Annotated in this window: 211 protein-coding genes and 6 tRNA genes (1 of these 217 cut by a window edge); 123 read left to right on the forward strand and 94 right to left on the reverse strand. The window is 64.7% G+C overall.

What is annotated here, in order from left to right; genetic code table 11:
• The 3 genes from AC0IPL_RS09210 to AC0IPL_RS09220 form a co-directional block, all read left to right on the forward strand.
• Positions 1-1,530, forward strand: a 1,530-nt coding sequence (locus AC0IPL_RS09210; RefSeq protein ID WP_474273841.1) for a Re/Si-specific NAD(P)(+) transhydrogenase subunit alpha, incomplete at its 5' end; no start/stop codon positions are given.
• 13 nt (positions 1,531-1,543) lie between these two features.
• Positions 1,544-2,980, forward strand: a complete 1,437-nt coding sequence (locus AC0IPL_RS09215; RefSeq protein ID WP_474273843.1) for an NAD(P)(+) transhydrogenase (Re/Si-specific) subunit beta — start codon at positions 1,544-1,546, stop codon at positions 2,978-2,980.
• A 407-nt stretch (positions 2,981-3,387) separates the two neighbouring features.
• Positions 3,388-4,668, forward strand: a complete 1,281-nt coding sequence (locus AC0IPL_RS09220; protein ID WP_474273845.1) for a DUF3422 family protein — start codon at positions 3,388-3,390, stop codon at positions 4,666-4,668.
• On the opposite strand, the gene AC0IPL_RS09225 is transcribed toward AC0IPL_RS09220, so the two are convergent.
• The 4 genes from AC0IPL_RS09225 to AC0IPL_RS09240 form a co-directional block, all read right to left on the reverse strand.
• Positions 4,604-5,677, reverse strand: a complete 1,074-nt coding sequence (locus AC0IPL_RS09225) for a YeeE/YedE family protein (protein ID WP_474273847.1) — start codon at positions 5,675-5,677, stop codon at positions 4,604-4,606. The two genes, AC0IPL_RS09220 and AC0IPL_RS09225, sit on opposite strands and share 65 nt — an antisense overlap.
• A gap of 244 nt (positions 5,678-5,921) precedes the next feature.
• Positions 5,922-6,893 carry an ABC transporter permease gene (locus AC0IPL_RS09230; RefSeq protein WP_474273849.1) on the reverse strand — a complete coding sequence of 324 codons (972 nt, stop codon included), beginning with the start codon at positions 6,891-6,893 and terminating at the stop codon, positions 5,922-5,924.
• The gene (locus AC0IPL_RS09235; protein ID WP_474273851.1) at positions 6,886-7,893 is read right to left on the reverse strand and encodes an ABC transporter permease; all 1,008 of its coding nucleotides are present in this window, start codon (positions 7,891-7,893) and stop codon (positions 6,886-6,888) included. The genes AC0IPL_RS09230 and AC0IPL_RS09235 overlap by 8 nt, the downstream gene beginning before the upstream one ends.
• Positions 7,894-8,039: 146 nt before the next feature.
• On the reverse strand, positions 8,040-9,740 hold the full coding sequence (locus AC0IPL_RS09240) for a peptide ABC transporter substrate-binding protein (protein ID WP_474273854.1): 1,701 nt from the start codon (positions 9,738-9,740) through the stop codon (positions 8,040-8,042).
• Between AC0IPL_RS09240 and AC0IPL_RS09245 the strand changes: the two genes are divergently transcribed.
• From AC0IPL_RS09245 to AC0IPL_RS09270, 6 genes are all read left to right on the forward strand, one after another.
• Positions 9,730-10,011: a hypothetical protein gene (locus AC0IPL_RS09245; RefSeq protein ID WP_474273856.1), complete on the forward strand. Its 282-nt coding sequence runs from the start codon at positions 9,730-9,732 to the stop codon at positions 10,009-10,011. The genes AC0IPL_RS09240 and AC0IPL_RS09245 overlap by 11 nt on opposite strands.
• 92 nt (positions 10,012-10,103) lie before the next feature.
• On the forward strand, positions 10,104-11,924 hold the full coding sequence (locus tag AC0IPL_RS09250; RefSeq protein ID WP_474273858.1) for an ABC transporter ATP-binding protein: 1,821 nt from the start codon (positions 10,104-10,106) through the stop codon (positions 11,922-11,924).
• A gap of 1 nt (position 11,925) precedes the next feature.
• Positions 11,926-13,086 (forward strand): acetylornithine deacetylase, encoded by a 1,161-nt coding sequence (gene argE / locus AC0IPL_RS09255; protein ID WP_474273859.1) that lies wholly within the window; start codon positions 11,926-11,928, stop codon positions 13,084-13,086.
• Between the two features lie 158 nt (positions 13,087-13,244).
• Positions 13,245-14,411, forward strand: a complete 1,167-nt coding sequence (locus AC0IPL_RS09260) for a M20 aminoacylase family protein (protein ID WP_474273862.1) — start codon at positions 13,245-13,247, stop codon at positions 14,409-14,411.
• Positions 14,412-14,422: 11 nt separating this feature from the next.
• Positions 14,423-15,586 (forward strand): M20 aminoacylase family protein, encoded by a 1,164-nt coding sequence (locus tag AC0IPL_RS09265; protein WP_474273864.1) that lies wholly within the window; start codon positions 14,423-14,425, stop codon positions 15,584-15,586.
• A gap of 34 nt (positions 15,587-15,620) precedes the next feature.
• Positions 15,621-16,784, forward strand: a complete 1,164-nt coding sequence (locus tag AC0IPL_RS09270) for a M20 aminoacylase family protein (RefSeq protein WP_474273865.1) — start codon at positions 15,621-15,623, stop codon at positions 16,782-16,784.
• A 110-nt stretch (positions 16,785-16,894) separates the two neighbouring features.
• Here the strand turns inward: AC0IPL_RS09270 and AC0IPL_RS09275 are convergent, their stop codons facing one another.
• The 3 genes from AC0IPL_RS09275 to moaA are packed head-to-tail and all read right to left on the reverse strand — an operon-like array spanning position 16,895 to position 20,279.
• Positions 16,895-17,953, reverse strand: a complete 1,059-nt coding sequence (locus AC0IPL_RS09275; protein ID WP_474273867.1) for a glycosyltransferase family 4 protein — start codon at positions 17,951-17,953, stop codon at positions 16,895-16,897.
• Positions 17,946-19,265, reverse strand: coding sequence for a 3-deoxy-D-manno-octulosonic acid transferase (locus tag AC0IPL_RS09280; protein WP_474273868.1), 1,320 nt, complete (start codon positions 19,263-19,265; stop codon positions 17,946-17,948). The genes AC0IPL_RS09275 and AC0IPL_RS09280 overlap by 8 nt, the downstream gene beginning before the upstream one ends.
• Positions 19,266-19,268: 3 nt before the next feature.
• Complete coding sequence (moaA, locus tag AC0IPL_RS09285; protein WP_474273870.1) at positions 19,269-20,279, reverse strand: GTP 3',8-cyclase MoaA; 1,011 nt, start codon at positions 20,277-20,279, stop codon at positions 19,269-19,271.
• A gap of 91 nt (positions 20,280-20,370) precedes the next feature.
• Here moaA and AC0IPL_RS09290 point away from each other — a divergent pair, with 91 nt between their 5' ends.
• On the forward strand, positions 20,371-20,814 hold the full coding sequence (locus AC0IPL_RS09290; RefSeq protein WP_474273872.1) for a hypothetical protein: 444 nt from the start codon (positions 20,371-20,373) through the stop codon (positions 20,812-20,814).
• Positions 20,815-20,864: 50 nt separating this feature from the next.
• Here AC0IPL_RS09290 and AC0IPL_RS09295 read toward each other — a convergent pair whose 3' ends face one another.
• The 3 genes from AC0IPL_RS09295 to glmU are packed head-to-tail and all read right to left on the reverse strand — an operon-like array spanning position 20,865 to position 24,735.
• Entirely contained in the window at positions 20,865-21,560 is a 696-nt protein-coding gene (locus tag AC0IPL_RS09295; protein ID WP_474273874.1) for a DNA alkylation repair protein, read from the reverse strand.
• The gene (gene glmS / locus AC0IPL_RS09300; protein ID WP_474273876.1) at positions 21,557-23,380 is read right to left on the reverse strand and encodes a glutamine--fructose-6-phosphate transaminase (isomerizing); all 1,824 of its coding nucleotides are present in this window, start codon (positions 23,378-23,380) and stop codon (positions 21,557-21,559) included. The genes AC0IPL_RS09295 and glmS overlap by 4 nt, the downstream gene beginning before the upstream one ends.
• Complete coding sequence (gene glmU / locus AC0IPL_RS09305) at positions 23,380-24,735, reverse strand: bifunctional UDP-N-acetylglucosamine diphosphorylase/glucosamine-1-phosphate N-acetyltransferase GlmU (protein ID WP_474273878.1); 1,356 nt, start codon at positions 24,733-24,735, stop codon at positions 23,380-23,382. Before glmU ends, glmS begins: the two co-directional genes overlap by 1 nt.
• A gap of 141 nt (positions 24,736-24,876) precedes the next feature.
• Between glmU and AC0IPL_RS09310 the strand changes: the two genes are divergently transcribed.
• On the forward strand, positions 24,877-25,539 hold the full coding sequence (locus AC0IPL_RS09310; protein ID WP_474273880.1) for an HAD-IA family hydrolase: 663 nt from the start codon (positions 24,877-24,879) through the stop codon (positions 25,537-25,539).
• A gap of 65 nt (positions 25,540-25,604) precedes the next feature.
• The gene (locus AC0IPL_RS09315; RefSeq protein ID WP_474273881.1) at positions 25,605-26,798 is read left to right on the forward strand and encodes a DegT/DnrJ/EryC1/StrS family aminotransferase; all 1,194 of its coding nucleotides are present in this window, start codon (positions 25,605-25,607) and stop codon (positions 26,796-26,798) included.
• Here the strand turns inward: AC0IPL_RS09315 and AC0IPL_RS09320 are convergent.
• Entirely contained in the window at positions 26,786-27,244 is a 459-nt protein-coding gene (locus AC0IPL_RS09320; RefSeq protein WP_474273882.1) for a CreA family protein, read from the reverse strand. The genes AC0IPL_RS09315 and AC0IPL_RS09320 overlap by 13 nt on opposite strands.
• Positions 27,245-27,439: 195 nt before the next feature.
• Between AC0IPL_RS09320 and AC0IPL_RS09325 the strand changes: the two genes are divergently transcribed.
• The 30 genes from AC0IPL_RS09325 (at position 27,440) to AC0IPL_RS09470 (ending at position 57,341) form a co-directional block, all read left to right on the forward strand.
• Positions 27,440-28,093 (forward strand): DUF1236 domain-containing protein, encoded by a 654-nt coding sequence (locus AC0IPL_RS09325; protein WP_474273883.1) that lies wholly within the window; start codon positions 27,440-27,442, stop codon positions 28,091-28,093.
• A 161-nt stretch (positions 28,094-28,254) separates the two neighbouring features.
• Positions 28,255-29,415, forward strand: coding sequence for an isovaleryl-CoA dehydrogenase (locus AC0IPL_RS09330; RefSeq protein ID WP_474273885.1), 1,161 nt, complete (start codon positions 28,255-28,257; stop codon positions 29,413-29,415).
• A 178-nt stretch (positions 29,416-29,593) separates the two neighbouring features.
• Positions 29,594-31,114, forward strand: coding sequence for an AMP-binding protein (locus AC0IPL_RS09335; protein ID WP_474273887.1), 1,521 nt, complete (start codon positions 29,594-29,596; stop codon positions 31,112-31,114).
• Between the two features lie 76 nt (positions 31,115-31,190).
• Complete coding sequence (locus AC0IPL_RS09340) at positions 31,191-32,795, forward strand: carboxyl transferase domain-containing protein (protein ID WP_474273888.1); 1,605 nt, start codon at positions 31,191-31,193, stop codon at positions 32,793-32,795.
• Positions 32,796-32,882: 87 nt separating this feature from the next.
• Positions 32,883-34,820 (forward strand): ATP-binding protein, encoded by a 1,938-nt coding sequence (locus tag AC0IPL_RS09345; RefSeq protein ID WP_474273890.1) that lies wholly within the window; start codon positions 32,883-32,885, stop codon positions 34,818-34,820.
• Between the two features lie 81 nt (positions 34,821-34,901).
• The gene (locus tag AC0IPL_RS09350; protein ID WP_474273892.1) at positions 34,902-35,759 is read left to right on the forward strand and encodes a hydroxymethylglutaryl-CoA lyase; all 858 of its coding nucleotides are present in this window, start codon (positions 34,902-34,904) and stop codon (positions 35,757-35,759) included.
• A 20-nt stretch (positions 35,760-35,779) separates the two neighbouring features.
• Complete coding sequence (locus AC0IPL_RS09355) at positions 35,780-36,562, forward strand: crotonase/enoyl-CoA hydratase family protein (RefSeq protein ID WP_474273893.1); 783 nt, start codon at positions 35,780-35,782, stop codon at positions 36,560-36,562.
• 234 nt (positions 36,563-36,796) lie between these two features.
• The gene (locus AC0IPL_RS09360) at positions 36,797-37,162 is read left to right on the forward strand and encodes an NADH-quinone oxidoreductase subunit A (protein WP_474273894.1); all 366 of its coding nucleotides are present in this window, start codon (positions 36,797-36,799) and stop codon (positions 37,160-37,162) included.
• On the forward strand, positions 37,153-37,686 hold the full coding sequence (locus AC0IPL_RS09365; protein ID WP_474273896.1) for a NuoB/complex I 20 kDa subunit family protein: 534 nt from the start codon (positions 37,153-37,155) through the stop codon (positions 37,684-37,686). The genes AC0IPL_RS09360 and AC0IPL_RS09365 overlap by 10 nt, the downstream gene beginning before the upstream one ends.
• Positions 37,687-37,703: 17 nt before the next feature.
• Positions 37,704-38,309: an NADH-quinone oxidoreductase subunit C gene (locus tag AC0IPL_RS09370; protein ID WP_474273898.1), complete on the forward strand. Its 606-nt coding sequence runs from the start codon at positions 37,704-37,706 to the stop codon at positions 38,307-38,309.
• Entirely contained in the window at positions 38,306-39,544 is a 1,239-nt protein-coding gene (locus AC0IPL_RS09375; protein ID WP_474273899.1) for an NADH-quinone oxidoreductase subunit D, read from the forward strand. Before AC0IPL_RS09370 ends, AC0IPL_RS09375 begins: the two co-directional genes overlap by 4 nt.
• The gene (locus tag AC0IPL_RS09380) at positions 39,544-40,749 is read left to right on the forward strand and encodes an NADH-quinone oxidoreductase subunit E (RefSeq protein WP_474273901.1); all 1,206 of its coding nucleotides are present in this window, start codon (positions 39,544-39,546) and stop codon (positions 40,747-40,749) included. The genes AC0IPL_RS09375 and AC0IPL_RS09380 overlap by 1 nt, the downstream gene beginning before the upstream one ends.
• Before the next feature lie 45 nt (positions 40,750-40,794).
• Entirely contained in the window at positions 40,795-41,034 is a 240-nt protein-coding gene (locus tag AC0IPL_RS09385) for a DUF5337 domain-containing protein (protein WP_474273903.1), read from the forward strand.
• 6 nt (positions 41,035-41,040) lie between these two features.
• Positions 41,041-42,339 (forward strand): NADH-quinone oxidoreductase subunit NuoF, encoded by a 1,299-nt coding sequence (gene nuoF / locus AC0IPL_RS09390; protein WP_474273905.1) that lies wholly within the window; start codon positions 41,041-41,043, stop codon positions 42,337-42,339.
• Between the two features lie 5 nt (positions 42,340-42,344).
• A complete protein-coding gene (locus tag AC0IPL_RS09395) occupies positions 42,345-42,761 on the forward strand; it encodes an MAPEG family protein (protein ID WP_474273906.1) in 417 nt (138 codons plus the stop codon).
• Entirely contained in the window at positions 42,758-43,117 is a 360-nt protein-coding gene (locus AC0IPL_RS09400; protein WP_474273907.1) for a hypothetical protein, read from the forward strand. Before AC0IPL_RS09395 ends, AC0IPL_RS09400 begins: the two co-directional genes overlap by 4 nt.
• A 98-nt stretch (positions 43,118-43,215) precedes the next feature.
• Entirely contained in the window at positions 43,216-43,623 is a 408-nt protein-coding gene (locus AC0IPL_RS09405; protein WP_474273908.1) for a DUF5333 domain-containing protein, read from the forward strand.
• 3 nt (positions 43,624-43,626) lie between these two features.
• A complete protein-coding gene (gene nuoG / locus AC0IPL_RS09410; RefSeq protein ID WP_474273909.1) occupies positions 43,627-45,645 on the forward strand; it encodes an NADH-quinone oxidoreductase subunit NuoG in 2,019 nt (672 codons plus the stop codon).
• Entirely contained in the window at positions 45,642-46,028 is a 387-nt protein-coding gene (locus AC0IPL_RS09415) for a hypothetical protein (protein WP_474273910.1), read from the forward strand. Before nuoG ends, AC0IPL_RS09415 begins: the two co-directional genes overlap by 4 nt.
• Positions 46,029-46,034: 6 nt before the next feature.
• The gene (gene nuoH, locus AC0IPL_RS09420; protein WP_474273912.1) at positions 46,035-47,072 is read left to right on the forward strand and encodes an NADH-quinone oxidoreductase subunit NuoH; all 1,038 of its coding nucleotides are present in this window, start codon (positions 46,035-46,037) and stop codon (positions 47,070-47,072) included.
• 3 nt (positions 47,073-47,075) lie between these two features.
• A complete protein-coding gene (nuoI, locus tag AC0IPL_RS09425; RefSeq protein WP_222506945.1) occupies positions 47,076-47,570 on the forward strand; it encodes an NADH-quinone oxidoreductase subunit NuoI in 495 nt (164 codons plus the stop codon).
• Positions 47,571-47,676: 106 nt separating this feature from the next.
• The gene (locus tag AC0IPL_RS09430) at positions 47,677-48,078 is read left to right on the forward strand and encodes a carboxymuconolactone decarboxylase family protein (RefSeq protein ID WP_474274252.1); all 402 of its coding nucleotides are present in this window, start codon (positions 47,677-47,679) and stop codon (positions 48,076-48,078) included.
• Positions 48,075-48,686 carry an NADH-quinone oxidoreductase subunit J gene (locus AC0IPL_RS09435; protein WP_474273913.1) on the forward strand — a complete coding sequence of 204 codons (612 nt, stop codon included), beginning with the start codon at positions 48,075-48,077 and terminating at the stop codon, positions 48,684-48,686. The genes AC0IPL_RS09430 and AC0IPL_RS09435 overlap by 4 nt, the downstream gene beginning before the upstream one ends.
• Positions 48,683-48,988, forward strand: a complete 306-nt coding sequence (nuoK, locus tag AC0IPL_RS09440) for an NADH-quinone oxidoreductase subunit NuoK (protein WP_008553673.1) — start codon at positions 48,683-48,685, stop codon at positions 48,986-48,988. Before AC0IPL_RS09435 ends, nuoK begins: the two co-directional genes overlap by 4 nt.
• A 6-nt stretch (positions 48,989-48,994) precedes the next feature.
• Positions 48,995-51,061 (forward strand): NADH-quinone oxidoreductase subunit L, encoded by a 2,067-nt coding sequence (gene nuoL / locus AC0IPL_RS09445; protein WP_474273914.1) that lies wholly within the window; start codon positions 48,995-48,997, stop codon positions 51,059-51,061.
• Positions 51,061-52,611 (forward strand): NADH-quinone oxidoreductase subunit M, encoded by a 1,551-nt coding sequence (locus AC0IPL_RS09450; RefSeq protein ID WP_474273915.1) that lies wholly within the window; start codon positions 51,061-51,063, stop codon positions 52,609-52,611. The genes nuoL and AC0IPL_RS09450 overlap by 1 nt, the downstream gene beginning before the upstream one ends.
• A gap of 15 nt (positions 52,612-52,626) precedes the next feature.
• The gene (gene nuoN, locus AC0IPL_RS09455; protein WP_474273917.1) at positions 52,627-54,066 is read left to right on the forward strand and encodes an NADH-quinone oxidoreductase subunit NuoN; all 1,440 of its coding nucleotides are present in this window, start codon (positions 52,627-52,629) and stop codon (positions 54,064-54,066) included.
• Between the two features lie 69 nt (positions 54,067-54,135).
• Entirely contained in the window at positions 54,136-54,882 is a 747-nt protein-coding gene (locus AC0IPL_RS09460; protein ID WP_474273919.1) for a biotin--[acetyl-CoA-carboxylase] ligase, read from the forward strand.
• A gap of 12 nt (positions 54,883-54,894) precedes the next feature.
• Positions 54,895-55,677: a type III pantothenate kinase gene (locus AC0IPL_RS09465; RefSeq protein WP_474273922.1), complete on the forward strand. Its 783-nt coding sequence runs from the start codon at positions 54,895-54,897 to the stop codon at positions 55,675-55,677.
• Entirely contained in the window at positions 55,674-57,341 is a 1,668-nt protein-coding gene (locus AC0IPL_RS09470; protein WP_474273925.1) for a ribonuclease J, read from the forward strand. Before AC0IPL_RS09465 ends, AC0IPL_RS09470 begins: the two co-directional genes overlap by 4 nt.
• A gap of 237 nt (positions 57,342-57,578) precedes the next feature.
• On the opposite strand, the gene AC0IPL_RS09475 is transcribed toward AC0IPL_RS09470, so the two are convergent.
• From AC0IPL_RS09475 to AC0IPL_RS09490, 4 genes are all read right to left on the reverse strand, one after another.
• Positions 57,579-57,764 (reverse strand): RSP_7527 family protein, encoded by a 186-nt coding sequence (locus tag AC0IPL_RS09475; RefSeq protein ID WP_474273927.1) that lies wholly within the window; start codon positions 57,762-57,764, stop codon positions 57,579-57,581.
• A gap of 222 nt (positions 57,765-57,986) precedes the next feature.
• A complete protein-coding gene (locus AC0IPL_RS09480; protein WP_474273929.1) occupies positions 57,987-59,468 on the reverse strand; it encodes a DEAD/DEAH box helicase in 1,482 nt (493 codons plus the stop codon).
• Between the two features lie 182 nt (positions 59,469-59,650).
• Complete coding sequence (locus tag AC0IPL_RS09485; RefSeq protein ID WP_474273931.1) at positions 59,651-60,586, reverse strand: glycosyltransferase family 2 protein; 936 nt, start codon at positions 60,584-60,586, stop codon at positions 59,651-59,653.
• Positions 60,587-60,694: 108 nt separating this feature from the next.
• A complete protein-coding gene (locus AC0IPL_RS09490; RefSeq protein ID WP_474273932.1) occupies positions 60,695-62,302 on the reverse strand; it encodes a peptide chain release factor 3 in 1,608 nt (535 codons plus the stop codon).
• A gap of 245 nt (positions 62,303-62,547) precedes the next feature.
• Here AC0IPL_RS09490 and rimK (AC0IPL_RS09495) point away from each other — a divergent pair, with 245 nt between their 5' ends.
• Entirely contained in the window at positions 62,548-63,453 is a 906-nt protein-coding gene (gene rimK, locus AC0IPL_RS09495; protein WP_474273934.1) for a 30S ribosomal protein S6--L-glutamate ligase, read from the forward strand.
• A gap of 44 nt (positions 63,454-63,497) precedes the next feature.
• Here rimK (AC0IPL_RS09495) and AC0IPL_RS09500 read toward each other — a convergent pair whose 3' ends face one another.
• A complete protein-coding gene (locus AC0IPL_RS09500) occupies positions 63,498-64,523 on the reverse strand; it encodes a Hint domain-containing protein (protein WP_474274255.1) in 1,026 nt (341 codons plus the stop codon).
• A 210-nt stretch (positions 64,524-64,733) separates the two neighbouring features.
• On the opposite strand from AC0IPL_RS09500, the gene AC0IPL_RS09505 reads away from it, so the two are divergent.
• From AC0IPL_RS09505 to AC0IPL_RS09520, 4 genes are all read left to right on the forward strand, one after another.
• A complete protein-coding gene (locus AC0IPL_RS09505) occupies positions 64,734-65,513 on the forward strand; it encodes an SDR family oxidoreductase (protein ID WP_474273935.1) in 780 nt (259 codons plus the stop codon).
• A 10-nt stretch (positions 65,514-65,523) separates the two neighbouring features.
• On the forward strand, positions 65,524-66,648 hold the full coding sequence (locus AC0IPL_RS09510) for a hypothetical protein (protein ID WP_474273937.1): 1,125 nt from the start codon (positions 65,524-65,526) through the stop codon (positions 66,646-66,648).
• Between the two features lie 97 nt (positions 66,649-66,745).
• Entirely contained in the window at positions 66,746-68,128 is a 1,383-nt protein-coding gene (locus AC0IPL_RS09515) for an SLC5/6 family protein (RefSeq protein WP_474273938.1), read from the forward strand.
• A 53-nt stretch (positions 68,129-68,181) separates the two neighbouring features.
• Positions 68,182-69,273, forward strand: a complete 1,092-nt coding sequence (locus AC0IPL_RS09520) for an ABC transporter ATP-binding protein (protein ID WP_474273940.1) — start codon at positions 68,182-68,184, stop codon at positions 69,271-69,273.
• A 55-nt stretch (positions 69,274-69,328) separates the two neighbouring features.
• Here AC0IPL_RS09520 and AC0IPL_RS09525 read toward each other — a convergent pair whose 3' ends face one another.
• The 3 genes from AC0IPL_RS09525 to AC0IPL_RS09535 all read right to left on the reverse strand — a co-directional run bounded on the left by AC0IPL_RS09525 (position 69,329) and on the right by AC0IPL_RS09535 (position 71,218).
• On the reverse strand, positions 69,329-69,964 hold the full coding sequence (locus AC0IPL_RS09525; protein WP_474273942.1) for a DUF998 domain-containing protein: 636 nt from the start codon (positions 69,962-69,964) through the stop codon (positions 69,329-69,331).
• 196 nt (positions 69,965-70,160) lie between these two features.
• Entirely contained in the window at positions 70,161-70,841 is a 681-nt protein-coding gene (locus AC0IPL_RS09530; protein ID WP_474273944.1) for a helix-turn-helix transcriptional regulator, read from the reverse strand.
• Positions 70,842-70,909: 68 nt separating this feature from the next.
• Positions 70,910-71,218, reverse strand: a complete 309-nt coding sequence (locus AC0IPL_RS09535) for an antibiotic biosynthesis monooxygenase family protein (protein WP_474273946.1) — start codon at positions 71,216-71,218, stop codon at positions 70,910-70,912.
• A 226-nt stretch (positions 71,219-71,444) separates the two neighbouring features.
• Here AC0IPL_RS09535 and AC0IPL_RS09540 point away from each other — a divergent pair, with 226 nt between their 5' ends.
• The 5 genes from AC0IPL_RS09540 (at position 71,445) to AC0IPL_RS09560 (ending at position 74,530) form a co-directional block, all read left to right on the forward strand.
• Complete coding sequence (locus AC0IPL_RS09540; RefSeq protein ID WP_474273947.1) at positions 71,445-71,660, forward strand: twin-arginine translocase TatA/TatE family subunit; 216 nt, start codon at positions 71,445-71,447, stop codon at positions 71,658-71,660.
• A 7-nt stretch (positions 71,661-71,667) separates the two neighbouring features.
• On the forward strand, positions 71,668-72,132 hold the full coding sequence (gene tatB, locus AC0IPL_RS09545; protein ID WP_474273949.1) for a Sec-independent protein translocase protein TatB: 465 nt from the start codon (positions 71,668-71,670) through the stop codon (positions 72,130-72,132).
• A complete protein-coding gene (gene tatC, locus AC0IPL_RS09550; RefSeq protein WP_474273950.1) occupies positions 72,129-73,064 on the forward strand; it encodes a twin-arginine translocase subunit TatC in 936 nt (311 codons plus the stop codon). Before tatB ends, tatC begins: the two co-directional genes overlap by 4 nt.
• Before the next feature lie 258 nt (positions 73,065-73,322).
• Positions 73,323-73,505, forward strand: a complete 183-nt coding sequence (locus AC0IPL_RS09555; RefSeq protein ID WP_474273952.1) for a hypothetical protein — start codon at positions 73,323-73,325, stop codon at positions 73,503-73,505.
• A gap of 182 nt (positions 73,506-73,687) precedes the next feature.
• A complete protein-coding gene (locus AC0IPL_RS09560; RefSeq protein ID WP_474273954.1) occupies positions 73,688-74,530 on the forward strand; it encodes an ATP-binding protein in 843 nt (280 codons plus the stop codon).
• A 76-nt stretch (positions 74,531-74,606) separates the two neighbouring features.
• On the opposite strand, the gene AC0IPL_RS09565 is transcribed toward AC0IPL_RS09560, so the two are convergent.
• From AC0IPL_RS09565 to alr, 14 genes are all read right to left on the reverse strand, one after another.
• A complete protein-coding gene (locus AC0IPL_RS09565) occupies positions 74,607-75,911 on the reverse strand; it encodes a peptidoglycan DD-metalloendopeptidase family protein (protein ID WP_474273956.1) in 1,305 nt (434 codons plus the stop codon).
• 198 nt (positions 75,912-76,109) lie between these two features.
• The gene (locus AC0IPL_RS09570; protein ID WP_474273958.1) at positions 76,110-76,757 is read right to left on the reverse strand and encodes a protein-L-isoaspartate(D-aspartate) O-methyltransferase; all 648 of its coding nucleotides are present in this window, start codon (positions 76,755-76,757) and stop codon (positions 76,110-76,112) included.
• Positions 76,754-77,560 carry a 5'/3'-nucleotidase SurE gene (gene surE / locus AC0IPL_RS09575; RefSeq protein WP_474273960.1) on the reverse strand — a complete coding sequence of 269 codons (807 nt, stop codon included), beginning with the start codon at positions 77,558-77,560 and terminating at the stop codon, positions 76,754-76,756. Before surE ends, AC0IPL_RS09570 begins: the two co-directional genes overlap by 4 nt.
• A 273-nt stretch (positions 77,561-77,833) precedes the next feature.
• Positions 77,834-78,481, reverse strand: coding sequence for an SDR family NAD(P)-dependent oxidoreductase (locus AC0IPL_RS09580; protein WP_474273962.1), 648 nt, complete (start codon positions 78,479-78,481; stop codon positions 77,834-77,836).
• Positions 78,482-78,611: 130 nt separating this feature from the next.
• Entirely contained in the window at positions 78,612-78,884 is a 273-nt protein-coding gene (locus AC0IPL_RS09585; protein ID WP_474273964.1) for a hypothetical protein, read from the reverse strand.
• Positions 78,885-79,107: 223 nt separating this feature from the next.
• Positions 79,108-79,650, reverse strand: coding sequence for a DUF2199 domain-containing protein (locus AC0IPL_RS09590; protein WP_474274256.1), 543 nt, complete (start codon positions 79,648-79,650; stop codon positions 79,108-79,110).
• Between the two features lie 196 nt (positions 79,651-79,846).
• Positions 79,847-81,367: an amidophosphoribosyltransferase gene (purF, locus tag AC0IPL_RS09595; RefSeq protein WP_474273966.1), complete on the reverse strand. Its 1,521-nt coding sequence runs from the start codon at positions 81,365-81,367 to the stop codon at positions 79,847-79,849.
• Positions 81,368-81,795: 428 nt separating this feature from the next.
• On the reverse strand, positions 81,796-82,491 hold the full coding sequence (locus AC0IPL_RS09600; RefSeq protein ID WP_474273967.1) for a Hint domain-containing protein: 696 nt from the start codon (positions 82,489-82,491) through the stop codon (positions 81,796-81,798).
• Between the two features lie 387 nt (positions 82,492-82,878).
• Positions 82,879-83,433 carry a CvpA family protein gene (locus AC0IPL_RS09605; RefSeq protein ID WP_474273969.1) on the reverse strand — a complete coding sequence of 185 codons (555 nt, stop codon included), beginning with the start codon at positions 83,431-83,433 and terminating at the stop codon, positions 82,879-82,881.
• 42 nt (positions 83,434-83,475) lie between these two features.
• Positions 83,476-84,837, reverse strand: a complete 1,362-nt coding sequence (gene radA, locus AC0IPL_RS09610) for a DNA repair protein RadA (protein WP_474273970.1) — start codon at positions 84,835-84,837, stop codon at positions 83,476-83,478.
• Between the two features lie 170 nt (positions 84,838-85,007).
• Positions 85,008-85,454: a paraquat-inducible protein A gene (locus tag AC0IPL_RS09615; protein ID WP_474273972.1), complete on the reverse strand. Its 447-nt coding sequence runs from the start codon at positions 85,452-85,454 to the stop codon at positions 85,008-85,010.
• A gap of 158 nt (positions 85,455-85,612) precedes the next feature.
• Positions 85,613-86,359, reverse strand: a complete 747-nt coding sequence (locus AC0IPL_RS09620) for an ABC transporter ATP-binding protein (protein ID WP_474273974.1) — start codon at positions 86,357-86,359, stop codon at positions 85,613-85,615.
• Positions 86,356-87,138, reverse strand: coding sequence for an MlaE family ABC transporter permease (locus tag AC0IPL_RS09625; RefSeq protein WP_474273975.1), 783 nt, complete (start codon positions 87,136-87,138; stop codon positions 86,356-86,358). Before AC0IPL_RS09625 ends, AC0IPL_RS09620 begins: the two co-directional genes overlap by 4 nt.
• Complete coding sequence (gene alr / locus AC0IPL_RS09630) at positions 87,135-88,172, reverse strand: alanine racemase (RefSeq protein WP_474273977.1); 1,038 nt, start codon at positions 88,170-88,172, stop codon at positions 87,135-87,137. The genes AC0IPL_RS09625 and alr overlap by 4 nt, the downstream gene beginning before the upstream one ends.
• Before the next feature lie 135 nt (positions 88,173-88,307).
• Here alr and AC0IPL_RS09635 point away from each other — a divergent pair, with 135 nt between their 5' ends.
• Positions 88,308-88,862: a hypothetical protein gene (locus AC0IPL_RS09635; RefSeq protein WP_474273979.1), complete on the forward strand. Its 555-nt coding sequence runs from the start codon at positions 88,308-88,310 to the stop codon at positions 88,860-88,862.
• 431 nt (positions 88,863-89,293) lie between these two features.
• Here AC0IPL_RS09635 and AC0IPL_RS09640 read toward each other — a convergent pair whose 3' ends face one another.
• From AC0IPL_RS09640 to AC0IPL_RS09670, 7 genes are all read right to left on the reverse strand, one after another.
• Positions 89,294-90,814 carry a replicative DNA helicase gene (locus AC0IPL_RS09640; protein ID WP_474273981.1) on the reverse strand — a complete coding sequence of 507 codons (1,521 nt, stop codon included), beginning with the start codon at positions 90,812-90,814 and terminating at the stop codon, positions 89,294-89,296.
• A gap of 269 nt (positions 90,815-91,083) precedes the next feature.
• Positions 91,084-91,764 (reverse strand): orotate phosphoribosyltransferase, encoded by a 681-nt coding sequence (locus AC0IPL_RS09645; RefSeq protein ID WP_474273983.1) that lies wholly within the window; start codon positions 91,762-91,764, stop codon positions 91,084-91,086.
• Between the two features lie 127 nt (positions 91,765-91,891).
• Positions 91,892-92,857: a calcium-binding protein gene (locus AC0IPL_RS09650; protein ID WP_474273985.1), complete on the reverse strand. Its 966-nt coding sequence runs from the start codon at positions 92,855-92,857 to the stop codon at positions 91,892-91,894.
• Positions 92,858-93,150: 293 nt separating this feature from the next.
• Positions 93,151-94,512 carry a calcium-binding protein gene (locus AC0IPL_RS09655; protein WP_474273987.1) on the reverse strand — a complete coding sequence of 454 codons (1,362 nt, stop codon included), beginning with the start codon at positions 94,510-94,512 and terminating at the stop codon, positions 93,151-93,153.
• A gap of 216 nt (positions 94,513-94,728) precedes the next feature.
• The gene (pyrC, locus tag AC0IPL_RS09660; protein WP_474273989.1) at positions 94,729-95,787 is read right to left on the reverse strand and encodes a dihydroorotase; all 1,059 of its coding nucleotides are present in this window, start codon (positions 95,785-95,787) and stop codon (positions 94,729-94,731) included.
• Between the two features lie 181 nt (positions 95,788-95,968).
• On the reverse strand, positions 95,969-96,925 hold the full coding sequence (locus AC0IPL_RS09665) for a phosphoadenosine phosphosulfate reductase (protein ID WP_474273991.1): 957 nt from the start codon (positions 96,923-96,925) through the stop codon (positions 95,969-95,971).
• A 180-nt stretch (positions 96,926-97,105) separates the two neighbouring features.
• A complete protein-coding gene (locus tag AC0IPL_RS09670) occupies positions 97,106-98,152 on the reverse strand; it encodes a glycosyltransferase family 2 protein (RefSeq protein ID WP_474273993.1) in 1,047 nt (348 codons plus the stop codon).
• Between the two features lie 269 nt (positions 98,153-98,421).
• On the opposite strand from AC0IPL_RS09670, the gene AC0IPL_RS09675 reads away from it, so the two are divergent.
• The 7 genes from AC0IPL_RS09675 (at position 98,422) to AC0IPL_RS09705 (ending at position 106,728) form a co-directional block, all read left to right on the forward strand.
• A complete protein-coding gene (locus AC0IPL_RS09675; RefSeq protein WP_474273995.1) occupies positions 98,422-99,330 on the forward strand; it encodes an AAA family ATPase in 909 nt (302 codons plus the stop codon).
• Positions 99,331-99,391: 61 nt separating this feature from the next.
• Complete coding sequence (locus tag AC0IPL_RS09680) at positions 99,392-100,642, forward strand: vWA domain-containing protein (RefSeq protein WP_474273997.1); 1,251 nt, start codon at positions 99,392-99,394, stop codon at positions 100,640-100,642.
• 90 nt (positions 100,643-100,732) lie between these two features.
• Positions 100,733-101,725 (forward strand): XdhC family protein, encoded by a 993-nt coding sequence (locus AC0IPL_RS09685; protein ID WP_474273999.1) that lies wholly within the window; start codon positions 100,733-100,735, stop codon positions 101,723-101,725.
• Entirely contained in the window at positions 101,722-102,723 is a 1,002-nt protein-coding gene (locus tag AC0IPL_RS09690) for a molybdopterin-binding protein (RefSeq protein ID WP_474274001.1), read from the forward strand. Before AC0IPL_RS09685 ends, AC0IPL_RS09690 begins: the two co-directional genes overlap by 4 nt.
• Positions 102,724-102,885: 162 nt before the next feature.
• The gene (locus tag AC0IPL_RS09695) at positions 102,886-103,371 is read left to right on the forward strand and encodes a (2Fe-2S)-binding protein (protein ID WP_474274003.1); all 486 of its coding nucleotides are present in this window, start codon (positions 102,886-102,888) and stop codon (positions 103,369-103,371) included.
• A gap of 112 nt (positions 103,372-103,483) precedes the next feature.
• Complete coding sequence (locus AC0IPL_RS09700) at positions 103,484-105,853, forward strand: xanthine dehydrogenase family protein molybdopterin-binding subunit (RefSeq protein WP_474274005.1); 2,370 nt, start codon at positions 103,484-103,486, stop codon at positions 105,851-105,853.
• An 86-nt stretch (positions 105,854-105,939) separates the two neighbouring features.
• A complete protein-coding gene (locus AC0IPL_RS09705) occupies positions 105,940-106,728 on the forward strand; it encodes an FAD binding domain-containing protein (protein ID WP_474274007.1) in 789 nt (262 codons plus the stop codon).
• Positions 106,729-106,807: 79 nt separating this feature from the next.
• On the opposite strand, the gene infC is transcribed toward AC0IPL_RS09705, so the two are convergent.
• On the reverse strand, positions 106,808-107,365 hold the full coding sequence (gene infC, locus AC0IPL_RS09710; protein WP_474274258.1) for a translation initiation factor IF-3: 558 nt from the start codon (positions 107,363-107,365) through the stop codon (positions 106,808-106,810).
• A gap of 358 nt (positions 107,366-107,723) precedes the next feature.
• Here infC and AC0IPL_RS09715 point away from each other — a divergent pair, with 358 nt between their 5' ends.
• Entirely contained in the window at positions 107,724-108,410 is a 687-nt protein-coding gene (locus AC0IPL_RS09715; protein ID WP_474274009.1) for a hypothetical protein, read from the forward strand.
• 91 nt (positions 108,411-108,501) lie between these two features.
• Here AC0IPL_RS09715 and AC0IPL_RS09720 read toward each other — a convergent pair whose 3' ends face one another.
• From AC0IPL_RS09720 to cobA, 7 genes are all read right to left on the reverse strand, one after another.
• Positions 108,502-109,074 (reverse strand): hypothetical protein, encoded by a 573-nt coding sequence (locus AC0IPL_RS09720; RefSeq protein WP_474274011.1) that lies wholly within the window; start codon positions 109,072-109,074, stop codon positions 108,502-108,504.
• Positions 109,075-109,278: 204 nt separating this feature from the next.
• On the reverse strand, positions 109,279-110,145 hold the full coding sequence (locus tag AC0IPL_RS09725) for a ferredoxin--NADP reductase (protein WP_474274013.1): 867 nt from the start codon (positions 110,143-110,145) through the stop codon (positions 109,279-109,281).
• Between the two features lie 145 nt (positions 110,146-110,290).
• Entirely contained in the window at positions 110,291-110,686 is a 396-nt protein-coding gene (locus tag AC0IPL_RS09730; protein WP_474274015.1) for a DUF934 domain-containing protein, read from the reverse strand.
• Positions 110,687-110,691: 5 nt separating this feature from the next.
• Entirely contained in the window at positions 110,692-111,453 is a 762-nt protein-coding gene (locus tag AC0IPL_RS09735) for a phosphoadenylyl-sulfate reductase (RefSeq protein ID WP_474274016.1), read from the reverse strand.
• A 2-nt stretch (positions 111,454-111,455) separates the two neighbouring features.
• Positions 111,456-113,120 (reverse strand): nitrite/sulfite reductase, encoded by a 1,665-nt coding sequence (locus AC0IPL_RS09740; protein WP_474274018.1) that lies wholly within the window; start codon positions 113,118-113,120, stop codon positions 111,456-111,458.
• Positions 113,113-113,421, reverse strand: a complete 309-nt coding sequence (locus AC0IPL_RS09745) for a DUF2849 domain-containing protein (RefSeq protein WP_474274020.1) — start codon at positions 113,419-113,421, stop codon at positions 113,113-113,115. Before AC0IPL_RS09745 ends, AC0IPL_RS09740 begins: the two co-directional genes overlap by 8 nt.
• Positions 113,421-114,239 carry a uroporphyrinogen-III C-methyltransferase gene (cobA, locus tag AC0IPL_RS09750; protein WP_474274022.1) on the reverse strand — a complete coding sequence of 273 codons (819 nt, stop codon included), beginning with the start codon at positions 114,237-114,239 and terminating at the stop codon, positions 113,421-113,423. The genes AC0IPL_RS09745 and cobA overlap by 1 nt, the downstream gene beginning before the upstream one ends.
• Positions 114,240-114,386: 147 nt before the next feature.
• Here cobA and AC0IPL_RS09755 point away from each other — a divergent pair, with 147 nt between their 5' ends.
• On the forward strand, positions 114,387-114,863 hold the full coding sequence (locus AC0IPL_RS09755; protein WP_474274023.1) for an Lrp/AsnC family transcriptional regulator: 477 nt from the start codon (positions 114,387-114,389) through the stop codon (positions 114,861-114,863).
• Between the two features lie 82 nt (positions 114,864-114,945).
• Here the strand turns inward: AC0IPL_RS09755 and AC0IPL_RS09760 are convergent, their stop codons facing one another.
• Positions 114,946-116,127 (reverse strand): cytochrome P450, encoded by a 1,182-nt coding sequence (locus AC0IPL_RS09760; protein WP_474274025.1) that lies wholly within the window; start codon positions 116,125-116,127, stop codon positions 114,946-114,948.
• Between the two features lie 58 nt (positions 116,128-116,185).
• On the opposite strand from AC0IPL_RS09760, the gene AC0IPL_RS09765 reads away from it, so the two are divergent.
• The 5 genes from AC0IPL_RS09765 to AC0IPL_RS09785 all read left to right on the forward strand — a co-directional run bounded on the left by AC0IPL_RS09765 (position 116,186) and on the right by AC0IPL_RS09785 (position 122,955).
• Positions 116,186-117,925, forward strand: a complete 1,740-nt coding sequence (locus AC0IPL_RS09765; protein ID WP_474274027.1) for a sensor histidine kinase — start codon at positions 116,186-116,188, stop codon at positions 117,923-117,925.
• Positions 117,922-119,151 (forward strand): sigma-54-dependent transcriptional regulator, encoded by a 1,230-nt coding sequence (locus AC0IPL_RS09770; protein ID WP_474274029.1) that lies wholly within the window; start codon positions 117,922-117,924, stop codon positions 119,149-119,151. Before AC0IPL_RS09765 ends, AC0IPL_RS09770 begins: the two co-directional genes overlap by 4 nt.
• A 635-nt stretch (positions 119,152-119,786) precedes the next feature.
• Entirely contained in the window at positions 119,787-120,788 is a 1,002-nt protein-coding gene (locus AC0IPL_RS09775; RefSeq protein ID WP_474274031.1) for a DctP family TRAP transporter solute-binding subunit, read from the forward strand.
• Positions 120,789-120,901: 113 nt separating this feature from the next.
• Positions 120,902-121,579 (forward strand): TRAP transporter small permease, encoded by a 678-nt coding sequence (locus tag AC0IPL_RS09780; protein ID WP_474274033.1) that lies wholly within the window; start codon positions 120,902-120,904, stop codon positions 121,577-121,579.
• The gene (locus AC0IPL_RS09785) at positions 121,579-122,955 is read left to right on the forward strand and encodes a TRAP transporter large permease (protein WP_474274035.1); all 1,377 of its coding nucleotides are present in this window, start codon (positions 121,579-121,581) and stop codon (positions 122,953-122,955) included. Before AC0IPL_RS09780 ends, AC0IPL_RS09785 begins: the two co-directional genes overlap by 1 nt.
• 195 nt (positions 122,956-123,150) lie before the next feature.
• Here AC0IPL_RS09785 and tpiA read toward each other — a convergent pair whose 3' ends face one another.
• The 3 genes from tpiA to AC0IPL_RS09800 form a co-directional block, all read right to left on the reverse strand.
• Positions 123,151-123,900: a triose-phosphate isomerase gene (gene tpiA / locus AC0IPL_RS09790; RefSeq protein WP_474274036.1), complete on the reverse strand. Its 750-nt coding sequence runs from the start codon at positions 123,898-123,900 to the stop codon at positions 123,151-123,153.
• A 138-nt stretch (positions 123,901-124,038) separates the two neighbouring features.
• On the reverse strand, positions 124,039-124,398 hold the full coding sequence (locus AC0IPL_RS09795) for a HesB/IscA family protein (RefSeq protein ID WP_474274038.1): 360 nt from the start codon (positions 124,396-124,398) through the stop codon (positions 124,039-124,041).
• 139 nt (positions 124,399-124,537) lie between these two features.
• A complete protein-coding gene (locus AC0IPL_RS09800; protein ID WP_474274039.1) occupies positions 124,538-124,900 on the reverse strand; it encodes an SUF system Fe-S cluster assembly protein in 363 nt (120 codons plus the stop codon).
• A gap of 264 nt (positions 124,901-125,164) precedes the next feature.
• Between AC0IPL_RS09800 and AC0IPL_RS09805 the strand changes: the two genes are divergently transcribed.
• Entirely contained in the window at positions 125,165-125,938 is a 774-nt protein-coding gene (locus tag AC0IPL_RS09805; RefSeq protein ID WP_474274041.1) for a hypothetical protein, read from the forward strand.
• Between the two features lie 30 nt (positions 125,939-125,968).
• Here the strand turns inward: AC0IPL_RS09805 and AC0IPL_RS09810 are convergent, their stop codons facing one another.
• The 3 genes from AC0IPL_RS09810 to rimK (AC0IPL_RS09820) form a co-directional block, all read right to left on the reverse strand.
• Positions 125,969-126,247, reverse strand: a complete 279-nt coding sequence (locus AC0IPL_RS09810; RefSeq protein ID WP_474274043.1) for a hypothetical protein — start codon at positions 126,245-126,247, stop codon at positions 125,969-125,971.
• Positions 126,247-127,137, reverse strand: coding sequence for an SPFH domain-containing protein (locus tag AC0IPL_RS09815; RefSeq protein ID WP_474274045.1), 891 nt, complete (start codon positions 127,135-127,137; stop codon positions 126,247-126,249). Before AC0IPL_RS09815 ends, AC0IPL_RS09810 begins: the two co-directional genes overlap by 1 nt.
• A 269-nt stretch (positions 127,138-127,406) precedes the next feature.
• Entirely contained in the window at positions 127,407-128,813 is a 1,407-nt protein-coding gene (gene rimK / locus AC0IPL_RS09820; protein WP_474274047.1) for a 30S ribosomal protein S6--L-glutamate ligase, read from the reverse strand.
• Positions 128,814-128,882: 69 nt separating this feature from the next.
• Between rimK (AC0IPL_RS09820) and tgt the strand changes: the two genes are divergently transcribed.
• The 6 genes from tgt to AC0IPL_RS09850 all read left to right on the forward strand — a co-directional run bounded on the left by tgt (position 128,883) and on the right by AC0IPL_RS09850 (position 136,196).
• On the forward strand, positions 128,883-130,013 hold the full coding sequence (gene tgt, locus AC0IPL_RS09825) for a tRNA guanosine(34) transglycosylase Tgt (RefSeq protein ID WP_474274049.1): 1,131 nt from the start codon (positions 128,883-128,885) through the stop codon (positions 130,011-130,013).
• Positions 130,014-130,270: 257 nt separating this feature from the next.
• The gene (locus tag AC0IPL_RS09830) at positions 130,271-131,356 is read left to right on the forward strand and encodes an alkene reductase (protein ID WP_474274051.1); all 1,086 of its coding nucleotides are present in this window, start codon (positions 130,271-130,273) and stop codon (positions 131,354-131,356) included.
• A gap of 338 nt (positions 131,357-131,694) precedes the next feature.
• Positions 131,695-134,106 carry an endopeptidase La gene (lon, locus tag AC0IPL_RS09835; protein ID WP_474274053.1) on the forward strand — a complete coding sequence of 804 codons (2,412 nt, stop codon included), beginning with the start codon at positions 131,695-131,697 and terminating at the stop codon, positions 134,104-134,106.
• A 331-nt stretch (positions 134,107-134,437) separates the two neighbouring features.
• Positions 134,438-134,944 carry an NAD(P)H-binding protein gene (locus tag AC0IPL_RS09840; RefSeq protein WP_474274055.1) on the forward strand — a complete coding sequence of 169 codons (507 nt, stop codon included), beginning with the start codon at positions 134,438-134,440 and terminating at the stop codon, positions 134,942-134,944.
• A 53-nt stretch (positions 134,945-134,997) separates the two neighbouring features.
• Positions 134,998-135,732, forward strand: a complete 735-nt coding sequence (locus AC0IPL_RS09845; RefSeq protein ID WP_474274057.1) for a DoxX-like family protein — start codon at positions 134,998-135,000, stop codon at positions 135,730-135,732.
• Positions 135,729-136,196: a DUF2269 family protein gene (locus tag AC0IPL_RS09850; RefSeq protein ID WP_474274059.1), complete on the forward strand. Its 468-nt coding sequence runs from the start codon at positions 135,729-135,731 to the stop codon at positions 136,194-136,196. Before AC0IPL_RS09845 ends, AC0IPL_RS09850 begins: the two co-directional genes overlap by 4 nt.
• 319 nt (positions 136,197-136,515) lie before the next feature.
• Here the strand turns inward: AC0IPL_RS09850 and AC0IPL_RS09855 are convergent, their stop codons facing one another.
• Complete coding sequence (locus AC0IPL_RS09855) at positions 136,516-137,565, reverse strand: Glu/Leu/Phe/Val family dehydrogenase (RefSeq protein WP_474274060.1); 1,050 nt, start codon at positions 137,563-137,565, stop codon at positions 136,516-136,518.
• 132 nt (positions 137,566-137,697) lie between these two features.
• Here AC0IPL_RS09855 and AC0IPL_RS09860 point away from each other — a divergent pair, with 132 nt between their 5' ends.
• The 8 genes from AC0IPL_RS09860 to AC0IPL_RS09895 all read left to right on the forward strand — a co-directional run bounded on the left by AC0IPL_RS09860 (position 137,698) and on the right by AC0IPL_RS09895 (position 140,325).
• Positions 137,698-138,153 (forward strand): Lrp/AsnC family transcriptional regulator, encoded by a 456-nt coding sequence (locus AC0IPL_RS09860; protein ID WP_474274062.1) that lies wholly within the window; start codon positions 137,698-137,700, stop codon positions 138,151-138,153.
• A 102-nt stretch (positions 138,154-138,255) separates the two neighbouring features.
• Positions 138,256-138,330, forward strand: a tRNA-Val gene (locus AC0IPL_RS09865).
• A 121-nt stretch (positions 138,331-138,451) separates the two neighbouring features.
• Positions 138,452-139,021 (forward strand): histidine phosphatase family protein, encoded by a 570-nt coding sequence (locus AC0IPL_RS09870; RefSeq protein WP_474274064.1) that lies wholly within the window; start codon positions 138,452-138,454, stop codon positions 139,019-139,021.
• Positions 139,022-139,107: 86 nt separating this feature from the next.
• Positions 139,108-139,183, forward strand: a tRNA-Val gene (locus AC0IPL_RS09875).
• Positions 139,184-139,393: 210 nt separating this feature from the next.
• Positions 139,394-139,470, forward strand: a tRNA-Asp gene (locus AC0IPL_RS09880).
• 83 nt (positions 139,471-139,553) lie between these two features.
• A tRNA-Asp gene (locus AC0IPL_RS09885) sits at positions 139,554-139,630 on the forward strand.
• 81 nt (positions 139,631-139,711) lie between these two features.
• Positions 139,712-139,788, forward strand: a tRNA-Asp gene (locus AC0IPL_RS09890).
• Between the two features lie 141 nt (positions 139,789-139,929).
• Positions 139,930-140,325, forward strand: a complete 396-nt coding sequence (locus AC0IPL_RS09895) for an acyl-CoA thioesterase (protein ID WP_474274065.1) — start codon at positions 139,930-139,932, stop codon at positions 140,323-140,325.
• A gap of 91 nt (positions 140,326-140,416) precedes the next feature.
• Here the strand turns inward: AC0IPL_RS09895 and AC0IPL_RS09900 are convergent, their stop codons facing one another.
• Complete coding sequence (locus AC0IPL_RS09900; protein ID WP_474274066.1) at positions 140,417-141,808, reverse strand: M20/M25/M40 family metallo-hydrolase; 1,392 nt, start codon at positions 141,806-141,808, stop codon at positions 140,417-140,419.
• A 391-nt stretch (positions 141,809-142,199) separates the two neighbouring features.
• Between AC0IPL_RS09900 and hemA the strand changes: the two genes are divergently transcribed.
• From hemA to ispG, 3 genes are all read left to right on the forward strand, one after another.
• Positions 142,200-143,423, forward strand: coding sequence for a 5-aminolevulinate synthase (gene hemA, locus AC0IPL_RS09905; RefSeq protein ID WP_474274068.1), 1,224 nt, complete (start codon positions 142,200-142,202; stop codon positions 143,421-143,423).
• Positions 143,424-143,552: 129 nt separating this feature from the next.
• Positions 143,553-144,770 (forward strand): helix-turn-helix domain-containing protein, encoded by a 1,218-nt coding sequence (locus AC0IPL_RS09910; protein WP_474274069.1) that lies wholly within the window; start codon positions 143,553-143,555, stop codon positions 144,768-144,770.
• A 100-nt stretch (positions 144,771-144,870) separates the two neighbouring features.
• On the forward strand, positions 144,871-145,992 hold the full coding sequence (gene ispG / locus AC0IPL_RS09915; protein WP_474274070.1) for a flavodoxin-dependent (E)-4-hydroxy-3-methylbut-2-enyl-diphosphate synthase: 1,122 nt from the start codon (positions 144,871-144,873) through the stop codon (positions 145,990-145,992).
• Positions 145,993-146,084: 92 nt separating this feature from the next.
• On the opposite strand, the gene AC0IPL_RS09920 is transcribed toward ispG, so the two are convergent.
• A complete protein-coding gene (locus AC0IPL_RS09920; protein ID WP_474274072.1) occupies positions 146,085-146,849 on the reverse strand; it encodes a DsbA family protein in 765 nt (254 codons plus the stop codon).
• Positions 146,846-148,201 (reverse strand): M48 family metalloprotease, encoded by a 1,356-nt coding sequence (locus AC0IPL_RS09925; RefSeq protein WP_474274075.1) that lies wholly within the window; start codon positions 148,199-148,201, stop codon positions 146,846-146,848. The genes AC0IPL_RS09920 and AC0IPL_RS09925 overlap by 4 nt, the downstream gene beginning before the upstream one ends.
• A gap of 22 nt (positions 148,202-148,223) precedes the next feature.
• On the opposite strand from AC0IPL_RS09925, the gene AC0IPL_RS09930 reads away from it, so the two are divergent.
• The 5 genes from AC0IPL_RS09930 (at position 148,224) to AC0IPL_RS09950 (ending at position 155,554) form a co-directional block, all read left to right on the forward strand.
• Positions 148,224-149,369 carry a pyridoxal phosphate-dependent aminotransferase gene (locus AC0IPL_RS09930; protein ID WP_474274078.1) on the forward strand — a complete coding sequence of 382 codons (1,146 nt, stop codon included), beginning with the start codon at positions 148,224-148,226 and terminating at the stop codon, positions 149,367-149,369.
• Positions 149,370-149,444: 75 nt separating this feature from the next.
• Positions 149,445-150,665: an N-acetylmuramoyl-L-alanine amidase gene (locus tag AC0IPL_RS09935; protein ID WP_474274080.1), complete on the forward strand. Its 1,221-nt coding sequence runs from the start codon at positions 149,445-149,447 to the stop codon at positions 150,663-150,665.
• Positions 150,666-150,846: 181 nt separating this feature from the next.
• Positions 150,847-153,348, forward strand: coding sequence for a penicillin-binding protein 1A (locus AC0IPL_RS09940; protein ID WP_474274081.1), 2,502 nt, complete (start codon positions 150,847-150,849; stop codon positions 153,346-153,348).
• A 101-nt stretch (positions 153,349-153,449) separates the two neighbouring features.
• On the forward strand, positions 153,450-154,577 hold the full coding sequence (gene prfB, locus AC0IPL_RS09945; RefSeq protein ID WP_474274082.1) for a peptide chain release factor 2: 1,128 nt from the start codon (positions 153,450-153,452) through the stop codon (positions 154,575-154,577).
• Positions 154,578-154,783: 206 nt separating this feature from the next.
• Positions 154,784-155,554, forward strand: coding sequence for a DUF2189 domain-containing protein (locus AC0IPL_RS09950; protein ID WP_474274083.1), 771 nt, complete (start codon positions 154,784-154,786; stop codon positions 155,552-155,554).
• Between the two features lie 2 nt (positions 155,555-155,556).
• Here AC0IPL_RS09950 and AC0IPL_RS09955 read toward each other — a convergent pair whose 3' ends face one another.
• Positions 155,557-156,351: a helix-turn-helix domain-containing protein gene (locus AC0IPL_RS09955; protein ID WP_474274084.1), complete on the reverse strand. Its 795-nt coding sequence runs from the start codon at positions 156,349-156,351 to the stop codon at positions 155,557-155,559.
• 232 nt (positions 156,352-156,583) lie between these two features.
• On the opposite strand from AC0IPL_RS09955, the gene AC0IPL_RS09960 reads away from it, so the two are divergent.
• Positions 156,584-157,000 (forward strand): S1 domain-containing protein, encoded by a 417-nt coding sequence (locus AC0IPL_RS09960; protein WP_474274085.1) that lies wholly within the window; start codon positions 156,584-156,586, stop codon positions 156,998-157,000.
• Between the two features lie 333 nt (positions 157,001-157,333).
• Here the strand turns inward: AC0IPL_RS09960 and ilvN are convergent, their stop codons facing one another.
• On the reverse strand, positions 157,334-157,894 hold the full coding sequence (ilvN, locus tag AC0IPL_RS09965; protein WP_474274087.1) for an acetolactate synthase small subunit: 561 nt from the start codon (positions 157,892-157,894) through the stop codon (positions 157,334-157,336).
• An 89-nt stretch (positions 157,895-157,983) separates the two neighbouring features.
• Positions 157,984-159,735, reverse strand: coding sequence for an acetolactate synthase 3 large subunit (locus AC0IPL_RS09970; protein WP_474274089.1), 1,752 nt, complete (start codon positions 159,733-159,735; stop codon positions 157,984-157,986).
• Positions 159,736-160,151: 416 nt separating this feature from the next.
• Here AC0IPL_RS09970 and AC0IPL_RS09975 point away from each other — a divergent pair, with 416 nt between their 5' ends.
• Together AC0IPL_RS09975 and AC0IPL_RS09980 are read left to right on the forward strand one after the other, a co-directional pair.
• Positions 160,152-161,123 carry a capsular polysaccharide export protein, LipB/KpsS family gene (locus tag AC0IPL_RS09975; protein ID WP_474274092.1) on the forward strand — a complete coding sequence of 324 codons (972 nt, stop codon included), beginning with the start codon at positions 160,152-160,154 and terminating at the stop codon, positions 161,121-161,123.
• A 135-nt stretch (positions 161,124-161,258) separates the two neighbouring features.
• Complete coding sequence (locus tag AC0IPL_RS09980; RefSeq protein ID WP_474274259.1) at positions 161,259-162,416, forward strand: lytic murein transglycosylase; 1,158 nt, start codon at positions 161,259-161,261, stop codon at positions 162,414-162,416.
• 55 nt (positions 162,417-162,471) lie between these two features.
• Here the strand turns inward: AC0IPL_RS09980 and AC0IPL_RS09985 are convergent, their stop codons facing one another.
• The gene (locus AC0IPL_RS09985; RefSeq protein WP_474274094.1) at positions 162,472-163,116 is read right to left on the reverse strand and encodes a response regulator transcription factor; all 645 of its coding nucleotides are present in this window, start codon (positions 163,114-163,116) and stop codon (positions 162,472-162,474) included.
• A 106-nt stretch (positions 163,117-163,222) separates the two neighbouring features.
• Positions 163,223-164,650, reverse strand: a complete 1,428-nt coding sequence (locus AC0IPL_RS09990; RefSeq protein WP_474274096.1) for a cache domain-containing protein — start codon at positions 164,648-164,650, stop codon at positions 163,223-163,225.
• Positions 164,651-164,942: 292 nt separating this feature from the next.
• On the opposite strand from AC0IPL_RS09990, the gene AC0IPL_RS09995 reads away from it, so the two are divergent.
• The 3 genes from AC0IPL_RS09995 (at position 164,943) to AC0IPL_RS10005 (ending at position 169,461) form a co-directional block, all read left to right on the forward strand.
• Positions 164,943-166,025, forward strand: a complete 1,083-nt coding sequence (locus AC0IPL_RS09995) for a TRAP transporter substrate-binding protein (RefSeq protein WP_474274097.1) — start codon at positions 164,943-164,945, stop codon at positions 166,023-166,025.
• 139 nt (positions 166,026-166,164) lie between these two features.
• Positions 166,165-167,091: a TRAP transporter small permease subunit gene (locus tag AC0IPL_RS10000; RefSeq protein ID WP_474274098.1), complete on the forward strand. Its 927-nt coding sequence runs from the start codon at positions 166,165-166,167 to the stop codon at positions 167,089-167,091.
• Positions 167,092-167,106: 15 nt separating this feature from the next.
• Positions 167,107-169,461, forward strand: coding sequence for a TRAP transporter large permease (locus AC0IPL_RS10005; protein WP_474274099.1), 2,355 nt, complete (start codon positions 167,107-167,109; stop codon positions 169,459-169,461).
• 151 nt (positions 169,462-169,612) lie between these two features.
• Here AC0IPL_RS10005 and AC0IPL_RS10010 read toward each other — a convergent pair whose 3' ends face one another.
• The 4 genes from AC0IPL_RS10010 to AC0IPL_RS10025 all read right to left on the reverse strand — a co-directional run bounded on the left by AC0IPL_RS10010 (position 169,613) and on the right by AC0IPL_RS10025 (position 172,050).
• Complete coding sequence (locus tag AC0IPL_RS10010) at positions 169,613-170,011, reverse strand: VOC family protein (protein WP_474274101.1); 399 nt, start codon at positions 170,009-170,011, stop codon at positions 169,613-169,615.
• The gene (locus AC0IPL_RS10015; RefSeq protein ID WP_474274103.1) at positions 170,011-170,835 is read right to left on the reverse strand and encodes an arginyltransferase; all 825 of its coding nucleotides are present in this window, start codon (positions 170,833-170,835) and stop codon (positions 170,011-170,013) included. Before AC0IPL_RS10015 ends, AC0IPL_RS10010 begins: the two co-directional genes overlap by 1 nt.
• Before the next feature lie 181 nt (positions 170,836-171,016).
• Complete coding sequence (locus AC0IPL_RS10020) at positions 171,017-171,448, reverse strand: RDD family protein (RefSeq protein WP_474274104.1); 432 nt, start codon at positions 171,446-171,448, stop codon at positions 171,017-171,019.
• A gap of 101 nt (positions 171,449-171,549) precedes the next feature.
• Positions 171,550-172,050, reverse strand: a complete 501-nt coding sequence (locus AC0IPL_RS10025) for a DUF2852 domain-containing protein (RefSeq protein WP_474274106.1) — start codon at positions 172,048-172,050, stop codon at positions 171,550-171,552.
• Positions 172,051-172,308: 258 nt separating this feature from the next.
• Here AC0IPL_RS10025 and AC0IPL_RS10030 point away from each other — a divergent pair, with 258 nt between their 5' ends.
• From AC0IPL_RS10030 to AC0IPL_RS10045, 4 genes are all read left to right on the forward strand, one after another.
• Positions 172,309-175,122: a bifunctional [glutamine synthetase] adenylyltransferase/[glutamine synthetase]-adenylyl-L-tyrosine phosphorylase gene (locus tag AC0IPL_RS10030; protein ID WP_474274107.1), complete on the forward strand. Its 2,814-nt coding sequence runs from the start codon at positions 172,309-172,311 to the stop codon at positions 175,120-175,122.
• Positions 175,112-175,399 carry a hypothetical protein gene (locus AC0IPL_RS10035; protein ID WP_474274109.1) on the forward strand — a complete coding sequence of 96 codons (288 nt, stop codon included), beginning with the start codon at positions 175,112-175,114 and terminating at the stop codon, positions 175,397-175,399. Before AC0IPL_RS10030 ends, AC0IPL_RS10035 begins: the two co-directional genes overlap by 11 nt.
• 68 nt (positions 175,400-175,467) lie before the next feature.
• Positions 175,468-176,682: an RSP_2647 family RNA methyltransferase gene (locus AC0IPL_RS10040; protein ID WP_474274111.1), complete on the forward strand. Its 1,215-nt coding sequence runs from the start codon at positions 175,468-175,470 to the stop codon at positions 176,680-176,682.
• A gap of 4 nt (positions 176,683-176,686) precedes the next feature.
• Entirely contained in the window at positions 176,687-177,235 is a 549-nt protein-coding gene (locus tag AC0IPL_RS10045) for an RSP_2648 family PIN domain-containing protein (protein ID WP_474274112.1), read from the forward strand.
• 21 nt (positions 177,236-177,256) lie between these two features.
• Here the strand turns inward: AC0IPL_RS10045 and AC0IPL_RS10050 are convergent, their stop codons facing one another.
• The 7 genes from AC0IPL_RS10050 to AC0IPL_RS10080 form a co-directional block, all read right to left on the reverse strand.
• On the reverse strand, positions 177,257-178,255 hold the full coding sequence (locus AC0IPL_RS10050; RefSeq protein ID WP_474274114.1) for an LLM class flavin-dependent oxidoreductase: 999 nt from the start codon (positions 178,253-178,255) through the stop codon (positions 177,257-177,259).
• A gap of 108 nt (positions 178,256-178,363) precedes the next feature.
• Positions 178,364-179,050: a M48 family metallopeptidase gene (locus tag AC0IPL_RS10055; RefSeq protein ID WP_474274116.1), complete on the reverse strand. Its 687-nt coding sequence runs from the start codon at positions 179,048-179,050 to the stop codon at positions 178,364-178,366.
• A 174-nt stretch (positions 179,051-179,224) separates the two neighbouring features.
• Positions 179,225-180,664, reverse strand: a complete 1,440-nt coding sequence (locus tag AC0IPL_RS10060) for an alkaline phosphatase D family protein (protein ID WP_474274118.1) — start codon at positions 180,662-180,664, stop codon at positions 179,225-179,227.
• 187 nt (positions 180,665-180,851) lie between these two features.
• Complete coding sequence (locus AC0IPL_RS10065) at positions 180,852-182,036, reverse strand: vWA domain-containing protein (protein WP_474274121.1); 1,185 nt, start codon at positions 182,034-182,036, stop codon at positions 180,852-180,854.
• Positions 182,037-182,051: 15 nt separating this feature from the next.
• Positions 182,052-182,219: a hypothetical protein gene (locus AC0IPL_RS10070; protein WP_474274122.1), complete on the reverse strand. Its 168-nt coding sequence runs from the start codon at positions 182,217-182,219 to the stop codon at positions 182,052-182,054.
• Positions 182,220-182,254: 35 nt separating this feature from the next.
• Complete coding sequence (locus tag AC0IPL_RS10075; protein WP_474274123.1) at positions 182,255-183,727, reverse strand: DUF2927 domain-containing protein; 1,473 nt, start codon at positions 183,725-183,727, stop codon at positions 182,255-182,257.
• Between the two features lie 110 nt (positions 183,728-183,837).
• Positions 183,838-184,677, reverse strand: a complete 840-nt coding sequence (locus AC0IPL_RS10080) for an AAA family ATPase (protein WP_474274125.1) — start codon at positions 184,675-184,677, stop codon at positions 183,838-183,840.
• A 186-nt stretch (positions 184,678-184,863) separates the two neighbouring features.
• On the opposite strand from AC0IPL_RS10080, the gene dksA reads away from it, so the two are divergent.
• Positions 184,864-185,286 carry an RNA polymerase-binding protein DksA gene (gene dksA, locus AC0IPL_RS10085; RefSeq protein ID WP_474274261.1) on the forward strand — a complete coding sequence of 141 codons (423 nt, stop codon included), beginning with the start codon at positions 184,864-184,866 and terminating at the stop codon, positions 185,284-185,286.
• A 104-nt stretch (positions 185,287-185,390) separates the two neighbouring features.
• The gene (locus tag AC0IPL_RS10090) at positions 185,391-186,557 is read left to right on the forward strand and encodes an FAD-dependent monooxygenase (protein WP_474274126.1); all 1,167 of its coding nucleotides are present in this window, start codon (positions 185,391-185,393) and stop codon (positions 186,555-186,557) included.
• A gap of 125 nt (positions 186,558-186,682) precedes the next feature.
• On the opposite strand, the gene xth is transcribed toward AC0IPL_RS10090, so the two are convergent.
• The gene (gene xth / locus AC0IPL_RS10095; protein WP_474274128.1) at positions 186,683-187,489 is read right to left on the reverse strand and encodes an exodeoxyribonuclease III; all 807 of its coding nucleotides are present in this window, start codon (positions 187,487-187,489) and stop codon (positions 186,683-186,685) included.
• A gap of 374 nt (positions 187,490-187,863) precedes the next feature.
• Between xth and AC0IPL_RS10100 the strand changes: the two genes are divergently transcribed.
• From AC0IPL_RS10100 to AC0IPL_RS10110, 3 genes are all read left to right on the forward strand, one after another.
• A complete protein-coding gene (locus tag AC0IPL_RS10100) occupies positions 187,864-188,181 on the forward strand; it encodes a hypothetical protein (RefSeq protein ID WP_474274130.1) in 318 nt (105 codons plus the stop codon).
• A 180-nt stretch (positions 188,182-188,361) separates the two neighbouring features.
• Positions 188,362-189,525 (forward strand): DUF6902 family protein, encoded by a 1,164-nt coding sequence (locus tag AC0IPL_RS10105; protein WP_474274132.1) that lies wholly within the window; start codon positions 188,362-188,364, stop codon positions 189,523-189,525.
• Positions 189,522-190,448: a DMT family transporter gene (locus AC0IPL_RS10110; protein WP_474274134.1), complete on the forward strand. Its 927-nt coding sequence runs from the start codon at positions 189,522-189,524 to the stop codon at positions 190,446-190,448. The genes AC0IPL_RS10105 and AC0IPL_RS10110 overlap by 4 nt, the downstream gene beginning before the upstream one ends.
• Before the next feature lie 19 nt (positions 190,449-190,467).
• On the opposite strand, the gene AC0IPL_RS10115 is transcribed toward AC0IPL_RS10110, so the two are convergent.
• Positions 190,468-190,791: a HesB/IscA family protein gene (locus tag AC0IPL_RS10115; RefSeq protein WP_474274135.1), complete on the reverse strand. Its 324-nt coding sequence runs from the start codon at positions 190,789-190,791 to the stop codon at positions 190,468-190,470.
• 102 nt (positions 190,792-190,893) lie between these two features.
• Between AC0IPL_RS10115 and AC0IPL_RS10120 the strand changes: the two genes are divergently transcribed.
• The 8 genes from AC0IPL_RS10120 (at position 190,894) to AC0IPL_RS10155 (ending at position 198,484) form a co-directional block, all read left to right on the forward strand.
• A complete protein-coding gene (locus tag AC0IPL_RS10120) occupies positions 190,894-192,045 on the forward strand; it encodes a deoxyguanosinetriphosphate triphosphohydrolase (RefSeq protein ID WP_474274137.1) in 1,152 nt (383 codons plus the stop codon).
• A gap of 118 nt (positions 192,046-192,163) precedes the next feature.
• Positions 192,164-192,463, forward strand: coding sequence for a YciI family protein (locus tag AC0IPL_RS10125; RefSeq protein ID WP_474274139.1), 300 nt, complete (start codon positions 192,164-192,166; stop codon positions 192,461-192,463).
• Between the two features lie 158 nt (positions 192,464-192,621).
• Positions 192,622-194,367, forward strand: a complete 1,746-nt coding sequence (gene argS / locus AC0IPL_RS10130) for an arginine--tRNA ligase (protein WP_474274140.1) — start codon at positions 192,622-192,624, stop codon at positions 194,365-194,367.
• 120 nt (positions 194,368-194,487) lie between these two features.
• Positions 194,488-195,678 (forward strand): SPOR domain-containing protein, encoded by a 1,191-nt coding sequence (locus AC0IPL_RS10135; RefSeq protein ID WP_474274142.1) that lies wholly within the window; start codon positions 194,488-194,490, stop codon positions 195,676-195,678.
• 46 nt (positions 195,679-195,724) lie between these two features.
• Complete coding sequence (gene nagZ, locus AC0IPL_RS10140; protein WP_474274143.1) at positions 195,725-196,732, forward strand: beta-N-acetylhexosaminidase; 1,008 nt, start codon at positions 195,725-195,727, stop codon at positions 196,730-196,732.
• The gene (locus AC0IPL_RS10145) at positions 196,725-197,519 is read left to right on the forward strand and encodes a segregation and condensation protein A (RefSeq protein ID WP_474274146.1); all 795 of its coding nucleotides are present in this window, start codon (positions 196,725-196,727) and stop codon (positions 197,517-197,519) included. The genes nagZ and AC0IPL_RS10145 overlap by 8 nt, the downstream gene beginning before the upstream one ends.
• Positions 197,519-198,199 carry an SMC-Scp complex subunit ScpB gene (scpB, locus tag AC0IPL_RS10150; RefSeq protein WP_474274148.1) on the forward strand — a complete coding sequence of 227 codons (681 nt, stop codon included), beginning with the start codon at positions 197,519-197,521 and terminating at the stop codon, positions 198,197-198,199. The genes AC0IPL_RS10145 and scpB overlap by 1 nt, the downstream gene beginning before the upstream one ends.
• A 93-nt stretch (positions 198,200-198,292) precedes the next feature.
• Positions 198,293-198,484 (forward strand): hypothetical protein, encoded by a 192-nt coding sequence (locus AC0IPL_RS10155; RefSeq protein WP_474274149.1) that lies wholly within the window; start codon positions 198,293-198,295, stop codon positions 198,482-198,484.
• 100 nt (positions 198,485-198,584) lie between these two features.
• Here the strand turns inward: AC0IPL_RS10155 and AC0IPL_RS10160 are convergent, their stop codons facing one another.
• From AC0IPL_RS10160 to AC0IPL_RS10195, 8 genes are all read right to left on the reverse strand, one after another.
• A complete protein-coding gene (locus AC0IPL_RS10160) occupies positions 198,585-199,664 on the reverse strand; it encodes a 2'-deoxycytidine 5'-triphosphate deaminase (protein WP_474274151.1) in 1,080 nt (359 codons plus the stop codon).
• 125 nt (positions 199,665-199,789) lie between these two features.
• Positions 199,790-199,866 (reverse strand) — tRNA-Pro (locus tag AC0IPL_RS10165).
• 93 nt (positions 199,867-199,959) lie between these two features.
• Complete coding sequence (locus tag AC0IPL_RS10170) at positions 199,960-201,591, reverse strand: MerR family transcriptional regulator (protein ID WP_474274153.1); 1,632 nt, start codon at positions 201,589-201,591, stop codon at positions 199,960-199,962.
• A 15-nt stretch (positions 201,592-201,606) separates the two neighbouring features.
• Positions 201,607-201,909, reverse strand: a complete 303-nt coding sequence (ihfA, locus tag AC0IPL_RS10175; protein WP_008207184.1) for an integration host factor subunit alpha — start codon at positions 201,907-201,909, stop codon at positions 201,607-201,609.
• Between the two features lie 89 nt (positions 201,910-201,998).
• Positions 201,999-202,976: a beta-ketoacyl-ACP synthase III gene (locus tag AC0IPL_RS10180; RefSeq protein WP_474274155.1), complete on the reverse strand. Its 978-nt coding sequence runs from the start codon at positions 202,974-202,976 to the stop codon at positions 201,999-202,001.
• Positions 202,977-202,994: 18 nt separating this feature from the next.
• Positions 202,995-204,107, reverse strand: coding sequence for a phosphate acyltransferase PlsX (plsX, locus tag AC0IPL_RS10185; RefSeq protein ID WP_474274156.1), 1,113 nt, complete (start codon positions 204,105-204,107; stop codon positions 202,995-202,997).
• Positions 204,108-204,143: 36 nt separating this feature from the next.
• On the reverse strand, positions 204,144-204,350 hold the full coding sequence (gene rpmF, locus AC0IPL_RS10190) for a 50S ribosomal protein L32 (RefSeq protein WP_222453441.1): 207 nt from the start codon (positions 204,348-204,350) through the stop codon (positions 204,144-204,146).
• 224 nt (positions 204,351-204,574) lie between these two features.
• Positions 204,575-205,129 (reverse strand): YceD family protein, encoded by a 555-nt coding sequence (locus AC0IPL_RS10195; RefSeq protein ID WP_474274157.1) that lies wholly within the window; start codon positions 205,127-205,129, stop codon positions 204,575-204,577.
• A gap of 101 nt (positions 205,130-205,230) precedes the next feature.
• Between AC0IPL_RS10195 and AC0IPL_RS10200 the strand changes: the two genes are divergently transcribed.
• From AC0IPL_RS10200 to AC0IPL_RS10210, 3 genes are all read left to right on the forward strand, one after another.
• Positions 205,231-205,704, forward strand: a complete 474-nt coding sequence (locus tag AC0IPL_RS10200) for an outer membrane protein assembly factor BamE (RefSeq protein ID WP_474274159.1) — start codon at positions 205,231-205,233, stop codon at positions 205,702-205,704.
• Positions 205,705-205,802: 98 nt separating this feature from the next.
• Positions 205,803-206,549 (forward strand): GNAT family N-acetyltransferase, encoded by a 747-nt coding sequence (locus tag AC0IPL_RS10205; protein WP_474274161.1) that lies wholly within the window; start codon positions 205,803-205,805, stop codon positions 206,547-206,549.
• A 63-nt stretch (positions 206,550-206,612) separates the two neighbouring features.
• Positions 206,613-208,421, forward strand: a complete 1,809-nt coding sequence (locus AC0IPL_RS10210; protein WP_474274162.1) for an ABC-F family ATP-binding cassette domain-containing protein — start codon at positions 206,613-206,615, stop codon at positions 208,419-208,421.
• Between the two features lie 345 nt (positions 208,422-208,766).
• Here the strand turns inward: AC0IPL_RS10210 and AC0IPL_RS10215 are convergent, their stop codons facing one another.
• Positions 208,767-209,522, reverse strand: a complete 756-nt coding sequence (locus AC0IPL_RS10215; protein ID WP_474274164.1) for an SDR family NAD(P)-dependent oxidoreductase — start codon at positions 209,520-209,522, stop codon at positions 208,767-208,769.
• Positions 209,523-209,616: 94 nt separating this feature from the next.
• Positions 209,617-210,564: a GNAT family N-acetyltransferase gene (locus AC0IPL_RS10220; RefSeq protein ID WP_474274166.1), complete on the reverse strand. Its 948-nt coding sequence runs from the start codon at positions 210,562-210,564 to the stop codon at positions 209,617-209,619.
• 46 nt (positions 210,565-210,610) lie between these two features.
• Between AC0IPL_RS10220 and AC0IPL_RS10225 the strand changes: the two genes are divergently transcribed.
• A complete protein-coding gene (locus AC0IPL_RS10225) occupies positions 210,611-210,748 on the forward strand; it encodes a hypothetical protein (RefSeq protein WP_474274168.1) in 138 nt (45 codons plus the stop codon).
• Positions 210,749-211,562: 814 nt separating this feature from the next.
• Here the strand turns inward: AC0IPL_RS10225 and tyrS are convergent.
• A complete protein-coding gene (gene tyrS, locus AC0IPL_RS10230; RefSeq protein WP_474274170.1) occupies positions 211,563-212,816 on the reverse strand; it encodes a tyrosine--tRNA ligase in 1,254 nt (417 codons plus the stop codon).
• A 143-nt stretch (positions 212,817-212,959) separates the two neighbouring features.
• On the opposite strand from tyrS, the gene AC0IPL_RS10235 reads away from it, so the two are divergent.
• The gene (locus AC0IPL_RS10235; protein ID WP_474274172.1) at positions 212,960-214,069 is read left to right on the forward strand and encodes an anhydro-N-acetylmuramic acid kinase; all 1,110 of its coding nucleotides are present in this window, start codon (positions 212,960-212,962) and stop codon (positions 214,067-214,069) included.
• Between the two features lie 79 nt (positions 214,070-214,148).
• On the opposite strand, the gene AC0IPL_RS10240 is transcribed toward AC0IPL_RS10235, so the two are convergent.
• Entirely contained in the window at positions 214,149-214,565 is a 417-nt protein-coding gene (locus tag AC0IPL_RS10240; RefSeq protein ID WP_474274174.1) for a cupin domain-containing protein, read from the reverse strand.
• 57 nt (positions 214,566-214,622) lie between these two features.
• On the opposite strand from AC0IPL_RS10240, the gene AC0IPL_RS10245 reads away from it, so the two are divergent.
• Complete coding sequence (locus AC0IPL_RS10245; protein ID WP_474274176.1) at positions 214,623-216,041, forward strand: protein adenylyltransferase SelO; 1,419 nt, start codon at positions 214,623-214,625, stop codon at positions 216,039-216,041.
• A 168-nt stretch (positions 216,042-216,209) separates the two neighbouring features.
• Positions 216,210-216,914, forward strand: a complete 705-nt coding sequence (locus AC0IPL_RS10250; RefSeq protein ID WP_474274177.1) for an endonuclease/exonuclease/phosphatase family protein — start codon at positions 216,210-216,212, stop codon at positions 216,912-216,914.
• A gap of 293 nt (positions 216,915-217,207) precedes the next feature.
• Here AC0IPL_RS10250 and AC0IPL_RS10255 read toward each other — a convergent pair whose 3' ends face one another.
• Positions 217,208-218,548, reverse strand: coding sequence for a DEAD/DEAH box helicase (locus AC0IPL_RS10255; protein WP_474274178.1), 1,341 nt, complete (start codon positions 218,546-218,548; stop codon positions 217,208-217,210).
• Between the two features lie 351 nt (positions 218,549-218,899).
• On the opposite strand from AC0IPL_RS10255, the gene AC0IPL_RS10260 reads away from it, so the two are divergent.
• From AC0IPL_RS10260 to eno, 3 genes are all read left to right on the forward strand, one after another.
• A complete protein-coding gene (locus tag AC0IPL_RS10260) occupies positions 218,900-219,313 on the forward strand; it encodes a Fur family transcriptional regulator (protein WP_474274180.1) in 414 nt (137 codons plus the stop codon).
• A 206-nt stretch (positions 219,314-219,519) separates the two neighbouring features.
• Positions 219,520-220,431 (forward strand): DMT family transporter, encoded by a 912-nt coding sequence (locus tag AC0IPL_RS10265; RefSeq protein WP_474274183.1) that lies wholly within the window; start codon positions 219,520-219,522, stop codon positions 220,429-220,431.
• A gap of 172 nt (positions 220,432-220,603) precedes the next feature.
• Positions 220,604-221,878 carry a phosphopyruvate hydratase gene (gene eno, locus AC0IPL_RS10270; protein ID WP_474274185.1) on the forward strand — a complete coding sequence of 425 codons (1,275 nt, stop codon included), beginning with the start codon at positions 220,604-220,606 and terminating at the stop codon, positions 221,876-221,878.
• 475 nt (positions 221,879-222,353) lie between these two features.
• On the opposite strand, the gene AC0IPL_RS10275 is transcribed toward eno, so the two are convergent.
• From AC0IPL_RS10275 to mazG, 4 genes are all read right to left on the reverse strand, one after another.
• On the reverse strand, positions 222,354-222,629 hold the full coding sequence (locus tag AC0IPL_RS10275; RefSeq protein ID WP_474274187.1) for a glycine zipper 2TM domain-containing protein: 276 nt from the start codon (positions 222,627-222,629) through the stop codon (positions 222,354-222,356).
• A 172-nt stretch (positions 222,630-222,801) separates the two neighbouring features.
• The gene (locus AC0IPL_RS10280; RefSeq protein WP_474274189.1) at positions 222,802-223,251 is read right to left on the reverse strand and encodes a GNAT family N-acetyltransferase; all 450 of its coding nucleotides are present in this window, start codon (positions 223,249-223,251) and stop codon (positions 222,802-222,804) included.
• A complete protein-coding gene (locus tag AC0IPL_RS10285; protein WP_474274191.1) occupies positions 223,248-224,189 on the reverse strand; it encodes a nucleoside hydrolase in 942 nt (313 codons plus the stop codon). The genes AC0IPL_RS10280 and AC0IPL_RS10285 overlap by 4 nt, the downstream gene beginning before the upstream one ends.
• Before the next feature lie 158 nt (positions 224,190-224,347).
• Positions 224,348-224,878, reverse strand: partial view of a nucleoside triphosphate pyrophosphohydrolase gene (gene mazG, locus AC0IPL_RS10290; RefSeq protein WP_474274193.1) — the 3' portion only. It continues 291 nt past the right edge of the window; 531 of the gene's 822 nt are visible here — the last part of the coding sequence; its start codon lies off the right edge, out of view — the gene reads right to left on this strand; it ends in the stop codon at positions 224,348-224,350.

Here is a 224,878-nt window from a genome sequence, read left to right on the forward strand (position 1 = left end):
CGCGTTGCGCTGACGCCGGACTCGGCGCGGCAGTTGCAGAAGCTGGGCTACACTTGCGCGATTGAGAGCGGGGCCGGGGCGGCGGCGGGGTTTTCGGATGCCGCCTACGCCGAGGCAGGCGTCGAGATCGTCAAGACCGCCGCGCAGCTTTGGAAAACCGCGGATATCATCGCCAAGGTGCGCCAGCCGAACGAGACCGAGCTGAAACGGCTGACCAAGGGCAAGACGCTGATTTCCTTCTTCAACCCCGCAGGCAACGACGCGGGCATGGAGGCCGCGAAGGCGAAGGGCGCCAATGTCATCGCGATGGAAATGGTGCCGCGGATCTCCCGCGCCCAGAAGATGGATGCGCTGTCCTCCATGGCCAATATCGCGGGCTACCGCGCCGTCATTGAGGCGGGCAACAACTTCGGCCGCTTCTTCACCGGCCAGATCACCGCCGCAGGCAAGGTGCCGCCCGCCAAGGTGCTGGTGGTCGGCGCCGGTGTGGCGGGGCTGGCCGCGATCGGCACCTCCACGTCCCTGGGCGCGGTCACCTATGCCTTTGACGTGCGGCCCGAAGTGGCCGAGCAGGTGGAATCGATGGGCGCCGAATTCGTCTATCTCGATTTCGAGGAAGAGCAGCAGGACGGCGCCGCCACCGGCGGCTATGCATCTGTATCCTCGCCGGAATTCCGCGAAGCGCAGCTGGCCAAGTTCCGCGAGCTGGCGCCCGAGATGGACATCGTCATCACCACCGCGCTGATCCCCAACCGCGAAGCGCCCGAGCTGTGGACCGAGGACATGGTCGCGGCGATGAAGCCGGGCTCGGTGATCGTCGACCTCGCGGCGGAGAAGGGCGGCAACTGCAAGCTGACCGTTGCGGATGAGAAGATCGTCACCGACAATGGCGTCACCATCATCGGCTACACCGATTTCCCCAGCCGGATGGCGGCGCAGGCCTCGACGCTTTATGCCACCAACATCCGCCACATGATGACCGACCTGACCCCCGAGAAGGACGGCCAGATCAATCATGACATGGAGGATGACGTGATCCGCGGCGCCACCGTGGCCTTTGCGGGCGAGATCACCTTCCCGCCGCCGCCGCCCAAGGTGCAGGCGATCGCCGCCAAGCCCAAGGAGGCCGTGCCGGAGCCGACGCCGGAGGAGAAACGCGCCGCCGAAGTGGCCGCCTTCAAGGCGCAGACCAAGAGCCAGGTCACCCTGCTGGCGGGCGGGGGCGCGCTGTTGCTGCTGGTGGGGCTGTTTGCGCCCGCGAGCTTCATGCAGCATTTCATCGTCTTTGCGCTGGCCTGTTTCGTGGGCTTCCAGGTGATCTGGGGGGTGGCGCACAGCTTGCACACGCCTTTGATGGCGGTCACCAACGCGATCTCCTCGATCATCATCCTGGGCGCCCTGATGCAGATCGGATCCGGCAGCTGGCTGGTGATTCTGCTCGCAGCGCTCAGCGTGTTCATGGCCGGAATCAACATCTTCGGCGGCTTCCTCGTCACCCGGCGCATGCTCGCCATGTTCCAGAAATCCTAAGGAGGCCGAACAGATGGATTACGGTTTCACCACCGCCGCCTATGTCGTTGCGGCTGTTCTTTTCATCCTGTCGCTTGGCGGCCTGTCGAACCAGGAAAGCGCCAAACGCGCGGTGTGGTACGGCATCGCGGGCATGGCGCTGGCGGTCTTTGCCACGCTGATCGGGCCGGGCTCCGGCCTGTGGCTGCTGTCGGTCCTGCTGATCGCGGGCGGCGGCATCATCGGCACTTATGTTGCGAAAAAGGTGCAGATGACCGAGATGCCGCAGCTGGTGGCGGCGATGCATTCGCTGGTCGGTCTGGCGGCGGTCTTTGTCGGCTTCATCGCCCATTTCGAGATCGGCAATGTGGCCGCGGCCGTGGCGGCGGGCAGCACCGAAGACCTCGGCACTTTCGCCAAGCTGATTGCCAAGAAAACCCCGGCCGAGATCGGGTTTCTGCGGGTTGAGCTGTACCTGGGCATCTTCATCGGCGCGATCACCTTTACCGGCTCGGTGATTGCCTTTGGCAAGCTGGCGGGCAAGGTCACCTCCGCCGCGACCAAGCTGCCGGGCGGTCACGCGCTGAACGCCGGTGCCGCGGCGCTGTCGTTCATCTGCCTGATCTGGTACTTCAATTCGGGCGGCTTCCTGCCGCTGTTCGTGATGACGCTGGCGGCCCTGTTCATCGGCTACCACCTGATCATGGGCATCGGCGGCGCCGACATGCCGGTGGTGGTCTCGATGCTGAACAGTTACTCCGGCTGGGCGGCGGCGGCGATTGGCTTCTCCTTGGGCAATGACCTGCTGATCGTGGTCGGCGCGCTGGTGGGTTCTTCGGGCGCGATCCTCAGCTACATCATGTGCAAGGCGATGAACCGCTCGTTTGTCAGCGTGATCCTCGGCGGCTTTGGCGGCAGCACCGGGCCTGCGATGGAGGTCGAGGGCGAGCAGATCGCGATCGATGCCGAGGGCGTGGCGCAGGCGCTGGAGGAGGCCGATTCGGTCATCATCATCCCCGGCTACGGCATGGCGGTGGCGCAGGCGCAGCAGAACGTCGCCGAGCTGACCCGCCGCCTGCGCGCCAAGGGCAAAGAGGTGCGCTTTGCCATCCACCCGGTGGCGGGCCGTCTGCCGGGTCACATGAACGTGCTGCTGGCCGAGGCCAAGGTGCCCTACGACATCGTGCTGGAGATGGACGAGATCAACGACGACTTCCCGCAGACCGATGTGGCGATTGTCATTGGCTCCAACGACATCGTGAACCCGGCGGCGCAGGAGGATCCGAACTCCCCCATCGCGGGCATGCCGGTGCTGGAGTGCTGGAAGGCGAAACAGGTGTTCGTCTCCAAGCGCGGCCAGGGCACCGGCTACTCCGGCATCGAGAACCCGCTGTTCTTCAAGGACAACACCCGCATGTTCTACGGCGACGCCAAGCAAAGCCTCGACACGCTGCTCAACACGATCAGCTGACCAGCGGCCATGCCAAACACGAAAAAGGCGCCCCCACGGGGCGCCTTTTTTGTGGCAGTGGGAAATGACCTGCTGCGCTGGAGCGCGGGGTGGTTCCATGCCGATCGTCCAAGGCGAGGAAGTCAGGGAATAACGGATGCCGACCGTGACCGAACCGGCCGGGCACGCAAATGTGCCGGGTTTTCTTCGGTCGGCGGCACTGGTGCAACAGGTCCAGCGGCGCAGCTGAGCGTGAGGGACACCAGAGGTTGGAGACGGGCAGCCCCGCCAGTGGCTGCGCTGGCCGAATTGATTGCGCGACACGGGTCTGTATACCGTAGTATCCATGTAATGCTTTGAAATAAAACATTTCTGTACTTGTCCGGGACCGGTGGCTAAGGTGCCTCCTATTGCCCCGGAGACACCCGATGACCCAGATCCAGGATCACCCGCTGCGCTATCAGCTGACCAATGAGCTGCATGCGCGACCCTTTCCCACGATCTCCAGCCCGTGCACGGTGGCTTATCTCGCGGTCAAGCAACCGCAGGAGGCCGAGCACCGGGACCGCGGGTTGGATTTGCAGCATCTGATTGCGCTGCTGGACCGGCACGGCGCTGCGCATCCGCAGCCCGGAGCCACCCATCACACCGCGCAGATCGGGCGCCACACGCTGAAATGGGAGCAGCATTCAGAGTTTGTCAGCTACACGGCCTATGCCCATGGTGTCAGCGCGCGGGCCTTTGATCCGACGGATTTTGAGGTGTTTCCGGCGGGCTGGCTGGCCGCGGCACCGGGCCAGCGGATCACTTCCGCAATGATCCGGGTGGTTCAGCCCGAGGAAGACGGCAGCCTGCGGGCGCTGTTGCAGGACTGGTTCGTGCCCGAAAGCCTGGCCGTGTCGCGGGTGCTGGATGATAGCGCCACGGTGGCGGGGGATTTCCGCATCGATCCTGCCGGACATATACGCTTTGCCATCCTGCCCGCAGCGGGCGCCGGCAGCCAGCGCATTGGCCGCATCGTCAAGCGCTTGTGCGAGGTGGAGACCTATCGGGCGATGGCGATGCTGGGACTGGCGCGGGCACGGGATCTGACCCCGAGCATCAGTGCGCTGGATACCCGGCTGAGCGATATGATGCTGGAGATGACCTCGGGCCACACCCCGGCAGAGGAGACCCTGTCGCAGCTGTTGGTGGTCTCTGCGGAGCTGGAGGCAATGGCGGCGCGCTCGGCGTTTCGCTTCAGCGCCACTGGCGCCTATGACGCGTTGGTGAACCAGCGCATCGGGCTGCTGCGCGAGGCGCGTTACAAGGGGTTTCAGACGCTGGGCGAATTCATGCTGCGCCGGTTCGAGCCGGCCATGCGCACGGTGCAGTCCACCGAACGGCGGCTGGAGGCGCTGGCGGATCGGGCGCGCCGCGCGGGGGAGCTGTTGCGCACACGGGTGGATGTGGAACGCTCGGCCCAGAACCAGGCCTTGCTGGCCAGCATGGACCGGCGCGCCGATCTGGCGCTGCGGTTGCAGCACACGGTCGAAGGCCTGTCGGTGGTGGCGATCAGCTATTACGCGGTGTCGCTGGCCTCATACGCGCTGTATCCGCTGGCGGCGGTGCTGGACCTCAGCAAGGGGGGGCTGACCGCGCTGCTTACTCTGCCGGTTGTTGCTCTGGTGTGGTTGGCCGTGCGGCGGATCCGGAAGCGCCTGCATTGAGCAGGGCGTTGGTCACAAACCCGCCGAGGGCAATGGCCGTCAGCGCCAGCAGGGCGGCGACGCTGAGGGTTGGGATGCCGGCCAGCCCGGCGCCGACGGTGCAGCCGCCCGCCAGCACACCGCCCAGCCCCATCAGCACGGCACCTGCCAGATAACGGCCGGTCTGGCGCGGGCTGTCAAAGCTTTGCCATTGGAACCCGCCGCGCAGCAGCGCTGCCGCCAGTGCGCCCAGCAGAACGCCGGCCACCAGCCCGGGGCCAAACCCGGCCGGAATAGCGCTGGAGGCGATCACGAAAAACAGCGTGTCGGCGGTCGGGGCGGTGAAGGAGAGGCTTTCCATCGCGATCGGGTCGAATTCGTCAAACAGCACAAAGCCGGTGCCAACCCAGGCCATTGGCACCAATAGCCCGATCAGCGCAGCCCCAACCAGCATTGCCGGGCGATTGCCCGACCGCAGTGCAGCGATCAGGGCAAGGGCCGCGATCAGCCCGCTCCAGACCAGCGCGCCGCCGGGCAGCGCCGCCAGAGAGGCCTGCGCGTCGAAGGGCAGGGTGACCGAGCCGAGCGCGGTGCGCAGCGGTGCCAGCACGCCCTTCAGTGTTGCATGGGCGGTTATCGCAAAGACAGCGACGACCAAAAGCGCGCGCAGGTTGCCGCTGCCGCCCAGCACCAGCAGCCGGGATATGCAGCCACGGGTCAGGATCATGCCCGCGCCGAACATCAGGCCACCCGTGATGATCGCCAGGATCGGCAGGTCCCCGGCCATCAGACGGTGATCGGCAAAGCTGATCCAGCCCGCTGCCACCGCGCCCTGGGTGCCCACCACCGCCACGGCCAGCGCCAGCAACCAGACGCCTGCGGCCTCGCGGCGGTCTTCGCCCGCGATTGCGCGACGGAAGCAGAAGCGCGTGATCTGTGCCAGGGCGCCAAACAGCCCCCCGATGACCAGGGCCAACAGAACCGAGGCCTCGCGTGCCGTGGTCTCTTCAAAGCCAAATGTTTCGAACATCGCGCATCACCCGTCTGACAATCGGAATATTTTCCCGAAATGGCGTCATTGGGCTGCCTGTGCAAGCCCCTAAGGCGCTCTTTGCGGCAAGCAGGCGGGATGGCGTTCCGCCAAGGATAGCTCAGGGCGGCAAATTGCCCGATCCGTCGCCGCCGACAGAAACAAACGGGCCGCCCGGTTGGGGCGGCCCGCAAGCATGTTCTTATTTGAATGTGTTTCTGGATCGTAGCAATCAGGCTGTGGGTCAGCGACCGCGGATCCGCGGGTCCAACGCGTCGCGCAGACCATCGCCGAGGTAGTTCACGCTGAGCACCGTCAGCGAGATTGCCATGCCGGGCCAGAACACCCGTTCCGGGTACTGCTGGAGATAATCTGTGGCATCAAACAGCAGCCGCCCCCAGGTTGGGAAGTCCGGCGGGAAGCCGAGGCCGAGGAACGACAGCGAGGACTCGGTGATGATCGCGGTGGCGATGCCCAGGGTGGCCGAGACCATGATCGGCGACAACACGTTCGGCAGGATGTGCCGGGTGATCAGCTTGGCGTTGGTGGTGCCGATGGACCGCGCCGCCATCACGAACTCGCGCTCCTTCAGCGCCAGAACGTCGCCGCGCACGATCCGGGCGGTGGGCATCCAGCTGGTTACCCCGATCGACGCCACGATGAGGATGAAGATCCCCTGTTCCGGCCCGAAGGCCGCATTCAGCGGCTCACGGAACAGCAGCATCATCACCAGCAGAAGCGGCAGCAAGGGCAGCGCCAGAAACAGGTCGGTCAGCCGCATCAGCGGACCGTCCAGCCTTTTAAAAAAGCCGGCCATCACCCCGATGAAGGAGCCGAGGAACAGCGCCAGCAGCATCGCCGTCAGACCGACGGACACGGAGGTCGCGCCGCCCGCCATCATCCGGGCCAGCATGTCGCGGCCCAGCTGATCGGTGCCGAAGGGATGCGCCCAGCTGGGGCCCTGGTTGCGGGCGCGGATGTCGATTTTGGTGGCGTCGATGTCCCAGACCAGCGGCCCGGCATAGACCGCGAGGATGATGAACAGGAACAACGCCCCGCCCATCAGCGCGCCGCGGTGGGATTTGAACTGATCCCAGACGTCCTGCCACTGGCTGCGCGGCGGGTTGTGCAGCTCTTCCAGCGCACCGGCGCCCGGCACCGCGGTGGAGGCCGGTGCCATGCCTTCATCGGGCACAAAGCGTTCCTTGTCAGTCATAGCGGATCCTCGGGTCAAGAATGCCGTACAGCACGTCGGCGATCAGGTTGAACAGCACGATCAGCACCGCAAAGATGAAGGTCAGCGTCTGCACCATTGGCAGATCGTTGGCCTGGATGGCGCCGATCAGCAGTTGGCCGATGCCGTTCACCTTGAACACCTGCTCGGTGATGATGGCGCCGCCAAAGATGGCCGGGATTCCCAGCGCGATCACGGTGACCACCGGGATCATCGAGTTGCGCAGCACATGCACCATCACCACGACATATTCACTGAGCCCCTTGGCGCGGGCGGTGCGGACATAGTCCTGGTTCAGGTTGTCCAGCATCGAGGCGCGCATGAACCGGCTGAGCTGTGCGGTGATCTGCAAGGCCAAAACCATCACCGGCATGATCATCTGTCTCAGCTGGTAGACAAAGCTGTCCCAGCTGTCGACCACATGGGTGGTGTCATAGATCGACGGGAACCACCCCAGCTGCACCGAGAAGATCACGATCACCAGCACACCCGAGAAGAACGGCGGCACCGAGAAGCCCACCATCGATACAAAGGTGCCGAGCTGGTCGAACCAGCTGTATTGACGATAGGCGGAATAGATGCCGATCGGCAGCGCGATCAGGATGGCCACCACATAGGCGGTGCCCACAACCCACAGGGTCTGCGGCATGCGCTGGATGACGATGTCCATCACCGGCGAGCGGGTCTGCCAGGAGATCACCCGCAGATCACCGGCCGAGAAGCTGGTGCCGAGGTAATGGTCGATCAGAACCTGCGGTTCGATCCAGAAAAACTGCACGATCCATTTCCAGAACCGGACATGCACGGGCTGACCAAGGCCAAGCGCCTCGCGCATCTTTTCTTTGACTTCGGGGGGGACGGTCAGCGGAACCTGCGCCATCGGGTCGCCGGGGGCGAGCTCCAGCAGCAGGAAGATCACGAGGCTGATGAAAAGCAGTGTGGGAACCGCCAGAAACAGCCGTCGGATTGTAAAGGTCAGCATCAGATAAGCGCCTTTGCAACTTATTGGAATTCGGGTCAGGCCAGGTGCCTATAAGCCATGACGGGCGCTGTGCGGCAAGGCGTGGCGCCGGTTAATGGCAAAGGGGCCCCGGCGTGTGCCGGGGCCCGAGTGAGGCAAGCCAAGGCTTACTTGATGCGGTACCAGTCAGCCGCGTTCCACAGCTCGCTGTCCCAGACGTTCAGGTCGACGCCGCCCAGCGAGTTGGAATGTGCCGACAGGCGGCCACGGTGCACCAGCGGGATCATGCCGCCCTTTTCGACGATGATGTCGTTCAGGCGTTTGGCGATTTCCGCGCGGGCTTCGAGACCGGCCGTCTTGGCCAGCTCTGCGTGCAGCTTGTCGTATTCCTCGTCGCAGAAGCGCGAGATGTTCTCACCCTGCCACTGGCTGGCCGGGGTCGGCGCCTTGTCGCACAGACCGTTGCCCAGGTAGGACTGCGGGTCGGTGCCGTTGAAGGTGTTGGCGTACATTTCAACGTCGGCATAGAACTTCTGGAAGGTATCGGGCGAGCCCGGATCACCGCCGAAGAAGACGCTGGAGTTGATGTTGCGCAGCTCGCTCTCGATGCCGATCTGGCTCCACCATTCCTTGATCAGCGCCTGGAAGTCTTGGCGCACGGCGTTGGTCGAGGTCTGGTACAGGATCTTCATCGGCTTGCCGTCCGGAGTTTCCCGCACGCCGTCGCCATTGGTGTCCTTGTAGCCGGCTTCCTCCAGCATCGCCTTGGCGCCTTCGATGTCCTGGGTGGAGCAGTCAAAGGTGTCGGAGGCGAAGGCTTCAGGCGCGGGCACCCAGTTGCAGCCGACCTTGCCGGCCTTGCCATAGCCGATTTCCACCAGCAGCGGCCGGTCGATGGCCATCGACATCGCCTTGTAGACCGCCGGATCACCCAGGAACGGATGTGGGCGGATCACCGAGCGTTCGTCGGGGCCAAGCGCCGGGTCGGGGTTGGTGTTGTTGAGCATGATACGCTCGACCAGCGGGCCAAAGCCTGCCACCGGCTTGCCCTTGCCGCCGGCTTCCATCTGGGCGATCACTTCCGGCGCCAGCTGCAGGTTCCAGGCATAGTCGAACTCGCCGGTCTCCATCACGGCGCGGCCGGCCGCGGTCGCGTCGCCGCCACCTTTGAACAGCACTTTGGCAAAGGCGGGCTTGTTCGGGTCGCGGTAGTTGTCGTTCGCCGACAGGGTGATCACGTCGTTCGGCTTGAACTCGTCCACCACAAACGGGCCGGTGCCGATCGGGGCAAAGTTGGCCTCGGTGCACTCAGGCGCCTTGGCGCCCATGCAGTTCTCGAACTGGGCCTTCTGGATGATCGGGCTTTCGCCACCGACAAAGGGGCCATAGGGGAAGGGGGTCGGCTCGGCGAAGGTCACCTTGACGGTGAGGTCGTCCAGCGCTTCTACGCTTGTGACGCCTTCGTATTTCGTCACCTGGGCGCAGCCGCCCTCGGGGTGCATGCAGTAATCGGCGGTGAAGACAACGTCATGCGCGGTGAAGTCGCTGCCATCGGACCATTTGAGGCCGGGCGCGATCTTCCAGGTGATGGATTTCAGATCTTCGCTGACACCGCCATTGTCGACAGTCGGGATCTCGGCGGCCAGGTACGGCACCATGTTGCCCTTGGTGTCGTAGCGGGCCAGCGGTTCAATCACCAGCGAGGCCGCCTCGACGTCCTTGGTGCCGCCGGACAGGAAGGGGTTCATGATCGACGGCGCCTGCCAGTAGATGATGTTGACCTGGCCATCCGACCCGCGTTCGGCAAAGGCCGCCGGGGCCAGAGATGCCGCCGCGACGGCACCCAAGAGAAGGGATTTGAACTTCATTACACTCTCCTTGTCGGACACGATTTTGTGTCTTTTTGTTGCCCGGACCGCAGACAGCCCGGTATTTGCCGCATCACTGCGGAAGTTTAGCACTCAGGCCTGCTGGCATCAGGAAACCGAAAAACTGGCGGCCGCTCAAAACTACGGCACAAACTCTCTGCCGGATGCACCGGCGCGTGATACCTCGCAGGAAAACGCTGATCTCATCGAAAACCACTTGCAGGAAAATTGCAAATTCGAATTTTGGAGTTGTCATGCGAAATTTGCATGAGCATTTCGTTTGAATCTAGAGTTTACTGCAAAACCAGAAGCCACGATCAAAAAGTGGTCACCAGACCAACAGATACAGATAGGGAAGCCGACATGCTGGACAACGCAATTGCGTCCATCCGAAACCTGCGCGTGGAGTTTCAGACCAAGGATGGCACCGTCACCGGCGTTGAGGACGTGTCATTTGATATCAGCCCAGGCGAGACGGTGTGCATCGTGGGCGAATCCGGCTCCGGCAAATCCGTCTCCTCGCTGTCGCTGATGCGGCTGGTGGAATTCGGTGGTGGCAAGATTGCTGGCGGGGAGTTGATGTTCAACCGCCGCGAAGGCGGTGAAACCGACCTGGCGCGCGCCGAGCAGGAGATGATGAAGCAGATCCGCGGCAACGAGATCGGCATGATCTTTCAGGAGCCGATGACGGCGCTGAACCCGGTGTTCACCGTTGGCCGCCAGCTGACCGAAGGGCTGCGCATCCACAAGAAGATGTCGAAATCTCAAGCCGAGGCGCGGGCGCTGGAACTGTTGCGACAGGTCCGCATTCCCGAGCCGGAACGCCGTCTGAAACAGTACCCGCACGAGCTGTCGGGCGGCATGCGCCAGCGCGTGGTGATCGCCATGGCGATGGCCTGCGAGCCGCGGCTTTTGATCGCCGATGAGCCCACCACCGCGCTGGACGTGACCATTCAGGCCGAGATCCTGGCGCTGATGGACCGGCTGAAGCGCGAGACCGGAACCGCGGTGATGTTCATCACCCATGACATGGCGGTGGTGGCGCAGATGGCCGACCGGGTAGTGGTGATGTTCCGCGGCAACAAGGTCGAGGAAGGCAGCGTCGAGGAAATCTTCGAGACCCCCAAGCACGACTATACCAAGGCGTTGCTGGCCGCGGTGCCCAAACTGGGCGAAATGCGTGGCAAGTCCTACCCGGAGCCGATGAAGCTGATGGGTGTTGCGGACCAGAAGATCGAGCCGATCAAAGGCACCGACGAGGTGTTGCTGGATGTGCAAAATCTCACCACCCGCTTCCCGGTCAAGGGAGGATTGCTGCGCCGCACCCTGTCCAATGTGCACGCGGTCGAAGACGTGTCGTTCAAGGTGTTCAAGGGCCAGACCCTGTCGCTGGTGGGGGAATCCGGTTGCGGCAAGTCCACCGCGGGGCGTTCGATCCTGCGGCTGGTTGAGCCGCTGTCGGGCAAGGTCAACTTCGAAGGACGCGACGTTCTGGGCTTCAGTGCCGCGCAGATGCACAAGGCGCGGCTGGATATGCAGATGATCTTTCAGGATCCCTTTGCCTCGCTGAACCCGCAGATGCAGCTGCTGGATCAGGTCGCCGAACCGCTGCGCAACTACGGGCTGGCTTCGGGCTCCGAGTTGCAGGACCGTGTCGCCAGCCTGTTTGATCGCGTGCACCTGCCGCGCAGCTTCATGCGCCGCTACCCGCATGAGATGTCCGGCGGCCAACGCCAGCGGATCGCCATCGCCCGCGCGCTGGCACTGAACCCCAAGCTGATCGTCGCGGACGAAGCCGTTTCGGCACTGGATGTGTCGGTGCAGGCGCAAGTTCTGAACCTGATGATGGAATTGCAGGCGGAACTGGGCCTGTCCTTCCTGTTCATCAGCCATGACATGGCGGTGGTCGAACGGGTCAGCCATCAGGTCGGCGTCATGTATCTGGGCCGCATCGTCGAACTCGGCCCGCGGGACCGTGTCTTTGAGAACCCGCTGCACGCCTATACGCAGGCCCTGATGAAGGCGGTGCCAATCGCCGATCCGCGCAAGCGCAAATCAGAGCGGGAGCTGAACTTCAAACCGATCCCTTCGCCGATCCACGGGCTGGATTATCAGCCGGAGCCGTCGGAATATCTGGAGCTGGAGCCGGGGCATTTTGTTCTGAAGACCGACAGCGGCTACTGATATGACCACCCCGTTGACCCCGTTGGAGATCATGACCCATCTGGTCTCCTTTCCCACCGTGAGCCACGACAGCAACCTGCCGCTGGTGGACTGGGTGCAGGGCTATCTCGCCTCTCATGGCATCGAAAGCCACCGCTGGGTGGACCCGGACCAGCCGCACAAGGCCGCCGTCTTTGCCCATGCCGGGCCGAGTGTGGAAGGTGCTGTGGTGCTGTCGGGCCATACCGATGTGGTGCCGGTGGAGGGGCAGGCCTGGGACGGTGATCCCTTCACCGTGGTGGAGCGCGACGGCAAGTATTTCGGCCGCGGCACCTGCGACATGAAGGGGTTTGATGCGCTGGCGATCTGGGCTCTGGTCGAGGCACACCGTCGCGGCGTCAGCCGTCCCTTGCAGCTGGCGCTCAGCTTTGACGAGGAAATCGGCTGCACCGGCGCCCCGCCGATGATCGAGGCGATGCAGCCGCTGCTGCCCAAGGGGGCGGAGGTGATCGTGGGCGAGCCGTCGATGATGCAGGCGGTCACCGGCCACAAGGGCGTCATCGGGTTTGACACCCATCTGATCGGGTTTGAGGTCCATTCCTCATTGCTGCACACCGGCGTCAGCGCCGTGATGCAGGGCGCGCGGCTGATCGACTGGGCCAACCAACGCAACGCCGATGGAATGGCGGCAGAACCGGGTGAGGTGCAGGCGATGTTCGTACCGCCCTGGACCACCGCCCATGTCGGGACGATCGCGGGCGGCACCGCCAACAACATCACTGCCAAGGACTGCCGCTTCGTGATGGATTTCCGGGTGGTGCCGGGCGAGAGCGCCGCCGATTGGGAGGCTGCATATCTGGCGGAGGTGCGCCGCATTGAAGCTGAGATGCAGGCCATTCATCCCCAAAGCCGCATCGACGTGGCCCGGATCTATGCAGTGCCGGGCCTGGTGCCGGAACGCGACGGCACCGCCGAAACACTGGTGCGCTCGCTCACCGGGGACAATGGCCGCCACGTGGTCAGTTATGGCACCGAGGCGGGGCAGTTCCAGCAGGCGGGCTATTCCACGGTGGTTTGCGGTCCCGGCGACATCGCCCAGGCGCATCAGCCCAACGAATACATCACCGTGGCCCAGTTCAACGCCGGTCACGCATTCATGCGGAGGCTGCTGGACCGGCTGTAGGCCTGACCCGCGCCAGCCGGTTTCCCGCTGCAAACCAGCGGCGCTGTCCGGCTGCCGAGCCCGGTCCGCGGCTTGAACGGCCGGTTACTTGCTAAAGCAAGTTTTTTCGCAGACAGTCTGCGGCACCGGCACAGTGCCGCGCAGCAACGGAGGGTAACATGCCGATCAAGAACCGCCTGGCCGAGATGCACACAGAGATCACCGGCTGGCGCCGCCATCTGCATCAGAACCCGGAGCTGATGTATGAGGTCCACGAGACCGCCGCCTTTGTCGCGGCGCGGCTGAAGGAGTTCGGCGTCACCGACATCACCACTGGCGTCGGCAAGACCGGCGTGGTCGCGGTGATCGAGGGGAAGACCAACTCCTCGGGCCGCACCATCGGCCTTCGCGCCGATATGGACGCGCTGCCGATCCCCGAAGCCTCGGGGGTGGACTATGCCTCGCAGACGCCGGGGGTGATGCATGCCTGTGGCCATGACGGCCACACCGCCATGCTGCTGGGCGCGGCCAAATATCTGGCGGAGACCCGCAATTTCGACGGCCGCGCGGTGCTGATCTTTCAGCCGGCCGAGGAAGGCGGCGCCGGTGGCAAGGCGATGTGCGACGACGGGCTGATGGACCGCTGGGGCATCCAGGAAGTCTACGGGCTGCACAACATGCCGGGTCTGCCGGTGGGCGAATTTGCCATCCGGCCTGGCGCGCTGATGGCCTCTTCGGACGAATTCGAGATCACCGTCACCGGCAAGGGCGGCCATGCCGCAGCGCCGCATGATGCGATCGACACCACGCTGGTGGCCTCGCAGATCGTGGTCTCGCTGCATTCGATCGTGTCGCGCAACGTGGACCCGGTGAAACGGGTGGTGCTGACGGTCGGCACGTTTGAAACCGACAGTACGGCCTCCAACGTGATTGCCCACACCGCCAAACTACAGGGCACCGTGCGCACGTTGGACCCGGAATACCGCCAACAGGCCGAAGGCTGGGTGCGCCGGGTGGTTGAAAACACCGCAGCGGCCTTTGGCGCCACGGCAGAGGTGACCTGGAGCCCCGGCTACCCGGTGACGATCAATGATGAAGTTGGCACCAATCATGCGGTCGAGGCAGCTGAGGCGGTGGCGGCCCGGGTCATCACCGACACGCCTCCGATCATGCCGTCGGAAGACTTCTCCTATATGCTGGAGGAACGCCCCGGCGCCTATATCTTCCTCGGAAACGGCGACACGCAGATGTGCCACCACCCGGCCTATGTATTTGACGATGAAGCTATTCCCCTGGGATGCAGCTGGTTCGCCGAGCTGGTCGAACGCCGCATGCCCGCCGCCTGAGGACCAGACAGATGCCGATCAAGAACCGCGCTGCGGAATTCCACGAAGAGGTCGCCGCCTGGCGTCGCGACATCCACCAGCACCCCGAGATCTTGTATGACACCCATCGCACCTCGGCGTTGGTCGCGGACAGGTTGCGCAGCTTCGGTTGCGACGAGGTGGTGACCGGCATCGGCCGCACCGGCGTTGTGGCGGTGATCCGCGGACGCTGCGACAGTCAGGGCCGGGCGATCGGTCTGCGCGCCGACATGGACGCGCTGCCGATGCAAGAACAGACCGGCCTGCCGCATGCCTCGACGACACCGGGCGCGATGCATGCCTGCGGCCACGATGGCCACACGGCGATGCTGCTGGGGGCGGCAAAATATCTGGCTGAGACCCGAAATTTCGACGGCACGGCGGTGATGATCTTTCAGCCCGCCGAAGAGGGCGGCAATGGCGCTGAGGCCATGTGCAAGGACGGCCTGATGGAGCGCTTCGGCATCGACGAGGTCTATGCCATCCATAACTCGCCCGGGATTGAGGCGGGGAAATTCGCTATCCGACCCGGTCCGGTCCTGGCCTCGGTGGATGAATTTACCATCAAGCTTCAGGGCAAGGGCGGCCATGCGGCAGGGCCAAATGAAACCGTAGATACCACGGTGATGATGTGCCAGCTGATCACCGCGCTGCAAACCGTGGTGTCGCGTAATGTCGATCCGGTGTTGCAGGGCGTGCTGTCGATCACCTCGGCGGAAACCGCGTCGAAGGCGTTCAACGTCATCCCCGACCAAGCTGAACTGCGCGGCACCATCCGCACCCATGCGCCAGAGGTGCGTGACCAGATCCCGGAACGGCTGCGGGCCATTCTGGACGGGATCACCCGAACCTTTGGCGGTCGCGGCGAGATCGACTTTCACCTGGGCGTGCCGGTGACCATCAACGACGCTACGGCCACGGAGCACGCCCGCGCGGCTGCGACGGCCGTTGCAGGCGGCTGCGAGGAGGTGGCGCTGGCAATGGGAGGAGAGGATTTCTCCTTCATGTTGCAGGAGCGCCCCGGCGCGATGATCCGCCTCGGCAATGGCCCCAGCGCCGGGCTGCACCACCCGGAATATGATTTCAACGATGAGATCATCCCCGCCGGGATCAGCTGGTTTGCTGAGCTGGCGGAACGAAGAATGCCCGCGGCCTGATGGCGCGGGAGACATACCGAAGAAGGAGAGAACAATGCCGGTCAAGAACCGCTTTGCCGAATTGCAGGATGAAATCACCGCCTGGCGCCGTGACATCCACGAAAACCCCGAAATCCTGTTTGAAACCCACCGCACCAGCGCGCTGGTGGCCGAGAAGCTGAAGGAATTCGGCTGCGACGAGATCGTGACCGGCATCGGTCGCACCGGCGTTGTCGGTGTGATCAAGGGCAAGTCCGACACTTCCGGCAAGGTCATAGGCCTGCGCGCCGACATGGACGCGCTGCCGATCCACGAACAGACCGGGCTGGACTATGCTTCCAAGACCGATGGCGCGATGCATGCCTGCGGCCATGACGGCCACACCGCGATGCTGCTGGGCGCGGCCAAGTACCTGTCGGAGACCCGCAACTTCGATGGCACCGTGGTGGTGATCTTCCAGCCGGCCGAAGAAGGCGGCGGCGGCGGCAAGGAGATGTGCGACGACGGCATGATGGAGCGCTGGAACATCCAGGAGGTCTACGGCATGCACAACTGGCCGGGCCGCCCGGTTGGCGCCTTCTCGATCCGTCCGGGGGCGTTCTTTGCCGCCACCGATCAGTTCGACATCACGTTCGAGGGGCGCGGTGGCCATGCCGCCAAACCGCAGGAGACCATCGACACCACCGTGATGGCTGCGCAGGCGGTTCTGGCGCTGCAAACCATTGCCGCGCGCAACGCCGACCCGGTGGAGCAGATCGTTGTTTCCGTGACCTCGTTCGAGACCTCGTCGAAGGCGTTCAACGTGATCCCGCAGAAGGTGCAGATCAAAGGTACGGTGCGCACAATGTCGACGGCCATGCGCGACCTGGCCGAAACCCGGATCAAGGAGATCTGCGCGGGCATCGCGGCGACCTTTGGCGGCGGCGCGGATGTGACGTATCACCGAGGCTATCCGGTGATGGCCAACCACGAGGAGCAGACCGAATTTGCCGCCAAGGTGGCAACGGATGTCTCTGGTGGTTGCGACGAGGCACCGTTGGTGATGGGCGGCGAGGATTTCGCATTTATGCTGGAGGAACGCCCTGGCGCCTATATCCTGGTCGGCAACGGCGATACTGCGGCGGTGCATCACCCGGAATATAACTTCAACGACGACGCCATCCCGGCCGGGTGCAGCTGGTGGGCGGAAATCGTCGAACAGCGCATGCCGGCGGCCTGAGCGGCCTGATGTGAAACAGGGGAGGGGGCCGTCTGCCCCCTCTTGCGCCTCCGGGCGCAATTCACCCCGAGGATATTTGTGGCCAGAAGAAACGGCGGGGGCCGGGCGGCTCAGTGTTCGAGCAGTTCGCGGTAGATGGTCACGAGCGTTTCTGCTTCCTTCTCCAGCGCGAAATTGGTGATCGCATGTTTGCGGGCGGCCCTGGACCACTGTGCGAGGCGGCCTTCGGTTTTCAGGACAGCCTCAATTGCCTCGACCATCTGGCCAACGTCGCCAGGGTCGATCAGCAGGCCGGTTTCGCCGGGCGCGATCAGCTCTTCGAACGCGCCGACGCGGGTGGCCACGGCGGGCACGCCACAGGACATCGCCTCCAGCGGGGTGAGGCCGAAGCCCTCCCAGCGCTGCGGGGCGACGTAGAGATCCAGCGCCTGATACCAGCGCGCGACCTGCCAGACGGGAACCTCAGGCGGGAACAGCAACCGCTCGGACAGGCCCGCAGCGGCCACGCGGCCGCGCAGATCTTTCTCAAAGGAAGCGTGTTTGTCGGTGGCGCGGCCCATCACGATGCCGACAGCGTTGGGGTGGCTTTTCAGCACCTCCAGCATGGCATCGACAAAGACATCGGTGCCCTTCTGCGCCCGGATGCGGCCATAGCAGCCGATAAGGGTCGCGTGTTCGGGCAGGCCCAGCTCGCGGCGCAGCGCGGGCTTGTCCTCAGGGGGACAGAAGTCGGTGGTGTTGATGCCGTGGTGCACCACCTGCGCCGGTTTTTCCAGATAGGCGGCGCCTTTGGCAGAGGTGGCAATCACCCGGTCCATCCGCGCAATCAACCATTTTGTGTAGGCTGAGTGATGCCGCTGCGAGGCGGAGGTGAACAGCAGCTTCAGCCTCTTGCCCAACAGGTATTTCAACACCAGCCCGGCCAGCATCTCGACGTTGCGCCGCGCGTGCCAGACGCGCGCGCCGGCGGGGCCGTTGCGGCGCATGAGGATCAGCTGCGCCCCCGACAGATGCGGCAGATCCCCGGGCAGACCGCTGCCCGCCGTGGCAATGGCGATGTGCTGGCGCTGCAGCGGCACCAGCCGCACGATGGTGGAGGTGACGCCGGAGAGGCGGCGTTTGAAGTTCGGCGCGATGACCTCGATGGTATTGGCGTCAGTTTCAGCCATCCTGGCCTCCTTGGGGTGCGGGCAGCAACGCCAACAACGCGTCGACTGTCTGATCCAGCTGATCCGACTGGCGCGCCATGAACTGCGCTGCCGCGGTTCGGGCCGCCTCCAGCGTCTGCGGCTGGTCCAGCCAGCGCGACAGCTGCGCCGCCAGCTCCGCGGCGGTGCGGACCTCGACGGCTGCGCCGAGGGTGGTCAGCGCGGCGTAGGTTTCGGCAAAATTGAAATGACCGGGGCCACTGATGACGGCAGCGCCTGCCTGCATCGGTTCGAACGGGTTATGACCGCCGATTTCGCGCAGCGAGCCGCCCAGGAACACCATCGGGCTGAGCGCATACCAAGTGCCGACCTCGCCCAGGGTGTCGGCAAGATAGACCTGGGTTGCGGCGGCCGGCGTCTCGCCCTTGCTGCGGCGGGCACAGCTGAGACCGGCCGCGCCGATCAGTGCCTCGACGGCATCGCCACGCTGTGGATGGCGGGGCGCCAGCAGCAGGCACAGGTCCGGGTGCTGCTCCAGCAAGCTGCGATGCGCCGCCAGCACGGTTTCTTCCTCGCCCTGGTGAGTCGAAGAGGCGATCCAGACCGGGCGTTGCCCCAATGCGCGGTTGAGCTCGGCCAGGGTGGTCTGGTCGGCGGGCAGCGGCGCCGAGACGGCCTTGAGGTTGCTGCCCGGCCGGATGCGGTCGGCGGCGGCGCCCATGGCGGCCAGGTTGGCGGCGGTTTGCTGGTTCTGGGTCACCAGCAGGTCGAACTGGTCCAGGATGAAGCGGGCGGTGTCGGGGCGCTTTTTCCAACCCGCAACCGAACGCTCGGACATCCGCGCGTTCAGCAGCACCAGCGGGCAGCCGACGCGCCGCGCGCGCACCAGCATCTGCGGCCACAGCTCGCTTTCGACAAAGACCCCCAGATCGGGCCGCCAATGGGCCAGAAACCGGTCGACGGCCGCGGCAGTGTCCAGCGGCGGGAACTGGTGGCGGCAACGCGGCGGCAGGCGTTTTTCGATCAGCTCCGCCGAGGTGGGCGTGCCGGAGGTGATGAGGAATTCGGCGTCCGACGCCAGCTCGCCCATGCGGTGGATCAGGGTCAGCACCGACAGGCTCTCGCCCACCGAGGCGGCGTGAAACCAGATCAACTGACCACGCGGACGCGGCAGCGACGCATGGCCGAGGCGTTCACGCACGCGCGTCTCGGGCAGGCCGTAGGCACGCAGTTTGCCCGCGACCTTGCGCCAGGCGAAAGGCGCAATGAGGGCGCTGGCGCCGCAGTACAGCGAATAGAGCAGCGTCGGCCGCGCAGGCGTGTCCCCGGACATGGCTCAGCCGCCGGTGTGGCTCATGTGACGGGTCATCTGGCCTGCAACCTCCTGCCGGGAATAATCAAAATCGTGTCCGCGTGGCTTGTCGCCGATGGCGGCACGGATTGCGGTTTCCAGATGGCCGCTGCCTTCGGGATGGGCGCGCAAGGGCGCACGCAGGTCGGCTTTGCCCTCCTGGCCGAGGCAGGTGTAGATCTCGCCGGTGCAGGTCACGCGCACGCGGTTGCAGCTTTCGCAGAAGTTATGCGACAGCGGCGCGATAAAGCCGATCTTCTGGCCCGTCTCCTCCAGCCGCACATAGCGGGCGGGGCCGCCGCTGCGTTCGGCCAGGTCGGTGACGGTATAATGCCGCTCATACTCGGCCCGCAGGTCCTTCAGCGACCAGTACTGGCCGATACGGTCCATGGCGCCGATGTCCTCGCCCATGGGCATCACCTCGATCCAGGTGAGGTCCATGTCGCGCTCAGCACACCAGCGGGTGATTGCGGGCAGCTCTGCCTCGTTGAAGCCTTTCAGCGCCACCGTGTTGATCTTGACACGCAAACCCGCCTTTTGCGCCGCATCTATGCCCTTCAACACCTGTGCGAGGCGGCCCCAGCGGGTGACATCCGCAAATTTCTGATCGTCCAGCGTATCGAGCGAAATATTCACCCGGCGCACCCCGGCGGCGTAAAGGTCATCGGCGTATTTCGCCAGTTGCGAGCCGTTTGTGGTCAGCGTCAGCTCCCTGAGCGCGCCGGTGTCCAGGTGGCGGCTCATGGCGTCGAAGAAGGTCATGATGCCGCGGCGCACCAGCGGCTCACCACCGGTGATGCGCAGTTTCTCCACCCCCAGCCGGATGAAGGTGGAACACAGCCGGTCCAGCTCCTCCAGTGTCAGCAGGTCTTTCTTGGGCAGAAAGGTCATGTTTTCCGACATGCAGTAGACGCAGCGGAAATCGCAACGGTCGGTGACCGAGACACGCAGGTAAGTGATTGCGCGGGCAAAGGGATCGATAAGCGGAGCCGTCATGAGTCCTAGGTAAAGGCGGCCACTGTCCGCGGCAAGGGGGCATGATGTTTTGTGACTGGCAAACTGTTTCGCGCAGGGCTAGGGTCGCGGCATGCGTATGACAGTCATTTCCCTTGCTTCGATTTCCCTGCTGGCGGCCTGTAACAGCCTTCAGCTCAATTCTCAGATTTTGGGCGGTCAGGCCTCCGTCCCGGCGCAGGAGGCCGGGCAGGATGCTGTGTTGGACCCTGCTCCTGGCGTTGATGTGGCAGAGGCCGCGCCGCTGGCGTCCGATGCGCCTTCGTTCCGCGGCTCGGCCACCACCGTGGCCTCGCTGGGTGATCCGTCGCTGCCGGGCCTGTGGATGGAGACCCCGCTGGTCGCGAGCGAGCAGCAGGCGCTGGTGCGCTCCGACCGGAACACGCAGGTGGTGCTGACGCTGAAACCATTGCCCGCCGCGGCCTCAGCCGGTAGCCGCCTGTCGATCGGCGCGATGCGGGCATTGGGGCTGCCGTTGACCGAAGTGGTCGAGGTGCAGGTGCTGCCGGCAGGTTGATCCCTACTGGCACATGGGCCGGGCCGCAGGCGGGCCCGGCTGTTTCCAGCTTATGATGCGACCTTCAGATATTTGCCTGCTTCCTTACGGGCAAAGCTCTTCATGGTCTCACCATGTTCGGCAAGAAAGGCGCGGGTCCGGGCCGCGTCATGTTTGCTGAGATCGCGCAGCCACCAGGCCACGGCTTTCTGCATGAACCAGTTCCGATCCGCCACATAGGCTGCCGCCCAGCCCAGGATTCGCTCGCGGCGCGCCTGGTCCGCGGGCTTCAGATTGTTCATCTTGGCCCAGGGCAGGGTGGCCACCAGCGCGGCGCGACGGCTCCACATGTGATCTGACGCGGTCCAGTCTGCCACCACCTCCAGCCGTTCCGGATCGGCCTGTAGCCGCTTGGCGATGGCGGTGCAGGCGTGATCGGAAATCGCCCAACTGTCGAATTGCGAAAGCCAGCTTTGCAGCAGCTCCCAGACCGGCGCGTCATCCTTGATACGGGCCTGAGTCAGCAGTTTGGCGGCGCTGATGCGGGCTTCGAAGATGTCCGTGTCCCACAGGGCGCGGGCCAGATCCACACGCGCGTCAACGTCCAGCGACTGTCGCCAGGACTTTGTCATCGCGTTGATCGCGGGATTGGGCACGCCCAGCACCGCGCGTGTCTGTTTGTGATAGGCGGTCATCTGCTCGGCCCGACCTGGTTCGGCCTGAGTCTTGAGCTGGTCGAGCGCGTCCTCCAGTGGCAGGGCGCTCATTCCACGGTTACCGATTTGGCCAGGTTGCGTGGCTGGTCCACGTCAGTGCCCTTGGCGACCGCTGTGTGATAGGCCAACAGCTGCGCCGGGATCGCATAGAGGATCGGACTCAGCGCTTCCTTGACGGCGGGCATGCGGATGGCCTGCCAGACATCCTCACCGGCCGCCGCCAGGCCCGCCTGATCCGAGATCATCAACACCTTGCCCTTGCGCGCCAGAACCTCTTGCATGTTGGAGACGGATTTGTCGAACAGGCTGTCATGCGGGGTCAGGACCACCACTGGCATGTTCTTGTCGATCAAGGCGATGGGCCCGTGCTTCAGCTCGCCGCTGGCATAGGCTTCGGCGTGGATATAGCTGATTTCCTTCAGCTTCAGCGCCCCCTCCAGTGCCAGCGGGAACATCAGTCCGCGGCCCAGGAACAACACGTCGCGGGCCTCGCTGACCTTTTGTGCCGCCTGGCGGATCGCGTCGTTCTGTTCCAGCGCGGCAGACAAAATGTTGGGCAGCCCGCGCAGGGCGGTGGCGTAGTCGGCCATGCCGGCGCTGCTCAGATGGCCGCGGTCGCAGGCGGCTTTCAGCGCCAGGGACAACAGAACCGTCAGCTGGCAGGTGAACGCCTTGGTCGAGGCCACACCGATTTCCGGCCCGGCAAAGATCGGCAGCGCCAGATCGCTTTCGCGCGCGATGGAGCTTTCGGGGACATTGACCACCGACAGGATCCTGTCCGCCTTGTCGCGGCAATAGCGCAGCGCCGCCAGCGTGTCGGCGGTTTCCCCGGATTGCGAGACGAACAGCGCTGCGGTCTTGGCCGGGATCGGCGGCTCGCGGTAGCGGAACTCGGAGGCGATATCGACCTCGACCGGCAGGCGGGCGATCTGCTCGAACCAGTACTTCGCTGTCAGGCAGGCATAATAGGCGGTGCCACAGGCGACCATCGTCAGCCGCTCCAAACGCGCAAAATCGACGCCGTCGCCGGGCAGGCGCACGGCGTCCTCCTCGACCGGCAGGTAGTGGCGGATGGCTTCGGCAATCACATGCGGCTGTTCGGCAATTTCCTTGGCCATGAAGTGCTTGTGGCCGCCCTTGTCGACCCGGGCGGAGTCGATCTGGATCGTCTTGGTGGCGCGGTTCACCAGGGATCCCTCGGCATTTCGGATCTCTGCGCCTGCGCGGGTGACCACGGCGCGGTCGCCTTCCTCCAGATAGGTGATCTGGTCAGTCAGCGGTGCCAGCGCAATCGCGTCGGAGCCCACAAACATCTCGCCGTCGCCATGGCCAATGGCAAGCGGAGAGCCTTTGCGGGCGGCGACGATCAGGTCGTCCTGCCCCTCGAACAGGAAAGCCAGCGCAAAGGCGCCCTCCAGTCGGTCCAGTGTCTTGAAGGCCGCCTCGACCGGCGCCAGCCCCTGTTGCAAGTGGCGTTCCGTCAACAGCGCGACGGTCTCGGTGTCGGTCTCGGTGCGGAACTCCAGCCCGCAGTCCAGCAGTTCGGCGCGCAGGTCTTTGTAGTTTTCGATGATGCCGTTGTGGACCACAGCGACTGCGCCCGCGCGGTGCGGGTGGGCATTGGTGACGGAGGGGGCGCCATGGGTCGCCCAGCGGGTGTGACCGATGCCGGATTTGCCGGCCAGTGGTTCATGCACCAAGAGGTCCGACAGGTTCACCAGCTTGCCCACCGCGCGGCGGCGCGCCAGCGTGCCCGCGCTCACGGTGGCAATGCCCGCGCTGTCATAGCCCCGGTATTCCAGCCGTTTCAGCGCCTCGACCAGGATCGGGGCGGCCTCGTGATTGCCCAGTACGCCGACAATTCCGCACATTACTTGGCTTCCTTCTGCATCCGGGCTTTCTTGGCGCGCAGCATGTCCATCAGCTTGCGCGCGCGGCCGGGTTTGTTGGTCTGTTCGGCGCGGCCGATTGCCAGGTCGCCGTCGTCAACGTTCTTGGTCACCACCGCACCGGTTGCCGTCATCGCCTCGTTGCCGACGCGGACCGGCGCCACCAGCATGGTGTTCGAGCCGATAAAGGCCCGCGCGCCGATCTCTGTGCGGTGCTTCAGCACCCCGTCATAGTTGCAGGTAATCGTGCCCGCGCCAATATTCGTGGCTTCGCCCACCGAGGCGTCGCCGATGTAACTAAGGTGGTTCACCTTGGCGCCCTCGGCAATCTCGGCGTTCTTGATTTCGACGAAATTGCCGATGTGGGTGTTCTCTGCCAGCTCCGCGCCGGGGCGCAGGCGGGCATAGGGGCCGACCTTGGCGCCGCGGCTGACGTGGCAGCCCTCAAGATGCGAGAACGCCCGGATCAGCGCGCCGCTTTCCACCGTGACACCGGGGCCAAAGACCACGTTGGGCTCAATCACCGTGTCGCGGCCGATATGGGTGTCAAAGGCGAGATAGACGGTGTCCGGCGCCATCAGTGTCACACCCAGATCCAGCAGGTCTGCGCGGGCGCGCGCTTGAAACACCGCGTCCGCCCGCGCCAGATCCGCACGCGAGTTGATGCCGAGCGTCTCGGCCTCGTCGCAGGCGACGGCAGTGACGGATTTGCCCTTGGCGCGGGCCAGTTCCACCAGGTCCGTCAGGTAGTATTCGCCGGAGGCGTTGTCATTGCCAACATCGGAGATCAGGTCGAACATCGCCTGGGCGTCGCAGGCCATCAGGCCCGAGTTGCAGAAGGTGATGGCGCGTTCTTCCTCGCTGGCGTCCTTGAACTCAACAATCCGCTCCAGACTGTCGCCGTCCATCACCAGGCGGCCATAGCGGGCAGGGTCAGCGGCCTCAAACCCAAGGATGACCAGATCGGCGCGCTGGCGGGCCGCGATCATCCGCTCCAGCGTTTCAGCGCTGACAAAGGGCGTGTCGCCGTACAGCACCACCACATCGCCCGAAAACCCGTCCAGCGCGGCGCGGGCCTGATCCACCGCATGGGCGGTGCCCAGCTGCTCCTCTTGCAGCACCACCTCGGCATCGGGGTCAATGTCCGCGACCGCTTTGCGCACTGCCTCCGCCCCGTGTCCGGCCACGATGATGGTGCGCGCCGGGTCCAGCGCGCGGCCTGCGGCCACGGCGTGTTCCAGCATTGGCGCCTGCGCAATCGGGTGCAACACTTTGGGAAGGTCGGAGTTCATCCGGGTGCCTTTACCGGCTGCCAGAATGACAAGGGCAATGCTCATGGTCGCTTTTCTCTTTGTCTTTTATGCTCTCCCGTTTTATCCGCTGAGGGGCAGGGCGCAAGGGAGCGTACCATCAAACAAGGTTGCGGGCTGCAACATCCGGTAGCGGAAACGCGCCGAAACGGGCCGGGAGGGCAGGACATGCGGACGGTGATCTTTGATCTGGACGGTACATTGGCGGATACCTCCGGTGACCTGCTGGCGGCGGCCAATGCCTGTTTCCGGCAGATGGGGCTGGGCGATGTGCTGACCCATCCCCAGGATGCCGGTGCCGCCCTGCGGGGCGGCCGCAGTATGCTGACGGCCGGGTTGCAGCGGGCGGGACAGTTCAACGCGGCAACGGTGGATGAGTTCTACCCGGTGCTGCTGGAGTCCTACCGCGATGCGATCAGCCTGCACACGGTCCTGTATCCCGGCGCAATGGACGCTGTCGAGGCGCTGAAGGTGGCCGGTTTCCGGGTTGGCATCTGCACCAACAAACCCGAAGCACTGGCAGATCAGTTGATGCGAGATCTGGGCGTTCGTGATGCGTTTGCCTCTCTTGTGGGGGCCGATACGCTGCCGGTGCGCAAACCCGACCCGGAACCGCTGTTCGAGGCCGCGCGCCGCGCAGGCGGCGATCCGGCGCGGTGCCTGCTGGTGGGCGACAGCGACACCGACCGCAAGACCTCTGCCGCGGCCGGGGTGGCCTCGGTTCTGGTGACCTTTGGCCCGTCCGGCGATGACATGGCCGCGTTGCAGCCCGAGGCGTTGCTGCATGACTTCGGCGATCTCGTGGATATCGCATCGCGGCTGTTGCCCTGACAGCATCGTCAGGCGCGCGCGGCTTGCCTCTTGACCCTTGCGTGGTCGCGGCTCAGAAACGCGGTATGAGCGAGATTTTTTCCGGGTCTTTCACCCAGCAGGAACCTATCCCCGAAGACGCCATCGAGGCGGCGCTGGCCGTGCTGCGCCATGGCCGTCTGCATCGGTATAACGTTGCGGAGGGTGAGGTCGGTGAAGTGGCGCTGCTGGAGCAGGAGTTTGCCGCCCAGATGGGGGCGAAATATTGCCTCGCGGTGGCCTCTGGCGGCTATGCGCTGGCGACCGCGCTGCGGGCTGTCGGGGTGGGGCAGGGTGACACGGTGCTGACCAACGCCTTTACCCTGGCACCGGTGCCGGGGGCGATTGCCGCCGTAGGCGCGCAGCCGATATTTGTCGAGGTGGCCGAAGATCTGACGCTGGATTTGGATGACCTGGCGGCCAAGGCCGATCAGGCCAGGGTGCTGATGTTGTCGCACATGCGCGGTCACCTGTGCGACATGGAGCGGCTGATGCAGATCTGCGACGCAGCAGGCATCACCGTGATCGAGGACTGTGCCCACACCATGGGAGCGTCCTGGAACGGGGTGCCCTCGGGCCGTCATGGGCGGGTGGGCTGCTATTCCTGCCAGACCTACAAGCATGTGAACTCCGGCGAGGGGGGGCTGCTGATTACCGACGATGCCGACGTCGCCGCCCGCGCCATCATGCTGTCGGGGTCCTACATGCTGTATGGTCGCCATCTGGCCGCGCCGGAACCTGAGGTGTTTGAACGGGTAAAGTATGAGACCCCCAATATTTCTGGCCGGATGGACAATCTGCGCGCCGCCATTCTGCGCCCGCAGCTGCGCAATCTAGAGGCCCAGGTGCAGCGCTGGAACGAACGCTATCGCATCCTGGAGGACGGCCTGCGCGACACCCCCGGGTTGACGGTGGTGGAACGCCCCGCGCCGGAGCTCTATGTCGGCTCCTCCATCCAGTTTTTGCTGCTGGACTGGGCAGAGGACGCGGTGCAGGCGGTTCTCAGCCGCTGCGCCGCACGTGGGGTGGAACTGAAGTGGTTCGGCGTGCCGGAACCGGTGGCCTTTACCTCGCGCTACGACAGCTGGCGCTACGCAGACACGCCGCGCCTGCCGCAAAGCGACCGGATCCTGGCCGGTATCATCGACATGCGGGTGCCGCTGACCTTCAGCCCGGAGGATTGCGCGCAGATTGCCCGCATCATCCGGGCCGAGGTCTCAGCCGTTCATCAGTCGGGCTGATACAGCGGCACCGTCGAGATCGCCACCTTGGCAGACCCATCCGTCAGCTCGGCGGCGTGGGCGACATAGATCAGCGTTTGGTTGGCTTCGTCGAAAAGGCGCTTCACGCGCAGCGATTTCAGGATGATGGAGCGCGACTGGCGGAACACGTCCTCGCCGTCCTCGCTGCGGTCGATGTCGCCGAGCGTGATCGGCCCGGTCTGACGACAGGCCAGCGAAGCGTTCGAGGGGTCTTCGAACCAATTACCCTTGGACAGGCGGTCCAGCAGGCCGCGCTCGAAATAGGCAACGTGGCAGGTGACGCCCGCGACCTTGGGATCGGCGATGGCTTCGATCACGATATCATTGCCCACCCAGTCAACGCCAATCTGTCCCACCTCCTCGGCCAAAGCGGGCGGGCTCAGCAGGCAGGCTGCGGCGACCAGGGCGGGTGTCAGGTGTTTCATGCGATGCTCCTCAGGTTTGCGGGTGCGGCTGTCCCGGCAAACATACGCGCAAATCCGGCAAATGGATCCCCGTTGCCTGCGCTGTCGCACCAATCAGCGCGTGCGGCATGGAACCGTTGCGACCCGGCGACGTTATAGCTGCACAACGGCGCATCGAAGGCGCCTGATACCGAAGAGAACATTGAGGAGAACATTATGTTTACGCCGAAGCTCGCCATGACCGCATCTGCACTGGCCCTGGTTGCTGCACCGGTATGGGCAGGCGCACAGGTGCAGGCCGTGACCGATCTGAACCTGCGGACGGGCCCGGGCCCGCAGCACGAGATCGCCGCCGTGATCGCCGCAGACGGCGCTGTTGACCTGCAGGGTTGCCTGGAAAAATCCAACTGGTGCAAAGTGGCTTACGAAGGCACCGAGGGGTGGGCCTATGGCGAATACCTCACTGATGCGGTTGCCGATACCTTTGTGCCGGTGGTGTCCCGGGACAGCCAGGTCACAGTCGAGACCGTAACCTATGACCCCGTGGGCGAGACCGATGAAGAAATGGGCGCCCTTGGCGGGGCCATCGCGGGCGGTCTGATCGCAGGCCCGGCAGGGGTGCTTGCCGGTGCGCTGGCCGGTGCCGCCGCAGGTGAGGCCGCCGTCCCGGATGAACGCGTGGTGACCTACGTGCGCAGCAACGAGGTCGAGCCGATCTATGTTCAGGGCGAAGTTGTGACCGGCGTCATCGTTCCGCAGGAGGTCCAGTTGGCGGACATCCCGGACTCGGATTATCGCTATGCCTATATCAACGGCCTGCCGGTGCTGGTCGAGGCCGAGAACCGCACTGTCATTTATGTCGTGCGCTGATAAGGATGACAGGCAAGGAACATCGGGCGGCCAATCGGCCGCCCGTTTTCGTTTCGCCAGGTCCTGGCACCGGGCAGGGGATGATTGACGCGAATCGAGCGGTGGTCTATTGAATTGAACAACTGTTCATATAATGGCCGTACCTGCGGGAGGATATGCGGATGTTCAATGCAAGCATGACGTTTGATCTGGGCGAGGACGTGAACGCGCTGCGCGACATGATCCACCGCTGGGCGCAGGACCGGGTTCGCCCGATGGCGCAGGAGATCGACCAGAAAAACGAATTCCCGGCCGAACTGTGGCAGGAGATGGGGGAGCTGGGCCTTCTGGGCATCACCGTGCCGGAGGAATTCGGCGGTGCGGGCATGTCCTATCTGGCGCATACGGTCGCGGTGGAGGAAATCGCGCGGGCCTCTGCCTCGGTCTCGCTGTCCTACGGCGCGCATTCCAACCTCTGCGTCAACCAGATCAAGCTGAACGGCAACGCCGAGCAGAAGGCGAAATACCTGCCGCGGCTGATCTCGGGCGAGCATGTCGGCGCCTTGGCGATGTCCGAGGCGGGCGCGGGCTCTGACGTGGTGTCGATGTCCCTGCGCGCGGAGAAGCGCAATGACCGTTTTGTGCTGAACGGCAACAAATACTGGATCACCAACGGCCCTGATGCCGATACGCTGGTGGTCTATGCCAAGACCGATCCTGATGCGGGCTCCAAGGGCATCACCGCCTTCTTGATCGAGAAAGAGATGAAGGGGTTCTCCACCTCCAAGCATTTCGACAAGCTGGGCATGCGCGGCTCCAACACCGCTGAGTTGGTGTTTGAAGACGTCGAGGTGCCGTTTGAGAACATCCTCGGCGAAGAGGGCAAGGGTGTGCGCGTCCTGATGTCCGGCCTGGATTATGAGCGCGTGGTGCTCGCGGGCATCGGCACCGGCATCATGGCCGCCTGCATGGACGAAATGATGCCCTACATGAAAGAGCGCAAGCAGTTCGGCCAGCCGATCGGGAACTTCCAGCTGATGCAGGCCAAGATCGCGGACATGTACACCGCGATGAACACCGCGCGCGCCTATGTCTACGAAGTTGCCAAATCCTGCGACAAGGGCACGGTGACGCGCCAGGATGCGGCGGCCTGCTGCCTTTATGCCTCTGAGGTGGCGATGACCCAGGCGCATCAGGCGGTGCAGGCCTTCGGCGGTGCGGGTTACCTGTCCGACAACCCGGTGGGCCGCATCTTCCGCGACGCCAAGCTGATGGAGATCGGCGCCGGCACCTCGGAAATCCGCCGCATGCTGATCGGCCGCGAGCTGATGGGCGCGATGTAAACATGCACCCCGCGCGCTGCTGTGAAGGCCGGTGCGGGGAGCAAAGCCGGATAACGTGAGGTCGGAAACGGTGCGTGCCGCCGCGGGTCCCAGCGATCGGATTGTCTGCTGCGGCGCGTTTCGCGCCCCGCCGCGGGCAAGCCGACCCGGGCAAAACGCATTGCAGGACGGTGAGACGATGCAACAGAATGGCGAACTTCCGGGGCTGACAGCCGAGGGCGGCTGGGATCTGCCGCCGCGGCTGAACATGGCGGCGCAATGCCTGTCGCACCCGGCGGGTGCCTTGGCGCTCATCGACATGACCGGCCCTGCGCGCCGCGACATCCGCCACGGCGTTCTTGCCGCGATGGTGGACGGTCTGGCGCGCTATCTGCTGACCCGCATTCAGCCCGGCGACCGGGTGGGGGTCCTGCTCAGCCAGTCGCCCTGGTGCGCCGCCGCGCATCTGGCGATCTGGAAGACCGGGGGCATCTCGGTGCCGCTGTTCAAGCTGTTCAAACGCGACGCGCTGGCCTCCCGCGCGGGCGACGCGGGCGTGCGCTTTGTTTTCACCGATGCCGAAGGCGCGGAGCTGTTGGGTGATCTGGCCGAGGCCGTGATGGCCGAAAGCGCCGGGATCGACGGCGCGCCGGTGCCGTTTGCCGACACCGCGCCCGACACGCCTGCCGTGCTGATCTACACCTCCGGCACCACCGGCAGCCCCAAGGGCGCGCTGCACGGCCATGGCATGCTGACTGGCCACCTTCCTGGGGTTGTCCTCAGCCACGACCATCTGGGCCAGCCGGGCGATGTGCTGTGGACCCCGGCGGACTGGGCCTGGATCGGCGGGCTGTTTGATGTGCTGATGCCGGGCCTTGCGCTGGGCGTACCGGTGGTGGCGGCGCGGCTTGATAAATTCACGCCTGAGGCCTGCGCCGCGCTGATCGAACAGGCGGGTGTGCGCAACATCTTCTTCCCGCCCACCGCGCTCCGGATGCTCAAGGCAGCGGGGCAGGGGCTTCGGGCGTTGCGCTCTGTTGCCAGCGGCGGAGAGCCCCTGGGCGCAGAGATGCTCGCCTGGGGCAGGCGTCATCTGGGCGTCACCATCAACGAATTCTACGGCCAGACCGAATGCAACATGACGGTGTCCTCCTGCGGCGCCGATTTCCCGGTGCGCCCCGGCTGCATCGGCAAGCCGGTGCCGGGCCACGACGTCGCGGTCATCGATGCCACAGGTCAGCCTACGCAGGGCGAAGGCGACGTTGCGGTGCGGCGCGGTTCGGCCTCGATGATGCTGGAATACTGGAACCGTCCTGACGAGACCGCGGCCAAGTTCCGCCGCGACTGGTTGGTGACCGGCGACCGCGGCATCTGGGAGGGCGGCTATCTGCGCTTCGTCGGCCGCGAGGATGACGTGATCACCTCCGCTGGCTACCGCATCGGCCCGGCAGAGATCGAGGATTGCCTGATGACCCATCCGGCGGTGGCCACCGTGGGTGTGGTCGGCAAACCCGACAGCCTACGCACCGAGATCGTCAAGGCCTATGTGGTGCTGAAAGACGGGGCCGAGGCCTGCGAGCAGGAATTGCAGGACCACGTCAAGGCGCGGTTGGCGCATTACTCCTACCCGCGCGAGGTCGAATTCCTCGACGCGTTGCCAATGACGGTGACTGGCAAGGTCATCCGCAAAACACTGAAACAACGGGCGGCGACCGAATGACGGCGGCTGATGCGCAGGTGGCGCGAGCAGCGCCAACCGGAACCAAAGAACTCAACCCTATGACGGGAGAGCGGACATGAAACTCACATCCAAGGCGATGCCTTCCTCCGAAGGTTTCAAGCAAAACCGCGAGGCGCATCTGGCAGCCCTTGCGCAGATCAGCGAGGCGGCAGAGGCCGCGCGCATGGGGGGCGGCGAGAAATCCCGCGCCCGGCACGAATCCCGCGGCAAGATGCTGCCGCGCCGCCGGGTGGCGAACCTGCTGGATCCCGGCTCGCCCTTCCTGGAGGTCGGCGCGACGGCGGCGCATGGCATGTACGACGGCGCTGCTCCGGCCGCGGGTGTGATCGCGGGCATCGGCAGGGTCCACGGACAGGAGGTCATGGTGGTCTGCAATGACGCCACCGTGAAGGGCGGCACCTATTTCCCGATGACCGTCAAGAAACACCTGCGCGCGCAGGAGATCGCCGAGGAAAACCACCTGCCCTGCATCTACCTGGTCGACTCCGGCGGCGCCAACCTGCCGCAGCAGGACGAGGTCTTCCCCGACCGCGACCATTTCGGCCGCATCTTCTACAACCAGGCCCGGATGTCGGCCAAGGGCATCCCGCAGATCGCGGTGGTCATGGGCTCCTGCACCGCGGGCGGCGCCTATGTGCCCGCGATGTCGGACGTTACTATCATCGTGAAGGAACAGGGCACCATCTTCCTCGCCGGTCCGCCGCTGGTGAAGGCGGCAACGGGCGAGGTGGTTTCGGCTGAGGATCTGGGCGGCGGCGACGTGCACACGCGCCTTTCGGGTGTGGCCGACTACCTGGCCGAGGATGACGCCCACGCGCTGGCGCTCGCTCGCCGCGCGGTGCAATCGCTCAACATCACCAAACCGCTGACGGTGAACTGGGCCAGCCCGGAAGAGCCCGCCTATGACCCAGAGGAAATCCTCGGCGTGGTGCCGGGTGATCTGCGCACGCCCTACGATATCCGCGAAGTGATCGCACGGCTGGTCGACGGCTCGCGCTTTGACGAGTTCAAGCCGCGCTTCGGCGAAACCCTCGTGACGGGCTTTGCGCATCTGAAGGGCTGCCCGATCGGTATCATCGCCAACAACGGCGTGCTGTTCTCCGAAGCGGCGCAAAAGGGGGCGCATTTCGTCGAGCTGTGCAGCCAACGCAAGATCCCGCTGGTGTTCCTGCAGAACATCACAGGCTTTATGGTGGGGCGGAAGTATGAAAACGAAGGCATCGCCCGCCACGGCGCCAAGATGGTGACGGCGGTGGCGACCACCAATGTCCCAAAGGTCACCATGCTGGTCGGCGGCTCCTTTGGTGCCGGCAACTACGGCATGTCGGGCCGCGCCTATTCCCCGCGCTTCCTGTGGACCTGGCCGAACTCGCGGATCTCGGTGATGGGCGGCGAGCAGGCGGCGGGCGTGCTCGCAACGGTGAAACGCGATGCCATCGAGCGCCAGGGCGGCAGCTGGAGCGCCGAGGAGGAAGCCGAGTTCAAGCGCCCCACCATCGATATGTTCGAGGAGCAGAGCCACCCGCTCTATGCCTCGGCGCGACTGTGGGACGATGGCATCATCGACCCGCGCAAATCCCGCGACGTGCTCGCCCTGTCACTCAGCGCGGCGCTGAACGCCCCGATCGAAGAGACCAAGTTCGGCGTCTTCCGGATGTAAGCGCCGCGCGCTTCTTCTGGCCAGAAATATCCCGGGGGTCCGGGGGCGGCGCCCCCGGTCCAGCGATCCAGACAAAGGACCAACCCCATGTTTGACAAGATCCTGATTGCCAACCGCGGTGAAATCGCCTGCCGTGTGATGGACACCGCCCGTGCCATGGGTGTGCGCACCGTGGCGGTCTATTCCGACGCCGATGCGGCGGCGAAACACGTGGCGCTGGCGGATGAGGCCGTGCATATCGGCGGCCCGGCCCCAGCCGACAGCTACCTGAAGGGGGATGAGATCATCCGCGCCGCGCAGGCCACCGGCGCCCAGGCGATCCACCCGGGCTACGGCTTCCTGTCGGAGAACCCCGATTTCGTCGAAGCGGTGGAGGCCGCGGGCCTCACCTTCATCGGCCCCTCGGCGGACGCGATCCGCAAGATGGGCCTCAAGGACGCTGCCAAGGCGTTGATGGAGAAGGCGGGCGTGCCGGTGGTTCCCGGCTATCACGGCAGCACTCAGGACGCCACGTTCCTCGCTGAGGAGGCGACGAAGATCGGCTATCCGGTGTTGATCAAGGCGGTGGCGGGCGGCGGCGGCAAAGGCATGCGGCTGGTGGAAAACCCCGCTGATTTCGCCGATGCGCTGGCCAGTGCGCAAGGCGAAGCCACAACCGCCTTCGGCAACCCCGATGTGCTGATCGAGAAATACATCCAGCAGCCCCGCCACATCGAGGTGCAGGTCTTTGGCGACGGCACCCACGCGGTGCACCTGTTTGAGCGCGACTGTTCTTTGCAGCGCCGGCACCAGAAGGTGATCGAGGAAGCCCCCGCGCCCGGTATGACGGCCGAAGTGCGCGCCGCCATGGGTGAGGCGGGCGTGCGCGCCGCCGAGGCGATCGGCTACAAGGGCGCGGGCACGGTGGAATTCATCGTCGATGGATCGAACGGTCTGCGCTCCGATGGTTTCTGGTTCATGGAGATGAACACTCGACTGCAGGTCGAGCACCCGGTCACCGAGCTGATCACCGGCGTCGATCTGGTGGAATGGCAGCTGCGCGTCGCTGCGGGCGAAAGCCTGCCTGTAAAACAGGAAGACCTCAGCATCTCTGGCCACGCCTTTGAGGCACGGCTTTATGCCGAGGACGTGCCTGCGGGCTTCTTGCCTGCCACCGGGACGCTTACCCATCTGGCCTTCCCATCCGGCTGCCGCGCCGACAGCGGCGTGCGGGCGGGCGACACGATCAGCCCTTGGTATGATCCAATGATCTCCAAGGTGATCGTCCATGGTTCCACACGCAAGGTGGCACTGTCGCGGCTGGCGCGCGCTTTGGAGGACACAGAAGTTGGCGGCACCGTCACCAACCTTGCCTTCCTCGGCGCGTTGGCCACGCATGAGGGCTTTGCAAACGGAGAGGTCGACACCGGGCTGATCGCCCGCGACCTCGACGCGCTGACAGCGGCTCCCAAGGCGGAGCTGCGACACAAGGCGGCAGCCGGCATGGTGGCGCTGGACCTGATGGAGGCGGAGGCTGACACCGGCTTCACCCTCTGGGCGCCCTTGCACCGGGCGGTGACCCTCAGCCACCGTGGCGAGGTTTTCGAGGCCGACGTTCAAGTGGACGGTCCGGACCGCCAGCTCTGGACCGTGGACGGCGAAACCGTTCTGGCCGAGCGCAGCCAGGGCCAGTGGCGCATCGGCGAACGCCGGATGCCTGCGGTCTCGCGGTCGGGTGCGCTGCTCACCGTGCATGATGCCTATGGGCTGGAGTTCTCCGTGATCGACCCGCTGGAGCGCGATGCGGTCGCCGGTGGGGATCTGAACGTGATCGAAGCGCCGATGCCGGGGCTGGTCAAGGCGGTGTTCACCGAAGCCGGGCAATCGGTGAAAGAGGGCGACCGGCTGGCAGTTCTGGAGGCGATGAAGATGGAGCATTCGCTGCTGGCGGCGCGCGACGGGGTGGTGGCAGAGGTTCTGGCCTCTGCTGGCGATCAGGTCGAAGCCGGGGCTGCGCTGGTGCGGCTGGAAGACGATGGCGGCTGATGCGTCTCCGCGGGCGGCTTGGGTGCCGCTTGCGGTGCGCATATGAGTATTTTGGGAAAGATGAAGCCGGGAGGGCGTTCCATGGGCGAGTTTGTCGAGATCTTTGAGGTCGGTCCACGCGACGGGCTGCAGAATGAAAAACGCGAGATCCCGGTGGCCGAGAAGGTGGCGCTCACCGACTGCCTGAGCCGCGCGGGGTTCCGCAGGATCGAGGTGGCGAGCTTTGTCTCGCCCAAATGGGTGCCGCAGATGGCCGGAAGTGCCGAAGTGCTGGCAGGCATCACCCGCGCGCCCGGTGTGCGCTACGCGGCGCTGACACCGAACATGCGGGGCTACGCGGATGCGGTCGCGGCAGGGGCGGATGAGATCGCGGTTTTCGCCTCGGCCTCCGAGGGGTTTTCCAAGGCCAATATCAATGCCAGTATCGCCGAAAGCATCGACCGGTTCCTTCCCATCCTTGAGGCGGCGAAACAGACCGGCCTGCCGGTGCGCGGGTACGTGTCCTGCGTGACCGATTGTCCCTATGATGGCGCGGTGGCACCGGCGCAGGTGGCGCAGGTGGCCGCGCGGTTGTCCGCCTTGGGCTGTTACGAGGTCTCGTTGGGCGATACCATCGGTCAGGCCACCCCGGACAGCATCACCGCGATGCTCGCGGCGGTGACGGCTGAGGTGCCTGCGCAGAAACTGGCGGGGCATTACCACGACACCGCGGGCCGGGCGCTGGACAATATCGAGGCATCGCTGGCACAGGGCGTGCGAGTGTTCGACGCCGCCGTCGGCGGGCTCGGCGGTTGCCCCTATGCGCCGGGGGCGGCAGGCAATGTCGCCACCGAAGCGGTGCATGCGCGGCTTCTGGCGCTGGGATATGACACAGGGCTGGACGCCGCTGTGCTGGCTGAGGCGGCGGATCTGGCGCGCGCGATGCGCAATCCCAAGTAAATCGAAACAGGAGAAGCGGCATGTTCGAGACAATCACCCTGGAAACAGATGCTCGCGGCGTCTGCACCCTGACCCTGAACCGCCCGGACAAGCACAACGCCATGTCCGGCCAGATGCTGCAGGAGCTGATCTTGGCGGCGGGGCGTCTGGCGGCGGATGACACCGTGCGCGTGGTGGTGCTGACCGGCGCGGGCAAGAGCTTCTGCGCGGGCGGCGATCTGAACTGGATGCGTGCGCAGATGGATGCCGACGCAGAGACCCGCGGCCGCGAGGCGCGCGTTCTGGCGGAAATGCTGATGGCGCTGAACACCCTGCCCAAGCCGGTGATCGGCGCCATTCAGGGCAACGCCTTTGGCGGCGGTGTCGGCATGGCCTCTGTCTGCGATGTGGCCATCGGCGCGGACCATCTGAGGATGGGGCTGACCGAAACCAAGCTGGGGCTGATCCCGGCCACCATTGGCCCCTATGTGATTGCCCGCATGGGCGAGGCGCGGGCGCGGCGGGTGTTCATGTCGGCCCGTCTGTTTGGCGCGGCGGAGGCGGTGGATCTGGGACTGCTGGCCAAGGCCGTGCCCGCAGAGCAGCTGGCGGAGGCCGTGGAGGCCGAGGTGGCGCCCTATCTGGCCTGCGCGCCCGGTGCTGTGGCCGCGGCCAAGCAGCTGACCCGCGACCTTGGCCCGCGCCTGGACGATGCCGTGATCGACCACACGATCGCCGCGCTGGTGGAGCGCTGGGAAGGGGCCGAGGCGCAGGAGGGGATCAACGCCTTTTTTGACAAGCGCACCCCCGGTTGGCAGACCTAAAAACCGACATCCGCACGAGCTGTTCCAAGACCGGCAGCGGCCCTCGGGCGCTGTCGGTTTCCTATTAAAATACTAGGGTATTAGAAACTTGGCGTGACAGGGATTTTTCCTGTCACAAACCCGGCCTGATTAACCTTGCCTTAGTTGACGCTGTGGGGGTGGGGGAGTATGCACGATCCAAATCAACACGCCAATTGACGTCGCGCGGGAAACCGCCGGGGAAAGGAGCTGCTCTTGGAAGAGATGTTGAGGGAATACCTGCCGATCCTGGTCTTCCTGGCCGTTGCGGCAGGTTTGGGGCTTGTTCTCATCCTGGCAGCCGTGGTGCTGGCGGTGCGCAACCCGGACCCCGAAAAGGTCAGTGCCTACGAGTGTGGTTTCAACGCCTTTGACGACGCCCGCATGAAGTTCGATGTCCGGTTCTACCTGGTGTCGATTCTTTTCATCATTTTCGATCTGGAAATTGCCTTCCTCTTTCCCTGGGCCGTCGGTTTCAAGGATATGAGCGACCTCGGCTTCTGGTCGATGATGATTTTCCTGGGGGTGCTGACCATCGGCTTCGCCTATGAGTGGAAGAAGGGGGCGCTGGAATGGCAGTGATGACAGGAGCAAACACCGCTGGCGTGGACAAGGAAGTTGCCACCCAGGCGCTGAACGCGGAGTTGCAGGACAAGGGGTTTTTGCTGACCTCTGCTGAGGACATCATCAACTGGGCGCGTACCGGTTCCCTGCACTGGATGACCTTTGGTCTGGCCTGCTGCGCGGTGGAGATGATGCACACCTCGATGCCGCGTTATGACGCTGAACGGTTTGGCATCGCGCCACGCGCCTCGCCGCGCCAGTCGGACGTGATGATCGTGGCTGGAACCCTGACCAACAAGATGGCGCCGGCCCTGCGCAAGGTCTACGACCAGATGCCCGAGCCGCGCTATGTGATCTCGATGGGGTCCTGCGCCAATGGCGGCGGCTATTACCACTACAGCTATTCGGTGGTGCGCGGCTGCGACCGGATCGTGCCGGTTGATGTCTACGTGCCGGGCTGTCCGCCGACAGCAGAGGCCCTGCTGTACGGTCTAATGCAGCTGCAACGCAAGATCCGCCGCACCGGCACTTTGGTCCGCTGAGGCAGGGAGGCAAGCAAATGACGCAAGCGCTGCAAGAGCTGGGTGCCCAGATCGAGGCCAAACGCCCCGACTGCGTGGTGGCCTGGGACATCTCCTTTGACGAGCTGAACATCGACGTAGCCCCCGCCAACATCGCCGGGCTGGTCGAATTCCTGAAATCCGATCCGAACTGCAAGTTCTCGACGCTGGTGGATATCACCGCCGTGGACTACCCGGAGCGCGCCAAGCGGTTCGACGTGGTCTACCACTTCCTGTCGATGTACCGGAACCAGCGCATCCGCCTGCGCGCCGCGGTGCGCGAGGAAGAAATGCTGCCCTCGATCAATGATGTCCACCCCTCGGCCAACTGGTTCGAGCGGGAGGTCTATGACATGTTCGGCATCCTGTTCACCGGCCACCCGGACCTGCGCCGGATCCTGACCGATTATGGCTTCCGCGGCTATCCGCTGCGCAAGGATTTCCCGACCACCGGCTATACCGAGGTCCGCTATGACGATGCGCAAAAGCGCGTGGTCTACGAACCCGTCAAGCTGGTGCAGGAATACCGCCAGTTCGATTTCATGAGCCCTTGGGAAGGTGCCGAGTACATCCTGCCCGGTGACGAGAAGGAGGGCGCGAAATGATGGACGGTACCAGCTTGGAAGCCAAGTTCGACGACGGCAGCGTGGATGCGCTGAGCGGCGAACAGAAGATCCGCAACTTCAACATCAACTTCGGCCCGCAGCACCCTGCGGCGCATGGGGTTCTGCGTCTTGTGCTCGAACTCGACGGCGAGATCGTCGAGCGCTGCGATCCGCATATCGGCCTGCTGCACCGCGGCACCGAGAAGCTGATGGAAAGCCGCACCTACCTGCAGAACCTGCCCTATTTCGACCGGCTGGATTATGTGGCGCCGATGAACCAGGAACACGCCTGGTGCCTCGCGATCGAGAAGCTGACCGGCACCGAGGTTCCGCGTCGCGCTTCGCTGATCAGGGTGCTGTATTCCGAGATCGGCCGCATCCTGAACCACCTGCTGAACGTGACCACGCAGGCGATGGACGTGGGCGCGCTGACCCCGCCGCTGTGGGGCTTTGAAGAGCGCGAAAAGCTGATGATCTTCTATGAGCGCGCCTGCGGCGCGCGCCTGCACGCGGCGTACTTCCGCCCCGGCGGCGTGCATCAGGATCTGCCGGATGAGCTGATCGACGACATCGAGGAATGGGCGCTCGACTTCCCGCGCGTGCTGGACGATATCGACGGTCTGCTGACGGAAAACCGCATCTTCAAGCAGCGCAACTGCGATATCGGCGTGGTGACCGAAGAAGAGATCCAGCAATACGGCTTCTCCGGCGTCATGGTGCGGGGTTCGGGCCTCGCCTGGGATTTGCGCCGTGCGCAGCCCTATGAATGCTATGATGAATTCGACTTCCAGATCCCGGTGGGCAAGAACGGCGACTGCTACGACCGTTACCTGTGCCGGATGGAGGAGATGCGCCAGTCGCTGTCGATCGTCCGACAGGCGATCCACAAGCTGCGCGAAGCCACCGGCGACGTGCTGGCGCGCGGCAAGATCACTCCGCCCAAGCGCACCGACATGAAAACCTCGATGGAAAGCCTGATCCACCACTTCAAGCTCTACACCGAAGGCTTCCACGTGCCCGCGGGCGAGGTCTATGCGGCCGTTGAGGCTCCCAAGGGTGAATTCGGCGTCTATCTGGTGGCGGACGGAACCAATAAACCCTACCGCGCCAAGCTGCGCGCGCCGGGTTTCCTGCATCTGCAGGCGATGGACCACGTTGCCAAGGGCCACCAGCTGGCCGACGTCGCCGCCATCATCGGCACCATGGACGTCGTATTTGGAGAGATTGACCGCTAATGCTTCGCCGTCTGCATCCCGAACAACCCGACAGCTTCGCCTTCACGCCCGCCAACCTGGCCTGGGCCGAGGCGCAGATCACCAAATACCCCGAGGGTCGCCAGGCCAGCGCGGTCATCCCGCTTTTGTGGCGCGCACAGGAACAGGAAGGCTGGGTCACCAAACCCGCCATCGAGTATGTCGCCGACATGCTGGACATGGCCTACATCCGGGTGCTGGAGGTGGCGTCTTTCTACTTCATGTTCCAGCTGCAACCGACGGGTTCCGTTGCCCATGTACAGATCTGCGGCACCACGTCCTGCATGATTTGCGGCGCCGAGGATCTGATAGCGGTCTGCCGCGAGAAGATCGCCGCCAAGCCGCACATGCTGTCGGCGGACGGCAAGTTCTCTTGGGAAGAGGTCGAGTGCCTTGGTGCCTGCACGAATGCGCCGATGGCGCAGATCGGCAAGGATTACTACGAGGATCTGACCACCGATAGCTTTACCAAGCTGCTGGACGATCTGGCCGCGGGCAAGGTGGTGGCGCCGGGCCCGCAGAATGGCCGCTACGCGGCGGAGCCTCAGTCGGGCCTGACTTCGCTGGGCGAATATGACAGCGGCAAGACTCAGTACAACGCCTCTGTGCAGCTGGCCATGGACATCGCGGATGGCACCAAACGCATTCAGGGCGACGAGGTGCCGCTGCTGACCCCATGGATCGGCAAGGATGGCACCGTGGCGGGCCGCGAGGCTGCGGCGCAGCCGCCCAAGCCGCCGGCATCGCCTTTGCCTGCGGCGCAGCAGGCGGCCAAGGACGCGCCTGCCAAGAAGGCCAAGATCGCCAAATCCGGCGCGACCGAGCCTGCCTCGCCCGAAGGCGCCGCCGCCAAGGTGACCGAAGATGGCGCCGCTGCGGCAACGGAGGAACGCGCGCCGGAAACCTTGAAAGAGGCCCGCGGCGGCCTGCCAGATGACCTCAAGCTGCTCAAGGGCGTTGGTCCCAAACTGGAGGCGACGCTGAACGAGCTGGGGTTCTTCCACTTTGACCAGATTGCCGACTGGACCGAGCGAGAGGTGGCCTGGGTCGATGCGCGGCTCAAGTTCAAAGGTCGGATCGAACGGGATGGCTGGATCGAACAGGCCAAGCGCCTGGCGGTGGGCGATGAAACCAAATTCGCCAAACGCGCCAAGGACGAAGGCCTCTACAAAGACGACGAGGCGTAACCGGGGCGGCTCCGCTTGGGGCCGCTTTGGGATGGAAAGGAACAGATGAGCACGCAACAGGACCAGGCCATTGCAGCAAAGGGTCGGCACATCGCGCTTGTGATTGCCGGGACCATTTCGCTGTGGGTGCTGGTGTCGCTGTTCATCGGTCCCATGCTGGGCCTGCCGGGGCGCTATGCGCTGCTGTTCGACTTTGCCGCGCTCGCGGGCATGATCTATGCCCTGGTCAACATATTTCAACTCTGGCGCTTGCGTCGGGCCAATGAACAAGAAAACCAAAGGTAGGCACACATGCTGAAGGATCAGGACCGGATCTTTACCAACCTTTACGGGATGCACGAGCGCACGCTGGCGGGCGCCAAGGCGCGTGGCCATTGGGATGGCACCGCGGGCATCATCGAAAAGGGCCGCGACTGGATCATTCAGAACATGAAGGATTCCGGCCTGCGCGGTCGGGGCGGGGCGGGCTTCCCGACCGGTCTGAAATGGTCCTTCATGCCCAAGGAAAGCGACGGGCGCCCGGCCTATCTGGTGATCAACGCCGATGAATCAGAGCCCGGCACCTGCAAGGACCGCGAAATCATGCGCCACGATCCGCACACGCTGATCGAAGGCGCGCTGATTGCCAGCTTCGCGATGAACGCGCATACCTGCTATATCTACCTGCGCGGCGAATACATCCGCGAGCGCGAGGCGCTGCAAGCGGCGATCGACGAATGCTACGATCAGGGGCTTCTGGGTCGCAACGCCGCGGGATCCGGCTGGGATTTCGACGTCTTCCTGCACCATGGGGCAGGGGCCTACATCTGCGGCGAGGAAACCGCGCTGATCGAAAGCCTTGAGGGCAAGAAGGGCATGCCGCGGATGAAGCCGCCGTTCCCGGCGGGCGCGGGCCTTTATGGTTGCCCGACCACCGTGAACAACGTGGAGAGCATCGCCGTGGTCCCCACCATCCTGCGTCGCGGGGCGGAGTGGTTTGCCGGCTTTGGCCGCCAGAACAACGCGGGCACCAAGCTGTTTGCGATCTCCGGCCACGTCAATAACCCCTGCGTCGTCGAAGAGGCGATGAGCATCCCGTTTGAGGAGCTGATCGAGAAACACTGTGGCGGCATACGTGGCGGTTGGGACAACCTGCTGGCGGTGATCCCCGGCGGATCCTCCGTTCCTTGCGTGCGCGGCGAGAACATGCGTAGCGCGATCATGGATTTCGACTATCTGCGCGGCGAGCTGGGCTCCGGCCTCGGCACCGCGGCGGTGATCGTGATGGACAAGCAGACCGACATCATCAAGGCGATTTGGCGGCTGGCGAAATTCTACAAGCACGAAAGCTGCGGCCAGTGCACGCCCTGTCGCGAGGGCACCGGCTGGATGATGCGGGTGATGGACCGTCTGGTGCGCGGCGAGGCCGAGCTGGAAGAGATCGACATGCTGTGGGACGTGACCAAGCAGGTCGAGGGCCACACCATCTGCGCATTGGGCGACGCGGCGGCCTGGCCGATCCAGGGCCTGATCCGCAACTTCCGCGAGGAAATCGAAGACCGGATCAAGGCACAAAAATCGGGCCGCATGGGCGCGATGGCAGCGGAGTAACCCGAATGGAAGCTTTTGCCGCATATTCCCATGCACTGGCCGCGCTGGCGGGTTTTGCCGTCATCGTGCTGGCGCTCTCGCCGTTTTCGGCGCTGGCCAAGCAGAAAGGCGGCCTGGCCCCGGGCGGAACCCCGGCAGAGGATTATGCGAACCCGGCCTATCGGCTTAATCGGGCCTACCTGAACGGCTGCGAAACGCTGCCCAGCTTCCTGACGGTCACGCTGTTGGCAATCCTGGTGGGGGCAGCGCCGTTCTGGGTGAACCTTCTGGCCTCGCTGGTGCTGGTGACCCGGGTGCTGATGGTGGTCGTGCACCTCCGCGGCATCGGACGCGCGCAGGCGGGCCTGCGGACCATTTTCTACGTGACGGGCTGGGCCTTGATGCTTGGCCTCGCAATTTTGGCACTGGTGACATTGTTTTGAAGACTTACGAACCATATCGACTGGCCGGTGCGCTGGCGATCGCGGCGCTTCTTGCTCTGACAGGGTGCGCTGCGGTTGTTGGGGACAAGCGGCCCCTGTATGACGGCGTGCCGTTCAAGGCCTCCGCCAAAGCGGTCGACAAAAAAAACGACCGGGCGCTGTTCTCGGTCACAGTCAAGGACGCGGCGCGGTCCGTTACTGGCGCGCGGCAGGCGGCCGCCCATGCTGGCACCCGCTACTGCATCGAATACTATGGCAGCTCGCGGATCGACTGGACCGTGGACCCTCGTGACGGCGATGCGCCGCTGACACTGAGCGGTGGCGACGCCATATTTCAGGGCACCTGCACCCCGTGAGCGGAATGACGGCATATCAGGGCGCTGCGGCGCGGCTGCTATTGCATAGCAGCGCTGTGCGATGGCGCAGTGCGCTCTCTTTTGCAAAGGAGACGCACATGATCCGCACCCTGACTGCCGCCACCCTGACCTGTGCCTTGGCACTGCCCGCTGCGGCACTGGCAAAACCGTCGCTGCGCGACGTTGCCGAAATCGAAAACCCGCTGTTCGCCGTTGCCATGGCCAAGGAAGTGGCGGATCACTGCGACAGCCTCGCGCCGCGCTACTTCAAGGGCTTGGGCGAGCTGCGCAGGCTCAAGTCGCGGGCGAATGAGCTGGGCTACAGCGATGGCGAGATTCGCAGCTACATCGAGTCCGATGCCGAAAAGGCGCGGATGCGGGCCAAGGGCGAACACCTGCTGGCGCAGAATGGCGTGGCCTACGGCGAACCGGAAACTTTCTGCGCCTTTGGCCGCGCGGAGATCAAGAAAAACAGCGCGATCGGCGTGTTACTGAGGGCGAAATAGACCATGTCTGACCTCCGCAAGATCAACATTGACGGAACCGAGATCGAGGTGGACGGGGCGATGACCCTGATCCAGGCCTGCGAAGAGGCGGGCATCGAGATCCCGCGCTTCTGCTACCATGAGCGCCTGTCGATTGCCGGCAACTGCCGCATGTGCCTGGTGGAGGTCGTCGGCGGACCGCCCAAGCCCGCCGCCTCCTGTGCGATGCAGGTGCGCGATCTGCGCCCCGGTCCCGAAGGTCAGGCGCCTGTGGTGAAAACCAACTCGCCCATGGTCAAGAAGGCCCGTGAAGGCGTGATGGAATTCATGCTGATCAACCACCCGCTGGATTGCCCGATCTGTGACCAGGGCGGCGAATGCGACCTCCAGGACCAGGCGATGGCCTATGGCATGTCGGGCAGCCGGTTCAAGGAACCCAAGCGCGCGGTCGATGATCTCGACCTTGGCCCGCTTGTCGACACCACCATGACCCGCTGCATCAGCTGCACCCGCTGCGTGCGCTTCACGACCGAGGTTGCTGGCATAACCCAGATGGGCCAGACCGGCCGCGGCGAAGATGCGGAGATCACCTCCTACCTCAACGAGACGCTGCACTCGAATCTGCAAGGCAACATCATCGACCTGTGCCCGGTGGGGGCGCTGACCTCGAAACCCTATGCGTTCACCGCCCGCCCGTGGGAGCTGACCAAGACAGAAACCATCGACGTGATGGACGCGCTTGGCTCGAACATCCGCGTCGACACCAAGGGCCGCGAAGTGATGCGAATCCTGCCGCGCAACCATGATGGCGTGAACGAGGAATGGATTTCCGACAAGACCCGCTTTGTCTGGGACGGGCTGCGTCGCCAGCGTCTGGACCGGCCCTACGTGCGCGTCGATGGCAAATTGAAACCCGCCACCTGGCCCGAGGCGCTGGCCGCGGCTGCCGCGGCAATGCAGGGCAAGAAGGTTGCCGGGCTGATCGGGGATCTGGTTCCGGTCGAGGCCGCCTTTGCGCTGAAGCAGCTGGTCGAAGGTCTCGGTGGCAACGTTGAATGCCGCACCGACAATGCCCGTCTGCCGGTCGGCAACCGCGCCGCCTATGCCGGCACCGCCACCATCGAAGACGTGGACACTGCCAAGTTCATCCAGCTGATCGGCACCAACCCGCGCGATGAGGCACCGGTGCTGAATGCTCGCATCCGCAAGGCCTGGCTGAACGGTGCGCAGGTGGGGCTGGTCGGCCAGCCCGCGGATCTGACCTATGATTACGCGCATGTCGGCACCGATCGCGCAGCGCTGTCCAGCCTGCTCGACAAGGACCACGGCGCCGTCAAGGACGCGCCCTCTGTGGTGATCGTGGGGCAGGGGGCTTTGCGCGAGGCCGACGGGCTGGCGGTTCTGGCAGCGGCGCAGAAACTGGCGGCCGATACCAACTCCAGGCTGCTGGTGCTGCACACCGCTGCGTCGCGCGTCGGGGCGATGGACATTGGCGCCGTGACCGAAGGCGGCAGGGACGCGGCCATTGACGGGGCAGAGGTGATCTACAACCTCGGCGCGGATGAAGTCGAGATCAGCCCGGGCGCCTTTGTGATCTATCAGGGCAGCCACGGCGACCGCGGTGCGCACCGCGCCGACGTGATCTTGCCAGGGGCCGCCTACACCGAGGAAAACGGCCTGTTCGTGAACACCGAAGGCCGCCCGCAGCTAGCCATGCGCGCCAGCTTTGCACCGGGGGAGGCCAAGGAGAACTGGGCCATCCTGCGCGCGCTCAGTGCCGAGGTCGGCGCGCAGCTGCCTTATGACTCGCTGGCCCAGTTGCGCCAGGTACTGGTCTCGGCGGTGCCGCATCTGGCCAAGATCGACCGGGTCACCGCAAAAGACGGCGAGCCGCTGTCACAGGACAAGCTCGGCAGCGCCGATTTCCTGCCGGTGATCAAGGATTTCTATCTGACCAACCCGATCGCCCGGTCGTCGCAGCTGATGGCGGAACTGTCGGCGGGGGCCAAGGCCCGCGCAACCGGGAAACTGGCCGCAGAATGATCCGCGTCGCCCTCATACTGCCGCTGCTGCTGGCCGCCTGTGCAACGGCGCCCGGCAGTGGTGGTGCGCGCTCCGCTCCGGTGTACGACGGGGTGGAGACCAGCCTGCTGGAGGGCGATCTGGTGCAATTTCACGTCTCCATGCGCGATGTGCGCGACGCTGGGGATCTCGACAAATATGCGGAATGTGCCGCCGCGCAATATGCGCTGATCCGGGGTTACGGGTTTGCGCGCCACGTGCGCACGACAATGAAACAGGCAGGGGGCAGCCGGACCGCCGATGCGGTCTATCTGATCTCCCCCGCTTTGCCGCGCGGATTGCGCACCATCGACGCCGAAGTCGTGGTGGCGGATTGCGCGGCGAACGGAATACCCACGGTGTGAGGACCTATGGCTGAATTCTTTACAACTACGGGCGGCATTGCTGTTCTGATCCTGGCGCAAGTGCTTGCGGTTGTTGCCTTTGTGATGATCTCGCTTCTGTTCCTCGTCTATGGGGACCGCAAGATCTGGGCCGCGGTTCAGATGCGCCGTGGCCCCAATGTGGTGGGTGTTTTCGGCCTGCTGCAATCGGTGGCCGATGCGCTGAAATACGTGGTCAAAGAGGTGGTGATCCCTGCCGGCGCCGACCGCACCGTGTTCATCCTGGCACCGATGACCAGCTTTGTACTGGCGATGATCGCCTGGGCGGTGATCCCCTTCAACGACGGCTGGGTCCTGTCGGACATCAACGTCGCCATTCTGTATGTCTTTGCGGTCTCCAGCTTGGAAGTCTACGGCGTCATCATGGGTGGCTGGGCGTCGAACTCGAAATACCCGTTCCTCGGGAGCTTGCGGTCGGCAGCGCAGATGATCTCCTACGAAGTCTCGCTGGGCCTCATAATCATCGGCATCATCATCTCCACCGGCAGCATGAACTTCGGCGACATCGTGCGGGCGCAGGACGGTGATCTGGGCCTGCTGAACTGGTACTGGATCCCGCATTTCCCGATGGTCTTCCTGTTCTTCATCTCGGCGCTGGCGGAAACCAACCGACCCCCGTTTGACCTGCCGGAAGCGGAATCGGAACTGGTCGCGGGCTATCAGGTGGAATATTCGGCAACACCCTTCCTGCTGTTCATGGCAGGCGAATACATCGCCATCTTCCTGATGTGCGCGCTGACCTCGCTGCTGTTCTTTGGCGGTTGGCTGTCGCCCATTCCGGGCCTGCCGGACGGCGTGTTGTGGATGGTCGCGAAGATGGCGTTCTTCTTCTTCCTCTTCGCGATGGTAAAGGCGATCACCCCGCGCTACCGCTATGACCAGTTGATGCGGCTGGGCTGGAAAGTGTTCCTGCCGTTCTCGCTGGCCTGGGTGGTGTTTGTGTCCTTTGCTGCAAAATTTGACTGGTTCTGGGGCATCTTCGCCCGCTGGACCGTGGGAGGCTAACTGATGGCAAACATCGACTATACCCGCGCCGCCAAGTATTTCCTGCTGCAGGATTTCTGGGTCGGCTTCAAACTGGGGCTGAAGTATTTCTTTGCCCCCAAGGCCACCCTGAACTACCCGCACGAAAAAGGCCCACTGTCGCCCCGCTTCCGCGGTGAGCACGCGCTGCGTCGCTACCCGAACGGTGAAGAACGCTGCATTGCCTGCAAGCTGTGCGAAGCGGTCTGCCCGGCGCAGGCGATCACCATCGACGCGGAACCGCGCGAGGACGGCAGCCGCCGCACCACGCGCTATGACATCGACATGACCAAATGCATCTACTGCGGTTTCTGCCAGGAAGCCTGCCCGGTGGATGCCATTGTCGAAGGTCCGAACTTCGAATTCGCCACCGAGACCCGCGAGGAGCTGTTCTACGACAAGGACAAACTCCTGGCCAACGGCGACCGCTGGGAAGCCGAGATCGCCCGCAACCTGGAAATCGACGCGCCGTACCGATGACATTGCCGCGCAAAAGTTTTCTAAAAACTTTTGCCAAGACTTTTGAGAAAAGTCTTGGACCGGAGGAAAGAACGTGACCAAGCAGCCGCCCAACCCGTTTGAGGCCATGATGGAACAGATGCAGGCGCAGGCCCAGCAGATGGCCAAGGCGTTCAACCCGGCGCTGGAGAACTTCTCGCCCTCGGAGGCCTTCAAGGAGTTCGAGGCGTTGTGGCCCACCATGCCCAAAGAGGTCATGGAGATGATGTTCGGCAACACCGTCAACAAGGGCGGGCTGGATGCCAAGACGCGGTTGCTGCTGACCCTGGCCGGGCTGACCTGCCAGGGCGCGCAGGCCGACACGGCCGTTCGCCAGACCGTGCGCCACGCCCTTGCGGCGGGTGCCAAGAAACAAGAGATCGTGGAAACGATCGGACAGATGTCGGTCTTTGCCGGCATTCCGGCCATGAACCGGGCGCTGGATCTGGCGCAGGCGGTGCTGGACGACAACAAGGACGATGAGACATGAGCGTGTTTGCCTTCTACCTCTTCGCCATCAGCGCCATCACCGGCGGGCTGTTCACGGTGATCAGCCGCCAGCCGGTGCATTCGGTGCTGTGGCTGATCCTGGCCTTTCTTTCCTCGGCCGGGCTGTTTGTGCTGCTGGGGGCGGAATTCGTCGCCATGTTGCTGATCATCGTCTACGTGGGGGCGGTCGCGGTCTTGTTCCTCTTTGTGGTGATGATGCTGGACGTGGACTTTGCCGAGCTGAAGGCGGAGATGGCGCGCTATATGCCGCTGGCGCTGCTGATCGGGCTGGTGATCCTGATGCAGTTCGTGATGGCCTTTGGTGTCTGGGAAACCGCCCATAAGGCGCCGGAGCTGCTGGCCAATCCGGTGCCCATCGACCGCCACAACACCGAGGCGCTCGGCCTCATCATTTATGACCAATATTTCCTTCTGTTCCAGCTGTCGGGCCTGATCCTGCTGGTGGCGATGATCGGCGCAATCGTGCTGACGCTGCGCCACCGCACGGATGTCAAACGTCAGGACGTCGTCGCCCAGATGATGCGCGACCCGGCCATGGCGATGGAGCTGAAGGACGTGAAACCGGGGCAGGGGCTGCAAAGCAAATGATCGGACTTGAACATTATCTGACCGTCGCGGCGACGCTGTTCGTCATCGGCATCTTCGGGCTCTTCCTGAACCGCAAGAACGTCATCATCCTGCTGATGAGCATCGAACTGATGCTGCTGGCGGTGAACATCAACCTGGTGGCGTTCTCCAGCTTCCTGGGCGATCTGGTGGGGCAGGTGTTTACCCTGTTTGTCCTGACCGTGGCCGCCGCCGAGGCCGCCATCGGCCTTGCGATCCTGGTCTGCTTCTTCCGCAACCGCGGCACCATCGCCGTCGAAGACGTCAACGTGATGAAGGGCTGAAGAACCATGGAAACCATCCTCCTCTTTGCCCCTTTGGTGGGGGCGGTGATCTGCGGCTTCGGCCACAAGTTCATCGGCGAACGCGCCGCCACCGTGACCGCCACGGCGCTGCTGTTCCTGTCGGCCTTGCTGAGCTGGATCACCTTCCTGTCATTTGACGGGGTGACCGAGATCATCCAGATCCTGCGCTGGATCGAAAGCGGCTCTTTGGCGACGGACTGGGCGATCCGTCTGGACCGGCTGACCGCGATCATGCTGATCGTGATCACCACCGTGTCCAGCCTCGTGCACCTCTATTCCTTCGGCTACATGGACCATGATCCGCAGTGGAAAGAGGGCGAGAGCTACAAGCCGCGCTTCTTTGCCTATCTGTCGTTCTTCACCTTTGCGATGCTGATGCTGGTGACCTCCGACAACCTGGTGCAGATGTTCTTTGGCTGGGAGGGCGTCGGTGTCGCCTCCTATCTGCTGATCGGTTTCTACTACCGCAAGCCGAGCGCCAATGCCGCGGCGATGAAAGCGTTCATCGTCAACCGCGTTGGGGATTTCGGCTTTGCGCTGGGGATCTTTGCCCTGTTCCTGTTGACCGACAGCATCAACCTCAGCGACATCTTTGCCGCGGCGCCGACGCTGGCGGAAACCCAGGTCTCCTTCCTGTGGGGGGAATGGAACGCGGCCAACCTGATTGCCTTCCTGCTGTTTGTCGGCGCGATGGGCAAATCGGCGCAGCTCTTGCTGCACACCTGGCTGCCGGACGCGATGGAAGGCCCGACCCCGGTGTCGGCGCTGATCCACGCCGCCACCATGGTGACCGCGGGCGTGTTCCTCGTCTGCCGCATGTCGCCGCTGATGGAGTTCGCACCCGAAGCCACCACGTTCATCACCGTGATCGGTGCGGCGACCGCGTTTTTCGCAGCCACCGTCGGCCTGGTGCAGAACGACATCAAGCGCGTGATCGCCTATTCGACCTGCTCGCAGCTGGGCTACATGCTCGTCGCCGCAGGCGTTGGCATGTATTCAGCAGCGATGTTCCACCTGTTCACCCACGCCTTCTTCAAGGCGATGTTGTTCCTGGGCGCGGGGTCGGTGATCCACGCGATGCACCACGAGCAGGACATGCGCAACTACGGCAACCTGCGCAAGAAGATCCCGTTTACCTTTGCCGCGATGATGATCGGCACGCTGGCCATCACAGGTGTCGGTATACCGCTGACACACATCGGCTTTGCCGGCTTCCTGTCCAAGGACGCCATCATCGAGAGCGCCTATGCGGGCGGGTCGATGTTCGGCTTCTGGGCCTTGGTGCTCGCGGCCTTCATGACCTCCTTCTACAGCTGGCGTCTGATGTTCCTCACCTTCTATGGCGAGGCGCGCGGCGACAAGCACACCCATGAACACGCCCATGAAAGCCCGATGGTCATGCTGATCCCGCTGGGGGTCTTGGCCCTGGGCGCGGTCTTTTCGGGTATGCTGTGGTACAACAGCTTCTTTGGTCACGCCGACACGGTGGGCAAGTTCTACGGCATTCCGGTGGCGGAGGCCGATGGCGGCGCGGCCGACGACGGCGCAACTGCGCTTCACGCGGGCGACGAGCACCACTACGTCTTCGCAGGCGAGCCGGGCGCGGGCGCGCTCTATATCGCGCCGGACAACCACGTGCTGGAAGAGGCCCATGCGGCGCCGAAATGGGTGAAGGTCTCGCCCTTCATCGCCATGCTGGGCGGTCTGGCGCTGGCCTATCTGTTCTACATTGTGAACCCCTCGCTGCCCAAACGCCTGGCGCAGCAGCAGCGCCCCCTGTACCTGTTCCTGCTGAACAAATGGTACTTTGACGAGCTGTACAACGCGATCTTTGTCAAACCCGCTTTGGCTCTGGGTCGGTTCTTCTGGAGAAAGGGCGATGGCAAGACCATCGACGGCTTCCTGAACGGTCTGGCCATGGGCGTCGTGCCCTTCTTCACCCGCCTCGCGGGCCGGGCGCAGTCCGGTTACATCTTCACTTACGCCTTCTGGATGGTGCTGGGCATTGCGGCCCTGGTCACCTGGATGTCGATCGGCGGAGGAGCGCACTGATGGACAATCTCCTTTCTATTGTCACCTTCATCCCGGCGCTTGCGGCGGCCATTCTGGCCCTGCTGATGCGCGGCGCGGACGAGGCGGCGCAGCGCAACGCCAAGTTCGTGGCGCTGTTCGCAACCACGGTCACTTTCCTGATCAGCCTTGGCATCTATTCGCAGTTCGATCCCGCCAACACCGGCTTTCAGTTCGTCGAAGAGGCCGACTGGATCTTCGGGCTGAAGTACAAGATGGGCGTTGATGGCATCTCGGTGCTGTTTGTGATGCTGACCACCTTCATCATGCCGCTGACCATTCTGGCCAGTTGGTCGGTCACCGACCGGGTGAAGGAATACATGATCGCCTTCCTGCTGCTGGAGACCCTGATGCTGGGCGTCTTCATGGCGCTGGATCTGGTACTGTTCTACCTGTTCTTTGAGGCGGGCCTCATTCCGATGTTCCTGATCATTGGCATCTGGGGCGGCAAGGAGCGGATCTACGCCTCCTTCAAGTTCTTCCTCTACACCTTCTTTGGCTCGGTGCTGATGCTGGTGGCGATGGTGTTCATGTATGTGGACGCTGGCACCACCGATATCGAAGCCCTGCTGACGCACAGCTTCTCGGCGGCGTCGTTCGATGTGTTGGGCATTCATGTTCTGGGCGGCGTGCAGACGCTGATGTTCCTGGCGTTCTTTGCCTCCTTTGCGGTGAAGATGCCGATGTGGCCGGTGCACACCTGGCTACCGGATGCACACGTGCAGGCGCCCACCGCGGGCTCTGTTGTTCTGGCGGCGATCCTGCTGAAAATGGGCGGTTACGGCTTCCTGCGCTTCAGCTTGCCGATGTTCCCGGTGGGCGCGGACGTGATGACCGATGTGGTGCTGTGGATGTCGGCCATTGCCGTGGTCTACACCTCACTGGTGGCCATCGTGCAGGAGGACATGAAAAAGCTGATCGCCTATTCCTCAGTGGCGCACATGGGGTTTGTCACCATGGGGATTTTCGCTGCCAACCAGCAGGGCATTGACGGTGCGATCTTCCAGATGCTGAGCCACGGCTTCATCTCGGCGGCGCTGTTCCTCTGTGTGGGCGTGATCTACGACCGGATGCACACCCGCGACATCGACGCCTACGGCGGGCTGGTCATTCGCATGCCGGCCTTTGCGCTGATCTTCATGCTGTTCACCATGGGCAACGTCGGCCTGCCGGGCACTTCCGGGTTCATCGGCGAATTCCTGACCATGATGGGTGCCTTCCAGAAAAACACCTGGGTCACCGCCGTGGCCGCAACCGGGGTGATCTTCTCGGCCGGTTATGCGCTGTGGCTGTATCGCCGGGTGGTGTTCGGGGATCTCATCAAGGGCAGCCTCAAGACGATCCAGGACATGAATGCCCGCGAGCGTTTCATCTTTGCGCCGCTAGTGGTGATGACCCTGCTGCTGGGGGTCTACCCGGCCCTGATCACCGACATCATCAGCCCCTCGACCGAGGCGCTGGTCGCAAACTTCAACCAGTCTCTGGCTGCTGCGGACACAACGCCCGTCGCCACCCAGATTGCGTCTCATTAAGGGAGCATCAGTCAGATGATCCAAGCTGATCTTACCGTAATCCTGCCAGAGATCGTTCTGGCGCTTTATGCGATGGCAGCCTTGCTGGGCGCGGTCTACACCGGCAAGGACAAGCTGGCCGGGCCGTTGGTTTGGTCGACCGCGGCGCTGCTTGCGGTGCTGGCCTTCTGGATTGCGTCCAGCCCGGCGGGCACCCAGACCGCCTTTGGCGGTATGTTCATCAACGACGGCTTTGCCCGCTTTGCCAAGGTGGCGCTGCTGCTGGGCGCGGCTGCGGTGCTGCTGATCGGGCAGGAATACATGGCCCGCCGCGGCATTCTGCGGTTCGAATATCCGGTGCTGGTGGCGCTCTCTGCCGTCGGCATGATGATGATGGTCTCTGCGGGCGATCTGATGTCGCTGTATATGGGGCTGGAGCTGCAGTCGCTGGCGCTGTACGTGGTCGCCGCGATGCGCCGCGACAGCGTGAAATCCACCGAGGCCGGTCTTAAATATTTCGTGCTGGGCGCCCTGTCCTCCGGTCTGCTTCTGTACGGTGCCTCGCTGGTCTACGGCTTTGCAGGCACCACCAAATTCGCGGGCATCATCCAGGTGGCAGAGCAGGGCCATATGTCGATGGGCATGCTGTTCGGACTGGTCTTCATGATCTCGGGCCTCGCGTTCAAGGTCTCCGCCGTGCCGTTCCACATGTGGACGCCGGACGTCTACGAAGGCTCGCCCACGCCGGTGACTGCGTTCTTTGCCACCGCGCCCAAGGTCGCGGCGATGGGCCTGTTTGCCCGCGTTCTGCATGATGCCTTCGGTGGCGCCATTGCCGATTGGCAGCAGGTGATCGTGGTGCTGTCGGTGCTGTCGATGTTCCTCGGCGCTGTCGCGGCCATCGGCCAGCGTGACATCAAGCGGCTGATGGCGTTCTCGTCGATCGCCCACATGGGCTATGCGATGATCGGACTGGCCGCCGGCACCGAGGCTGGCGTCTCGGCGATGCTGGTCTATCTCGCGATCTACGTCACCATGAACATCGGCACGTTTTCCTTCATCCTGATGCTGGAGAAGGACGGCAAGCCGGTCACCGATATTCTGGCCCTGAACCAGTTCGCCGCGCGCGAGCCGGGCAAGGCGCTGGCGGTACTGGTGCTGATGTTCTCGCTGGCGGGCGTGCCGCCGATGCTGGGCTTCTTTGCCAAGCTGGGCGTGTGGAAGGCCGGCGTGGATGCCGGGCTGATGGGGCTGGTGATAGCCTCTGCCGTGGCCTCGGTGATCGGTGCCTTCTATTACCTGCGGATCGTGTTCTACATGTACTTCGGCACCGGCGAGGGCGAGGTGGAGGCCAAGGGCTCTCCGGTTCTGGCAGTGGCGTTGATGGCGTCGGCCGGGCTGATGCTGGTGGGGGTGGTCTACCAGTTCGGCATCGACGGCGCGGCGGCTGCGGCTGCGGCGACCCTTGTAAACTGATCGGCTTTTCATCAGGCTGAATGGGCCCGGTCGCTTGACCGGGCCTTTCGCACTTTCTAAGGAACGCGCATGAGCTGGCCAGCAGGATACGGAAAACGGGTGCTGCCCGAGGTCGACAGCACCCTGGACGAGGCCGCCCGCATCGCGGGCGATCTGGCCGGACCAGAGTGGATTCTGGCGCTGCGCCAGACCAAGGGCCGTGGCCGTCGCGGCCGGGACTGGAAAGACCCCAAGGGCAATTTTGCCGCCACCCTGGTGATGCGCCCCGAGGGGGCGCCGGATCAGGCGGCGCTGCGCAGCTTTGTCGCCGCGCTGGCCGTCTATGACGCCTGCGTCGCAGTGACGGGGCGCGGCGAGGGTCTGTCGCTGAAATGGCCCAATGACGTGCTGCTGAAGGGCGGCAAGCTGGCGGGCATCCTGCTGGAGAGCTCCGGCAACGGCAAGGGCGTCAACCACCTGTTTGTCGGCATCGGCGTCAACCTGGTGGAAACCCCGATGAAGGAATGGCTGGAGCCGGGTGCGGTCTGGCCAGTGTCGCTGTTGTCGGAAACCGGTGTGCAGGTCACGCCCGAGGATTTCCTCGAGGCGCTGGCGGAGTCTTTTGCCCGCCATGAGCGGACGTTTACCACCTACGGTTTCGAGCCGATCCGCACCGAGTGGCTGTCCCGTGCCGCTAAGCTGGGCGAGGTGATCACCGCCCGCACGGTCAATTCGGAAACCGAAGGCACATTTGAGACGGTGGACGCGGGCGGCAACCTTGTCCTAAACACCGCCAAGGGCCGCGTCAGCATCCCGGCGGCGGATATCTTTTTCTAGGAAGGGGCAGCGATGCTTCTGGCAGTTGACTGCGGCAACACCAACACGGTTTTCTCAATCTATGATGGCGAAAACTTCATCGCCATGTGGCGGACCGCGACCGACTGGAAACGCACGGCGGATCAATATTACGTCTGGCTCAACACGCTGATGCGGCTACAGGGGATCGAGGCGGACATCACTGATATGATCGTCTCTTCCACGGTGCCGCGGGTGGTGTTCAACCTGCGGGTTCTGGCGGATCGCTACTTCAACACGCGGCCCCTGGTGGTCGGCAAGCCGGAATGCCTGCTGCCGGTCGCCGTCCGGGTGGACGCGGGCACCCAGGTCGGCCCGGACCGGCTGGTCAATACGGTGTCCGGCTTCGACCAGCACGGCGGCAATCTGATCGTGGTCGATTTCGGCACGGCAACCACCTTCGACGTGGTGGCCGTGGACGGCGCCTATATCGGCGGGGTGATCGCGCCCGGCGTGAATCTCAGCCTGGAAGCGCTGCACCAGGCCGCCGCTGCACTGCCGCATGTGGACATTACCAAGCCGCAGCGTGTAGTTGGCACTAACACCGTCGCCTGTATGCAATCCGGCGTGTTCTGGGGCTATGTCGGCCTCGTGCGCGAGATCTGCACCCGCATCAAGGCGGAACGCGGCGTGGCGATGAAAGTTATCTCTACAGGCGGGCTGGCGCCTTTGTTCCAGCAGACAGCGGATCTGTTTGATGCGTTTGAGGAGGACCTCACGATGCATGGGCTTCAGATCATACACAAGTATAACAAGGAAAACGGAACTGACGCATGAGCAGTGAACGATTGATATACCTGCCCCTCGGTGGGGCCGGCGAAATTGGCATGAATGCCTATGTCTACGGCTACGGGCCACAGGATAAAGAACGGCTGATCCTGGTGGATCTGGGCGTGACCTTCCCCGACATGGACTCAACGCCGGGCGTGGATCTCATCATGCCCGACATGACATGGCTCAAGGACCGCGTGGACCGGTTGGAGGGGATCTTCATCACCCACGGCCACGAGGACCACATCGGCGCCATCGCGCATATGTACGCCAGCCTGAGCGTGCCGATCTACGCCCGCGCCTTCACCGCCAACCTCGCACGGCGCAAGATGGAAGAGGCGGGCCACGATCCGGCCAATGTGATTACGGTCGAAGCCTGGCCCGAAGTGACCAAGCTCGGCCCCTTCACCGTGGGCGTGGCGCCGATGAGCCACTCGATCCCCGAAAGCGGTGGGTTGGTGATCGACAGCCCGGCGGGCCGGGTGGTGCATACCGGTGACTTCAAACTGGACCCGAACCCGCTGGTCGGCGAAGCCTTCGACCCGGAGATGTGGGCAGAGATTGCGAAAGACGGCATTCAGGCCCTGGTCTGTGATTCGACCAACGTGTTCTCGCAGCATCCGGGGCGTTCCGAATCGGAACTGCCCGAGGGTATTACCGACCTATTCGCCAACGCCAAGGGCCTGGTGGCGGCGACCACCTTTGCGTCCAACGTGGCACGGGTGAAAACCCTGGCCATCGCGGCGGAGAAGGCGGGGCGGTCCATTGTCCTGCTGGGCCGCGCTATGCGCCGCATGATCGAGGCGGCAGTGGAAACCGGAGTGCTGACGGATTTCCCCAAGACCATCAGCCCGGAGGACGCAGGCAATGTGCCGCGCGAAAACCTGATGCTGATCACCACCGGCAGCCAGGGCGAACGCCGTGCCGCCACAGCGCAGCTGGCGCGCGGCAAGTACCGCGGGCTGGAACTGAAGGAGGGCGATCTGTTCCTGTTCTCCTCCAAGACCATTCCGGGCAACGAAAAGGGTGTGATCGGCATCATCAACCAGTTCTCCGAAAAAGGCGTGGATGTGGTCGACGACAGCTCGGGTCTTTACCACGTATCCGGCCATGCCAACGGCCCGGACCTGGAGACGCTGCACGATCTGTTGAAGCCGAAAATGCTGGTGCCCATGCACGGTGAACACCGCCATCTGCGCCAGCACGCGCGCCTGGGTGAGGCCAAGGGCATTCCCAGCGCGGTAGTGGTCAACGGCATGATGATGGATCTGACAGGCGACGCGCCCAAGGTTACAGGCTATGTCGACACGGGGCGCACCTATCTGGATGGCTCGGTCAAATACGGCGCGCTGGACGGCATCGTCCGCGACCGTATTCGCATGGCGCTGAATGGCCATGTGGTGGTGACGGTGATCCTGGACGAGGAAGACGAACCGCTCGGCGAACCTTGGTGCGACGTCAAGGGGCTGGCGGAAACCGGCACCTCCAACGCGGCACTGGTCGAGGTGATGGAAGAGGATCTGAACCAGTTCCTGATGCGGGCCGGCGCCAAGACCCTGCGCAACGAGGAAAAGCTGGAGCAGGAACTGCGCCGCATCGCCCGCCAGAGCGCCCAGGCAGAAATTGGCAAAAAGCCGGAAGTGACCGTGGTCGTCAGCCGCATGCGCTGACACCGTCTGCCAAGCGGGGCAGGGCGGTTCTCCCGCCCGGCCCAAGCTGCATCACAGATGCATCAGGCCCGGTTGGGCCCGGCGCCGCGGCCCCTGCCGGGACCGCGGCGCGGTTGCGTTCAGCGCCACCGTCAGGGACCAAGGGGGCAGGCCTGCGCGCCCACGAAAAACGCCGCGGCCCAGTCGGGCACGCGGCGTTAAAAATCTGGGCCTGTACAGGGCCGCGGTGCAGGCCGGTCAGCCGTGCAGCGGACGGGCACAGCTGGGGCAGGAGACCACCTTGCGGGGGGCGCTGAACAGGCCGCGGAACACGGCGCGCAGCATGGTTGCGAAGGCTTCGGCGCGCAACTCATGGGCGCGGGCTTCGATGGCCTGGTATTGGGCAAGGGTCAGTGTCGGTTTGGTGTTTTCGGTCGGGGTCATGGTGTGGCCTGTCATCAGTGGCGCGTATGTTATTGACGAAGCTATACGCCGCTGTCGGCGCATTTACGCCAGCCAAGATCGAAGACCCGTTATGCTGCAAGTGCAAAGCTGTCTATGCCGCAGGTGCATGGGCGCGGAGCGGTCTGCTCTGGGGGGAAACAGAAAGGGCCGCTCCCGGAAGAAGCGGCCCGCAATAATCTGTCAGGTCAGCTGTCGCCAGAGTCAGCTGGCGCGGCGCTCCTCAAAGCTGAGCGCAATGAAGCTGGGCATGTGATCGCCCATGCCGACAACGGTCTTGTCATCGCGGCGGTCATTCTTGCCGCGTCCAGAGGACCGACCGGACTTCTGGCCGCCCTTGGTGTCGCGCGTGTCCTTGCCGGGTTGCGCGGCCGGCTTGGTCTCTGCCTTGGCGGCGGGCCTGTCAGCGCGCTTGGTTTCGGCTTTGGCCTCAACCTTTGCTTCGCTTTTCGGCTCAGCCTTGGGTTCGACCTCGGCCTGGGCTTCGGGCTTGGCTGCGCGCGCGGGCTTCTCGCTGCGCGGTTTGCGCGGCTCGGATTGCACCGGGTTTTCGAGCCGGGTGATTTCCTTCTGGATCAGGCTTTCGATCGCATCCAGCGCCTTTTCGTCGCGGGTGGAACAGATGGTGATCGCCTTCCCCTCGCGCCCGGCACGGCCGGTTCGGCCGATGCGGTGGACGTAGTCCTCGGCATGGCCGGGAACATCAAAGTTGAACACGTGGCTTACGCTGGGCACATCCAGGCCACGCGCCGCAACATCGGAGGCTACCAGAATGCGCAGAGCGCCTTCGCGGAAGCCGTCCAGCGTCTTGGTGCGCTGGCTCTGGTCCAGATCGCCATGGATCGCCGCCGCATCATAGCCGTATTTCTTGAGCGATTTCGCGCAGGTGTCAACATCGGTCTTGCGGTTGCAGAAGATGATGCCATTGGTAAGCTTCTCGCCCTCGGCATCAATCAACGCCCGCAGCACCTTGCGTTTCTCGCTGCCCTCACGGTCGCGGCGTGAGGGTTTGAACAGCACCACACCCTGTTCGATGGTCTCGGAGGCAGAGGCCTGTCGCGCAACTTCGATGCGGGCCGGGCCCGACAGGAAGGTGTTGGTGATGCGTTCGATCTCCGGCGCCATGGTGGCGGAGAAAAACAGCGTCTGGCGGGTGAAGGGCGTCAGCGAGAAAATGCGTTCGATGTCGGGGATGAACCCCATGTCGAGCATCCGGTCGGCCTCATCCACTACCATGATCTGCACGCCGGTCAGCAACAGCTTGCCACGTTCGAAATGGTCCAGCAGGCGGCCGGGGGTGGCGATCAGCACGTCGACGCCCTTGTCGATCAAGGCGTCCTGTTCCTTGAAGGAAACACCGCCGATCAGCAGGGCCTTTGTCAGCTTCACATGCTTGGCATAGGTGTCGAAATTCTCCGCGACCTGCGCCGCCAGTTCCCGCGTCGGGCACAGCACCAGGCTGCGCGGCATCCGCGCCCGGGCGCGGCCACGGGCCAACAGCGTAATCATCGGCAGGGTGAAGGACGCGGTCTTGCCGGTGCCGGTCTGGGCTATGCCCAGAACATCGCGACCTTCGAGGGCCGGGGGAATCGCCCCGGCCTGAATGGGTGTTGGGCTTTCGTAACCAGCTTCCTCAATAGCCTTGAGGACCTTGGTGTTCAGGTTCAGATCGGTAAATTTTGTCATCTGTATCCGTCATTGCGGACACTGACCTGGCCCGCGCGTGTGTGTTGCAGCCGGCTCCGCAAAGGTCATGCGGGATAGCAGCTTCCGGCTCGACGGGGGGAATAGCAAAATACCGGGTGATCGTCAATTAATGCCGGGTTTTGTCGCCCTTTTGCCGTGAAGCGCGCCGAAAAGGAGACATGTCAGGCACCGTCGGCAAAGTGCTTTTTCCGCGTCTCGTCCAAGCCCAGTTGGCGAATCCGCAGTAATCCCGCGGACTCCAGGCGCGCGCGCAGGGTCGGGCTGTCGGCGCAGACCGCGTCAAAGAAGTCCCGCAACCCAGCCTCTCCCTGCGCTTCCTCCAGCCCGTTTAGCAGCTCATGGACGGTGATTCCCCCCGCGTGCCGCGGCCGGGCGGGTTTCAACTCGGCCCGGTAGGAGCCGCGCTGAAGCCGGTAACGATAGTGCGACAGCCAGCTGTCCCAGGTGCGGGCGTGGCGATGGCACAGGTCCATCTGCGCCAGCTCGACCTGGCCGGGATTGGTGGCGCCGTCCGCGAACGCGTTGTGAATGCGCAGCTCCAGCCCGGTCTGACCGCTGCGCACGAACAGCTTGCCCTGGGTATGGCTGAGAAACCCGCCGCGCAGGTCCCCCCCTAGAAGGCCGTAGACCTTAGCGGCGGCGGCGGTGTCGGCGAGCGCCTTGAAGGCGCTGCCATCGCCGCCCGCCAGCGCCTCGATCGGGCGCACCCGCGCGCAGAGCGCGTCGCTAGGCAATTCTGCCAGTGTTGTCGCCACGGGCTCAGCTGACCACAGGAATTCATCCACATCACAATGCAACAGCCAGTCGACGTCCCCCGCCGCCTGACGGTGATAGGCGCGGGTGGCGTTGGCGCTCTGGCGGACCTGATGCTTGGCCGGGCGGCGGCCCTGTTTGCGCCAATAGGCGTCATCGCAGGTGATGACCCGGATCTTGGGATGCGCCTTCAGCTGCGCAAAGGCCCGCGGGCAGGGCGCGTCCAGATACAGGTACAACCGGTGTGCCCCGGCCTCCAGATGATGGGCGGCAAAGCGCAGGATGTCGTCGGCGTCGGCCTTGATGGTGCTGACGATGCCCCATTTTACCTGCTGCTGCGTCATGGTTTGCTCCCTGCCTGCGGGCTGCACCGCAGGTCCGGCCAGCATCCGTCGGGCCTGCTGCAAGCGCAAGGGGCGAAAAAGAAAACGCCCGGAAAACCGGGCGCCTCTTCAGATCATCATTTCCTTGGTCGCGGTCAGCGTCAGGTCGGGGTAATCCCGCTCGACCCGGTCGATGTCCCATTGCAGCCGTGTCAGATAGACGATGTCTCCATCGTGATCATGGGCGATGTGCTGCTTGTTGGTGTTGACGAAACGGTCCACCGCCGTGCGCTCGCCGTTGACCCAGCGGGCCGAAGTGAACTGGCTCGCCTCAAACCGGACCGGCAGGCCGTATTCCATCTCGATCCGGCTGGCGAGCACTTCGAATTGCAGCTGGCCGACAACCCCAACGATAAAGCCCGAACCGATCGAGGGTTTGAACACCTTGGCCGCGCCTTCTTCGGCGAACTGCATCAGCGCCTTTTCAAGGTGCTTGGCCTTCATCGGATCGCCCGCGCGCACGCCCTGCAACAGTTCGGGGGCAAAGGAGGGGATGCCGGTGACCTTCAGCGCCTCACCCTCTGTCAGCGTATCACCGATGCGGAGCTGGCCGTGGTTGGGGATGCCGATGATGTCACCCGCCCAGGCTTCCTCTGCCAGTTCGCGGTCCGAGGCCAGAAACAGCACCGGGTTGGAGATCGCCATCGGTTTCTTGCTGCGCACATGGGTCAGCTTCATGCCGCGCTTGAAATGGCCACTTGCCATCCGCACAAAGGCCACCCGGTCGCGGTGCTTGGGGTCCATGTTGGCCTGCACCTTGAAGACAAAACCGGCGACTTTCTTCTCCTCCGGGGACATCTGCCGCGGCTCGGCCGATTGCGGCTGCGGCTCTGGGCCATAGGCACCGATGCCATCCATCAGCTCCTTCACGCCAAAGGAATTGATCGCCGAGCCGAACCAGATCGGCGTCATGTGGCCTTCCAGCACCGACTGCGGGTCCAGCGTGGGCAGCAGCTCGCGTGCCATCTCGACCTCTTCCAGCAGCTTGTCCAGCAGATGCGCAGGCACGTGTTCCGCCAGCTTCGGGTCATTCAACCCGTTGATCTCAATGCTTTCCGCAACCTTGTTGCGGTCGGCGCGGTCCATCAGCTCCAGCCGGTCGCGCAGCATGTCATAACAGCCGATGAAATCGCGCCCCACGCCGATGGGCCAGCTGGCCGGGGTCACGTCGATCGCCAGGTTCTCCTGGATTTCGTCGATGATCTCAAAGGTGTCGCGGCTCTCGCGGTCCATCTTGTTACAGAAGGTCAGGATCGGCAGGTCGCGCAGGCGGCAGACCTCGAACAGTTTCCGGGTCTGGCTTTCCACACCCTTGGCGCCGTCAATCACCATCACCGCCGCATCCACCGCCGTCAGGGTGCGATAGGTGTCCTCGGAAAAGTCCGAGTGGCCGGGCGTATCCACCAGGTTGAAGCGGAAGCCGCTGAAGTCAAACGACATTGCCGAGGCCGAGACCGAGATCCCGCGGTCCTTTTCCATCTGCATGAAGTCCGACCGCGTGCGCCGCGCCTCACCCTTGGCGCGCACCTGCCCGGCCATTTGAATCGCGCCACCATAGAGGAGGAACTTTTCAGTCAGCGTGGTCTTGCCGGCATCGGGGTGCGAGATGATCGCAAAGGTCCGGCGACGGGCAATTTCGGGCGGCAATTCGGGGCGGTTTGTGACGGAATCCTGCATGAGCGCGCGTATAGCAGGAATGCGGCAAGAGGCAAGAAAAACGGCGCGGGCGGGCGCCTGCTGCGCAGTGACCGGCTGCTGCCGATATTTCTCATGTCGGCTGCGAAACGCGCTACCATGAAAGTCCGCGCCCGCAGCGCAAGGACCCGCTCGCAGAGGCGGCAGCCGCTGCTGCTCCGCTGGAAAGCGGCGCCAACCACACAAGGGGCAAGACACCAACCGGCCATATCCAAAGGGAGATACTAATGAAAATTGCCATGCTGTCCCGCAATCCCGAGCTTTACTCGCATAAGCGGATGAAGGAAGCCGCCGAAGAGCGCGGCCATGAGTTGCACATCATCAACACCCTGCGCTGCTACATGAACATCGCCTCGCGGCGGCCGGAGATCTATTACAACGGCGAAAAACTGACAGGTTTTGATGCGGTGATCCCGCGGATCGGCGCCTCGATCACCTTTTACGGCATGGCAGTGCTGCGCCAGTTCGAGATGATGGGAGTGTTTCCGCTGAACGAGAGCGTCGCCATCGGCCGCTCCCGCGACAAGCTGCGCTCGATGCAACTGCTGGCGCGCGACGGTATCGGCCTGCCGGTCACCACCTTCGCCCATGATCCCAAGCAGACCGAGGAAGTGCTGGATCTGGCCGGCGGCGCGCCCATCGTGATCAAGTTGCTGGAGGGCACTCAGGGCATCGGCGTGGTGCTGGCCGATACCAACCGGTCGGCCAAATCGGTGGTCGAGGCTTTCCGCGGCGCCGGTGTCAATATCTTGCTTCAGGAATTCATCAAGGAGGCCGGCGGCACCGACATCCGCGCCATCGTGGTCGGCGGCCGGGTGATCGCGGCGATGAAACGCACCGGGGCAGGGGGGGAATTCCGGTCCAACCTGCACCGCGGCGGCTCTGCTGCGCTGGTAAAGCTCTCGCCCGAAGAACGCTCCACCGCCGCCCGCGCTGCCAAATCCATGGGGTTGAATGTCTGTGGCGTCGACATGCTGCGGGCCAATCACGGCCCGGTGGTGATGGAAGTCAACTCCTCTCCCGGCCTCGAAGGCGTGGAGAAGGCAACCGGTCTCGATATCGCCGGCAAGATCATCGAATACATCGAAAAACACGCCAAACCCGGTGCGACCAAGACAAAGGGCAAAGGGTAGGTCGTCGGCCGGTCCGTGGCCTGCGCCTGCGGTCGGCAGGCCGCCTACCGCAGGGACGCCCGCTTCAGCAGCCCCACCGCATCGGGGCGGTTCAACAGCGAGCGGCCCACTTCCAGCCCATGGGCGCTGCGCGTGTGGGCAAGGGGCAGGGCGGCGTGCGCGTCTTCCGTAGGGCTGCTCCAGAACGTGTCCGGCAGGGCGGGGCGGGTCACCGGGTCCAGGAACGTGCTTTCGGCCGCGATGCCCTCGGCATAGATAATGTGGTGGCTGTCGAACAGGATCTGCACGTAATCGACAAAGCCGCCGTCCAGCACCACCACGCTGTCGCCGTTCACTAGGTCGCGAGCGCGCACCAGGATTTCGGGCGCACCGGCGCCGATCTCGTCGCGCCGCTGATAGACCATGAGCCGGTGGTTGGGGCTGACAACCAGATCGCGGGCATTGTTCAGCGCGTCATGGCGGATCAGGATCGGGGCCAGATTGCCCACCGCACGCAGGGTCGACTGCCCGACCCAGCGCACCTGCTGCACACCGGCATCGCGCGTCAGCACCCGGTCGCCGGGGCGCAGATCCTCGATCCGGCATTGCGCCCCTGTCGCCAGGGTGATGCGGGTGCCCCGGACAAAAGACACGCAGGCCGACTGCGCCAGCTTGCGCCGCGCGGGCGCGCGCTCGGCGCTGACCAGCGTGTAGGTCACCTGCGGCCGCAAAGGGGCCAGCGGCAGCAGAAAGATCTCCGCCACATAGCCCTCGGAGTCGGCCTCGACCATGACCAGAACCTCGGTATTGGCACCGCTGTCGGGCATCATCGTCAGCACCCCGTCCAGATGCAGCGCGGCGCCGGGAGAGCCCAGTTCGGTATCCTCGTCCACCGTCAGGGTGCCGTCGTGATGCGCGGTGATACCCAGCCGCTGCGGTCGGGCAGATTGCGCCAGCATGTACACGTCATCCAGCACCACCTCGTCCAGCAGCCCAAGAGGGTCGCCCATTGACGCGCCATATTCGGCGCGGAATTCGGTGGCCGGGTAGGCCGGAAGGGAGGCGTGGCTGGCAGTCAAACTGGGGTCCATCGTCAATTCCGGGTCTGTCACTATGATGTCTTCTGCGCGGCGGCGCTCCAAGAGGTATGGCACCGAAAAATGGCCAAAAAACGGTGCCGCGGCGCAGATTTCCCGGCGCAGGACGCATGTGCGGCCATGGCGGGGCAGGGCTGGTCATTGCCCGCCCATCGGTGCAATCTGCGCCGTGAACGGAATTGAGAATCCCAAGGGAGAATGACGATGGATCTGGGTATTGCGGGCAAACGCGCGCTGGTGTGCGCCAGCAGCAAGGGGCTGGGCCTGGGCTGTGCCGAGGCGCTGGCAGAGGCGGGTGTGAACCTGGTGATGAACGCCCGCGGCGCCGACGCGCTCGAGGCCTCGGCGCAGGCGATCCGCGATCAGTACGGCGTCGAGGTGGTTACCGTGGCCGCCGATGTAACCACCGAAGACGGCCAGAAAAAGGTGCTGGAGGCCGCCGACGGCGTCGACATTCTGGTGACCAACGCGGGCGGCCCGCCGCCGGGCATGTGGACTGACTGGGAGCGCGAGGATTTCATCAAGGCACTGGACGCCAACATGCTGTCGCCGATTGCCCTGATCAAGGCGCTGGTGCCGGGCATGATGGACCGCGGCTGGGGCCGGGTGGTCAACATCACGTCTGTATCGGTCAAGTCTCCGATCCCGGTGCTGGGCCTGTCGAACGCGGCGCGGGCCGGTCTTACCGGCTATGTCGCGGGTACCGCGCGGCAGGTGGCCGGCAAGGGCGTCATCATGAACAACCTGCAGCCGGGCATCCACGCCACCGACCGCGCCGTGTCGCTGGATGAGGGCGCGGCCAAGGCGCAAGGCATCTCTGTCGAAGAAGCCAAGGAGCAGCGTTGCGCCACCATTCCGGCAGGTCGCTACGGCACCCGCCAGGAATTCGGTGCGACCTGCGCCTTCCTCTGCTCGCAGAACGCGGGCTTCATGGTCGGTCAGAACATCCTGCTGGATGGCGGCGCCACCAACACCACCATGTAAGGAGCCGCGCATGGCCAGCGGGTTTTCCCTGAAAGACCAGCTGTTCAACCGCGACAAGGTCCGCTATCTGGCGGACCTTTTTTCTGCGGCTGACACTGGATTTGACGCTGCCGCCTTCGAGGCGCAGGTGATGGCGGATCTGCCCGCGCTGGAGCTGAAGCAGCGCATCACGCTGATCGCCGACGTGCTGGCAGACCATCTGCCCGCGAGCCTCCCCGAGGCCGCCCCGGTTTTGCTGCGCGCGCTGCCGCCGCCGCTGGACCCGGCGCTGAGCGATGACGACTTTGGCGATTTCATATTTGCCCCCTTGGGCGAATATGTCGCCCGCCGCGGGCTGGCGGAGCACCGCGATCTGTCGCTGGACCTGCTGGAGGAGATCACCCATCGGTTCTCGATGGAATGGGCCATCCGCCCCTTTCTGAACCGCTGGCCCGATCAGGTGCTGGCGCGGATGGAGCGCTGGGCCGGGCATCCCAGCTATCACGTGCGCCGCCTGGTCAGCGAGGGCACCCGGCCACGGCTGCCCTGGGGGCAGGCGGTAGGGCTGGAGCTGACCGCGCCGCTGCCGCTGCTGGACCGGCTGCACGGGGATCGCACCCGCTATGTCACGCGCTCCGTTGCCAACCACCTCAACGACATCGCCAAGAAGGATCCGGATCTGGTGATGGACAAGTTGGCCCGCTGGCAGGTTACCGGGGAGCAGGACAGTAAGGAGCTGGCCTGGATCACGGCCCACGCCCTGCGCGGACTGGTCAAGGCCGGGCACCCGCGCGCCATGAAGATGCTGGGTTATGACCCGGATCTGGAGCTGCGGGCCCAGATCGACCTGCAGACGCAGACCGTTCGGATCGGAGAGGTGCTGGAGTTGGACTGCACCCTGTCAGCGCCCCCGGGATCCCCGATTCTGGTGGATTACGTGCTGCATTTTCAACGCCCATCGGGAAAGACCTCCGCCAAGGTGTTCAAGCTGAAACAGGCGCGGGTTGACGGCGACAGGTTGAAGATCCGCAAGCGCCACAAGCTGAAGGGCGATGCCACCACCTTCAAACTGGTGCCGGGGCCGCACCGGGTGGAGCTGATGGTCAATGGCCGGGTCCGCGCCGAAGCCGTGTTTGAGCTGCTGCCGCCGTCGTAGCGGCGCGCGCCTGACGCGGCTTCACGATCCTGTGGGAGATCTGGCAGCGGTCCGGCGCTGCTGCTAGGCCGGGCCGGTCACGTCACGGGAACCTGCCATGCAAGCCTTCGCCATCACCGCCCTGTTTGCCGCCGTTGTTGTCCTCAGCCTGTTTTACGCACCGCGCAAGGTGACGGTGGGCGGCTTCTTTGGCGGCCGCGCTGCCAGCGGCCAGGCGCCGGGGCTGTGGACGTTGGTGCTGTCACAGGTCACCACCTGGATTTTCGCCCGCTCCTTGATGAATGCCGCGATCTTGGGGTTCTATTACGGCATCGCAGGCACGCTGGCCTATGCGGCCTATTACGGCTCCTTCCTGACCGGTGGTTTAATCGTCGGCCGGATGCGCGCACAGGGCGCTGCTTCGGTGCAGGGCTGGCTGGCGCAGCGGTTCGGCACCACCGGGACCATGGCCTACAATCTGGTGATCGCGCTGCGGCTTTTGTCCGAGGTCTTTGCCAATCTGCTGGTGGTCGGGCTGATCTTTGGTGCCGCCCTGCCGGGGGTGGCGGGGATCGAGACCCAGGCCATCATTGCGGTCGGCCTGCTGGCGCTGGGCTATTCTGCCTGGGGCGGGCTGTCAGCGGCGCTGCGCACCGACGTGATCCAGATGCTGTTCTTCCTGGCGGTGTTCGGCGCGGCGCTGCTGGCGCTGATCCTGCGGCCGGGCTTTGACATCGCCGCGGTGTTGACCGCTCCGGGGGCGGCGGGGGCGCACAACGGCTGGGTGCTGCTGATGGTGGCGGCGCTACAGGTGTTCTCCTACCCGCTGCATGATCCGGTGATGATGGACCGCGGTTTCCTGGCCGACCCGGTCACCACCCGCAAAAGCTTCCTGCATGCCTTCTGGATCTCGGCCCTGTGTATTCTCGGCTTTGGCTTCTTCGGCATTCAGGCATCGTTGGAAGGGGCCGGTTATGAGGGCCAGCTGCTGGGCACTTGGGCCGGAATGCTGCCGGGCTGGGTGTTTGTGCTGCTGATCCTGTCGCTGCTGGTCTCGGCACTGTCGACGCTGGATTCGGCGCTGAGCAGTGCGGCACGGCTGGTTGTGGAAGAGCTGCGGCTGGCACCGCGCACGTTGGCGGGCGGGCGTCTTGCGATGTTGGTCTTTGCGGTCGCGGGCGGCGCGCTGACGCTGTGGGGGAACCAGACGCTGTTTGACGCGGTGGCGGTCTCTGGCACCGCGTCGATGTTTCTCACACCGGTGCTGGTGGCCACGCTGCTGCGGCGGCGGGTGGCGCTTTGGGCTTATCTGGCCAGCTTTGCGGCGGCGATGGTGGGCGCTGCGGCCTATATGCTGCGCGATCTTCCCGGCGTGGCGGCGCTGCTCTATGACGGGCATAAATACGAACAGCTGCTACAGATCTGCCTGGTGGTGCTGCTGGCGGGCTTTGCCGCCGTGGCCTGCGGCAGCCGCAGGGTTGAAGCAGCGCAGGCAGGCTGATACAGCTGCCGCAAAATCCGACGAAAACCGTCGGGGACCGCAAGAGGCGACAGGTGCAATTGCAGACCCAAACTCCAGCCCCCCGTCTTGAAATCCGCAATATCAAGCGTCGCATCGAAGGCCGCACGGTGGTGGATGACGTCTCCTTGCAGATCCAGGCGGGACAGGTCACCTGCCTTTTGGGCCCGTCCGGCTGCGGCAAGTCCACCACGCTGCGGATGATTGCCGGCGTTGAAATGCAGGACAGCGGCGAGATCTATGTGGATGGCAAGCTGATCTGCGACACCGTCTTTCGTGTGCCTCCCGAACGGCGCGAAATCGGGCTGATGTTTCAGGACTTTGCACTGTTTCCGCATCTGACTGTCGGCGCCAACGTCGCCTTTGGCGTGACCGGCAGCAAGGAGGCCAGACGCGCCCGCGCCGAGGAACTTCTGGCGAAGGTCTCGTTGAGCCGGTTCATAGATGTCTACCCCCATGAGCTGTCGGGCGGCGAGCAGCAGCGTGTGGCGCTGGCCCGCGCCCTGGCGCCACGGCCGCGCATCATGCTGATGGATGAGCCGTTCTCGGGCCTCGACAACCGGCTGCGCGACGGCATCCGCGATGAAACCCTGAGCCTGCTGAAGGAAGAAGACACCGCCGTTCTTCTGGTCACCCATGAGCCGGAAGAGGCGATGCGCATGGCGGATGAGATCGCGCTGATGCGCGGCGGGCGGATCGTGCAGCAGGGCGCGCCCTACAACGTCTATACCCATCCGGCCGACAAGGCCGCGCTGGCCTTCTTCAGTGATGTGAACGTGCTGAAGGCCCAGGTAAACGGCGCGCTGGCCCGCACGGCCTTTGGCGAATTCCTGGCACCGGGGGTGGCGGACGGCACCGAGGTGGAGATCGTGTTCCGCCCGCAGCATTTGCGCATCGACTTTGATCGCGCTGGCAGGGGGCCGCTGCCGACCTCCAGCGATGGCGTGCCCGCCCGTGCGGTGGTGGAACGTGCGCGGTTTCTGGGCCGCGAAAGCCTCGTGGAGTTCCGCATGGAATTCGACGGCTCCATCCTCAAGGCGACGGTGCCGAATGTGTTCCTGCCGGAGAAGGGCCGGGCGATGTGGCTGACAGTGCGGCGCAATCGCTGCTTCGTGTTTCCCGCCTGACCTCCGCCACCACCACTGCGCAGCGGCGGCAGGGCGAGCGGACGGCGCGGGCGGGCTAGCTCAGCGCGCGCCCATACCGCAGGAACAGATGCGCCAACGTGCAGACGGCCGCGATTGCCAGCAGGCCCAGACCGCGTTCGTAAATGCCGTCGATCCCGGTCGGCAAAAAGAAGAACACCGGCGCCGTCAGGGTCCACAGCACCGCAATCGCCCGGAGCAGCCGCGTGTAGCCGCGCCCCATCTGCCCGGCGGCGCTGGCCATCGCCCAAGGGGCCGCAGCCATCAGTACCCCCAGCGCGTAGACCAGGTAGACGTGGATCACCACGCCTTCGTTGTCGCTGTCACCATATTCGTTGCGGGCACCAACCAGAAAGACGATCAGCCCCATGAGGGCGAACGCGACAACCCCAAAGCTCCAGCCCCGGCCGCCCAAGTGGATATGGCCCGCCAGGATGGCGATACAGACCAGCGCGGCAGAAAAGGCGTAGAGCCCGGCATCGACGATGAACTCGTACCGCCCCGCGCCGAGGTCGCTGATCGTGTCCGAAATCCAATTGTGATCCGGCACCACGATGTCAGCCGCGATTACGGAGGCTGCCGACAATAGGCAGCCAAGACAGGCATAGGCGGCAAGAATACGCACAAGCGTCGGGGCACAGTGCAGGGCGGGCGGTAACGGGGGGGCTGACATGGGGCGGTCTCCTCGGGCGGCCTTATCTGGGGCAGGGAACCAACGCGCAACAGTGGCCACGTGTTCCGCATATCCGTGCCTGATATCCGTGCCGAGGATTGCAAGTGCGATCTGGCTGGGGCGGCTGGCCGCGCAAAAGGGGCTCCGGCGCTGGCGTCAGCAGCGCCCGCCAGGTCGGTTCCGCAAACCTCCGGCCTCAGGTTTGGTCTTTGTCGGGCTGGTAATCCTGCAACCGCTTGCCGGGCTCATCGACAAACAGCTCGGGCAGTGCGGCAGCCTCCTCGATCAGGTCGACGCGGAACACCCGAAAGGCCTCGCGGTGCTCGCACCAGGCGGTCAAGGTCCAGACCCGGCCCCAGTACTCCATGTGCAAGGGGCGTATGCGGCGCTCAGTCAGCGTGCCATCGATGCGGCGATAAGACAGGTGCAGTTTCTGGCGGGCTTTGATCGCCGCCCGCAGGGTCGGCATATGGGCAAAGCCGCGCGCCGCGTCGGCAAAGGGGTAGACGGCGAACTTCCAGGCATCAGCCTCGGCGATGGTCTGCTCGGGCAGCACCGCATCCACTTTGGCCGCCAGCGACTGCGCTGCGGCCTTCAGGTCGGGGTCAGCGGCCTCGGCAACGATGGCCATGCCAAGGTTCAACGCTTCCAGCTCCGCTGGCGTCAGGGCGAGCGGCGGCAGGCTGATCTGTTCGCGCACCATGTAGCCGACGCCGCGCTCTCCCTCCACCGGCACGCCAGAGGCCACCAGCGTGTCCATGTCGCGGTAGATGGTGCGGGTCGAGACCTCGAGCCGTGCGGCGATGTCCTGGGCGCGATGCAATTTGCCATCGCGCAGGATTTGGATGATTTCGAACAGGCGGTCGGTGCGGCGCATGGCCCAGCCTTGGAGCGCGCACGCGGGGAGGTCAAGGGCTGCGCCGCCTTGGGCGCAGCCCGCAGCCGTCAGGGCGCCATCTGCCACAGGACAGTTTCATGACGCATGCTTACACTGTTCGGCGCAATCGCCGCCATTACAGCTGGCGCGAAGTCCTGCTGCGTAAATGCCCGCGCCACGGCCTGGGCCGTGGCCATGTCCTGCCAGACCACATAATCGGTCCAGCTGCCATCAGTGCCCTCACTCAGCCACCGGGCAACAAATCCCGGCTGCGCCCGCACAAAGCCCTCGGTGCGCTGCATCAGCGCGGTGAAGGCGGCGGTGCTGACGCCTTCAGCCAGTCTGAAGGTCACGATTTCGGCCACATGTTTTTCCATCACGTCTCTCCTTGGTGCTGTGATGGGCTGGATTTACCCGGGTCCAACTGACATAAACCTGTCAGTTGGCTGCGCCCCGTCCGGAAAACTTGGCAAAACCGGCTGTTGCGGTGTCGTTGCGGTCGGCTTGTGGCTTTTGTTCCGGGCGGGCGGCGCGCTAAACCCGGTGGGAACATTTTCTACCGGTGTCCGCAGCAGGCGCCGGACTACGCAAGGAGAAACACTCATGCTCAACAATATCGGCCTTCCCGGCATTCTTCTGATCGCCGTCGTGGTTCTGGTCCTGTTCGGCCGCGGCAAGATTTCTTCGCTGATGGGCGAAGTTGGCAAGGGCATCACCTCGTTCAAGAAGGGCATCAGCGAAGGCAGCAAAGAGCTGGAAGACGACACCGCCGCAGAGGCGAAGGACGTCACCCCCGAGACTGAAAAAGACAAGGTCTGAGGTCCGTATGTTCGATCTTGGGTGGACCGAATTGCTGGTCATCGGCGTGGTTGCGCTGATCGTGGTCGGCCCCAAGGACCTGCCGGTGCTGTTTCGCAATGTCGGACGGTTCGTGGGCAAGGCCAAGGGCATGGCGCGGGAGTTCAGCCGGGCCATGTACGACGCCGCTGACGAGGCCGGGGTCAATGACATTGCCAACGGGCTGAAAACCGCCAGCAACCCGGTGGGCAGCGCCATGGACGGGGTCAAACAGGCGGCGCAGGAAATGGCGTCGTCGATCGACCCGACCAAATATGACCCCGACAGCGAGACCGGGAAACTGGCCGCCGAACGGGCCGAGGACGCCAAGCGCATCCAGGCCGCCACCGCCCGCGCCGCCGCCGACCGCAAGGCGCGCGAGGCCGAGGAAGCACAGGCCAGCGCTGCCGCAGCCGAGGCGGATCTGAAGCCCGACGATGAGGTCAAATCATGAGCAACACGGACGAGATCGACGACTCGACCGCGCCGCTGATCGAACATCTGGCCGAGCTGCGCAGCCGCCTGATCCATTCGGTCGCGGCCTTTGTCGTGGGCATGGTGATCTGCTTCACCGTGGCGACGCCGGTGTTCAACTTCCTGACCGCGCCGCTGTGCCAGGTGCTGGCAGAAAGCGGCCAGGACTGTGCCCTGATCTTCATCAGCCCGCAGGAAGGCTTCTTTGTCGCCATCAAGATCTCCTTCCTTGGCGGCTTCATCCTGGCGTTCCCCTACATCGGCTTTCAGATGTGGCGTTTCGTGGCACCGGGGCTCTACAAAAATGAAAAGGGCGCCTTTCTGCCCTTCATGGTCGCGTCGCCCTTCATGTTCTTGCTGGGCGCTAGCTTTGCCTTCTACGTGGTCACCCCGCTGGCCTACGACTTCTTCCTCGGCTTCCAGCAATTTGGCGCCGGCGGCGAGGCGGTCACCGGCGAGGAAGTCGCCCAGGGCCTAAGCGTGGTGTTTCAGGGCTCAGCCCAGGAATATCTGAACCTGACGATCAAGTTCATCGTCGCCTTTGGCCTGTGCTTCCAGCTGCCGGTTCTGTTGACCCTGATGGGCAAGGCCGGTCTGGTCAGCGCCGAGGGGCTGGGGGCCGTGCGCAAATATGCGGTGGTGGCGATTCTGGTGCTGGCCGCGCTGGTGACGCCGCCGGACGTGATTACCCAGGTCATCCTGTTCGTGGTCGTCTACGGCCTCTACGAGATCTCGATCTTCCTTGTGCGCAAAGTAGAGACCAAGCGCGAAGCCAAGCTGCGCGCCGAGGGTTACTATGACGATGAAGACGAGGACGAGGACGACGTTGGCGACGCGGAGATGGACGTGCATCCTGATGATCCGCTGATGGCTGAGTTCGACGACGATGACGGCGACGGCAAGACGAAGTAAGCCGTTGGCAGTTTAAACCAGAAAGGCGCGCCAGCAATGGCGCGCCTTCTTTTGTTTGTCATCGCAAGGTCCGGCGCGCCATTATGATCGCTCGCGGCGGCGCCACCCCATGCCGCGTGGTGCGCGGCGTCTGCCGCTCTGGCGCCGAAAGCCCGCGCGCCACGCGACCGACGGATCGGGCGCGCCCCTCCCGCTCCGCGCTGTTGGAACTTTCCGACAGCAGGCGCGTTTTCCCCACATCCCGCGATGGAGGAAACGATGTCCGACAATAAAGAGACCAACGATCATCAGCGCAAACCAGACGCCCGCCCAGAGGTGGCACAGGATGACCACGGCAAACCGCGCCAGAAGGTCAAGGAGAAGTGGACGAATCCAACCGACACGATGGACGAGGCACCCGCTGGTAGCCCCAACGCAGAAGAGCAGAGCCGCAAGAGCTGAGACGTAGATGCGGCCGGTAGACAGCTCGGGTACACTGACGTGGGCCGGAAACGGGCGGCGCCGAACCCCGGCGCCGCCCGTTTCCGATGCCCTTGACACAGCTCACCGCCCCGGCCCCCTTGCCGCTTGCCTCTGAACATGCTTTGAAATCCGCCAACGGACAGGCAGACGGAGACAAGCTCATGGACCAGACCGCATTGACCCGCATCGCAGAGGCGCTGGAGCGGATGTCGCCGGCCCCTCTGGCGGCGCCGGATTTCAACGTGGCCTCCGCCTTTGTCTGGCATGTGGCGCCAGAGCGGCTGGAGCCTGTGGCAGAGGTCAGCCGGGTGGATCTGGACCTGCTGGTGGGGATCAACCGCTCACGCGATACGCTGCTGGAGAACACCCGCCGCTTCGCGCAGGGCTTTCCGGCCAACAACGCGCTGTTGTGGGGCGCCCGCGGGATGGGAAAGTCCAGCCTTGTGAAGGCCGTGCATGGCGCGTTGCTGAAAACCCACCCCGAATTGAAGCTGGTGGAATTGCAACGCGAGGATCTGCCCTCGGTCGCGCGACTGCTGAGCCACCTGCGCGGCGCGCCGCATCGCTTCATTCTGTTCTGCGACGACCTGTCGTTCAGCCATGACGACCAGCACTACAAAAGCCTGAAGGCGGTGCTGGACGGCGGCATCGAAGGCCGGCCTGGCAACGTGGTGTTCTACGCCACCTCCAACCGCCGCCACCTGATGCCCCGCGACATGATCGAGAACGAACGCTCCAGCGCCATCAACCCGTCCGAGGCGGTTGAGGAAAAGGTCTCGCTTTCGGATCGGTTCGGGCTGTGGCTGGGCTTCCACCCCTGCGATCAGGACGAATATCTGACGATGATCGAGGGCTACTGCGCCGCTTATGGCGTCCACGTTGACGCCGAGACCCTGCGCGCCGAGGCGCTGGAATGGCAGGCCACCCGCGGTGGGCGTTCCGGGCGCGTGGCCTGGCAGTTCTTCACCGACCTCGCCGGGCGTAACGGGGTTGCCTTGCGCTGAATGAACCCTCCCTCAGTCACGACAAAGCCCGGCATCGCTGCCGGGCTTTCTTGTTCGTCACCAGAGGCACGCGGCCTCAGTTCAGGTAGTTCAGCGGGTCGATGCTCTCAAACCCGTCTCGCACCTCAAAATGCACATAGGCATCATCGCCGCCGCGCAGCGAGGCGATGCGCTGGCCACGGGTCACGGTGTCGCCCTTGTTGACGGTGATGTTGTCGACGTTCTGATAGACCGTCAGCAGCTTCTGGCTGTGGCGGATCACCACGATTGGCACGTTGTTGGAATCCTTGGTGATGGCTGCCACCGTGCCGGCCTCGGCCGCCTTGACCGGGCTGCCCGCGGCGGCGGCGATGTCGATACCGTCGTTGCGGCCCTTGGCGTAGGTCTTGATGATCTTGCCTTGCACCGGATAGGTCATTGCCGCATCGCTGTTGCGGCTGGGTTCCGGCAGCGCCGGTTTGGCCTCGGCGGGGGCTTCTGCCGCTTCTGCGGCGGGGGCGACCTCTTCACGGGGCAGCGGGCGGCTGGCGCTGGGCGGCACGGGCGTTGCACTGCCTGCGCCGGGTTCGGTCACCGCAACCGCAACCGGAACTGCGGCCGCCGCGGTGGTTTCGGCGGCGGGTTTGGCCTCCGGCGCCTCCTTCAGCGGGATCAGCAGGAACTGGCCTTCGCGAACGCCAAAGTCGCTGCCCAGGCCGTTCCATTCGGCCAGCGATTTGACCGGCACCCGGTACAGACGCGAGATGGTATAGGCGGTCTCACCCCGTTTCACCTTGTGCCGCACCGGTTCGGGGCCAGGCTGCACTTTGGCGGGCTGCGGTTTGGGCACCGATTTGATCTCGGTCGGGGTGACGGAGCCGGGGTTGGGCGTGGTCAGCGGCGCGGTGTCGATGGCCTGGCCTGCCAGGGTGGCGATATCCACCGATCCGGGTGCGGCGCTGCCATTGCTCGGCAGGCTGTCTGGCGCACGGCGCGGCAGTGCCAGCACCTCGCCCTGGCGCACGGTGTCGCCGGGTTTCATACCGTTGTAGCGGGCCACGTCCTCGGGCGGCAGGCCGACACGGGTGGCGACATCCGCCACGGTATCGCCGCGGCGCGCGACCGCCACCTGATACGACGGATAGGTGATCAGCCCGCGGCTGTCGGCGCGGGGGCGGTCCGTGGTTACCGACTGCGCGGCGCTGGTGGTGTTGAAAGCGCCGATCTGTCCGCGCAGATCATAATCCAGCGGGTTCTCGCAGGCGGCCAGCACCCCGATCAGCGGCAGCGCGGCCAGAAGCCGGGCAGGGCGCGGCAGACCGGTGGCGATCGACCCGCGCGGGGTCGGCGCATTGCTGTTGGGCACATGCCACGCGGTCCGGGGGTGGGGGGTCCGGGTCATCTTGCTCTCCTCAAAACACGCCTCCCCTTTTTCGTGGGGATTCTCTCGCGTCAATCACTATAGACCATGCCGCCGCACAGGCGGCTGAAATCCGCCGGCATGATACGGCTCCGGCGGCGGAATATCAAACCGGGTTGATGCAATTGTGACCGATCCACCGGCAAACCCGCCGTCGGCTTGACGGGCTGCGGGCAGCAGTCAGATCTCCTTGCCCAGCCCCTCCAGCAGCGGCACAAACCGCACGGGGCGCAGCTCGTCGTACTCCAGCCCGTCGTCGGTCTTGCGCACCCGGATCAGGGTCTGCACATGGTCGGACTGGCCCACCGGCAGCACCATGATGCCGCCCACCTTCAACTGCGCCAGCAGCGGGCCGGGCGGGTCTTCTGCAGCGGCGGTGACGATGATGCGGTCAAACGGCGCTTGGTCCGGCAGCCCGTGGCTGCCATCCCCCACCAGCGAGGTCACATTGGCCAGTTGCAACTGCTCGAACACCGCGCGCGCCTCGCGCACCAGTCGGGCGTGGCGGTCGATCGTATAAACCCGCCGCGCCAGCTTCGACAGAATCGCCGCCTGATAGCCAGAGCCGGTGCCCACCTCCAGCACCTTGTCGCGGGGGCTGATCTGCAACGCCTGTGTCATCATCCCCACCACCGAGGGCTGCGAGATGGTCTGCCCACAAGGGATCGGCAGCGGTACGTCCTCATAGGCGCGTTCGGCAAACAGCCCGCGCAGGAACAGCCCGCGGTCGATCTCCTCCATCGCCTCCAGCACCGGCGCATCGGTCACCCCGCGTGAGCGGACCGAATACAGGAACTGCATCTTGGTTTCGGCGTCAGGTCCGCTCATGCGTCGGCACTCTCGCCGTCGGTCTCGACCGCCCGCAGCGCGTCCATGGCGTCATGCGCTGTCAGATCGGCGCGCATCGGGGTGACAGAGATGTAGCCCTTCATGTTCAGCGACGCATCGGTGCCGGGGGCAGTGGCCACCTGCTGGTTGCCGCCGCGCACCCACAGGCAGCGCCGCCCGGTGGGCGACAGCTGCTCTTCGGCACTGAAACCGGTTCCGGGGCGAAAGCCCTGGGTGGCCGCGCGCACGCCCTTGACCGCGGCGGCGGGCACAGGCGGGAAATTGATGTTGTAAAACAGCCGGTAATCCTGTCGGTCGGCGGGCATCTGGCGCAGGATTTTCCGGACCAGCGCGGCGCCATGCACGGCGGCGGCCTCAAACGGGTCGGCGGTGTCGCGATTGGCGGGGCCGTAATACTGCGACAACGCCATCGCGGGGATACCCTGCAACGCGGCCTCCATCGCGCCGCCCAGCGTGCCGGAGTAAAGCGCGTTCTCGGCCGAGTTGTTGCCGCGGTTCACCCCCGACAGCACCAGGTCTGGCCGGGCGTCCTTCATCACCACATGCAGCCCCGCCAGCACGCAGTCGGCGGGCGAGCCCTCGGCGGCAAAGCGGCGTGCGTCGAGCTGGCTGAGCATGGTGGGGCGGGTGTAGCTGATGCAATGGCCGACGCCGGATTGCTCAAACGCGGGGGCCACGCACCAGACCTCGCCCTCCGGGCCTGCAAGCGCGTGGGCGATGGTGTCCAGAACGGCCAGGCCAGGGGCGCTGATGCCGTCGTCGTTGGTGATCAGAATGCGCATGGGTCTGCCTGCCGTGTCTTGCCGGGTTTGCGATTGAATAGGACCTGCGCCGGGACGGGGCAAGTCTTTCGCGGCACCGGGGCATATCGTTCTGCAAGGCAGGCAGAGAGGCAACAGGCGGGGCCAGGTCAGCCCCTTGCACCGGCAGACAGACCCACCGCGGCGCGCAAGGGGGAGGCTCCCGCCGCCCGACCCCGCATCACAGATGCGCCGCCAGGGCGTTGGGCCGGGCGCCGCGCAGAGCGCGGCGCGGTCCGACCAGGTCTGCGGATGTCAGTCCGCCAGGATCTCGGGCAGCAGGCGGCTGGCCTCGTCCTGGATATTGGCGAGTGCACTGCGGTCCTCGCCGGGGTGGAAGCGCGCGCGCAGGGCGGTGGCCATGGGCCGCGGCTCCAGAATACGGACCCGCGGGCCGGTGCGTTCCGTCTCGGACTGCCAACTGCGTGCCAGCGCAATTTGCGCGGCCTTGGTGGCGCCATAGGTGCCATAGAACTTCTCGCCCGCCTTGGGGTCGTCAAAGAACACCGCGCGGCCTGACTGGCCCAGCAGCGGCGCCACATAGGGGATCAGCACCGATGTGGCGGTGGCGTTGACGGCCAAGGCCTTGGTCCAGTCCTTGGGCGCGACCGAGGGCGCCGGGCACAGGGCGGTGGCATGGATGGCTGTGTGCAGCCACAGGTCCAGCCGCCCCCAGCGGTCATGGATGCCGCGGCACAGGGTCGCCATGGCGTCGGGCACCGTGATGTCCATCGGCGCCAGGGTGGCGCTGCCGCCAACCGCCTTGATGCGGTCGTCCAGTTCTTCCAGCGCGCCGGTGGTGCGGGCCACGGCGACAATGTGATGGGTGGGGGCCAAGGCTTCGGCCAGGGCGTTGCCCAGCCCGCGCGAGGCACCGGTGATGAGTGCGATCTGATCTGTCATGGGCGCCTTCTTGGGCCGCGCAGCCGGGCAGGTCAAGGGGCGCCGCACCAGCAGCCCGGACGCACAAGAGTTTTGTCAAAACTCTTGCCAATTTTTCCGATAGTCTAACCTGCCGCCGACAGCGGGCGGCTCAGGAACCGGGCATCTCCAGAAGCTTGGTGCCGCCACGGCTGCTCAGCACCAGCCCCTTGGCGTCGATCGCCACGACCCGGCCCGCCGACAGGCGGCTGCCGCGCTGCACCTTGCGGGTGCGGCCCGAGGGCAGGCGCACCAGCGCCGTCAGGCTGTCCTCGGGCCCGTATAGCCCCAGCAGGCTCAGATTGCCGCGGTTCACCGCGTTGTCCTGGGTTGCCAATCCCGCCACCTTGGCAGAGGTGCGGGTCGATGTGTCGCGATTTGCCATGTCGATCTTCCCCTAAAATCCAGCAGTGGTTTGCGCGTGTCCGGCCATACGTGGTGGCTCTGCCGGATCGCGACAAGCCCGCGTCCTGGCTGCGTGCCAATGTCGGCGGGAAATCGCGGGCGGCGCGGAGGGGCTGTGTGGAAACTCGCCGACAGCGCTGCGGCCAGGGGGCAGCAGTCGGCCCCGCGACAGCCCGGCCGTCACCCGTCGATGTCAGGTGACGTCAGGCGTCATACACCAGCGAGGGCAGGTCATGCCCATAGGCATAGAGAAGCTCCAGCAGCTCCTCCAGCGAGGCCCCGTCGCGTTGCAGCGGAAACAGCGGATGGCTCTGCTCGCTTACCTTCAGCTCCGGGTACTGCCCTTCGGGGCGCATCTCCAGCATACAGCCCGCAGGCACCGCCAGATCCGGCGGAATCGCATTGGCCAGCCAGGCCGGACGATCGCCCAGATTCTCGGCCTCACGCATCTCGAAGAGGTCCAGATAGGCATCAAAGTCATCGCGGCTGAGACTGGCCCATGTGCCCAGGATGAACTCCTCGCCGCGGCTGTGCGACAACGGCACCGCCAGCACCGCGCGGATGAACCGCAGCTCGCCGAGGCGGCAGAAATCCTCTGTCAGAATATCGCCGCGGGTGGCCAGCACGGCAGAATTGTCCTCCACCTCCATGTCCTCGGGGCAGACATCGGGCCGGTCACAGCTGAGGCTCAGCAGCTGCGCAAAGGTGGCGCCGCAGCAGCGGCACTGGCGCGGTGAGGTCAGCATGCGGGCGAGGTGGGCGTCCAAGAGGCGGCCTTTCATAAGGTGGCACAGGAAAAGGCGCGGACCATCGCGGCCTGCGCCTTTCCAATGCGGTGTTCGCGGCCCTCATACGCCGATGGGCGCAGAAGTTCAAACCCTGCGCGCGGACTCCGGCGCACAACCCGGTCGCGCGACCCGGCCCCGGCCCGGCCCGCGGGCGTCAGCTCTCCACCAGTTTCGAGGCATTCCAGGAGGCGCCCGGTGCGGGCATGTCCTTGATCTTGGCGCTGACCCGGCTGCTACCCTCCAGCGCCGCCAGATAGTCGCCGGTCACCCCGGTGACATAGTTTCCGTCAAAGCAGGAGCAGTCGAAACTCTCGATCTCCGGGTTACCCTCCTGCGCGGCCCAGATCAGGTCGTCGAGGTTCTGATAGAACAGTGCGTCGGCGCCCAGCTCATCGCGAATTTCCTCGATGGACAGGCCATTTGCGATCAGCTCATGCTTGGTCGGCATGTCGATGCCATAGACATTCGGGTATTTCACCGGCGGCGAGGCCGAGGCAATATAGACCTTCTTGGCCCCCGCCTCGCGGCACATCTGCACGATCTTTTTGATGGTGTTGCCGCGCACAATCGAATCGTCGATCAGCAGCACGTTCAGACCCTTGAACTCCAGCGGAATGGCATTGAGCTTGCGGCGCACCGACTTCTGACGCTCGGCCTGACCCGGCATGATGAAGGTTCGGCCCACATAGCGGTTCTTCACCAGCCCTTCGCGGTAGCGGATGCCGGTGGCATTGGCCACTTCCAGCGCCACGGGGCGGGCCGAATCAGGCACCGGAATGATGCTGTCGATCTCCAGACCAGAGGCCTGGATCTGCTTGGCCAGCGCCTGGCCCATGCGCAGCTGGGTCTTGTAGACAGACACGCCATCCAGCATCGAATCCGGGCGCGCCAGATAGACATATTCAAAGATGCAGGGGCTCAACTTGCCTTCGACGGCCTGAAATTCATGCAGGTTGCCCGCAAGGTCGATCAGGATTGCCTCGCCGGGCTTCACATCGCGGACTTTTTCAAAACCGTTGATGCCAAAGGCCACGTCCTCAGAGGCAACGCAGTAGTCATTGCCGTCGCCCTGGGCCGGGCGTTTGCCCAGCGACAGCGGCCGGATGCCATGCGGATCGCGGAACGCCAACATGCCGACACCGGCAATCATGCACAGCACCGAATAGGCGCCCTGCACCCGCTCCATCGTCATCTTGACGCCGGCAAAAATGTTGCGGATCGGCTCGGCATTGCCGTTCACCTTGATGGCGTCGGCCACCTTGTCGGCCAGCACGTTCAGCAGAATTTCCGAATCCGAGGTGGTGCGCAGGTGGCGGCTGTACTTGCCGGTGACCTTCTCGCGCTGCTCGGCGGTGTTGGTGATATTGCCGTTGTGGACCAGATAGATCCCATACGGCGCGTTGACGAAAAATGGCTGCGCTTCAGCCGCGCTCAGCGAGCCAGCGGTGGGATAGCGCACATGCCCCATGCCGACGCGCCCGGTCAGGGTCTCGGCGTCCTGGGGGCCAAAGACATCCTTGACCAGCCCGTTGGCCTTGCGCTCGCGAAAGAACTCTCCGGTGTAGGTCACGATGCCCGAGGCGTCCTGGCCGCGGTGCTGAAGCATCAGCAGCCCGTCATGTATCTCCGCAAAGACGTCCGTATCCCGGCTCGCGATCCCCAAAATACCGCACATAGGCTGGCTCCAATCCCACTTAGGCTTTGCTGTTCGACGGATGCGGGAAGCGGCTTGGCCACGCCTGTGACGCATCCCGGTGCAGGGGCGTCAAACGGTTGCGCGCTGCCGCGCGGACCGTGCCCCGATGGCCAGCTGCGCCCCTGGCCGCGCGCGCGTGGCGCGTCGGCACATCGTCACAAAGGCAGGCGTGCAGCAGCGGCAAGGGCTGAGGCTCCGAATCCGTTTCCTGTTCCGGCCCTCACATAGTGCCTTTCCGGGGCGCTGTCATCAAAGGAACACAGATCGCTTCTGCGCTGCGGCGTCTGGGCGCGGCGGGGCGCAACCGACCGGCATGGGCAGGCACGAAAGAGGCCCGCAGCGGGCTGCGGGCCAAAGGCAGGGACAAACAGGTCAGAGATGGCGGCGGGGCGGGGCGCCACGCGGCATCACGCCGCCAGGATGCGATCCAGCAGGTTGTCCAGCAGGTTATTCATCGGACCGGGCAGGCGGGCGTCGACCTCACCCATGCCGGTGTCGGCCAGGGCGCGACCTTCGTCGCTGGCCAGCACCTGGCGGGTTTCGCTCAGCGACAGCAGGTGAAAGGCGCTGTCCTCGGCGACGTCACCGGCGGGCAGCAGCATGCCGCTTTCGGCCCAGACCAGCTCTTCTTCCTCAAATTCGAAATGAATGCGGCCCAGACGTTCCGGGGCAGCCGGGGTGATGCCTTTGTAGCCGGACAGCGCGATCAACTTGGTGACCACGACGGGCAGGCCAAAAAGGCGCTCGGCGGTGTCCATTTCCAGCACGACTTTCTGATCGGAGGGCAGCATCAGGTCGGTGTCATTGCCCAGGGCGCCGGCCGGAACGTGCATGCAAGTGGTCAGACGCGGCACCGCGTGCTTCACCGCCTTCACTTCCTGGGCACCGCCATCAAAGGTGAACACCTTGTCACCGGGCTTGATGTCGCGGGCCTGTTTGAAGCCTTCTTCGGTTTCCACCAGGGTCGCGGGCAGGAAGCCACCACTGCGCGGGCGGGCGCGCTTGGGGGCCGGGGTCACGGTTTGCGGCAGCGGGTTGGTCAGCAGCAGCAGTGCATCAACCGGCTGGAAATCGGCAAAGTTTGTAACGTGATCCAGCTGCATTGTGTCGTCCCTTCTGAAGCGTCGTGGCCCGGCGTCCTGCCGTTGAAGCCATATCGCCTGCGAATTGGGACCAAATTGGGGCGCGCTTGCGGCCCCTTCCGGATCAGCCGGGTTTTCAGTGGAAAAAACGCAGATCTTCGCGGGGTTGTTAACCCTTTCAGCCTGTCAGGCTGAGGATTTCTTAAGATCTTCCGCAGTGTTCAGGCTGACGCTGCGGAAAGCAAGAATCGCGATTCTGCTGGGTTAACAAAAGGTTAATATAGGGTCAACGGATTAACTTTGACGCTGGTCTGACTGTGGATAACTGTGTGAGCGCTTTGTAATCAAAGAAAAAGCGGGCCTCAACCGGAGGCCCGCCTTGCATCGGATCAGAGTTGTGCTGCGAACTTACTGGTCGCAGGCGCTGGTCAGCGCCACATATTGGCTTTCGATCCAGCCCAGAGCCTGCTCCGGGTTGCGCTCTTCCACCTTGCCGATCAGCCGTTCGAACACCCGCGCCGAGCGGCTTTCGTCAACAATCGTGAAATTCTGGCCGGTCATTACCACGTTGTAGACGAAGAAGGCGATCGCCACCAAAACAATGCCGCGCAGTACCCCAAAGAAGAACCCCGCACCCTGGTCCAGCCCGCCCAAGGCCGACCGCTGCACCAGCGTCGAAAACAGCGGCGTGAAGAACGACACCACGATCAGCGCCAGCGCGAAGACCGCCGCAAAGGCGGCAATGATCGAGATCTCGCAGCTGTCGGCGATGAATTCGCCGACCACCGGGATTTCGGCCATCAGCGGCTCGACCTGCGGCGCAAAGATAAACGCCAGCACGCCGGCGGCGACCCAGCCGGCAATGGCCATGGCCTCGCGCACGAACCCGCGAGAGTATGCCAGCAGCGCCGACACCACGATGACAAGGGCCACGACCCCGTCGATGATTGTGAAACCTTCCATGTCCCTCGCCCGTTTGCCTGCGATATCAAATTTTTTGCGACCTTAGCCGGCCCCGAAGAATTCGCCAACAAATCCCGCAAGATCGGTGGTGCGGCGCAGGTTCAGGCCGTTCACCGTGATGGATTTGCCGCCGCTGGGGGCTATCGCCGCCGTGAAACCAAGTTTTTGCGCTTCTTTCAACCGGTTTTCGGTCTGCGGCGCCGGGCGCAGGGCGCCGGACAGCGAAATTTCTCCAAAAACCGCGGTATCGGCGGGCAAGGCCACGTCTTCGCGTGCACTCAGCAGCGCGGCCGCCACGGCGAGGTCTGCGGCGGGTTCGGAAATTTTCATGCCGCCGGCCACGTTCAGATAGACATCCAAGCCGGCAAAGGGAATGCCGCAGCGCGCTTCCAATACGGCCAGGATCATTGCCAGCCGGGATGAATCCCATCCCACCACCGCGCGGCGCGGCTGCGAATGCGGCGACGGCGCGATCAGCGCCTGCATCTCCACCAGCACCGGCCGGGTGCCCTCGATGCCTGCAAACACCACCGAGCCGGGCGACGGCTCGCCGCGTTCCGACAGGAACAGCGCCGAGGGGTTGGTAACCTCGCTCAACCCGCCGCCGGTCATCTCGAACACGCCGATCTCATCCGCGGGGCCAAAGCGGTTCTTGACCGCCCGCAGGATGCGGAACTGATGGCCGCGCTCGCCCTCGAAATACAGCACTGTGTCGACCATATGCTCCACCACCCGGGGGCCTGCGATCTGGCCCTCCTTGGTGACATGGCCCACCATGATGATGGAAATCCCGTTGCGCTTGGCAAATGTGGTCAGCTCATGCGCCGCGGCGCGCACCTGGCTGACCGATCCCGGCGCGCTGTCCACGTGGTCGGCCCACATGGTCTGAATGGAATCGATGATCGCCAGCTGCGGCCGTTCCGCCTCCAGCGTGGTCAGGATGTCGCGCAGGTTGGTCTCCGCCGCCAGCTGCACCGGCGCATCCGCCAGACCCAGCCGCTGCGCCCGCATCCGCACCTGGGCAGAGGCCTCCTCGCCGCTGACATAGACGGTCTTGACGCCATTCTGGGCAAATCGCGCCGCGGCCTGCAACAGCAGGGTGGATTTGCCGATGCCCGGATCGCCGCCCACCAGAATGGCCGACGCCGCGACCAGCCCGCCGCCCAGCACCCGGTCCAGCTCGCCCACGCCGCACAGGCTGCGCGGCGGCGGCGTCTCGCGTGTTGACAGATCCGTCAGCTGGATCGCGCGGCCGCGCTTGACCCCCAACGACTTCTTCGACGGGCCGGACGACAGCCCCTTGTCTTCGCTGATGGTGTTCCATTCGCCGCAGCCCTCGCAGCGGCCTGACCATTTCGAAAAGCTGGCTCCACAGGCGGAGCAGGAGAAAGATGTTTTTGCCATGCCCGATCACTGGCAGATGTTTCTGTTTTGTTCAAGCCTCTGCGCGCGTTGCAACGGCAGATGCGAGGCTCTGCCTCGCGCTCCGGGATATTTCCGGCCAGAAGAAGACGGTTTCTTTCTGGTCCGAAATACTCCGGGGGAGGCCGCAGGCCGGGGGCAGAGCCCCCTGTTCAGCGGCTGCGGCGGTGCCGCGCGCGCTCGGTCAGCATCCCCAGTGCCAGCGAGGACAAGATGCAGGCGGTGAACAGATACAACCCCCAGGCGGTCTCAACGGTGCCCAGCCCGATGCCCTTGGCGAGGGTGATGTAAAGCGCGATTAGAAAGACATCGGCCATCGCCAGCTTGCCCAGCACATGCAGCACCGGCTGCACCTTCGCATCCAGCAGATCCCACTGCACCAGCGCCAGGCCGATGGTTTTGAGGTAGGGGGCAAAGATCGCAAAGAAGGTGACCACCAGCGCCAGCGCCGCGTCGCTGCCCCACAGGGACTGCAGCCCGGTCAGCACCGAGATCTCCGACAGGCCGAACAGCGGCAGAAGCCCCGCCCGCATCAGCGGGGCAAACCATGCCACGGGGTACAGGATCAGCAGCGAAAGGGTGAGGAGGCGGAGGATCATGGCGGCCTGCTTTCTGCGGTTTTGCCAAGACTTGGGCGTTTCACCGCCGGTTTGAAAGGGGGAAAACCTCTCCGGCCGCTGCCATCCTCGCGAGCGCCCTCGTCAAACCAAAGGTTTGCCGCCGACGGGCGTGTTTTCAGAAAGACGCAAGCGCGGTCTCAGCGCACCGCCTCGATCGGCCCCTCGGCGCGGCCGTGGATGAACTGCTCCATGTAGGGATCGCCGGACTGGTCCATTTCGCTCACCGGGCCGGTCCACTGGATCACCCCGTCGTGCAGCATTGCCACGTTGTCGGCGATGGCGCGGACTGAGGACATGTCGTGGGTGATGGTCATCGCGGTCGCGCCCATCTCCACCACGATCTCTCGGATCAGGTCGTTGATGACGCCGGACATGATCGGGTCCAGCCCGGTGGTGGGCTCGTCAAAGAAGATGATTTCCGGCTCGGCGGCGATGGCGCGGGCCAGGCCTACGCGTTTCTGCATGCCACCCGACAGCTCGGAGGGGAATAGATCCGCCACCGCGGCGCGCAGGCCAACCCGGCGGAGCTTTTCGATGGCGATCTCGCGGGCTTCGTCCGCCGGGCGCTTCAGGGCGCCGCGCAGCAGGCGGAAGGCGACGTTTTGCCAGACCGGTAAGCTGTCGAACAGCGCGCCGCCTTGAAACAGCATGCCAAACCGCGCCAGAAAGGCGTCGCGGTCGCCGGATCCGGCGGGCTTTCCATCGACATAGATCTGGCCGCTGTCGGGTTGGATCAGTCCCAGCACGCTTTTCAGCGCCACCGATTTGCCGGTGCCGGATCCGCCGATGATGACCATCGACGTGCCCTTGGGAATCTCCAGGGTCAGCCCCTTCAGCACGGCATTGTCGCCAAAGGACTTATGGACGTTTTCCATGCGGATCATAGCGAGAAGAACACCCCCGTCAGGACAAAATTGGCAGCCAGCATCAGCACCGCCGCCGCCTCGACTGAGCCCTTGGTGGCGCGGCCCACGCCCTGCGCGCCCCGGCCCGAGGTCATGCCGTAGTAGCAGCCCATCATGGCCGCGATGGTGCCGAACACCGCGCCCTTGGTCAGCGACGACAGGATATCGTGCAGCTCCAGGAAATCGACGGTGTTCTTGAGGTAGGCCGCCGGGTTGAAGCCGAGGTTCTGGGTCGCCACGGTATAGCCGCCCAGGATGCCGATGATGTCACCGACACCGACCAGCACCGGCACCGTGAGCAGGGCTGCCAGCACCCGCGGCGCCACCAGGTATTTCATCGGATGGGTGGACAGCGTGACCAGCGCGTCGATCTGTTCCGTCACCTTCATGGTGGCGATCTCCGCCGCGATCGACGAGGTCACCCGCGCCGCGATCATCAACCCAACCAGCACCGGGCCCAGTTCGCGCACCATGCCGATGGCGACGATCTGGGGCACCACCGCTTCGGCGTTGAAGCGCGCGCCACCCGCATAGATCTGCAACGCCAGCGCGCCACCGGTGAAGATCGCGGTCAGCCCCACAACCGGCAGCGACAGCCAGCCGACGTTCAGCAGCGCCTGGAGCAGCTCGCGCGGGTAATAGGGCGGGCGAACCATGTGGCTGAAGGCCGACAGCGCAAACAGCGCCGCCCGTCCGATTGCCGCCAGCGCAGACAGCGCCGCGCGCCCCAGCCGGGCCAATAGAGCGATTGGGTTCATCCCTGATAGGTCCGCGCGTGCCGGTGTCCGGTCGAGGTGAGGATCTCATAGCCGATGGTGCCGGCCGCAGCGGCCAGCGTGTCGACGGTCTGCTGCTCGTTGAGGATGGCCAGCATGTCCGGCACCTCCGGCAGATCCGTGACATCGACGGTGATCAGATCCATCGAGATCCGACCCACTACGGGGCAGGGGGTCTGCCCGGCATAAAGGTGGATGCCGCCAGTGCCCATCGCCCGATGCAGCCCGTCGGCATAGCCGGCGGCGACGGTGGCAATGCGGCTGGGACGTTTGGCGGTCCAGGTGTTGCCGTAGCCCGCAGTCTCGCCCGGTTCCAGGTCGCGCAGCTGGATCACCGGCAGCTCCAGCCCGACAACCGGCACCGCGTCCTTGAACGGCAGGCCGCCATACAGGCCAACGCCGGGGCGACACAGGTCGAAATGATAATCCGGGCCAAGCAACATGCCGCCGGTCGCCGCCAAAGAGCGCGGCAGGTCCAGCCCGTCGGTCAGCTCGCGGAAGGTCTTCAGCTGCTGCGCATTCATCGGATGCGCGGGCTCATCGGCGCAGGCCAGGTGCGACATCAGCAGAACCGGGTTCTGGCCCAGGGCGATCTCCGCCACCGCCGCCCATTCGCCGGGCTCCATGCCCAGCCGGTTCATGCCGCTGTCCAGCTGCACGCCAAAGGGGTGGCCCGGCAGGGTTTCGAAATGGCGCAACATCTGGTCCAGCGAGTTCAGCATCGGCGTCAGCTGGAAATCCTTCAACAGCTTCGCGTCGCCCTCCATGTGGCCGGAGAACACCGAGATGCCCGGTCCGGGCCCCAGCGCGCGGCGCAATGCGCCGCCTTCTTCGGCCACCGCCACAAAGAAGTTGCGCGCGCCCGCCCTGGCCAGTGCGGTGCCCACGCGGCCCGCATCCAGGCCATATCCGTTCGCCTTGACCACGGCTGCGGTCTCGCAGCCGGTCAGCGCATCCAGATTCCGCCAGTTGGTGACCAGCGCATCCAGGTTGATTGTCAGTTTTGCCGTGCTCATGCGGTGTTCTTGACATGGGGGCGGCGCAGGTCAAGGGGGAAAGCCATTGCCCGCGCCGCATGGGCAAGAAAACGGTTGTGATTTTTCCGCCGCATTCGCAGGTTGGGCGCGGCAACAGGGGGGGGCAGGCAGGAGATGGAGTGGATCGCAGAGCTGTTCGGCAGCATTCGTCTGCAGGTGCTGCCGTTCTCGTTGGCGGCGGGCCTCTTGGGCTGGTTCCTGCGTCGTGCCTATGTCGAAAGCATCGCGCGGCGGCGGCTGATCCGGGCGCTGTTTGCCGAGATTGATTTCAACACCCGCGACATGGAGACCTTCCGCCGCGCCTCGCCCAGCCGTGAGGTGCTGCGGGCGGCGTTGGGGGCAAATCCCGAGCTGGTGCCGCATGTAACGGACGCGCGCCATACGGAAATCTACCGGCAGCATATCGCCAGCCTGCATTTCATCCCCGGCCATCTGCTGCATCAGGTGATCGACTACTACGGCCTGTTGGAGAAGATCCGGGTGCAGGTGGAGGGGCTGAACTATGACAGCTACAAAACCCTGTCGCTGGCCGGGCGGGTGCGGGCGGTAGACCTGTTGCGCACCACCAGTGCTGATGCCGAAACCAGCGGCAAGGCGCTGATGGCGACTTTGCGGCAGAGTTTCCCAAGGCTGCGGCTGACGCGCTACAAGGCTGCTCACCGCGGCTGAGGCCGGGCTGTCCGGGCAGACGTCCTTACCCCAGGCCCGATGCGACTGACTTGTGCCACCGGCAGGCGCGAGTCAGCGCGCAGGCCCGACACCACGTAGCCATGTCATCTCGTGAGCATGTCATCAGGAAAGGGTGGCAAGCAGGATACGCAGCCGCAGCACTTCACTGCCCGGACGGTGCCGGGCAGGGGCTGCGGTTATACGATGATCGGGTCTGGTCCCAGTTTCATGTATCGTCTCCCAAATGGTCAATCAGGCTGCCGTGCGAGGCGACCTGCCGTTGCAGCATAGGGGGCTGCGCCCCATGCAGCAAGCCCCGCGGCTCTGCTGCATAGGGTTATAGTTGTGCCTGCGTGCGGTGAATTTCAAGTGTCACCAGCGCCCGCCGCCCGCACGGCTCACCCGAAGGCGGCGCGGGGATGGTCGGGAGGTCAGTAGCCCTCCGGCGCCTGCTGCCAGGCCTTGGCGAGGTTGCCGAAGCGGGTGAACTGCGCCTCAAAGGACAGCTCCACCGTGCCGATGGGACCGTGACGCTGCTTGCCGACGATGACCTCGGCCTTGGCGTGCAGCCGCTCCATCGCCTGCTTCCACTCTTCCATCTTCTCCAGCTCGTGATCGCCGGGTTTTTCCCGTTCCTTGTAGTATTCCTCGCGGAACACGAACATCACCACGTCGGCGTCCTGCTCGATCGAGCCCGATTCGCGCAGGTCCGACAGCTGCGGGCGTTTGTCGTCGCGGTTTTCCACCTGACGCGACAGCTGCGACAGCGCGATCACCGGGATGTTCAGCTCCTTGGCGATTGCTTTCATCCCCATGGAGATTTCGGCAATTTCGTTCACCCGGTTGTCGGCCATGCCGCGGCACAGCTGCAAATAGTCGATCACCAGCAGATCCAGCCCATGGGTCCGCTTCAGGCGGCGCGCCCGGGCAGCCAGCTGCGAGATCGGGATGGCAGGCGTGTCATCAATGAACAGCGGGCAGCTTTCCAGATCCTTCGCGGCCTGCACGAAGCGGCGGAATTCTTCCTCGGTCATGTCGCCCTGACGGATCTTGTGCGACGAGATCTCTGACGCTTCCGCCAGGATCCGGCCCGCCAGCTGTTCGGCGCTCATCTCGAGGCTGAAAAAACCGACGACGCCGCCGTCAATCGCGCCTTCGGATCCATCGGGTTTCACCCCGCGTTTATAGGCCTTGGCCACGTTAAAGGCGATGTTGGTCGCCAGCGAGGTTTTCCCCATCGACGGACGACCCGCTAGGATCAGCAAATCCGACGGGTGCAAACCGCCCAGCTGCTTGTCCAGATCGTCCAGCCCGGTGGAAATCCCGGCCATGCCGCCGCCGCGCTGATAGGCTTCGTTGGTGACATTCACCGCCTCGGTGACCGCCTTCAGAAACGATTTGAAGCCGCTTTCGGTCTGCCCCTGTTCGGCCAGCTGATACAGCGACTGTTCTGCTTCGACGATCTGTTCGCGCGGTTCCGAGGCCACATCGACGCGGCGCGCCTTGTCGGCGATCGACTGACCCAGCGCAATCAGCTCGCGGCGGATCGCCAGGTCATAGATCATCTGCGCATAGTCGCGCACCGCAAAGGCCGAGATCGACGCGCCCGCCAGTTTGGCCAGATAGGCCGGGCCGCCCAGCTCCTTCAGGCCCTCGTGGTCCTCCAGAAACGCCTTCAGCGTCACCGGCGAGGCCAGCGCGTTCTTGGAGATCCGCGCCGCTGCGACCTCGTAGATGCGGGCGTGCACCGGGTCGTAAAAATGCGACGAATCGATAATCAGCGCGATCTTGTCGTAGACCTCGTTGTTGGTCAGAATCGCGCCCAGCAGCTGCTGCTCGGCCTCGACCGAATGCGGCAACTCGTTGCCGGGCATGGCATTGGCGGCCTGGGCGGGCTCTGGCATCGGGGCCGGAGGGGGCATATCGCCGTCGAAAGGGGTAATCTCGTTCATCACTGCTCTCGTCGTTAAGCCTGCCTTATAGGGCGCGCGGAGGCGTTCTCCTATCTGGGAATCTCTGTGGACACCCTGTGCATATCCGGCTTGGGGCTGTGGATGGCTGGCCGCCACCCGGCTGCTGTCCGGTTGCGGACAGGCTAATGGATGCGGGGGGCTGATGATAGCCCCCCCATATCTTGTGGTTGGTGCAGCAGAGCCACGGTGCGGAACGCGTGGCTTATCCACAAACTGCCCACACAATGATCTGCCGCGACGGTCTGCGCTCAGGCGGATTTATGCGCATCCTGCCAGGCGCGCGGATCTTTCAGGAAGCGTTCCACCTCGTCCAGCGTCTCAGTGCTGAACGCGCTTTGCGCGCGCGCTTCGGCCAGAACGTCCCACCAGGTGCACAGGTAATGCAGCTGCACCCCGTGGTCGCCCAGCGTCTTGGTGGTTTCGGGGAAGATGTCGTAGTAGAAAATCACCGCCGTATGGCCGCAGCTCGCCCCGGTCTCGCGGATCGCATCCACAAACGACAGTTTCGAGCCGCCGTCGGTGGTCAGATCCTCGACCAGCAGAACCCGTTCACCCTCGCTCATCGCGCCCTCGATGCGGGCGTTCTTGCCGTAGCCCTTGGGCTTCTTGCGCACATAGGTCATCGGCAGCGCCAGGCGTTCGGCCACCAGCGCGGCAAAAGGGATGCCCGCGGTCTCGCCGCCTGCGATGTTGTCGAAGGCCTCAAAGCCCGCATTGCGCATCACGGTGACGGCCATGAAATCCATCAGCGTCGAGCGGATGCGCGGAAAGGAGATCAGCTTGCGGCAGTCGATATAGCTGGGCGAGGGCAGGCCGGAGGCCAGGGTATACGGCTCATCCGTGTTGAAGTTCACTGCGCCGATTTCCAGCAGCATCCGGGCCGACAGGCGGGCGATTTCTTCGGGGGACGGATAGGCGGAGGGGATCATGGGCAGGGCATCCTTTGCGGCAGCGGTTTTGCTGTCCATAAACCGGATGCGGACCGGTTTGAAGCCCCGGCGGCGGCGTGCGACAAAGCGCGGGCCGCAAAACGGGCCCGCGCGCTGTTCGCGTCGGTCAGAAGATAAAGTCGTTGCCCGACAGATCGCCCATGGCGACGTCTTCCAGCGTGATCGTGTTGCCCCGGTTGTCACTGATGACCGCGTTGCCGTCCGCGTCCTCCGACAGGTGGTTGTTCTTCAGATCGCGGAAGTGTTTGATGGTGCTGACGTCCGAAAGATCGATCTTTTCCCTGCGACCCTTGGTCTGGAAATCGGTGATGGTGTCGTCGCCAAAGCGGCTGTTGAACACAAAGCAGTCCGCGCCGCCGCCGCCCTTGAGCATATCATCGCCCCGGCCGCCATCCAGCGTGTCACGCCCGCCGCCGCCGATCAGCCTGTCGTTGCCGCCGTCACCCTCCAGCACATCATTGCCGCGGCCGCCCAGCAGCTTGTCGCGACCGCTGCCGCCTGCCAGCGTGTCGTCGCCGCCCGCACCCTTCAGCCTGTCGTTGCCGCCAAGGCCGTCGAGGGTGTCGTCGGCACCACTCCCAGTCAGGGTATCGCTGCCGCCGGTTGCATCGCCCGAGTCGCCGTCGGCGGCTCCGAAGATGCTGTTCATCAGTTCCTTGTCGTCTTGGGTTGTGCTGCTGTACCAGGCCGCATTGAAATCTGCGGCAGACAGCCCCTCGATGTCGACGATGGCGATCATGGTGTCTTCGTTTACATTGGTGATTGCGATGGCTTCAATGTTTCCGGCGACCGGCACGCGGTTTCCGTCAAACTGCAGGCCGTTCCCGGCAATCACCAGTTTCCGGTTCCAGCCGCTGTCCGTCACCCAGCCATCCGGATTGTCTCCATACGGGTATGCAGATTCCTCGTCATAGTAGTTCGCAACGAAGTTTGAATTGTACCGGGTTCCTCCGATCGTCCAGTAATGCGCCCCGCCAAATTGGCTGACGAGGGTATTCTTGACCATGGAGAAGTCTCCGCCTCGGAAATCGCTTTCTGCGTCAATTCCGGAGCGGTAGGAAATGAATCTCATTTAATCGGCCTCTTGCTTTCTTAAGGTTGAATTGGTGCGGCCAATGTAGCGCTTAAGCAGCTGCGGTGAAGTGGCTATTGGTTAACATTATAACGATTTTCCAATGCGATGGAGGCCGCGCCGCAGCGCCTTCCGGCGGTGCCTGCGCAATCGCACGCGCGCCGCCGCCGCCGGTCCCGGCACCGCGCGGCGTCTCAGGCTGAACAGGGGGGGAGAGGTGTGCGCGCCGCCGCGCGGCATGCGCGGCGGCGGCGAGGCCGGGGCCCAGCGGGCCGCCGCGCCCCGGCCGGAACTCAGAAGATGAAGTCGTTGCCCGACAGATCGCCCATGGCGACGTCTTCGAGCGTGATCGTGTTGCCGCGGTTGTCGCTGATGACCGCGTTGCCGTCCGCATCCTCCGACAGGTGGTTGTTCTTCAGATCGCGGAAATTCTTGATCGTGCTGACATTGTCCAGATCGATCTTTTCCTTGCGGCCCTCGGTCTGGAAATCGGTGATGGTGTCATCGCCAAAGCCGTTGCTGAACACAAAGCAGTCCGCATCCTGGTCGCCCGACAACAGATCATTGCCGCTGCCGCCATCCAGCGTATCACGGCCGCGGCCGCCTTCCAGCGTGTCATTGCCGCCAAGGCCATACAGCTTGTCATAGCCGCCTTCGCCTTCCAGCTTGTTGCGCCCGTTATTGCCGGTGATCGCGTCGCGCAGTTCCGAGCCGCGCACGTCCTCGATTTTTTTCAGCGTGTCGCGGTCGCCGAACCCGTCGATGGCAAAGCCCTTGTTGAGCTTGACGGTGACGCCGTCGCTGCCGCCATAGCGTTCGTCGCGGTCATAGCGCACCTGATCGCGCCCGCCACCGCCGTTCAGCGTATCGGCGCCGTCCAGACCGCGGAAGTAATTGGCCTTGCCGTTGCCGGTGAACTTGTCGTCATAGGCCGAGCCGCGCAGCATCTCGATGCTTTTCAACGTGTCGGTGTCGCCCCAGCCATCGGTGGCCTTGCCGGTCTTCAGGTTGGCGGTGATGCCGCTCGGATCATTGGCAAATGTCACCTGATCATAGCCGCCTGCGCCGCCGTCATAGGTGTCGCGCCCGTCGGAGCTGATGAAGTAGTCATCGCCTTGGCCGCCCTTGTAGTTATCGCGGCCGGGGGTGCCCCAGAATTCGTCCTCTTCGGTGGAGGACACGCCGGGAATGGTGGACCAGGCGATGGTCTGGCCGGGCGCGAAGGCACCGGTAGGAGTTCCCAGGATGGCAATGTCGCCGTCAACGGCAGCCCAGTCCGCAGGCGAGCTGACCGCGGGAAGGGCCTTGCCGTCCAGTACGAAATAGAACTCGGTGTCCGTGTAATCGCCGGTTTCCAGCGAGACGATGTAAATTACGCTGGTGCCACCGCTGTGCCAGTTGACCTGCGTGATCTGGGTACTCTCGCTGCGTACCTCTATATGCGGGTTGTCGATGTTGAGGCCGTCAAGGATCGACTGCATGACCTCGTCATTCACGTCGATGATGTCGACACCCTCGTCGTTGCCGGTCACCGAATAGCTGAATGTCGCGGACGCGGAAGGCACCGTAATTGCTGCCTCGATTGTTTTTACGGCTTCCGGATCGCCGTTATCGTCGAAATCAACCCGTGCACCGCTGAACGTAAACGTGGTCATACTTTTTGCCCTTCACAGTAATGCTGTTAGCCAAATCTGTCGGCCGATACCAATCGACCGGAAATTGAACTGCCGGGCTGATTCTCTCCAAACGGGAAATGCACCAAACCTGCGGGTTGGCGGGTGCCTGTGGCAAATCGGTCAGGGACGCATCGGGGCCGCGGGCGGTGCAAGGGCGGCGGGCGGCCCTTGCACGCTGTGGCCTGCTCTGGGCCGTTACCGGTCGGCGACGGCCCAGAAGATGTCATAGCCGGGATCAAACACGGTTACAGGGCCGTCTGCGCTGTCGATCTTGGCAGGGAACTGCACCGCCGTGTCCGATTTGCGCAATGTCAGCTGCTGGTCGCTGACGGGCAGGCGATAGAAGGTCGGCCCGTGTTGCGAGGCAAAGCCCGCCAGCTTGTCCAATGCGCCTTCCTCCTCGAAGACATGCGCGAGCAGCGGCATGGTGTTGGTGGCGGTGAAACAGCCCGCACAGCCGCATTCGCTCAGCTTGTTGGGATCGGTGTGCGGCGCCGAGTCGGTGCCCAAAAAGAACCGTGCATCGCCCGACGTCGCCGCCGCGCGCAGGGCCAACCGGTGCTCTTCGCGCTTGGCGACCGGCAGGCAGTAGTAATGCGGCTTGATGCCGCCCACCAGGATGTGGTTGCGGTTGATGATCAGGTGATGGGTGGTGATCGTCGCGCCCAGATCCCCGCCGTCTGATGTGCCCTGCGAACGCACGTAGTCGGCGGCATTCCTGGTGGTGATATGCTCCATCACCACCCGCAGGCCGGGCGTTGCGCGGCGGATCGGGTCCAGTACCCGGTCGATGAACACCGCCTCGCGATCAAAGATGTCGATGTCGTGATCGGTGACCTCACCGTGGGTGCACAGCGGCAGGCCGATCTCGGCCATCTTTTCCAGCACCGGGCGGACCTTGTCGAAATCGGTCACCCCAGAGGCAGAGTTGGTGGTGGCTCCGGCGGGGTAGAGCTTCACCGCTTTGACCAGCCCGCTGGCATGGGCCGCGGCCACGTCCTCGGGGTCGGTGTCCTCGGTCAGGTAGAGCGTCATCAGCGGCTCGAACGTCATGCCGTCGGGCAGCGCCGCCAGAATGCGGTCACGGTAGGCGGCGGCCTGCGCCGCGGTGACCACCGGCGGCACCAGGTTGGGCATGGTGATGGCGCGGCCGAAATGGCGGGCGGTTTCGGGCAGCACGGCTTTTAGCATCGCGCCGTCGCGCAGATGCAGATGCCAGTCGTCGGGGCGGGGGATGGTCAGTTCCTGGGTCATGCCGCCCGCCTAGCACAGGGGCGGCGGAAAAAGAAGTTGCACAATGCGCCGCAGAGCTGTGCCGAGCGGGTGCAGGCCGGGTTGGTCTGGGCAGGTGTGGGCCGGGCCGGACTGCGCCCCGGGTGGTCACGGCCTGAATGGTCAGGGCAGGGCCGGACCGGACAGGCGCCAACCGCAGGCGTCAGCGTTTTGCAGGCGCCGGAAATTCGCCCTCGGCGGCGCGTCTTTCCAGATCGGTCAGGCGGCGGCGGAACCGGGGGGCGCGCATCCGCTCCGTCACGTTGCGACACAGCAGCATCATCAGGTACGCGCGGTCATCCCGCTCCAGACGGGCCAAGAGGTTGCGCAGGAAATAGGAGTTGTTGCGCCGGTTGCGGAACAACTTGTAGAAGGCCGCCGCCGTCAGCTTGCGACTGCCGGCCATCGACAGGATGTGATAGAGCATGTCCATCTCGATCAGCCGGGTCTGCACCGCCTCACCCATGTGCAGCGCGCGCAGCCGGGTGACATTCTTGCGGGCAAACAGCGACGCGTGCATGGCGTCCAGCCGTTCCAGCGGATCATAGATCACATAGGCGCGCTCGGCCGCGTCCAGCATGTCGGGCGCATAGCCATAGCGGTCGGTGAAACACAGCCGCCGCTGCTCAGTGAAACGGTCGTCCCACTCGGTCATCCGTGGCTCCAGCGTGGCCTGCGGCTGCACCGCCACCACCGCCGCACCGGGCGCAGCCACCGAATAGGCCGCCGCCGCATAGCCGCAGGGGCCGGCACCGTAAAAGATCACGTTGTCGAATTCATCAAAGAAGCCGTCGTCGATCAACTGGTCGAAGAAGCCATAGAGATCTTCGTCGCGAAACCAGGTGTCGCCGTCGGAAACCACGCACATATGTGACCAGCCCAGGTTCTTGACCAGGTCAAAGCCCAGCGGCTGGGCCAGATCGGACAGGTTGTGGATGCCCTGCATGGTCTCGAAGGTGACCAGCAGCGTGTCGCCCTGTTCGATGAAGGTGGCGAAATGCCGATCACCCAGCGGTTGGAACATGCCGTTCGCGTCCGCCAGCTCTGCCATGCGGGCCTTCCATTGGGCGGTGTCCAGCCCGGAAAGGTCCTCGTCCAGGGTATCAAGTCCATCCTGCATCTGTGCCATCCTTACTGCCCCCTTCTTGCGGTTTCGGGGCTGCCGTGCCGTTAAAGGCTAGGTTGGAAATAAGGCCAAATTTAGAAAAACTCATGCGCCAATGCGGCGGTGCAGCGCCCATTCAGCGGCGATGTGCCGATCCGTGTCAACCGTTGCAGGCGGCCGCGGGCGGTCGGTGTGTCAGCTGTCATCCCGTCGGCCGCGCAGGGCGAAACCGCGCAGCATCCCCGCTGCCGCCGGGCTGACCGGGCGCGAGGGCGGTGTCATCAGCAGCCGGGCAAACAGCGCGCGGTAAGGCTCCTGCTCCATCAGCGCGGCAAAGCGGTCGTGTCGCCACTCGACCGCCGCATGATGCAGCCGCGCCAGCGCAGGATCGGCCATCAGCTCGGCTTGCAACGCGGCGCGGGCGGGGGCCAGACGTTGCGCGGAGGGGTCCTCAGTGGTGCAGTAATTGCGCTCGACCCAGTAATCCATGCCCAGCTCCGCCTGCCGGTTAACGCGGCCGCGGTCGGCCTTCAGCACATAGCTTTCCATCGCCCCCAGCGGATAGTGGTTCAGCTGTGCTAGCCGGGTGTTGGAGCGTCCGTAATCGTTGAACAGCCGCTGCTTGCGGAATGCATCCCCCAGCGCGCGCCCCTCGCAATCGTACCAGCGAAACTGCGCCAGCCGGTCCGCATCGCGCGAAGCGCGCGGCCGGTGAACGCCGCATTTGCGATAGGTGCCATCGTTGCGATAGAGCGTCTTGAACATCGCCGCCCGCCAGGGCCAGTGGATCACCTCCGGCGCGCAGCGGGTGAACTGCTCGGTCACCGGCGCATCCTCATAGCGCACGATGCCGTCATTGCCGAACAACCGCCAGGTCAGGGTGATGGCATCCGCCCGCGGCAACGCCGCCAGCAGATCCGTCAGTTGCCCGGCGCCGGTCTTGATGCAGACGAATTCGTCGATGTCCAGCACCATCACCCAGTCGGCGGATTGCATTAGCGGGTGGCTGTCAGCCATCTTCAGCGCGGTGAACTGAATGCCGCCCTTGTCATAGGGGCCATCGTTGCGCAGATGGGTCAGCTGCCCCATCTCCTGCAACCGGTCCAGCATCCTGTCGGTGCCGTCCTGACAGTCGTTCGACAGCACCAGGAAATCGCTGAACCCCGCGGCCCGATGATGGGCCAGCCATTCCAGCAAAAAGGCGGCTTCGTTGCGCACGCACAGCACGGCCAGGGCCCGCATCGCGCTCACCTCTGACAGCCGGTGGCGGCGGCAAGGGGGGAAACCTGAGGCGTCATGTGGGGGCGTGTCCTGTTGCCTGCGGCCCCCGGCGGCGGCCGGGGGCATGTCTGGACGTCGAGTCTACCGCGCCGCTGCGGTTTTACAACCGCCCAGACGCATGTGCCCGGACGCGTGTGATCAACAGGTGTGGCCACACGCGTCTTGACCGGGCAGCGCACTCGTGGCCTGTTGGGCAGGACACCCATCAGCAACCAGGGGAAGAACCGCCCATGTCGCAGGCGCAAAGCATCGACGCGGTGCAGCAGATGCTCACGTCCCAGGGCTACGTCTGCGGGCGCGCGCTGGCCACCGTGGTGTTCCTGTCGCTGAAGCTGGGTCGTCCGCTGTTTCTGGAGGGCGAGGCCGGCACCGGCAAGACCGAGATCGCCAAGGCGCTGGCCGCGGCGCTGGGCCGTCGCCTGATCCGGCTGCAGTGCTACGAGGGGCTGGACGCCGCGAGCGCCGTCTATGAATGGAACTTTGCCGCCCAGATGGTGGCCATCCGCAGCGCCGAGGCCACGGGCCAGGCCGACCGCGCCGCATTGCAGGCCGATCTGTTCAGCCAGGACTACCTGATCGAACGCCCCCTGCTGCAGGCGCTGCGCCCCGACAGCCAGGGCGCGCCGGTGCTGCTGATCGACGAGCTGGACCGCACGGATGAGCCGTTCGAGGCTTTCCTGATGGAGGCGCTCAGCGATTTCCAGGTCTCGATCCCGGAGCTGGGCACCATCACCGCGCCGGAACCCCCGATCGTCATCCTCACCTCCAACCGCACCCGCGAGGTGCATGACGCGCTGAAGCGCCGCTGCCTCTATCACTGGGTCGATTACCCGAATTTCGACCGCGAGTTGGACATCCTGCACGCCCGTGCCCCTGCCGCCAGCCGTCAGCTCAGCCGCGAGATCGTCGCCTTTGTGCAGGCGCTGCGCACCGAGGATCTGTTCAAGAAACCCGGCGTCGCCGAAACCATCGACTGGGCCAATTGCCTGCTGGCGCTGGACGTCATCGCGCTCAGCCCCGAGGTGATCGCCGACACCCTGGGTGCGATCCTGAAATACCAGGACGACATCGCCCGCCTGCACGGCTCCGAGGCCAAGCGCATCCTCGATCAGGCCCGCGCCAGTCTGGAAGGCGCCTGATGCTTCTTCTGGTCGGAAATATCCCCGGGGTATGGGGGCAGCGCCCCCATGATAGACGCTAGTGCCTGACTATCCGCCGCTTTCCCTGCCGGACAATCCCCGGCTGGCCGCGAACATCACCCATTTCGCCCGTGCCTTGCGCAAGGCGGGGCTGGCGATCGGGCCGGGCCGGGTGCTGAACGCGGTGGCGGCCGTGGGCGCCGTCGGTTTCACCAGCCGCGCGGATTTCTATTGGACTCTGCACGCCTGTTTTGTCTCCAAACCAGAGCAGCGCACGGTCTTTGCGCAGGTGTTTCGCCTGTTCTGGCGCGATCCGCGCTATCTCGAACAGATGATGGCGGCCATGCTGCCCGCGATCCGCGGGGTGCAGCAGGAGCGGCCGGCCAAACCCGCCGAGACGCGCGCGGCAGAGGCGCTGCTGGATGGCATGCTGGAGCCGCCCGAAACCCCGGCGCAAACCCCAGAAGGCTCCGAAATCGCCATCGACGCCACCCGCACCACCTCGGCACAGGAGCGGCTTAGAACCCTTGACTTCGAACAGATGACCACCGCCGAGACCGCCGCCGCCAAGCGCATCCTGGCGCAGCTGCGCCTGCCGGTGCCGCCGATGCTGTCGCGGCGGCTGATGGCGGCGCCGCGCGGGCGTCGGGCGGACTGGCGGCGCAGCCTGCGCACCGCCGCGCGCCAGGGCGGAGAGCTGCAAAACATCGCCCGCGCCCGCCCCCGGATCCGCCAACCGGCGCTGGTGGTGCTCTGCGACATCTCCGGCTCGATGAGTCAGTACAGCCGCATCATCCTGCATTTCCTCCACGCCGCCGCCAATGCCCGCGGCGCGGGTTGGGCGCGGGTGCATGGCTTCACCTTCGGCACCCGGCTGACCAATATCACCCGGCATCTGGCGCAGCGCGATGTCGATGCGGCCCTTGCGGCCGCGGGCGCCGAGGCGCAGGACTGGGAGGGCGGAACCCGCATCGGCGACTGCCTGCATGCCTTCAACCGTGACTGGTCGCGACGGGTACTGGGACAGGGGGCGGTGGTGCTGCTGATCACCGACGGGCTGGACCGCGGCGACGGGGAGGCGCTGGCGCGCGAGATGCAGCGCTTGCAGCTGTCGGCGCGCCGCCTGATCTGGCTGAACCCGCTGTTGCGCTGGGACGGCTTTGCGCCCAAGGCCACCGGCATCCGGGCGATGCTGCCGCATGTGGACAGTTTTCGCGCGGGCCACTCCATAGCGTCGCTGCAGGATCTGGCGCGGCTGATCGCCGATCCCGCCGATGCGGGTGAAAAGACCCGCCTGATGGCGCTGCGCTGAGGGTGCGGTTGCCGCTTGAAATCCAGCGGTTTACAGCCGACCCTAGACGCACGCCCAGCCTCACAGCCGCCCCAGCCCAAGGATCCGCAGATGCCACCGTCGACCCGCTTTGAGACCGCCCCCGAAACCGCGCTGGACTGGCACCAGGCGGGCAGGGGGGCTGTTCTGGCCACGGTGGTGCAGACCTGGGGCTCGGCGCCGCGACGGGCGGGATCGCAGCTGGTGGTCGGCGGCGACGGGCGGATCGAAGGCTCGGTCTCCGGCGGCTGCGTCGAGGGCGCGGTGGTCGCCGAGGCGCAAGAGGCCTTGCAGGACGGCCAGCACCGGCTGCTGGAATTTGGCGTCAGCGACGAAGACGCCTTTGCCGTTGGTCTGGCCTGCGGCGGCACCATCAAGGTGCTGGTGGAGCCCGTCGGCACTGCGCTGCCCGCGGAGCTGCTGGCGGATCTGGTGCAAGCGCGGGCGGACCGCGAGGCGCTGGCTTACGAGGTCAACCTCGCCAGCGGCGCGCGGCGGCTGGTGCGGGGTGGCTATGCTGACCGGCTGCGGCAGGACCGGTCTGGCGTGGAAGAGGACGGCGAGACGCTGGTGGTTGTTCACAACCCGCCTGTGCGACTGGTGGTGGTGGGGGCGGTGCATATCGCCCAGGCGCTGGTGCCGATGGCGCGGCTGGCCGGTTATGATCCGGTCATCATTGACCCGCGCAGCGCTTTTGCCGCGCCAGAGCGGTTCCCCGGTGAGACCCTGATCGACGACTGGCCGGACGCGGCGGTGGCGCAGCTGGGGCTGGATGCCCGCAGCGCGCTGGTGCTGCTGACCCATGATCCGAAACTGGATGACCCGGCCCTGATCGCGGCGCTGGACACGGAGGTGTTCTATATCGGCGCGCTCGGCTCGAAAAAGACCCATGCGGCCCGCGTGGCCCGGATGCAGCAGGCTGGGTTTTCCGAGGCGCAGATCAACCGCATCCACGGCCCTGTCGGGCTCGACATAGGCGCCGCCAGCCCGGCCGAAATCGCCGTTTCGATCCTCGCGGAGATGACGGCGGTGCTGCGCGGCAGGCCGACGGGCGGGCAGCCGTGAAGTTCGGCCCGGTCCCCCTGAAAGACGCCGAGGGCGCCATTCTCGCGCATTCGCTACAGGGCGTTAGCCGCAAGGTGGCCAAGGGTACGGTGCTCTGCTCGCAGGACCTTGTCGAACTGTCGCAGGCCGGGCATGGCACGCTGACCGTTGCCCGGCTGGAGGCCGGTGATCTGCACGAAGACGCGGCGGCGGCGGCGCTCGCGCAGGCGTTGGTGGCGGATCCGGGGGGGCAGGGGATCCGCATCTCCGGTGCGGGCACCGGGCGGGTGAACCTCTATGCGGCGCAGGCCGGGCTGGTGCGCCTGGACCGTGCGCGGCTGGAGGGGGTCAACACTGTTGATCCGATGCTGACCATCGCCACGGTGCCGGATTACCACCGCGCCGATGCCGGCGGCATGATCGCCACGATCAAGGTGATTTCCTATGCTGTTGCCCGGTCTGCGGTGCAGCACGCCGGGGTGGATGCGGCCGGGGCAATCCGGGTGCTGCCGCCGGTGATCAAGACCGCCAGCCTGATCGAAACCCGCGTCAGCGAGGGCCTGCCTTCGGACAAGGGCCGCGCCGCCATGGCGGGTCGGCTGCACCGTCTGGGTGTTGCCCTGTCGGACCGGGTGGTTGTGCCGCACCGGGAGGCGGAGCTGGCCGCGGCCATTGCGCAGGCGCCGGGGGAGCTGTTGCTGGTGCTGACCGGCTCTGCAACCTCTGACCCGCGCGATGTGGCGCCGCAGGCGCTGCGGCAGGCGGGCGGCAGGGTCAGCCGGTTTGGCATGCCGGTCGATCCGGGCAACCTCTTGTTTCTGGGCAGCTTTCACGACCGCCCGGTGATCGGCCTGCCGGGCTGTGCGCGCTCGCCTGCGCTGAACGGTGCCGATTGGGTGCTGGAGCGGGTGATCTGCGGGCTTGAGGTCTCGTCACAGGATATCGCCGCCATGGGCATCGGCGGGCTGCTGAAGGAAATCCCCACCCGTCCGATGCCGCGCCGCACGGCCACGGGCTGAGCGTCGTGCGCACAGGTCTGCCGGGCGCGGAGCTTGCAACCATAGGTAAGCGATGTTGACGTGAATTTTACCCTGACCAGAGGGGCAAAAACACTTCGCACAGCGCGCGCCCCGTGCTTAACTCTGCTCAGCCAGACAAAAATCAAGCTAAGGGAGGGTATAATGGCCAAGGTCACAATGACCGTGAACGGCAAGGCTGCCAGTGGCGAGGTGGAAGGGCGCACGCTGCTGTCGTCGTTCCTGCGCGAAGAGCTGGGGCTGACCGGCACCCATGTGGGCTGCGACACCAGCCAGTGCGGCGCCTGCGTGGTGCATGTGGACGGTAAGGCGGTGAAATCCTGCACCATGCTGGCACAGGAAGCCGAAGGCGCCGAGGTCGCCACCATCGAGGGGCAGGCCAACGCCGACGGCTCGCTGAACACCATCCAGCAGGCGTTCCAGGACCACCACGGTCTGCAATGCGGCTTCTGCACGCCGGGCATGGTGATGTCGGCGGCGGCGCTGCTGAAGGACAACCCCAAGCCCACCGAGGCGGAGATCCGCGAATACCTCGAGGGCAACCTGTGCCGCTGCACCGGCTACCACAACATCGTCAAGGCGATCCTGGCGGCCTCGGGGCAGGATGTGTCCGCCATCGCGGCGGAATAGCCACAGCCCCCATATGCGACGACCGCAGGCCGGTGCGCGGCCTGACCTGCAAAAGGAGTGAATACCAAGAGCTGCGCCAAAGGCCGCAGCCTCCAGGGAGGAGACTTCAGACATGCCCAAGGACAACGACAGCGGAATCGGCGCGAGCCCCAAGCGGCGCGAGGACATCCGGTTCCTGACCGGCGCTGGCAACTACACCGACGACATCAACGTGCACGGCCAGGCCTATGTGCATTTCCTGCGCGCCGACGTGGCCCATGCAACCATCAATTCCATCGACACCAGCGCCGCCGAGGCGATGCCCGGCGTGGTGAAGGTCTTCACCGGTGCCGATTTCGCCGAGGTCGGCGGCATCCCCTGCGGCTGGGGCGTGACCGACCGCCACGGCAACCCCCAGCAGGAGCCGCGCCACCCGATCATCGCCGATGGCACCATCCGCCACGTGGGCGAGATCGTGGCGGCGGTGGTTGCGGACACGCTGGAACAGGCCCGCGACGCCGCCGAGGCGATTGAGCTGGAGCTGAGCGACAAGCCGGTGGTGGTCGACATGGCATCGGCATTGGCGGAGGACAGCGCCAAGGTGCATGAGGATCTGACGTCAAACCTCTGCTATGACTGGGTGTTCGGCAATGACGACGATGCGGCGGTGCAGGCGGCCTTTGATGCGGCGGCCCATGTTACAACGCTGGAGCTGGTCAACAACCGGCTGGTTGCCAACCCGATGGAGCCGCGCGTGGCCATCGGCGAATACAGCCGCGGAACGGACGAATACACGCTGCACACCACCAGCCAGAACCCGCATGTGATCCGCCTGTTGATGTGCGCCTTTGTGCTGGGCCTGCCGGAGCACAAGGTCCGCGTGGTGGCCCCGGATGTGGGCGGCGGCTTTGGCTCCAAGATCTTTCACTACGCCGAGGAGGCGTTCTGCACCCATGCGGCCAAGGCCTGCGGGCGGGCAGTGAAATGGACCTCCACCCGGTCCGAGGCGTTCATCTCTGACGCCCATGGCCGCGATCATGTGACCAAGATCGAGCTGGCGCTGGACGCGGACAACAACTTTACCGCGCTGCGCACCAACACGATGGCCAACATGGGGGCGTATCTGTCGACCTTCTCGACCTCTGTGCCGAGCTATCTGCATGGCACGCTGATGGCGGGCAATTACAGGACGCCGGTGGTGCAGGTGAACGTCAAGACGGTGTTCACCAACACAGTGCCGGTCGATGCCTACCGCGGCGCGGGCCGACCGGAGGCGACCTATCAGTTGGAGCGTGTCATCGACAAGGCCGCGCGCGAGCTGGGGGCCGACCCGATTGCGCTCAGGCGGCAGAACTTCATCATCGAGTTTCCCTATGAAACCCCGGTGGCGCTGACCTATGACACCGGCGATTACGTCGCCACCATGGACAAGCTGGAAGAGGTCGCCGACGTCGCAGGCTTTGCCGCGCGCCGTGCAGAAAGCGAAAAGAACGGCAAGCTGCGCGGCTTTGGCGTCAACTGCTATATCGAGGCCTGCGGCATCGCGCCTTCCAACATCGTCGGCATGCTGGGCGCGCGCGCGGGGCTGTATGATGCCGCCACCGTGCGGGTGAATGCCACCGGCACCATCAGCGTCTTTGTCGGCGCGCACAGCCACGGGCAGGGGCATGAGACCTCCTTTCCGCAGGTGGTGGCCGGGATGATCGGCATCGACGAGAGCATGGTCGACATCGTGCATGGCGACACGGGGCGGGTGCCCTTTGGCATGGGCACCTATGGCTCGCGGTCCATCGCGGTCTGCGGCTCGGCGATGGTGCGCGCGACCGAGAAGATCATCGCCAAGGCCAAGAAGATCGCCGCCCATCTGATGGAGGCCTCGGACGCGGATATCGAGCTGAAGGACGGCCAGTTCACCGTTGCGGGCACCGACAAATCGGTGGCCTGGGGCGATGTCACCCTGATGGCCTATGTCCCCCACAACTACCCGCTGGAGGAGCTGGAGCCGGGGCTGGAGGAAACCGCGTTTTACGACCCGGCGAACTTTACCTACCCGTCGGGCGCCTATGCCTGCGAGGTGGAGGTGGATCCCGACACCGGCAAGGTTACCATCGCGCGGTTCTCGGCGGCGGATGATTTCGGCAACATCATCAATCCGATGATCGTCGATGGCCAGGTCCATGGCGGGCTGGGCCAGGGCATTGGGCAGGCGCTGCTCGAAAACGCCGCCTATGACGACGACGGGCAGCTGTTGTCAGCGTCTTTTATGGATTACGCGATGCCGCGGGCCGATGATGTGCCGTTCTACCAGGTCGATCACTCCTGCCAGACACCCTGCACCCATAATCCCTTGGGGGTGAAGGGCTGCGGCGAGGCCGGGGCGATCGGATCGCCGCCCGCGGTGGTGAACGCGGTGGTGGATGCACTGCAATCGGCGGGCAAGGCTGTGACCCATATCGACATGCCGCTGAGCCCCGCGCGGGTCTGGGCGGCGATGCATGGTTGACGCCTTCGCGGGGGCTCTGCCCCCGCACCCCCGGGAGATTTTTGACCAGAAGAAGGGCATGAGGGCTCTTTGGAAAGGAAGCGACAATGTATGAATTCGAGTTCGAGAAACCCTCGACCGTGGCTGAGGCGATTGCCGCCCTGGCGGAAGAAGACGCTCAGGCGCTGGGCGGCGGGCAGACGCTGATCCCGACGCTGAAGCAGCGGTTGGCGATGCCGTCGACGTTGGTCAGCCTTACGGGCATTGCCGAGATGCAGGGCATCAACGACGTCGACGGGGTTTTGACCATAGGGGCTGCGACCACCCATGCCGCGGTGGCGGATGGGTGCGGCAGCTATCCGGCGCTGGCAAAGCTGGCCAGCCATATCGGCGATCCGGCGGTGCGCAACCGCGGCACCATCGGCGGGTCTCTGGCCAACAATGACCCGGCCGCCTGCTATCCGGCGGCGGCCCTCGGCAGTGGCGCCACCATCGTCACCAACACCCGCGAAATTGCCGCAGATGACTATTTCCGCGGGTTGTTTGAAACGGCGCTGGAGGAGGGGGAGATCATCACCGCGGTGCGCTTTCCGGTGCCGGAAAAGGCCAGCTACCAGAAGTTCGTGCAGCCCGCCTCCCGCTTTGCGCTGGTTGGGGTGTTTGTTGCCAAATACGCCGCGGGCGTGCGGGTGGCGGTTACCGGCGCCTCGGAAGCGGGCGTGTTCCGCTGGAGCGAGGCCGAAGCGGCGCTGGACGCCGAATTCTCGGCCGATGCGCTGGAGGGGCTGCGGGTTGCGGCCGATGACATGATGGCGGATCTGCATGGCTCCAAGGAGTACCGCGCGCATCTGGTTGGCGTCATGACCAAACGGGCAGTGGTGGCAGCGGCCGGCTGATCCCCGGCCTGCGGCAAAGCAAAAGCCCCGCGGCATGGCCAGCGGGGCTTTTGTTTTCGGGCGCCGGGGCGCGCGCGGCTTATTTCTGCGGCAGCGGGCCGATCATCATGATCATCTGGCGGCCTTCCATCTTGGGCATGTTCTCGACCTTGCCGAGATCCTTGATGTCTTCGGCCACCCGCTCCAGCAGCTCGCGGCCCAGATTCTGGTGCGCCATCTCGCGTCCACGGAAACGCAGGGTGATTTTCACCTTGTCGCCGTTTTCCAGGAACTTGTAGACGTTGCGCATTTTCACATCATAGTCGTGGGTGTCCGTGTTGGGACGGAACTTGACCTCTTTGACCTCGATGATCTTCTGCTTCTTGCGGGCTTCGCTCTCGCGTTTTTGCTGTTCGTACTTGAACTTGCCAAAATCCATGATCTTGCACACGGGCGGGTTGGCGTTGGGCGAGATTTCAACCAGATCCAATCCGGCCTCTGCCGCCATGTCCATGGCTTTCGCAGGATGTACAACCCCGACGTTTTCACCATCGGCACCAATCAGGCGGATTTCGGGGGCACGGATTTTTTCGTTGACGCGCGGGCCGGTGTCACGTTGCGGCGGCGCGTTATGAGGTCTGCGGGCTATGACTGTGATCCTTCTGTCATTGCAAAAAGTGCGGGAACGCTACTGCTCCCACGCCTGTGATTCAAGGCCTATGGGCGGTATGGCGGCAGGAAAGCCGCTTTTCAAGGCCGCATGTTGCAAATGCTGTTAAAACAGCGCCGTCACCTCACCAGCTGCACGGGGGAAAGGGGCGCTGAGTCGTCTTCGCAGCCGCGGCGGGCGGCGGCGGGTCTGCGCGCATGAGGCAGCGCGGCCAAACTTCCCCCTTGAGGAGGCTCGCCCGCGACGCCATCTGGCAAGGTAGAGGCGTCCGCAGGCGCACTGCGGCCGACGCGCAACTGTCGGGGCTGCGGCGCGGTAAGGGGCCGGAACAAGAAAGGAAAGCGTGATGAAACAGCTGGTGATCCTGGCGGCATTGGGGGCCGCAGCGGTGGGGGGCTATGTGATAATCAGCGGCCAGCAGGCGCCGGACAGCGCCCCCGTGGCCGCAGGCGACGCGGTCTCTGAACCTGCGCCCGTGGTCGTTCAGCAACAGCCGGACACAGAGCGCGCGGCGGAAACGGCGCTGCCGGAAACCGTGGACGAGACGGTGGATGAGGCTGCGGGCGCCGTTGGCGCGGCGGTCGAGGCGGCGGGCGAAGCCGCGGCCGTCGTGGGGGAGACGGTGACTCAGGCGGCAACCGCCGTTGAGGAGGCCGTCGAAGGCGCCATCGACAGCGCCACCGACAGCGCAAGCGATACGCTGGGCAGCGGCGATGCGGCGGCTGGCGCGGTGCAGACCGGTGCGGAGACCGCCGCCGAAGCGGCCGCCGATGCGATCCGGGCCGGGGCCGAGGCTGCAGGAGAGGCTGCAAAAGAGGCGGCTGAAGCGTCTGGGGCCACCGGGGTGGCCACAGAGGGGGCTGCAGAAGGTGCGGTTGAGGGGCTGAATGACGCGGCGGACAGCGCCAAGCAACTGCTGCGCATCCCATCCGGGGACGCAGCCGGGGCCGAAGCCGGGGCCGAAGCCGGGGCAAACGCCGGGACCGGTGCTGCGGTCGACGGCAGTGCCGAGGGCAGCGACGCCAGCAACTGAACAGACGTCAGCCCCCCTCCGTCCAGAGGGGGGCTGCATCGCGGTGCGGGTTGAAGCGAATAGGGTGGGCCCGCCGTGGCGGTGGGCCGGGTCAGTGCGGGTGCATCTGCGGGGGCTGCTGCGCCGTTTGGGCCGCCTGGGCCAGCTGTCCGATATGGGCCATCGGCGCCTGAGCCTGAGACGGGCCTGCCGATGTTCGCGCCGGTGCTTGCGCCGCCGGGGCCTGGACCGCAGCTTGCGGCGACAGGAAGGCGAGGAAGCCTTCCCAGCTGGCGCTGCTGCCGCCCTGTTTGCGGGCGCGCTGAATTTGCAGTTTTGCCACCGCGATCAGGTCCATCGGGCGGGCAGCGTCAAAGTCGTTGCCGGTGATGGCGGCGAGGCGGCCGCGAAAGGCTGCTCCCATGGAATTCAGCAGCAGCATCGGAGCGGTGACCGGCTGACCGGCCTCGACCAGCGCATCGAACATCCGGTCGATGTCCTGCGGTGAGACTGCGCTGAGGTCAAAGCTGGCTTTGACGGCGGCGATTTTGTCGGGGATGGAGGGCTGCACCTTGTCAGGGCGGGACTGGAAGCCGTTCACGGCGGCCTTGACACGGGCCTTGCCGGCCTCGCTGCGGACAGAGGAAAAGATGGGCGCCTGGCCGGCGGTCGGATCGTTCTGCATCGGTGCTGCTCCATTCTGGATCTCAGCAACAGAAGTAGGCAAATATTCCCAACAAATAATAAACGGGACAAGACGCGGGGCGGACAAAAGCGTGTCCAAATAAAGGCAAGCCGCAGCGGGCACATATCTGGATGCCACGGAAAAAGGCCGCCCCATCGGGGCGACCTTTGTTTCGGTATTCCGGGCGCGCGCGTCTGGCGCGGATCAGTCCAGGAAGGCTTTTTCCACCACAAAATGCAGCGGCTTGGAATTGGCGCCCTCTTCCAGCCCGTAGGTGTTCTCGAACAGATCCTTCAGTTCGAGGTTGAAGGCCAGGTTGCCGCAGATCATCGCGCGGTCGGTGTCCGGGTTCAGCGGCGGCACGCCGAGATCGGCAAAGGCTTCGCCCGAGCGCATCAGGTCGGTGATGCGACCCATCTTGGGGCTCTCCTCGCGGGTGGTTGTGGGGTAATACCTGATCTTCTTCCAGAAGCCGTCGCCGATCAGCTCATTCAGCAGCTCGTCGTCCTTCAGCCCCTCGATCAGCTCGCGGCCGTACTGCAGCTCACCCACGGTGCGGCAGGTGTGGGTGATGACGACCTCGTCGTAGTCCTCATAGGTCTGCGGCTCGCGCAGCAGCGAGGCAAAGGGCGCAAAGCCGGTGCCGGTGGCAAAGAGCCACAGCCGCTTGCCCGGCAGCAGCGCGTCATGCACCAGGGTGCCGACCGGCTTGGGGCGCAGGATGATCTCGTCACCTGGCTGGATGTGTTGCAGCCGCGAGGTCAGCGGGCCGTCCTCGACCTTGATCGAGTAGAACTCCAGCTCCTCGTCCCAGGAGGGCGAGGCGATGGAATAGGCGCGCAGCAGCGGTTTCACCTTGCCGGTCTTGGGGTCGGGATCGTTCATCAGGCCGATCATCACGAACTCGCCCGAGCGGAACCGCAGCGAGGCAGGCCGGGTCACCCGGAAGGAAAACAGCTTGTCCGTCCAATGCTTGACCGCGGTCACGGTCTGGGCATCGGGCAGGGCCGGCTTGGCCTTTTCGGGCGCGGCGTTGGTTGCGGTCTCGGTCACGGCGGTCATCTCATTCATCACATGCACTGCCGGAAGATCTGCCGGCACCTCTGATTAGTCGTTGATACAGGTCAGGAAAACCCCCTGTTTCGCAAAACCCGTCCGGTGCGAGGGGCCGGGTCCGGGTTCTGGAAAGAGGTTTTCGGTTCAGGGGGCGGCTGGCTTAGCGGGCAGCGGTGCTGCCGCGCAGGCGGGCCTGGTAGCTATGCGCCTTCCAGTTGGCGCGGGCAAGCCATTGCTCTTCGGGCTGGCGGGCGGCCAGATCATCCGTCAGCTCCACCTCGTCAAAGCCGGAGCGGCGCGCCATGGCATACTGGTCGGCAATCACATGGCCAAAGGCGCGCAGACGGCCCGTGTAGCCCTTCAACCGCAGCTGACGGGCGAGGGTAAAGCCACGGCCGTCGGCAAAGCTGGGGAACTGGATCCGCACCAGCGCCACACCGTCCAGAGATACCTCTGCCAGATCGGCGTCCGAGGTCAGATCCAGCACATCGGCGCCGTCAAAGCCAGTGGTCCAGTCGTCGGGCGCAAAGCCCGTGTCGGTCACGATAACAGTCATCTCGTTTACGCTCCTGTGCGTACGAATTTGCCATCCACCACGTGGATGCCGCATTCTTCCTTGTTTTCACCGCGCCAGCGGCCGGCGCGGGGGTCTTCGCCTTCCTTGACCGGGCTGGTGCAGGGGGCGCAGCCGATCGACGGGTAGCCCTTGGCCACCAGCGGATGGCGGGGCAGGCGGTTTTCGTCCATGTAGGCGCGCACGTCCTCGGGCGCCCAATGGGCCAGCGGGTTGATTTTCAGACGCCCGGTGCCGTCCTCGACCTCGAAGAAATCGAGCGCGGCGCGGGTGCCGGATTGGAACCGCTTGCGGCCGGTGATCCAGCCGTCATAGCCATCCAGCGCCTTTTGCAGCGGCACGGTCTTGCGCAGGGTGCAGCAGGCGTCCTTGTCGCTGAAGCGCAGGGCGCCATAGGGGTCTTTCTCGGCGATGTCATCGGCGCGGATGATACGCACGTTGCGCAGGCCCAACCGCTCGCTCACCTCCTGCTGGTAGATCAGCGTTTCCGTGAACAGCAGTTCGGTGTCCACAAAGACAACCGGCGTCATCGGGTCGATGACCGCGGCCATATGCAAAAGCACCACGGATTCCGCGCCGAAAGAGGAGACCAGGGCGATGTGCCCTGCGTCCCGAAGCGCGCCCTCCATCACCGAGGTGGCCGAATGGTGGCGGAAGCGCGCGTTCAGCGCCTCCGCTTTGGCGGCCAGCGCCCGGTCGCGGGCGGGGTCACCCCCCCCGGCGGGCTGTTTTCCGGCTGTGTCGAACATGGTCAGGCGACCTTTTTCTGGGCCTCTGGGTAGAGGGCTGCCTTGAAGGGCTCCATGCCAATGCGGCGGTAGGTCTCGAGGAAGGTCTCGTCAGCGCTTTCACGCTGCGCCATGTAGACCTCGACGATGCGTTCCACCGCGGGCACGATTTCGTCATAGGCGAAACCGGGGCCGGTGCGGGTGCCGATGGCGGCCGTTTCGGTGGCGTCGCCGCCCAGGGTGATCTGGTAGTTCTCCACCCCTGCGCGGTCCAGTCCGAGGATGCCGATATGGCCCACGTGGTGATGGCCGCAGGCGTTGATGCAGCCCGAAATCTTGATCTGAAGATGGCCGACGTCGTGTTCCATCTTCAGTTCGTCAAAACGGGTTGCGATCTCCTGCGCCACCGGGATCGAACGCGCGGTTGCCAGCGCGCAGTAATCCATGCCCGGGCAGGCGATGATGTCCGAGATCAGGCCGACGTTGGCGGTGGCCAGCCCGTGTTGCTTCAGCTTGGCGTGGATCGCGGGCAGGTCATTCTTGTGGACATGCGGCAGGATCACGTTCTGCTGGTGGCTGATGCGCAGCTCGTCATAGGCGTATTGCTCGGCCAGATCCGCCATCACGCGCATCTGTTCGGCGGTGGCATCGCCCGGCGTTGCGCCATGCGCCTTGATCGAGATGGTGGCGATGGCGTGATCGTCCTTGCGGTGCACGGCCAGGTTGGTGTCGGCCCAGGCACGGAAGACCGGGTCGCTTTCATAGGCCGCATCAAAGGCCTCGGTGCTGCCCGAACGAAAATCGGGGGCCGCGAAGTGTTGCTTGATGTCGTCCAGCAGCGCCTGATCGGTGCCGTCGAACTGGCTGCGCAGGGTCAGGAAGGCTTCTTCCACCTTGGCGCGGAACGTGTCGATGCCGTTTTCCATCACGGTGATCTTGATGCGCGCCTTGTACTTGTTGTCGCGCCGACCCAGCACGTTGTAGACGCTGAGGATCGCCTCCAGGTAGGGCAGCAGATCGGCCTGCGGCAGGAACTCCCGCAGAACCTTGCCGACCAGCGGGGTGCGGCCCAGACCGCCGCCGACGATGACCTCGAAACCGGTCTCGCCGTCGCGCTGCACCATGCGCAGGCCAACGTCATGCGCCTTGGTCACGGCGCGGTCGTTGGGGCTGCCGGTGATGGCGATCTTGAACTTGCGGCCCAGGAACTGGAACTCCGGGTGGTCGGTGGACCACTGGCGGATCAGCTCGGCGTAGGGGCGCGGGTCCATCAGCTCATCCTTGGCGGCCCCGGCGAAATGATCCGCGGTGGTGTTGCGGATGGTGTTGCCGGAGGTCTGGATCGCGTGCAGGCCAACCTCGCCCAACGCGTCCAGCATGTCGGGCAGGTCGCGCAGTTTGGGCCAGTTGTACTGGATGTTCTGGCGGGTGGTGAAATGGCCGTAGCCCTTGTCCCACTTCTCGGCCAGGAGCGCGAGGGTGCGCATCTGGCCGGAGTTCAGCGTGCCATAGGGAATCGCCACCCGCAGCATGTAGGCATGCAGTTGCAGATAAACGCCGTTCATCAGGCGCAGCGGCTTGAACTCGTCCTCGGTGAGGGAGCCGTCGATGCGGCGCGCGACCTGGGCGCGGAACTGGGCGTTGCGCTCCGCCAGGAAGGCTTCGTCGAACTCGTTGTACTTATACATTAGCTTGCGCCTCCTGCTTGCCGTGGAAGTAGTTCGAGGGGCCGGTGCGGCGGAATTCCTCGCGGAAGTGGGTCGGTTCGGGACCGTTCGGGCCGGCCTTGGCGTCCGCCAGATAGGCGCCGACGATCTTGAGGTTCTGCTTCTCCGCCTCCAGCAGCCGCAGCTGGGCTTCGGCCTCGTCGGTGATCAGCTCGGCCTGCGCCATGTCGCGGGTCCAGGTGTTCTCGGCGGTGAAATAGATCACGTCGCCTTCGAGCAGATCGTTGGCGGTGATGACTTTGGGCGTAAAGGGGCGAGGCATTATGCAAGCTCCGTCTTGAGGTCGGTGAGGGCCGCGGCCGCCTTGCGCGGTGCAAGCCCCAGGAAGGTGAGGGCAGGACCGTCCAGCCCGGCGGCGTCGAGATCGGCAGGCAGGCGGTCCAGCGTGGTTTCCAGCACCCGCTGTTCGGGGCGCGAGGCGTTTTCGACAAGGGTGACCGGCATGGCGCGGTCAGCGCCGTGCATGATCAGCCGACCTTGGACGAAGCGGGCAGATTTCTTGCCCATGTAGACCGCGGCGACCGCCCCGGGGCGTGCAAGGGCGGCCCAGTCGTGATCGGCAAACCCCTTCATGTCGTGGCCTGTGAGGAACCGCACGGAAGAATTGCGCCCGCGCTGGGTCAGGCTCTGGCCGATGGCGGCGACCGCAGCCGAGGCGGCGGTGATGCCGGGCAGGATCTGGCTGGCGATGCCTGCGGTCTCAAGGGCGCTCAACTCTTCGTCGAGGCGCGCAAACAGGGTGGGATCGCCGGCTTTCAACCGCAGCACTTTCTTGTCGGCCGTGGCATGGGCCACCAGCCGCGCGCAGATCTCCTCCTGCGAGACTTGCGGGCCAAAACCCTCCTTGCCGACGTTCTCCAGCACCGCCTGCGGAGCGGCCAGCGCCAGGATCGCATCGCTGACCAGCCGGTCATGCAGGATCACATCGGCCTCTTGCAGGGCGCGCAGCACCTTGAGCGTCAGCAGCTCCGGGTCGCCGGGGCCCGATCCGGCAAAGGCCACCTGGCCCGCGACCAGACAGCCCGCGCCACCACCGGTGTTGACGCTGGCAATCGCGGCATATGTGGTTGGTGCGGACATTGCTGACCCCTCTGCGGTGTGTTTGACTTGGCTCTAGATATAGGAAATATTCCCTCCATTGCGCCATATCGGCGGACAAATAAGAACATTGGTTTCTGCGCGGCGCCAAGCCGGGCTGATTGATCCTCAGACAAGGAGAAAACAGGAATGACGGTGCGGATCGACGGCACGGACCGGAAAATTCTGGCGGAACTGCAACGCGATGCCAGCCAGTCGCTGGATGAAATCGCCCGCCGGGTGGGGTCTTCAAAGACCCCGGTATGGAATCGCATCCGCAAGCTGCGCGAGGCGGGGGTGATCGGCCAGCAGACGGTGCTGCTGGATGCCGAGGCGCTGGGGTTCGAGGCCTGTTTCTTTGTCCTCATCCGCACCTCGGAGCATGAGGCGGAGTGGCAGGCGAAGTTTTTGCAAGCCCTACGCGACCGCCCCGAGGTGCAGGAGGCGCACCGGCTGGCAGGCGACATTGACTACATTCTTAAGGTGCGGGTGCAGAACGCGCGGGCCTATGACGTGTTCTACCAGGCGCTGATTTCAGAGGTGAAGGTGCATAACGTGACGGCGCTGCTGTCGATGGAGGAGATCAAATCCACCACGATGCTGCCGCTGGAGGCCTCGGGAGGTTAAGTATTTGGAACCAGAAAGAAACCGCGCGCCTGCGTTTCTTTCTGGTCTGCCAATACTCCGGGGTTTGGGGCAGAGCCCCAAGTCAGACGGTCACCATCAGCCGGGTGAGCCCGTGGAAATGATAGCTGTTGGCGAATTCCGGTGCCGCGGCCAGTTTCAGATCCGGGCAGCGGTCGAACAGGATCGGCAGGGCGATCTGCATCTCCAGCCGGGCCAAGGGCGCACCGACGCAGAAATGCAGCCCGCCGCCAAAGCTCTTGTTCACCTTGGCGGGGCGGGTCGGGTCGAACCGCTCCGGCTCCTCCAGCACCGCGGGGTCGCGGTTGGCGGCGGCCAGCAGCAGCGCCACCTGCTCGCCGCGCTGGAAGGTATGGCCGAAAACCTCCGCCTCTTCATAGGCGTAGCGGGTGAACATGTGCAGCGGCGGGTCGTAGCGCAGGATCTCCTCGACCAGCCGCTCGATGCCCTCGGGCGCCAGCCACTCGGCCTGCCAGCCCTGCTGCAGCATCGTCTTCACGCCGTTGCCCAGCGAATGCACGGTGGCTTCGTGGCCCGCGTTCAGCAGCAGGATGCAGGTGCCGATCAGCTCATCCGTCGACAGCGTCTCGCCCTCTTCCTCGGCGGCGATCAGCCGGGTGATGAGGTCGTCGCGGGGATCGTCGCGGCGCGCGTCGATATAGCCGCGCAGAAAATCGGTGAACGCCTGCGCCGCGGCGGCGGCGGCGTGTTCGGTCGCCTCGGTGCGGGCGGCCTGGTACATCGCCACCATCCGGTGCGACCAGTCCAGCAGCTGCGGCGCCATTTCGGTCGGCACGCCCAACAGGCGGCAGATGGTGATCACCGGCACCTGGGTGCAATAGGCGTCCAGCAGATCAAAGGGCTGGTCGGGGAAGGCGTCGATCAGCTGGTGGCACAGCGTCTCCAGCCCCGGTTGCAGCGCCGCGATCCCGCGCGAGGTGAAGGCGCGCATCACCAGCTTGCGCAAGCGGGTGTGGCGGGGTGGTTCGGCGTCCAGCATCGAATGCGCCTCGGTGGCGAGAAAGGGAGCGAGGTGGGCCGGGCCGTCCTGCTGCATCTCCTGCGGCAGTTCGCGGCCAAAGCGGCGGTCGCGCAGCAGCATGTGCACTGCCGCATGACCGAAGGCGGCGACCATGCCGTAGTCCTGCCAGCGGTGCAGCTGGCCCTGCGCGCGGGCCGCGGCGTAAAACGGATAGGGGTTCTGGACGAAGCCGGGATCGGTCGGGGATTGGGACAGGATCTGCATGGGGTGATTTTGCCGGCATGGCTGGTCTTTGCAAGGGGCAGGCTGTTAACTTGCGCGCATGAAAGCACAAACCTTGATCCGCTGGAGCCTGCCCGTGGGCTTCCTGCTGGCCGTCGCGGCACTGGCGCTGGCGGTCTGGTCCTATGGTTACCGGCAGGCGCTGGACAGCCTGGCCGAACGCAGCGCCGCCGATCTGGCGCTGGCCTCGGACCGGGTCAGCACCCAGCTGGAGGTCTACCAGGAGCTGGCGGTTCTGACGGCGGAGCACCCGGTGCTGGGCAACCTGTCAGAGCCGGTGGCGCGGGCGGCGGCGGCGGATCTGCTGCGTGCGATTGCCGACAAGACCGCGGCGCTGGATGTGTTCTTTGCCGATGCCAGCGGCCGGGTGCTGGCCGCTGCCGAAGGGGTGGCGGGCGGCAGCGTGGCGGGGCGGGATTATTTCCGCCGCGCGCGACAAGGGGCGCTGGGCACCGGTCACGGCGTTTTGCAGCCGGAGGGGCAGCGTGCCTATTTCTACGCGGCACCGGCCTTTGGCGCCGATGGGCGGGTGCGCGGCGCGCTGGTGGTGGTGGCTGATATCGAGGACGTGGAGCAGACCTGGCGCGGCAGCCTGCCGGCGGTGTTCTTTACCGTTGCCAGCGGCGAAGTGTTCATCTCCAACCGCTCGGAACTGCTGTTCTGGAACCGGCAGGCGGAGGGTGCAGGGGCTGCGGGCCCGCAGGTGCTGGAGCGCTGGCGCACCGGTGGGCATGAGATCTGGCGGCTGGCGGGCAGCCCCTATCTGCCGACGCGGGCGCTGCATCTGTCGGTGGCGCTGCCGGTGATCGGGATGACTGGCGAGATCCTGGTGGATGTGGCCCCGGCGCGGCGGATTGCGGCCTTGCAGGCGGCGGCGCTGGCGGCGGTGTGCTTGGCCTTTGGCGCCATGTTGTTTTTCGTGATGGAGCGCCGCCGCACCCTGGCCGAGGCCAATGCGGTGCTGGAAAGCCGGGTGGCGCAGCGCACCGAGGCGCTGTCGGCGGCCAACGCCCAGCTGCGCCGCGAGGTGCGCGAGCGCGAGGAGGCGGAGGCGGCGCTGAAGCGCGCCCAGCAGGATCTGGTGCAGGCGGGCAAGCTGTCGGCGCTGGGGCAGATGTCGGCCGGGATTAGCCATGAGCTGAACCAGCCCCTGATGGCGATCCAGCAATATGCGGACAACGGGGCCGCCTTTCTGGCCCGCGGCAAGGCTGAGCGCACCGGCGAGAACCTGGTACGGATCTCCGACATGGCGGCGCGGATGGCGCGGATCATCAAGAACCTGCGCGCCTTTGCCCGCAACGAGAGCGAGCCGGTGGGCCGGGTCGATCTGGCCAAGGTGCTGGAGGATGCGGTGGAGCTGACCCAGACGCGGCTGCGCGACTGTTCCGTGCGCCTGGACTGGGCGCCGCAGCCGCGCGGAGAGGTTTTTGTGCGCGGCGGCGAGGTGCGGCTGACGCAGGTCTTCGTGAACCTTATCAACAACGCGGTGGATGCGATGCTGGATCAGGAGGAGCGGGTGATCCGGCTGGCCGTTCAAGACGGCGCGCGGCTGTCGGTCTGTGTGCAGGACGTCGGTCCCGGTCTGAAGGAGCCGGAAAAGGTGTTTGATCCGTTCTATTCCACCAAGGCGGTGGGCACCTCCGAAGGCATGGGGCTGGGGCTGTCCATTTCCTATGGTCTGGTGCAAAGCTTTGGCGGCAACATTCGCGGTACCAATGCCGAGTGGGGGGCGGTGTTCACGGTGGAGCTGGAATACTGGAAAGAGGAAGAGGCGGCATGACGCGCAGGGTGTTGCTGGTGGATGACGATGCCGCGGTGCGGGCGGCATTGGCGCAGACGCTGGAGCTGAACGAGCTGGAGGCGGTCACCGCCGGATCGTTCGTGGCGGCCAAGGATCTGATCACGCGGGCGTTTGACGGCATCATCGTGTCCGACATCCGGATGCCGGGACGGGACGGGTTTCACCTGCTGGACTATGCCCATGAGGTCGACCCGGAGCTGCCGGTGGTGCTGCTGACCGGCGAGGGCGACATTCCGATGGCAGTGCGGGCCATGTCGCGCGGCGCCTTTGACTTTCTGGAGAAACCCTGCGCGGCCGCCGATTTCCTGCCGGTGCTGGAACGCGCGCTGCGGACCCGTGCGCTGGTGCTGGAGAACCGCCGCTTGAAACAGCAGCTGGAAACCGGCGATCCGGCCTCAAGGCTGCTGTTCGGCAGTTCGCCGCAGGCCAGTGCGCTGCGGCGCCGGGTGCGCACGGTGGCGCCCACGGGGGCTGAGGTGCTGGTCTCGGGGCCGCCGGGCAGCGGCATTTCCAAGGTGGCGGAGGTCATCCACCTGATGTCTCCGGTCGGCCAGGGCCCCTTCGTGAAACGCGCCGCTGCCGGGCTGGGGCAGGCCGATGTCGTCAGCCTGTGCAAGGACGCCGCCGGGGGGTCGCTGTTTCTCGACGAGGTGCAAAGCCTGCCCGAGGCGGCGCAATATGCGCTGTTGGGGCAGTTGGAACAGGGCGCGGGGACGCGGGTGATCGCGGGGTCCAGCGCCGATCTGGCCGGGCAGGTGGAGCAGGGCGCCTTCAACGCCGATCTGTTCTACCGGCTTGACGTGATGCGGGTGCGCATCCCTTCGCTGGCGGAACGGCCCGGCGATATTCCGGTGCTGTTTCGCCACTACGTGGCGCAGGCGGCGGAACAGGCAGGCATCCAGCCGCCGGAGATCAGCCAGGAGCATCTGGCGGCCTTGATGGCGCAGGACTGGCCGGGCAATACCCGGTCACTGATGTCGGCGGCGATGCGGTTCGTGCTGGGCATGCCCGAGGAGGCGGCGGCGAGCGCGGGGCTGGGCCTTGCGGAACAGATGGCGCAGGTGGAGCGCTCGCTGCTGATCGCGGCGCTGGGGCGGGCCAACGGGCGCGCGGCTGTGGCGGCGCAAACCCTCAAGCTGCCCCGCAAGACGTTCTACGATAAGTTGGCCCGCTATGGCATCCGCCCCGAGGACTATCGCCGCTGACGGGCGCCGGGTTGTCATATGCGGGTCGTCTGGCCCGGTCCTGCGACCGGGATCGTCAAGGAGGCGGCGCCGCCGGAACCCCCGGATGGGGGCCGTGGGCGGAGGCAGGATGGGAGGAGGATCCCCCCATGTCCGCTGAAGCCTTCGTTGCGGGACACCCCTGCACCCGATGAGGAGGTGGTCTGAGGGGTCCGTTTCTCCTGGTGGTGCGGGGTGTCAGTCCGCACCGGTGTCGCGACGCCTGTCAGTATCGCAAAGCGGGGTTAAGGCGCGGCAAGGAGGGCGTACGGTGGGGGCGCAACACGCGGTCGCGGCACCCGTCCGGGGCGGCGGTACAGAGACGCGTATGTGGGGAAAGATGAAGCGTGGCGATTCTGTGCCAGTTGACGGGCGCTAACATTTGTGCGGAATTTCGCACAAAGCCCGAAACGCTCTGTGCGGGATTTCGCACAGCCTGCGCCGCCGGTGGCAAGAGGCGTGCGATTCGATCCTCAAACCCATTGGAATATAAAGAGAAATTCGAGTCTCTCCCGCGGTTCGAATCAATGGTTGAGCGGATTTCCGCAAGTTGGGATGCTGCCTGCGGGTTTCAGCCACGTTGCTGAACACAGCACTGCAATTCTGGGAGGAATGACATGAAGATGCTGACTGCTGCCGCCACCGCGATGGCGCTGACCGTGACCGCTGGTGCGGCAAGCGCTGCCTGCGACGATGGCGAGATCGTGGTGAAATTCAGCCACGTCACCAACACCGACAAGCACCCCAAGGGGATCGCGGCCTCGCTGCTGGAAAAGCGTATCAACGAAGAGATGAACGGCACCATGTGCCTGGAGGTCTACCCGAACTCCACGCTCTACAATGACAACAAGGTGCTGGAGGCGATGCTGCAGGGCGACGTCCAGCTGGCCGCGCCGAGCCTGTCGAAGTTCGAGAAGTTCACCAAGCAGTTCCGCCTGTTCGACCTGCCGTTCATGTTCAAGAACATCGAGGCGGTGGATGCGTTCCAGGCTTCCGAGACCGGTCAGGAGATGCTGGATTCGATGCAGCGCCGCGGCCTGCAGGGGCTGGCCTACTGGCACAATGGCATGAAGCAGATGTCGGCAAACAAGCCGCTGGTGGAGCCGTCTGATGCCGAAGGGCTGAAGTTCCGCGTGCAGTCCTCGGACGTGCTGGTGGCGCAGATGGAAGCCATCGGTGGCAGCCCGCAGAAGATGGCGTTCTCCGAAGTTTATGGCGCATTGCAGCAGGGCGTCGTGGACGGGCAGGAAAACACCTGGTCCAACATCTACGGCAAGAAGTTCTTTGAGGTGCAGGACGGCGTGACCGAGACCAACCACGGCGCGCTGGATTACCTGGTGGTGACCAGCGTCGACTGGCTGGACAGCCTGGAGCCGGAGGTGCGCGAGCAGTTCCTGACCATCCTGAACGAGGTGACGACGCTGCGGAATGCCGAATCCACCAAGGTGAACAACGAGGCCAAGCAGGCGATCATCGACGCCGGTGGCGTGGTGCGCGAGCTGACCGCAGAACAGCGTGCCGCCTGGGTCGAGGCGATGAAGCCGGTCTGGGAGAAATTCGCAGGCGACGTCGGCCAGGACAAGATCGACGCGGCACAGGCGATCAACGCAGGCCTGTAAGCCGCCCGCAGACTTGAAACAGGCAGGGCGCCCCCGCAGCGGGCGTCCTGCACCCGGCGCCGCGGTTCTGACCGGCGGCCCAACCGAGCAATCCAAAATTTTGGGGGACTATCATGTCGGGGGCAAGAACCGGCCCAACCGGGCTACTCAATACACTCGAAGAAACCCTGATCGCGCTGTTGCTGGGGCTGATGACCATCATCACCTTTGCCAATGTGGTCGCGCGTTTCGTTTTCAATTCCAACATCCTGTGGGCGCTGGAGCTGACCGTGTTCCTGTTCGCCTGGCTGGTGCTTTTGGGGGCGTCCTATGCGGTAAAGGCGCATGCGCATCTGGGTGTTGACGCGATCATCAACCTGCTGTCGCCGGGCGTGCGCCGGGCCGTGGGGCTGTTTGCCGCCGCCTGCTGCATCGTGTTCTCGCTGCTGCTGCTGAAGGGGGCCTATGACTACTGGGCGGTGTTTGCCGACCTGCCGCCGACCTCGGGGCGGTGGTTCCCGACCGGCTTTGACATGAAGGCCCGCAGCCAGAGCTTTTACGAGGTCCAGGACGTGCCGATGGTGAGCTTCCTGCGGTTCCTGGAAAACCTGATCAACTATGGCGACTCTTACGAGAAGCTGCCCAAGGTGGTGCCCTATATCGTGCTGCCACTGTCAACGCTGCTGCTGGTGGTGCGGTTCATCCAGGCGGCGGTGCAGATCGCCCGCGGCGAGGCCGACCGGCTGGTGGCCAGCCACGAGGTCGAAGACGAAATTGCAGACGTGCAGGCGCAGCGCGGGGAGCATGACTGATGGAAGTGGTAATCCTCTTTTCGATGGTGATCGGCCTGTTGCTGATCGGGGTGCCGATTGCGGTGTCCTTGGGCCTCAGCTCGACCATCTTTCTGCTGATCTATTCCGACAGCTCTCTGGCGTCGGTGGCGGGCACGCTGTTTGAAGCCTTCGAGGGACATTTCACCCTGCTGGCGATCCCGTTCTTCATCCTGGCGTCCAGCTTCATGACCACGGGCGGCGTGGCGCGGCGGATCATCCGGTTCTCCATCGCTTGCGTCGGCCACTTGCCGGGCGGGCTGGCGATTGCCGGCGTCTTTGCCTGCATGTTGTTTGCGGCCCTGTCCGGGTCGTCCCCGGCGACGGTGGTGGCGATCGGTTCAATCGTGATCGCGGGCATGCGCCAGGTGGGCTATTCCAAGGACTTTGCCGCCGGTGTGATCTGCAACGCGGGCACGCTGGGCATCCTGATCCCGCCGTCGATTGTCATGGTGGTCTATGCGGCCGCGGTTGAGGTCTCGGTCGGGCGGATGTTCCTGGCGGGCGTCATTCCGGGCTTGATGGCCGGCCTGATGTTGATGGTGACCATCTATGTGATGGCCAAGGTCAAGAACCTGCCAAAGGGCGAATGGTTGGGCTGGGGCGAGATCTTTGCCTCTGCGCGGGAGGCTGGTTGGGGCTTGTTCCTGATCGTTATCATCCTGGGCGGCATCTATGGCGGCATCTTCACCCCCACAGAGGCGGCGGCGGTGGCCGCGATCTACGCCTTCTTCATCGCGAGCTTTGTCTACAAGGACATGGGGCCGCTGTCGAACGGCGAGGGCGCGGCCAAGACATCGCTGTTGAAAAAGCCATACGCGCTGATCACGGCCTTTTTGCACAGCGACACCAAACAGACGCTGTTCGAGGCGGGCAAGCTGACCGTGACGCTGTTGTTCGTGATCGCCAATGCGCTGATCCTCAAGCATGTGCTGACCGATGAACAGGTGCCGCAGCATATCGCCAATGCGATGCTGTCGGCGGGCTTTGGTCCGGTGATGTTCCTGGTGGTGGTGAACGTGATCCTGCTGATCGGAGGCCAGTTCATGGAACCGTCGGGTCTGTTGGTGATCGTTGCCCCCCTGGTGTTCCCGATTGCGATCGAGCTGGGCATCGATCCGATCCACCTGGGTATCATCATGGTGGTCAACATGGAGATCGGCATGATCACGCCGCCGGTCGGTCTGAACCTGTTCGTGACCTCGGGTGTTGCAGGCATGCCGATGATGGGCGTGGTGCGCGCGGCGCTGCCGTTCCTGGCGGTGCTGTTCGTCTTCCTGATCCTGATCACCTATGTGCCCTGGCTGTCGACGGTGCTGCCAAACGCGGTGATGGGGCCGGAGATCATAACCAACTAGGTGCCGCGATATGTGCGACAAGAAAACGCCCCGGTGATCCGGGGCGTTTTTTCATTCCAGGGCAGGGGCTTTGCCCGTCTGCGCGCGGCGCGCGCATTCCCCCCGGATATTTCTGGCCAGAAGAAACAGCCGACTGCACAGCTTCTTTCTGGTCAACACATACTCCCGCCGGAGGCCCGCGCCGCGCGGCGCGGTTCAGAGGGTTTCCAGTGTCTCGATGATCGGGGAGAAATCGCCCGCGCGCAGGCTCGCGCCGCCGACCAGCGCCCCGTCGACATTGGCGACGGCAAAGATCTCGCCCGCGTTGGAGGGTTTGACCGAACCGCCGTAGAGCAGGCGGATGCCATCGGCGATTTCCGCGCCGAAACGGTGCACCAGTTCGGTGCGCAGGAAGTTGTGGACCTCGCCGATCTGTTCCAGCGTGGCCACCTTGCCGGTGCCGATGGCCCAGACGGGCTCATAGGCGATGACGGTGTTGGTTGCGGTGGCCGAGGCGGGGACGGAGGCGGCGAGCTGGGCCCCCACCACCTCGAGCGTCTCGCCGCCCTCGCGCTGCGGCAGGGTTTCGCCGAGGCAGATCACTGCCGTCAGCCCTTCGGCGATGGCGGCTTCGGCCTTGGCGCAAACGTCGGTGTTGCTTTCGCCGTGATCGGCGCGGCGCTCGGAGTGTCCAAGGATCACGGCGCTGGCGCCGGCGTCTTTCAGCATTGCCGCCGAGACGTCGCCGGTATGGGCGCCGGAGCCCTGCGCATGGCAGTCCTGACCGCCGAGGGCGATGGCGCCGCCCTGAACCTTCTCCGCTGCGCGCGACAGCAAGGTTGTGGGCGGGCAGATCAGGATGTCCACCGCCGGGCTGGGGTGGCGTTCGGCCAGATCCGTCAGCTCTGCCAGGCTTGCGCCGGTGCCGTTCATCTTCCAGTTACCTGCTGCCAGTTTGCGCCGCATGGGGAAAGCCTCCGCTGATCTGTTTGGAGGTGACAGGTAGCACCCGCGGCGGCGCGGTGCAATTCGCTTGCGCGCCTGGGCGGAACGCAAAAGGGCGGGGAAGACCCCGCCCGCCGGTTCCACCCGTTTGGTGCCGGTTCAGCTGTCGGATTGTTCCTTGAAGCTGATGGATTCACCGCAGCCGCAGGCCTCGGCCACATTGGGGTTGTTGAACTTGAAGCCGCTTTCCAGCAGCGTCACCTCATAGTCGATTTCGGTGCCGAACAGGAACATCTGCGCCATCGGCGCGATCAGGATGCGGGCGCCGTCCTGTTCCACAACCTCGTCGTTCGGGGCGGCTTCATCGACGTATTCCATGGTGTATTCCATGCCCGCGCAGCCGCCCTTCTTGACGCCGATGCGCAGGCCGGCATGACCGTCCTTTTCCATCAGCTTGGCAATCTGCGCCGCTGCCTTGGCGGTCATGGTGACGGCCTGTTTGCCGGGGATGCCGAACATGCGTGTACTCCAAATTTCGCGCTTGCCCTTAACGTAGGGGCGTGGCGGGGCAGGCTCAAGGGGGGCAGGCCTATTGCGGCGGGCCGCAGGGGCCGGCGCCGGGAGGGTGGGCGCCGCGCAGAGACGCAGCGCGGGCGGCTTACATGAAGCCCAGTTCCAGCCGTGCTTCGTCGGACATCATCTCCATGCCCCAGGGCGGCTCCCAGGTCAGCTGCACGTCGACGTCCTTGACGCCGGGCAACGGAGAGACCGCATCCACGATCCAGCCCGGCATCTCGCCGGCCACGGGGCAGCCCGGCGCCGTCAGGGTCATGATGATCTTGACCTCGTTCTCTGCGCTGATGTCGATGGTGTAGATCAGGCCCAGCTCATAGATGTTGACCGGAATTTCCGGGTCATACACAGAGCGGCAGGCATCTGCCACCGCCTCGTAGAGGGGGTGGTCGACGCTGGAGGGCGCGATCAGCGGGGTGCCTTCGAGAGGTTCGGACGGGTTGGTCATGCGAGTTCCGGTCTGGTTTTCCGACCGTTTATATAGGAAACACACGCCCCGGCGTCCAGTGGTGCTGGCGGCGCCGTGTGAACTTCCTGTCCGGCACGTCGCGGAAAATTGATTTCAGGGGCTTTTTGCACTAGATTGTGATCCCCTTGTGCCTCGCACCGACAACGGCTGCGGTTGGGCAGGGGAAGCGTGTGGGCCCGACCGGACGCGGCGCCGCGAATGCGGGCGCGCGCCGGGGATCGCCTCGCCGCACCCGGAGGTGCCATGACCATATCAGTTGTCGAGCCAGGATGTGCAGCCGCAGTACGGCAGGCGGGCGTGACGGCGCTGGCGGGGCTGCTGGCGCTGGGGGCGGGCAGCGCGGCAGCGGAACCGGCGTGGCGGTTTCAGCTGACGCCGTTGGCGCAGGCGGGATCGGTGGAGGGCATCACCGAGCTGGGTTTCGCCGGGGGCGGCCTGTCGATCGACCCCGGCGATGTGCTGGATCCGCTGCGGGCGGGGGGCGCGCTGGAATTCGAAGGGCGCCACAGGAGCCGCTTTGGCTTTCGTCTGCGCTATACCGTGCAGGATGCCGACGGACGCGGCAGCGGCGCGCTGGCGGATTTCGACCAGAACATCGGCGAAGCGGTGGTGACCTACCGGCTGGGGCGCGGGCCCGCGGATCCGGCGGCGCGCGACCGGGTGGAACTGTTTGCGGGCCTCCGTCATTGGGACGTCGATGTGCAAAGCAGCGCGGCGGGCAGCCTGCGGCGCAGCGCGGCGTGGAGCGATGCGATTGCGGGGGTGCGTTGGCAGCGCCGCCTGACGCCGGGGTTGAGCCTGCTGCTGGAGGGCGACATCGGCGGATCTGGCGGGGCGGGCCAGAGCTGGTCGGCGACAGGCGGCGTCATCTTCGACCGCTGGCAACGGGCGTCGGTCTATGTGATGTATCGCGGTCTGGGGGTGGACCATGAAGACGGCCAGCGCGGCACCGCCGGGTATTTCCGCCACGACGTCGTGGTCCATGGGTTGCTGGCGGGCGTGGGGTTCCGGTTCTGACCTTTCCCCACGCCTTCTTGCTGTCGCCGGTCAGTCGTTGATGTCGTGGTCGAAAGTCTTGACCTGGCCCTTGGGCAGGGCGAACAGCCGCCGCATCAGCAGCCAGGCCGCCAGCGACAGCGCCGCAAATATCAGCAGCAACGGCGCAAGCCCGATGCCGCTGGCGCCCAGAAGCAGCAGCGCCGCCACCGCGGCCGCGCCGATGGCGAAGCCCAGGAACACAAAGCCGGGCACCAGGCTTTCCAGAATCCCCAGCACCAATGCCGCGGCGCCCCAGACCCACCACAATGCCCAAAACTGCCCTGCCATCACTTGCCGCCCTTCAGCAGTTTGAACGCATCGCCAAAGGCCTCCAGCGCGGCTGCCGGCAACACGATGGTCTGTTTGCCATCGCCGTTGCCAAGCGCATTCAGCGCCTCCACCTGCTTGAGCGCCACCTGGTATTGCGCGGCCTCAAGCCCATGCGCGGCGATAGCCCTGGCGACCACCTCGGTGGCATAGGCCTCGGCTTCGGCCTCGATGCGGCGGGCCTTGGCGGTCTGCTGCGCGGCGTAAAGCTCGGCGTCGGCGGCCAGTTCAACAGACCGTTTCTGGCCCTCGGCCTCTGTCACCTGGGCACGCCGGGCGCGTTCGGCGTTGAGCTGTTGCAGCATCGCGTCGCGGGTGGCCTGATCGAGGTTCACGTCCAGGATCTCGGCGCGGGTGACCTCGATGCCCCAATCGTCGACGGCGCTTTCGACGGAATGCTGGATCTGCGCGATCAGCTGTGAGCGGTTGGACTGCACCTCATCAAGGTCCATCTTGCCGATCTCGGCGCGCACGATACCGGCCACGGCGGTGGCAATGGCCCCATCCACGTCGCGGATGCGGTAGACGGTCTTTTCCGGCTCAAGGATGCGGTAGAACACGGAGGTGTCGATTTGCACCAGCACGTTGTCCTTGGTGATCGCGTCCTGGGTGGCGTTGGGCAGCTGACGTTCCAGGATCGACACCTTGTGACGCACCACGTCCAGGAAGGGCACGATGAAGTTGATGCCGGGGCCGAGCACCGAATGCAGGCGGCCAAAGCGCTCGATCACGAATTTCTGCGACTGCGGCACGATGCGGATGCCCTTGAGCACCACGATGACGAGCAGCAGTGCCCCCAGCAGGTAGAGGATATTGCTGGCGAGCAAATCCAGAATGAAGTCTTCGGTCATCAATACGTCCTTTGGTTGCCGGGGGCTGTCCGCACATGCGGCGGGCGCCATGGCGGCGAGGGGCGGCTGCGGGCGGCGCTGGCTGGCTGGCGGCCGTCGCGCCGGTGTCTGGCAGCAGGGGCGCGCCCGGTGTCTGCGATGTGGTCAAGGGGTGGCCCAAGTCCGGGTAATGTCAGCAGTTTGGGCGTTGCCGCTGCGGATTTCAACTGTTCTGCCGTTGCGGCAGGTGGCGGCGGCCGCGGTGTGGCGTGGCCTGCCGCCGGACCGGTTCAACCGGTCGACACGGGCTTGCGCCGCCGCAAGGGGGCGGGCCGTACCCGGCCCTCGATCTCGTCCAGGATCAGCCCGGCGATGTTCTTGGTCGAGGTTTTCTCAATGCCTTCCAGGCCAGGCGAGGAGTTCACCTCCAGCACCTTGGGGCCATTTTCGGAGCGCAAGAGGTCGACGCCCGCCACGTTGAGGCCAAAGGCCCGCGCCGCGCGCACCGCGGTGGCGCGTTCCTCCTTGCTGATGCGCACCGCAACCGCGCTGCCGCCCAGGTGCAGGTTGGAGCGAAAGTCGCCCTCTGCGCCGGAGCGTTTCATCGCCGCCACCACGCGGGTGCCGACGACGAAACAGCGGATGTCTTCACCTGCGGCCTCCTTGACGAACTGTTGCACAAGGAAGTTGGCCTTGAGACCGCGAAAGGCGGTGATGACGCTTTCGGCGGCTTTCTTGGTTTCGGCCAGCACCACGCCCTTGCCTTGGGTGCTTTCGAGCAGCTTGACGATCAGCGGCGCGCCGCCGGCGATGCCGATCAGATTGGCCGTGTCCTTGGGCGAGGCGGCAAAGGCGGTGGCGGGCATGCCGATCTTGTGGCGCGCAAGGATCTGATGCGCGTGCAGCTTGTCGCGACTGGCGGTGATGCCGGCAGAGCCGTTGATGCAGAAGGTGCCGAGGGTTTCAAACTGGCGCAGCAGCGCCGTGCCGTATTGCGTGACCGAGGCCCCGATGCGCGGGATCACCGCATCGAAGCGCGGCAGCCGCCGGCCGTCGTAGTGGATCTCCGGCGCCAGCGTGTTGATCGCCATGTAGCAGCGGTTGGTGTCGATGATCTCCACCGTGTGGCCGCGTTTCTCGCCCTCTTCGATCAGGCGTCGGTTGGAATAGTTGCTCTCGCGGCTGAGGACGGCGATACGCAGGGCGCGTTTCGGGGCGGCCTTGCGAATATCGGCAGAGGCGTAGACGGAGTAGTCCAGCTGCGGCTGGCAAAAGCGGTCGGAGGGATCCACCGTCACATTGTCCAACGCCTGCCGCCCCAGCAGCATGTGCAGCGCCATGCCGCGGCGGTCGGTCAGGGTCAGCTCAACCGGCCAGCTGCGCCCGGCGACCTCCATGCTGGTCGCGATGACAAAACGCATCTCGCTCTCGCCGTTGGAGGACGTCACCTCGCGGCGATCCTTGATGTCGGCGGAGCAGGGGATTTCCAGATCGTATTGGCCGGGGATCGGATGCACGATGAACCGGACCTTTGGCGCGTCCGTCGGACCAAAGGTTTCGATTTCGGTGGCGTGCAGAGAGGAGGTCCGGGCGCCTGTATCAACCTTGGCCCGCAGCGCGGGCAGCCCGAGATCGGGTAGGCTGATCCATTCTTCCCAGCCCAGTTTCAATTGCGGCGCCGGGTCTGAGGTGGACATGCGCGGGGCTCCTTGGCATTAGGGGGAATCACCGGTGTGCCGGTGTCATGGTAACGGCAGGAACACGAGATGGCAGAGCTTTTCAACTTTGAACTGAAGGCAACCGACGGCAAGGCGCGCACTGGTGTCATCAATACCCCGCGCGGCGAGATCCGCACCCCGGCCTTCATGCCGGTGGGTACCGCTGCCACCGTGAAGGCGATGCTGCCAGAAAGCGTGCGCGCCACAGGCGCCGACATCCTGCTGGGCAACACCTACCACCTGATGCTGCGTCCCACTGCCGAGCGCATCGACCGGTTGGGCGGTTTGCACAAGTTCATGAACTGGGACCGGCCGATCCTGACCGACAGTGGCGGGTTCCAGGTGATGTCGCTGGCGGGGCTGCGCAAGCTGACCGAGAAGGGCGTGACCTTCAAGAGCCACATCGACGGCTCCCGCCATGAGCTGACGCCGGAACGGTCAATGGAAATCCAGAAGCTCCTGGGGTCCGACATCGTGATGTGTTTCGACGAATGCCCGGCGCTGCCCGCCGACCGCACGCGCATCGCTGAGAGCATGCGCCTGTCGATGCGCTGGGCGGAGCGCAGCCGCGAGGCCTTTGGCGACCGCCCCGGCCACGCATTGTTCGGTATCCAGCAGGGCGGGCTGGAGCAGGATTTCCGCGAGGAGTCGGCCGAGGCGCTGAAGAAGATCGGCTTTGACGGCTACGCCGTTGGCGGCCTGGCAGTGGGCGAGGGCCAGGAGGCGATGTTCGGCTGTCTGGACCATGCCCCCGGCTTCCTGCCCGAGGACAAGCCGCGGTATCTGATGGGCGTCGGCAAGCCCGACGACATCGTCGGCGCGGTGGCCCGCGGCATCGACATGATGGATTGCGTGCTGCCGTCGCGCTCGGGTCGCACGGGGCAGGTGTTTACCCGGCACGGTGTGGTCAACATCAAGAACGCCCGCCACCAGGACGACCCGCGCCCGCTGGATGAGGCCTGTTCCTGCCCGGCCTGCGCCAATTACTCCCGCGCCTACCTGCACCACGTCTTTCGCAGCAACGAGATGATTTCGGGCATGCTTCTGACCTGGCACAACCTGCATTATTTCCAGGAAATCATGGCAGGCATGCGCGAGGCGATCGCGGCGGGCACCTTCGAGGCCTGGCAAAAAGACTTCCACGATACCCGCGCACAGGGCGATATTGAGCCGCTGTGACGTCCCGTCCGGCATGAGTATTTGAAACCAGAAAGAGGCGCGGGGCGTGTCCTTGCGTCTTTTTTGGCGAAATACTCCGGGGTGAATGCGCGCTTTTCAGGCGCGCCAGCTTGTGGCGGAGAGGCTGACGTCGCACCGCCGGCGGTGCCAGACTAACATTCCTGTGACGGTAGGGTTGTAAGTGCCGCTGCGGATGCACAGGTTTTTTGGCAGGCAACATTCCTGTTGCTGGAAACTTTGTCCAAAGGATGCTTTCCGTGAGCCAGAAACTGTTTTCCGCCGCAACTGCGGGTGCGATCGAACTGAAAAACCGCGTGGTGATGGCACCGCTGACCCGCAACCGGGCCGACGACCGGACCGGCGAGGTGCTGGATCGGCATGTCGACTATTACGCCCAGCGGGCCGGGGCCGGGTTGATCATCACCGAAGGCAGCCAGATCAGCCCAGAGGGCAAGGGCTATATCCAGACGCCGGGTATCCATACCGCGGCGCAGGCCGCCGCCTGGCGCAAGGTCACGGATGCGGTGCATGCCAAGGGTGGCAAGATCGTCATCCAGCTGTGGCATGTGGGGCGGATCACCCATGACTCGCTGCTGCCCGACGGCGTGGCGGCGGTTGGTCCCACCGATCAGGCCGCCGATGCGCAGACCTTTACCCATGCGGGGTTTGAACCCACCGCCACGCCCAAGGCGCTGAGCGTGGACGACATCCGGCGGCTCACAGATGACTACGTGCAGGCGGCAAAATATGCCAAAGAAGCGGGCTTTGACGGCGTCGAGTTGCATGCCGCCAACGGCTACCTGCTGGAGCAGTTCCTGAAGGATGGCGTCAATACCCGCTCGGATGCCTATGGCGGCTCGCCTGAGAACCGCGCCCGCATCCTGTTTGAGGTGCTGGACGCGCTGCGCACGGTTTGGAGCGCTGATCGCATTGGTGTGCGCCTGTCGCCCTTTGCCACTTTCAACGATGTGTCGGACAGCGATCCGGTGGCCCATTTCACCCCAGTCATCGAGCGGCTGAACAGCTATGGGCTGGCCTATCTGCACATGGTCGAAGGGGAAACAGGTGGCGCCCGCGACGGCGATTTCGACGCCCTGCGCAGGCTGTATACCGGCACTTACATGGCCAACAACGGCTATGATCGCGAGTCGGCGTTGGCGCGCACCGACAGCGGTGCTGCGGATCTGGTGGCCTTTGGGCGGCCGTTCATTGCCAACCCCGACCTGGTCGCACGGCTGGAGCAAAACGCACCGCTGAACGCAGGCAATCCGGAGACTTATTATGGCGGCGGTGACGAGGGGTTCACTGACTATCCCGCGCTGACCTCCCTTGCGGCCGAGTGATCGCAGCTGCGGCGGCCCCCCTGCGGGCTGCCGTTGAGCAGGCGGCGGGCGGGTGGATCTGCCCGTCGTCTCGGGCCGGTGCGGGGCAGAAACGGGCTGGGATGCGCCCTGCGGATCAGCAGGAAGGCGCCACCCGCGGCGGCGTTATAGCTTTGCTCACCCTTTCCCCATTTGCGCCCTTGTGATCCGGCGGCTGTGCGGGCAAGGTGAGCCCCAACCTGGCGGCAGGGCAGTTGAAAACCATCAACCGCCCCACCAGATATAGACATCCAATGAGGAGACGGGCCAAAGCTGCCGAGACCGGGGCCGGACCGTCTTGCCAAACCAAAGGACCGAGTATGCAAGAGCCACTCAATTCCTCCTACCCAGTCCTGCCGCTGCGCGACATCGTGGTTTTCCCCCACATGATCGTGCCGCTGTTCGTGGGCCGGGAAAAATCGGTGCGTGCGCTGGAAGAGGTCATGGCCGATGACAAGCAGATTCTGCTGTCCAGCCAGATCGACCCGGCCGAGGACGATCCCGAAACCGATGGCATCTACACCGCCGGTGTGCTGGCCAATGTGCTGCAACTGCTGAAGCTGCCCGATGGCACCGTCAAGGTGCTGGTGGAAGGTCAGACGCGGGTGCAGATCACCGATTTCCTCGACAATGACAACTTTTTCGAGGCCAAGGCGGTCGAGCTGACCGAAATCCCCGGTGACGTCACCACCACCGAGGCGCTGGTGCGCACCGTGGGGGATGAGTTCGAACGCTACGCCAAGGTGCGCAAGAACATCCCCGAAGAGGCGTTGTCGGCGGTGGGCGAGACGACCGAGCCGGCCAAGCTGGCTGACCTGGTGGCAGGCCACCTGGGCATTGAGGTCGACCGCAAACAGGAACTGCTGGAGACGCTCAGCATCAGCGAGCGGCTGGAGAAGGTCTATGGCCTGATGCAGGGCGAAATGTCGGTCCTGCAGGTCGAGAAGAAGATCAAGACCCGCGTCAAATCGCAGATGGAGAAGACCCAGCGCGAATATTACCTGAATGAGCAGATGAAGGCCATTCAGAAGGAGCTGGGCGACGGCGAAGAGGGCGCCGGCGAAATCGCCGAGCTGGAAGAGAAGATCGCCGAGACCAAGCTGTCGAAAGAGGCGCGGGAGAAGGCTGACGCCGAGCTGAAGAAGCTCAAGAACATGTCGCCGATGTCGGCAGAGGCGACCGTGGTGCGCAACTATCTCGACTGGATGCTGTCGATCCCGTGGGGCACCAAGTCGCGAGTCAAGAAGGACCTGAACAAGGCGCAGGAGATCCTGGATGCGGATCACTACGGGCTTGAGAAGGTCAAGGAGCGGATCGTCGAGTACCTGGCGGTGCAGCAGCGTTCGGTCAAGCTGAAGGGGCCGATCCTGTGCCTCGTCGGCCCGCCGGGCGTCGGCAAGACCTCGCTGGGCAAATCCGTTGCCAAGGCCACGGGGCGCGAGTTCATCCGCATTTCCCTGGGCGGCGTGCGCGACGAGTCCGAGATCCGCGGCCACCGCCGCACCTATATCGGGTCGATGCCGGGCAAGATTATCCAGGCGCTGAAAAAGGCGAAGACCACCAACCCGCTGATCCTGCTCGATGAAATCGACAAGATGGGGCAGGACTTCCGGGGCGATCCCGCGTCGGCGATGCTGGAGGTTCTGGATCCGGAACAAAACAGCACCTTCATGGATCACTATCTGGAGGTGGAGTATGACCTCTCGAACGTGATGTTCTTGACCACCTCGAACAGCTACAACATGCCGGGGCCGCTGCTGGACCGGATGGAGATCATTCCGCTGTCGGGTTACACCGAGGATGAGAAGCGCGAGATCGCCAAGCAGCACCTAATTTCCAAGCAGGTGAAGAACCACGGCCTGAAGGCCAAGGAGTTCGAGCTGACCGAGGACGCCGTGACCGAGATGATCCGCACCTACACCCGCGAGGCGGGGGTGCGAAATCTGGAGCGCGAGATTGCCAAGGTGGCGCGGAAATCGCTGACCAAGATCATCAAGAAAGAGGCCGACAGCGTGACTGTCACCGCCGACAATCTGGATGATTTCCTGGGCGTGAAGAAGTTCCGCTATGGTCTGGCGGAAATGGAAGATCAGGTGGGGGTTGTCACCGGTCTGGCCTATACGTCCGTCGGAGGCGAGCTGTTGTCGATCGAGGCGCTGCGCCTGCCGGGCAAGGGCCGGATGAAGACCACCGGCAAGCTGGGCGACGTGATGAAGGAGTCGATCGAGGCGGCGTCGAGCTATGTGCGCTCGATCAGCCCGCAGATCGGCGTCAAGCCGCCCCAGTTCGACAGGTTGGACATCCACGTGCACGTTCCGGATGGCGCCACCCCAAAGGACGGGCCGAGCGCGGGCCTTGCAATGGTGACGGCCATCGTGTCGGTGCTGACGGGCATTCCGGTGCGCAAGGACATCGCCATGACGGGGGAAGTCACCCTGCGCGGCAATGCCAGTGCCATTGGTGGGCTGAAGGAAAAACTGCTGGCGGCGCTGCGTGGCGGCATCAAGACGGTGTTGATCCCGCAGGAGAACGAGAAAGACCTGCCGGACATCCCGGACAACGTGAAAGAGGGGCTGGAGATCATCCCGGTTTCTCATGTGTCCGAGGTGCTGGAGCATGCGCTGGTGTCCAAGCCCGAGGCGATCGAATGGGATGAGGAAGCCGAGGAAGCCGCTGCCGCTAAGGCCGCATTGAAGGAAAAGGCTGAAGGCGCCGCCGCCACGGCGCATTGATCCCGGCTGGCCCGGTCTGCTGCATTGGCAGTTTGACCGGCGCCGCGACGGGTTGTGAAAAGAAAGAGCGGTCCCGCAGGGTCGCGCATTCCCGCCTTTGGGACACAGAAACTACCTCTGCCGAGGTTTTCCTCGGCAGGCGTTTGACTTTTCTCGATAATATTTGATGCACAATTACGCTAGCTCCGGGAGAAAGTTCCGAAGCCCACAGTTAGAAATATTGAAGTCTGTTCTTTGGTTTTCCCGTTCCTGGCCAAATAAAACAGGATAGTTCCAGGTTTTCTTCAGGATCGCATATCATGGGCAGTTGATGCACGGGAAAGGAATAAGAGTGCCTAAAGCGATTGTTCTTGGAGGGTATGGTTTGATTGGACTTGCCTGCATGCGGGCACTTGCCAAGGCAGGCTTTGAAGTCATCGGCGTCGGGCGATCTATGCGTTCCGCGAATGCGGTGGACCTATCTGTTGAGTGGATTATCCGCGATATACCAACCATTACAACTGAAGAATGGTGGGCGATACTCGATGGTGTCGATGTGATTGTGAATTCTTCAGGCGCCCTTCAGGATGGCGCAAGGGACGATCTGGAGGCGATCCATGTGGCAGCTGTGGAACGCCTCGTTGAGGCTGCAGCTGCCTTGTCGGTTCGGATCATTCAGATTTCCGCCGCCGGTGTTTCCGAGACGGCCTCAACCGCCTTCTTTCGGACGAAAGCGCGAGGGGATATGATCCTCTCTTCACGCGCTGCGAACTGGATCGTCCTGCGCCCTACGCTTGTGTTGTCTCAAGAGGTTTATGGGGGACGGCACTTCTTCGCGCGGCCTCCGCGCTGCCGTTGATTCAGCCACGTGTCCTGCCAAATGCGCAGGTCCAGACAGTTTATGTTGGGGGTGTGGCTGCTGCGGTCGTGGCATCCGCCCAGGGGCGAATAGACTCCGGCACTATCGCGGATCTCACCGAACAGGATACTCACAACTTTCCCGACCTGCTGAGTAAGGTTCGAAGATGGCAGGGGTGGGCGGACCCGGTTGCCTGCCCGACGATTCCAAGGGGGCTTCTGCCCGCCGTGGGAAAAATTGCGGATCTGTTTGGGTATCTGGGTTGGCGTTCACCGCTAAGAACCACGGCCCTTACGGCGCTTGCGGATGGCATTCGCGGCGAGCCGGACGCCTGGAAGAATGCCGGAGGGAGACCTTGCCGATCGCTGGATGATACACTCGCTCTCTTACCCGCGACGCGTCAAGAACGGCTCTTTTCCCGCGCCTACATCGCGCTCCCGCTTGGAATCGGGACGCTGGCCATATTCTGGCTCCTATCCAGCTTGATAACCTTCATTGATCCGGCTCGTGCCATGACTGTCTTGGCTGAACGCGCGGTGCCTTCTTGGGTGATTGCCCCGACCGTGCTCGGCGGGGCTGTGGCAGACATTCTTTTGGGCATCGGAATATTGTGGAGACCGTGGACCAGGCACGCCGCACTCGGAATGCTCGGCCTGTCGAGCGCTTATCTGATTGGCAGCCTTGTTGCCGCACCTGATCTTTGGGCAGATCCCCTTGGGCCGATGGTCAAGGTTCTGCCCGGGATGGCACTTGCCGCTCTGGTATGGCTAATGATGGAAGAAAGATGACCTACGAAGTCCTGCTTTTTCTGCATGTCATTGGCGCGACTGTTTTGTTGGGAACCGGGGCAGGCATAGCTTTTTTCATGGTTATTTCCAATCTGAGCGACGATCCCAGACTTATCGCGCATGTCGCTGGTATTGTCGTGTTCGCGGATACTGTTTTCACAGCCTCGGCTGCGATCATCCAACCGATTACTGGCCATTTTTTGGCCCGCGACGTCGGCTGGCCGCTATTCGAAGGCTGGGTCGCCCTGTCACTCGCGCTTTATGTCTTAGTTGGCGCGTTTTGGTTGCCTGTTGTCTGGATGCAAATTCAGATGCGTAATCTTGCCATCGCTGCTCAGGATGCTGGAAAACCCCTACCTGCGAAATACCACAGACTTTATCGCTGGTGGCTCGCTTTGGGATTTCCTGCTTTTGGGGCGGTGCTGGCCATAGTTTGGCTGATGCTGACCAGGCCGACATTCTGATAAAGGACCTCGATATGCTTTTGGAGAGCGTCGTGTCCATGTCCCAAAGTCCGGAATGCTCCACCCGCCGGGGCCGCCCTTTTCAGGTCTGCTCCTCCGTTCTGGCCGTTCTGTGACGGGGGTCTTGGTGTCGGCGTTCGGCGCAGCTCCCGCCCGGTCGGGCTGCGCCTTGGGCGCAACCGGACCCGTTGGGGGTGGCGCCGGACCGGTTGCCCGGTCCGGCGCGCCGCCTGCCCCCGAAGGGGCCAGGCAGCCAGACCCGAGGCCGGGGGAGGGAAGGCGCCGGGCCGCAGGCTGTTGCGTCGTCTGGGGGGTGTGCCTAGGCGGCTTCGCGTGCCATCCGGGCCTGAACCGTGGCCACGGCCACCGCATCGGGGCTGGTGTTTTCCACCCGCGCCTGCTGCAGGATGGTGGCCAGGGTTGCGTCCAGCGCGGCCAGTTTTTCGGCCACGAACCCGCTGCGGTCGGCGATCTTCAGGATCTCTGTGGCGACGTTGATGATGCCGCCGCCATTTGCCACGAAATCGGGGGCGTAGAGGATGCCGCGCTCATGCAGCGCGGCCCCGTCGGCGGGCGTGGCCAGCTGGTTGTTGGCGCCGCCCGCAACGATGCCCACTTTCAGCTGTGCAATGGTGTCTGCGTTCAGGATACCACCGATGGCACAGGGGGCAAAGATGTCGGCCTGCACGCCATAGATTTCCTCCAACCCGACGGGGCGGGCGCCAAATTCGGACACCGCCTTGTCGACGCGCGTCGCGTCGATGTCGGTCACCACCAGTTTGGCACCGGCCTCTGACAGGAACCGACACAGGTACCAGCCGACATGCCCCAGCCCCTGCACCGAAATGGTGAGGCCTGTCAGATCGCGGCTGCCATGCTTGTGCGCCTGCGTGGTGCAGATGGCGTTGAAGATGCCCCGCGCGGTGATGGGGGAGGGATCGCCGCTGGCAAACTCCCCATCCGGCAAGCCTGCGACGCAGCTGGTTTCCTCCGCCAGAACGGCCATGTCGGCGGGGCTCATGCCCATGTCCTCGGCCGTGATGTAGCGCCCCTGCAACCCGTCGATGGCGCGGGCAAAGGCGCGCAGCAGTTGCGGCGATTTCTGCGCCATCGGGTCACCGATGATGACCGCCTTGCCGCCGCCCAGCGGCAGGCCCGCGGCGGCGTTCTTGTAGGTCATGCCCTCGCTGAGACGTTTGACGTCGGTCAGCGCCTCGGCCTCGCTGGCGTAGGGGCGCATGCGCAGCCCGCCCGCAGCCGGGCCAAGCAGGGTGGAATGAATGGCGATAAAGCCCACCAGCCCAACAGAGGCGTCTTCGACGCGGATAATTTCTTCGTGGGTGGTGGATGCGACGGCGGTCACGGTCATGTGGAAGGCTCCTCCTCAACGTGCCGGGATAATAGTGGTGCGGCAGCGCCGGTTTTCACCAAAAAGGGCTGCTTTCGTTCGCTGGTTTAGTGGTATGATCCACTATCTGGTGGGATATTGGAGGAAATCGGCGTGGATTCGATTGATCGCAGGATTGTGGCGGCTTTGCAGCGCAATGGGCGGCTGCGCATATCGGAGTTGTCGTCCATGGTTGGCCTGTCGCCCACGCCCTGCGCGCGCCGGGTGGCGAACCTGGAGGACAGCGGCGTCATCAGCGGCTATTCTGCGCGGGTGGATCAGTCCAAGCTTGGGCTGCCGGTGACGATCTTTGTGGCGGTGGAGCTGGAGCGGCAGTCGCGCGATGCGCTGATGGCGTTTGAACGGGCGGTGCGCCAGTTTGATCAGGTCATGGAATGTTATCTGATGACTGGCACGCGGGATATTTTGCTGCGGGTGGTGGCGGAGGATCTGGCGGATTTCGACCGCTTCCTGGAGGACCGGTTGATGCGGGTTCCGGGGATTCGCAACACCCGCTCCAGTTTCACCCTGCGCACGATGATCCAGCGCGATGCTTTGCCCAGCTGCTGAAGCGGCGCAGGGGCGCGGGTCCAGAAAATCTTCGCCGAGGTGAAAATTCTTTGTCGGCCCCTCTTGCAGAGGCCGTAGGCTGCGGGTAATACCCTGCCTCACGGGTGATTAGCTCAGTGGTAGAGCGCTTCGTTCACATCGAAGATGTCAGGAGTTCAAATCTCTTATCACCCACCATTATTTCGCAAAGGCGCTCCCTGAAAAAGGTTGAGCGCCTTTTGCTTTTACGGCGCTGTTTCCGGGTTTCTGTGGCGTCATCCGGGCGCTACCACTGGGGGAGGCAGAGAAGGAGACCGCCATGCCCTTTCCCAAGATCTGGTTGCTGCGTCACGGGCAGACCCACTGGAATGCCGAGCATCGTATCCAGGGGCAGTTGGAATCATCGCTAACGCCATTGGGCATAGCCCAGGCCCGCTGCCAGGCAGAGCTGATGCGCCCGGTTCTGCGGCCCGGCTTGCCCTGTTTCGTCTCGCCGCTGGGGCGGGCGCAGCAGACTGCTGACATTGCCCTGGGCGGCGCTCCGTTTGAAACCGATCCACGGCTGGCAGAGGCTTATGCGGGCGCGTTTCAGGGGATGACCTTGGCGGAGGTCGCGGAGAAGTATCCCGAGATCCATGCAAGCAATCCGCAAAATCTGGACCTGTTCTGCAACGCGCCCGGCGGCGAGGGGTATGAGAGTTTCCACGCTCGCATTCTGGCGTTCATGCGCGCGCTCGACGGTCCTGCGGTGGTTGTGGCGCATGGCTTGCTGGGGCAGGTGATGCGCGGCATCGCTTGTGGGTTGACGCGCGCGCAGATGGCGGCGCTGCCGAACGGGCAGGGCTGTGTCTATGTGCTGGAGGACGGTCAGGAAACGGTCCTGGCCTAGTTTGCGAGGCCGGGCTTTGCAGGACGAAAAAAATCTGTTTTTACCTCTTGCGCCGCCCGACGTCATTGGCTAAATCCCCGCCCAACGGGTCGTTAGCTCAGTTGGTAGAGCGCTTCGTTTACACCGAAGATGTCGGGAGTTCGAGCCTCTCACGACCCACCATTCCCCCTTCACCGGCCCATCAGATAGATCAACAAACCGCGGTTCGGCTGCCTGTTCGCTGGAGTGTTTCCTGTGTTGTTTCAAGGCCTTGAATGGTGAGTCTGATTTTTTTCCGGGAAAGTTCCGAAAAAGGCAAAACACGGCTTGACGGTGCGCAGGGTGGCGCATATTACAGCCCAACATTCAGCAGCGATGCTGAAGACGCAGCGGGCGGTTGTAGCTCAGTTGGTTAGAGTACCGGCCTGTCACGCCGGGGGTCGCGGGTTCGAGCCCCGTCAACCGCGCCACTGCTGTGCCCCATCCCGGGGCTGAAACGGGAGCCGCCCCGGAGGGGAACTGGACCGGCAACGGTCCGCCGCAAGGCGAAAATGCGGTTGTAGCTCAGTTGGTTAGAGTACCGGCCTGTCACGCCGGGGGTCGCGGGTTCGAGCCCCGTCAACCGCGCCACTTTCGCCTGTTGCCCTGACGTTTCAGGGCCCGCCCCGGAGGGGACATCGGCCACTAGGTGGCCAGCCGAAAGGCCTATGCGCGGTTGTAGCTCAGCTGGTTAGAGTACCGGCCTGTCACGCCGGGGGTCGCGGGTTCGAGCCCCGTCAACCGCGCCACTTTCCCCACTTCCCTAGGAATTCGCCTGTTTTCTCGGCATCGAGGCTCCTCGCTCTCGGGTGTTTTGCCGCTTGGCTCTTTCGTCTTCTGTGCGCGGCTGCAATGCTGGGGGTAGCCCCGTTTGCGCCAGGAGACAGTAGATGAGCCAGCAGATGCAGCCGCCCGAAACCCAGCCGACGCTGCGCGTGATCGCGATGCCCACCGATACCAACCCGGCGGGCGACATCTTTGGTGGCTGGCTGATGAGCCAGATGGACCTTGCGGCGGGAACCATCGCTGCGCGGGTCTCCAAGGGGCGGGCGTCGACGGTCTCGGTCGAGGAGATCCAGTTTCACCGCCCGGTGCTGGTGGGGGACGAAGTATCATTGTTTGCGGAAATGCTGAAGATCGGGCGCACCTCGATGCGGATCCGGGTGCGGGCCTGGCGCCGGGCCCGCCATCAGGAGGAGACCCAGCAGGTGACGGAGGCGATTTTCACCTTCGTGGCGTTGGACGAGAACGCCCGCCCGAGGCCGGTGATCCGCGACGCGACCTGAGCGGCGGTGCGCGGGTGTAAAAAAGCCCCGGCCGTAGCCGGGGCTTCGTGGATTTCGAGAAGGCGCCTGGGGTGCCTCCACCTGCGGCGGCTTACTTGCGCGACAGCGCGTCGAGAACCCGCGCCCAGGAGCGGATGCCTTTGTGGAAGCTCTCGAGGTCGTATTTCTCGTTCGGGGAGTGGATCGCGTCATCCTCATTGGCGAAACCAATCAGCATTGCGTCCATGCCCAGGATCGACTTGAAATACCCCGCCACCGGGATCGAACCGCCCATGCCGGAGAACACCGCCTCGCGGTTCCACTCGTCGCTCAGCGCGCCGCGGGCGGCTTCGAATTCGGGGCGGGTGGTGTCAATCACGTAGGCAGGGGAGCCTTCGAGATCCACGTCCCAGGTCACGGTGCAATCGGCGGGCAGCCGGTCCTCGACGTGTTTGCGGATCTTCTGGCGCAGCGCGTCGGGGTCCATGTCGCCGACCAGGCGGCAGGTGATCTTGCAATGCGCCTGCGCCGGGATCACGGTCTTGGAGCCTGCGCCCTGGTAGCCGCCCCACAACCCGTTGATTTCCAGCGTCGGCCGCGCCCACTGCTGTTCCAGAACCGAGTATTTCTTCTCGCCATGGGCCTGGGTGTAGCCCGCGTTGGACAGGTAGTCCTGTTCGTCAAAGCCGCAGCCCTGCCACTGGCGCAGGATGTCGGCGGGCACCTCGTGGACCCCTTCGTAGAAGCCGTCCACCGCAACGGCGCCGGTTTCAGCGTCGTGGAAGGAGGCGATGATATGGGAGATTTCGCGCAGCGGGTTCAGACCCGGGCCGCCATAGTGGCCGGAATGCAGGTCGATGCGCGGGCCGGTCAGGGTGAATTCATCCTTCAGCATACCGCGCAGCTGCGACGCAACCGACGGCACCCCGCGGGACACCATCGAAGTGTCGCAGATCAGCGCGATGTCGGCCGAGAGCTCGTCTTTCGCGGCCTCGAGGAAGGGGATCAGCGAGGGCGAGCCGGATTCTTCTTCGCCCTCGAAGAAGAAGGTGATGCGGCAGGGCAGGGTGCCGTTGACCGCTTTCCAGGCGCGGCAGGCCTCCACGAAGGTCATCAGCTGGCCCTTGTCATCAGAGGCGCCGCGGCCGCGGATCACGGTGCCATTCGGGGTCTCTTCCAGCTGCGGCTCAAACGGCGGGGTGTTCCAAAGGTTCAGCGGGTCCACCGGTTGCACATCGTAGTGGCCGTAAAACAGCAGATGCGGCGCGTCGGTGTTTTCCTCGCCGACATGGCCCACCACCATCGGATGGCCGGGGGTTTCGCGCTTTTCCGCCTTGATTCCGATGGCGTTGAGGTCGGCGACCAGCCAGTCGGCGGCCTTGTCGCATTCGGCCTTGTAGGCAGGATCGGTGGAAATCGACTGGATGCGCAGCAGGTCCAGCAGGCGGGTGGTTGCGGCTTCGAGATCCGCGTCGATGCGGTCCAGAACGTCATTCAGTGCCATTGGTATGGTCTCCTTCCTGGCCGGGCGCACCGGCGCTGGTGTCACTTTGCCGCGGAGCCTAACAGCGCGCCCCGGCCGGGGCCAGAGGCGGCAAGCCGCCGCATATGTTGAATTTTCGCCTCCCTGCCAGCCGCGGCGGATGCCGCATGGACGCAAGGGACGTGCCGTCATTCGCAGCCGTCCGCGTGCCGGGGTGCTTGCCCGCGCGCGGTGAAAGCTCTATTTGACCTGCATCAATGTCGCGCAGCCGCGTCTGGACGTATGCAGTTGATCGGAAGGGGCTGCTGCGGTAACCATTCGGCAACGTGAATGTGGCCGCATCGCCAGAAGGCAGTGCCCTGAACACAGCCCCGCGTGTTCCGCTGGAACACCTTTAGCTATGGAGATGTCGGTGGACTATACCGCGAAACTGGACGCAGCGATTTCCAGCCTTCATCAGGAGGGCCGGTACCGGACCTTTATCGACATCGAGCGCAAAAAGGGCCAGTTTCCGCATGCGGTCTGGACCCGCCCCGACGGCAGCCAGCAGGATATTACCGTCTGGTGCGGCAATGACTATCTGGGCATGGGGCAGCACCCGGTTGTTCTGAAGGCCATGCATGAGGCGATTGATGCCACTGGTGCGGGATCGGGCGGCACTCGCAACATCTCTGGCACCACGGTGTATCACAAACAGCTGGAAGCGGAGCTGGCGGACCTGCACGGCAAGGAAGCGGCGCTGCTGTTCACCTCGGCCTATATCGCCAATGATGCGACGCTGAGCACGCTGCCAAAGCTGTTTCCCGGCCTCATTATCTATTCCGACGCGCTGAATCATGCCTCGATGATCGAAGGCGTGCGCCGCAACGGCGGGGCCAAGCGGGTGTTCCGCCACAATGACGTGGCGCATCTGCGCGAGCTGCTGGCGGCGGACGACCCCAAGGCGCCGAAGCTGATTGCTTTTGAATCGGTTTACTCGATGGACGGCGATTTTGGCCCGATCGAAGAGATTTGCGATATCGCGGATGAATTTGGCGCGCTCACCTACATTGACGAGGTGCACGCCGTTGGCATGTACGGCCCGCGCGGCGGCGGTGTGACGGAACGCGACTGGCTGGCCCACCGCATCGACATTATCAACGGCACCCTGGCCAAGGCCTTCGGCGTGATGGGGGGCTATATCGCGGCCTCCGCCAAGATGTGCGACGCGATCCGCTCCTACGCCCCGGGCTTCATCTTTACCACGTCGCTGGCGCCTGCGGTGGCGGCAGGGGCGGCGGCGTCGGTTGCGCATCTGAAGCGGGCGCAGGATCTGCGCGACAAGCATCTGGACCAGGCCAAGGTGCTGAAACTGCGCCTGAAGGGGCTGGGCCTGCCGATCATCGACCACGGCAGCCATATCGTGCCGGTGATCGTTGGCAACCCGGTGCATACCAAGGTGCTGTCCGATCACCTGCTGGAGGATTACGGCATCTACGTGCAGCCGATCAACTTCCCCACCGTGCCGCGCGGCACAGAGCGGCTGCGGTTCACACCTTCGCCGGTGCATGGACCGCGTGAAATTGACGCGCTTGTCAACGCGATGGACGCATTGTGGGCGCATTGTGCGCTGAATCGTGCCGAACTTGCCGGGTAACATACTGATCAGTGTAATTTTACATTGAGTGTGTTACGCTGTTGTCAATCAATGTGTGGATTTGAGTCGCAAATGTGATTCTATCACCACTCAGCTTCAGATGCGGCAGGCATTTATGGGACGGCAGGCATGATCGGGCGCTTTTCTCAGCGCAAGCATGATGAGCATGACAAACCGGCGGAACCGAAAGGTTTTGACGATTTCGAGCTGCGTTTAGGCGATATGATGCGCGGCGAACGCGCCACCATGGGCAAGTCGCTGCTGGATGTGCAGCGCGAATTGCGCATCAAGGCCTCCTACATCGCGGCCATCGAAAATTCCGACCCCTCAGCCTTTGATACTCCCGGTTTCATTGCCGGCTACGTGCGCTCCTACGCGCGCTATCTGAACATGAACCCGGAGGAGGCCTTTGATGCCTTCTGTCAGGAAAGCGGCTTCAGCGTTGCCCACGGCATGTCGGCGGAGGCCTCCAGCCGCCGCAGCGGCGCCGCGCCGGTGGTGCGTTCCACCGGGCTGGGGGGCGACGCCTTCACAGCCTCGAGCACGCCCTATGTGCCGGCGCCGACCAGCGCGCTGAGCCAGATCGAACCGCGCGCCGTTGGCTCGCTGATGGTGCTGGTCGCTCTGATCGGCGGCATCGGCTATGGCGGCTGGTCGGTGCTGAAGGAAGTGCAGCAGGTGCAGTTTGCCCCGGTCGATCAGACTCCGGCGGTTCTGGCCGATCTGGACCCGCTGAACAATGCGGTGCTGACGGCGCAGGCGGATGCGCAGGATCCGGCGGCAGAGGCGCTGGACCGTCTCTATCGGCCAAAGGCGCTGGATGTGCCGGTGCTGGTTGCGCGGGATGCGCCGATTGCAACGCTGGATCCGTCCAGTTTTGGCAATTTTGCCGCGCCGGAGCTGCCGAGCCTGGCCCTGGCCGAAGCCAGCCTGCCGCATGATGCCTCCGAAATGGGCCCGCAGCAGGCGGTGCCGCAGGTGGTGGCAGAGGTGACGCCCGGCGTCGAAATGGTGGCGGTGCGCCCCTCCTGGGTGCAGGTCACCGCGGCCGACGGCAGCGTGATCTTTGAGACCATCATGGATGCGGGCCAGCGTTTCGAGGTGCCGCTGACCGAAGACGCGCCGAAACTGCGCACCGGCGAAAGCAGTGCAATCTATTTCGCTGTCAACGGCAAACACTTCGGCCCCGTGGGCAAGCGCGGCCAGGTCTCCAAGAATATCGAGCTGTCGTTGGATGCGATCAGCGACCGGTTCGAGCTGGCGGATCTTGCGGATGACCGCAACCAGGCGCTGGCGACGCTGGTGGCGCAACTACAGGCCCAGCCCAGCCCCCAGCCAGGCGAGTAACGATTTCATGAAACCTGTGGTGTTTGGGCGGCTGCCATTGCAGCCCAGCCCGCCTGCGCGTATCTAGACGCCAACAGGATCCAGTCGGGACAGGCCACTCATGTCGATGAACCATATCCGCCCCTGGCGCCATATCGAGCGCCGCAAGAGCCGCCAGATCCACGTCGGCAACGTCGCCATTGGCGGCGATGCACCGATTGCGGTGCAGACCATGACCAACACGCTGACCACCGATGTGGCCGCCACCGTGGCGCAGGTGCAGGCCGCGGCAGAGGCGGGGGCCGATCTGGTGCGCATTTCGGTGCCGGACGAGGCGTCCTCCAAGGCGCTGAAGGAAATCGTGCGCGAAAGCCCGGTGCCAATCGTCGCCGACATCCACTTTCACTACAAACGCGGCATTGAGGCCGCCGAGGCAGGGGCGGCCTGCCTGCGCATCAACCCCGGCAACATCGGCGATGAGAAGCGCGTCGCCGAAGTGATCCGCGCCGCGCGCGACCACAATTGCTCCATCCGCATCGGGGTGAACGCGGGCAGCCTGGAAAAACACCTGCTGGAAAAATACGGCGAGCCCTGCCCGGAAGCGATGGTGGAGTCGGGCCTCGATCACATCCGCATCCTGCAGGACCATGATTTCCACGAGTTCAAGATCTCGGTCAAGGCATCCGACGTCTTTATGTCCGCCGCCGCCTACCAGCAGCTGGCGGAGGCCACCGACGCGCCGATCCACCTCGGAATCACCGAGGCGGGCGGCTTTGTCTCCGGCACCATCAAATCCGCCATCGGCCTTGGCCAGCTGTTGTGGATGGGCATCGGCGACACCCTGCGCGTCAGCCTGTCGGCCGACCCGGTGGAGGAGGTCAAGGTGGGGTTCGAGATCCTCAAATCCCTCGGCCTGCGCCACCGCGGCGTCAATATAATTTCCTGCCCCTCCTGCGCCCGGCAGGGGTTCGACGTCATCAAGACGGTGGAAAAGCTGGAGCGCCGGCTGGAGCATGTGAAGACCCCGATGAGCCTCAGCATCATCGGTTGCGTGGTCAATGGCCCGGGCGAGGCGCTGATGACCGATGTCGGATTCACCGGCGGCGGCGCGGGTTCTGGCATGGTCTATCTGGCGGGCAAGGCCAGCCACAAGATGTCCAACGAGCAGATGGTCGACCACATCGTCGAAGAGGTCGAGAAAAAGGCCGCCGAGATCGAGGCGGCGCAGGACGCGGCAGAGTAGCGGCGTTCACGGGCGCGCCGTCCGCCCCCATCTTTCCCGAAATACGCTGGGCTCCGGGGCAAAGCCCCGGTCCCGTCGGTCCGTCACGGCATTCAGCTCTGCTGGTCGCGCAGCTCGGCTACCAGGATTTCCATCTGGTCCGCGGGCAGGTAGCCACGCAGCAGCTCGTCGCCCAGCACAAACGTCGGCGTGCCGGAGATCGCCAGTTTCTGCGCCAGTTCGCGGGTCTGGCGCAGCTCGGCCGTGACCTCGTCGCTGTCCATCCGCGCGAGGATGGCATCGGCATCCAGCGACAGCCCCTCGGCCAAGCGGCGCAGCGCCACCTCATTCGGCTCGCCGCCGAATTCGATCAGCGCGTCATGCACCTGCTTATAGGCGTCATCGCCCGCTTCCAGCTTGGTGGCAACGGCAAAGCGCGAGGTCAGAACCGAGGCTTCGCCGAGGATCGGGAATTCCTTGATGATCAGGCGAATGTTGCCATCGTTTGCCAGCAGCTCGGCCACCCCCGGCGCGGCGCGTCGGCAGTAGCCGCAGCGGTAGTCCATGAACTCGACAAGGGTGATGTCGCCCTCGGGGTTGCCACCGACCCAGGAATAGCCGTCATTGACCAGTGCATCCATGTTCGCGGCCACCAGCTGGTCATCGCGCGCCGCCTCCGCCTGTTGCTGGCGCTGCTCCAGCAGGTCCACGGCCTCCAGGATCAGTTCCGGGTTCTCCAGCAGATAGGCGCGCACCTCGGCGCCAAAGGCCGCGCGTTCGGCGTCGCTCATCGCGGTCAGGTCAAAGGCCTGTGCAGGCGCGCCCAGCAGGCTAAGGGCTGTGGCCGCCATGGCGGCGGCACGGGTCAGGGATTTCATTTCCGTCTCTTCCTTTTTTGGTCTTGTTCGTAGGCCATCAGCACATCCTGCGCCCGCCGCGCCGGGGGCGAGCCGACGGGCAGCTGCGCCACGGCGCGCTTGGCGTGGATGCCGGCGTCTTCCAGCCGCCCTTGCAGGGCATAGCGTTCGGCGGTGACCAGGGCGGCCATGCCGCGCTGACCGGTTCTGGCATAGGCGAGCGACATGTCGCGCAGCATGATCTGGTTGCGAAAATCCAGCGTGCGGGCCTTTTCCAGTGCCCGCAGGGCCGTCTTGGGCTGACCGGCAGCCAACAGCGCGCGGCCCTGACCTGCCAGGATCAGCGGCGCGCGCGGCGCCAGGCTGACGGCGCGGCCATAGGCCGACAGCGCCGCCTGCCATTGCCGGTTCTCCATCAGGATCTGGCCCTTCAGCTCGTGATAATAGGCATCGTCGGGGCGTAGGGCGAGGGCGGCATTGATCGCCGTCAGCGCCTTGGCCATGTTGTTGCGCCGATGGTGCGCCGCCGCCTCGCGCATCAGGCGCACGTCCTTGTAGTGTTCCCCGCGGATCCGGCGCAGGGTCCATTTCGGCGCGCGGGTAAAGGCCGACAGCTTACCCTGCACGCGCGCAAACCAATAGGACGCCTCGGCGCTGGTCTGGCCGGAGTCGCCCTGCGCCGCCACATAGGCCCGTGCCGCGCGCAGGCGGTCACGGCTCAGCGGGTGGGAGCGCATGTAGGGATCCTGGTTGGCCGCGCTCAGCACCTCCTGGCCGGCAAAGACCTGATGCAGATCCACCAAGCCTTGGGGGCTGATGCCTGCGCGCGTCATATACCCGGCCGCCGCGCGGTCGGCAGAGCTTTCCTCGGCCCGCGTGTGAGACAGAAATCCGCGCAGCGCCGACGTCTGGCTGCCGACGGCAATGCCGCCCGCCGCCTCGCCCGCGCCGGCCGCGGCAGCCAGCACGGCCAGCGCCATGCCCAGACCGGCGGCATTGCTGGCCGAGCGCAGGTTCTGCATCCGCCGGGCGATGTGGCCATTGGTGATATGGGCGGCCTCATGGGCGATCACCGCTTGCAGCATTTCGGGCGTCGTGGCCTTTAGGACCAACCCGTAATGTATGAAAATTGTTCGCGAATCCACCACGAAGGCGTTGAACGACGAATCGTTCACCAGGAGAATGCGCACCCGCTTGGCATTCAGTCCGGCGGCGTTTAGTACCGGCGCGGCCAGTCGGGTCAGCCCGTGTTCGATGTCCGGATCGCGCAGCAGCGAGATTGATGCCGCGTGCACCGACGTGCCAAATTGCACCAGCGCACACAGCACCATTGCCGGGATTGACGCCAGCCGGAAGAAACGGTCAAAACTCATGCGCGCACCATGGGAGATCAGAATGCGAAACTCAAGCCGCTCCGACGTTGATCCGTTCATTGTGATGGACGTGATGGAGGCCGCCCGAAAGGCCGAGGCGGCCGGACGCCACATCATCCACATGGAAGTGGGCCAGCCTGCCACCGGGGCGCCCTCTGGCGCGCTGAAGGCGCTGGGGTCTGCGCTGGAGACCAACGCCCTGGGCTACACCGTCGCGTTGGGGCTGCCGGAGCTGCGCCGCCGTATCGCGCGCCTATATGGCGACTGGTACAACGTCGATCTGAACCCGGAGCGGGTGATCGTGACACCGGGCTCTTCGGGCGCGTTTCTGCTGGCGTTCACGGCCCTTTTCGACAGTGGTGACCGGGTTGGTATCGGCGCGCCGGGCTACCCGTCCTACCGTCAGATCCTCAAAGCGCTGGGGCTGACGCCGGTGGACATTCAGACCGCGCCGGAAAACCGGCTGCAACCGGTCGCCGCCGATCTGGCGGGGCTGGATCTGGCCGGGCTCATGGTGGCCTCGCCCGCCAATCCCAGCGGCACCATGCTGGACCACGCCGCCCTGCGCGCGCTGATTGACGCGACCCAGGGCGCCGGGGCCAGCTTCATCTCGGATGAGATTTATCACGGGCTGGAGTATGAGGCGAAGGCCGTCACCGCGCTGGAGCTGACGGATGACTGTTACGTCATCAACTCCTTCTCGAAGTTCTTTTCGATGACCGGCTGGCGGGTTGGCTGGATGGTGGTGCCCGAGGACCATGTGCGGGTAATTGAACGTATCGCCCAGAACATGTTCATCTGCGCGCCCCACGCCAGTCAGGTGGCGGCGCTGGCGGCGATGGAGTGCGAGGATGAACTGCGCGGAAATCTCGCCGTTTACGCCAGGAACCGCCAGCTGATGCTGGAGGGGTTGCCCAAGGCCGGTTTCACCAATATCGCGCCGCCGGACGGGGCGTTTTACGTCTATGCCGATGTGTCGGATCTGACGGCGGACAGCCGCAGCTTCGCCGCAGAAATCCTTGAAAAGGCGGGGGTCGCGGTAACGCCGGGGCTGGATTTCGATCCGGTGCGCGGCGCCACGACGCTGCGGTTTTCCTATGCGCGTTCCACCGCTGACATCGAAGAGGGGCTGGCGCGTCTGACGACGTTCATGGCGCAAAGGGGCTAGGGGCAGGAAGGCGGATTTCCAAACCTCGCTGAATTGCATACCTTGCGCGAAAATCCACCAAATCAGGGGTCGGGCATGGGCAGACTGTTTTCCATCATTACGCTGATCTGTTTGCTGACAGGCCCGGCATGGGCGCAGGGCTTCAGCGGACTGGCGCGCATTGATGCCGCCAGCAGTCGGGTGCGTGACGCCGGGCAGGGGGCCGAGGTCACGCTCGGCCTCAGCCAGGGGGTGCCGTTCCGGCTGTTCACGCTCGACGGGCCGCCGCGGCTGGTGCTGGATTTCCAGGAGGTCGACTGGCGCGGGCTGACCGCAGAGCAGATGCTGCAGGGCGAGCGCGTCAAGGCGGCGCAGTTCGGCACCTATGTGCCGGGCTGGTCGCGGCTGGTGCTGGAGCTGGCGGTGCCGATGCAGGTCACCGCCGCGGCGATGCAGGTGGACCCGGTCACCGCCGCCGCCCGGCTGGAACTGACGCTGGATCCTGTCAGCCAGCAACAGTTTGCCGCCCGCGTCGGTGCGCCGGAGGATCCACGCTGGGATCTGCCGCAGCCGCAGCTGATGCAGGGCCCGCCACCGCGCGATGAACATGCGCCGATGTTGGTGATGCTGGATCCCGGCCACGGCGGCATCGACCCCGGTGCCGAGGCGGGGGAGGGCATCAACGAAAAACAGCTGATGATGCAATTTGCCCGCGAGCTGGGCGAGGCGCTGTTGCGTTCGGGGCAGTTTACCGTCGCGCTGACGCGGGATGACGATTATTTTGTCTCGCTGGAGCGACGCATTGCCATGGCGCATCAGGCAGGCGCGGATGTGTTCATCTCGCTGCATGCGGATTCGATTTCCGAGGGGCGCGCGCATGGCTCTACCGTCTATACCCTGTCACAGGAAGCCTCGGACGCGGCCTCGGCCAAGTTGGCCGAGCGGCATCTGCGCGGTGATCTGCTGTCGGGCACCGACCTCAGCGAGGCGGACGATCAGGTGACCGGCGTGATGCTGGATCTGGCGCGACAGGAAACCCAGCCGCGCAGCGATGCGCTGGCGGCGGCGCTGATCGACGGCTTGCGCGCGCAGGGGCGGCCGATCAACAACCGGCCGCTGCGCTCTGCCGGGTTTTCGGTGCTGAAATCGGCGGACATCCCGTCGGTGCTGGTGGAAATCGGTTTCCTGTCCAGCAAGCGCGACCTGCAAAACCTGATTGACCCCGAATGGCGCGCCAAGGCGGCGCGGGGCATTCTGAACGGGCTGATCACCTGGCGGGCCGAGGATGATGCGCGCCGCGCGCTCGTGCGGCAGTAAGGCCGCGCGACAATCGGCATAATTGCGCCGGTTTTGCCGCGCGCCCATGTGTCGGCCGCTTCAGCGGTGAAAACAGCCTGGTTTTTCCCGCCCTTTTCCGCCGCGATCCGGGCTTTGAGCTTTTGACCCGGCGCAGCAGCGTGCCTATATAGGCGTCATCCCGCGAGAAAGGCCCAACTCCGTGCTCAGGTTCATACTCTCCTTCTTTGGTTCCATCTTCAGCACCATCACGCTTGGCGTGGCCATGGTGGCGCTGACCATCGGAGCGGTGTTCTGGACCTATGGGCGCGATCTGCCCAGCCATGAATCGCTGGCCCAGTACCAGCCGCCGACGATCAGCCGGATCTATTCCGGCGAGGGTCACCTGATCGACGAATTTGCCAAGGAACGGCGCCTGTACACGCCGTCGTCGGAGATCCCCGATCTGGTGAAACAGGCCTTCATCTCGGCTGAGGACAAGAATTTCTACAGCCACGCGGGCTATGACGCCCGCGGCATTGCGGCGGCGGCGATCGAGGCGGTGCAGTCGCGCGGCAAGAACGTGCGCGGCGCGTCGACCATCACCCAGCAGGTGATGAAGAACTTCCTGCTGTCCGGTGACCGCCGCGCTGAACGCAAGATCAAGGAGATCATCCTCGCCACCCGGCTGGAGGAGACGCTCAACAAGGAACGCATTCTGGAACTGTACTTGAACGAGATTTTCCTCGGACAGAATTCCTATGGCGTGACCGCCGCGGCGCAGACCTATTTCAACAAGACCCTGGGCGAGCTGGCCCCGCATGAGGCGGCCACCTTGGCGGCGATGCCCAAGGCGCCCTCGGACTATCACCCGGTTCGCCAAAAGGAGCGCCTGCTGGCGCGGCGCAACTACGTGCTGCGCGAAATGCGCGAGAACGGCTATATCTCTCGCGATGTCTACGAGGTTGAGGTGGCGCAACCGCTGCGCTCGGTGCAGAACGGCGATTTCGAAAGCTTCCGCACCACGCTGCCGCCCCGCGACTACTTCACCGATGAAATCCGCCGCCAGCTGACACAGGACTTCGGCGAGGGCGAGTTCTTCACCGGCGGCTTCACCGTGCGCGCCACCATCGACCACGAGATGCAGGCCGAAGCAGCGCTGGCGATGCGCGCAGGGCTGGAGAAATATGACCGCAGCCGGGGCATTTGGCGCGGCACCGGCATCCGGCTGGAGGAAGCCCAGCTGGCGGATGAGCCCACGTGGCGCGAAGCACTGGCCAATGCCGATGTGTCGCGCGACATCGAACTGGGCGGCAAATGGTATCCGGCGGTGGCGCTGGAGGTCGGTGACCAGTCGCTGACCGTCGGGGTCGAGGGCCAGGATGGGACCGGCTCGGTACCGCGTGCCGACATCAAGTGGATGAAGGGCAGCTTCAAGGACAACATCAGCCGCGGCGACGTGGTGTTGGTGCGGGCCGTGAAGACGGATGGCGAATTCAGCCATTGGTCCCTGCGGCAGGTGCCGGAGGTGCAGGGCGGTTTTGTGGCGATGGACGTGAACTCCGGCCGGGTTCTGGCGATGCAGGGTGGGTTCTCCTACCAGCATTCGGTGTTCAACCGCGCCACCCAGGCGCTGCGCCAGCCCGGCTCCAGCTTCAAACCCTTTGTCTATGCCGCGGCGCTGGACAGCGGCTACAGCCCGGCGACCATCGTGGTCGACGCCCCGATCGAGATCAACACGCCGCAGGGACTGTGGCGGCCCAAAAACTCCTCGAACAAGTTCTACGGTCCCACGCCGCTGCGCACCGGTATCGAGATGAGCCGGAACCTGATGACCATTCGTCTGGCGCAGGAGGTCGGCATGCCGGTTGTCGCGGGCTATGCCGAACGCTTTGGTGTCTATGACAACATGGGCGCATTCCTGGCCAACTCGCTGGGGGCGGAGGAAACCACGCTGTACAAGATGGTGGCGGCCTATGCGATGTTTGCCAACGGCGGCGAACGAGTGAAGCCGACGCTGGTGGACCGGGTGCAGGACCGGTTCGGGCGCACCATCTATCGCCATGACGACCGCGACTGCGTGGACTGCGCCGACCCCGAGCTGGCACCGGGCCTGAAACCGCGCATCATCGCCGACCGGGAACGGGTGATGGATCCGATCACCGCCTATCAGCTGACCTCGATGATGAAAGGCGTGGTCGATCGCGGCACCGCCTCCAGCGTCATCAACCTGCCGGTGCCCACCGCGGGCAAGACCGGCACCACCAACGATTCCCGCGACGTCTGGTTCGTCGGCTTCACCTCGAACATCGTGGCGGGCTGCTACATGGGCTTTGACCAGCCCCGCCCGATGGGTCGCGGTGCCTATGGCGGCACCATGTGCGGGCCGGTGTTCCAGCAGTTCATGACGAAGGCGACCGAAAAATACGGCGGCGGCCCGTTTGAGGTGCCCGAGGGCGGCCATTTCATCAAGATCGACCGTTACACGGGCGCGCGGCTGCCCAATGACGCCTCCGGTGCCTATGTGGTGGCAGAATACTTCCGCGATGGGGAAGAGCCGATCTTTGGCCTGACCTACGACGGCGGCTTTGCCATGGGCTCCAACCTGCCGCTGATCGAGGAGGTGCAGGAATCCGGCCGCAAGGTCACCACCTCCAGCGGCGGCACCGCGGTTCTGGGCCCCAAGGCGACCTTCGGGACCATCAGCTCCGGCGGCCTGTACTGACCTCCACCATCGGCTTGCGCCGCTGTCGGCTTGCCCGCGGCGCAAGGGTGGTCTATCACGCAGGCCTGACCTGAAAATGCCCAAGATTGCAAGGACACCCCATGCGCGCGGAAACCCAGAACATCGTGGCGGACATCGAGAAATCGCTGGAGCTTTTGGCGCAGCGACTGAACTGGGAAACCGCCGAGTACCGGCTGGAGGAGTTCAACGCGCGGGTCGAGGATCCCAACCTTTGGGATGATCCTGAGGCGGCGCAGAAACTGATGCGCGAGCGTCAGGCGCTGGTGGATGCGATCAACACCTACAAGGGCATCAAGCAGGATCTGTCCGACAATATCGAGCTGATCGAACTGGGCGAGATGGAAGAGGACGCCGAGGTGGTGAAGGACGCGGAGGCCGCGCTGGCCGCGCTGAAGGTTACGGCCGCCGAGAAGGAGCTGGAGGCGCTGCTGGATGGCGAGGCCGACAGCAATGACACTTTCCTGGAGATCAACTCCGGCGCCGGTGGCACCGAGAGCTGCGACTGGGCGTCGATGCTGGCGCGGATGTATGTCCGCTGGGCCGAGAAGAAGGGCTACAAGGTCGAACTGCAATCCGAAAGCGCCGGCGAAGAGGCGGGCATCAAATCGGCCGCCTACAAGATCTCTGGCCACAACGCCTATGGCTGGCTGAAATCCGAAAGCGGCGTGCATCGCCTGGTGCGCATTTCGCCCTATGACTCGGCGGCCAAGCGGCACACGTCGTTCTCGTCCGTCTGGGTCTATCCGGTGGTTGACGACAATATCGAAATCGACGTCAACCCGGCCGACATCCGCATCGACACCTACCGCTCGTCCGGGGCAGGGGGGCAGCACGTGAACACCACCGACTCCGCGGTGCGGATCACCCACATTCCCACCGGCATCGTGGTCACCTCCTCTGAGAAATCGCAGCACCAGAACCGCGACATCGCCATGAAGGCGCTGAAATCGCGCCTGTACCAGCAGGAGCTGGACCGCCGTAACGCCGACATCAACGCCGCCCACGAGGCCAAGGGCGATGCCGGCTGGGGCAACCAGATCCGCTCCTACGTGTTGCAGCCCTATCAGATGGTGAAGGATCTGCGCACCAACCACGAGACCTCCGACACCAAGGGGGTGCTGGACGGTGATCTGGATGGGTTCATGGCCGCGACGCTGGCGATGAACGTGTCTGGCAAGAGCCGGGCTGACGCGCAGGGCGACGACTGAACCGCCCACGATATTCCGTTCCAACACAAAGCCCCGGATCGCCCTCCGGGGCTTTTTGTTGTTGGGTGAGAGCAGCAACAGGCGCCATTTGAAGATGTATTCCCAAGGCATTTTTTACGCCGATCAGCTGCGATAGGCTGCAATGGAAACACGCGGCCGCGGAGGTTTTCAGCTGCGAGTCAACAAGCGCCGGAAGGGGGGCGACTATGGGCACGGAAAAGCCATTTGGGGTGCCGCCGCTGCGGCCGGCCACGGTTGCAATGCTGGCGCAGGCGCTGCGCTGCGGTTGGGCGGATTTCACAGCGCGCCCCATATTTGGTCTGACCTTTGCGGCGATCTATGTGCTGGCAGGCTGGGGCATGACCTGGGTAACACGGGTCAGCGGCACCAGCTTCTGGTTGGTTCTGGCGGCCATCGGCTTTCCGTTGATCGGCCCCTTTGCCGCGGTCGGCCTGTATGAGGTGTCGCATCGGCTGTCCCAGGGGCAGCCGGTGCGCCCGGCGGCGATTTTCGGGGTGGTGCTGCTGCAAAGCCGCCGCCAGCTGCCGTCGATCTGCGCCATCATCCTGGTGGTGTTCCTGTTCTGGTTTTTCCTTGGCCACATGATCTTTGCGCTGTTCCTTGGCCATTCGACCATGACCAACATCAGTTCCTCGCCCGAGGTGTTCTTGACCGTGAATGGCCTGCTGATGTTGGCCGTCGGCAGCGGTATCGGGGCGCTGTTCGCGTTGCTTTTGTTCATGATCACGGTGATCGCGCTGCCAATGCTGCTGGACCGCGAGGTGGATTTTGTCACCGCGATGATTGCCAGCTTCAGCTATGTGCAGGCCAACCCCGCGGTGATGTTGCTGTGGGCAGGGCTGGTTGCCGCCCTGACATTTGCCGCGCTGGTGCCGTGGTTTCTTGGGCTGTTTGTGGTGCTGCCGCTGCTGGGACACGCCAGTTGGCATATCTATCGCCAGATCGCGGCTACATAGGCTCAGCGAAAGGGGCGTTGCGGCGTCAGCAGGTGCAGATGAAATGGCAGGAGATCCGCCTTGTCGACCAGCCCGGCGCTGCGGGCGGTTTTCAGCACCTCGGCAGTGTTGCGACCAAGATGCTCGTACACCATGCGGGTGACCCGCTCTCCGCTGCCCTCGCGGACAGTGCGCGCGACATAGCCGGACCAAAAGTTATTCTCGAGCGATGCGACGCGGGCCAGGTAGTTGAAGGAGTAGGTCATCGCCTTGCGCCGGGCGATGACGAAAGCGACTCCGTCCTCGTGGCTGCTGACATAGCCGCGAAACTCGCGGACTGACGGGGAGGCGGACAGCCCCTGATTACGCATCGCCTCCTTGGCCTCAAAGCCCTTGATGTACGTGACGTCTGCGGCGCGGAACACATAGGTGAGGCCAATGACGAACTTCTGCTCGTCAATGAAGCTGCGGCGACTGAACCGGTAGAAACCGGAGGGAAAGAATGTCTCCGTCAGCTGCTGGACCCCACGGCCCAGAAAATCCGCCAGAAACGGCCCGTTGACCACCTTGCCGCCCGTCGCCAGTCGCTCGACCGGTTCCAGCAGGATGCGGGCATCAACCTGGAAAAAGCGGCAGATGCGGTCCAGAACATCGGGCCGGGGGAAGCTTTCGCCGGACAGATAGCGGTTGAACTGCGTGCGGTTGATGCCCAGCTGGCGCGACAATTCCGAAATCGACGGGTACTGCTGCGCCAGCTGGCGCAGGTTTGCGCCGAACATGTCTCTCAACTCAGCGGGTGAGCGATCCTGCGGGGTCATCTTGCCTGTCCGGTGTCGAGGTCTGGTGTTTGTTTCGCCTGCCGCCGATGCGCTCCGGCAATGTCAGGCTGGTTTTCCGTGCGTTTGTCATGAAACCGCGCCAAAACTGGCGCTAAATCACGTCAGGATGCTAATTGAGCTGACACAAAATGCAATAGGTCGGAATTTATTTTGTTATGTAGGTGTCAGCCCAATTGATCCAGTATTAATATACGGGAATGTGAGGATTGCTATGATTGGAGTTGTAGTGTGGAGCGAGCAAGCCCTGAACAAAGCCGTAATCTGGTGTGACGACCAGGGAGATCTCGCCTTTTATTCCGACGAAACCAGTGAAGGTTTGCAGGAACTCAAACCCGGTGACTGGGTTGAGTTTGATTTAACCCTGGGTGGTAATATCCGAATCGCAAAAAATCTGCGCGTTCTGATGGGGCAGGGCGGCCCTGACCTGGCTGCGTGCCTGACGGCGGTCCGCGGCGACGATGCGCATCCCTGCCCAGACGGGGCGACAGGGCTGCAGTCCGCAACCTGTGGTGCCGCCGGACAAGCCGCGCACAATCGGAGCGACAAGGTTGTCCCGTTCCCCCAGTCCATTCCGCAGCCACCGTCGCACGCGGTTGAGGCTGCGGTGATCAAGCTAAAGCGTCGCTGAACCGGCAGGCCCGGTTCCGGCAAGCCAAGTTACGGCAAGGCGTTCTCGACCAAAGGGCTAGGGGCCCGGAGCGGTGTGGTTTGCCTTTGTCTGGGGTTGCCCCTGTCATGAATTTCTCGCGCCTTGAGGTCTCCGCGCTTCGGTTCGCGGCGCGCCTTGCGGCACCGTTCGCGGCCCTCGCCGGGCACTGGAGAGCCCCAACAGGACCGAGGCTGAATGCGCCCGTCTGGCGCGATAGTGGCCCGCCTAGCGCGTCCGGATGAGCAGCTGACAGCCCCGCGCGAGCGTGCGGTCCGGCCCCGGCCAGCCTGCAACAGCGGGCCGGGGCGTCACTTAATTGCCGCGCAGCAGGGCCGCGACCCCGGTGCGGGCGATCTCGCTCAGCCCAAGGGGGCGCATCAGATCGGCAAAGGCATCGATCTTGTCCGGCGCGCCGGTGATCTCGAACACAAAGCTGTTCAGCGTGCTGTCGACCACGTTGGCGCGGAAGATATCCGCCAGCCGCAGCGCCTCGACCCGCTTGTCGCCTTCGCCCGCGACCTTGAGGATCGCCAGCTCGCGCTCCACGGCCTCGCCTTCGACGGTCAGGTCATGCACGTCGCGCACCGACACGATGCGGCCCAGCTGCGCCTTGATCTGCTCGATCACCTGAGGGGTGCCGGTGGTGACGATTGTGATGCGCGATAGGTGGCCGGTATGGTCCACCTCGGCCACGGTCAGGCTTTCAATGTTGTAGCCGCGGCCGGAGAACAGGCCGATGACACGGGCCAGAACCCCGGGTTCGTTTTCCACCAGAACCGCGATGGTGTGGCGTTCCTGCACGTCCGAAAAGGTCGGGCGCAGGTTGTAGGCGGAATGGCGGGTGGAGCCTTTTTTGATATGCAGGGCAGACATCGGTCGCCGTCCTTTCGTTTGTCGCTGCCACTAGTTATCTGAAAACTATTGGCAAAGTTCTTCACAAGACTTTTGCGGTCAGACCGCAGTTACACCAACACCGCACCGCCGGCCTGGATGACACCCTGGGTGTCAGCCTCGCCCAGCAGCATCTCGTTATGCGCCTTGCCCGAGGGGATCATCGGGAAACAGTTCTCGTGCTTTTCCACCAGGCAGTCGAAGATCACCGGCCCGTCATATTCGATCATTTCCATGATCGCATCGTCCAGATCCTTGGGGTCAGAGACGCAGATGCCCTTGCAGCCGAAGGCCTCGGCGAGCTTGACGAAATCGGGCAGCGCTTCGGACCAGCTGTGGCTGTAGCGTTCGCCATGCAGCAGTTCCTGCCACTGACGCACCATGCCAAGGCGTTCGTTGTTCAGGATGAACTGTTTCACCGGCAGGCGGAACTGCACCGCAGTGCCCATTTCCTGCATGTTCATCAGCCACGACGCCTCGCCCGCGACATTGATCACCAGCGCATCCGGATGCGCCATCTGCGCCCCGATCGAGGCCGGGAAGCCATAGCCCATTGTGCCCAGCCCGCCGGAGGTCATCCAGCGGTTGGGATCTTCAAAACCCAGGTACTGCGCCGCCCACATCTGGTGCTGGCCGACCTCGGTGGTGATATAGCGGTCGTGACCCTTGGTCAGCGCCTCCAGCCGCTGCAACGCGTATTGCGGCTTGATGGTGCTCTCGGAGTTCTTGTAGGTCAGGCAGTTGACTGCACGCCATTCGCTGATCTGCTTCTGCCATTTCTCCAGCGCCGCGCGGTTCACCTTGCGGCCGCGCGATTTCCAGACCTTCAGGATGTCTTCCAGCACGTGGCCCACATCGCCGACGATCGGGATGTCGACGCGGATCACCTTGTTGATGGACGAGGGGTCGATGTCGATATGCGCCTTGGTGGAATTGGGGCTGAAGGCGTCGATCTTGCCGGTGATGCGGTCGTCAAACCGCGCGCCGATGTTGATCATCAGGTCGCAGTCATGCATCGCCATATTCGCCTCGTACAGACCGTGCATCCCCAGCATGCCCAGCCAGTTCGCACCTGACGCCGGATAGGCGCCCAGCCCCATCAGGGTCGAGGTGACGGGAATGCCGGTGCCGTCCACCAGTTCGCGCAGCAGCTGGCTGGCGGCGGGACCGGAGTTGATGACGCCGCCACCGGTATAGAACACCGGGCGCTCGGCGCGCTCCAGTGCCGCGACCAGCTCGGTGATCGCCTCCATGTCGCCCTTGAGCTGTGGCTGGTAGTGCGACGCGGCGGGTTTTGGTGTGGCGTAGTCGCCGGTGGCAAACTGCACGTCCTTGGGAATGTCGATCAGCACCGGGCCGGGGCGCCCCGAGGTGGCGACGTGGAAGCCCTCATGCAGGGTTGCGGCCAGGCTGTTGGTGTCCTTGACCAGCCAGTTGTGCTTGGTGCAGGGGCGGGTGATGCCGACGGTATCGGCCTCCTGAAAAGCGTCGGAGCCGATCATGAAGGTCGGCACCTGGCCGGTCAGAACCACCAGCGGGATCGAATCCAGCAGTGCATCCGTCAGCCCGGTCACCGCATTGGTGGCGCCGGGGCCGGAGGTGACCAGAACAACGCCAGGTTTGCCGGTGGAGCGGGCATAGCCCTCTGCCGCATGCACCGCGCCCTGTTCGTGGCGCACCAGCACGTGGCGGATGTCAGTTTGCAGAAAGATCTCGTCATAAATCGGCAGCACGGCGCCGCCTGGGTATCCGAAGACTACTTCCACACCCTGATCTTTCAGGGCTTGGACAACCATCTTTGCGCCGGTCATTTCACGTGTCATCTGCTTTTTGCTCCAATTGGCGGCATCGTGCGTTACGCATAAAAAAAGCCCCCGATTTGTGGTCAGGGGCGCATGGGTTCGATTATGGTCTACCGTCACCGGCCCATGCGCGTGGTTCCTACGATTACGACTAGGGTGGTCATCTTGGCCACAGGCTCCGTTTTGCGTTGCGGGCGACATTATGGCGGGGGGCAGGGGGCGTCAACCTGCAAACCTGTCAAAAATGCCCTGTCAGGCGACATTTTCTTACGCCTGGAGGGGTGTCTGGGGAAATATCCGCGAAGCGGAGGCCCATTTCTGGTCAACTTCCGCAAATTGTCCACTTGGATGCCCCTGTGGGTGCCCGCCCGGCAGGCTGGACAGCGCCGTGCTACACGGGCTAGCTCAGGGGCAGTTTGCAACTCAGGAATGCGCCCTTGCCCAAAGTGATCATCCATCTGCGGTCGCAGCACGCGGAGCTGGAGCTGTCCCACAGTTTCTTGCAGCTTTATGGTGTGCTGACGGAGATGCTGACCGCGCGGGAAATTTCGGTTGAGCGGCGGGCGATGGACCGCGACATCAAGCAGGGGACCCGCCACACGGGAGATAGCCGGTTCGAAGATGGCAATCTGCATATTCTGGACGACCGGCATGTGCGGATGCCAAATGTCCTGAATGGCTGCATGGCCTATCTCAGGGGCTATTGGCATCTGGACCCGCAAGGGGTGCGCTGCTTCAGCTCCATTGGCGACAAAAGCTTTCGTCCTGATATGGTGCCCTACAGATATGCCCGGAATTTCTATGGGAAGCTGAGCGCGGAGTGGAAGGAAAAGCGGCGGTCGCGCTACAATCAACCGAGCGCCCCGGCGCAGCTGCCGTCAGGGGCAATTGCGGTGTTTTTCCAAGGCGACTACCCGGTCAAAGTCGGCGCCACGACGTTCACCGATACTGCGATGCTGCGAGATGTCCTGCAGGGGGCGGGGGATCGCCCGGTTGTGGTCAAGCCGCATCCTCGGGTGACGGACGTCGGAACCCTGTTGGAACTGTCCGAAATCATGGAGCGTGACAGCCGCGTGTCTGTCACGGATGCGAATATTCACGATATTCTCGCGGTCAGCTGTGCCACGGTGTCGATCAACTCGTCCGTTGCCATCGAGGGCTTTTTGCACCGTACGCCGGCCATCCTGTACGGTCAGTCGGATTTCCATCACTTTGCGGAGACCGTCAGGGCGGCGGGTCAGTTCGCGGCTGCGCTGGAGCGTGCGCTGGCCCGCACCGGCGGCTATGCGCAATTCATGACCTGGTACTTCCGCCGTAACTGCCTGGAGATCGGCGCGCAGAGCCTTGAACAGCGGATCTGGGAGATTTTCAGCGCCGCGGGTTTTCCGCCTGACCGCTTTGCCGACTGACGGTGGCGGGGCCTTGCCGTTGCGCGATTCCGGGACTTGGCGATGCACCCGCTTTCTGTCAGCCTGAGCGGCAAAAGCCCCGTCAGGGCCGCAGAGGTCATCGGGGCGGGCAGTAACTGGCAAACGGGCATGAGCATGAGCATCACACGGCGGAGTTTTGGATTTGGTCTGGCGGCGCTGGGGCTGAGCGCCTGCGGCGGACCGGTGCCCGCGGGGGGCGGCAGCAGTGGCAGCAGCGGTAGCGCCAGCCTGCCTGCGGATCTGCGGCCGGTCCCCAATGCGAGCTATGACGCCTGGGTCGCGGCCTTTCGAAACCGGGCCGAGACCAAGGGCATCAGCCGCGCCACCCTGCGTGCAGCCTTTCGCGGAGCGGGCTACTTGCCCGGCGTGGTCAAACGCGACCGCAATCAGACCGAATTCAAGCGCACGCTGGAGGATTACCTGGCGATTGCCGTCTCGCAGGAGCGACTGGCCAAGGGGCGCGCGGCCTATACCCGCCATCGCGCCACCCTGCGCAAGCTGGAACAGACCTATGGCGTCGATGCGGAGATCATCTGCGCGATCTGGGGGCTGGAGAGCTTCTACGGGGAACGCCGTGGCAATGTACCGGTGATCTCGGCCACGTCAACGCTGGCCTTTGACGGGCGGCGCGGGGCATTCTTTGAGAAGCAGCTGATCGCGGCGTTGAAGATCCTGCAGAACGGCGACATCACCCCTGCGCGGATGACCGGCAGCTGGGCGGGCGCCATGGGGCATACCCAGTTCATTCCCACGTCCTATCAGGCCTTTGCGGTGGACTACACCGGCGACGGTCGGCGCGACATCTGGTCGGATGACCCGACAGATGCGCTGGCCTCCACCGCCGCCTATCTGCAACGCAACGGCTGGACGCGGGGGCTGAAGTGGGGCGGCGAGGCGGGAGCCCCGGGCACGCCCGCCGGTCGCCGCCTGCAACCGCAGCCGGGCGGGCCGGTGTTCACCGTGACCAGCAACTTTGATGTCATCAAGCGCTACAACAATTCCGATTCCTATGCCATCGGTGTTGGACATCTGGCGGACCGGATCGCGGGCGGCGGACCGCTGCGCGCCAGTTTCCCGCCGGATAAATACGGGCTGACCAAGGATGACCGGATCCTGTTGCAGAAACGGCTGACAGCGCGCGGTTTCGATACCGGCGGTGCCGATGGTGTGCTGGGGCCCAAAAGCCGAGCCGCCATTCGCGCCTACCAGTCCAGCCGTGGCGTGGCGGCAACGGGGGATCCCTCGCAAACCTTGCTGAACAGTCTGGGCTGAGCGGGCCGCGGCAGAGGCTGCTGGAGTGGGGGCTGCCAGGACCGGCCCGCGGGGGTCAGAAGCCCGCGCCGGTCCCCTGCAGGACGCCGTGTTCCAGCGCATAGCGCGTCAGCCCGGCGGTGGAGGAGATTCCCAGCTTGCGCTTGATGTTCTTGCGGTGGGTCTCGACGGTTCTGACCGAGATATCGAGCGTCTGCGCGACATCCTTGTTGGATTTGCCCTGCGCCAGTTCCAGCAGGATGGTCTGTTCGCGCCCCGTCAGCGCCTCGCGGGTGTCGCCGTCCTTGGGCTTCAGCGACCCGGCGGCGCCGGTGCACAGGTAGGTCTGTCCCTGCATCACCGCATCAATGGCCTGTTTGATCTCATCCGTGGGCACGTCCTTCAGGATATAGCCCATCGCGCCATGGCTGAGCGCTGAGGAAATATATTCCGGGCTGTCATGCATCGTCAGGATCAGGATGCGGGTGCCGGGATGTTGCTCCAGGATCATTTCGGTGGCGCTGAGCCCGCCCAGCTTGGGCATGTTGAGATCCATCAAGATCACGTCAGGCGCCAGCTGCTGCATCTGCGCGACCGCGTCGCGGCCATCGGTCAGCGAGCCGACAACCTGAATGTCGTCATAGCTCTCGAGGATCGACTGGATGCCTTCGGCCACCATCGGGTGGTCATCCACGATCAGAACTTTCACTGGCGCCGCCATGTCATCCCCATTCGCATCGATTGGACGCTTGCGCTTCCGCCTGCCTGTGTCTTGCCCGGCCCGGTTCGCTGCTTGATCCGCCGCCGGGTCATGTCTGCGCCAGGCCTCATGGCAGCTGGACCGGGTTGCTGTCCTCGCCGGGTGGCAGCAGGTGGCTGAGAGGCAGGCCGACCTCAATCACCGTGCCGCTTTCGGTCCCCCGTGATGACAGAATGCGCAAGGTGCCGTCAAGCTGGTCGATCCGTTCCTGCATGTTGCGCAGCCCGATGCCAGAGCCGGACCGGGCCGGGCGCGGCGGCAGGCCCACACCGTTGTCGGTGATCCGCATGGTGGCACCCTTGGTATGACCGCGCAGATCAATCGTGACCTTCGTGGCCTCGGCGTGGCGCTCGACATTGGTCAGCGCCTCCTGCGCAATCCGGTAGAGCGCGATTTTGGCATCCTGATCCAGGCGGTTGCGAAACACAACGGTGGAGAATTCAGTCTCGATCCCGGTGCGGGCGGCAAAGTCATCCGTCAGCGCCTTCAGCGCCGGGCCAAGCCCGAGATCGTCCAGCACGCCGGGGCGCAGGTCGCGGCTGATCCGGCGCACCTCGGTGATGGCAGTCAGCAGATGCTCGGTGCCTTTTTCCAGCGGTGCCGCCGCCCCGTCGCTGTCGCCGCGCGACAGGCGGCGGCGGGCGTTGTCCAGCGCATAGCGCACCCCGACCAGCAACTGGCTGATGCCATCATGCAGCTCGCGCGCGACCCGGCCGCGCTCGTCCTCCTGGGCGTCGAACACGCGCTGGGTCAGCTCCTTCAGCTTGGCATCCGCCAGGCGCCGTTCACGGATATTCAGCAGCATCCCAGAGGCAAAGACCAACGCCAGCGCCACCAGGGTGATACCGCCAATATAGACGAAGGTGCGCTGCACGCGGGCTTCGACCTCGGCCCGTGTCGCTGCGACCGAGGACAGCACATCGTCGATGAACACGCCCGTGCCGACGGCCCACTGCCAGTCCTGCAGGCCGACCACATAGGCGATCATCTGCGCCTCTTCCCCGGTCGAGGGCTTTTGCCAAGTAAATGTGTGCCAGCCCGCCCCATCGCGGGCCAGCTCGATGAAACGGTCCACCACCGGCACCCCTGCGCTGTCGGTCAGCCCGGCCCAATTGCGGTTGATGAACTCTGTCTGGCGCGGGCTGACCAGGTTGGTGCCGTCGTAGTCATAGACGAAGAAGAACCCGTCCTTGCCGTATATCATCGCGCTGAGGATCTGGCTTACCTGCTCCTTGGCCTTGACGTCGTCGGGCGCAGCCAGGCCATAGATATGGGCAAATCCGTTGCGGGCCTGGGTGACGTAGTTGCGCAGCTCGGCCTTCTTGGTTTCCAGCAGCTGCAGTTCCAGCGCCTGGATCTCGCGCTCCGCCAGGGCGCGGGACTGATGCCCCACGACCAGCGCAATGGCACTGCCCGCGACAATCAGCGGCAGCGTCATCAGCAGCGACAGTTTCTGAGCGTATGTGGGGCGGATCAGCGTGTGAAACAGGCGCATGGGCAATCGGGCAGACCGGGGCAGGGGATTGGTCAGATTCTTGTACCGAATCATCTGACCGACGCCCAGAAGAATCACTGCGCCCTGACCAAATGCACGCGAGGGCTGTGTCGCATGGGCCGAGAAGTGCGCGAAAATGCTGCAGCCTTTTGGGCCAAATGCTGAAAATCACGTCGTTCTACGCAGTAGTAGGTATTCACAACCCACGCAGCGTGGCTAGTCTGCCTGCACTCGAACCGATCCGCTGGGCAGTCAGCTGCCGGGCATCCAAAAATTATGGGAGGAATAATATATGGATCGCCGTTCTTTCTTGAAAACATCCGCACTGGGCGGGACCGCAGCAGCGGCCGGCACGCTGGCCGCACCGGCCTATGCCCAGGGCAAGCGCACCCTGACCATGGTGACCACCTGGGGCCGTGGCCTGGCGGGCGTGCATGACTCGGCGCAGTATGTCGCCGATGCCATCACCGCCATGTCCGATGGCAACCTGACCGTCGACCTGAAGGCCGCGGGCGAACTGGTTGGCGCCTTTGAAGTGTTCGACGCCGTGACCGCAGGTCAGGCCGACATGTATCACGGTGCGGACTACTACTTCACCGGTCAGCATCCGGGCTATGCCTATTTCACCGCCGTGCCCTTTGGCATGACGCCGCAGGAAATCACCAACTGGTACTACCACGGTGAGGGCCACGCGCTGCATGACGAGCTGGGCCAGATCTTTGGTCTGAAATCCTTCCTCGGCGGCAACACCGGCCCGCAGTCCGGCGGTTGGTACAACAAGGAAATCAACGGTCCAGAGGATTTCAACGGTCTCAAGTTCCGCATGCCGGGCCTGGGCGGCAAGGCGCTGGGCAAGCTGGGCGCATCCGTGCAGAACATTCCGGGTTCCGAAGTGTATCAGGCGCTGTCCTCCGGCGCTATCGACGGCACCGAGTGGATCGGTCCCTGGGCGGACGAAAAGGCCGGTTTCCAGGAAATCACCAAGACCTACTACACCGCGGGCTTCCACGAGCCGGGTGCGGCCCTGTCCGTCGCCACCAACCGCGACGTCTTTGAGAGCCTGTCGCCCGCCCATCAGAAGATCATCGAGATGGCGTCGGCCGCTGGTCACCAGTGGAACCTGGCGCAGTTCATGAACAACAACGGTGCGGCGCTGCAGCGTCTGCAGTCCGGCGGCGTCAAGACCCTGGAATTCCCCGACAGCGTTTGGGATGCCTTCGGCACCGCGACCAAGGAAACCCTGGACGAGTTCATGGATGACGAACTGTTCGCCAAGATCCGCAACAGCGTCGAAGAATCGATGAAAGCGTCCTCCGGCTGGATCACCAAGTCCGAAGGCGCCTATCGCATTCAGCGCGACCGCGTTCTCGGCTAACCCGCCTGACAGGCATTCATCGGATCCCCCGCGCCCGCCGCGGGGGATCCACCTGCAGTTGCGGAACGCACGGGACGGTCGGCACATGCCGCACACCGTCCCACTGCCGTAGCTGCGCAGCAATCTTCCCGGGGGAAACATGCAGGAAGAGAGTGGCATCACCTTCTTTGGCGCTATCTGGGGCGGGCTGGTCTGGTTGATCCAGAATCTCGCCGGCGCATTCTATAATTTCGGCTACGCGATCACCCATCCGCAGCTCTGGCTTGACTGGTCCGACAAGGCGTCGGTCATGCGCTTTGTCTATTATGGCGGCTCTGTCGAATTCTTCTTTGTCGTCTTCACTACCTTTCTGGTGCTGACCGGCATCGGCCTTTACTACCGTGGCTTCATGTGGGGCATGGTGCGCGGGCTGGAGGGCATGGCCAACATGGTCGGCCGCTTCTTTGCCTGGGCAGGCCTGTTGATGGTGCTACAGCAGATCATCATCGTCTTCATGCAGCGCGTCTTTGCCCGGCCCGACATCAGCTTTGGCTTTGGCATCCCGTTCAGCCAGGACATCAGCTGGTTTGCGGAAGAGCTGAAGCTCTACAACGCGCTGGTGGTCTGCATGTGCGTCACCTACACCTTTGTGCAGGGCGGTCATGTGCGGGTGGACCTGATCTATTCCGGCATCAGCTTCCGCGCCAAGCGCGTGGTCGACATGCTTGGCTCCCTGCTGTTCATGATGCCTGCCGCGGTGCTGACCTGGATGTACGGCTGGTTCTTCCTGTGGCGTCACCTGATCGTGCCCAAACCCTCCGCTTCTGACGGGCTGGAACGGCTGGTGATGAAGTCGCGGGCGTTGCGCTGGAACGTAGAGACCATCGGCTTCAGCCCGAATGGATTCAACGCCTACTTCCTGTTCAAGATCCTTCTGATCGCCTTTGCAGGCCTCGTGTTCCTGCACGCCATCGCCTTTTTCTACCGCTCATTCCTCGAGTTCGTGGAAGGCGAGGGCAGCGAAAACAAATACCTCGACAAGGACAGCCTTGGAGAGGGTGAAGAAGCCTACGAAGGCACGCACTAAAGGGACGTCGGAAACATGCTATTTGGACTTGATGGCGTCGAAATCGGCCTAATCATTGTATTTTTCTGCCTCTTCGGGGGCATCCTCTCCGGCTTTCCGGTGGCTTTTGCCATCGGCGGGGCCGGGGTCATCTCCTTCGGGATCATCGCCGCGCTGGACAGCTCGGGCATCCTGATCCACCAGGCCATCGACTCTTCGTCGCAGGCCTATCGCGATCTGGTGGCCTCTGGCGTGCGGCCGGACAAGATCTCGGTGTTCCGCTACCCGGATCTGCCACGACTGGCTGAACCTGTGTTCACCCAAGGGTGGGAAGTGGCGCTGGACCGCAACATTTCCTTTATCGTCAACCGCATGAACGAACGGGTTCTGGCGGGCGCGTCGATCGAGACGCTGTTGGCGGTGCTGATGTTCGTGCTGATGGGCATCACGCTGGAGCGCTCCAAGATCGCCAATGACCTGCTGACCACCATGGCGCGCGTCTTCGGGCCGCTGCCCGGCGGTCTGGCGGTGTCGATTGTTGTGGTTGGTGCGTTCCTCGCGGCCTCCACCGGCATTGTTGGTGCCACCGTGGTGACCATGGGCCTGCTGGCGCTGCCGACCATGCTGCGCAACAACTACTCGCCGGAACTGGCGACGGGTGTGATCGCGGCCTCCGGCACGCTGGGGCAGATCATTCCGCCGTCCATCGTGATCGTTCTGCTGGGCACGCTGGCGGGCGACCTTTATTCCACCGCGCAGGAGACCCGCGCGACGGAGGCGGGCTGCTCCGATGCGCTGACCTATCTGGGGGAGCCCGCGGTGGTATCCGTGGGCACCCTGTTCCAGGCGGCGCTGCTGCCGGGGATCCTGCTGGCGCTACTGTATGCCGGCTATGCCTTTGGCTATGCGCTGCTGAACCCGCACAAGGCACCGGCGGTGAATATCGAGGGCGGCACCGGTGAGGTGATTACCCGCAACGAAGGTCTGCTGTGGTTCCTGGGCGTGCCTGCGGCGCTGATCGGCGGCGCGGTGTTGCTGGGCAGCTTCAACGTGATTGGCAGCCAGAGTGTCATCGTTTCGTCCTTCTCCGATGCCGGTCAAACCGCCAGCCTGCGTACCAATGTGGGCGCGGAATGTAAGGCGGCGATGATTGATCTGCACGGGCAGGCCGCCTGGGACGCCGCCGTGGCAGAGCAGGAAGCCATCGATTCCGCGGGCGGTGTGACCCTGTCCGAGAAGCTGAGCGAGGACGAAATCGCCGCAGCTGTGGACGCCAAGATCGCCAATGCGGCGCCGATTGGCACCGGCATCGGCGTCATCCTGGTTGTGCTGGGTCTGGTGCTGGCCTTTGGCCGCGGGGTTGCGCCGTCGCGGGACGCCAAGCCCTTGATCCTGGGGGCGATCGGCGTGCTGCTGATTGCGCTGGTGGATATGGTGGCGATTGCGCCGACGACCACGCCGGGCATGACTGTGGTGTGGATAGCGCTGCCGCTGTTGCTGGCGCTCTATGGCTGCCGCGAGGCCGCCGCGCGCTGCGCCCGGAACGATCTGATCCGGGTGGTGTTCCCGCCGCTGGTGCTGATCGTTGCGGTGCTGGGCTCAATCCTGGGCGGTATCACCAACCCGACGCCCGCCGCGGCGCTGGGGGCAGGTGGGGCCATCATGCTGGCGGCCTACCGCAAGCTGCAGGACGAAGGCAAATCGGGCAAGATCATCATCTGGTCCACTTTTGCCGTGATGATCTGCATCCTGATCGGCATGAACTTTGACCTACGCGTCAACCAGGGCGGCGTCACCGTCGAGAACTGGATTGCCTTCATTGCCGCTTATGCCGCTTACCTCTATGCGCTGTTTGGGCTGCTGTTTGGCTGCTGGGTTCTGTTCCGCTCCGGCGTGCTGACCCCGGTGGTGCGGGAAACCGCCAAGGTGACCTCGATGGTCTTTACCATCCTGATCGGCTCGCAGCTGTTGAACCTGGTGGTGATCTCCTTCGGTGGGGAACACTACATCCAGCAGTTCCTGAAGAGCTTTGACAACGAGATGACGGTCTTCCTGATCGTGATGCTGGTGCTGTTCTTCCTGGGCTTCGTGCTGGACTTCCTGGAGATCATCTACATCGTCATCCCGATTGTCGGGCCGGTGATCTATGGCGGCTCGTTCGACCCCAAATGGGTGACCATCATGGTGGCGGTGAACCTTCAGACCTCTTTCCTGACACCGCCATTTGGCTTTGCGCTGTTCTACCTGCGCGGGGTGGCGCCGAAGGAGGTGACCACCGGGCACATCTACCGCGGCATCATCCCGTTTGTGCTGATCCAGGTGGTGGGCATCGCGATCCTCTGGGTGTTCCCGTCGATCGTGACCATCGTGCCGGCGCTGATCCCGAACTGAGCCGGGACCAAGGTAACAAAACGGAAAAAGGGGCTCCTGCGGGAGCCCCTTTTGCATTTCGGGCGGCTTGCGGGGGCGCTGCCCCTCTGGACCTTGCGGCCCATTCACCCCGGAGTATTCAGAAAAAGATGAATGCGGGCTCGCGCCGGGATCAGGCGGCGCGCTGCAGCAGATCCCAGCGATTTCCAAAGGGGTCGTGCCAGACCGCAACGGTGCCATAGGGCTCGTGCCGCGGCGCTTCCTCAAAGTGAACGCCCTGGGCCAGCATTGCAGCGTGGTCGCGGGCGAAGTCATCGGTCATGAGGAACAGGCCGACGCGGCCGCCGAACTGGTTGCCCACCGCCGCCTGCTGCTGCGGCCCGTCGGCGCGGGCCAGGATCAGGCTGGCGGCGCCGGGGGTGCCGTTGGCACCGGGCGGCAGGATGCGCACCCAGCGTTTGTCACCCTGTTCGACGTCCTCGGCCAGGTGCCAGCCCAGACGGGTGCAATAGAAATCAATGGCCGCGTCATAGTCCGGCACCACCAGGGAGACCGCGTGCAGATGCTGCATCAGCGCTGCCGGTGGATCGGCTGTTCGGGCAGCTGGATATTGGCCACCTGTTCCGCAATCGGGTCAGTCGACAGCGGATGGCCCGCATCGGTATATCGAGTGGGGTCGGTCATTTTCTTCCACTGGTTGCAGTGATAGATTTCCAGGCCCGAGAACTTGGCCTTGTAGCCCATTTTCTGGCTGCCGGGCACCCAGTAGCCCAGGTAGACATAAGGCAGCCCGGCCTCGCGCGCGATCTGAATATGGTCAAGGATCATGAAAGTGCCGAGCGAATTCTGCGGCTGGTCGGGGGCGTAGAAGGAATAGACCATGCTGAGGCCATCCTCCAGCACATCGGTCAGCGACACGGCCGTCAGCGCGCTGGAGCCGGGCAGGGCGTATTCGACCACCCGGCTGCGCACTGGGGTTTCCTCAATCATGGCGGCGTATTCGAACACATCCATGTCGGCCATGCCGCCATCGGCGTGGCGGCTGTCGAGATAGCTGCGAAACAGTGCGTATTGATCTTCTGTCGCCCAGGGAGAGGTGGCGCGACGTTCCAGATGCGCGTTGCGCTTCAACGTGCGTTTCTGGCTGCGGCTGGGTTTGAAGGCGGCCACGTCGATCCGCGCCGACAGACAGGCGGAACATTCCGAGCAGGAGGGCCGGTATAGCACGTTCTGCGAGCGCCGGAAGCCCTGCTGGCTCAGGCTGTTGTTCAGCTGCTCCACCCCGTCGCCCTGCAGGGCGGTGAACAGTTTGCGCTCCATCCGGCCCTCAAGATAAGGGCAGGGCTGGGGAGCGGTCACGTAGAACTGCGGTGCAATCGGTAAGGTATGGCGCATCGGGTCTCATTCGCGGATTCGCGTGGCAGTCAAACCTGGCGGCCGCATCGGGTGGCAGGTCATCCTGTGGATGATAGCAATGCTGCCGGGGTGCGCCAAGCCTGCATGTGACTGTTGGCTTAACAGGAGCTTTACCGGTCGCGGCTTTGTGCCGGGCGGATGTGCAAGGCGACGGCGCCAGTCAGGCGCGGCGGTTCAGCATCACCGTGCCCAGCAGGTGGTCGGTCAGACCCTGACCACGAGAGGAGGTCAGCATCAGCACCACCGAGATCACTTGCAGCACCGGAACAGCCAGCGACAGCGAATAGCCCGCCGTGTGCAGCAGGGCCAGACCGCCATCCAGCCGCTGGCCTGCGCCGTTACGCAGTTCGATCCCGGCAAAACGCATGCCCCAGGTGGCCGATCCATTGGCCAGGGTCACCACCCGGTAGACAAAGCCCACCACCAGATAGAGCAGCGGCCAGACGAACAACCCCACAAAGGCCGTCAGGACCACCGCAGCGGCGCTGAGCGCCAGGATCAAAAGGCTGTCCACGATCCAGGCCAATAGACGTTTGGCCGGGACAGAGGCGTAGAACTCAGCCTGATAGTCGGGGTCGGGCAGGGCGGTCATGGGGGATCCTTTGGGTCTGGTTGTCGGGAAATCGTAAGTGGCAAACCCCCGCCCGGCAAGGGCGGGGTGCGGTTGTGGCAGCGCGGTCGGGCCTGATGGGTTCAGTGCCGGTTGCGACCGCGCTCGGGGCTGCGCCCATCGGTGTCATCAGCCTCTTCGTGCAGGTCCTCCGCCTGGTCGTCGCTGTCCGCGGTCCGGATGCGCTCGTCCATGAATTCATCGAACTCCGCCTTGTCCTTGGCCTCGCGCAGCCGTTGCAGGAAGGCCTCGAAATCATGCTGCTCCTGCTCCAGACGGCGCAGGGTATCGGCCTTGTAAGCGTCAAAAGCGCGGTTGCCCGAGGGGCGCATGGCCGAGAACCCCTGGCGGGCCCAGGATTTGTCGCCCCAGTTTTTGCTGGCCTGGCGGCAGGATTTGCTGAACATGCGTTTGCTCCAGATCATGTAGAAGAGAAGGGCCAGACCAACCGGCCAGAAGAACACGAAACCCAGAACCATTGCGGCAATCCAGGCGCCTTTGCCCTTGCTGTCCAGCCAGGCCTCGCTGCGGGTAAACCAGCCCTGCACAGGGGCCGGGGCGGCGGTTGCGGTGTAGCTTGTCATCGGTGTCCTCCTGGATGATGTGAATGTAAATTCCTTTCACATGATGACATATCGGCAGCCGTCGGGTGGCTTTCAAGTCCGCATGTGAATGTTTTTTACATCCTTCTGACGCGGACGCGGGGACGGGGTGGATAACCGCCTTTTATCAGTGCGTTGCGGGGGCTTCTGGAAACCGCACGTTGGGGTGTTTTTTGTGGGCGCGGTGCGGGCGGCAATTCGGCCATTGACCTGTCGGCGCGGGCGGAACACTGTCGGCCTATGACCACGTCCCTGAAAATATCCCGCGTTCCCCGTGCCTTCGACCCCGATCTGGGGGCGGAAACACGGGCGTTGTTGCCCGCTCTTGCCGGAGAACAGGCAGAGCTGGTGGCGGGGGCCTGCGGGTCCAGCCCGTACCTTAAGGAACTGACCACACGCGAAGCGGACTGGCTGCCCGGCGCGCTGGCGGATCCGCAGGGCGCGCTGGAGGGGGGTCTGGAGGGCTGCAGCGCTTTGGCGGGGGCGGCGGTGAAACCGGGACTTCGCCAGGCCAAGCGGCGCGTGGCGCTGTTGACGGCGCTGTGTGATCTGTCCGGTGGCTGGAGCCTGGAACAGGTGACCGCCGCGCTGACAGATTTCGGTGCGCTAGCGGCGGATGTGGCGATCAAGGCAGAGATCGCGGCCCTGATCCGCCGCAAGAAACTGCCAGGCCTGCGCGAGGAGGACGTGGAGACCGCGGGCGGGCTGACCATCCTGGCGATGGGCAAGATGGGCGCGCATGAGCTGAACTACAGCTCCGACATTGATCTGATCTGCCTGTTCGACGAGACCCGGTTTGATCCCGCTGACTTTTACGAGGCGCGGCAGGCCATGGTGCGCGCCACCAGGAACATGTGCGCCACGCTGAGCGACCGTACCGGTGACGGCTACGTATTCCGCACCGATCTGCGGTTGCGCCCGGATCCGTCCGTCACCCCCGTCTGCCTGGCAATGGAGGCAGCGGAGCGCTACTATGAGAGCCTTGGCCGCACCTGGGAGCGCGCCGCCTATATCAAGGCGCGCGCCTGCGCTGGCGATATCGCGGCCGGGGAGCGTTTTCTGAACGCGCTGCGCCCCTTCGTGTGGCGGCGGCATCTGGACTTTGCGGCCATTCAGGACGCCCATGACATCCGCCTGCGTATCCGCGAGAGCAAGGGCACTGGCGGGGCGCTGTCGGTGCCGGGGCATGATATGAAACTGGGCCGCGGCGGCATCCGCGAGATCGAATTCTTCACCCAGACCCGGCAGTTGATCGCAGGCGGACGCGACGAATCCCTGCGTCGGCGCGGCACCGTCGAGGGGCTTGCGGCGCTGGCGGCCAAGGGCTGGGTGCCGCAGGACGTGGCAGAAACGCTGACCGCCCATTACCGCGCCCACCGCGAGGTGGAGCACCGCATCCAGATGGTGCATGACGCCCAGACACATCAGATGCCGCAGTCCGCCGACGGGATCGCCCGTATTGCCTGCCTGATGGACACCGACCCTGACACACTGCTTGCCGAGACCCGCGCCCGGCTGCAACAGGTGCATGAGCTGACGGAGGGGTTCTTTTCCCCCGGCGCGGCCCCGGCATCGGACACGGCGGCCACCGCCAACGCGGTTGCGGCTGGCGCCGATCTGGATGGCGCCGTCATTGCCCGCTGGCCGACCTATCCCGCGCTGCGCTCCAGCCGCGGTGCGCGGATTTTTGAACGGTTGAAACCCGAACTTCTGGCCCGCGTGGCCCAAACCGCGCAACCGGCTGAAACGCTGGTGGCACTGGACGGTTTCCTGGCCGGGCTGCCGGCGGGCGTACAGCTGTTTTCCCTGTTTGATGCCAATCCGCAGCTGCTGGACCTGCTGGTGGATATTGCCGGCAGCTCGCAGGAGCTGGCCAGCTTCCTGTCGCGCAACTCCTCGGTGTTTGATGCGGTGATTGGCGGATCTTTCTTTGACGACTGGCCCGGGGCCGCGGCCTTGCAGGCAGAGCTTGAGGCCCGGTTGGCGCGGGAAGAGGACTATGAGGCCCGTCTCGACACCGCCCGTCGCTGGGCCAAGGAATGGCATTTCCGCATCGGCGTGCATCACCTGCGCGGGCTGATCGGCGGCCAGCAGGCGGGGGCGCATTATGCAGAGCTGGCCCGCGTGGTGATCGCCGCCCTGACGCCTGCGGTGGTGGCGCAGTTTGCCCGCAAACACGGGCCGCCACCGGGCCGCGGTGCAGCGGTGCTGGCGATGGGCTCGCTGGGGGCAGGGCTGATCCATGCCCAATCCGATCTCGACGTGATCGTGATCTATGATCCCGGTGACGCCGAGATGTCCGAGGGCAAGCGACCGCTGGCGACCCGGCCTTATTATGCCCGGCTGACCCAGGCCTTTGTTACGGCGCTGTCGGCGCCGATGGCGCAGGGGCGGCTTTACGAGGTCGATATGCGGCTGCGTCCCTCTGGCAACCAGGGGCCGGTGGCGGTCAGCCTTGCGGGCTTTACCAGCTATCAGGAGAACGAGGCCTGGATCTGGGAACATCTCGCCCTGACGCGCGCCCGTGTTGTGGCGGGCGAAGCGAGCCTTGCCGCCGAGATCGAGACGTTCCGCAAATCTTTTCTGTCGCAGCCACGCCCGGTGGCCAAGGTCCTGGGAGAGGTGGCCCGGATGCGCGCGCGACTGGCCGGCGCCAAACCGGCCAAGGGCATCTGGGACGCCAAGAACGGCGCAGGGCGGATGATGGACATCGAACTACTGTCGCAAGCCGGCGCGCTGACCTCCGGATCTTCGGCGCGGGACGTGCGTTCGGGGCTGGACGGGGCGGTTGCAGCCGGGTGGCTGGGCGCTGCGGACGCCGAGTATCTGAGCGACAGCTACGCCCTGTTCTGGCAGGTCCAAAGTGCAGCGCGGCTGGTGTCGACCAAGCCGATTGACAGCGACACCCTCGGCGAAGGCGGCGCGCGCTTCCTGTGCCGTACCAGCGGGCATGACCAGCTGGCGGCTCTGGAGCAGGCGCTGAAAACACGATATATCGGCAGTGCGGAGCGGATCGACGCCGCCTTGAAGATGGAGGGGACGGATGCAGAGTAGGACTGAACAGGACCCGCGCGGGCTGATCTACGAGGCCTATCGGATCGACGGCATCACCGACGACCAATGCCGCAGCATCTTTTTCGACTGGGCTCTGGGCATGGATGCGGCGCGGGACAGCCGCAGCGACATCCAGGTGCTGTTGCAGCGCTACGGCGACGCGCAGCCGGATCACCCGATGACGGCGGTGTTGCGCGATGGCCTGCAATCCGCCGCGCCGCCGCGCCGCCGCGGCGGTTGGCGCTCGCGCCCGCGGCCGGGCAAGGCGCTTAGCTGAGCTTCGCCGAAGCCTTTTGCCCGTTCGCGGCTCTTTCCCTGGCGGGCACATGCAGCTAAGAGAAGGCCATGATAGCCTCCCCTGATGCGCTGCAGCGCCCCCGTGTGAAAATGAAACCCAAATCCAACGCCCGCGCCATCCGGCACGGGTTCCCTTGGGTTTATGCCAACGAACTGGTCACAGACCGGCGCACGCGCAAGCTGGCGCCCGGCACGCTGGCGGTGCTCGAGGATGAGGCGCAGACCCCTTTGGGGCTGGTGGCGGTCAACCCCGACAGCAAGATCATCGCCCGGATGCTGGACCGCTACCCCGAGGCGCAGATCACCCAAGACTGGTTTGCTCGCCGTCTGCGCCGCGCGCTGGAGATGCGCGAACGGCTGTATGACGCGCCGTTCTACCGGCTGGTGCATGCGGAATCCGACGGCCTGCCTGGCGTGGTGATCGACCGGTTCGGCGCGGCCTGCGTGGTGCAGCCCAATGCGGCCTGGGCCGAGGTTCATCTGGAGCAGCTGACCGCCGCTTTGGCTGAGGTTACCGGCGCGACCGTGATCCTGAAAAACGCATCCGGCCGCACCCGCGCGCTGGAGGGGCTGGACGATGAAAACCAGACCCTGCTGGGTGACACTCCCACGGCTCCGCTGCCGGTGCAGATGAATGGCGCGACCTATATGGCCGATCTGACCGGCGGGCAGAAAACCGGTTTGTTCTATGACCAGCGGGAAAACCACGGCTTTGCCGCCCGGCTGACCGCGCCCGGCGCCAAGGTGCTGGATGTGTTTTCCCACGTGGGTGGCTTTGGTCTGGCGATGCTGGCGAAGGGGGCCGCCCATGCGACCTGCGTCGATGGCTCTGCCGCGGCGCTGGAGCTGGCCGCAAAAGGCGCCGACGCCAGCGGTCATGGCGACCGCTTTACCGCCCGGCTGGGCGATGCCTTTGAGGTGCTGACGGCCCTGGGCGAGGAGGGCGCCCAATTTGATGTGGTGATCTGCGATCCGCCCGCTTTTGCACCCTCGAAACCGGCGCTGGAGGCTGGGCTGCGCGCCTATGAACGCATCGCCAAACTGGCCGCGCCCTTGGTGGCACCGGGGGGCTATCTGGGCCTGTGCAGCTGCTCGCACGCGGCGGATCTGTCGAAGTTCCGAAATGCGTCGGCCCGCGGCATCGGCCGGGGCGGGCGCCGCGGCGCGCTGATCCACACCGGCTATGCCGGCCCCGACCATCCGCAGCTGCCGCAGCTGGCCGAAAGCGGCTATCTCAAATCCGTGTTCTTCCGGTTGGACTGAACGGATGCGCAAGCTGCTGCTCGACACCTGCGTGCTGTACCCCACGGTGATGCGCGAGATGCTGCTTGGCGCGGCCCGGCTGGGGCATTTTGCGCCGCTATGGTCGGCCCGCATCCTGGGCGAGTGGGAGCGCGCGGCCCTGAAACTGGGGCCCGAAGGCGCGGCGCAGGCCAAGGCGGACATCGTCCTGGCCCGCACCGCCTTTCCAGCGGCTGAGGTTGCCGCCGCGCCGGGCGTCGAGGCACGTCTGTGGCTGCCGGATGCGGCTGACATTCACGTGCTGGCTGCTGCCATCGCAGGCCATGCAGAGGCGATCGTCACCGTCAACAACAAGGACTTCCCCCGCCATACCTTGGCCGAGGAAGGACTGGAGCGCATCGGCCCGGATCAGCTGCTCTATGATCTTTGGCTGGCCGATGCAGACGGGCTGGAGCGGCTGGGGGCAGATGTGCTGGCTGAGGCGAACCGTCTTTCAGGCAGCGGCTGGGAGATCCGCCCGCTGCTGAAAAAGGCCCGCCTGCCACGGCTGGCCAAGGCGCTGGCCAGTGCATGAATCGCCCCGGACCGGCGCCGCTCAGGCGCCGCTGAGGATCTCCGCGGCAATTTCAAAGGAACGCAGCCGCGCGGCGTGATCGTGGATCTGTCCGGTCAGGATGACCTCATCCGGCTGGTACTGGGCGATAAGCTGCGCCAGCTCTGTGCGGACCGTGTTGCGGCTGCCGGTGGCGGAAATCTGCAACATCGCGTTCACCCCGGCTAAGACCTGCGGCGGCAGCACGGCGGCGATATCATCCACCGGCGCTGGCAGCTTGCCGGGGGTGCCCAACCGCAGCCGGGCAAAGGCCTGCTGCATGGTGGTGCGCAGGCGCAGCGCCTCGGCATCGGTCTCTGCCGCAAAGACATTGATCGCCATCATCGCATGCGGCTGCGCCAGCATCGCGGAGGGGCGGAACTGGCTGCGATAGACCGCCAAAGCCTGCTCCAGCGCGGGCGGCGCAAAATGCGACGCAAAGGCATAAGGCAGCCCCAGCGCCGCCGCCAGCTGCGCCCCATACAGCGACGAGCCGAGGATCCACACCGGCACCTCGGTGCCTTCGCCGGGGATGGCCCGCAAGGCTGCGCCGTCGCGGCGCGGCGCGAGGTAGCCGATCAGCTCCTGCACGTCCTCGGGAAAGTGGTCGCCCGCGCCACCATCCGCCCTGTCCAGGCCGCGCCGCATCGCGCGCATCGCCGCCATGTCGGTCCCAGGCGCGCGCCCCAGCCCCAGATCGATCCGGGGGCCGTGAATTTCCGCAAGCGTGCCAAAGGCTTCGGCCACCATGTAGGGCGCGTGGTTGGGCAGCATGATGCCGCCTGCACCAATCCGCATGGTCTGGGTCGCCTGCGCTACATGGCCCATCATCACCGCCGTTGCGGCGCTGGCAATGCCGGGCATGTTGTGATGCTCGGCCAGCCAGAACCGGTGATAGCCCCAGCCTTCCGCATGGGCGGCCAGATCGGCACTGTTGCGCAGCGCGGCGGCGGTGGTCTGCCCTTCGGGCACCGGGGCGAGGTCGAGAACGGAATAGCGCATGGGAACCTTCTTCTTGCTGGAATGTTTACATGTGCATGTTTTTTCCCGGTGCAAGGGCGAGGTCGTAAAAACCGCTGTGGTTCAGGGCAAGGCGCGCGGAAGGGTCTGTCAGCTCTTCTGCCACCTGGCCTCCAGCCGTTCCAGCGCGGCGATGCGCTCTTCGGTCTTGGGGTGGCTCATCAGCCAGGCCGGGGCCATGCCGGCGCGGGCCTGGGTCAGCTCTTCAAGTTTGTGAAACAGGCTTTTCTGCGCAGCCAACCCGATGCCCGCCTTGGTCAGCAGGGCGGCCGCGTATTCGTCGGCTTCATACTCATCGCCGCGCGACAGCCGCGCGGCCAGCAGATTGGCCAGCATCGCGGCGATCCATGGGCCGACAAAGGGAATGTAGCGCCCCAGCAGCAGCATCAGCGCGGTGCGCAGCGCGTTCTGGCCGGAGAAGTCGATCATCCGCTTGCGCGCATGCCCCAGCGCCACGTGGCCCAGCTCATGGGCGATGACGCTGGCCAGTTCCTCGGCGCTGACCTCTCCGTTCTGGTATTTGCGGAAAAAACCGCGGGTGATGAAGATCCGCCCGTCAGGCGCGGCGAGCCCGTTCACCGGGTCGACCTCGTAGATATGCACCGGAATGCGGGCTATCCCCAGGGCGGCCGCAAGCCGGTCGGTCAGCTGCTTCAGCCTTGGGTCCGCCAGCTCGGTTGAGCGCTGGTCCAGTTCACGGTGGGTGCGCCATACGGATATCCGGTACATCACGAGGGCATAGAGAACGGCCAGCAGGATCGGGGTGAGGCGCAGCATGGCTTAGATATGGGGGCTTTGCGGGTCGGGCTCAAGCGTAAAGCGTGTATCGCGTCATTTGCTGCCGGGCACCGTCCGCGCCGCGCCCCAGCGCGGCGCCCGGCCCAACGGGCGCGGCGCATGTGTCATGCGCCAGCACCGGGCGGGAGCCTCGGCGGGACAAGCGCCACGGAGCTACAGCGCCAATGCGGGTGCGGTGCCGGATACTTCCAGTTCCCAGACCGCGGACCATGCGCCGTCACGACGCTCCAGCGTCAGGTAGTTGCGCTCGGCCACATAACGGTGTGCCTGTCCGGGGATCTTGCAAATGCGGATGGGATGGCCCGGCAGTGGCGCATCCCCAAGCCACGACAACGCCCCCAGCACCCGCGCCCAGGCCCGTGGCGGCGCACGGTGTGCAATGCCCGAGGCGACCAGCTGGTGCAGCAGCTTGCCGTCGCCCAGCGGCATCTCGCCCCGCGTGGCCAGGTGGATCTCGCCCGAGAGCGCGGTGACCTGCTGGTGGTCTTGCGCCGCCATGTCCCGCAGCATCCGCAGCATCCGCCGCCACGACGCCCGGTGCGCGCGGCTTTGCCACTGGTCACGCAGGTCGTCCTCATATGTCTGCATCTTGGGCGTCAGCACCATCAGCAGCTCCAGCAGCGACAGTCGCGGCCCCAGCAGTGGCACGCTGGACAGGATCAGCGTGCGCCCCGCAGCCGGGCGTCCCGCCGCGGCCTTCATCATCCGCCAGCCGCCGCGCGCCATCACCCGTCGGCGGCTGCGCTCGCTGCGCAGGTCCGGCGCCAGCAGGCGCAGCCCTGGTGCCTCGATGCACCAGCCAAGGTGGCTGCCTTCGGGGTCGGCAAAGCGCGGCGGCAGGTCCCCGTCGGTGCAGCCGTGCTGGAACAGCAGCGCCGCCTCGCGCGCGGCAGCAAACAGCGTCTGGCCCACCGGAGAGTAGGTGCGCGATCGCGGCAGCGAGCCCCAACCGTCGCAGATGTCATGGTCGTCCCACTGCATCAGCGACGGCACGCGGGCAGCGATCCAGGCGACCTCCGGTGCGCTGTAAACCGCGCGGTAGCGTTGCAGGAACCGCTCGCGCAGATGGCGGTGCAGCCCTGCCAGATCCTCGCGGCTGGGATCGCGCGGAACACGGTCGGGCCAGCCCTTGCTCAGTGAATGGCCCTGGGTCACCTCATCCGCATAGACCTGATCCCCACCGTGCAGCAGCAGGCAGAATGGCTGGTTGGCATGTTCGCGCGCCATATGCGCCCACATGGCGTTGCGCTCATCGCCTTTGCGGTCCAGGTCGCCATGTTCCTCGCCATTGCAGGAGGCAAAGGCGATGCGCAGATCCGCCGCCGCATCCCCCAGCCCGCCTGCCAGCTCAAAGGTGGTGCCGTTCCAGCTGTAGGTAGAGGGTCGCGCGGCGGGCAGGCTGAAGCGGGCGCGCAGCACAGCGTGGTCGGTGTAGTTCGCAATCACCACGGGGCGGGTTTCGCGCCCGGCATGGCGCAGCGGCGGCAGCCGCTGCCCCTTGGGCGCAATGAACAGTGCGGCAAGCTGCAACTGCCCCTGCTGGAGACTGTCAAGGATCAGGATCGGGCCAATTGTGGAGGTCGTGCTGCTCATGTCAGGTTCAGACCTAGGCTGGGGCCACCAAGCATTCAACCGCGCCGGTGCCGCTCTCGTGCCCGAATAGTCGTTGCACCGTTTGCCGCAGGCCAAGCCCAAATCCGGCAGACGGTTCTGGCGTCAGCAAGCGCGAGCGCGGCTGCGAGAGAGCGTGTTTACCGTGTCAGTGCCGACAGGGCCCGCTCTAGCGCGACAGCGCGCGCATGCCGCGCTCCAGACCGTCCAGGGTCATCGGCACCATGGCGCCGTCGAAAATCTCGCGGATCATGCCAATCGACTGGGTGTAGTCCCAGTATTTCTCCGGCACCGGGTTGATCCACAGGTTTGCGGACCAGGCATCGCGCGCGCGCTGCAGCCAAACCTGGCCCGCTTCCTCGTTCCAATGCTCGTTGGCTCCACCGGCATAGGCGATTTCGTAGGGGCTCATGGAGGCGTCGCCGACAAAGATGCATTTGTAGTCCGGCCCATAGGTGCGCAGCACCTCATGGGTGGGGATCTTTTCCGCCCAGCGGCGGCGATTGTCGCGCCATACGCCCTCGTACAGGCAATTGTGGAAGTAGTAGTATTCCAGGTGCTTGAACTCGGCGCGCGCGGCGGAGAACAGCTCCTCCACCACCTTGATATGCGGGTCCATAGAGCCGCCGACGTCGAGAAACAGCAGCACCTTCGCCGCATTATGGCGCTCGGGCCGGGTCTTTACGTCAAGATAGCCGTGTTCGGCGGTGGAGCGGATGGTGCTGTCCAGATCCAGCTCCTCCTGCGCGCCCTCGCGCACCCAGCGGCGCAGCCGTTTCAGCGCCACCTTGATGTTGCGGGTGCCCAGTTCAACATCACCGTCGAGGTTCTTGAACTCCCGCTTGTCCCAGACCTTGACCGCGCGCTGGTGGCGGCTTTTGTCCTGCCCGATGCGCACCCCTTCGGGGTTGTATCCATAGGCGCCAAAGGGCGAGGTGCCGGCGGTGCCGATCCATTTGCTGCCGCCCTGGTGGCGGCCCTGCTGTTCCTTCAGGCGCTCCTTCAGCGTCTCCATCAGCTTGTCGAAGCCGCCCATGGCATCGATCTCGGCTTGTTCCTCTGGCGAGAGGTGCTTCTCCGCCATCTTGCGCAGCCAGTCCTCGGGGATATCGACGGCCTCCATCACCGCCTCTGGCGGGATCGCCTCCAACCCCACGAATGTGGCGGCAAAGGCGCGGTCGAAGCGATCGATGTGGCGTTCGTCCTTCACCATCACGGCCCGGGCGAGGAAATAGAAGGCCTCGATGTCATAGGTGACCAGCCCTGCCTTCATCCCTTCGAGGAAGGTCAGGTATTCGCGCAAAGACACCGGGATGGCGGCGGCGCGCAGGTTTTCAAAGAAGGGCTGGAACATGGCGGGCGTCTCCGGTCAGGCCAGCAACCGGTGCGTCAGCATGGTGACCAGCAGGCCCAGAATACCAAAGACGATGGCATAGACAGCCCCATATTGCAGCATGTCCAGAGTATTGCCGCCACGTTTGCGGGCCTTCACGGCGCCCAGCAAGGCCCCCAGCAGCAAGCCGCCAATTACGATCATGTCATGTTCCGTCTTCTGTTGTTGTCGCTGTTGCCCTAAGGCCGACGCGGTGCCAGCGGCCGCAGCGAGGCGATATCCTCCAGCCGCGCCTTGACCTGCCAATCCGCGCCATAGCCGTATCGCGCCCACCCGAGGCTGTCCAGCCTGACCCGGCGCGCGTCCGCCACCTGTCCGGTCAGTTCCAGCGCCTCGGCCTTCAGCATCAGCAGCGTCGACAGCAGGGCAGCGCTTTCATGGGCGGCTGCGGTCGCGGCGGCGGGGTCCAGCCGCGCCAGCGCCGCCGCACCACGCCCCAAGGCGATGTCCTGTGCGGCCAGTTGCACCGCCAGCTTGGCCTGATGCAGCGCAGTGCCGGGGTCGCCTTGCAGGAAACGCTCGGCGGTCCGGTAATGCTGCTGCGCCAGCTGGGGTGCGCGTGGTTGCAACGTGCGCCCCAGCATATAGTGGCTGAGCGCGCGGCGGTGGTCCTGCCAGCCGAGGTCGCGGGCGATGGCGGCCGCCTGGTTCGCGGCGCGGCTGCGCGCCCGCAGCGGGGCGCCGGGATCCAGCGCCTGTTCGAAAGCCTCGATCCAGCTGCGCGGCGTGGGTGGCAGCCAGCGGCTGGCATGCTGTGCGCCGCCGGGGTTCATTCGCGCCAGGATCGCGGGCAGCCGGGCGGCCACGTCGGCGCGGCTCATGCCGGTGCGCAGCTCCGGCGCGTAGGTCATCCGCAATATCAGCATGTCAAAGCCAGTCAGCACCGCATGCACATTGTCGTCGTTGAAGATCGAATCCGGCAACCGGTACAGATCGTTCAGTGGTCCGATCGCCTGGGCCAGTTCCTCGTGCAGGCAATCGCGGACCTCTTGCAGGCTGACGTCGTTGGGGATGAAGATTGCCAGTTTCTCGCGGCGGCGCAGCAGAGACCAGCGCGTGGAAGGGTTGCGTCGGTTGCGCCGGTATTCGGCCAGTGACGACACGTTCGGCACCACGAAACAGGCCGCCTTTGGCAGGGCGCGGCGGATCTTGGCACGCGACACCGACTGAATGGTGATCCGGGCGGCTGTGTCGGTGGAAGAGCGGCCAAGCAGGCGAATGTCAATGCCGGCTTCCTGCCGCAGACGGGTCAGAAGCGCGGCCAGTTCGCGGTTGAACCCCGGCGCCGGGTCCCCCGTCACGCGCAGCGTGATCGGCGTCTCGAAGCGGGTGAATTGGGGCAGGCTGGCACCGCCTTCCAGCTCGAAATGTAGATCCAGAAAATCCCGGGCGATGTCGGTGTTGGAGCGTTGCGGCGCCGCGGCGCGGCGTGGCGTGAAGACCTTGACCGGCGGCAGCACCAGCGCCCTGCTGACCTCGCGGCTGTTCGGGTCCACCCGCGCAGTTGACGCGTCACAGCCCGCCAGCACCAGCGCCGCCAGCGCCGCCGTGCCAATACGCAACAGGCGACGGATGCCGCTGACGGGGCGGGCCGTTTGGCAGGTTGTAGAGCGGGCTGCAATCCGGGATTTCACGGGGGCGTCAGCGGGCAATCAGGCGTCTCCTATCGGCCCGGCAGTGGCGGCCCGGCATCCTTGCCATCCGTGATAGGCGAAGGGGCGGGCAATGAGAAGCAAAACTGCCCGCCGCCGCGCCGCGCCGGTCAGCGACGCCCCCGCGCCATAAAGGCGAGCCGCTCGAACAGATGCACGTCCTGCTCGTTCTTCAACAGCGCCCCATGCAGTTTCGGCAACGCATCGGCGCCATCGCGGGCGATGTCCTCGGGGCTCAGATCCTCCGCCAGCAGCAGCTTCAGCCAGTCGATCACCTCCGAGGTCGAGGGCTTTTTCTTCAAGCCTTGCGTCTCGCGGATTTCGTAGAACTGGGTCAGCGCGGCGGTCAGCAGTGCGTCCTTGATGCCGGGGTGGTGCACCGCAACGATCTTCTTCATCGTCTCGGCGTCCGGAAAGCGGATGTAATGGAAGAAGCAGCGGCGCAGGAAAGCGTCGGGCAGCTCTTTTTCATTGTTGGAGGTGATGATGATCACCGGCCGGTGCCGGGCGCGGATGGTCTCGCCGGTCTCGTAGACGTGGAACTCCATCTTGTCGAGCTCCTGCAACAGGTCGTTTGGGAACTCGATGTCGGCTTTGTCGATCTCGTCGATCAGCAGCACGACGCGCTCATCCGCCTCGAAGGCCTGCCACAGCTTGCCTTTCTTGATGTAATTCGCCACGTCATGCACGCGTTCGTCGCCCAGCTGGCTGTCGCGCAGGCGGCTGACGGCGTCATATTCATACAGACCCTGCTGGGCGCGGGTGGTGGATTTGACGTTCCACTCGATCATCCGCAGCCCCAGTGCTGCCGCCACTTGCTTGGCCAGCTCCGTCTTGCCGGTGCCCGGTTCGCCCTTGACCAGCAAGGGGCGCTCCAGCGTGACCGCCGCATTGACCGCAACTTTCAGGTCGTCGGTGGCGACATATTCCTTAGTACCTTGAAACTTCATATCTTTCCCGTTCCGGTCCTGATCACGGGGCACAGGCCCCCTTGTTGGCATTCTTTTAACCAAACCGCGCTACTATTGTGTAGTGACATTCCTGCCCGATAGGGATAAACGCAGCGGCAGAGGGGGAGCCACAATGTTCAGGTGTAGATTATGACCAGCATTATGGGCCAGACCGAAGGAGCCGCAATGAAGCAAGAAGTGTTTCTGCCGGACGACTACCGCCCGGCCGAAGATGAGCCGTTCATGAACGAACGGCAGCTTGAGTATTTCCGACGTAAGCTATTGCATTGGAAAGAGGAACTGCTTTCTGACAGCCGCGATACAATCGAAGGGCTGCAAGACAACACTCGAAATATTCCGGATGTTGCCGACCGGGCCAGCGAAGAGACTGACCGCGCGTTGGAACTGCGCACACGCGACCGTCAGCGCAAGCTGGTGGCCAAGATCGACGCCGCGCTGCGTCGCATAGACGAGGGTGAATACGGCTATTGCGAAGTGACCGGTGATCCGATTTCGCTGAAACGCCTGGATGCCCGGCCGATCGCCACCATGAGCCTTGAGGCACAGGAACGGCATGAACGTCGCGAAAAGGTCCACCGCGACGACTGATTGGCTAAAATTGCGTCAAAAATGAAAGAAACCTGAACGCCGGGGGCTTTTGCTCCGGCGTTTTTTGTTTCATTTGGTGCAGGCTTGCAACACGGCGGGACCACATGGAACTCAAAGGCCTCAAGATCACCATCATCGGCTCCGGCATTGGCGGGCTGACCGCCGCGCTGGCGCTGCGCGGGTTGGGGGCATCCGTCACCGTGCTGGAGCAGGCAAGCGCCATCACCGAAGTCGGCGCGGGCCTTCAGATCAGCCCCAATGGCGTCGCGGTTTTGCGGGCGCTGGGGCTGGCGGATGACCTGGCCTGGTGTTCGCAGCGCGCGCGCGCGGTGGTTTTGCGCAGTCATCGCCGTGGGGCTGAGGTGCTGCGGCTGGATCTGGATCAATACGCCGCCGGGCTGCCCTATTACATGGTGCACCGGTCGGATCTGATCGGCCTGCTGGCCGCCGCCGCCCGCCGCGCAGGCGTCCAGGTGCGCCTGCTGCAAAGGGTTGATCGGGTCGAAGCCGGTCGTCAGCCGGTGGTGCATCTGGGCAATGGCGCCCAATGTGGCGGCGACTTGGTGGTTGGCGCCGACGGGCTGCACTCCAAGGCGCGGGCGGCCCTGAACGGCGCCGATCAGCCGGTCTTCACCGGCCAGTTGGCCTGGCGCGCCACCGTGCCCAACCACCTGAACCTGCCGCCGGAGGCGCAAGTCTTCATGGGGCCGGGGCGTCATCTGGTGGCCTATCCGTTGCGGGATGGCAGCCTGGTCAACCTGGTGGCAGTGCAGGCGCGCCGCAGCTGGGTGGAGGAGGGCTGGCACATCCACGATGACCCGGCAAATCTGCGCGCTGCCTTCACCGGTTTTGGGGGCAAGGCCGCAGCGCTGCTGGAAGCGGTGGAGGACGTGAGGTTGTGGGGGCTGTTCCGGCATCCGGTGGCGGCCAGCTGGCATCAGGGCCATGTGGCGATTCTGGGCGATGCGGCGCATCCGACGCTGCCCTTCATGGCGCAGGGGGCCAACCTGGCGCTGGAGGACGCCTGGGTGCTGGCGCGCGCATTGGCAGAGGCGCCGGGGGTGGACAGCGGCCTGGCGCTCTACCAGCAGCGCCGCTGCGAGCGGGCGGAAAAGGTGGTGCAGGCCGCCAGCCGCAATGCCTGGAAGTACCACCTGCGCGCGCCGCTCAACTGGCCGGCGCATCAGGTGCTGAAACTCGCCGGGTGGGTCGCGCCGGAGCGCATTGTCAGCCAATTCGATTGGATCTACCGCCACGATGTGACCGTGTGAGTAGGCGCATCTGGCAGGACGTCCGGCAACAGGTCGGCGGCGTGCTCCCGCCCCTGATCAGTGGTATTGCATGACCCTGGCAGTGTTGGGCGTGGCGCCGCGCTGACGCGCGGCGCGGGCGCGCCTTACAGGTCCAGCTCCACCCAGACCGGCACGTGGTCCGAGGGTTTTTCGCGCCCCCGCACATCCTTGTCGATCTGGCAATCCAGCAGCAGGTCCGCCGCCTGCGGGGTCAGCAGGAAATGGTCGATGCGGATGCCGTCATTGCGGTTCCAGGCGCCCGCCTGATAATCCCAGAAGGAATAATGCCCCGGTCCCGGATGCCGGGCGCGAAAGGCCTCGGTGAAGCCAAGGTTGACAATACGCTGATAGGCGGCGCGGCTTTCGGGGCGATGCAGCGCGTCCTCCACCCAGGCTTCGGGGCGTTTGGCGTCCTCTGGCTGGGGAATGATGTTGTAATCACCAGCCATCAGCGCAGGCATCTCCATCGCCAACAGCGCCGCGGCGCGCCCCTTCAGCCGTTCCATCCAAGCCAGCTTGTAGGCGTATTTGCCGCCCTCAACCGGCGCGCCGTCGGCGTCCAGTTCAACCGGGTTGCCGTTGGGCAGGTACAAACCGCAGATGCGGATCGCCTGCTGGCCCACCACCGTGGCTTCGATCCAGCGCGCCTGTTCGTCGCTGTCATCTCCGGGCAGGCCCCGGCGCACGTCCTCCAACGGTAATTTCGACAGGATCGCCACGCCGTTAAAGCTCTTCTGGCCGTGGGTTTCGACGTTATAGCCGCGCTCCTCAAACAACTCGCGCGGGAAGGCTTCATCGACCGATTTGATCTCCTGCAACACCACCACATCGGGCTGTGCCTCATCGAGCCAATCTGGCAGCGCCTGGGCGCGGGCCTTGATGCCATTGATGTTGAACGTGGCGATTTTCATGGCTTGCCTCCGGCGCATGGTGCTGTATTCCCACGCCGATCTATCGCCCAATCGCGGCGCCGGGGCAAGGTGAATGCGCCTCCTGCCACGGCCGGTTCGAATCGCCCCAGCCGCTGAGCTTTGGGCTGGTTCCCGCGCAACTGCAAAGCGCAAATCGATCGCAGCCGCGCGCCTTTGCAACCTTGGGCGTGTGAATAACTCAGACCGCCAGCTGTGGACTAATCGAATTAACATAAACCCCGCAAACCGCAGTCCTTCCAAGCTCATGTGAGTAACCGCATTGAGTGCAATCTATCACTAAGAATCTACTTTGAGTTGCGCGTCCGGCGTGCAAGCGTCAGTGGGCTACTGGTTCAAAAACAGCGAGGTTCCCCATGTCTGCACTGCGTAAAGTTACCGATCTGCCTGCGTCGCACACGCCCGCCCAGTCGTTGCCGGAAGGGTGTCTGCATGCCGGTGACGGGGTTGAGATGTTCTCCTCCGGCTCGGCTCCGCACCTGACGGCGGACACCTGTCTTGGTGACGGCGTCGGCTGCTTTTCTTCCGGCTCTGTACCGGCGATGCATCACACCGAAACGGTAGCCGGCGCCGGGGTGGGGCTGTTCTCCTCCGGGTCTGCGCCTGCCGCTACGCCAGCCTCGGCGCGGATTGACGCGGGCGCGGCCACCGGGCTGTTTTCCTCGGGCAGTTAACTGGCCTGTCAGGCGCTTGGGCCCGCCCAGAAACGGACCAGCCGCCTGACGACGTATCCGGTGCTGCCGGACCTGACGTCGGCCAAGCCGCTCAGGCAGTATGCCGACGTCTTTTCTTTGAACACCTGGCGGATCGGTCGGCATGTCACTGGCCAGCCGCCCGGCTCAGACGAGGTGCCAATGGCCCAGATCATTCCGCTTTCCCCTGCATTTCCCGCTGCAGCGACCCAGGCCGCCAGTGCGGCTGTGGCCAGCACCGATGGTATGGCCGGGGCGGCGGCACAGCTGGCTTTGGTCGAGGCTTTCGCGCGCGATCGCCGCCGGGTTGAGGATGTGTTCTGGCTCAAGGAAAATGCCGAACTGTTGAACATCCTGCAATGCACCGGGCATCACTTCGACAGCGATTCGCTCGCGGTTCTGACGCCGTACTACGACGCTGCGCCGCGGCAACTTAGCTTCTTTCGACAATACTATCGGTTCATCCTTTCCATCTGTCTCGACCTGGAGGATCTGGGGCTGGACGGGGCGCATGGTGCGCAGATGGCGCAATGGGTCGCAGCGCAGGGGTTGGTTCAGGGGGAGCTGTCGGATCTCCAGCGCGCCGAGGCCCGGCGTCTGCTGGCGCGCCGCGGTGTGGAGATCCACGACCCTTGGCTTGACGACCGCCTGCGGGCCTTTGTGTCGCGACCGCAAACCTTTGCCATTCCAAACAAAAAAGCTGCTTACGAGCTGACGCATATCGTCTTCTACCTGTCAGGTTACGGCCAGTGGGACCCGGATCTGCCGGGGCGGGCGCGTACCAGTCTGGTGTATGCCGGCCTGGTGGCATTTCTGGATCAGGACGCCGATCTGCTGGCCGAAGTCTGTATCGCCATGCGCTATGCCGGCCATGAACCACCGGCGCAGTGGGAGGCCTGGCTGGACCGGAGGTTGACAGGGTTCTCACTTGCAGAAGGTGAGTTTTTTGGTGTGCATGATGACTATCACGCGTACTTTGTGCTGAACTGGCTGATGTTGGTGTCGGGGCGCCGGGCATTTCGCCATCCGGTGCCGCGGTCTGCCGGGCCTCTGACGGGTACAACGGCGCGCGGGCCGGGCGAGAACGGGATGCTGCGGGGGGTGCATGTCTCTGCTCCACAGGGGGGAAGTATTTTGAAACAGCTGTCCGATGCCGTTTATACGGCGGGACCAACACCGCCGGACTGGGCGTCCGTCAAGGCGCGCAGCCAAGGCATGCTGGGCGCGCAGGACCGTCGGCTGCTGATGGCCGCCGAACACAGCTGTGCCGATTTTGCGGCCTTTTTTGCGTGTTTTGCCCGCGTAGGCACCGCCGCCCCGTCATGAGCAGCATCCGGGGGTACAGTCTGGCGGGTGCGGGTCTGGCGCTGATGTATACCGGGCTGATTGCCTCGGCCGACGGGATCACCAAGGTGCTGGCGGGGGGGTACGGACCTGTGCAGATCTACGCGCTGTCGGGCGCATTGGTGGCGGGGTTTTGCGTGCTGGCCGACCGGCTGCCGGGGCAGCGCCGCGGCTTTGCGACCTGCTGCCCGCGGGCGATGGCGCTGCGCAGCCTGGCCACGGTTGCGGCGGCAGTCTGCTTTTTTCTGGCGTTTCGCCTGCTTCCCTTTGCGGAGGTTTTTGTCTTCATCGGCCTGATGCCATTGCTGGCCGGGGCGATGTCCGGGCTGCTGCTGAAGGAGCGGGTGCGCCCGGCGGCCTGGTTGGCGTTGCTGGCGGGCTTTGCGGGGGTTCTGTTTCTGTTTCCGGCTGGTGTTGCAGCCGTGTCGGCGGGGCATCTGCTGGCCCTCGCGGCGGCGGTGGCGGGAACGTTCTCTATGACGATGGCGCGCTACATCGGCCGTTATGAGACCAAGGCGCTGGCGCAAGTGTTCTATCCGAACCTGAGCCTGTGTGTGGTGATGCTGGGGGGGCTGCCCTTAGTGTGGGTGCCAATGCCGCTGGCCGATGCCGCGTGGGTCCTGGGCTATGCAGGGCTGCTGTTCGGCGCCCGCTGGCTGCTGGTCACGGCGCTGCGGCTGCTGGCGTCATATGTGGTGACGCCATTGCTGAACCTGCAATTTTTGTGGATGGCCCTCATCGGCGCATGGGGATTTGGCGAGTATCCGCCGCTAACCACCTATGCCGGGGGGCTGATCGTGATCGGCTCCGGCCTTTACCTGATCTGGGATCAATTCGCAGGGTCGAAGCCCGTCGGGCGGTCATCGGCGGGGTCATCGGCTGGCCGGTTGCGCACGGACCCCTGAGAAGCGGTGGCGCGTGCGCCTACATCGAAAAGGACGTGCCGCAGCCGCAGCTGGAGGTGGCGTTGGGGTTTTCGATGGTAAAGCGCGCGCCAATCAGCTCTTCGGTGAAATCGATCACCGCGTTTTCCAGAAACGGCAGCGACACGGTGTCGACCACGACCTTCTCCCCCTGGCCCTCAAGCACCAGGTCATCCGGCTTGGCTTCATCCAGCGCGATCTCGTACTGAAAGCCGGAACAGCCGCCGCCCTCCACCGCGATGCGCAGCGCCTGTCCTTGTTCGGCGGCGCCGATTTCGGCCAGCCGGGCAAAGGCGCGGTCGGTCACTTTGGGGGGCAGTTGCATGTCTTTTCTCCGCGGGCTCAGGTTGCAGCGCAAAGCATTATATAGAAAGGTGCCTTTCACGCGGCAAGATGTAGTGCCCGATCCAGAGGGAAAAGATTTCTGATGCATGCACCTTATGCCACCATGCCGGACCGCAGCCGCGGACGCCAGGTCGCCGAAGAGGAGAGCTCCTTTCGCTCCCCCTATCAGCGCGACCGGGACCGGATCATTCATGCCAGCGCCTTCCGGCGGCTGAAGCACAAGACGCAGGTGTTTGTCGAACATGAGGGCGACAATTACCGCACCCGGCTGACCCACTCGATCGAAGTGGGGCAGGTGGGGCGCACCATTGCCGGTGCGCTCGGGCTGAACCAGGAGCTGACAGAGGCGGTGGCGCTGGCGCATGATCTGGGGCACACGCCCTTTGGCCACACCGGCGAGGACGCATTGCATGCGCTGATGGCGCCCTACGGCGGCTTTGACCACAACGCCCAGGCGATCCGCATCGTGACCCGGCTGGAACGCCATTATGCCGCCTTTGACGGGTTGAACCTGACCTGGGAAACTCTTGAGGCGATTGCAAAACACAATGGCCCGGTGGTGGGAGAACTGCCCTGGGCGCTGGCGGAATGCAATGCAGAGATCGACCTGGAACTGCACAGCCATGCCAGCGCCGAGGCGCAGGTGGCGGCGTTGTCGGATGACATCGCCTACAACAACCACGACCTGCAGGACGGTCTGCGGGCGGGGCTGTTCAGCGATGCGGACATCGCCGACCTGCCGCTGATCGGGCCGTGCTATGCCGAGGTGGACCGGCGCTATCCCGGGCTGGAGGAAAACCGCCGCCGCCATGAGGCGCTGCGCCGCTTCTTTGGCGTGCTGGTGGGGGATGTGATCGACACCGCGCGGGCCACCCTCGCCGATAGCGGTGTGCAATCGGTGGAGGATGTGCGGGCGCTGGGGCGGCCGGTGGTCACCTTCTCTGATCCGCTGTGGCAGGATCTGAAGGAGGTGCGCGCGTTTCTGTTCACCCGCATGTACCGCGCGCCTTCGGTGATGGAGAAGCGGGTGAAGGTCGCCAGCGTCGTCGAGGCGCTGTTTCCGCATTTTCTGGAAAACCCGCAGGACATGCCGGAGCCATGGCACGCCGAGATCGCAGCCGCACAGGACCGCACCGCGCTGGCGCGGATCGTCTCGGACTATATCGCGGGCATGACCGACCGTTTCGCGTTGCAGCAGTATGAGCGGCTGTTCGAAACCCCGGTTGAGGTGTAACGTCGCCAGGGGGCACCTCCGGCGGGGGAACTGGCCCTAAGCGCGCTGCATGGTTGGCCCTATGCGCTTACGGTGCCTTGACGTTACTCCGCCGAGAGAGCTGCAAAGGGGGAAGATCATGGCGCGCTGGACGGTCACATTCACGGACGGGCCGCAGATGGACTGGATCCGCGGTGACAAGGCGCGTCGCGCAGCGCATGTCGCTTTCGTGCGGGCGCATCCAGAATTGCAGATCGGCGGCGCCTTGGCGATGCGACCGATGCAGGATTTCCCCGGCGCCATCTGGAACGTCGAGGCCGACACCCGGCAGGATGTGGAACGGCTGATCCGGCAGGATCCTTACTTCAGCGATGCGCTGCGCAGCTACCGGATCCGGCGCTGGGGCACCGCCGCGGCCTTGCACGCCACGCGCGGCTGACCCAGCAGCATCCGGCGCAGAACAATGGCCGGACCGCCGCAATTCCTGGGCCAATCGTGCCCGGTTCAGGGGCGGGTGGCGGCAAACCTGTTGCCCTGCCTGTTGACCCTGCCTCTGGCCCCCGGTATCCGCCTCTGTGAACATATGGGACGCCAGATATGAACCTCTTTACCGATATCCGCTCGCTCGTGATGGACAGCCTGACCGCAATGACCGCGGAAGGCGCGCTGCCAGAGGGGCTCGATTTTTCCAACGTCGCGGTGGAGCCGCCGCGCGATGCCGCACATGGTGACATGGCCACCAATGCCGCCATGGTGCTGGCCAAACCGGCCAGGATGAAACCCCGTGACATCGCCGAGGCGCTGGCGGCCAAGCTGGCAGCGGACGCGCGTGTCACCTCGGCCGAAGTGGCCGGTCCCGGCTTTTTGAACCTGCGGCTGGCGCCGGGCCTGTGGCAGGATGTGCTGAAATCCATCCTGGACGCGGGCACGGATTTCGGCCGCTCCGACATGGGCGCGGGCAAGCGCGTGAACGTGGAATATGTCTCCGCCAACCCAACCGGCCCCTTGCATGTGGGCCACACCCGCGGTGCGGTGTTTGGCGATGCGCTGGCGTCGCTGCTGGCCTATGCCGGCTATGACGTGACGCGCGAGTATTACATCAACGACGGTGGCGGCCAGGTCGACGTGCTGGCCCGCTCTGTCTACCTGCGCTACCTGGAGGCGCACGGGCAGGAGGTGGCCTTTGCCGATGGCACCTATCCCGGTGACTATCTGAAGCCGGTGGGGCAGGCGCTGAAGGACAAGGTGGGTGACGCCTACGTCGGCAAGGGCGAGGACGTCTGGCTGGCGGAGGTGCGTGAATTTTCCACCGATGCGATGATGGGGCTGATCCGCGAAGATCTGGCACAGCTGGGCATCGAGATGGACAAGTTCTACTCCGAGAAGTCGCTCTATGGCACCGGCAAGATCGAGGCGGCGCTGGCCAGCCTTGAGGCCAAGGGGCTCATCTATCAGGGCGTGCTGGAGCCGCCCAAGGGCAAGAAGCCCGATGATTGGGAGCCGCGCGAGCAGACCTTGTTCAAGTCCACCGATCACGGCGACGATGTTGACCGCGCGGTGAAAAAATCGGACGGCGCCTGGACCTATTTCGCCCCCGATATTGCCTATCACTACGACAAGGTGGAGCGCGGCTTTGACGAGTTGATCGACATCTTCGGCGCTGACCACGGCGGCTACGTCAAGCGGATGAAGGCAGCCGTGTCGGCGCTGTCCGATGGCCGGGTGCCGCTGGACATCAAGCTGTGCCAGCTGGTCAAGCTGTTCAAGGACGGCCAGGAATTCAAGATGTCCAAACGCGCGGGCACCTTTGTCACCCTGCGCGACGTGGTGGATGCGGTGGGCGCGGATGTGACCCGCTTCATGCTGCTGACGCGCAAGAACGATCAGGGTTTCGACTTTGATCTGGACAAGGCGCTGGAGCAGTCCAAGGACAACCCGGTTTTCTACGTGCAATACGCCAACGCGCGGATCTGCTCGACGCTGCGCAAGGCGGACACGCAGGGCATCGCGGCGGATGACGCGGCGCTCAAGGCAGCGGATTTGAGCCTGATTGCGGACCCTGCGCAGCTGGCGGTGGCCAAGAAGCTGGCCGAATGGCCGCGCCAGGTCGAGATCGCCGCGCGCACCCATGAACCGCACCGCGTGGCCTTCTATCTGTATGATCTGGCGTCGGAATTGCACGGGCTGTACCACCTCGGCAAGTCGCAGGAAAATTTACGTTTTGTTAACGAGAGCAGCCAAACGGCAACACATGCGAATTTGGCTTTGGCCAAGGCCGTTTCCGTTGTCATTTCTGCTGGGCTTGGTATTCTTGGCGTCAAACCGGCAGAAGAGATGCGATAACCACGAGGGGCAGTCGCTCCTCTTGGGATAAATCCCACATTCCGCTGGTGTGAGGCAGTTCAAGAGACCTGGAAAGCAGCGCCCACAGTGGCGCTGCCGTACCGGGCAGTGAGGCGGAAAATGGCGTACTTTGCGCAGGCAGGCCAAGGGCGTGCCTTTACCCAAGGTGATGTTCAGGAACAGGAAACCGCAGCGGCCGGTCCCTATGGGCAGGGCCATGCGGCGGGCTATCAGCAGCAACAGCCATATGGGTATTCGTCGGTGTCTCAGGCGCCGCACGCGCAGGGGGGGCAGCCAGAGCAGACCTATGCGGGGCCGGGCGCAGAGCCGCATTACACCTACGCCGAACCGGACGATTATGGCTATCTGCCACAGCCCGCCGGTCGCGCCCGCGCGGGCATGTCGCGCTCGCTCAGCCTGCTGGGCGCCGTGGCCTCTGTGGCGCTGGTCGTCGGCGTTGGATTCTGGGGCTACAAGCTGGTCATCCGCGACGTCAGCGGCGTGCCGGTCGTGCGTGCGGCTGAGGGGCCGATGCGCGAACAACCCGCCAATCCCGGCGGCGCCCAGGCCGATCATCAGGGGCTGGCAGTGAATGCCGTGGCGGCGCAGGGCAGTGCCGCCGCGCCTGCAGACCGGCTCACCCTGGCCCCTGCGGCCATTGAGCTGACGGAAGATGACAAGCCCCAGGCGCTGTTGAGCGCACAGACGACCCCGCAGCAGGCCGCGCCGCAGTCATCCACGGCCGCGCCCGTCAGCGAGGCGGCGGTGGCCTCCTTCCAGAACGGCGATATCGACGCGCTGGTGGCCGAACTCGCCGCCGAGGCCGAAAGCCTGTCGGCGGCCACCCCGGCGTCGGCCCCCGCCATTGTCCAGCCGGAGCCGTTGCGCCCGGCCTTGGCCGAAGCGGCAAAGATCTCGCCCGCGCTGTTGAATGCACCGGGTGTCAAACGCTCACTGCGCCCGCCAACGCGCCCGGCGCGGATTACTCGGACCGCTGCTGCCGCCCCCGCGGTCGCAGCCAGCCGCGCCACCTTGGATGTGGATCCGGCAACGCTGCCCGCGGGCACCCGTCTGGCACAGCTCGGGGCTTATGAAAGCGCCGAAATCGCTCGCGCGGAATGGGACCGCATCTATGCCCGCTTCTCCGATTATCTGGAGGGCAAGCAGCGGGTGATCCAGCGCGCGACCAGCGGTGGCCGCACCTTTTATCGGCTGCGGGCGATGGGCTTTGAGGGGCTGTCGGACACCCGGCGGTTCTGCTCGGCGCTGGTGGCTGGTGACGCGGACTGCATTCCTGTAACCACGCGCTGACAGCCATCCGGTTCGCCGCTGGCGGGGCCGCACAGCAGGAGGCAGCATGACCTACGGAGCCACCATTCTCGACGCCGAGGGGCTGCGGCTCAGCGCGAAAGAAAAGACCTTCTTTCGCGAGGCCGACCCCTTTGGCTTCATCCTGTTTGCCCGCAACGTCGAAAGCGTCAGCCAGACCCTCGCCCTGTGCGACGAGCTGCGCGAGGCGGTGGGCCGGGACTGCCTCATCACGATCGACCAGGAGGGCGGCCGGGTGCAGCGGATGCGCGCGCCCCTGGCCCGCAACTGGCTGCCGCCGCTGGAGCATGTGCAGCGCGCGGGAGAGAACGCTGAACGGGCGATGTATCTGCGCTACCGCCTCATCGCGGATGAGCTGCGCGGATTTGGCCTCGACAGCAACTGTGCGCCGGTGGGCGATGTGGCCTGCGCGGTGACGCATCCGTTTTTGAAGAACCGCTGCTATGGAAACGATGCGGCCGTGGTGGCCCGGCTGGGCCGCGCGGTGGCTCAGGCGCATCTGGACGGCGGCGTGCTGCCGGTGGCGAAGCATCTGCCTGGCCATGGCCGCGCCACTGCCGACAGCCATAAGGACCTGCCGCGGGTGACCGCCTCCGCGGCGGAGCTGGAACAGGCTGATTTTGCCGCTTTTCAGGCGCTGAACGACCTGCCGATGGCGATGACCGCGCATCTGGTCTATGAGGCCTATGATGCGGAGCGCCCGGCCACCATCTCACCTGTGATGATGCAGCTGATCCGCGAGACGATCGGATTTGGCGGCCTCTTGATGAGCGATGACATCTCGATGAAGGCCCTGCGCGGCACGCCGCAGGACATCGCCCGCGCCACCATCGCGGCGGGCTGTGATGTGGTCTTGTTCTGCAATGCGCCGCTTGAAGAACGCCGCGCCGTGGCCGAGGCTGCCGGCCGGATGAGCGCGGCAGCGCAATCCCGCGCAGAGGCCGCGCTGGCCGCCCGCAAGGCCCCTGTGGCGCTTGACATTCAGGCCGCCGAAGACGAACTTGCCGCCCTCATGGGCGGGCAGGTGTATGGCTGAGCAGACACTTTTTTCAGACAGGGATCCAAACGTCGAGGAGCGGCTGGCAGCCGAGGCCTTGATCGTGGATGTGGACGGCTATGAAGGTCCGCTGGACCTGTTGCTGACCCTGTCGCGCACCCAGAAGGTGGACCTGCGCCGCATTTCCGTGCTGGAGCTGGCAAAACAGTATCTGACCTTCGTCAACCGCGCCAAGGAGCTGCGGATCGAGCTGGCCGCCGATTACCTGGTGATGGCGGCTTGGCTGGCGTTCTTGAAATCCCGTCTGCTGCTGCCGCCGGACCCGGAGGAAGACGGCCCCTCGGGGGAGGAGCTGGCCGCCCACCTGGCGTTCCAGCTGGAACGATTGCAGGCGATGCGCGATGCTGCGGCGCAGTTGATGGCGCGCGATCGGCTGGGGCGCGATTTCTTTGCCCGCGGCGAGGAGCAGACCGTCGCCCGGATCAAGACCGTCACCTATACCGCCAACCTGCTGGATCTGATGCAGGCCTATGCCCGCATCCGTACCAAGGAAGATTTTCGCCCCTTCGTGATGGACCGCGAGTCGGTCTTCACCATGGAGGAGGCGCTTGACCGGATGCGGCATCTGCTGGGCTTTACCGGCGACTGGACCGATCTGATCAGCTATTTGCCCGACGGATGGCATGGCGATCCGGTCAAGCGGCGCTCGGCCACGGCCGCGACCTTTGCCGCCTCGCTGCAACTGGTCAAGGAAGGCAAGGCAGAGCTGCGCCAGAGCGAAACATTTGCGCCCATCCAGCTGCGCAGCCTCGACGAGGACGAATAATGGAAGACCAGATGATGGACGCGCCGACCGCTTCGGGGCGAACGGAAAACGACACGCTGTTCGACGCGCCCCCAATGGCGGAGCAGGAGCGCATGGTGGAGGCGGTGCTGTTTGCCAGTGCTGAGCCTGTAACCTTGCGCGATCTCGAAGGGCGGATGCCGCCCGGTTGCAATCCGCGCGAAGCGCTGGAGCATCTGCGCAAGCGCTACGAGGGGCGCGGTGTGCGGGTGGTCCGGCTGGGCGAGGCTTGGGCGATCCGCACCGCGCCGGATCTTGGCTTCCTGATGCAAAAGGAAACCACGGAGCTGCGAAAACTCAGTCGCGCCGCCATCGAGACGCTGGCGATTGTGGCCTATCACCAGCCGGTGACACGGGCGGAGATCGAAGAAATCCGTGGCGTGTCGGTCTCGCGGGGCACCATCGACCAGCTGATGGAGATGGACTGGATCCGCCTCGGCCGCCGCCGGATGACGCCGGGTCGGCCGGTGACCTTTGTGGTGACACCGGATTTCCTTGATCATTTCGGGCTGGAAAGTGCCCGCGATCTGCCGGGCCTGAAGGAGCTGCGGGCAGCCGGACTGCTGGAAAACCGGCCGCCACCGGGGGCCTTGCCGCTGGGGCAGGGTGGTGGCGACGATGACGAGGCACCGGACGAACAGGCCGAACTCTTCGAGGAGTAGGCGGCAGAGGGGCGGCCTTGCGGGGGTTGGTGCCTCGAAATAGTCACCTTTTCCGCCTAGATTGGCGGAAAGACCACAGGGAGGCTTGGATCCATGACGCTGAACACGATTGTGAACATGGTGCTGCGCCGACTGCTGCGACGGGCGGTGAACGCAGGCGTCAATGCCTCGATCAACGCGGTCGCCAAGCGCGGCAAGCGGGACAAGCCGGTCGCCCGCGACGACACCCCGCAGGACGCACCATCGCGCATACCATCGGTCAAGCCGCGTCGCAGATCGCGCTGACAGCGCATCCGTCCACGTTTCAGCCTGTAGGGGGCGGAGGCCCCGACTGAGCGCCTCCTTCGGATTTTGCGGGGAGGGAAGCCGGGCGACCGCGGTCGGCTCAGCCAGGGGCCCTGAAGTGCTTGGACAGTTTCAGGCCCTGGCCCTGATAGTTCGAGGCAATCCCCGCACCATACAGCTGCTCGGGCACCTCGGCCATCTTTTCATAGACCAGACGGCCGACGACCTGACCGTGTTCCAGCACAAACGGCGCCTCGTGGCAGCGGACTTCCAGCACCCCGCGTGAGCCTGATCCGCCCGCTGCGTCATGGCCGAAACCGGGGTCGAAGAAGCCCGCGTAATGCACGCGGAATTCGCCCACCATGGCCAGATAGGGTGCCATCTCGGCGGCATAGGCGGGCGGGATATGCACCGCCTCGCGGCTGACCAGAATGTAGAACGCGCCGGGATCCAGAATGATGCGTCCCTCGGTGGTACGCACCTCCTCCCAGTATTCCTGCGGGTCGTATTCGCCAATCCGGTCCAGGTCGATCACCCCGGTGTGCGGCTTGGCGCGATAGCCCACCAGGTCGGTGCCAGGCAGCTTCAGATCGACCGAGAAGCCCAGCCCGTCCTCGATCACCGCCGGGCCGTCAACCAGCGGCGTGCCCGCGTGCAGCATCTTCAGCTCCGCGTCCGACAGCACCGCCTGTCCGGTGCGAAATCGGATCTGGTTCAACCGCATCCCCGGGCGCACCAGCACGGAAAACGAGCGCGGGCAGATTTCGGCGTACAGTGGCCCGGTATAGCCCGGCTTGATCCGGTCAAACTCCTCGCCGCCGTCGGTGATGGTGCGGGTCAGAAGGTCCAGCCGGCCGGTGGAGCTTTTGGCATTGGCCACGGCAGAGACCTCCGGCGGCAGGGCCAGGCTCTCCATCAGCGGCACCACGTAGACGCAGCCCTTTTCCAGCACGGCGCCCTCGCTGAGGTCGATCCGGTGCATCTCGAATTCGCTCAGCCGGTCGGACACGCTGCTGCCCTGACCCGCCAGAAAGGACGCCCGCACACGGTAGGCCACCCGGCCCAGCCGCAAATCCAGGCTGGCCGGTTGCACCTGGCCATCGGCGCAGGGCGCATCCACGGCGATTTCGCCACGTCCCAACATATTTTCAATGGTTTGACCGGGCAAAACGCCTGTCATTATCTGATCCCTCCGCGCCGGATGTTCCGGTGATGCTCTCTAATCGGAATGTTTTGTGCAATTGTCAAATGGGGGAAGATAAAATGAAAACACCCGGTTGCGGGAAGCAACCGGGTGTTTTTCAATGGTCGGGCTAGCAGGACTCGAACCTGCGACCTTCCGTCCCCCAGACGGACGCGCTACCAGGCTGCGCCATAGCCCGTTGAGGAGCGTTCTAACCGTTTTCGCGGCAGGGGCAAGAGGGGGCGGCAAAGTTTTTTGCCCAAATCGGTAGAAAGTCAGACAGCGGCGCAGTTTAGCGGGAGTCGACCCAGAGGCGCAGGGCGCGGGCGCAGGCGGCGATGTCCGCTGTCAGCTGCGGTGGCAAGTGCTCCAGCTGCGCCAAATGCGCCAGGACACCAGGTTCCGGCGCCGCAACGGCGGTCTCGCCCAGCATTGCGCCCTCTGCCGAGGCGGCGGTCGGCAACCGGGGCTGCGGTGCGGCTTGCGACATCGCATCCTGTGTCCGTACCGAACGGGGCTCCGGCGACGGATCCACAGTCGGCGCCTGCGGCGTATCGGCGAGGTCACTGGCGGGCACGGATTCACCAGGCGGTGTCGGCGGTTCGAGGGTGGGCAGCTCGGCCGGTTCCGGTTCCGCTTCGAAAGCGGCGGCGAACTCCACGGGCTGCACCCGGCGGGTGGTCTCGTCCAGATCCTGCGGCGGGAACGGCGGCGGCGCGCTGTCATCTGTGTCCGTTTCCGGGTCCGACGCAGCCGCCTGCGCGTCCGGTGTCGCCTGAACGGTCGCTTCCGCGGCCAAGGGGGGCTCGGACTGGGGCACGGCTGGCTCCGGTGTCAGCTCGGGCTCTGCAGTGCCAAACTCCAGCGGCTCGTCCGGGGCCAGGCCCGCGGCGGCCAACAGCGCGTCTTCAGGCTCAGGGTTCTGTGGCTGGGGAATGGGCGCGTCTGCGTCGGAGAGTTTCTCCGAATGCGGCTCCGATACCGACACATCGGGACCCGTCGGCTCTGGGGCTGGCATGTCGGCTTCCGCCAGCTCCGAGACCGGCTCCAGGTTCGACGCGGATGGTTCGGACGGGACGAAAACCGGTTGATCCGCCGTGGGCGGTTCCGTTTCAACCGGCTGGGTGTCGGGCAATTCGGCAAGCTCCGCGGCAGCTGCGATCTGCGCCGGATCGGTCACAGGTTCAGTGGTTTCGCCTTCTGTCGCGGACATGTCCGGGGTCAGGGGCAGCAGCGATTCGTCCTCCGGCAGCCCGGTGGGGTCCACATGTGGCTCCGTTTCTGCGTCGGATCCAGCGTCGCCAACGGGGGCTGCGGCGGTGGTTGCAGGGTCTTGCTCCGCAACGGGGTGGTCCTCCGCCCCGGCTTGCGGTGTCGCCTGCGCCGGGGCGGGCAGATCCATCGCCATCTGGGGCAAGTCCTCTGCCGGTTCCGCAACCGTGGGCGCGGGGGCGTCAGTGCCGACCGAGGTCTCGGGCTCCGGCTCAGCCGATGCGGCGGATTGCGGAAAGCCCAGCACATTGCCGCTGGCCTCCGGATCCGGGTCGGCCTGGGGCTGCTGCGGCAGCTCCATCGTCTCCTGCCAGTTGCTGCCGAGGTTGTCGGCGGGCGGCAGCGGATCGGGGTCCGTGTTGGCGCTGTCGTCCCCGTCCAGCGCCGGTGACAGCGCCGCGACATGGGCGACGCCGCGGTCGCGCAGCAAAGCCTGCACCTCCTTGATGCTCAACCCGTCGTCATGCAGCAGTTTGCGGATGCCGCCCAGCAGCTGCATGTCGGCAGGCCGGTAGTAGCGGCGCCCGCCGGCCCGCTTGACAGGTTTGACCTGGGTGAACTTGCTCTCCCAGAAGCGCAGTACATGCGCCTGCACGCCCAGCCAGTCCGCAACTTCGCTGATGGTGCGGAAGGCATCCGGTGATTTCGACATGGCCTTTTGGTCCCGTTACTTACGGTTGCCGTCTGCCACGCGGTCTTTCATCAGGTGGGACGGCCGAAAGGTCAGCACGCGGCGCGGCTGGATCGGCACCTCTTCGCCGGTCTTCGGGTTGCGCCCGACGCGGGCCGACTTGTCCCTTACGCTGAATGTCCCGAACGAGGAGATCTTCACCTGTTCGCCGCGCACCAGGGCGTCCGACATATGTTGAAGCATGCTTTCCACCAGCTGCGCGCTTTCGTTGCGCGACAGGCCGACCTCTCGGAAAACAGCTTCGCTCAAATCCATTCGTGTCAGTGTTTTTTCGCCCATACCAATCCCCGTTGTTTCCCAAAGCATAGGGCGCAGAGAATTTCCCTGTCAATATCAATGAATTGCGGGTGGTCTTTCTGGCGCGTCAGTTACCAACGCAACACGACAGCCCCCCAGGCGAGTCCGCCGCCAATGGCCTCAGTCACGATCAGGTCGCCCTGTTTGATCTGGCCGCGCGCTTTGCCGACCGACAGGGCCAGCGGGATCGAGGCTGCAGAGGTGTTGCCGTGATCCTGCACAGTTACCACTACGTTGTCCATGCTCAGGCCCATTTTCTTGGCGGTGCCCTGAATGATGCGGATATTGGCCTGATGCGGCACGATCCAGTCCACGTCCGTCGCCGCCAGACCGGCCCGTTCCAAGGCGGTGTTGGCGGTGGAGGCGAGCTTCTCGACCGCGTGGCGGAACACTTGGTTGCCCTGCATCCGCAGATGGCCGGTGGATTGCGTCGACACGCCGCCATCGACATAGAGCAGGTCCTTGTAGCGCCCGTCAGAGTTGAGGTCGGTCGAAAGGATGCCGCGATCTTCGCTGGTTCCGGGCTGCTCCTGCGCTTCCAGCAGAAGCGCGCCGGCACCATCGCCGAACAGCACGCAGGTGGAGCGGTCGCTCCAGTCCATGATCCGGCTGAAGGTCTCTGCGCCGATCACCAGCACCCGTTCGGCCTGGCCCGAAGCCAGCAGCGCATTTGCGTTGGACAAGGCATAGACAAACCCCGCGCAGACTGCCTGCACGTCAAAGGCAAAGCCGCGGGTCATGCCCAGCTTGGCCTGCACCATGGTGGCGGCAGAGGGGAAGGTGAGGTCGGCGGTCGAGGTCGCGACGACGATGGCATCGACATCATCAGCCGTCAGCCCGGCATCCGCCAGCGCAGCCTCTGCGGCCCTGGCGGCCATGTCGGATGTGGTCTCGTCCTCGGCGGCGAAATGGCGGCGTTCGATGCCAGAGCGGGTCCGGATCCACTCATCCGTGGTGTCCAGCTCGGGCATGGCTTCGAATTCCGCGTTTTCAACAACCCGTTCGGGGAGATAGTGGCCAGTGCCTACAACTACCGCACGTCGCGTCATCCGGTGCCTGCCTTGTTATTAGTCTTGATCAGAGACCGTCCGCATGGTGCGGACAGCTGGGTCATCTTGGGGAGGCACGCCGGCAGATGCAACCCGCGCCGCCAGTTTTTCGGCAAATCCCTGCTGAGCCAGCCGGAAGGCCAGCTTAACCGCCGCTGAAACCCCGGTGGCATCGGCGCCGCCATGCGATTTCACCACGGTGCCATTCAGCCCTAGAAACACGCCGCCATTGACACGCCGCGGGTCCAGTCGTTTCGACAGCCGCTTGAGCGAGGTCATCGCCAAAAGCGCCGCGATCTTGGACAGGAAGGAATACTGGAACGCCTCGCGCAGGGTGGTGCGCATCAGGCTGGCGGTGCCTTCGCCGGTCTTGATCGCGACATTGCCGGTAAACCCGTCGGTGACGATCACATCGGCGGTGTCGCCGGGAATGTCGCTGCCTTCGACAAAACCGACAAATTCGAACTGCGAGCGCGCCGCATTTTCCGAGATTAGCGCAAAGGCTTCCTTCAGCTCGGCGCGGCCCTTGTGCTCTTCGGTGCCGACATTCAGCAGCCCCACGCGGGGGCAGGTGATGTCCATCGAGTTGCGCACATAGGAGGTGCCCATCAGCGCATATTGCAGCAGATCCTCGGCGTCGGCCTTCACGTCGGCGCCCACATCCAGCATCACGTTGAAGCCCTGCGGATTAAGCGAGGGCCACAGAATGGCGATGGCCGGACGGTTGACGCCCGGCAGCTTGCGCAGGCGCAGCATCGACAGCGCCATCAGCGCGCCGGTGTTGCCACAGGACACAGCGCCGGCTGCCTCACCATCCTTGACCGCGTCCAGCGCCGACCACATCGACGTGCCCTTGCCGTTGCGCATCACCTGGGAGGGTTTGTCCTCCATGGTGACAACATCCTGCACGTCGCGGATCTCGACCCGGCCGTCCAGTTCACGGCGCTTGTCAACCAGCGGTTTCAGCTGGTCCGCGGGACCGTGAAGGATAAACCCGATGTCCGGGTTCTTCTCAGCCGACATGGCAATACCGGCCACCACGACTGCGGGGCCGGCGTCTCCGCCCATGGCGTCAACAGAAATGATGATGCGGCCGGCTTTTGCCTGAATGTGATCGGGTTTACCCGTCATGCGAAAGCCTGCCTGGCATCAAATCCTGTCCGTGGCTTACGCCGCGTCCTCGTCGATCTCGATTTCGTCAGCTGCCGCGACAATCTCTTTGTTGTCGTAGTGGCCGCAGGACGGGCACACGTGGTGCGGGCGTTTCAGCTCGCCGCAGTTGCCGCATTCATTCGGGTTTGCAGCAACCAGGGCATCGTGCGCGCGGCGGTTGTTGCGGCGCGATTTGGATACTTTGTTCTGTTGGACGGCCATGTCTCAACCTTTGTCTGTTTGGGCCTTGGGGTCAGCCCCGCGGCGCGATTGCGTTCTGTTCGATCAGTCTGACGTGCGTTTAGGCGTCTGCCCTAGCATTGTCCAACCAAAAATTTCGATGAGCGCGCGAAAATACTGCGAATCTCTGCCGGCGCAAGGTGTTTTTTAGGACAGCCCCGAAGCAGGGGCCAGACGGAATTTCGGCGGCTGCCAAAAAACTCCCGTCAATCTTCGTCCTGAGAGTCCTCTTTCCCTTCCAGCTGGCCGCGCAGAGCTGCCAGCCCGGCAAAGGGGCGGATGTCCTCGTCGCGGATCGGGGTCACGCCATCCTCGGCATAGACCGCTTCGCCCAAGGTGGCACCCTCCTTGCGCGGATAGGCCGGGATGTGCAGCGCCAGCGCCTCTGTCATCACCGCGGCCGGGTCAATATGGCTGCCCAGCGGCTCGCTGCTGTCGTCCTCGGGCATTTCAACTTCTTCGCCCTCGGGGGTCTCAAAGCGGGCAAGATAGGTGATCTGCACCGGCGCGTCGATACGGGTGGTCACCGGGTCCAGCGTTACCACGCAGTCCTGCACCACAGTGGCGCCCAGGGTGCCGGTCAGCTGCCAGTCGGATTTGCCGACGGCGCGGATCTGGCCGGTAAAGCGCAGCTTGCGCAGCGCGGTCAGGCCAAGCTCCGCCGCCAGCGCCTCCAGTGCCGGTTTGTCCGGGGCGATCTCAAATGGGGTGGGGGCGTTCTGTGGCAGATCGGCCACCCGCAGGGCGGTGCTGTCAGTCATGGTCGGGAACTTTCGTTTCTTGAACCGGAAGCGGTCATTAGGTAATCGGGTTGCAAGATGTATTCAAGCCGCCCGATGCGGCGGCGGCTCGGGGGGCCAGGATGTTTGCCAAGGGATTTCACTACAAGCCTGCTTTGCGGGCCGCGATTTTTGCAACCGTGGGGTTGGCGCTGACGGCCTGCACCGCGACCTACCGCAAGCACGGCTACGTGCCATCGCCCGATCAACTGGCCGAGGTGGTGCCGGGGATCGACACGCGGGATTCGGTGTCCGAGACCATTGGCGTGCCGTCCTCCACCGGGGTGCTGAACGACAGCGGCTACTACTACGTGGAGACCCGCTTTCGCCATTATGGCGCCGCGGCACCAAAGCCCGTCTCACGCGATCTCGTGGCGATCAGCTTTGACACCGCAGGCGTGGTGCAGGGCATCGAGCGGTACAACCTGGCAGACGGCAAGGTGGTGCCGCTGGAGCGTCGCGTGACCAGCTCCAGCGTGCAGGACAGCACCTTCCTGCGGCAGCTGCTGGGCAATCTGGGCAATTTCAACCCGGATCAGTTCATCGGCGACAACTGAGCGGCGAAAAGCGTGTCCGGTCGGCGGCGCCTTCAGGGCTTCACCGGCCTGTCACAGCGGGTATGCTAGAGGCTGAGCCGGACGACGGGGAGGCCGCGATGGCAGCACCAGAGATAGCCCTGACCAGGGGCCGGTACCGCGCGCGGCAGGCGGCGGGCGCGGCGGATGTGACGCGGGCGCAGGCGTTGCGCAGCCTGTGTTTTCGCACCTCGCAACCGGACCGGGACGACCATGACGACCAGTGCACTCATGTTCTGGTGGAAGACCTGCGCAGCGGCGCGTTGGTCTGTTGTTTCCGTCTCATGGTGCTGGAAAACGGTCACGGTCTGGCGCGAAGCTATTCGGCGCAGGCCTATGATCTGGCGGCCCTGGCGCGCTTCCCCGGTCGCATGGTGGAAATGGGCCGGTTCTGCATCCACCCCGAATCGCCGGATCCGGACATCCTGCGCATCGCCTGGGGGGCAATGGCGGCTTTTGTTGATGCGATGGGGGTGCAGCTGTTGTTTGGCTGTTCATCCTTTGCAGGCACCGCGCCGGAACCTTATCTGGACACCTTCGCGCGGTTGCAGGCGCGCCACCTGGCGCCCGGGCAGTGGCGGCCGGGCCGAAAGGCGCCGGAGGTGGTCTGCTTTGCCACCGGGGCCGGGGGGCAGGCCGGGTCGAAAGAGGCGTTGCTGCGGATGCCACCCCTGCTGCGCAGCTATCTGATGATGGGCGGCTGGGTCAGCGATCATGCGGTGGTGGACCGCGATCTGAACACGTTGCATGTGTTCACCGGGCTGGACATCAGCGCCGTTCCAGCAGGACGCAAGCGGTTGCTGCGGGCTGTGGCCGGGGAAGATTGAGTATTTTTGGAAAGATGATGCGGGAGCGTTGACGCGTTTCTGCCGCCGGGGTAGCTGGCTGCCATGGCACGTATTCCTCTTTTGCAGATGTCCGGCATTTCCCTGACCTTCGGGGGCGACCCGGTTTTTTCGGATCTTGATCTTGTGGTCCAGCCGGGCGACCGGGTGGCGTTGGTGGGCCGCAATGGCTCGGGAAAATCCACCCTGATGAAGGTGATGGCGGGGCTTGTTGAAGCCGACACCGGATCTATCGTGGTGCCGCCGGGGCGCTCGGTCGGCTATATGGAGCAGGACCCCAGGATGGAGGGTTTTGCGACCTTGGGCGAATTTGCCGCCAGCGGGCTGGATCCGGGCGAGCTGTACAAGGTGGAGCGCGCGGGCGAGGGGTTGAAGTTTGATCCGGCCCGGCCCGTCGAGACGGCCTCTGGTGGCGAGCGCCGCCGTGCCGCGCTGGCCAAGTTGATGGCGGAAGCGCCCGATCTGATGCTGTTGGACGAGCCGACCAACCATCTAGACATCGAGGCGATCACCTGGCTGGAAGATGAGCTGAAATCGACCCGCGCGGCCTTTGTGCTGATTTCGCACGACCGGGCGTTTCTGCGGGCGCTGACCCGTGCCACCCTGTGGGTGGACCGTGGCCAGGTCCGTCGCCAGGAGAAGGGCTTCGAGGCTTTCGAAGCCTGGCGGGACAAGATCTGGGACGAGGAAGATCAGCAGCGCCACAAGCTGAACCGGCTGATCAAATCGGAAAGCCGCTGGGCGGTTGAAGGGATCTCGGCCCGGCGCAAGCGCAACATGGGCCGGGTGCGGGCGTTGCAGGATCTGAAGGCAGAACGCGCAGGCCAGATCAAGCGCCAAGGCACCGCCGAGATGGCGCTGGAGGCGGGGCCGAAGTCGGGCCGCAAGGTGATCGAGGCCGAAGGATTGAGCAAGGCCTTTGGCGATAAGCCGATCGTGCGGGATTTCTCGTTGAAGGTGCAGCGCGGCGATCGGGTGGCCTTTGTCGGGCCCAACGGCGCGGGCAAGACAACGCTGCTGAAGATGCTGCTGGGGCTGGAAAGCCCGGATGCCGGCACGGTGCAGCTGGGCACCAATCTGGAGGTGGCGCTGTTTGACCAGACCCGCGATCAGCTGGACGGCGACGCGACCCTTTGGGAGAACCTGACCTCGGATCCCTTGCTGGGGATCTCCGGCAAGGCGGATCAGGTGATGGTGCGCGGCCAGCCCAAACATGTGGTCGGCTACCTGAAGGAATTCCTGTTCGACGATGCCCAGGCGCGGGCGCCGGTGCGCTCCTTGTCGGGGGGCGAGAAGGCGCGGCTGCTGCTGGCGCGATTGATGGCGCGGTCCTCGAACCTTCTGGTGTTGGATGAGCCGACCAACGATCTGGACGTCGAGACGCTGGACTTGTTGCAGGAGCTTTTGGACAATTACGACGGCACTGTGCTGCTGGTCAGCCACGACCGGGACTTTCTGGACCGGGTGGCCACCACCACAATCGCGATGGAGGGCGGCGGTCGGGTCACCGCCTATGCCGGCGGCTGGAGCGATTACCTGGCGCAGCGCGGGCCGCTGGCGGGAGAGGCAAAGCCCGAAAAGGTGAAGCCGTCAAAGCCCAAGGTGAAGCAGGAGGCGCAGCCCAAGGACGGGTTGAGTTTCAAGGAAAAGCACCGGCTGGACGCGCTGCCGGGCGAGATCGAACGGCTGGAAGCGGAGATCGCCAAGTTGCAGGCGCTGATGGCAGACCCTGAGCTGTTCACCCGCGAGCCGGTCAAGTTCAAGAAAGCCACCGACGCGCTGGTGGAGCGGCAGCAGAAACTGGCCGCTGCCGAGGAAGAGTGGCTGGAGCTGGAAGAAAAGGCCGAGGGCTGACACCGGTATTCGCCCGACCTGAAAAGTAAGACAACATCGCTGACCAAATGTTTCGCGCGCGAAACATTTGGTCAAACTGCCTGACGTAAATATTTGTTTTTCATTAAGAAACCTGCGCGGAAGGTTAACTCCTCGGGGGGGCGTGTTTCCATGCCGACAGGGACCTGGCGGCGGCGCGAAGTGGTTTGGAAGCGCGAGACGACAGATATTTCGCAACAGCAACGTACGCTCGTTGCGCAACACGAACGTCTGGCTGAGAAGCGCGCAAGAGGCAGTTGCGCCCCGTGAGGCGCAGCTGCCAGTCTGTGCTCTTGTGCGAGCGGACTGCGGGTCAGGTGGGGGACGTCAGCGCATCCGCAAAGCGCCGTCGATGCGGATGACCTCACCGTTCAGGTAGCCCATTTCAACGATAAAGCCGGCCAGGCGGCCGTATTCGCGCGGATCGCCGAGGCGGGCCGGGTTGGGCACATCGGCGGCCAGCTGCTGCTGCACCTCCTCGGGCAGGCCCGCCAGCATCGGGGTCATGAAGATGCCCGGAGCGATGGTCATCACCCGGATGCCGCTGGACGCCAGATCCCGCGCCATCGGCAGGCACATGCCCGCGACCCCCCCCTTGGAGGCGGCATAGGCGGCCTGGCCCTTTTGCCCGTCAAAGGCGGCGATGGAGGCGGTGTTGATGATGACGCCGCGGGCGCCGTCCGCGTCGGGCGCATTCTTGGCGATTTCCACGGCGGCAAGCCGGGCGACATTGAAGGTCCCGACCAGGTTGATGTCGATGGTGCGCTTGTAGGCGTCCAGCGGGTGCGGGCCATCCTTGCCTACGGTCTTGGCGCCGATGGCGATGCCGGCGCAGTTCACGCAGGCGGTGATCTTGCCCATCTTGTCGGTGGCGTGGGCGATGGCGGCCTGCACGGAGGCTTCGTCAGTAACATCGGTCTGGGCGAAGTGGCCGCCGATGTCCTGGGCCACTTGCGGCCCGCGCGTTGCGTCACGGTCCAGGATGGTGACCTGGGCACCCTGTTCGGCGAAATAGCGCGCGGTGGCTTCGCCGAGGCCGGAGGCTGCGCCGGTGATCACGGCGGCGGTGTCTGCAAGTTTCATGGACGGGTCTCCTCCCGGTTATCTGAACGTGTGTTCATATAATCCGGGGCGGGCGGCGCTGTCCAGCGGCATGGGGCGTCGCGGCGCTTTGCCGCTAGGGGGTCATCAGGCGGCGGTCCAGCGCTGCCAGCGACCGCAGCAGCCGGCCCAGCGGCGGCCAGAGCGCCCAGGTGCCGCCCAGCCGGTGCAGGCGCGCGCCGGTGCCGAGCTTGAAGCGGGCGAGACCAGCGGCGTCTTCTGTATTGATGACGCCGAGGTCGAGCTGACGGACCCCCTTGGCGGCCAGCCAGGACATCGCTTCCCACAACAGAAGGTTATGCGCGCTGAGGTGGCGGCCGCGGGCGGTGGAATGGGCGATGTGGTAGGTGGCGGCGCTGTCGGCGCCGGTTCCGTGGCAGAGGATCAGCATGGCGGCCACGGGCTCACGGTCCTCAAAGGCCTGAAACAGCTTGGCCCGGCCTTTGTTCTGCTGCGCATAGGCCAGTGTCAGCGGCACCGGCCAGCTGCGGTAGCGCCGGGCGACCTGCTGGGCCGTGTCGGCGGCCAGCAGCCAATGCGACGGGTCATCCGGCATGTTCTGGCGGGTCAGGCGCAGGTTCTGCGCGGCGGCGTGGTTCAGTCGGTTGCGCCATTTTTGATGAAGTGCGGCGCGGTGCTGGTCAGGGTCCGGCGCGATGTCCAGCAGCGCCACATGGGAAGGGCTCATCAGCGGCACGGCGCCATGGCGGGACAGGTCTGGGGTGTGGGTTTCCGGCGTCAGGATCAACGGCGCGCGTCCAAGCCCCGCGGCACGCAGCTGGGAAAGGAGCCGTGGCAGATCGCCGAGCGGCGCGCGGGTCAGCATGGCGGCGTGCAGCCCTGCGGCAAAGCGGCGGCGCAGGACCAGCCGGGCGGGGGCGGTGCGGGCGCCTTGGAGCAGGAGCGGATCCTGGCCGCAGGCGCGCAGGGCGCGGGCGAACTCTGCGGTTTGTTGCAGCGCGGGAGGTCGCGTGCCCGCGTATGCGGGGTGGGGCGCGTCGGGAGCGGGGGATAGATCGAACATGGGCTGCATTAACGCGCTGGAAACCTAAATGATGGTTAATGATCCCATGAAAAAACGACTTGAAGTTCTGGGCCAGACTGCGCCTGCACCGCGGGTGACCAAGGCGGCGGCGCTGCTGTTGGCGGTGGCGCTGTCGGTGCCGGTGTTTTTGCTGCTGACGCTGGCGGATTGGCTGCTGATCTAAACGGCGCAATCGGGCGATCCGCTGCGAACGCGTCGCAGGCAGCACTCCCGCGCCCGCGGATGTCCTGGCTGCGCCAGGTCAGCCTTGTGCGGCCTTGGGCCGGGCGCCGCTGCGCGGCGGGCTACTGTCGCGGCGGCACGTGCTGCCGAAAGGCGCTGCCGGGCAAGTCAGAGCTAAAAAGTGGACAGCCCACTGGCCGCGTCGGACACTTCTCGCACTGACAGAGCAACCGCAGCGCGCGTCAGCGCGCTGCCGGGCCCAACCATGACGACCCATCTGTGATGGGCCGGGAATGGGCGGGAGTGTTTGCGGATGCTGACAAGGGCGCCCGGCGCTCCCGCGCAGTGCATGCCGCAGCGCCGGTGGGCGCCCCAGAGACCCGACGTATGTTGACCGCTCAGATTGCCATCCCTTCCGAGCGGCTGTGATGCGCCTCAGGCCCGAATACTGTGCGCAAGCAATGGGGCGAAGCGGTTAGCTACGCGGCTGTGCTGGGGCGCTTGGTGGATCTTGTGGGCCTCCATCGGCAACAAACACTACCGGCGGGAATGTTGGAGGCGCGTCTTGGAGAACGCTTTCTGGGCCTCAAAGCGCCCGGGTGATCGGAGCGCCCGTAGTCAGGCGCTTGCTCCAGAGAGAAATGCATTGAATTCCAGCGGCGTACCGGGCGAGCGCCATCGTGTTCATTCTAGCTGCCGCAAGTATCCAAGCCGGGCGTCCTCTCCGCACGGCCTGTGGCCCCAAAAGCAGTGCGATGACGCAGAAAAAAAAGGGAGCCCTGAGGCTCCCTTTCGCTGGTGCGGTGTCGGCCGGTTCAGCCGTCCAGCTGAACCAACGCGTGGCGTTTCTTGCCCGCGCTCAGCTTGATTGGCGCGGTCAATGCGTCGGCATCGATCATCAGCCCCGCATCGGTCAGCGGCTGGTCGTCCAGCTTGGCGCCGTTTTCGGCGATCAGGCGCTTGGCGTCCTTGCCGGATTTCGCAAGGCCGGATTTCACGATCAACTGCACGATCGAGATGCCATCGCCCAGATCCGCAGGCGACAGCGTCAGCGTGGGAAGGTCGTCGCCGACGCCGCCCTTCTCGAACACTTCGCGGGCGGTGGCTTCGGCCGCCGCAGCCGCGTCTGCGCCGTGCAGCAGCTTGGTCACCTCATTGGCAAGGATCACCTTGCCCTCGTTGATCTCAGACCCCTGCAACGCGCCGAGGCGCTCGCATTCGTCGACCGGCAGCTCGGTATAGAGCTTGAGGAAGCGGCCCACGTCGGCGTCGGTGGTGTTGCGCCAGAACTGCCAGAACTCATACGGCGAGAGCATCTCGCCATTCAGCCAGATCGCGCCGCCCTGGCTCTTGCCCATCTTGCGGCCGTCCGAGGTGGTCAGCAGCGGTGAAGTGAGGCCGTAGACCTCATGGTCGATCACCCGGCGGGTGAGGTCGATACCGTTGACGATATTGCCCCACTGGTCCGAACCGCCCATTTGCAGGATGCAGCCATAGCGGCGGTTCAGCTCCATGAAGTCATAGGCCTGAAGGATCATGTAGTTGAATTCCAGGAACGACAGCGACTGCTCGCGGTCGAGGCGGGATTTCACGCTCTCGAACGACAGCATCCGGTTCACCGAGAAGTGGCGGCCGATGTCGCGCAGGAATTCCAGGTAGTTCAGGTTGTCGAGCCATTCCGCGTTGTTGAGCATGATGGCATCGGTGTCACCGTCGCCGTAGGTGAGGTAATTGCCAAAGACCTTGCGCATTCCGGCGATGTTGGCGTCGATCTGTTCGGGGCCCAGCAGCGGGCGCTCGTCCGAGCGGAACGACGGATCGCCCACCTTGGTGGTGCCGCCGCCCATCAGGGTGATCGGCTTGTGGCCGGTCTTTTGCAGCCAGCGCAGCATCATGATGTTCAGAAGGTGTCCGACGTGCAGCGACTGCGCCGTGGCGTCATAGCCGATATAGGCAGGCTGAACTCCCTTCAGCAGCGCCTCGTCCAGGCCCTGATAATCGGTGCAGTCGGCCAGGTAGCCGCGTTCCATCATCACTGCGATGAAATCCGATTTGGGAGTGTAGGTCATGACATGCCTCGGTCTCTTGGTTTGCACCTAGCCCCTATAAATCGCATCCGCGCGGGTTGGAACCTGTTTTCCCGGCAATTTATGCGCGGTAGTATCGCGGGACGCGGGCAGGACAGGCCCGGAGGCTGTGAAGGGGCAGGCGGATGGGCAGAGCCATCGCAAAGACGGGCATGGTGCGGGCATTGGGCGCGATGAGCGGCACCTCGCTGGACGGGGTGGATGCGGCGGAGGTGATTACCGACGGGGCGCGCATCCAGGGGTTCGGCGAGAGCCGCTACCGCGAATATACGGCTGAGGAACGCGCGGTGTTGCGTGCGGGCCTTGGCAGGTGGACAGGGGCAGAGGTAGAGGCTGCGGCAGAGGTCTGCGATCGCACCCACGCCGAGGTGCTGGCGGGTTTCAGCGCGGCGGAAATCATCGGCTTTCACGGCCAGACCCTGGCCCATGCGCCGCGGCGACAGGGCACGTTGCAGGTGGGCAACGGTGCTGCGTTGGCGGAGCGGCTGGGCAGGCCGGTGGTCTGGGACTTTCGCAGCGCCGATGTCGCGATGGGCGGCGAGGGCGCGCCGCTGGCGCCGTTCTTTCACTTTGCCTGCGCCAAATACATCGGTGCCACGCGCCCAGTGTGCTTCCTGAACCTCGGTGGGGTTGGCAATCTCACCTATGTCGATCCCAGATTCGACCGCCCCGAGGATCCTGGCGCGCTGGTTGCCTTTGACACCGGCCCGGCCAATGCGCCGGTCAACGATCTGGTACAGGAGCGGCTGGGCATCCCCTGGGACGCGGACGGCAATGTGGCGCGTTCCGGCACCGTGGAAACCGGCGCGCTGGAGCTGTTTCTGGCTGAGCCTTACTTTGCGCGCATGCCGCCCAAGTCGCTGGACCGGAATGATTTTGCCGAGATGGTCACGCTGGTGCGCGAGCTGAGCGATGCCGACGCCGCCGCCACGCTGACGGCGATGTGCGCGGCCAGTGTCGCACAGGGGATGGAGCATTGCCCGGAACCGCCCGAGCGGGTGCTGGCCACCGGCGGCGGGCGGCACAATCCGGTGCTGATGGAGATGCTGCGGGTGTCGCTGGACTGCCCGGTGCAGCCGGTGGAGGAGGCGGGCCTTGATGGCGACATGCTGGAGGCGCAGGCCTTTGCCCATCTGGCGGTGCGGGTGGCGCGGGGCATGCCGACCTCGGCCCCCGGCACCACCGGCGTGCGGGCCTGTGTCGGCGGCGGCGTGGTGAGCGTGCCGGGGGAGTGACTGGGCTGTTCCGGGCACAAGAATTCCCGAGAATTCTTGCCAAATTCCTGCATAAGGAATCTGCGCCGATTGGCGGGCGTCAGCGGGGGATGTCGAAATCGGGGGCTGCCAACTCAAACCCCGCAAACTGAAAGCCCGGCGACACTGTGCAGCTGACCAGCGTGTAATCGCCGGTGCTGCGGGCCGCTTGCCAATGGCCTTCGGGCACGATCAACTGCGGCGCACCCGCGGTCAGATCCGGGGTCAGCAGGTGGTCCTGCGCCGGGCCTGCATCGCTCGCCGCCATTGACAGGACCAGAGGCGCGCCTGCGTGGTACAGCCAGATCTCAGCGGCATCGACGCGGTGCCAGTGGCTGCGCTCGCCTCCTTTGAGCAGGAAATAAATGCAGGTGCCTGTGGGGCGGCCGCCATTTTCGGCGCGCCAGGTCTCCTTGTACCAGCCGCCCTCGGGGTGCTGCTGCAGGCCGAGGTGTTCGATGATCTGATCTGCGGTCATCTGGGCTGTCTCCTCTTTGGTGCTGGTAAATCCCGGCCCGGGTCATATGTTTGGGCCATGACAGTCATGATCCCGTTCGACAATACATACGCCGCCCTGCCACAGGGCTTCCACAGCAAACTGCCGCCTGTGCCGGTGACGGCGCCGACCCTGTTGGCCTTCAACGACGACCTGGCCGCCGTGCTGGGGATCCGCGCCGCTGAGGCGTCTGAGATGGCGCAGGTCTTTGGCGGCAATGTGGTTCCCGCAGGGGCCGAGCCGCTGGCGCAGCTTTATGCGGGGCACCAGTTCGGCACCTATAATCCGCAGTTGGGCGATGGCCGGGCGATCCTTCTGGGAGAGGTGGTCGGGACGGATGGCGTCCGGCGCGACATCCAGCTGAAAGGGTCGGGGCGCACACCTTATTCGCGTGGCGGTGACGGGCGCGCCTGGATGGGACCGGTGCTGCGCGAATATGTGGTGAGCGAGGCGATGCACGCATTGGGCATCCCCACCACCCGTGCGCTGGCGGCAGTCGCAACCGGCGAAACGGTCTGGCGCGAGGGAGGCCTGCCCGGCGCGGTGCTGACTCGGGTGGCCGCCAGCCATCTGCGGGTGGGCACGTTTCAGGTTTTTGCCGCGCGCGGCGACGCGGACAGTCTGCGGCAGCTGACAGACTATGCCATTGCGCGCCATTATCCCGAAGCACAGGGGCCGATGGGCCTGTTGCGGGCGGTGCGCGACCAGCAGGTCGCGCTGATCTCCGCCTGGATGTCGGTGGGCTTCATCCACGGGGTGATGAACACCGATAATTCGTCGATCTCGGGCGAGACAATTGATTACGGGCCCTGCGCCTTCATGGATGTGTACCACCCGAACACGGTGTTTTCCTCGATCGACCGGGGTGGGCGCTATGCCTATGCCAATCAGCCCAATATCGCGGTGTGGAACTTGGCGCAGCTGGCCACCGCGCTGATCCAGCAAATGGAGGATCCGCAGGCGAGCGTCGAGGAGGCCACGGAGATCGTGCATGCGATGCCGCAGCTGCTGGAGGCGGCCTGGCTGGCCCGGTTCCGGGCCAAGCTGGGGATTACCTCGGCTGAAGACGGCGATTTGGAGCTGGTCACGGGGTTGCTGGAACGCATGGCGCAGAACCAGAGCGATTTCACCAACACCTTCCGCGCGCTGGGCGACGGCGCCGTGCGGGATCAGTTTACCGATCCGGCGGCGTTCGATGGCTGGGCCGAAGATTGGCAGGCGCGACTGCAGGATGAGCCGGACCCGCAGGCGGTGATGCGTCAGGCCAATCCGGCCTTCATCCCGCGCAATCACCGCATAGAGGAGATGATCGCCAGCGCAGTGGCAGGGGATTACGCGCCGTTTCACCGGCTGAACACGGTCCTGGCGCGCCCCTACGACGACCAGCCGGAACACGCCGACTTGCAGCGCCCGCCCGCGCCAGATGAGGTGGTGCAGGCCACCTTTTGCGGCACCTGATCCAGCCCCGGATTTCTGCTGCCCGAGACTCTCTTTATGGTCGGCAATACTCTCGGGGGTGAACTGAGCCGCAGGCCCAGGAGGGGGCAGAACAGCCCCCAGCAACCGGCGCGGTTGGCGAATGGCCGCGACTGGTTCACACTGTGCAAAAAGCAGCGGAGGACGCGGATGCCGGATGAACCATCCCGGAACGGGGTGCGGATCGCCACCTACAACATTCAGAAATGCATCGGCCTGGATCTGCGGCGGCGCCCAGAGCGCATCTTGCAGGTGCTGGACGGGCTGCGCGCGGATGTCGTGGTCTTGCAGGAGGCTGATAAGCGGTTGCCGCCGCGGCCCGCGGCGCTGCCTCCGTTTCTGGTCGCGGAAGGGGGCTGGAAGGCTGCGGATCTGGGCGGCGCGGGCTCGCTGGGCTGGCATGGCAACGCGGTGTTGTATCGCGGCGCGGTGCAGCTGAAGGATACGGGGCATATCGCCCTTCCGGGACTGGAGCCACGCGGCGCGGTCTGGGTGCAGCTGGACACGGGGCTTGGGCCGCTGCGGGTGATCGGCGCGCATTTGGGGCTGACCGGGCGCGCCCGGCGCGCGCAGATGCACGCGCTGGCAGCAGCGGCCTCGGCGCCGGAAGAGGCGGTGGTGCTGGCGGGAGATTTCAACGAGTGGTCGCGCACCCCGGTGCTGGAGCATATTGCGCCGCAGCTGCACTTCCTGCCGCGCAAACCCAGCTTTCCGGCGCTGCGACCATTGGGGGCGCTGGACCGGATTGCCCATTGTCACCGGCTGAAGGCCGTGGCGCATGGGGTTCATGGCGGGCGGCCGGCGCATGTGGCCTCGGACCATTTGCCGGTCTGGGCGGATTTCCAAGCTGTCTAGGTCCTGAGGGACTTTGAGGACCGGGCGAAGGCGGCGAGCAGAGGCACGTGCCAGACGGGAGCGGCAGCAGGGAGCAGCTCCCGCGCCCGCGGGCGGTTCAGGCTGCGCCTGAAACGCCCTGTCGGCCTTGGGCCGGGCGCTGCTGCGCAGCGCGGTCGTCTTCGCGGCAAAAGAAAAGCGCCCTGAGGCAAGCCTGCCCCAAGGCGCCAATTCAAGCGTGTCACCTACCGAGCCGCATCAGGATGACAGCGCCGCAACGCTGCCATCTTTGACCCGGACCTGCGGCGCGCGGTTCAGCGCGCGCGCTGCTTTTGACCGCCGCGCTGGGTGGCGCCCGCCTTGGCACCGGCCGGCTTGCCCTGTCCGCCAGAGCCGCCACCACCGCCGCGGCGGCGCTGGCCACCCGGTTTGCCGCCAGCAAAGGCGCCACCTCCGCCGCCACCGCGGCGGCCGTTCGGCCGACGGCCCGGCTTGCCGACAGGGGCGGTGGGATCCGGCATCGCCTCCCAGGCGCGGCCGGAGGCCACGGGGATGGTGATCTTCATCACCTTCTGGATGGCCTTCAGCTCATCCATCTCGTCGGGCGAGCAGAAGGCGATCGCGGCGCCGTCCTTGCCCGCGCGGGCGGTGCGGCCGATGCGGTGCACGTAGGCGTCCGGAACATTGGGCAGCTCGTAGTTGTAGACGTGTTTCACGTCCGGGATGTCGAGACCACGCGCCGCCACATCGGTGGCGACCAAGACCTTGATTTGCCCGGATTTGAAGGCGGCAAGGGCGCGTTCACGCTGGCCTTGGCTTTTGTTGCCATGGATCGCGGCCGCGGCAAAGCCTGCCTTGTCCAGGGTCTTCATCAGCTTTTCCATGCCGTGCTTGGTGCGGCCAAAGACCAGCGCACGCTCGTCCTTGTGATCGGCCAGCAGCTCCTTCAACAGGCTCAGCTTTTCGGCCTTGGCAATGAAATGCACCGACTGGGTGACCTTGTCCGCGGCCTTGCCCGGAGGCGAAACCTCAATGCGGACAGGGCTTTGCAGATAGGAGTTGGCGATCTCGTTCATTTGCTTGGGCATGGTCGCCGAGAACAGCATGGTCTGACGCTCGGTCGGCAGCAGCGCCGCGATCTTGCGCAGGGTGTGGATGAAGCCGAGGTCCAGCATCTGGTCCGCCTCGTCCAGCACCAGGAAGTCGCAGGAGCCAAGATCCAGCGCGCCGCGATCGAGAATGTCGATCAGGCGGCCGGGGGTCGCGACCAGGATGTCGGTGCCCTTGGCAATGCGGGAGATCTGCGGGTTGATGGACACGCCGCCCACCACCAGGCCGACCTTCATCGGAGAGCCTTCGGTGAGGCCCTTGAGGGTGTCGGCGATCTGGTTGGCCAGCTCGCGCGTGGGCGCCAGCACCAGGCCGCGCACGGTGTGGGCGGCGGGCTTGCGGCCATATTGCAGCATCTGTGCGATCAGCGGCACGCCGAAGGCAGCGGTCTTGCCGGTGCCGGTCTGTGCCAGCCCCAGCACGTCTTGGCCGTTCAGCGCATGGGGAATGGCGCGCGCCTGGATTGGTGTGGGCTCGTTGAGACCCAGGTCCTGGAGGCGGGCGAGGAGCTTTTCAGGAAGCCCCATGGTCGAAAATTCAGTCACGTATCGTCCTTTCACGGCCCTGCGGAATGCACGAGCCGGATCCGCAGCTTGCGCAGCGGTATCTTGCGGGTCAGGGACCTCGGGCGCGCGCTGGCCGGATGCCAGGCCGCTGGCCTCTGAAATCCCCACGCGTGATTTTGGGAATGACGGCATATCACTAGACCCCGGACAACTGGTTGAGCGCTGGAAGCGCAGCCGGTTTTTGGTCTCTGCTCACGCGGCAGGGAGGGATGCCTTGGCGGTAGATGGCCGCGGACAAGCGAAATGTCAACCAGTGATGGGTGCGAAAAGCCTGTTTTCGGCGCGCAGTGCATCCGCTAAAGAGAAAGGCCAGAAGACGCGAGGATGCCGATGCGAGAGACGATAATCGCCCGTTGCGAGGCCAAGGGGCTGCGGATGACCGGCCAGCGCCGGGTTATTGCGCGGGTCTTGCAGGACAGCGACGACCACCCGGACGTTGAGGAGCTCTATGCCCGTGCGAGCGCGCGGGACGCGGCGATCTCGATTGCCACGGTGTATCGCACCGTCAAGCTGTTCGAGGAGGCGGGCATCCTGGACCGGTTGGAATTCGGCGACGGGCGCGCCCGTTATGAGGATGCGGACCGCGAGCATCACGACCATCTGATCGACATGAACACCGGCGCGGTGATCGAATTCTGCGACCCGGAGATCGAGGCGTTGCAGGAGCGGATCGCCCGCAAGCTGGGCTATGAGCTGCGCGGCCACAAGCTGGAACTTTACGGTGTGCCGCGCAAGGGCGGCTGAGCGACCGGCGGGCGGGGGCCAGGTTTTTCGCTGCAAGTTCAGGTGGCAGCCGCGGCGAGGGCCGCTTGCATCACGAATGCTGATGCGCGGTCTCACAGTATGTCATGCAAGCCTGTCGCAATCGGAGTTGTAGCGGCGGTGATTTGCCGCTTTTGTCGCCGGGATTCCGGCTGACCTGCCGGCAGACAAAACAGGAGCGCGCCCCAATGAACAATCTACATGGCATTCTGCTGGTGATGGCTTCGATGGCGTTCTTCACCCTTGAGGACATGTTTATCAAACGGCTGTCGGGGACGCTGCCGGTGGGACAGATCCTGATTCTTCTGGGGGTGTTCTGTGCGGCGGTCTTTGCGGTGCTGGCTAAGGCGCAGCGGGCGGCGTTGTTCGCGCCCGAGGCCTGGCGGCCGAAGCCGGTGATGCGCGCCGCGACCGAGATGGTGTCGGCGATGGCCTTTGCCACGGCGCTGGCACAGGTAGAGATTTCGACCGTGGCGGCGGTGTTTCAGGCAACGCCGCTGGTTATCACCATGGGGGCGGCGCTGTTTCTGGGCGAAGACGTGGGCTGGCGGCGCTGGCTGGCGATCTGCACCGGGTTTGCCGGGGTGCTGCTGATTATCCGCCCCGGCCTTGACGGCTTTGAACCGGCGGCCTTGCTGGTGGTGATCGCGGTGCTGGGGGTGGCGGCGCGGGATCTGCTGACCCGCAGGATGGACAGCGCAGTGCCGTCTTCGGTGCTGAGCTTTCAGGCCTATGTCACGCTGCTGCCGGCGGGCGCGTTGCTGCTGGCCTTGACCCCCGGCGAGGCGCGGATGCTGCACAGCGTGGAATGGTGGATGATGCTGGGCGGCGGCATCTTCGGCGTGCTGGGCTACTACGGTATCGTGGTGGCGATGCGGGTGGGGGATGCCGCCGCGGTGACGCCATTCCGCTATACCCGGCTGCTGTTCTCGATCCTGGTCGGCATCGTCGTCTTTGGCGAGCGGCCCGATGCGCTGACACTGGCAGGCGCTGCGCTGATTATCGGCTCGGGGCTTTATACCTTCGTGCGCGAACAGCGTCTGGCGCGGCAGGCGCGCCGCCAGGCCGCGCAGCGGTTGGCGGGCGAGGCTGCGGCCTGATGTCCCAACTGCTCGGCCGCAGGCGGCTGTTGGCGCAAACAGGGGCATGTTAGCCCTAAACCACCGTGAATAGGCGTGTTAGCGATAACGAGACCGGTTTACTTTTCTGCCCCGGCTGCTATGACGCTGGCAACGGAACGCGCCGCTTTCAGGCCCAACCAAGGATGGACAGATGAGCACCATTATCGACATTCACGCCCGCGAAATCCTCGACAGCCGGGGCAACCCGACGGTAGAGGTCGACGTTGTGCTGGAGGATGGCACCCTGGGCCGCGCCGCGGTGCCCTCAGGCGCATCAACCGGTGCCTATGAGGCGGTGGAAAAGCGCGACGGGGACAAGAGCCGCTACATGGGCAAGGGCGTTCTGGAAGCGGTCGCCGCAGTGAACGGCGAGATCGCCGAGGAACTGGTTGGCTTTGATGCCACCGAGCAGGTCGCGGTTGACCAGGCGATGATTGAGCTGGACGGCACCGACAACAAGGGCCGCCTGGGCGCCAACGCCATTCTGGGCGTGTCGATGGCGGTGGCCAAGGCCGCCGCCGATTTCACTAGCCAGCCGCTGTATCGCTATATCGGTGGCACCTCGGCGCGGATGCTGCCGGTGCCGATGATGAACATCATCAACGGTGGCGAGCATGCAGACAATCCGATCGACATTCAGGAATTCATGATCATGCCTGTGGCCGCGGAAAACATCCGCGACGCGGTGCGCATGGGCTCCGAAGTGTTCCACACCCTGAAGAAAGAGCTGTCGGCTGCGGGTCTGTCCACCGGCATCGGCGACGAGGGCGGCTTTGCCCCCAACATCGCCTCGACCCGCGAAGCGCTGGATTTCGTGCTGAAGTCGATTGAGAAGGCGGGCTACAAGCCAGGCGAGGAAATCTACCTGGCGCTGGATTGCGCCGCGACCGAATACTACAAGGATGGCAAATACGTGCTGGCCGGCGAAGGCAAGACGCTGACATCCCAAGAGAACGTGGCCTATCTGGCGGCGCTGGTGAAGGATTACCCGATCATCTCGATCGAGGATGGCATGGGCGAGGACGACTGGGATGGCTGGAAAGCACTGACTGATGAGCTGGGCGACAAGGTGCAGCTGGTGGGTGACGACCTGTTCGTGACCAACCCGGCGCGTCTGGCGGACGGTATTGAGCGTGGCTGTGCAAACTCGATGCTGGTCAAGGTGAACCAGATCGGCACCCTGACCGAGACCCTGAAGGCGGTCGATATGGCCCATCGTGCGCGCTATACCAACGTGATGAGCCACCGCTCGGGCGAGACTGAGGATGCGACGATTGCCGACCTCGCGGTGGCGACGAACTGCGGTCAGATCAAGACCGGCTCGTTGGCGCGTTCTGACCGGCTCGCGAAGTACAACCAGCTGATCCGCATCGAGGAAATGCTGGGCGAAGTGGCTGAATACGCGGGCCGTTCGATCCTGAAGTAAGCCCATGGCCTGACGCGATCAGGAGGCTAGCCTGTTCCTGAAGCCCCGCCGGTTCTCCGGCGGGGCTTTTGCATTTGGGATGATGTGGCGAGTTCGGAAGCTGGCGCTTTGGCGCGACCCGGCTGTCCGCGGCCCAATGTGGTGTAGATCACAGACGTACACGCCGGTGTTATGTTATGTTTGCGTCGTGCAACGCGAGGGGCGTTGCCGGAGAGGGGAACAGGCCATGACGCTGCGAGTCCTTCGCACAGTCGCAATCTGTGCAATTCTTTCGACACTGTTGGGGTGCGGTAATACGCAGAAGTATCCGTTCAGCGGCCTCGATGCCGCAGGCGGCGATCCAGTGCAACAGATGAACATGTTTTCACCCGCGTCGGTGCCGCCGGGGGTGTGAGCTGAGCCACGCCTTCGCGCAGCTGACGGCGCTGGCGCCCTGAACGGGCCGGAACAGGGCGCCAGCGCGGCGGTCAGGCTTTTAGCATGCGGCGGTGTAGTAGGTGCCGTCGCCACGAGAATAGGCGCATTGTTTCGTCTGGTTGTTCTGCGCAACCACGGTGCCGGCGGCAGCCCCGCCGAGGGCGGCGATCAGTTTCCAGTCGTCGTCGGCCTTCAGTGCGTCCGCAGCGATCAGGCCCGCGGCGGCGCCACCGGCCACACCAGCCACGGTGCGTTGCTCCGGGGTCAGATTGGTGCAGGCACCCAGTGTGATGGTGGCAGTGCTTGCGAGGACGGGGATCCAGCGGAAGGTCATGTAAGTGTCTCCATTTTCAAAGGTCCAAGCAGCCCGCCAAGGGGCCGCATATGACACTACAACTCTGCCACCATGGCAAAGGTTCCAACCGTTTCGGGCGGCTGCTGGGCCTGCAGGCGCGCAGACGCCGGACTGACAGGCTGTATCGGCAAAAGTGCGCCGAGTGGAGGTGTCACAGCTCCTTGGTCATCAGAATGTAATTCTTGCGCGGCTTGAACCTTGTGCGCAGGTAGAGCCCCTGGGCGGTCTCGTTCTCACGGTCGACCTCCAGATGCAGCGCGCGCACGCCAGCCCCGGCGAGCGATTTCGGCAGTTCCGTCAGCACCTCGGTTGCGACGCCGCGGCCGCGGACGGCGGGACGGATGTACAGCTCGTCTACAAAACCGTCCATGCCGCCGAATTCCACCGACCAGCCAAAGGTGATGACGATGTAGCCGATCGGCGCACGGGTGGGGCCGATCAGGTAGACCGCGCCATAGGGGTGGCCCTCCAGCAGCGGTTCGATCCCGGCACGGCGGTGGTCATCGTTGCTGTGCAGCCCGGTTTCGGCATGAAAGGCGGCGACCAGGGCCAGCACCTGTTCCAGATGTTCGGGCTTGGCGAGGTGCAGGGCCGCGCTCATAGCCGGGCCAGCCGCTGGGTCAGCAGGTCAAAGAAGCCGTCAGCCTCCACATCGCCGATGAACAGTGCATTGGGCTGACGGTCGGTGACGCCCCACCAGTCGGCCACGGTCATGCCGAGGGTCAGCTCGGAGCGGGTTTCGACCTCGACATTCACCTGACGCCCCGAAAACAGTTCCGGGCGCAGCAGCCAGGCGATGACACAAGGGTCATGCAGCGGCCCACCTTCGGAGCCGTATTTTTCCACGTCGAAACGTTCAAAGAAGTCGAGCATCTCGGCGGAGAAGTGGCCTACGCGACTGTCCAGCGCGCGGATCGCCTCGATGCGGGGGCGGGTCGCCAGCACCTTATGCGTCACATCCAGCGGCATCACCGTGACGGGTGCGCCGGATTTGAAAACGATCTCGGCGGCTTCCGGGTCGACGTAGATGTTGAATTCGGCTGCGGGGGTGATGTTGCCAACCTCGAAATAGGCGCCGCCCATCATCACCACCTCCTGCACCCGGCTGATGATGTCGGGGGCGGTGTTGAAGGCGGCGGCCACGTTGGTGAGCGGCCCGAGGGTGCATAGGGTGACGGTGCCGGGGTCATGGCTGCGAAGGGTGTCGATAATGGCATCGACAGCGGAGCCTGTCGCCAGCGGCATCTGCGGCTCCCACAGGGCGGGGCCGTCAAGGCCAGTCTTTCCATGCACGTGTTCTGCGGTCACCAGGGGGCGGTGCAACGGCGCAGCGCAGCCAGCGTAGACCGGCACATCGGTGTGGCCTGCGGCCTCCAGCACGATGCGGGCATTGGTCTGGGTCCGCTCCAACGGCACATTGCCGGCCACGCAGGTGATGGCCAGCAGGTCCAGCTCCTGTGGGCTGGCCAGCGCCAGCAGGATGGCAACGGCGTCGTCCTGGCCCGGATCGGTGTCGATAATGATTTTTCTGCGGCTCATGGTCCTCTCCGCTGGTGTTTTGGCATCAGGTTACGTGTTCGGGGCGGCGGATTGAACCGCGCTTGCAGGCTGTGACGGTGGTTTGGGGTGTTTCTGCAAAGGGCAAAGCAGCGCAGAGAGAGTGGGATCTGAGTATTTGGGGAAAGATGAGGGGCGGGTCAGGCCTCGCCGCGCTCCTCTGCCTTGACCGCATCCCAAAGCGCGTCCATTTCCGCAAGGTCGCTGTTCTCGGGGCGCTTGCCACGGGCGGCCAGCTTGGCCTCGACGCCTTCGAACCGGCGGGTGAACTTGGCATTGGCGGCGCGCAGGGCGGCTTCCGGCTCCACCCCCAGGTGACGGCCGAGGTTGGCCATCACGAACAGAAGGTCGCCGAATTCTTCCTCGACCTCTGTTTGGGTCAGGGTGTCGCGGGCCTCGACCAGTTCGGCGCATTCCTCGTGGATCTTGGCGATGACATTGTCGGCTGAGGGCCAGTCAAACCCGACGCGGGCGGCGCGTTTTTGCAGCTTGTAGGCGCGCAGCAGGGCAGGCAGCCCCACCGCGACACCATCCAGAGTGCCGGTTTCGGCCTTCTCCGCGCGTTCCGCGGCCTTGATGGCCTCCCAGTCCGACGTCTGCTGCTCGGCGGATTTTTCGCGGCTTTCGTCGCCAAAGACATGCGGGTGGCGCGACACCATCTTGTTGGACAT

It is taken from the genome of Leisingera sp. SA32, assembly GCF_056033425.1.

Bases quoted from the DNA above. Each gene is read 5' to 3' on its own strand.
- AC0IPL_RS10195 (WP_474274157.1), bottom strand. From the start codon at position 205,129: ATGACTGACAGCACCGCCCTGCGGGTGGCCGATCTGCCACAGAACGCC.
- AC0IPL_RS10245 (WP_474274176.1), top strand. From the start codon at position 214,623: ATGACAGTCATGATCCCGTTCGACAATACATACGCCGCCCTGCCACAG.
- AC0IPL_RS09955 (WP_474274084.1), bottom strand. From the start codon at position 156,351: ATGACCCCGCAGGATCGCTCACCCGCTGAGTTGAGAGACATGTTCGGC.
- ispG (WP_474274070.1), top strand. From the start codon at position 144,871: ATGTCGATGAACCATATCCGCCCCTGGCGCCATATCGAGCGCCGCAAG.
- AC0IPL_RS09535 (WP_474273946.1), bottom strand. From the start codon at position 71,218: ATGGAAAAACATGTGGCCGAAATCGTGACCTTCAGACTGGCTGAAGGC.
- AC0IPL_RS10090 (WP_474274126.1), top strand. From the start codon at position 185,391: ATGGAACTCAAAGGCCTCAAGATCACCATCATCGGCTCCGGCATTGGC.
- AC0IPL_RS09970 (WP_474274089.1), bottom strand. From the start codon at position 159,735: ATGACACGTGAAATGACCGGCGCAAAGATGGTTGTCCAAGCCCTGAAA.
- AC0IPL_RS09370 (WP_474273898.1), top strand. From the start codon at position 37,704: ATGACGCAAGCGCTGCAAGAGCTGGGTGCCCAGATCGAGGCCAAACGC.
- AC0IPL_RS09465 (WP_474273922.1), top strand. From the start codon at position 54,895: ATGCTTCTGGCAGTTGACTGCGGCAACACCAACACGGTTTTCTCAATC.
- AC0IPL_RS10260 (WP_474274180.1), top strand. From the start codon at position 218,900: ATGCGAGAGACGATAATCGCCCGTTGCGAGGCCAAGGGGCTGCGGATG.
- AC0IPL_RS09475 (WP_474273927.1), bottom strand. From the start codon at position 57,764: ATGACCCCGACCGAAAACACCAAACCGACACTGACCCTTGCCCAATAC.
- radA (WP_474273970.1), bottom strand. From the start codon at position 84,837: ATGGCAAAAACATCTTTCTCCTGCTCCGCCTGTGGAGCCAGCTTTTCG.
- AC0IPL_RS09900 (WP_474274066.1), bottom strand. From the start codon at position 141,808: ATGGCACTGAATGACGTTCTGGACCGCATCGACGCGGATCTCGAAGCC.
- argE (WP_474273859.1), top strand. From the start codon at position 11,926: ATGACCACCCCGTTGACCCCGTTGGAGATCATGACCCATCTGGTCTCC.
- AC0IPL_RS09500 (WP_474274255.1), bottom strand. From the start codon at position 64,523: ATGGACCCCAGTTTGACTGCCAGCCACGCCTCCCTTCCGGCCTACCCG.
- eno (WP_474274185.1), top strand. From the start codon at position 220,604: ATGAGCACCATTATCGACATTCACGCCCGCGAAATCCTCGACAGCCGG.
- argS (WP_474274140.1), top strand. From the start codon at position 192,622: ATGAACCTCTTTACCGATATCCGCTCGCTCGTGATGGACAGCCTGACC.
- tatB (WP_474273949.1), top strand. From the start codon at position 71,668: ATGTTCGATCTTGGGTGGACCGAATTGCTGGTCATCGGCGTGGTTGCG.
- AC0IPL_RS09310 (WP_474273880.1), top strand. From the start codon at position 24,877: ATGCGGACGGTGATCTTTGATCTGGACGGTACATTGGCGGATACCTCC.
- AC0IPL_RS10135 (WP_474274142.1), top strand. From the start codon at position 194,488: ATGGCGTACTTTGCGCAGGCAGGCCAAGGGCGTGCCTTTACCCAAGGT.
- AC0IPL_RS10155 (WP_474274149.1), top strand. From the start codon at position 198,293: ATGACGCTGAACACGATTGTGAACATGGTGCTGCGCCGACTGCTGCGA.
- AC0IPL_RS10200 (WP_474274159.1), top strand. From the start codon at position 205,231: ATGTTTGCCAAGGGATTTCACTACAAGCCTGCTTTGCGGGCCGCGATT.
- AC0IPL_RS09665 (WP_474273991.1), bottom strand. From the start codon at position 96,925: ATGCAGGATGGACTTGATACCCTGGACGAGGACCTTTCCGGGCTGGAC.
- ihfA (WP_008207184.1), bottom strand. From the start codon at position 201,909: ATGGGCGAAAAAACACTGACACGAATGGATTTGAGCGAAGCTGTTTTC.
- AC0IPL_RS10235 (WP_474274172.1), top strand. From the start codon at position 212,960: ATGGGCAGAGCCATCGCAAAGACGGGCATGGTGCGGGCATTGGGCGCG.
- AC0IPL_RS09600 (WP_474273967.1), bottom strand. From the start codon at position 82,491: ATGCAGCTGGATCACGTTACAAACTTTGCCGATTTCCAGCCGGTTGAT.
- AC0IPL_RS10065 (WP_474274121.1), bottom strand. From the start codon at position 182,036: ATGTTCCAGCCCTTCTTTGAAAACCTGCGCGCCGCCGCCATCCCGGTG.
- AC0IPL_RS09720 (WP_474274011.1), bottom strand. From the start codon at position 109,074: ATGCAGAACGATCCGACCGCCGGCCAGGCGCCCATCTTTTCCTCTGTC.
- AC0IPL_RS09490 (WP_474273932.1), bottom strand. From the start codon at position 62,302: ATGCAGGATTCCGTCACAAACCGCCCCGAATTGCCGCCCGAAATTGCC.
- AC0IPL_RS09365 (WP_474273896.1), top strand. From the start codon at position 37,153: ATGGCAGTGATGACAGGAGCAAACACCGCTGGCGTGGACAAGGAAGTT.
- AC0IPL_RS09725 (WP_474274013.1), bottom strand. From the start codon at position 110,145: ATGAATGAGATGACCGCCGTGACCGAGACCGCAACCAACGCCGCGCCC.
- AC0IPL_RS09620 (WP_474273974.1), bottom strand. From the start codon at position 86,359: ATGATCCGCATGGAAAACGTCCATAAGTCCTTTGGCGACAATGCCGTG.
- AC0IPL_RS09355 (WP_474273893.1), top strand. From the start codon at position 35,780: ATGTTCGAGACAATCACCCTGGAAACAGATGCTCGCGGCGTCTGCACC.
- AC0IPL_RS09555 (WP_474273952.1), top strand. From the start codon at position 73,323: ATGTCCGACAATAAAGAGACCAACGATCATCAGCGCAAACCAGACGCC.
- AC0IPL_RS10220 (WP_474274166.1), bottom strand. From the start codon at position 210,564: ATGTTCGATCTATCCCCCGCTCCCGACGCGCCCCACCCCGCATACGCG.
- ilvN (WP_474274087.1), bottom strand. From the start codon at position 157,894: ATGTCTGCCCTGCATATCAAAAAAGGCTCCACCCGCCATTCCGCCTAC.
- AC0IPL_RS10205 (WP_474274161.1), top strand. From the start codon at position 205,803: ATGGCAGCACCAGAGATAGCCCTGACCAGGGGCCGGTACCGCGCGCGG.
- AC0IPL_RS09570 (WP_474273958.1), bottom strand. From the start codon at position 76,757: ATGAGCGGACCTGACGCCGAAACCAAGATGCAGTTCCTGTATTCGGTC.
- AC0IPL_RS10100 (WP_474274130.1), top strand. From the start codon at position 187,864: ATGTCTGCACTGCGTAAAGTTACCGATCTGCCTGCGTCGCACACGCCC.
- AC0IPL_RS09230 (WP_474273849.1), bottom strand. From the start codon at position 6,893: ATGACTGACAAGGAACGCTTTGTGCCCGATGAAGGCATGGCACCGGCC.
- AC0IPL_RS09415 (WP_474273910.1), top strand. From the start codon at position 45,642: ATGATCCGCGTCGCCCTCATACTGCCGCTGCTGCTGGCCGCCTGTGCA.
- AC0IPL_RS09235 (WP_474273851.1), bottom strand. From the start codon at position 7,893: ATGCTGACCTTTACAATCCGACGGCTGTTTCTGGCGGTTCCCACACTG.
- AC0IPL_RS09935 (WP_474274080.1), top strand. From the start codon at position 149,445: ATGGGCAGACTGTTTTCCATCATTACGCTGATCTGTTTGCTGACAGGC.
- AC0IPL_RS10105 (WP_474274132.1), top strand. From the start codon at position 188,362: ATGGCCCAGATCATTCCGCTTTCCCCTGCATTTCCCGCTGCAGCGACC.
- AC0IPL_RS10025 (WP_474274106.1), bottom strand. From the start codon at position 172,050: ATGACAAGCTACACCGCAACCGCCGCCCCGGCCCCTGTGCAGGGCTGG.
- AC0IPL_RS09240 (WP_474273854.1), bottom strand. From the start codon at position 9,740: ATGAAGTTCAAATCCCTTCTCTTGGGTGCCGTCGCGGCGGCATCTCTG.
- AC0IPL_RS10250 (WP_474274177.1), top strand. From the start codon at position 216,210: ATGCCGGATGAACCATCCCGGAACGGGGTGCGGATCGCCACCTACAAC.
- AC0IPL_RS10060 (WP_474274118.1), bottom strand. From the start codon at position 180,664: ATGAGCAGCACGACCTCCACAATTGGCCCGATCCTGATCCTTGACAGT.
- lon (WP_474274053.1), top strand. From the start codon at position 131,695: ATGCAAGAGCCACTCAATTCCTCCTACCCAGTCCTGCCGCTGCGCGAC.
- rimK (WP_474273934.1), top strand. From the start codon at position 62,548: ATGAAAATTGCCATGCTGTCCCGCAATCCCGAGCTTTACTCGCATAAG.
- AC0IPL_RS09765 (WP_474274027.1), top strand. From the start codon at position 116,186: ATGAAAGCACAAACCTTGATCCGCTGGAGCCTGCCCGTGGGCTTCCTG.
- AC0IPL_RS09265 (WP_474273864.1), top strand. From the start codon at position 14,423: ATGCCGATCAAGAACCGCGCTGCGGAATTCCACGAAGAGGTCGCCGCC.
- AC0IPL_RS09980 (WP_474274259.1), top strand. From the start codon at position 161,259: ATGAGCATCACACGGCGGAGTTTTGGATTTGGTCTGGCGGCGCTGGGG.
- AC0IPL_RS09215 (WP_474273843.1), top strand. From the start codon at position 1,544: ATGGATTACGGTTTCACCACCGCCGCCTATGTCGTTGCGGCTGTTCTT.
- AC0IPL_RS09950 (WP_474274083.1), top strand. From the start codon at position 154,784: ATGGGCACGGAAAAGCCATTTGGGGTGCCGCCGCTGCGGCCGGCCACG.
- AC0IPL_RS10170 (WP_474274153.1), bottom strand. From the start codon at position 201,591: ATGTCGAAATCACCGGATGCCTTCCGCACCATCAGCGAAGTTGCGGAC.
- tyrS (WP_474274170.1), bottom strand. From the start codon at position 212,816: ATGACCTACACTCCCAAATCGGATTTCATCGCAGTGATGATGGAACGC.
- AC0IPL_RS09925 (WP_474274075.1), bottom strand. From the start codon at position 148,201: ATGAGTTTTGACCGTTTCTTCCGGCTGGCGTCAATCCCGGCAATGGTG.
- AC0IPL_RS09350 (WP_474273892.1), top strand. From the start codon at position 34,902: ATGGGCGAGTTTGTCGAGATCTTTGAGGTCGGTCCACGCGACGGGCTG.
- AC0IPL_RS09695 (WP_474274003.1), top strand. From the start codon at position 102,886: ATGGCCAAGGTCACAATGACCGTGAACGGCAAGGCTGCCAGTGGCGAG.
- AC0IPL_RS09815 (WP_474274045.1), bottom strand. From the start codon at position 127,137: ATGACCGAAGACTTCATTCTGGATTTGCTCGCCAGCAATATCCTCTAC.
- AC0IPL_RS09755 (WP_474274023.1), top strand. From the start codon at position 114,387: ATGACGGTGCGGATCGACGGCACGGACCGGAAAATTCTGGCGGAACTG.
- AC0IPL_RS10210 (WP_474274162.1), top strand. From the start codon at position 206,613: ATGGCACGTATTCCTCTTTTGCAGATGTCCGGCATTTCCCTGACCTTC.
- AC0IPL_RS10030 (WP_474274107.1), top strand. From the start codon at position 172,309: ATGACCACGTCCCTGAAAATATCCCGCGTTCCCCGTGCCTTCGACCCC.
- AC0IPL_RS09615 (WP_474273972.1), bottom strand. From the start codon at position 85,454: ATGATCCTCCGCCTCCTCACCCTTTCGCTGCTGATCCTGTACCCCGTG.
- AC0IPL_RS09565 (WP_474273956.1), bottom strand. From the start codon at position 75,911: ATGACCCGGACCCCCCACCCCCGGACCGCGTGGCATGTGCCCAACAGC.
- AC0IPL_RS09225 (WP_474273847.1), bottom strand. From the start codon at position 5,677: ATGTTCGAAACATTTGGCTTTGAAGAGACCACGGCACGCGAGGCCTCG.
- AC0IPL_RS09540 (WP_474273947.1), top strand. From the start codon at position 71,445: ATGCTCAACAATATCGGCCTTCCCGGCATTCTTCTGATCGCCGTCGTG.
- nuoH (WP_474273912.1), top strand. From the start codon at position 46,035: ATGGCTGAATTCTTTACAACTACGGGCGGCATTGCTGTTCTGATCCTG.
- AC0IPL_RS09530 (WP_474273944.1), bottom strand. From the start codon at position 70,841: ATGCGCCGCACCGACCGCCTGTTCGAAATCATCCAAATCCTGCGCGAT.
- AC0IPL_RS09605 (WP_474273969.1), bottom strand. From the start codon at position 83,433: ATGGAAGGTTTCACAATCATCGACGGGGTCGTGGCCCTTGTCATCGTG.
- AC0IPL_RS09635 (WP_474273979.1), top strand. From the start codon at position 88,308: ATGGAGTGGATCGCAGAGCTGTTCGGCAGCATTCGTCTGCAGGTGCTG.
- AC0IPL_RS09345 (WP_474273890.1), top strand. From the start codon at position 32,883: ATGTTTGACAAGATCCTGATTGCCAACCGCGGTGAAATCGCCTGCCGT.
- AC0IPL_RS10005 (WP_474274099.1), top strand. From the start codon at position 167,107: ATGCTATTTGGACTTGATGGCGTCGAAATCGGCCTAATCATTGTATTT.
- AC0IPL_RS09250 (WP_474273858.1), top strand. From the start codon at position 10,104: ATGCTGGACAACGCAATTGCGTCCATCCGAAACCTGCGCGTGGAGTTT.
- AC0IPL_RS09385 (WP_474273903.1), top strand. From the start codon at position 40,795: ATGAGCACGCAACAGGACCAGGCCATTGCAGCAAAGGGTCGGCACATC.
- AC0IPL_RS09280 (WP_474273868.1), bottom strand. From the start codon at position 19,265: ATGTCCGGGGACACGCCTGCGCGGCCGACGCTGCTCTATTCGCTGTAC.
- AC0IPL_RS09805 (WP_474274041.1), top strand. From the start codon at position 125,165: ATGACCATATCAGTTGTCGAGCCAGGATGTGCAGCCGCAGTACGGCAG.
- AC0IPL_RS09920 (WP_474274072.1), bottom strand. From the start codon at position 146,849: ATGAAATCCCTGACCCGTGCCGCCGCCATGGCGGCCACAGCCCTTAGC.
- AC0IPL_RS09430 (WP_474274252.1), top strand. From the start codon at position 47,677: ATGATGGAACAGATGCAGGCGCAGGCCCAGCAGATGGCCAAGGCGTTC.
- AC0IPL_RS10015 (WP_474274103.1), bottom strand. From the start codon at position 170,835: ATGCGCCATACCTTACCGATTGCACCGCAGTTCTACGTGACCGCTCCC.
- purF (WP_474273966.1), bottom strand. From the start codon at position 81,367: ATGTGCGGTATTTTGGGGATCGCGAGCCGGGATACGGACGTCTTTGCG.
- AC0IPL_RS09470 (WP_474273925.1), top strand. From the start codon at position 55,674: ATGAGCAGTGAACGATTGATATACCTGCCCCTCGGTGGGGCCGGCGAA.
- AC0IPL_RS09435 (WP_474273913.1), top strand. From the start codon at position 48,075: ATGAGCGTGTTTGCCTTCTACCTCTTCGCCATCAGCGCCATCACCGGC.
- AC0IPL_RS09795 (WP_474274038.1), bottom strand. From the start codon at position 124,398: ATGTTCGGCATCCCCGGCAAACAGGCCGTCACCATGACCGCCAAGGCA.
- nuoN (WP_474273917.1), top strand. From the start codon at position 52,627: ATGATCCAAGCTGATCTTACCGTAATCCTGCCAGAGATCGTTCTGGCG.
- AC0IPL_RS09675 (WP_474273995.1), top strand. From the start codon at position 98,422: ATGTCGCAGGCGCAAAGCATCGACGCGGTGCAGCAGATGCTCACGTCC.
- AC0IPL_RS09800 (WP_474274039.1), bottom strand. From the start codon at position 124,900: ATGACCAACCCGTCCGAACCTCTCGAAGGCACCCCGCTGATCGCGCCC.
- AC0IPL_RS09715 (WP_474274009.1), top strand. From the start codon at position 107,724: ATGAAACAGCTGGTGATCCTGGCGGCATTGGGGGCCGCAGCGGTGGGG.
- tatC (WP_474273950.1), top strand. From the start codon at position 72,129: ATGAGCAACACGGACGAGATCGACGACTCGACCGCGCCGCTGATCGAA.
- AC0IPL_RS09700 (WP_474274005.1), top strand. From the start codon at position 103,484: ATGCCCAAGGACAACGACAGCGGAATCGGCGCGAGCCCCAAGCGGCGC.
- AC0IPL_RS09580 (WP_474273962.1), bottom strand. From the start codon at position 78,481: ATGACAGATCAGATCGCACTCATCACCGGTGCCTCGCGCGGGCTGGGC.
- AC0IPL_RS10010 (WP_474274101.1), bottom strand. From the start codon at position 170,011: ATGCAGCATCTGCACGCGGTCTCCCTGGTGGTGCCGGACTATGACGCG.
- AC0IPL_RS09270 (WP_474273865.1), top strand. From the start codon at position 15,621: ATGCCGGTCAAGAACCGCTTTGCCGAATTGCAGGATGAAATCACCGCC.
- AC0IPL_RS09320 (WP_474273882.1), bottom strand. From the start codon at position 27,244: ATGAAACACCTGACACCCGCCCTGGTCGCCGCAGCCTGCCTGCTGAGC.
- AC0IPL_RS09995 (WP_474274097.1), top strand. From the start codon at position 164,943: ATGGATCGCCGTTCTTTCTTGAAAACATCCGCACTGGGCGGGACCGCA.
- AC0IPL_RS09335 (WP_474273887.1), top strand. From the start codon at position 29,594: ATGCAACAGAATGGCGAACTTCCGGGGCTGACAGCCGAGGGCGGCTGG.
- AC0IPL_RS09330 (WP_474273885.1), top strand. From the start codon at position 28,255: ATGTTCAATGCAAGCATGACGTTTGATCTGGGCGAGGACGTGAACGCG.
- AC0IPL_RS10240 (WP_474274174.1), bottom strand. From the start codon at position 214,565: ATGACCGCAGATCAGATCATCGAACACCTCGGCCTGCAGCAGCACCCC.
- AC0IPL_RS09220 (WP_474273845.1), top strand. From the start codon at position 3,388: ATGACCCAGATCCAGGATCACCCGCTGCGCTATCAGCTGACCAATGAG.
- AC0IPL_RS09590 (WP_474274256.1), bottom strand. From the start codon at position 79,650: ATGCTGACCTCACCGCGCCAGTGCCGCTGCTGCGGCGCCACCTTTGCG.
- AC0IPL_RS10080 (WP_474274125.1), bottom strand. From the start codon at position 184,677: ATGAAGTTTCAAGGTACTAAGGAATATGTCGCCACCGACGACCTGAAA.
- AC0IPL_RS09740 (WP_474274018.1), bottom strand. From the start codon at position 113,120: ATGTATAAGTACAACGAGTTCGACGAAGCCTTCCTGGCGGAGCGCAAC.
- AC0IPL_RS10040 (WP_474274111.1), top strand. From the start codon at position 175,468: ATGATAGCCTCCCCTGATGCGCTGCAGCGCCCCCGTGTGAAAATGAAA.
- xth (WP_474274128.1), bottom strand. From the start codon at position 187,489: ATGAAAATCGCCACGTTCAACATCAATGGCATCAAGGCCCGCGCCCAG.
- AC0IPL_RS09850 (WP_474274059.1), top strand. From the start codon at position 135,729: ATGACCTACGAAGTCCTGCTTTTTCTGCATGTCATTGGCGCGACTGTT.
- AC0IPL_RS10115 (WP_474274135.1), bottom strand. From the start codon at position 190,791: ATGCAACTGCCCCCCAAAGTGACCGACCGCGCCTTTGCCCGGCTGGCC.
- AC0IPL_RS09525 (WP_474273942.1), bottom strand. From the start codon at position 69,964: ATGTCAGCCCCCCCGTTACCGCCCGCCCTGCACTGTGCCCCGACGCTT.
- pyrC (WP_474273989.1), bottom strand. From the start codon at position 95,787: ATGACCCAGGAACTGACCATCCCCCGCCCCGACGACTGGCATCTGCAT.
- AC0IPL_RS10125 (WP_474274139.1), top strand. From the start codon at position 192,164: ATGGCGCGCTGGACGGTCACATTCACGGACGGGCCGCAGATGGACTGG.
- AC0IPL_RS10275 (WP_474274187.1), bottom strand. From the start codon at position 222,629: ATGACCTTCCGCTGGATCCCCGTCCTCGCAAGCACTGCCACCATCACA.
- AC0IPL_RS10035 (WP_474274109.1), top strand. From the start codon at position 175,112: ATGCAGAGTAGGACTGAACAGGACCCGCGCGGGCTGATCTACGAGGCC.
- nuoI (WP_222506945.1), top strand. From the start codon at position 47,076: ATGGCAAACATCGACTATACCCGCGCCGCCAAGTATTTCCTGCTGCAG.
- nuoG (WP_474273909.1), top strand. From the start codon at position 43,627: ATGTCTGACCTCCGCAAGATCAACATTGACGGAACCGAGATCGAGGTG.
- AC0IPL_RS09480 (WP_474273929.1), bottom strand. From the start codon at position 59,468: ATGACAAAATTTACCGATCTGAACCTGAACACCAAGGTCCTCAAGGCT.
- rimK (WP_474274047.1), bottom strand. From the start codon at position 128,813: ATGTCCACCTCAGACCCGGCGCCGCAATTGAAACTGGGCTGGGAAGAA.
- AC0IPL_RS09395 (WP_474273906.1), top strand. From the start codon at position 42,345: ATGGAAGCTTTTGCCGCATATTCCCATGCACTGGCCGCGCTGGCGGGT.
- AC0IPL_RS10265 (WP_474274183.1), top strand. From the start codon at position 219,520: ATGAACAATCTACATGGCATTCTGCTGGTGATGGCTTCGATGGCGTTC.
- AC0IPL_RS09315 (WP_474273881.1), top strand. From the start codon at position 25,605: ATGAGCGAGATTTTTTCCGGGTCTTTCACCCAGCAGGAACCTATCCCC.
- AC0IPL_RS09380 (WP_474273901.1), top strand. From the start codon at position 39,544: ATGCTTCGCCGTCTGCATCCCGAACAACCCGACAGCTTCGCCTTCACG.
- tgt (WP_474274049.1), top strand. From the start codon at position 128,883: ATGGCAGAGCTTTTCAACTTTGAACTGAAGGCAACCGACGGCAAGGCG.
- AC0IPL_RS10055 (WP_474274116.1), bottom strand. From the start codon at position 179,050: ATGCTGCGCCTCACCCCGATCCTGCTGGCCGTTCTCTATGCCCTCGTG.
- AC0IPL_RS10145 (WP_474274146.1), top strand. From the start codon at position 196,725: ATGGCTGAGCAGACACTTTTTTCAGACAGGGATCCAAACGTCGAGGAG.
- AC0IPL_RS09375 (WP_474273899.1), top strand. From the start codon at position 38,306: ATGATGGACGGTACCAGCTTGGAAGCCAAGTTCGACGACGGCAGCGTG.
- AC0IPL_RS09405 (WP_474273908.1), top strand. From the start codon at position 43,216: ATGATCCGCACCCTGACTGCCGCCACCCTGACCTGTGCCTTGGCACTG.
- dksA (WP_474274261.1), top strand. From the start codon at position 184,864: ATGAAGCAAGAAGTGTTTCTGCCGGACGACTACCGCCCGGCCGAAGAT.
- AC0IPL_RS09295 (WP_474273874.1), bottom strand. From the start codon at position 21,560: ATGAGCGCCCTGCCACTGGAGGACGCGCTCGACCAGCTCAAGACTCAG.
- AC0IPL_RS09450 (WP_474273915.1), top strand. From the start codon at position 51,061: ATGGACAATCTCCTTTCTATTGTCACCTTCATCCCGGCGCTTGCGGCG.
- AC0IPL_RS09515 (WP_474273938.1), top strand. From the start codon at position 66,746: ATGCAAGCCTTCGCCATCACCGCCCTGTTTGCCGCCGTTGTTGTCCTC.
- AC0IPL_RS10020 (WP_474274104.1), bottom strand. From the start codon at position 171,448: ATGACCGCCCTGCCCGACCCCGACTATCAGGCTGAGTTCTACGCCTCT.
- AC0IPL_RS09745 (WP_474274020.1), bottom strand. From the start codon at position 113,421: ATGCCTCGCCCCTTTACGCCCAAAGTCATCACCGCCAACGATCTGCTC.
- glmU (WP_474273878.1), bottom strand. From the start codon at position 24,735: ATGAGCATTGCCCTTGTCATTCTGGCAGCCGGTAAAGGCACCCGGATG.
- AC0IPL_RS10050 (WP_474274114.1), bottom strand. From the start codon at position 178,255: ATGCGCTATTCCGTTCTCGACCTCGCCCCGGTGCCCGAAGGGCAGACC.
- AC0IPL_RS09650 (WP_474273985.1), bottom strand. From the start codon at position 92,857: ATGAGATTCATTTCCTACCGCTCCGGAATTGACGCAGAAAGCGATTTC.
- AC0IPL_RS10285 (WP_474274191.1), bottom strand. From the start codon at position 224,189: ATGAGCCGCAGAAAAATCATTATCGACACCGATCCGGGCCAGGACGAC.
- AC0IPL_RS09780 (WP_474274033.1), top strand. From the start codon at position 120,902: ATGTCGGGGGCAAGAACCGGCCCAACCGGGCTACTCAATACACTCGAA.
- nuoK (WP_008553673.1), top strand. From the start codon at position 48,683: ATGATCGGACTTGAACATTATCTGACCGTCGCGGCGACGCTGTTCGTC.
- AC0IPL_RS09855 (WP_474274060.1), bottom strand. From the start codon at position 137,565: ATGACCGTGACCGCCGTCGCATCCACCACCCACGAAGAAATTATCCGC.
- AC0IPL_RS10000 (WP_474274098.1), top strand. From the start codon at position 166,165: ATGCAGGAAGAGAGTGGCATCACCTTCTTTGGCGCTATCTGGGGCGGG.
- nagZ (WP_474274143.1), top strand. From the start codon at position 195,725: ATGACCTACGGAGCCACCATTCTCGACGCCGAGGGGCTGCGGCTCAGC.
- nuoL (WP_474273914.1), top strand. From the start codon at position 48,995: ATGGAAACCATCCTCCTCTTTGCCCCTTTGGTGGGGGCGGTGATCTGC.
- AC0IPL_RS09895 (WP_474274065.1), top strand. From the start codon at position 139,930: ATGAGCCAGCAGATGCAGCCGCCCGAAACCCAGCCGACGCTGCGCGTG.
- AC0IPL_RS10215 (WP_474274164.1), bottom strand. From the start codon at position 209,522: ATGAAACTTGCAGACACCGCCGCCGTGATCACCGGCGCAGCCTCCGGC.
- AC0IPL_RS09645 (WP_474273983.1), bottom strand. From the start codon at position 91,764: ATGATCCCCTCCGCCTATCCGTCCCCCGAAGAAATCGCCCGCCTGTCG.
- AC0IPL_RS09770 (WP_474274029.1), top strand. From the start codon at position 117,922: ATGACGCGCAGGGTGTTGCTGGTGGATGACGATGCCGCGGTGCGGGCG.
- AC0IPL_RS09325 (WP_474273883.1), top strand. From the start codon at position 27,440: ATGTTTACGCCGAAGCTCGCCATGACCGCATCTGCACTGGCCCTGGTT.
- AC0IPL_RS09560 (WP_474273954.1), top strand. From the start codon at position 73,688: ATGGACCAGACCGCATTGACCCGCATCGCAGAGGCGCTGGAGCGGATG.
- AC0IPL_RS09670 (WP_474273993.1), bottom strand. From the start codon at position 98,152: ATGCGGGCCCTGGCCGTGCTGTGCGTGCGCAACGAAGCCGCCTTTTTG.
- AC0IPL_RS09460 (WP_474273919.1), top strand. From the start codon at position 54,136: ATGAGCTGGCCAGCAGGATACGGAAAACGGGTGCTGCCCGAGGTCGAC.
- scpB (WP_474274148.1), top strand. From the start codon at position 197,519: ATGGAAGACCAGATGATGGACGCGCCGACCGCTTCGGGGCGAACGGAA.
- AC0IPL_RS09735 (WP_474274016.1), bottom strand. From the start codon at position 111,453: ATGTTCGACACAGCCGGAAAACAGCCCGCCGGGGGGGGTGACCCCGCC.
- AC0IPL_RS09485 (WP_474273931.1), bottom strand. From the start codon at position 60,586: ATGACGCAGCAGCAGGTAAAATGGGGCATCGTCAGCACCATCAAGGCC.
- plsX (WP_474274156.1), bottom strand. From the start codon at position 204,107: ATGACGGGTAAACCCGATCACATTCAGGCAAAAGCCGGCCGCATCATC.
- AC0IPL_RS09785 (WP_474274035.1), top strand. From the start codon at position 121,579: ATGGAAGTGGTAATCCTCTTTTCGATGGTGATCGGCCTGTTGCTGATC.
- nuoF (WP_474273905.1), top strand. From the start codon at position 41,041: ATGCTGAAGGATCAGGACCGGATCTTTACCAACCTTTACGGGATGCAC.
- AC0IPL_RS09730 (WP_474274015.1), bottom strand. From the start codon at position 110,686: ATGACTGTTATCGTGACCGACACGGGCTTTGCGCCCGACGACTGGACC.
- AC0IPL_RS10045 (WP_474274112.1), top strand. From the start codon at position 176,687: ATGCGCAAGCTGCTGCTCGACACCTGCGTGCTGTACCCCACGGTGATG.
- AC0IPL_RS10225 (WP_474274168.1), top strand. From the start codon at position 210,611: ATGAAAAAACGACTTGAAGTTCTGGGCCAGACTGCGCCTGCACCGCGG.
- AC0IPL_RS09585 (WP_474273964.1), bottom strand. From the start codon at position 78,884: ATGGCAAATCGCGACACATCGACCCGCACCTCTGCCAAGGTGGCGGGA.
- tpiA (WP_474274036.1), bottom strand. From the start codon at position 123,900: ATGCGGCGCAAACTGGCAGCAGGTAACTGGAAGATGAACGGCACCGGC.
- AC0IPL_RS09510 (WP_474273937.1), top strand. From the start codon at position 65,524: ATGGCCAGCGGGTTTTCCCTGAAAGACCAGCTGTTCAACCGCGACAAG.
- surE (WP_474273960.1), bottom strand. From the start codon at position 77,560: ATGCGCATTCTGATCACCAACGACGACGGCATCAGCGCCCCTGGCCTG.
- AC0IPL_RS09870 (WP_474274064.1), top strand. From the start codon at position 138,452: ATGCCCTTTCCCAAGATCTGGTTGCTGCGTCACGGGCAGACCCACTGG.
- AC0IPL_RS09810 (WP_474274043.1), bottom strand. From the start codon at position 126,247: ATGGCAGGGCAGTTTTGGGCATTGTGGTGGGTCTGGGGCGCCGCGGCA.
- glmS (WP_474273876.1), bottom strand. From the start codon at position 23,380: ATGTGCGGAATTGTCGGCGTACTGGGCAATCACGAGGCCGCCCCGATC.
- AC0IPL_RS10180 (WP_474274155.1), bottom strand. From the start codon at position 202,976: ATGACGCGACGTGCGGTAGTTGTAGGCACTGGCCACTATCTCCCCGAA.
- cobA (WP_474274022.1), bottom strand. From the start codon at position 114,239: ATGTCCGCACCAACCACATATGCCGCGATTGCCAGCGTCAACACCGGT.
- AC0IPL_RS10070 (WP_474274122.1), bottom strand. From the start codon at position 182,219: ATGATCGTAATTGGCGGCTTGCTGCTGGGGGCCTTGCTGGGCGCCGTG.
- AC0IPL_RS10120 (WP_474274137.1), top strand. From the start codon at position 190,894: ATGCATGCACCTTATGCCACCATGCCGGACCGCAGCCGCGGACGCCAG.
- AC0IPL_RS10110 (WP_474274134.1), top strand. From the start codon at position 189,522: ATGAGCAGCATCCGGGGGTACAGTCTGGCGGGTGCGGGTCTGGCGCTG.
- AC0IPL_RS09275 (WP_474273867.1), bottom strand. From the start codon at position 17,953: ATGGCTGAAACTGACGCCAATACCATCGAGGTCATCGCGCCGAACTTC.
- AC0IPL_RS09930 (WP_474274078.1), top strand. From the start codon at position 148,224: ATGCGAAACTCAAGCCGCTCCGACGTTGATCCGTTCATTGTGATGGAC.
- AC0IPL_RS10160 (WP_474274151.1), bottom strand. From the start codon at position 199,664: ATGACAGGCGTTTTGCCCGGTCAAACCATTGAAAATATGTTGGGACGT.
- AC0IPL_RS09655 (WP_474273987.1), bottom strand. From the start codon at position 94,512: ATGACCACGTTTACGTTCAGCGGTGCACGGGTTGATTTCGACGATAAC.
- rpmF (WP_222453441.1), bottom strand. From the start codon at position 204,350: ATGGCCGTCCAACAGAACAAAGTATCCAAATCGCGCCGCAACAACCGC.
- AC0IPL_RS10280 (WP_474274189.1), bottom strand. From the start codon at position 223,251: ATGAGCGCGGCCCTGCACCTCGCCAAGCCCGAACATCTGGAACAGGTG.
- AC0IPL_RS09640 (WP_474273981.1), bottom strand. From the start codon at position 90,814: ATGAACGAGATTACCCCTTTCGACGGCGATATGCCCCCTCCGGCCCCG.
- prfB (WP_474274082.1), top strand. From the start codon at position 153,450: ATGCGCGCGGAAACCCAGAACATCGTGGCGGACATCGAGAAATCGCTG.
- AC0IPL_RS09340 (WP_474273888.1), top strand. From the start codon at position 31,191: ATGAAACTCACATCCAAGGCGATGCCTTCCTCCGAAGGTTTCAAGCAA.
- AC0IPL_RS09505 (WP_474273935.1), top strand. From the start codon at position 64,734: ATGGATCTGGGTATTGCGGGCAAACGCGCGCTGGTGTGCGCCAGCAGC.
- AC0IPL_RS09910 (WP_474274069.1), top strand. From the start codon at position 143,553: ATGATCGGGCGCTTTTCTCAGCGCAAGCATGATGAGCATGACAAACCG.
- AC0IPL_RS09985 (WP_474274094.1), bottom strand. From the start codon at position 163,116: ATGGCGGCGCCAGTGAAAGTTCTGATCGTGGATGACCACCCGATGGTG.
- AC0IPL_RS09625 (WP_474273975.1), bottom strand. From the start codon at position 87,138: ATGAACCCAATCGCTCTATTGGCCCGGCTGGGGCGCGCGGCGCTGTCT.
- AC0IPL_RS09685 (WP_474273999.1), top strand. From the start codon at position 100,733: ATGCCACCGTCGACCCGCTTTGAGACCGCCCCCGAAACCGCGCTGGAC.
- alr (WP_474273977.1), bottom strand. From the start codon at position 88,172: ATGAGCACGGCAAAACTGACAATCAACCTGGATGCGCTGGTCACCAAC.
- AC0IPL_RS09960 (WP_474274085.1), top strand. From the start codon at position 156,584: ATGATTGGAGTTGTAGTGTGGAGCGAGCAAGCCCTGAACAAAGCCGTA.
- AC0IPL_RS09260 (WP_474273862.1), top strand. From the start codon at position 13,245: ATGCCGATCAAGAACCGCCTGGCCGAGATGCACACAGAGATCACCGGC.
- AC0IPL_RS09290 (WP_474273872.1), top strand. From the start codon at position 20,371: ATGCGTATGACAGTCATTTCCCTTGCTTCGATTTCCCTGCTGGCGGCC.
- AC0IPL_RS09775 (WP_474274031.1), top strand. From the start codon at position 119,787: ATGAAGATGCTGACTGCTGCCGCCACCGCGATGGCGCTGACCGTGACC.
- moaA (WP_474273870.1), bottom strand. From the start codon at position 20,279: ATGACGGCTCCGCTTATCGATCCCTTTGCCCGCGCAATCACTTACCTG.
- AC0IPL_RS09705 (WP_474274007.1), top strand. From the start codon at position 105,940: ATGTATGAATTCGAGTTCGAGAAACCCTCGACCGTGGCTGAGGCGATT.
- AC0IPL_RS09990 (WP_474274096.1), bottom strand. From the start codon at position 164,650: ATGCGCCTGTTTCACACGCTGATCCGCCCCACATACGCTCAGAAACTG.
- AC0IPL_RS09760 (WP_474274025.1), bottom strand. From the start codon at position 116,127: ATGCAGATCCTGTCCCAATCCCCGACCGATCCCGGCTTCGTCCAGAAC.